General features: G+C 44.4%; 164 protein-coding genes and 1 pseudogene (1 of these 165 running past the window's edge). 80 read left to right on the forward strand and 85 right to left on the reverse strand.

The window, feature by feature from the left end:
* Together ACF8OV_RS14235 and ACF8OV_RS14240 are read right to left on the reverse strand one after the other, a co-directional pair.
* Positions 1–227 carry the beginning of an Hsp70 family protein gene (locus tag ACF8OV_RS14235; RefSeq protein ID WP_025626298.1) on the reverse strand. It extends 1726 nt beyond the left edge of the window, so 227 of the gene's 1953 nt are visible here — the first part of the coding sequence; it begins with the start codon at positions 225–227; its stop codon lies off the left edge, out of view.
* Positions 227–859, reverse strand: coding sequence for a DUF2760 domain-containing protein (locus tag ACF8OV_RS14240; RefSeq protein WP_086483451.1), 633 nt, complete (start codon positions 857–859; stop codon positions 227–229). Before ACF8OV_RS14240 ends, ACF8OV_RS14235 begins: the two co-directional genes overlap by 1 nt.
* A 289-nt stretch (positions 860–1148) precedes the next feature.
* Here ACF8OV_RS14240 and ACF8OV_RS14245 point away from each other — a divergent pair, with 289 nt between their 5' ends.
* Both ACF8OV_RS14245 and ACF8OV_RS14250 read left to right on the forward strand, forming a co-directional pair.
* The gene (locus tag ACF8OV_RS14245; protein ID WP_203505068.1) at positions 1149–2690 is read left to right on the forward strand and encodes a sensor domain-containing diguanylate cyclase; all 1542 of its coding nucleotides are present in this window, start codon (positions 1149–1151) and stop codon (positions 2688–2690) included.
* Between the two features lie 82 nt (positions 2691–2772).
* Entirely contained in the window at positions 2773–3303 is a 531-nt protein-coding gene (locus ACF8OV_RS14250; RefSeq protein WP_005454828.1) for a 3'-5' exonuclease, read from the forward strand.
* A gap of 185 nt (positions 3304–3488) precedes the next feature.
* On the opposite strand, the gene ACF8OV_RS14255 is transcribed toward ACF8OV_RS14250, so the two are convergent.
* The 3 genes from ACF8OV_RS14255 to ACF8OV_RS14265 all read right to left on the reverse strand — a co-directional run bounded on the left by ACF8OV_RS14255 (position 3489) and on the right by ACF8OV_RS14265 (position 6327).
* Complete coding sequence (locus ACF8OV_RS14255; protein WP_005454910.1) at positions 3489–3929, reverse strand: TerB family tellurite resistance protein; 441 nt, start codon at positions 3927–3929, stop codon at positions 3489–3491.
* 88 nt (positions 3930–4017) lie between these two features.
* Positions 4018–5967: an alkaline phosphatase D family protein gene (locus ACF8OV_RS14260; protein WP_203505066.1), complete on the reverse strand. Its 1950-nt coding sequence runs from the start codon at positions 5965–5967 to the stop codon at positions 4018–4020.
* Between the two features lie 9 nt (positions 5968–5976).
* Entirely contained in the window at positions 5977–6327 is a 351-nt protein-coding gene (locus tag ACF8OV_RS14265; RefSeq protein ID WP_015296697.1) for a hypothetical protein, read from the reverse strand.
* Between the two features lie 280 nt (positions 6328–6607).
* Here ACF8OV_RS14265 and ACF8OV_RS14270 point away from each other — a divergent pair, with 280 nt between their 5' ends.
* From ACF8OV_RS14270 to ACF8OV_RS14295, 6 genes are all read left to right on the forward strand, one after another.
* The gene (locus ACF8OV_RS14270; RefSeq protein WP_224067100.1) at positions 6608–7888 is read left to right on the forward strand and encodes a MipA/OmpV family protein; all 1281 of its coding nucleotides are present in this window, start codon (positions 6608–6610) and stop codon (positions 7886–7888) included.
* A gap of 487 nt (positions 7889–8375) precedes the next feature.
* A complete protein-coding gene (locus ACF8OV_RS14275; RefSeq protein WP_203505064.1) occupies positions 8376–10823 on the forward strand; it encodes a DmsA/YnfE/YnfF family dimethyl sulfoxide reductase in 2448 nt (815 codons plus the stop codon).
* Complete coding sequence (locus ACF8OV_RS14280; RefSeq protein ID WP_005433785.1) at positions 10823–11452, forward strand: DMSO/selenate family reductase complex B subunit; 630 nt, start codon at positions 10823–10825, stop codon at positions 11450–11452. The genes ACF8OV_RS14275 and ACF8OV_RS14280 overlap by 1 nt, the downstream gene beginning before the upstream one ends.
* Complete coding sequence (locus ACF8OV_RS14285; RefSeq protein ID WP_017448508.1) at positions 11452–12303, forward strand: DmsC/YnfH family molybdoenzyme membrane anchor subunit; 852 nt, start codon at positions 11452–11454, stop codon at positions 12301–12303. Before ACF8OV_RS14280 ends, ACF8OV_RS14285 begins: the two co-directional genes overlap by 1 nt.
* A 130-nt stretch (positions 12304–12433) precedes the next feature.
* The gene (locus ACF8OV_RS14290) at positions 12434–13045 is read left to right on the forward strand and encodes a molecular chaperone (RefSeq protein ID WP_005454964.1); all 612 of its coding nucleotides are present in this window, start codon (positions 12434–12436) and stop codon (positions 13043–13045) included.
* Positions 13032–13529 (forward strand): 4Fe-4S binding protein, encoded by a 498-nt coding sequence (locus ACF8OV_RS14295; RefSeq protein ID WP_020903796.1) that lies wholly within the window; start codon positions 13032–13034, stop codon positions 13527–13529. Before ACF8OV_RS14290 ends, ACF8OV_RS14295 begins: the two co-directional genes overlap by 14 nt.
* A gap of 56 nt (positions 13530–13585) precedes the next feature.
* On the opposite strand, the gene ACF8OV_RS14300 is transcribed toward ACF8OV_RS14295, so the two are convergent.
* On the reverse strand, positions 13586–14170 hold the full coding sequence (locus tag ACF8OV_RS14300; RefSeq protein WP_025574099.1) for an FMN-dependent NADH-azoreductase: 585 nt from the start codon (positions 14168–14170) through the stop codon (positions 13586–13588).
* A gap of 185 nt (positions 14171–14355) precedes the next feature.
* Here ACF8OV_RS14300 and hrpA point away from each other — a divergent pair, with 185 nt between their 5' ends.
* The 5 genes from hrpA to ACF8OV_RS14325 all read left to right on the forward strand — a co-directional run bounded on the left by hrpA (position 14356) and on the right by ACF8OV_RS14325 (position 22240).
* Positions 14356–18342, forward strand: coding sequence for an ATP-dependent RNA helicase HrpA (gene hrpA, locus ACF8OV_RS14305; protein ID WP_180801095.1), 3987 nt, complete (start codon positions 14356–14358; stop codon positions 18340–18342).
* A 184-nt stretch (positions 18343–18526) separates the two neighbouring features.
* Entirely contained in the window at positions 18527–19006 is a 480-nt protein-coding gene (locus ACF8OV_RS14310; protein WP_005483427.1) for an outer membrane beta-barrel protein, read from the forward strand.
* A gap of 243 nt (positions 19007–19249) precedes the next feature.
* Positions 19250–19765, forward strand: a complete 516-nt coding sequence (locus ACF8OV_RS14315; protein ID WP_005454858.1) for an outer membrane beta-barrel protein — start codon at positions 19250–19252, stop codon at positions 19763–19765.
* A gap of 384 nt (positions 19766–20149) precedes the next feature.
* Complete coding sequence (locus ACF8OV_RS14320) at positions 20150–21730, forward strand: BCCT family transporter (RefSeq protein WP_005483430.1); 1581 nt, start codon at positions 20150–20152, stop codon at positions 21728–21730.
* Positions 21731–21850: 120 nt separating this feature from the next.
* Entirely contained in the window at positions 21851–22240 is a 390-nt protein-coding gene (locus ACF8OV_RS14325) for an ATP-binding protein (protein WP_025631719.1), read from the forward strand.
* An 18-nt stretch (positions 22241–22258) separates the two neighbouring features.
* On the opposite strand, the gene ACF8OV_RS14330 is transcribed toward ACF8OV_RS14325, so the two are convergent.
* From ACF8OV_RS14330 to ACF8OV_RS14405, 16 genes are all read right to left on the reverse strand, one after another.
* The gene (locus tag ACF8OV_RS14330) at positions 22259–22897 is read right to left on the reverse strand and encodes a sugar transferase (protein ID WP_024699468.1); all 639 of its coding nucleotides are present in this window, start codon (positions 22895–22897) and stop codon (positions 22259–22261) included.
* 10 nt (positions 22898–22907) lie between these two features.
* A complete protein-coding gene (locus tag ACF8OV_RS14335; RefSeq protein ID WP_180761250.1) occupies positions 22908–24101 on the reverse strand; it encodes a glycosyltransferase family 2 protein in 1194 nt (397 codons plus the stop codon).
* The gene (locus tag ACF8OV_RS14340) at positions 24094–25212 is read right to left on the reverse strand and encodes a glycosyltransferase (protein ID WP_180761249.1); all 1119 of its coding nucleotides are present in this window, start codon (positions 25210–25212) and stop codon (positions 24094–24096) included. Before ACF8OV_RS14340 ends, ACF8OV_RS14335 begins: the two co-directional genes overlap by 8 nt.
* A 235-nt stretch (positions 25213–25447) precedes the next feature.
* Positions 25448–26881: a chain-length determining protein gene (locus ACF8OV_RS14345; protein WP_029822600.1), complete on the reverse strand. Its 1434-nt coding sequence runs from the start codon at positions 26879–26881 to the stop codon at positions 25448–25450.
* Positions 26878–28002: a glycosyltransferase gene (locus tag ACF8OV_RS14350; protein ID WP_203505063.1), complete on the reverse strand. Its 1125-nt coding sequence runs from the start codon at positions 28000–28002 to the stop codon at positions 26878–26880. Before ACF8OV_RS14350 ends, ACF8OV_RS14345 begins: the two co-directional genes overlap by 4 nt.
* 115 nt (positions 28003–28117) lie before the next feature.
* Positions 28118–29482: an O-antigen ligase family protein gene (locus ACF8OV_RS14355; RefSeq protein WP_029842986.1), complete on the reverse strand. Its 1365-nt coding sequence runs from the start codon at positions 29480–29482 to the stop codon at positions 28118–28120.
* Positions 29479–30909: a lipopolysaccharide biosynthesis protein gene (locus ACF8OV_RS14360; protein ID WP_180759507.1), complete on the reverse strand. Its 1431-nt coding sequence runs from the start codon at positions 30907–30909 to the stop codon at positions 29479–29481. Before ACF8OV_RS14360 ends, ACF8OV_RS14355 begins: the two co-directional genes overlap by 4 nt.
* Entirely contained in the window at positions 30902–32074 is a 1173-nt protein-coding gene (locus ACF8OV_RS14365) for a glycosyltransferase family 4 protein (RefSeq protein ID WP_005483470.1), read from the reverse strand. Before ACF8OV_RS14365 ends, ACF8OV_RS14360 begins: the two co-directional genes overlap by 8 nt.
* Positions 32075–32084: 10 nt before the next feature.
* On the reverse strand, positions 32085–33269 hold the full coding sequence (locus ACF8OV_RS14370; RefSeq protein WP_020840666.1) for a glycosyltransferase: 1185 nt from the start codon (positions 33267–33269) through the stop codon (positions 32085–32087).
* A gap of 150 nt (positions 33270–33419) precedes the next feature.
* The gene (locus ACF8OV_RS14375; protein ID WP_203505061.1) at positions 33420–34490 is read right to left on the reverse strand and encodes a glycosyltransferase family 4 protein; all 1071 of its coding nucleotides are present in this window, start codon (positions 34488–34490) and stop codon (positions 33420–33422) included.
* On the reverse strand, positions 34465–36009 hold the full coding sequence (locus tag ACF8OV_RS14380; RefSeq protein ID WP_203505059.1) for a sigma-54 dependent transcriptional regulator: 1545 nt from the start codon (positions 36007–36009) through the stop codon (positions 34465–34467). Before ACF8OV_RS14380 ends, ACF8OV_RS14375 begins: the two co-directional genes overlap by 26 nt.
* 271 nt (positions 36010–36280) lie before the next feature.
* Positions 36281–36661 (reverse strand): Hpt domain-containing protein, encoded by a 381-nt coding sequence (locus tag ACF8OV_RS14385; RefSeq protein ID WP_025551756.1) that lies wholly within the window; start codon positions 36659–36661, stop codon positions 36281–36283.
* Between the two features lie 12 nt (positions 36662–36673).
* Positions 36674–37360, reverse strand: a complete 687-nt coding sequence (locus tag ACF8OV_RS14390) for a CpsD/CapB family tyrosine-protein kinase (protein ID WP_005454821.1) — start codon at positions 37358–37360, stop codon at positions 36674–36676.
* Complete coding sequence (locus ACF8OV_RS14395; protein WP_049877691.1) at positions 37360–39426, reverse strand: SLBB domain-containing protein; 2067 nt, start codon at positions 39424–39426, stop codon at positions 37360–37362. Before ACF8OV_RS14395 ends, ACF8OV_RS14390 begins: the two co-directional genes overlap by 1 nt.
* A 32-nt stretch (positions 39427–39458) precedes the next feature.
* Entirely contained in the window at positions 39459–40361 is a 903-nt protein-coding gene (locus tag ACF8OV_RS14400) for an OmpA family protein (protein WP_005491469.1), read from the reverse strand.
* Positions 40362–40387: 26 nt separating this feature from the next.
* Positions 40388–40708: an STAS domain-containing protein gene (locus ACF8OV_RS14405; RefSeq protein WP_005454817.1), complete on the reverse strand. Its 321-nt coding sequence runs from the start codon at positions 40706–40708 to the stop codon at positions 40388–40390.
* A 376-nt stretch (positions 40709–41084) separates the two neighbouring features.
* Here ACF8OV_RS14405 and ACF8OV_RS14410 point away from each other — a divergent pair, with 376 nt between their 5' ends.
* The gene (locus tag ACF8OV_RS14410) at positions 41085–41927 is read left to right on the forward strand and encodes a DNA ligase (RefSeq protein ID WP_017448527.1); all 843 of its coding nucleotides are present in this window, start codon (positions 41085–41087) and stop codon (positions 41925–41927) included.
* On the opposite strand, the gene ACF8OV_RS14415 is transcribed toward ACF8OV_RS14410, so the two are convergent.
* Positions 41917–42927: a DUF3080 domain-containing protein gene (locus ACF8OV_RS14415; RefSeq protein WP_203505057.1), complete on the reverse strand. Its 1011-nt coding sequence runs from the start codon at positions 42925–42927 to the stop codon at positions 41917–41919. The genes ACF8OV_RS14410 and ACF8OV_RS14415 overlap by 11 nt on opposite strands.
* 142 nt (positions 42928–43069) lie before the next feature.
* Positions 43070–44440: an MATE family efflux transporter gene (locus ACF8OV_RS14420; RefSeq protein WP_005495087.1), complete on the reverse strand. Its 1371-nt coding sequence runs from the start codon at positions 44438–44440 to the stop codon at positions 43070–43072.
* 287 nt (positions 44441–44727) lie between these two features.
* Between ACF8OV_RS14420 and ACF8OV_RS14425 the strand changes: the two genes are divergently transcribed.
* Positions 44728–45339: a riboflavin synthase gene (locus ACF8OV_RS14425; RefSeq protein WP_020840658.1), complete on the forward strand. Its 612-nt coding sequence runs from the start codon at positions 44728–44730 to the stop codon at positions 45337–45339.
* 108 nt (positions 45340–45447) lie between these two features.
* Here the strand turns inward: ACF8OV_RS14425 and ACF8OV_RS14430 are convergent, their stop codons facing one another.
* Together ACF8OV_RS14430 and ACF8OV_RS14435 are read right to left on the reverse strand one after the other, a co-directional pair.
* Complete coding sequence (locus tag ACF8OV_RS14430; protein WP_005396219.1) at positions 45448–45642, reverse strand: CPXCG motif-containing cysteine-rich protein; 195 nt, start codon at positions 45640–45642, stop codon at positions 45448–45450.
* Positions 45643–45925: 283 nt separating this feature from the next.
* On the reverse strand, positions 45926–46792 hold the full coding sequence (locus ACF8OV_RS14435) for a fructosamine kinase family protein (protein WP_054389447.1): 867 nt from the start codon (positions 46790–46792) through the stop codon (positions 45926–45928).
* 224 nt (positions 46793–47016) lie between these two features.
* Here ACF8OV_RS14435 and ACF8OV_RS14440 point away from each other — a divergent pair, with 224 nt between their 5' ends.
* From ACF8OV_RS14440 to ACF8OV_RS14450, 3 genes are all read left to right on the forward strand, one after another.
* Positions 47017–47988: a response regulator gene (locus tag ACF8OV_RS14440; protein ID WP_005488594.1), complete on the forward strand. Its 972-nt coding sequence runs from the start codon at positions 47017–47019 to the stop codon at positions 47986–47988.
* Positions 47988–48950 (forward strand): sensor domain-containing diguanylate cyclase, encoded by a 963-nt coding sequence (locus ACF8OV_RS14445; RefSeq protein ID WP_005453915.1) that lies wholly within the window; start codon positions 47988–47990, stop codon positions 48948–48950. Before ACF8OV_RS14440 ends, ACF8OV_RS14445 begins: the two co-directional genes overlap by 1 nt.
* Positions 48951–49090: 140 nt before the next feature.
* Positions 49091–49435 (forward strand): DUF3802 family protein, encoded by a 345-nt coding sequence (locus ACF8OV_RS14450; RefSeq protein WP_005453925.1) that lies wholly within the window; start codon positions 49091–49093, stop codon positions 49433–49435.
* Positions 49436–49497: 62 nt separating this feature from the next.
* Here ACF8OV_RS14450 and ACF8OV_RS14455 read toward each other — a convergent pair whose 3' ends face one another.
* On the reverse strand, positions 49498–49992 hold the full coding sequence (locus tag ACF8OV_RS14455) for an NlpC/P60 family protein (protein WP_015296721.1): 495 nt from the start codon (positions 49990–49992) through the stop codon (positions 49498–49500).
* A 134-nt stretch (positions 49993–50126) separates the two neighbouring features.
* On the opposite strand from ACF8OV_RS14455, the gene ACF8OV_RS14460 reads away from it, so the two are divergent.
* The 4 genes from ACF8OV_RS14460 to ACF8OV_RS14475 all read left to right on the forward strand — a co-directional run bounded on the left by ACF8OV_RS14460 (position 50127) and on the right by ACF8OV_RS14475 (position 53672).
* Positions 50127–52145 (forward strand): methyl-accepting chemotaxis protein, encoded by a 2019-nt coding sequence (locus tag ACF8OV_RS14460; protein ID WP_203505055.1) that lies wholly within the window; start codon positions 50127–50129, stop codon positions 52143–52145.
* Between the two features lie 207 nt (positions 52146–52352).
* Positions 52353–52772, forward strand: a complete 420-nt coding sequence (locus ACF8OV_RS14465) for an NUDIX domain-containing protein (RefSeq protein WP_025631622.1) — start codon at positions 52353–52355, stop codon at positions 52770–52772.
* A complete protein-coding gene (locus tag ACF8OV_RS14470) occupies positions 52762–53181 on the forward strand; it encodes an NUDIX domain-containing protein (RefSeq protein WP_317675706.1) in 420 nt (139 codons plus the stop codon). The genes ACF8OV_RS14465 and ACF8OV_RS14470 overlap by 11 nt, the downstream gene beginning before the upstream one ends.
* A 32-nt stretch (positions 53182–53213) precedes the next feature.
* Complete coding sequence (locus tag ACF8OV_RS14475; RefSeq protein WP_392404375.1) at positions 53214–53672, forward strand: hypothetical protein; 459 nt, start codon at positions 53214–53216, stop codon at positions 53670–53672.
* Between the two features lie 76 nt (positions 53673–53748).
* On the opposite strand, the gene ACF8OV_RS14480 is transcribed toward ACF8OV_RS14475, so the two are convergent.
* From ACF8OV_RS14480 to ACF8OV_RS14495, 4 genes are all read right to left on the reverse strand, one after another.
* Positions 53749–55725: a diguanylate cyclase gene (locus ACF8OV_RS14480; RefSeq protein ID WP_203505053.1), complete on the reverse strand. Its 1977-nt coding sequence runs from the start codon at positions 55723–55725 to the stop codon at positions 53749–53751.
* Positions 55726–55913: 188 nt separating this feature from the next.
* Entirely contained in the window at positions 55914–56267 is a 354-nt protein-coding gene (locus ACF8OV_RS14485; RefSeq protein ID WP_020840594.1) for a DUF2750 domain-containing protein, read from the reverse strand.
* 150 nt (positions 56268–56417) lie between these two features.
* Positions 56418–57038, reverse strand: coding sequence for an OmpA family protein (locus tag ACF8OV_RS14490; protein ID WP_005477817.1), 621 nt, complete (start codon positions 57036–57038; stop codon positions 56418–56420).
* A gap of 2 nt (positions 57039–57040) precedes the next feature.
* Positions 57041–58351 carry a TolC family outer membrane protein gene (locus ACF8OV_RS14495; RefSeq protein WP_005464216.1) on the reverse strand — a complete coding sequence of 437 codons (1311 nt, stop codon included), beginning with the start codon at positions 58349–58351 and terminating at the stop codon, positions 57041–57043.
* A 510-nt stretch (positions 58352–58861) separates the two neighbouring features.
* Here ACF8OV_RS14495 and ACF8OV_RS14500 point away from each other — a divergent pair.
* The 3 genes from ACF8OV_RS14500 (at position 58862) to ACF8OV_RS14510 (ending at position 70140) form a co-directional block, all read left to right on the forward strand.
* Complete coding sequence (locus ACF8OV_RS14500; RefSeq protein WP_392404380.1) at positions 58862–69283, forward strand: tandem-95 repeat protein; 10422 nt, start codon at positions 58862–58864, stop codon at positions 69281–69283.
* Positions 69284–69496: 213 nt separating this feature from the next.
* Positions 69497–69877 carry a hypothetical protein gene (locus ACF8OV_RS14505; RefSeq protein ID WP_005495070.1) on the forward strand — a complete coding sequence of 127 codons (381 nt, stop codon included), beginning with the start codon at positions 69497–69499 and terminating at the stop codon, positions 69875–69877.
* Between the two features lie 44 nt (positions 69878–69921).
* Positions 69922–70140 carry a membrane protein gene (locus ACF8OV_RS14510; RefSeq protein WP_005495068.1) on the forward strand — a complete coding sequence of 73 codons (219 nt, stop codon included), beginning with the start codon at positions 69922–69924 and terminating at the stop codon, positions 70138–70140.
* Positions 70141–70231: 91 nt separating this feature from the next.
* Here the strand turns inward: ACF8OV_RS14510 and ACF8OV_RS14515 are convergent, their stop codons facing one another.
* Positions 70232–71059 (reverse strand): sterol desaturase family protein, encoded by an 828-nt coding sequence (locus ACF8OV_RS14515; protein ID WP_203505023.1) that lies wholly within the window; start codon positions 71057–71059, stop codon positions 70232–70234.
* Between the two features lie 154 nt (positions 71060–71213).
* Between ACF8OV_RS14515 and ACF8OV_RS14520 the strand changes: the two genes are divergently transcribed.
* Positions 71214–71963: a tRNA-uridine aminocarboxypropyltransferase gene (locus tag ACF8OV_RS14520; RefSeq protein ID WP_069545614.1), complete on the forward strand. Its 750-nt coding sequence runs from the start codon at positions 71214–71216 to the stop codon at positions 71961–71963.
* Between the two features lie 173 nt (positions 71964–72136).
* Positions 72137–73045: an N-acetylglucosamine kinase gene (gene nagK, locus ACF8OV_RS14525; protein WP_005495063.1), complete on the forward strand. Its 909-nt coding sequence runs from the start codon at positions 72137–72139 to the stop codon at positions 73043–73045.
* Between the two features lie 204 nt (positions 73046–73249).
* Here the strand turns inward: nagK and ACF8OV_RS14530 are convergent, their stop codons facing one another.
* The 6 genes from ACF8OV_RS14530 to ACF8OV_RS14555 form a co-directional block, all read right to left on the reverse strand.
* Positions 73250–73516 (reverse strand): DUF2960 domain-containing protein, encoded by a 267-nt coding sequence (locus ACF8OV_RS14530; protein WP_005377584.1) that lies wholly within the window; start codon positions 73514–73516, stop codon positions 73250–73252.
* 73 nt (positions 73517–73589) lie between these two features.
* Entirely contained in the window at positions 73590–75368 is a 1779-nt protein-coding gene (locus tag ACF8OV_RS14535; protein ID WP_069545615.1) for a bifunctional molybdopterin-guanine dinucleotide biosynthesis adaptor protein MobB/molybdopterin molybdotransferase MoeA, read from the reverse strand.
* Positions 75365–75952 carry a molybdenum cofactor guanylyltransferase MobA gene (gene mobA / locus ACF8OV_RS14540; protein WP_005453897.1) on the reverse strand — a complete coding sequence of 196 codons (588 nt, stop codon included), beginning with the start codon at positions 75950–75952 and terminating at the stop codon, positions 75365–75367. Before mobA ends, ACF8OV_RS14535 begins: the two co-directional genes overlap by 4 nt.
* Positions 75930–76649, reverse strand: a complete 720-nt coding sequence (locus ACF8OV_RS14545; protein ID WP_005396189.1) for an energy-coupling factor ABC transporter ATP-binding protein — start codon at positions 76647–76649, stop codon at positions 75930–75932. Before ACF8OV_RS14545 ends, mobA begins: the two co-directional genes overlap by 23 nt.
* A 50-nt stretch (positions 76650–76699) precedes the next feature.
* Positions 76700–77398: an ABC transporter permease gene (locus ACF8OV_RS14550; protein ID WP_005396188.1), complete on the reverse strand. Its 699-nt coding sequence runs from the start codon at positions 77396–77398 to the stop codon at positions 76700–76702.
* Positions 77399–77404: 6 nt separating this feature from the next.
* Positions 77405–78223, reverse strand: coding sequence for a substrate-binding domain-containing protein (locus tag ACF8OV_RS14555; RefSeq protein WP_005479446.1), 819 nt, complete (start codon positions 78221–78223; stop codon positions 77405–77407).
* 325 nt (positions 78224–78548) lie between these two features.
* Between ACF8OV_RS14555 and ACF8OV_RS14560 the strand changes: the two genes are divergently transcribed.
* From ACF8OV_RS14560 to ACF8OV_RS14570, 3 genes are all read left to right on the forward strand, one after another.
* Positions 78549–80000 (forward strand): sigma-54 dependent transcriptional regulator, encoded by a 1452-nt coding sequence (locus ACF8OV_RS14560; protein ID WP_005453875.1) that lies wholly within the window; start codon positions 78549–78551, stop codon positions 79998–80000.
* The gene (locus ACF8OV_RS14565) at positions 79990–82029 is read left to right on the forward strand and encodes a cache domain-containing protein (RefSeq protein WP_141180138.1); all 2040 of its coding nucleotides are present in this window, start codon (positions 79990–79992) and stop codon (positions 82027–82029) included. The genes ACF8OV_RS14560 and ACF8OV_RS14565 overlap by 11 nt, the downstream gene beginning before the upstream one ends.
* Positions 82030–82280: 251 nt before the next feature.
* On the forward strand, positions 82281–83873 hold the full coding sequence (locus tag ACF8OV_RS14570; RefSeq protein ID WP_005453913.1) for an ABC-F family ATPase: 1593 nt from the start codon (positions 82281–82283) through the stop codon (positions 83871–83873).
* A gap of 362 nt (positions 83874–84235) precedes the next feature.
* Here ACF8OV_RS14570 and ACF8OV_RS14575 read toward each other — a convergent pair whose 3' ends face one another.
* Positions 84236–85069: a formate dehydrogenase accessory sulfurtransferase FdhD gene (locus tag ACF8OV_RS14575; RefSeq protein ID WP_005396179.1), complete on the reverse strand. Its 834-nt coding sequence runs from the start codon at positions 85067–85069 to the stop codon at positions 84236–84238.
* A 315-nt stretch (positions 85070–85384) separates the two neighbouring features.
* Here ACF8OV_RS14575 and ACF8OV_RS14580 point away from each other — a divergent pair, with 315 nt between their 5' ends.
* The 12 genes from ACF8OV_RS14580 (at position 85385) to ACF8OV_RS14635 (ending at position 101053) form a co-directional block, all read left to right on the forward strand.
* Positions 85385–85849 carry a DUF3305 domain-containing protein gene (locus ACF8OV_RS14580; RefSeq protein ID WP_005396177.1) on the forward strand — a complete coding sequence of 155 codons (465 nt, stop codon included), beginning with the start codon at positions 85385–85387 and terminating at the stop codon, positions 85847–85849.
* Positions 85839–86465 (forward strand): DUF3306 domain-containing protein, encoded by a 627-nt coding sequence (locus ACF8OV_RS14585; RefSeq protein WP_141180139.1) that lies wholly within the window; start codon positions 85839–85841, stop codon positions 86463–86465. The genes ACF8OV_RS14580 and ACF8OV_RS14585 overlap by 11 nt, the downstream gene beginning before the upstream one ends.
* A gap of 311 nt (positions 86466–86776) precedes the next feature.
* Positions 86777–88438, forward strand: a complete 1662-nt coding sequence (locus ACF8OV_RS14590) for a 4Fe-4S dicluster domain-containing protein (RefSeq protein ID WP_274006214.1) — start codon at positions 86777–86779, stop codon at positions 88436–88438.
* A 9-nt stretch (positions 88439–88447) separates the two neighbouring features.
* Entirely contained in the window at positions 88448–89074 is a 627-nt protein-coding gene (locus ACF8OV_RS14595; RefSeq protein WP_025522121.1) for a molecular chaperone, read from the forward strand.
* A 73-nt stretch (positions 89075–89147) separates the two neighbouring features.
* Positions 89148–89348, forward strand: a complete 201-nt coding sequence (locus ACF8OV_RS14600; protein ID WP_005396171.1) for a twin-arginine translocation signal domain-containing protein — start codon at positions 89148–89150, stop codon at positions 89346–89348.
* A 10-nt stretch (positions 89349–89358) separates the two neighbouring features.
* Positions 89359–92214: a formate dehydrogenase subunit alpha gene (locus tag ACF8OV_RS14605; protein WP_005453899.1), complete on the forward strand. Its 2856-nt coding sequence runs from the start codon at positions 89359–89361 to the stop codon at positions 92212–92214.
* Positions 92215–92225: 11 nt separating this feature from the next.
* Positions 92226–92834, forward strand: a complete 609-nt coding sequence (fdh3B, locus tag ACF8OV_RS14610) for a formate dehydrogenase FDH3 subunit beta (protein WP_005453840.1) — start codon at positions 92226–92228, stop codon at positions 92832–92834.
* A gap of 14 nt (positions 92835–92848) precedes the next feature.
* On the forward strand, positions 92849–93901 hold the full coding sequence (locus ACF8OV_RS14615; protein WP_025551428.1) for a formate dehydrogenase subunit gamma: 1053 nt from the start codon (positions 92849–92851) through the stop codon (positions 93899–93901).
* Positions 93885–94301 carry a hypothetical protein gene (locus ACF8OV_RS14620; RefSeq protein ID WP_203505032.1) on the forward strand — a complete coding sequence of 139 codons (417 nt, stop codon included), beginning with the start codon at positions 93885–93887 and terminating at the stop codon, positions 94299–94301. Before ACF8OV_RS14615 ends, ACF8OV_RS14620 begins: the two co-directional genes overlap by 17 nt.
* Positions 94302–94823: 522 nt before the next feature.
* Positions 94824–98888, forward strand: a complete 4065-nt coding sequence (locus ACF8OV_RS14625; protein ID WP_392404376.1) for an RHS repeat-associated core domain-containing protein — start codon at positions 94824–94826, stop codon at positions 98886–98888.
* Entirely contained in the window at positions 98857–99342 is a 486-nt protein-coding gene (locus ACF8OV_RS14630; RefSeq protein ID WP_029798202.1) for an SMI1/KNR4 family protein, read from the forward strand. The genes ACF8OV_RS14625 and ACF8OV_RS14630 overlap by 32 nt, the downstream gene beginning before the upstream one ends.
* Before the next feature lie 490 nt (positions 99343–99832).
* Positions 99833–101053 carry an ammonium transporter gene (locus ACF8OV_RS14635; RefSeq protein WP_005495037.1) on the forward strand — a complete coding sequence of 407 codons (1221 nt, stop codon included), beginning with the start codon at positions 99833–99835 and terminating at the stop codon, positions 101051–101053.
* Between the two features lie 74 nt (positions 101054–101127).
* Here the strand turns inward: ACF8OV_RS14635 and ACF8OV_RS14640 are convergent, their stop codons facing one another.
* The gene (locus ACF8OV_RS14640) at positions 101128–101307 is read right to left on the reverse strand and encodes a hypothetical protein (RefSeq protein WP_005453881.1); all 180 of its coding nucleotides are present in this window, start codon (positions 101305–101307) and stop codon (positions 101128–101130) included.
* Between the two features lie 120 nt (positions 101308–101427).
* On the opposite strand from ACF8OV_RS14640, the gene cobB reads away from it, so the two are divergent.
* Positions 101428–102153 (forward strand): Sir2 family NAD+-dependent deacetylase, encoded by a 726-nt coding sequence (cobB, locus tag ACF8OV_RS14645; protein ID WP_025515731.1) that lies wholly within the window; start codon positions 101428–101430, stop codon positions 102151–102153.
* 73 nt (positions 102154–102226) lie between these two features.
* On the opposite strand, the gene ACF8OV_RS14650 is transcribed toward cobB, so the two are convergent.
* The 5 genes from ACF8OV_RS14650 to potA form a co-directional block, all read right to left on the reverse strand.
* Complete coding sequence (locus ACF8OV_RS14650) at positions 102227–103264, reverse strand: extracellular solute-binding protein (protein WP_005453907.1); 1038 nt, start codon at positions 103262–103264, stop codon at positions 102227–102229.
* 250 nt (positions 103265–103514) lie between these two features.
* Positions 103515–104546: an extracellular solute-binding protein gene (locus ACF8OV_RS14655; protein WP_017448550.1), complete on the reverse strand. Its 1032-nt coding sequence runs from the start codon at positions 104544–104546 to the stop codon at positions 103515–103517.
* Positions 104547–104652: 106 nt separating this feature from the next.
* On the reverse strand, positions 104653–105423 hold the full coding sequence (gene potC, locus ACF8OV_RS14660; protein ID WP_005389180.1) for a spermidine/putrescine ABC transporter permease PotC: 771 nt from the start codon (positions 105421–105423) through the stop codon (positions 104653–104655).
* Entirely contained in the window at positions 105423–106283 is an 861-nt protein-coding gene (gene potB, locus ACF8OV_RS14665) for a spermidine/putrescine ABC transporter permease PotB (protein WP_005457403.1), read from the reverse strand. Before potB ends, potC begins: the two co-directional genes overlap by 1 nt.
* Positions 106264–107457, reverse strand: coding sequence for a spermidine/putrescine ABC transporter ATP-binding protein PotA (gene potA / locus ACF8OV_RS14670; RefSeq protein WP_005477641.1), 1194 nt, complete (start codon positions 107455–107457; stop codon positions 106264–106266). The genes potB and potA overlap by 20 nt, the downstream gene beginning before the upstream one ends.
* A 323-nt stretch (positions 107458–107780) precedes the next feature.
* Here potA and ACF8OV_RS14675 point away from each other — a divergent pair, with 323 nt between their 5' ends.
* The 4 genes from ACF8OV_RS14675 to ttcA all read left to right on the forward strand — a co-directional run bounded on the left by ACF8OV_RS14675 (position 107781) and on the right by ttcA (position 111163).
* A complete protein-coding gene (locus tag ACF8OV_RS14675) occupies positions 107781–108578 on the forward strand; it encodes a hypothetical protein (protein ID WP_005457395.1) in 798 nt (265 codons plus the stop codon).
* Entirely contained in the window at positions 108571–109407 is an 837-nt protein-coding gene (locus tag ACF8OV_RS14680; protein ID WP_193269198.1) for a glucosaminidase domain-containing protein, read from the forward strand. Before ACF8OV_RS14675 ends, ACF8OV_RS14680 begins: the two co-directional genes overlap by 8 nt.
* A gap of 12 nt (positions 109408–109419) precedes the next feature.
* The gene (locus ACF8OV_RS14685) at positions 109420–110079 is read left to right on the forward strand and encodes a DUF2987 domain-containing protein (protein ID WP_025547216.1); all 660 of its coding nucleotides are present in this window, start codon (positions 109420–109422) and stop codon (positions 110077–110079) included.
* A 190-nt stretch (positions 110080–110269) separates the two neighbouring features.
* A complete protein-coding gene (gene ttcA / locus ACF8OV_RS14690) occupies positions 110270–111163 on the forward strand; it encodes a tRNA 2-thiocytidine(32) synthetase TtcA (protein ID WP_005477636.1) in 894 nt (297 codons plus the stop codon).
* Positions 111164–111259: 96 nt separating this feature from the next.
* Here the strand turns inward: ttcA and uspE are convergent, their stop codons facing one another.
* The 10 genes from uspE to ccoN form a co-directional block, all read right to left on the reverse strand.
* The gene (gene uspE / locus ACF8OV_RS14695) at positions 111260–112207 is read right to left on the reverse strand and encodes a universal stress protein UspE (protein ID WP_005495023.1); all 948 of its coding nucleotides are present in this window, start codon (positions 112205–112207) and stop codon (positions 111260–111262) included.
* 179 nt (positions 112208–112386) lie between these two features.
* A complete protein-coding gene (locus tag ACF8OV_RS14700) occupies positions 112387–113133 on the reverse strand; it encodes an FNR family transcription factor (protein ID WP_005477663.1) in 747 nt (248 codons plus the stop codon).
* A gap of 90 nt (positions 113134–113223) precedes the next feature.
* A complete protein-coding gene (locus ACF8OV_RS14705) occupies positions 113224–113901 on the reverse strand; it encodes a sulfite exporter TauE/SafE family protein (RefSeq protein ID WP_140059640.1) in 678 nt (225 codons plus the stop codon).
* A gap of 8 nt (positions 113902–113909) precedes the next feature.
* On the reverse strand, positions 113910–114074 hold the full coding sequence (ccoS, locus tag ACF8OV_RS14710; RefSeq protein ID WP_005457379.1) for a cbb3-type cytochrome oxidase assembly protein CcoS: 165 nt from the start codon (positions 114072–114074) through the stop codon (positions 113910–113912).
* 14 nt (positions 114075–114088) lie between these two features.
* Entirely contained in the window at positions 114089–116452 is a 2364-nt protein-coding gene (locus ACF8OV_RS14715; protein WP_203505036.1) for a heavy metal translocating P-type ATPase metal-binding domain-containing protein, read from the reverse strand.
* 4 nt (positions 116453–116456) lie between these two features.
* Positions 116457–116933 (reverse strand): FixH family protein, encoded by a 477-nt coding sequence (locus ACF8OV_RS14720; RefSeq protein ID WP_023585869.1) that lies wholly within the window; start codon positions 116931–116933, stop codon positions 116457–116459.
* A gap of 90 nt (positions 116934–117023) precedes the next feature.
* Positions 117024–117998, reverse strand: coding sequence for a cytochrome-c oxidase, cbb3-type subunit III (ccoP, locus tag ACF8OV_RS14725; RefSeq protein ID WP_005477628.1), 975 nt, complete (start codon positions 117996–117998; stop codon positions 117024–117026).
* Positions 117998–118171, reverse strand: a complete 174-nt coding sequence (locus ACF8OV_RS14730; RefSeq protein WP_005396487.1) for a CcoQ/FixQ family Cbb3-type cytochrome c oxidase assembly chaperone — start codon at positions 118169–118171, stop codon at positions 117998–118000. Before ACF8OV_RS14730 ends, ccoP begins: the two co-directional genes overlap by 1 nt.
* Positions 118172–118180: 9 nt before the next feature.
* Positions 118181–118801: a cytochrome-c oxidase, cbb3-type subunit II gene (gene ccoO / locus ACF8OV_RS14735; protein WP_005457377.1), complete on the reverse strand. Its 621-nt coding sequence runs from the start codon at positions 118799–118801 to the stop codon at positions 118181–118183.
* 12 nt (positions 118802–118813) lie between these two features.
* Positions 118814–120241: a cytochrome-c oxidase, cbb3-type subunit I gene (ccoN, locus tag ACF8OV_RS14740; protein ID WP_005477654.1), complete on the reverse strand. Its 1428-nt coding sequence runs from the start codon at positions 120239–120241 to the stop codon at positions 118814–118816.
* A 256-nt stretch (positions 120242–120497) separates the two neighbouring features.
* Between ccoN and ACF8OV_RS14745 the strand changes: the two genes are divergently transcribed.
* The 3 genes from ACF8OV_RS14745 (at position 120498) to ACF8OV_RS14755 (ending at position 123869) form a co-directional block, all read left to right on the forward strand.
* Positions 120498–120854, forward strand: a complete 357-nt coding sequence (locus tag ACF8OV_RS14745) for a hypothetical protein (protein ID WP_063517464.1) — start codon at positions 120498–120500, stop codon at positions 120852–120854.
* Positions 120855–120967: 113 nt separating this feature from the next.
* Entirely contained in the window at positions 120968–122149 is a 1182-nt protein-coding gene (locus tag ACF8OV_RS14750) for an FIST signal transduction protein (protein WP_063517465.1), read from the forward strand.
* Positions 122139–123869, forward strand: coding sequence for an ATP-binding protein (locus ACF8OV_RS14755; protein ID WP_065870657.1), 1731 nt, complete (start codon positions 122139–122141; stop codon positions 123867–123869). The genes ACF8OV_RS14750 and ACF8OV_RS14755 overlap by 11 nt, the downstream gene beginning before the upstream one ends.
* A 201-nt stretch (positions 123870–124070) precedes the next feature.
* On the opposite strand, the gene ACF8OV_RS14760 is transcribed toward ACF8OV_RS14755, so the two are convergent.
* The 4 genes from ACF8OV_RS14760 to ACF8OV_RS14775 all read right to left on the reverse strand — a co-directional run bounded on the left by ACF8OV_RS14760 (position 124071) and on the right by ACF8OV_RS14775 (position 125979).
* A complete protein-coding gene (locus tag ACF8OV_RS14760) occupies positions 124071–124280 on the reverse strand; it encodes a hypothetical protein (protein ID WP_031841562.1) in 210 nt (69 codons plus the stop codon).
* Between the two features lie 67 nt (positions 124281–124347).
* Positions 124348–124545, reverse strand: a complete 198-nt coding sequence (locus tag ACF8OV_RS14765; protein WP_031841561.1) for a hypothetical protein — start codon at positions 124543–124545, stop codon at positions 124348–124350.
* The gene (locus tag ACF8OV_RS14770; RefSeq protein ID WP_021822574.1) at positions 124542–124823 is read right to left on the reverse strand and encodes a single-stranded DNA-binding protein; all 282 of its coding nucleotides are present in this window, start codon (positions 124821–124823) and stop codon (positions 124542–124544) included. Before ACF8OV_RS14770 ends, ACF8OV_RS14765 begins: the two co-directional genes overlap by 4 nt.
* Before the next feature lie 13 nt (positions 124824–124836).
* A complete protein-coding gene (locus tag ACF8OV_RS14775) occupies positions 124837–125979 on the reverse strand; it encodes a phage/plasmid replication protein, II/X family (protein WP_079855096.1) in 1143 nt (380 codons plus the stop codon).
* A gap of 120 nt (positions 125980–126099) precedes the next feature.
* Between ACF8OV_RS14775 and ACF8OV_RS14780 the strand changes: the two genes are divergently transcribed.
* Positions 126100–126486: a helix-turn-helix transcriptional regulator gene (locus tag ACF8OV_RS14780; protein WP_021823321.1), complete on the forward strand. Its 387-nt coding sequence runs from the start codon at positions 126100–126102 to the stop codon at positions 126484–126486.
* 417 nt (positions 126487–126903) lie between these two features.
* On the opposite strand, the gene ACF8OV_RS14785 is transcribed toward ACF8OV_RS14780, so the two are convergent.
* Positions 126904–127296 (reverse strand): DUF3693 domain-containing protein, encoded by a 393-nt coding sequence (locus ACF8OV_RS14785; RefSeq protein WP_238970908.1) that lies wholly within the window; start codon positions 127294–127296, stop codon positions 126904–126906.
* A gap of 197 nt (positions 127297–127493) precedes the next feature.
* Between ACF8OV_RS14785 and ACF8OV_RS14790 the strand changes: the two genes are divergently transcribed.
* The 12 genes from ACF8OV_RS14790 to ACF8OV_RS14845 all read left to right on the forward strand — a co-directional run bounded on the left by ACF8OV_RS14790 (position 127494) and on the right by ACF8OV_RS14845 (position 135526).
* A complete protein-coding gene (locus tag ACF8OV_RS14790) occupies positions 127494–127709 on the forward strand; it encodes a hypothetical protein (RefSeq protein WP_005477640.1) in 216 nt (71 codons plus the stop codon).
* Entirely contained in the window at positions 127693–128841 is a 1149-nt protein-coding gene (locus tag ACF8OV_RS14795) for a replication initiation factor domain-containing protein (RefSeq protein WP_053303057.1), read from the forward strand. Before ACF8OV_RS14790 ends, ACF8OV_RS14795 begins: the two co-directional genes overlap by 17 nt.
* A gap of 3 nt (positions 128842–128844) precedes the next feature.
* Positions 128845–129204, forward strand: a complete 360-nt coding sequence (locus tag ACF8OV_RS14800) for a DUF1293 family protein (protein ID WP_193291559.1) — start codon at positions 128845–128847, stop codon at positions 129202–129204.
* Between the two features lie 3 nt (positions 129205–129207).
* On the forward strand, positions 129208–129438 hold the full coding sequence (locus tag ACF8OV_RS14805) for a hypothetical protein (RefSeq protein ID WP_005477619.1): 231 nt from the start codon (positions 129208–129210) through the stop codon (positions 129436–129438).
* Between the two features lie 5 nt (positions 129439–129443).
* Complete coding sequence (locus ACF8OV_RS14810; protein WP_017636218.1) at positions 129444–129689, forward strand: hypothetical protein; 246 nt, start codon at positions 129444–129446, stop codon at positions 129687–129689.
* A 169-nt stretch (positions 129690–129858) separates the two neighbouring features.
* Positions 129859–131373 carry a hypothetical protein gene (locus ACF8OV_RS14815; protein WP_140204329.1) on the forward strand — a complete coding sequence of 505 codons (1515 nt, stop codon included), beginning with the start codon at positions 129859–129861 and terminating at the stop codon, positions 131371–131373.
* Position 131374: 1 nt separating this feature from the next.
* Positions 131375–131719 carry a DUF2523 family protein gene (locus tag ACF8OV_RS14820; protein WP_017636216.1) on the forward strand — a complete coding sequence of 115 codons (345 nt, stop codon included), beginning with the start codon at positions 131375–131377 and terminating at the stop codon, positions 131717–131719.
* Positions 131720–131723: 4 nt separating this feature from the next.
* Positions 131724–133109 carry a zonular occludens toxin domain-containing protein gene (locus tag ACF8OV_RS14825; protein WP_012842279.1) on the forward strand — a complete coding sequence of 462 codons (1386 nt, stop codon included), beginning with the start codon at positions 131724–131726 and terminating at the stop codon, positions 133107–133109.
* Positions 133109–133252, forward strand: a complete 144-nt coding sequence (locus tag ACF8OV_RS14830) for a hypothetical protein (RefSeq protein ID WP_020840617.1) — start codon at positions 133109–133111, stop codon at positions 133250–133252. Before ACF8OV_RS14825 ends, ACF8OV_RS14830 begins: the two co-directional genes overlap by 1 nt.
* A 566-nt stretch (positions 133253–133818) precedes the next feature.
* Positions 133819–134097 carry a hypothetical protein gene (locus ACF8OV_RS14835; protein WP_042520887.1) on the forward strand — a complete coding sequence of 93 codons (279 nt, stop codon included), beginning with the start codon at positions 133819–133821 and terminating at the stop codon, positions 134095–134097.
* A gap of 126 nt (positions 134098–134223) precedes the next feature.
* A complete protein-coding gene (locus tag ACF8OV_RS14840) occupies positions 134224–134934 on the forward strand; it encodes a phospholipase D family protein (protein WP_047101101.1) in 711 nt (236 codons plus the stop codon).
* Positions 134935–134971: 37 nt separating this feature from the next.
* Positions 134972–135526: an excalibur calcium-binding domain-containing protein gene (locus ACF8OV_RS14845; RefSeq protein WP_152665653.1), complete on the forward strand. Its 555-nt coding sequence runs from the start codon at positions 134972–134974 to the stop codon at positions 135524–135526.
* A gap of 27 nt (positions 135527–135553) precedes the next feature.
* Here ACF8OV_RS14845 and ACF8OV_RS14850 read toward each other — a convergent pair whose 3' ends face one another.
* The 5 genes and pseudogenes from ACF8OV_RS14850 to matP all read right to left on the reverse strand — a co-directional run bounded on the left by ACF8OV_RS14850 (position 135554) and on the right by matP (position 137386).
* Positions 135554–135919, reverse strand: coding sequence for a phage protein (locus ACF8OV_RS14850; protein WP_047101098.1), 366 nt, complete (start codon positions 135917–135919; stop codon positions 135554–135556).
* Positions 135897–136089 (reverse strand): annotated as a pseudogene (locus ACF8OV_RS14855) (DUF3693 domain-containing protein); the annotation flags it as partial. The pseudogene ACF8OV_RS14855 and the gene ACF8OV_RS14850, both read right to left, overlap by 23 nt.
* 89 nt (positions 136090–136178) lie before the next feature.
* Positions 136179–136502, reverse strand: coding sequence for a hypothetical protein (locus ACF8OV_RS14860; RefSeq protein ID WP_005457460.1), 324 nt, complete (start codon positions 136500–136502; stop codon positions 136179–136181).
* A 112-nt stretch (positions 136503–136614) separates the two neighbouring features.
* The gene (locus ACF8OV_RS14865; RefSeq protein ID WP_005494983.1) at positions 136615–136926 is read right to left on the reverse strand and encodes a DUF3634 family protein; all 312 of its coding nucleotides are present in this window, start codon (positions 136924–136926) and stop codon (positions 136615–136617) included.
* Positions 136927–136936: 10 nt separating this feature from the next.
* The gene (gene matP, locus ACF8OV_RS14870) at positions 136937–137386 is read right to left on the reverse strand and encodes a macrodomain Ter protein MatP (RefSeq protein WP_005457449.1); all 450 of its coding nucleotides are present in this window, start codon (positions 137384–137386) and stop codon (positions 136937–136939) included.
* Positions 137387–137596: 210 nt separating this feature from the next.
* Between matP and ACF8OV_RS14875 the strand changes: the two genes are divergently transcribed.
* Both ACF8OV_RS14875 and fabA read left to right on the forward strand, forming a co-directional pair.
* On the forward strand, positions 137597–139234 hold the full coding sequence (locus ACF8OV_RS14875) for a Lon protease family protein (protein WP_203505039.1): 1638 nt from the start codon (positions 137597–137599) through the stop codon (positions 139232–139234).
* A 70-nt stretch (positions 139235–139304) separates the two neighbouring features.
* Positions 139305–139823, forward strand: a complete 519-nt coding sequence (gene fabA, locus ACF8OV_RS14880; protein ID WP_005390081.1) for a bifunctional 3-hydroxydecanoyl-ACP dehydratase/trans-2-decenoyl-ACP isomerase — start codon at positions 139305–139307, stop codon at positions 139821–139823.
* A gap of 113 nt (positions 139824–139936) precedes the next feature.
* Here fabA and rmf read toward each other — a convergent pair whose 3' ends face one another.
* From rmf to ACF8OV_RS14950, 14 genes are all read right to left on the reverse strand, one after another.
* The gene (rmf, locus tag ACF8OV_RS14885; protein WP_005494976.1) at positions 139937–140110 is read right to left on the reverse strand and encodes a ribosome modulation factor; all 174 of its coding nucleotides are present in this window, start codon (positions 140108–140110) and stop codon (positions 139937–139939) included.
* A gap of 171 nt (positions 140111–140281) precedes the next feature.
* Positions 140282–142006 (reverse strand): DUF3466 family protein, encoded by a 1725-nt coding sequence (locus ACF8OV_RS14890; RefSeq protein ID WP_024699849.1) that lies wholly within the window; start codon positions 142004–142006, stop codon positions 140282–140284.
* 7 nt (positions 142007–142013) lie between these two features.
* Complete coding sequence (locus ACF8OV_RS14895; protein ID WP_203505041.1) at positions 142014–143933, reverse strand: ABC transporter ATP-binding protein; 1920 nt, start codon at positions 143931–143933, stop codon at positions 142014–142016.
* The gene (locus tag ACF8OV_RS14900) at positions 143911–144153 is read right to left on the reverse strand and encodes a glutaredoxin family protein (protein WP_031792309.1); all 243 of its coding nucleotides are present in this window, start codon (positions 144151–144153) and stop codon (positions 143911–143913) included. The genes ACF8OV_RS14895 and ACF8OV_RS14900 overlap by 23 nt, the downstream gene beginning before the upstream one ends.
* 28 nt (positions 144154–144181) lie before the next feature.
* A complete protein-coding gene (gene rlmKL / locus ACF8OV_RS14905) occupies positions 144182–146305 on the reverse strand; it encodes a bifunctional 23S rRNA (guanine(2069)-N(7))-methyltransferase RlmK/23S rRNA (guanine(2445)-N(2))-methyltransferase RlmL (protein WP_203505043.1) in 2124 nt (707 codons plus the stop codon).
* Positions 146306–146801: 496 nt separating this feature from the next.
* Positions 146802–147344: a cell division protein ZapC gene (locus ACF8OV_RS14910; RefSeq protein WP_005494967.1), complete on the reverse strand. Its 543-nt coding sequence runs from the start codon at positions 147342–147344 to the stop codon at positions 146802–146804.
* Positions 147345–147512: 168 nt separating this feature from the next.
* Positions 147513–148523, reverse strand: a complete 1011-nt coding sequence (pyrD, locus tag ACF8OV_RS14915) for a quinone-dependent dihydroorotate dehydrogenase (RefSeq protein WP_203505045.1) — start codon at positions 148521–148523, stop codon at positions 147513–147515.
* A 307-nt stretch (positions 148524–148830) separates the two neighbouring features.
* Positions 148831–153672: an NAD-glutamate dehydrogenase gene (locus tag ACF8OV_RS14920; RefSeq protein WP_203505047.1), complete on the reverse strand. Its 4842-nt coding sequence runs from the start codon at positions 153670–153672 to the stop codon at positions 148831–148833.
* Positions 153673–153873: 201 nt separating this feature from the next.
* Positions 153874–154092: a DUF2835 domain-containing protein gene (locus tag ACF8OV_RS14925; protein WP_079857903.1), complete on the reverse strand. Its 219-nt coding sequence runs from the start codon at positions 154090–154092 to the stop codon at positions 153874–153876.
* A 65-nt stretch (positions 154093–154157) separates the two neighbouring features.
* Positions 154158–156764, reverse strand: a complete 2607-nt coding sequence (gene pepN, locus ACF8OV_RS14930) for an aminopeptidase N (RefSeq protein ID WP_323231115.1) — start codon at positions 156762–156764, stop codon at positions 154158–154160.
* A gap of 231 nt (positions 156765–156995) precedes the next feature.
* On the reverse strand, positions 156996–157661 hold the full coding sequence (locus tag ACF8OV_RS14935; protein ID WP_021453961.1) for a hypothetical protein: 666 nt from the start codon (positions 157659–157661) through the stop codon (positions 156996–156998).
* 194 nt (positions 157662–157855) lie between these two features.
* Positions 157856–159862 carry a carboxy terminal-processing peptidase gene (gene prc / locus ACF8OV_RS14940; RefSeq protein ID WP_053305183.1) on the reverse strand — a complete coding sequence of 669 codons (2007 nt, stop codon included), beginning with the start codon at positions 159860–159862 and terminating at the stop codon, positions 157856–157858.
* A gap of 17 nt (positions 159863–159879) precedes the next feature.
* Entirely contained in the window at positions 159880–160509 is a 630-nt protein-coding gene (gene proQ / locus ACF8OV_RS14945; protein ID WP_005458274.1) for an RNA chaperone ProQ, read from the reverse strand.
* A gap of 98 nt (positions 160510–160607) precedes the next feature.
* A complete protein-coding gene (locus ACF8OV_RS14950; protein ID WP_005494950.1) occupies positions 160608–161081 on the reverse strand; it encodes a GAF domain-containing protein in 474 nt (157 codons plus the stop codon).
* 92 nt (positions 161082–161173) lie between these two features.
* Here ACF8OV_RS14950 and ACF8OV_RS14955 point away from each other — a divergent pair, with 92 nt between their 5' ends.
* From ACF8OV_RS14955 to rsmF, 4 genes are all read left to right on the forward strand, one after another.
* Positions 161174–162970: an ABC transporter ATP-binding protein gene (locus ACF8OV_RS14955; RefSeq protein ID WP_005480797.1), complete on the forward strand. Its 1797-nt coding sequence runs from the start codon at positions 161174–161176 to the stop codon at positions 162968–162970.
* Between the two features lie 24 nt (positions 162971–162994).
* On the forward strand, positions 162995–164242 hold the full coding sequence (locus ACF8OV_RS14960; protein WP_021454179.1) for a paraquat-inducible protein A: 1248 nt from the start codon (positions 162995–162997) through the stop codon (positions 164240–164242).
* The gene (mam7, locus tag ACF8OV_RS14965; protein ID WP_193285061.1) at positions 164235–166883 is read left to right on the forward strand and encodes an MCE family putative adhesion factor MAM7; all 2649 of its coding nucleotides are present in this window, start codon (positions 164235–164237) and stop codon (positions 166881–166883) included. Before ACF8OV_RS14960 ends, mam7 begins: the two co-directional genes overlap by 8 nt.
* Positions 166884–167013: 130 nt before the next feature.
* Positions 167014–168450 (forward strand): 16S rRNA (cytosine(1407)-C(5))-methyltransferase RsmF, encoded by a 1437-nt coding sequence (gene rsmF / locus ACF8OV_RS14970; RefSeq protein ID WP_025509112.1) that lies wholly within the window; start codon positions 167014–167016, stop codon positions 168448–168450.
* A 282-nt stretch (positions 168451–168732) separates the two neighbouring features.
* On the opposite strand, the gene ACF8OV_RS14975 is transcribed toward rsmF, so the two are convergent.
* Complete coding sequence (locus ACF8OV_RS14975) at positions 168733–169566, reverse strand: S1 RNA-binding domain-containing protein (protein WP_005457108.1); 834 nt, start codon at positions 169564–169566, stop codon at positions 168733–168735.
* A gap of 191 nt (positions 169567–169757) precedes the next feature.
* Here ACF8OV_RS14975 and ACF8OV_RS14980 point away from each other — a divergent pair, with 191 nt between their 5' ends.
* Positions 169758–171110, forward strand: a complete 1353-nt coding sequence (locus tag ACF8OV_RS14980; protein ID WP_029848496.1) for a hypothetical protein — start codon at positions 169758–169760, stop codon at positions 171108–171110.
* A gap of 17 nt (positions 171111–171127) precedes the next feature.
* Here the strand turns inward: ACF8OV_RS14980 and ACF8OV_RS14985 are convergent, their stop codons facing one another.
* Positions 171128–171625 (reverse strand): DUF4442 domain-containing protein, encoded by a 498-nt coding sequence (locus ACF8OV_RS14985; RefSeq protein WP_029845557.1) that lies wholly within the window; start codon positions 171623–171625, stop codon positions 171128–171130.
* Positions 171626–172007: 382 nt separating this feature from the next.
* Here ACF8OV_RS14985 and ACF8OV_RS14990 point away from each other — a divergent pair, with 382 nt between their 5' ends.
* Both ACF8OV_RS14990 and ACF8OV_RS14995 read left to right on the forward strand, forming a co-directional pair.
* Positions 172008–173060, forward strand: a complete 1053-nt coding sequence (locus tag ACF8OV_RS14990) for a 3-deoxy-7-phosphoheptulonate synthase (RefSeq protein WP_005457114.1) — start codon at positions 172008–172010, stop codon at positions 173058–173060.
* Positions 173061–173094: 34 nt separating this feature from the next.
* Positions 173095–173577, forward strand: coding sequence for a YajQ family cyclic di-GMP-binding protein (locus ACF8OV_RS14995; protein WP_005457116.1), 483 nt, complete (start codon positions 173095–173097; stop codon positions 173575–173577).
* Between the two features lie 127 nt (positions 173578–173704).
* Here ACF8OV_RS14995 and ACF8OV_RS15000 read toward each other — a convergent pair whose 3' ends face one another.
* On the reverse strand, positions 173705–174625 hold the full coding sequence (locus tag ACF8OV_RS15000; RefSeq protein WP_392404377.1) for a bifunctional precorrin-2 dehydrogenase/sirohydrochlorin ferrochelatase: 921 nt from the start codon (positions 174623–174625) through the stop codon (positions 173705–173707).
* A 461-nt stretch (positions 174626–175086) separates the two neighbouring features.
* Here ACF8OV_RS15000 and ACF8OV_RS15005 point away from each other — a divergent pair, with 461 nt between their 5' ends.
* The 5 genes from ACF8OV_RS15005 (at position 175087) to ACF8OV_RS15025 (ending at position 180341) form a co-directional block, all read left to right on the forward strand.
* A complete protein-coding gene (locus tag ACF8OV_RS15005; protein WP_005457119.1) occupies positions 175087–176115 on the forward strand; it encodes an amino acid ABC transporter substrate-binding protein in 1029 nt (342 codons plus the stop codon).
* Between the two features lie 228 nt (positions 176116–176343).
* Positions 176344–177549, forward strand: coding sequence for an amino acid ABC transporter permease (locus ACF8OV_RS15010; protein WP_025518538.1), 1206 nt, complete (start codon positions 176344–176346; stop codon positions 177547–177549).
* Between the two features lies 1 nt (position 177550).
* Positions 177551–178648, forward strand: a complete 1098-nt coding sequence (locus ACF8OV_RS15015) for an amino acid ABC transporter permease (protein ID WP_203505051.1) — start codon at positions 177551–177553, stop codon at positions 178646–178648.
* A gap of 23 nt (positions 178649–178671) precedes the next feature.
* The gene (locus tag ACF8OV_RS15020) at positions 178672–179421 is read left to right on the forward strand and encodes an amino acid ABC transporter ATP-binding protein (protein ID WP_005457131.1); all 750 of its coding nucleotides are present in this window, start codon (positions 178672–178674) and stop codon (positions 179419–179421) included.
* 251 nt (positions 179422–179672) lie between these two features.
* Positions 179673–180341 (forward strand): Bax inhibitor-1/YccA family protein, encoded by a 669-nt coding sequence (locus ACF8OV_RS15025; RefSeq protein WP_005494926.1) that lies wholly within the window; start codon positions 179673–179675, stop codon positions 180339–180341.
* 76 nt (positions 180342–180417) lie between these two features.
* Here the strand turns inward: ACF8OV_RS15025 and ACF8OV_RS15030 are convergent, their stop codons facing one another.
* The gene (locus ACF8OV_RS15030) at positions 180418–180792 is read right to left on the reverse strand and encodes a chromosome partitioning protein ParB (protein WP_005490570.1); all 375 of its coding nucleotides are present in this window, start codon (positions 180790–180792) and stop codon (positions 180418–180420) included.
* A 408-nt stretch (positions 180793–181200) separates the two neighbouring features.
* Here ACF8OV_RS15030 and ACF8OV_RS15035 point away from each other — a divergent pair, with 408 nt between their 5' ends.
* On the forward strand, positions 181201–181530 hold the full coding sequence (locus ACF8OV_RS15035) for a TusE/DsrC/DsvC family sulfur relay protein (protein WP_392404378.1): 330 nt from the start codon (positions 181201–181203) through the stop codon (positions 181528–181530).
* A gap of 2 nt (positions 181531–181532) precedes the next feature.
* Here the strand turns inward: ACF8OV_RS15035 and yccX are convergent, their stop codons facing one another.
* Complete coding sequence (gene yccX, locus ACF8OV_RS15040) at positions 181533–181805, reverse strand: acylphosphatase (protein ID WP_005494922.1); 273 nt, start codon at positions 181803–181805, stop codon at positions 181533–181535.
* Positions 181806–181896: 91 nt separating this feature from the next.
* On the opposite strand from yccX, the gene ACF8OV_RS15045 reads away from it, so the two are divergent.
* Positions 181897–183300, forward strand: a complete 1404-nt coding sequence (locus ACF8OV_RS15045; protein ID WP_005490568.1) for a methyl-accepting chemotaxis protein — start codon at positions 181897–181899, stop codon at positions 183298–183300.
* 183 nt (positions 183301–183483) lie between these two features.
* Positions 183484–184677, forward strand: a complete 1194-nt coding sequence (locus ACF8OV_RS15050; protein ID WP_020840600.1) for a class I SAM-dependent methyltransferase — start codon at positions 183484–183486, stop codon at positions 184675–184677.
* 52 nt (positions 184678–184729) lie between these two features.
* On the opposite strand, the gene ACF8OV_RS15055 is transcribed toward ACF8OV_RS15050, so the two are convergent.
* Positions 184730–188464: VWA domain-containing protein (locus ACF8OV_RS15055; protein ID WP_392404379.1), on the reverse strand; the 3735-nt coding region annotated here is incomplete at its 5' end.

A 188464-nucleotide genomic window follows, 5' to 3' on the forward strand; every position in this document is an offset into this window, starting at 1 on the left:
TCATGCGGCTGGTATAGGAACGAGCCTAATTGGCTGCGAGTTTCTACAGTTCCCGGAGCTGTTAGCTGCGGGATAGGCATGACTTGTACACGAGCGTCTTCGTCTTGAGTATCAACGTAAGACATTACGCAGTGAGTGGTGCCTAAGTCGATACCAACACTGAATTTAGGAGACTGTTGCTCTTGCGCTGTCTCTTGAGAAAGGTTTTCTTGGTTCATGTGTTCCATTACAGCTCAACCTCAGCTGGAGCAATCACAGAAGCATCGTAGTTCTCAGCCAGTTTAGGCAGGTTCATAGACGTTGCCTTCCAACCTTTGTGAACTAGAGTGCCGTGGAACGGCGCGCTGCCTGTCACGTTACCAGTTAGGCGGATTTCTTGTGGGTTGAAGCCTTCTTCAACCGTAATACGAGTTTCTTCTTCTTCGTTACGAACGTGCGCAAGTGTCACGTAATCGCTCAATACTTTTTGACCGCCAGTGTGGATAACACGAGCCGCAGCGCCTACTTCTTCATCAGAGAACGAAGTTAGGTCTTCTTTCAAGAAGTCGATTAGACGCGCTTCTTGCTGCATGATAGAAAGCAGCTGCATTGCAGAATCAGTAGAAGCTGTTGCAAGTTTTGATTCAACTTCCACCACTTTTTCTACGACTTTCTCTACTTCTACAACCTTTTCCACTTCTACGATCTTCTCGACTGGCTTTTCAACCTCGACGATTTTCTCGACAGGTTTCTCTACCACTTTCTCAATCACTTTTGATTTGCGTGATACTGCGATCAGAAGAAGCAATACGCTCGAAGCCGCAAGGCCTGCGTGCAGCATATCGAACGTTTGAGGAATTAGGTTCAAATCAATGTTCATGACGTTTTTTCTCTTTCTATTGATTGCTCGGTGCTTAGTATTGGCTCAATTTATTGACTAAAAGCGATCGTCTTTGCGATCTTGCACCAAGTTTAGACATTAAAATGATGACGGATGGTAGCATATTCAAGGCCTAAGGCTGTAATAATTCGTGAATATACCGTACGATCAGCGTGAAAAATCAACGATTGGACTAAGCTTGGTAGGTTGCTGCTTGATGTTTATTCGCTGGTAACGCAGTATTTCCCTAAATACCGAAGTTTAACTTACGGAAATATCAGTAGACGAGATGACCACAAGCACTGCTCAAAAGAGCTTTATAAAGAGACACTCTGATTCCATTTCTGCTTTTGTAGCGGCGCTCCTCGTCACTGCAGGCGTAGTTGGTGTGGCCTACCAAATTCAGCAACGATATACCCTCGCTACTTTTGCAACCCTTGCAGATCGACAAGCTGAATCTCTAAAAGCAAATGTTGAAAATGATTTGAAATTTATCGGAGCGGGGGCCAATTTTTATCATTCTATAGACAGTTCTTATTGGTCAGCATTTCCCGTTTATGCAGAGCAGGTTATCAATAGCTCGCACAGTTTGATTGGTTTGCAGTGGATGCAACGAGTAGAGCGAGAAGATTTAGACGCGCACATTGCTAAAATGCGTCAAACATACCCAGATTACCAAATCTTTACCGTTCCAAAAGATCAGCCCAAAACCTTTGGCTATATTCTAGAAAACAACACTCCTGTTTACGTTGCAACGGACATCTACCCAAGAACCCAAGCCAACTTATCTTTACTTGGTTTTTACTTCTCTCGAAAGCGTTTTGATTTGATCTTTGACGACATCTCGACACACAAACGCGCAAATGTTTCCGATAAAGTTCGTCTGCTTCAAGACGGCTACGACAAATCCATCCCCAAATCGGGCTTGCTGGTGTATCACCCGGTCTTTGACTCCGAGAATAAAAACCTGTTGGGCGTGGTTACGGGTGTGATTCGTAGCACTGTTTATTTCGAAGAACTTATCACTAAGACAGCGACGGAACTTGAGATGTCGGTCAGAGTGGAAGATTTAGGTTTTGATGCCTCTGATGACCCGTTTTTGTTTCAAAGTGAAAACTGGGATCGGATCAGCGGTAAAGTGATCAGCCGAACGATTCAGCTGCCTAATCGACAATGGCGAATTGATTTCAAACTTTCAGATGCCGTGTCTGCTTGGGAGCGCTCCATTTTAACGGGAACGACCATCGCAGGTCTTCTGATTGCGTTTTTGATCAGCTACATCGTTAACTTACAGTCACGAGAAAAAGAACGTTTAGCCGAAATGCTTGATATTAAGACGGTTGAGCTAAAACGCATGGCCGAGTTAGACCCTCTGACGCAATTGTTGAACCGTCGTGTGTTTAACGACAATTTGCTCAATCAAATTAATAGCGGTAAACCGTTCTCTTTGGTTGGTTTCGATATTGACCACTTTAAAGTGATTAATGATAAGCACGGCCATTTGGCGGGTGATGAAGCGTTACTTCATGTCACGAAATTGGTTAATGCCAACTTAAATGCGGGTGACCGATTCTATCGTGCAGGTGGAGATGAGTTTTGTATTCTTTCCACGGTGACGGACGCAGAAGAGCTAGAAGCGTATCTTGAAAAATTACGCGGCATCGTGGCGAGCTCGTCATTTGACTATGAAGAGGCGTCTATAATTTGCACATTGAGTATTGGTGCGGTAGTTCATCACGACGAAGATCCGGAAAACTTGTACCACAAAATGGATGCTCAACTGTACTTAAGTAAGGAAAATGGCCGCAATACCGTGTCGATCGGTGATTAAATCAGCGCGCAAATTCGAGTTTTTCATAGTGTTGCGGTAGAATCGCACCCTTTCAAATTTACGCTAGGAACCAAGACAAGCTATGAACCATAACCGTATCGTCTGCTTCGATTTAGAAATGTGCTGCTGGAGCGAGAATGGCGTCGGCCGCACGGGAGAGATCATCGAAGTAGGGTTAGCTGAAATAGATTTGTCTAAAGGCGAGATCGTCAAGCGTGCTCAATACTACGTGAAGCCAGAACATGATGAAGTGTCACTGTTTTGTGCTGAACTGACGGGCATCACGCCGCGTAAAATCGAAAAGCAAGGCAGACCATTGGCCGAAGTAATCAAATCTATGATTAAGAACTTTGGTGGTCGCAACAAGATTTATGCTTCTTGGGGACGTGACGATGTCATTCTTCTTGAAGAGTGTAAACAAAAAGGTATTGAAGCGCCGTTTACGGAATTCATCAATCTCGCGACGCTGTACCGTATTCAAAACCGTTTAAAAGACAAGCGAATTGGCCACCGAGCTGCGCAAGAAGCAAAAGGCATTGAGTGGGAAGGGCGTCAGCATTCGGGCTATGTGGACGCGCACAACCTAGCGAAGCTTGCGCTCACCATGCTGTAATTAGTTCGTCATCCAATCATTGTTGTTTTGTCATGTATGTAGATTAGTGTAGAAGCTGTCAAACACATTCATACCTTGACCAGTATTTTAATAACAATGTCGTTGGCTGAAGAAAAAACGCGCGTAATGCGCGTTTTTTTATTGGTAGAAAATGAGCATTGAGCACAAGTTTTATTGTCACAGCGTTACTGTGATTGCAGTTTTGCTCGGATAAAATCGCTGTGGTCAACGTACAAGAGTTCTGCGGTTTTGCGAATTACGGCATCCTCAAGTGGGTCGATTTGTCCATCGGCATAAGCGACTTCCCACATGCTCTTAATCAAGTTGTAGCGAGTCTCTTGTGTGAGTTCTCGAAGCTGGGAAGTAAAATCGTACAAAGAGGTAGCGTCTTGCGTTTTTTCTTTTGCCTGAGCAAGTAATTGCTCCGATTCTTGCTCGTTTAACTCGAGCAACTTCATCAGTAAAGAACGCTTTGTGCTTTCTTCTTTTTCATCAATTAGATGATCCGCACCAGACACTTCACACAGCAGACATGCGATCGCCATGTTTGGCGACAGTGCATTGGTTTTGCTCAAATCCGAGCCGTCGATAAGTTGTTTGAACAACGAAGTAAGAGAATTAAACATAGTAAGCACCAAGCTGTTTTCTTTTAAGATGGTAATAGATACGGTAAATCTCAAGGTGTCCTATCAAATTTAGCACCGCACTGACAGGTTATTTTCCTTTATCTTCTGCGCGAGTTGGAGGGAAGTTAATCTCCTCTCCGTCGCTAGTCAGAATGCCGATGTGACTCGGTTTTCCTTCATCGTCCAAGCGTAACTCTCCGATAGCACTGTGATTAACCAAGCGATAAAAATTGTGAGTGCTTGGCGCGCGTTTGTAGATCTTCAAGCGTTTACGTTTCGTAAACCAGTTGAGTGGTGAACGCGGACTGTAAAGCATTCTGTCTAGACCATCGCAGATCGTGAGCAGTTGCGTAGGAAACTGGTTTTTAATGCCGCTACAGGTGATTTGATAAATATTCGGGCTGTTTTTTCGATAACGCAATTTGATGTCATAGGCGAACGAGTAGTGAACGTCACCAGACAAAATCACAAAGTTGGTTGGTGTTTTGGTATGCGTAAAAATACTGATGAGCGTATTGGCACTGCCCGGATGCGCCATCCAGTTTTCGGCATCGACCATCAACGGTTTGCCAAGCATTGTTACCACACGCTGCAAGGCTTCAATGAATTTCACACCAAACATGGGAGCGGCAGAAACAATAATCACTTTGTCTTGATGCACCAGCTCTTGGTGGAAGTCAATCATCGCTTCCCAATCCATCAAACCCGATGGTTTATTCATGCGAGATTCAGACCGCCAGCGGCGAGTTCGTGTGTCGAGTACCACGACCTTTGGTGAAGTAGGGATAGTATAATGCCATTCTTCGAAGCGATAGAGATGTTGAATAAAGGCATCTTGAGCTTGCGAAGAGGGAGCGTCGAAAAAGTGGTTCGCGTGTCGCCAAAACGTCTCGTTAAACTTTTCTGGCGCGTTTCCCCAGCCTTGGCAAAGCCAGTACGCGATCAAACTGTTGCCGATAATGCGTTTTGAGAAAGCGTTGCTGTAAGCCGCTTGTTCCCAGCCGATGGTTAAGTTCCAATCGTCGGTTACGTCGTGATCATCAAAGATCATATAGGTAGGAATGTGCGCGAGCAGTCTTTGTACCTTCGCCAAACCTGCAACAAAGTTATCGATTTGGACTTTTTCATCGCGCCATTGCTGTTGCCATTTTGGTTCGAGAGTTTTTCCACCAACCGTGAATGCAGTTTCCAGCAAGCGGTCGCGTTTGATTAGATCCCAAAGGGTAGGTGACCAAACTAGCAGATACATCGCAAAGCATTCAGCGAAACTGATCAGGTGGTTTTCACACTCTTTCGCACTAAAAATGGGTGTGCCACGATGAGGGAACAGCTTAGTTAACAAACTACCATCATCGACATAATGTGGCAGAAGCTTATCGCGTCCATAGTAGCAATCTGGGTGCTTATACAGTGCTTTTGTATCTGCAATGGGCGCTTGCTCAAATTGCTCGTCTGGTAATCCTAGTAGCTTAACGACTTGCTCAATGGCGTCCAAAGTCGGCCCCGCTACGTGGTCTGCATAAATTTGGTCACCACTCATGATCAGCATGTCTGGTCGCTCATCAACACGTAAGCTAGCGACCTTTTCGTCTGCAGTGACTAAAGTGTCTTTACTAAAATGGTGAGGATTTCGACAAGAGCCATGAAGAACGTAATCGGCTTTTTCGCTGATCACAAACTCCAATCCTTGATGTGGATGTTGGTCTTGTTCATAGTTCAGATGTGGCAACAGCTCAGTCAATAGACCATCTTGAGTTTGAATTTGGTAGCGAAGCGGTTGATGAGTTGGGTAATCACCTTTAATGGCGAGTAAGCTTACCCACGCTCTCTGACCTATTTGGAGCTGCTGAAGTTCATCAAGTGATTGTGATGTGTATGCGTTGTGAGTGCTTGCATCCATTATTTCAACCACGCCTTTAAGAGGCTTGGTCGTCACTAGCCAAATGTTGATTTCAGACGCGGTAACTTTGCGCAGGACAGGCCCGGCAATAACAAGAGGAAGGGGAGTAGGTTCAGTATTGGTCAACGTTGTTGGCAAAGCGCTTCCTTATGTATCTGATTCTTCTTCTAATACTTCGATGACTTGAGAGCTGCTAAGTTCATGCCCCATTAAGAACAAACCTAACATCGCATCCGCTTTTGATGCGTTGTCACTGTCTTCATCCAGAATTTGTTGCAGGCGAGTGCGGATCAAATCTATTTCATGATCGACAAAACCACGGCCTTCTTCGTCACCTTGTCCATCTTCAGGTGCGTTATCGAAGTGCAAAAACAGGAGCTCACCATCGAGCTTGGTATCCACTAATCTTTCAGGTAGCCACTCTTCTCCCATCACGATGTCTGGGTTGGAGTTAGACGGCAAATTATTGAGGATAGAGATAAGTTCTGATGCTTTCACGTTTACTTCGTTATGTTTAAGTTCAAGCTAAACCCATAAGTGGCTGCTTTTAATGATTTTTGATGACGACATGCCTAGATTACTGGCATAGTTCGTTGTTAGGTTAACAACGCACTGAGATTATGTTCATGCCAACGTATCAAAGTGCATGACGCGAACTGTCACGCACATGACAACGTTAAGTATTGTAACGGCTAATATCGAAAGAACATAAGCTTAATTCACTGATTTTCTCCATCAACTTTGATTAAAACCCATGAAGAGATTGAAACAAGCCACCATGATGCTTCCGCTCGCTGCGGCTGTATCAACGGCTTATGCAACAGATGAGCAAACGTGGGGCATTGCCGCCATGTATCGCACGGCCTCGATTCCTTTTTACACTGCTAACGATGACTCTACGGTGAGCACCTTCGTGCCGATGATGTTTTTTGAAAATGAACATTTGTACATTAACGGACTCGAGGGCGGCGCTTTTCTGTTTAACGAAGAGGATTCTGACTGGCGAGTGAGCGCGATTACGCGCCTTCGTTTTGTCGACATTCCTAAATCCGTTCAAAACGCGTTTGAAGGTGATCGCGTCGATTTTGGTGGCCAACTGCGTTATGACTTCAATGAAAACTGGCGCGCTGAAGTGGAATTGATGACGGATGACGAGTTTCAGTTCCACTCAAACTACAGAATTGCAGCAAATTACGAGCTGGGTGATTGGGAGTTCGAACCATCTTTTACCATCCGTTATAAGGACTCTGATTTCAACAGCGAGTATTACGCTTTCAAAGATGTGACAGGGGAAAGAATCGGTGCTGGCGCAGATGCTAATCTGGGCATCAAAGCGCGTTATCACGTGATTTCTAACCTCTATTTGTTGGGCGAAACCAGCGTGACGCGCTTAGACAACGAAGCTTACAAGAGTGGAATTGTCGAAGATCGTTACCAAGGTGAAGTGTTTGTCGGTTTCGGCTTCTTTAACGACAAAGGCAAAGAGCGAAAATCTGACCTTCACAATCGTCCATATTTGCGAATTGCGCACGGTTGGGCGACGCCTTCCAATATGGGCGACATTTTCAAGTTCAACGCTGAAAAGGATGAATACGATAATCAGCTCACTTCGTTTTTCTACGGACATCCGTTGACTGATGAACTGTTTGGTTTGCCTCTTGATATCTATTTAACGCCTGGTTTGGTTCACCATTGGTCGTCGGATGTTCAGTCGTCTAGTACCGAATACGTTATGGCGATTAAAGCGTATTACACCTTTAACTGGCCGACTCAATGGCGCTTTGGTGTTGCAGAAGGGATGTCTTACATCGACAACATCACCTATATCGAAGGTACAGAAATGGAAGAGAAGGGTTACACGCCAAGTAACTTGCTTAACTATCTGGACTTTTCATTGGATGTGAACGTCGGTGACCTGTTTAACCAAAAAGATTGGGAGAACATGTGGGTGGGGTATTCGTTACACCATCGCTCTGCGATCTTCGAAAACGCCTCTCAATTTGGCAGAATTAAAGGTGGAAGTAACTACAACACGATTTATTTCCAATACGAATTCTAAATACATTATTAAGCCCTGTAATCCTACAGGGCTTTTTATTATCCAATGATTGATAACAATTACTATTTTTATTCTTCTGTATTCTATTTTTGTATTTATATATTCAATTTAGATTAGTAAATATTATCTATTTTACCTAGCTCTGACCTATTCATATTTCATTAATAAAAAATCGTAAAATGAAATATAAGATTACGCATCGTGCCATTTATAAATTGATAGTGGTCAAACTTATTAACCATTAAATCTACAAGGATATCGATAGTGGTTTCTTGTCTGGCTTTAGTTGCTCAAGGCCTGATAAGTAAAGCTTGATTAATAGATCTTAGAAATGTCACTTTGACCTCAAAGTGTTTTAGATATTTTCAAATCATGCCTATTTTGGAAATACGATCTCTATATCTTATTTGTTTCTAATTAGTGTTCTTTCCCCACTTGTTATTAATTAAGCGCCACTCCCAATTTTAAATGCACTTAGGAAAAAACCATGAGTCAAAATGGTAAGTTTAATATTACTCGGCGTGATGCTTTAAAGGGCGGTTCTGCACTTGGCGCTTTAGCGTTAGCAGGAAACGCGCTTTCTCTCCCGTTTGCAACTAAAGCGGTTGCCAAAGAAACGCCAGCAAAACCTAATGAAAAAATTGTCTGGTCGGCATGTACCGTAAATTGTGGTTCTCGTTGTCCGCTTCGTATGCACGTGGTCGATGGTGAAATTAAATGGGTAGAAACCGATAACACGGGTGATGATGTGTATAACCACAATCATCAAGTTCGTGCTTGTTTGCGTGGTCGCTCTATGCGTCGCCGTGTTTACTCGCCAGACCGTTTGAAATACCCACTTCTTCGCGTTGGTAAACGTGGTGAAGGTAAGTTCAAACGTATTACTTGGGACGAAGCCTTTGATCTCATCGGTGACAACCTAAAACGCATCATTAAAGACTACGGTAATGACGCGGTTTACTTAAACTACGGTACGGGTACCTTGGGTGGTACGGTAACTAAGAGCTGGGATCCGAGCGCGACATTGGTTGCACGTATGATGAACCTGTGTGGTGGCTACCTGAACCACTATGGTGACTACTCAGCAGCGAACATTGAATGTATGTCTGAGTATTTCTACGGCACTTGGGTAGACAACAACTCGATTGACGACGTACAAAACGCAGATCTTTGTCTGATGTTTGGTAACAACCCAGCCGAGACGCGTATGTCGGGCGGTGGTCAAATCCACAACTACGTGGACGCAAAAAATATTAACCACACACGTACGATCTGTATCGACCCTCGTTACACCGATACTGCCGCTGGCCGTGAAGACCAATGGATTCCTATCAAACACGGTACCGATGCGGCTCTTGTCGCTGCTATCGCCCATGTATTGATCAGCGAAGATAAAGTCGACCAAGACTTCCTTGACCGCTACTGTGTGGGTTACGACCGTAAAAGTTTGCCAGCATCAGCGCCAGAAAATGGCAGCTACAAAGATTACATCATGGGCACAGGTCCGGATGGTATCGAGAAAACGCCAGAGTGGGCACAACCAATCACAGGTATTCCTGCTGATGTGATCTTGAAACTTGCGCGCGACATCGGCGATGCAAAACGCATTTACATCACGCAAGGTTGGGGTCTACAACGCTCAGCAAACGGTGAGCAAGCATGTAAAGCGATCATGATGCTGTCTCTGCTTCGTGGTCAGGTTGGTCTACAAGGTGGTGGTACTGGTGCTCGTGAGGGTAACCACTCTTACCCATTCCAACGCTTCCCGAAAGTGCCAAACCCAATCAGCGCTTCTATCCCAATGTTCCTTTGGACAGATGCGATTTTCCGTGGCACTGAGATGACCGATCTTACTGACGGCATCAAAGGTGTTCAGAAGCTGCAAAACAACATCAAGTTCATCTGGAACTACGCGGGTAACTGCCTGATTAACCAACACTCAGACATCAACCGCACACACGACATTCTTCAAGATGAAAAAGCGTGTGAAATGATTGTGGTGATCGACAACCACATGACGTCTTCTGCGAAGTATGCCGATATCGTACTGCCAGACTGTACAACGTCCGAGCAATCGGATTTCTGTATGGATGGTGCGGCAGCATCAATGCCTTATTTCATCTTTGCAAGCCAAGCGATTCAACCTCGTTTCGAATGTAAGCCAATCTACGACATCATGTCTGGTGTGGCGAAGCGTATGGGCGTGTTTGATGAGTTTACTGAAGGTCGCACGCAAGAAGAGTGGCTGCAATGGATGTACGCTCAGACCGTCAAACAAAACAACGATCCAAACCTGCCGTCTTACGATGAGATGAGAAAGCAGGGCATCTACAAGAAGCAATTCGACCGTCCACACGTGGCGTTTGAGGACTTCCGCCGTGACCCAGAAGCGAATCCATTGCCTTCGCCATCAGGTAAGATTGAGATCTACTCAGAGACCCTCGCGAAGATCAACGAAGAATGGGAACTGGATGAAGATGAATCCATCACACCATTGCCAGAATATGTTTCGACATTCAACGGCTGGGATTCGCCAGATCGTAAAGAGTTCCCACTTCAGCTAACGGGCTTCCACTACAAATCGCGCGCGCACTCAACGTACGGCAACGTGGACATCCTAAAAGCAGCAGCGCCACAAGAGCTTTGGATCAACCCGATTGATGCCGCTTCTCGCAACATCGACAACGGCGATTTGGTGAGTGTTCGTAGCAAGTTCGGTGAAATGAACGTTCGCGTAAAAGTGACCCCACGCATCATGCCGCATGTGGTTGGCTTAGGTGAGGGGGCATGGTACGCACCAAACGCAAAAGGTGTTGACCAAGCGGGTTCAATCAACGTACTGACGACACAACGTCCGAGCCCGTTGGCAAAATCGAACCCGAGCCATACCAACCTCGTTGAAGTGACGCTAATTAAGAAAATGGGGGCTAAATAATGAGCACAGCGAAGCAGTATGGCTTTTACATTGATTCAAGCAAATGTACTGGCTGCAAAACATGTCAGCTCTCTTGTAAAGACAACAAAGATCTGGGTATCGACCGTAACTTCCGTCGTGTTTACGAATATGTAGGCGGCAACTGGACAGAAGAAAACGGCGCGTTCCGTCAAAATGTGTTTGCGTACTACCTATCGATCTCTTGTAACCACTGTACTAACCCTGCGTGTACCAAGGTTTGTCCATCTGGTGCAATGCACAAGCGTGAAGAAGACGGCTTTGTCGTTGTCGATGAAAGCGTGTGTATCGGCTGTAAATCTTGTCACATGGCGTGTCCTTACGGCGCACCTCAATACAGTGAAGAAAAAGGTCACATGACCAAGTGTGATGGCTGTTACGAACGTGTCGCAGAAGGCTTAATGCCAGTGTGTGTTGATAGCTGCCCATTGCGTGCGATTGAGTTTGGTCCAATTGATGAACTACGCGCGAAATACGGTTCAAACGCGGATGTGGCACCACTGCCAGATTCTCGCATTACGAGCCCGAACCTGATCGTGAAGCTAAATCCAAATGGTCGCCCAACCAATGACCGCACGGGTTTCCTACAGAATCCAAGAGAGGTGAAATAATGTTATACGAAGCACCATTAGTTGCCTTTACGGTTCTTGCTCAAACCGCGGTTGGCGCGCACTTAACGGTTAATGCGTTCGAGAAATTCGGTAAGCCACCACGCGTGACAGAGCCTCGTATGAACATCGCTCGTTTCGCTATTTTGGTTGTAATGGGATTGGGTTTCTTGTTCTCAACCACGCACTTGGGTAGCCCACTTCGTGCCTTCAACGCATTAAACCGTGTTGGTAGTGCGGCGCTATCTAACGAGATCTTAACGGGTGCAAGTTTTCTGTCTTTAGCGGGTTTGTACTGGTTGCTGACGATTCTAAAAATCGGTAGCGAAGGCGTTCGCAAAATTGTGAACTGGTTGTCTATCGCGGTTGGCGTGATTTTCATGTTCGCGATGGCAAATGTTTACCAAATCGAAACGGTTCCAGCATGGTACTCACCAATGACAACGGTTGCGTTTTGGTTCACGGTTGTGACTTCGGGCCTGATGTTTGGTTACACGCTGATCAACGTATTGGACGTGACGGCTGAGAAAACTAACCGTCGCCTAATGTGGGCAGGTGTGAGTTTGATTGCGTTGAACCTAGCTTTCACAGTGATGCAAACCATTCACTTCGCAGGTATCTCAACCGCGATTCACAGTGGCTTAGATCAAATCACCATGCTATCTGGCTATGTTGCCGGTCATGTGCTGTTGCTTGTGGTTGCTGCTGCTCTTTGGGTATTCGCTGAGTTGTTTACCGCAGAAGGTCGTCAGAAGAATTTGCTGGTTATCGTGGCATTCGTTGCCTTGTTCGTTGCAGAGATTCTGGGTCGTAATGTGTTCTACGGTATGCACTTTACATCTGGTTTGTACTGATAACCGTTATTTGTGCTGATAACCATTATTTGTACTGATAACAATTAGCAGAGTGGGGCGAGTGTTCGTCCCACCTCTATTCCGTTTCATTTAATCGAAGAATAAAAACACCAGTAATCAAAGGTACTTCATGCAAATTTCTCAACTTGAACCACAAGATACCAGCATCGTTCTTAAGCTGTTTGGTGCACTGTTTTACTACCAGCCTAAAGATTATCCAGCGGCAAATCTCGATACGTTGCTGAGCAATACAGATACGCCAATCGAAGCGCTTAATGACATGTTACGCAGCTTCCAAAACGAGAGCGAAGAGGCACTGCAAATGGAGCACGATCGCATGTTTGCTGGTATTGGTGAGATGCCAGCGCCACCTTGGGGTTCGGCTTATCTAGATAAAGAAGCGGTGTTGTTTGGTGAATCAACCATTGAATATCGTTACTTTTTGCAGCGTTGTGGTTTTTCTTTGGAATCTGACCAACGTGAACCAGAAGATCAAATTGGCTTGATGCTGATGGTGTTAGGCATGTTGATTGAAACTGAACAGCAAAAACTGGCGGCTGAAATGCTACGCGAACACTTGATGACATGGTTTGGCTTTTTCAATAAGCGCTTCAAAAAAGCGGTGACTCTCACGCCTTACTCAAAACTGTCGAACCTTACTGAAGAATTACTTCAATCTTTGAGTGAGCAATACCAAGTCGTTGTGCCTGCAAAGAGAGATTACTCGGATGCGCCAGTCTGAATCGGTTGATCTAAGCAAGCGGCGTTTGTTTTCGTTCCGTCGTGCGCCAGTTGAACAAGCTCAAGAGCCTCGTGTTAAAGCGAGACCTCCGTATGCGCTGGAAGAATCGATGTTCACGCGTCTGTGTGATGGATGCGGTAAGTGCGCTTCGGCATGTCCAAGCCAAATCATTGAAATGGTCGATGGCGTGGCCGCGTTAGACATCAGCTACTCAGCATGTGATTTATGCGGTGAGTGTAAGTCGGCGTGTCCTACATTGGCGCTTTCAAACCAAACAGAGTCTACAGGCTTGATTGCAACTATCTCGAACAGCTGCGAAAACTTATACGGTTATTGCGGCAGTTGCGAGGACAGTTGCCCTTACGATGCATTGCAATGGCAAGACGATGCCAAACCCAAAATTGATGCTGCCAAATGCAAAGGTTGTGGGCAATGTGCGCAAAGCTGTTACACCAGCATGATCAGCTTTGACTTAAAACGATAAAAAAGGGATTGGCGTAAACCAATCCCTTTTCGTTTGTATTCTTTTTGTCGTTGAAGTTATGCCATTGTGGAAAGTTGGCTTTGCGCTTCTGAAATGCCTTTCGATGCCGCATCCTCACCCATGTTTAGCGCCTCTGCGTAAACAAATTCCACATCAGTGATTCCTACAAAACCCAGTACAGTGCGTAGGTATGGCGTCACGTTGTCGGTTGGTGAATCTTTATGGATACCACCGCGCGTCGTTACTACGATCGCTTTCTTACCTTCAATCAAACCTTGAACGCCGTTTTCTGTGTATTTGAATGTCACGCCTGCACGAGCAATCAAATCAATCCAGTTTTTAAGCTGAGTCGGAATGGTGAAGTTGTACATTGGTGCAGCTATAACCAAAGTGTCTGCGGCCTTTACTTCTTCAATCAAGGTATCAGACAAGTCGACAACCGCTTGTTGTTCTTGTGAAAGATCTTCCGTTGCGCGAAGTGCAGTGGCAACGGCGAAGTCCAAAACTGGCAGTGGGTTTGCAGCCAAATCACGAACGGTCAGTTTGTCTTGGTCTACATTTTTGATGAAGTCTTCAACCAATTTGTTTGATTGAGAGTAATCGCCAAGGATGCTTGATTTTAGAGCTAGTACACGAGACATAATGGTTATTCCTTAAATAAGTGCTTTCGACTATGGGAGCCATTATAATTAAGGTAAGTGAGTTCAAAAGCCTAGCGATTCGCTTAACATGTTCGAAAAAATTGAATGAGCTTTCGGTTATCTTGTTGCAGACCTTGTGTGATACAATCCGCGCAGTTTTTGTAATGAAAAGAATAGGAAACGCTTTGACTTCGTCACAGCCCCCAAAAAAGACTCCCGCTGAAGAGCAAGCGACACCGTCAAATGGTGCGCAAAAGGCGACAGCGAAACAAGCTCAAACACCTCAGGCTCAAGTGAATAGCGCGGCATCTCTGCGTAAAGCACTGAATCAGTGCATGATGCGCGACCGTTTTCGTTTGAGTAAAAGAATCTCTGGTGCAAGCAAAATTAAGAAGGACGCAGCGCGTAACGCTGTGTTTGATGAAATCGCATTAGACATTGCTAAATCGATGATGGTTGCGGAACAACGCAGCAGCTATAAGCCAACGATTGAATACCCAGAAATCCTGCCAGTCAGCCAAAAACGCGACGACATTGCGAAAGCGATTGAAGAAAACCAAGTGGTTATCGTTGCGGGTGAAACCGGCTCAGGTAAAACCACTCAGCTACCAAAAATCTGTGCTGAGCTTGGTCGCGGTAAGTTTGGTCTGATTGGCCACACTCAGCCTCGTCGTCTTGCGGCGCGTTCGGTTGCGAACCGTATTGCCGAAGAGATGGAAACCAAACTGGGTGAGTTTGTTGGTTACAAGGTTCGATTCAACGATCAGATCTCTGAAAACACCCAAATCAAATTGATGACAGACGGTATCTTGCTGGCTGAGATTCAGCATGACCGTTTCTTGAATCAATACGACACCATCATTATCGATGAAGCGCACGAGCGCAGCCTAAACATCGATTTCATCTTGGGTTACTTGAAAGAGTTGCTACCACGTCGTCCTGATTTGAAAGTGATCATCACGTCGGCAACCATCGACCCAGAGCGTTTTTCAAAACACTTCAACAATGCACCAATTATTGAAGTGTCTGGTCGTACTTACCCAGTAGAAACTCGTTACAGACCATTAAGCGGTGATGACGATAATGATCGTGACCAGCTTGAAGGTATTTTCGAAGCGGTCGACGAACTGTGTGATGAAGGTCTAGGTGACATCCTGATCTTCATGAACGGTGAGCGTGAAATCCGTGATACCGCTGATGCTTTGTCTAAACGCAATCTGAAGAGCACAGAAATCGTGCCGCTTTACGCGCGTTTGTCAGCGGGTGAGCAGAACAAGATTTTCCAACCTCATGCTGGTCGACGCATTGTACTGGCAACCAACGTTGCCGAAACCTCGTTGACGGTTCCGGGCATCAAATACGTGATCGATCCGGGTACGGCGCGTATTAGCCGTTACAGTTACCGTACTAAAGTACAGCGCCTTCCAATTGAGCCAATTTCTCAGGCGAGCGCGAACCAACGTAAAGGTCGTTGTGGTCGTGTGGAAGAGGGTATCTGTATCCGTCTGTACTCAGAGGAAGATTTTGAGTCACGTCCGGAGTTTACCGATCCTGAGATCCTGCGTACTAACCTAGCATCGGTTATCTTGCAGATGACGGCACTTGGCTTGGGCGACATTCAAGCGTTTCCATTTGTGGAAGCGCCGGATAAACGCAACATCCAAGACGGTGTTCGCTTGTTGGAAGAGCTTGGTGCGATTAACGCCGAAGCGAAGGACGCGAAAAAACGCTTAACCAGCATTGGTCGCCAATTGGCTCGCTTGCCTATCGACCCGCGTCTCGCACGTATGGTTTTGGAAGCGCCAAAATATGGTGCTCTAAAAGAAGTGATGATCATCGCAGCGGCATTGTCGATTCAAGATCCGCGTGAGCGCCCTTCAGACAAACAACAATCGTCAGATGATAAACATCGTCGTTTCTTCCATGAAGAGTCGGATTTCCTGACATTTGTGAACTTGTGGGATTACATCCAGAAGCAGCAGAAAGCGTTGACAGGTAACCAATTCCGCAAACAATGTAAGCAAGATTACTTGAACTACTTGCGAGTACGTGAGTGGCAAGATGTGTACTTCCAGATTCACCAATCTATGCGTGAAATGGAATTCAAACTTAACGATGAGCCTGCGTCTTACCATGGCGTACACAGTGCGATTCTGGTTGGTTTGTTGTCGCACATTGGTATGAAAGACCAAGAGAAGAATGAATACCAAGGCGCGCGTAACGCTCGTTTTCATATCTTCCCGGCATCGGGGCTGTTCAAGAAGCAACCTAAGTGGATCATGTCGGCTGAGCTGGTGGAAACCTCGAAACTTTGGGGTCGTATCATCGCCAAGATTCAACCGGAGTGGATCGAGCCATTAGCCAAGCACCTTATCAAGCGCAGTTACAGCGAACCGCATTGGTCGAAGAAACGCGCGGCGGTGATGGCGCATGAAAAAGTCATGCTTTACGGCGTGCCAATTGTACCGAAGCGTTTGGTGAACTACGGCAGTATCGATCCAACCGTCAGTCGTGAGCTATTCATTCGTAGTGCGCTGGTGGAAGGTGAGTGGGAAACTAAGCACGCGTTTTTCAAGCAAAACCGTAAGCTTCTTCAAGAAGTGGAAGAACTTGAACATAAATCTCGTCGCCGTGACATCTTGGTCGATGACGATGAACTGTTTGATTTCTACGACCAACGCGTTGGCACTGAAGTGGTCTCTGGTAAACACTTCGATACGTGGTGGAAGAAAGCATCGAAAGACAACAAAGAGCTGCTGAACTTCGAGAAAGAGATGCTGTTCAAGGGCGATGCAAGCCACGTAACCGATTTGGATTACCCGAACTTCTGGCACCAAAACAACCTGAAACTTAAGCTGAGTTACCAGTTTGAACCGGGTGATGATAGTGACGGTGTAACCGTGCACTTGCCGTTGCCGGTTTTAAACCAAGTCGAACCAGCAGGTTTTGACTGGCAGATCCCGGGGTTACGCCATGAGCTTGTGGTGAGTTTGATTAAGTCTCTACCGAAGACAATTCGTAAGAACTTTGTGCCTGCACCGAACTATGCTGATGCGTTTTTAGCACGCGTAACACCAATGGAAGCGCCACTGCTGGACTCGCTAGAAAAAGAACTGCGTCGTATGACGGGCGTAGAAGTGCTGCGTGAAGATTGGAACTTAGAACAAGTGCCTGAGCACTTGAAAGTCACGTTCCGCGCGGTTGATCATCGAAATCGCAAGCTGAAGGAAAACAAAGACCTTCATGAACTGAAAGAAAGCTTGAAAGATAAAGTTCAAGAAACGCTTTCCAAAGTCGCGGATGACGATATCGAACAACAAGGCCTGCATACGTGGAGCTTTGGCGAACTGCCGAAAGTGTATCAACAAAAACGTGGCGGCTACGATGTAAAAGCGTATCCGGCGCTTGTTGATACTAAAGACAGCGTTGAAATCAAACTCTACGAAACTGAATTTGAGCAGATCACCGCAATGCGCGCTGGTCAGCGTCGCTTAATTTTGTTGAACGTACCGTCGCCAATTAAATATTTGCACGCAAACTTGCCGAACAAATCGAAGCTGGGTCTGTACTTTAACCCTTACGGCAAAGTGCTTGATCTGATTGATGACTGTATTGCCTGTGGTGTCGATAAGCTTATTGAAGAGCAGGGCGGTTTGGTTTGGGAGCCTGAGAAGTTTGAAGCGTTGAAAGAACACGTTCGCGCTGAACTGGGTGATACCGTGGTAGAAATTGCCAAACAGGTAGAAACCATTCTTACGACGGCTTTCAACATCAACAAAAAGCTGAAAGGCAAGATTGATTTCACCATGGCGTTTGCGTTGTCGGACATCAAAGCGCAAATCGAAAGCTTGATTTTTAAAGGCTTTGCAACGGAATGTGGCTGGAAACGTCTGCCTGATATTCTTCGCTACATGCGTGCAATTGAGCGCCGCATGGAGAAATTGCCGATCGATCCGAACAAAGACCGTTTGCACATGCTTAAAGTGGAATCTGTCACCAAGGATTACAAAGAGTTGCTGAATAAGATCCCGAAAGGGATGGTGATTCCAGAAAATGTGAAAGAAATCCGCTGGATGATTGAGGAGCTTCGAGTGAGCTACTTTGCTCAACAATTAGGCACACCATATCCAGTTTCTGATAAACGAATCAAAAACGCGATTGATGCTTGTTAATCAACAAGTAAAATGGCGCTGTGGTTTGTTGTAAACGATGAAGAAGTTACTGGTACAGTAATTGCTAGTAACTTGTCACGTGTTGTTTTTAGTTCTCGGGAGGCAATGGTTCGCCTCCCTTGTATTTGCAGTACCAACGTCTGATTTGCAAGACGTGGGGAATAATAAAGAGTAAAGGTAGATGATGAAAAAAACTCTATTAGCAGTGGCGCTACTTGGCGCATCTTCTGCGGCAATGGCAGATTCTTGGATTTACGGCGGTGCAACTGTTGGTCAATCTGACTACAAAGGCGAGACAGATACGTCTTACTCTGTGCACGTAGGTACAGGTATTCTACCTATCATCGGTATTGAAGCGGGTGTAACTCAACACGGTGAGTTCAACGTAAACGGCCAAGATACTAAGCTGACTTCTTACTACGCTGCACTTAAGCCAAGCATCGATTTTGGCCCACTGCACGTTTACGCGAAAGGTGGTATCCACCAGTGGGATAAGAAAGTAAAAGGCGGCAAAGACGATGATGATTTCGATCTAATGTACGGTGTAGGCGCTGAGTACTTCATTTTTGGTCCAATGTCTGTTGGTGCTAGCTACATGAACTACACAGCGGGCAAAGACGACATCGGTACGTTCTCTGTTAACGCGACATTGCACTTCCTATAATCATCCATTCAAGATGATGAAAATTCTGAACACCGGCATTGCGCCGGTGTTTTTTTGTCTATTGATAATCCTAACTGCTCTTAATTCTACTATTCACCTGAATTGATATCACACAAACAAAATCTGAACATAAATTATTCACTTTTTGGTCTTAAATTCGCCATGCCTTCCAATATATAGTGACGAGTAGGTGCGCATGTATGCGTAATGTTCCGTTCAGGAATCGAACAGGAAGGTATAACTATGAAAACAAAACTCTCGTTATTGGCTTTGGCGTTGTGTTCAACATCAGTGCTTGCTGACTCATGGATTTATGCAGGCGGCCAAATTGGTCAATCAGATATTGATGGCGAAAACGACACAACGTATGGCGTGCATGTCGGAACGGGGATTCTGCCATTAATCGGTATCGAAGTCGGCTATTTCAACCACGGTAAAGTCGACTTGTCTTTCGGTGGCAACAAAGGGGATGCGGATTTCACTTCGTTCTACTTAGCTGCGAAACCAAGCATCGATTTTGGTCCGCTACATGTGTATGCCAAAGGCGGCATTAATGCATTTAATGTCGATTACAATGGCGGATTAAGCTCGGTCAGCAAAGATGATGGCGTGTCTTACATGTATGGTGTCGGCGCAGAATATTTCTTGTTAGACAATATCTCTGTTGGTGCAAGTTACCAATCATTTGGCGTGGATATCAATGGGGACAGCGATAACCTAAGCAGCTTTACGGGCAACGTGACTTTCCATTTCTTGTAAACCGCAAACTGCCCGATCTTCTTTATCCAACTCACCCTTCACAGTTGGTTGAAAAACTCCACCTATCTCAAAATGGTCTCGCACTTATGTGCGAGGTCATCTCTTTTGTTCTGAATGCCGTTTGACCTTGTTTATTGACTGTTTTCCTCTGTGTATTCCAATTTCGAAAAATAGTTAGATGTCGTAGTTTATTCTTGTAGGTTGAAGACACTTGTTTGGCGTTTGTTTGCTGTAAATATGCAATAAAAGTGTCATTTTTGCATAAATTTGTGATTGGTGATAAACTTCGCATCGTTTTTAAAGTTTAGAGTTCAAATTAATGGAGGGCGGTATTGGAGTTCTTCTCCCCTGAGAAGCGTTTCAAATTACGTTAAATTTGTATTTATGGATAATGCATTTAAAAAATATAGTATCGACACAACAGACTATCAGGTTGGCCAAGACAACGTTCAAAAATGGGGCTTCGATATACACAATCCCGTATTCGGCATCAGTGCTGGTCTCGTTGTTTTCTGTCTTATTTCACTTCTTCTTGTCGAGCCAGTTACCGCTCGCGACGCATTAAACGGGATCAAAAACGGAATTATTGAACAGTTTGATGCATTCTTTATGTGGTCTACCAATTTCTTCTTATTGTTCGCTGTTGGTCTGCTTTTCTCTCCATTAGGTAAGATTCGTTTAGGCGGTAAAGAAGCGACGCCGGATCATTCAACCGTTTCATGGCTGTCAATGCTGTTTGCTGCAGGTATGGGTATTGGTCTTCTCTTTTGGAGTGTGGCTGAACCAACGGCCTATTTCACGGATTGGTGGGGCACGCCGCTAAACGCAGAAGCGTATTCAGCCGATGCTAAATCACTCGCGATGGGTGCGACCATGTTCCATTGGGGTGTTCACGGTTGGAGTATTTACGCCCTTGTTGCGTTGGCACTTGCTTTTTTCGCCTTTAACAAAGGTTTACCGCTTTCATTGCGCGCGGCGTTTTACCCAATTTTTGGTGACCGTGCATGGGGCTGGTTAGGTCACGTTATTGATATCCTTGCTGTACTTTCGACGTTGTTCGGTCTTGCGACTTCTCTTGGTTTGGGTGCTCAGCAGGCAACCAGTGGTATTAACCATGTCTTTGGTTTAAACGGCGGCATCGGTACACAAATGGTGGTGATTGCGTTTGTAACCTTTATTGCTGTGCTTTCTGTTGTTCGTGGTATTGACGGCGGTGTCAAACTCCTAAGTAACGTCAATATGATCGTTGCGTTCGCTCTGCTTATTTTTATTACGTTCATTACCTTTGATACTGCGATGGGTTCATTAGTCGACACGACAATGGCATACATCCAAAACATCATTCCGTTGAGTAACCCGCATGGTCGTGAAGACGAAACGTGGATGCACGGTTGGACAGTGTTCTACTGGGCTTGGTGGGTATCTTGGTCTCCGTTTGTGGGTATGTTTATCGCTCGCGTATCGAAAGGCCGTACCGTTCGAGAATTTTTGTTCGCAGTCATCGTGATTCCGACGTTGGTAACATTGGTTTGGATGTCAGTATTTGGTGGTATTGCGCTTGATCAGGTCGTGAACAAAGTTGGTGAATTGGGTGCGAATGGTTTAACGGATATTTCACTGACACTATTCCATGTTTACGATGTATTACCATACAGCTCAGTGATTTCTATTCTGTCGATTGTTTTGATTTTGGTGTTCTTTATCACCTCATCTGACTCCGGTTCATTGGTTATCGACAGTATCACTGCGGGCGGTAAGATTGATGCTCCCGTTCCACAGCGAATTTTCTGGGCGTGTATCGAGGGTTCAATTGCCGCGGTTATGCTCTGGGTTGGCGGTAAAGAAGCCTTGCAAGCGCTACAGTCTGGTGTGGTTGCGACCGGCTTGCCATTTACCTTTGTTCTACTGTTGATGTGTGTGAGTTTGGTGAAAGGTTTACGTACCGAGCTTTCCGCTTACCGCTAATCGATGTTGATAAATTAATACTCAATGCCGAGCATTCATTGCTCGGCATTTTTATTTCTGCTTTTCTTTTTAAGAAATTCCGTTACAGTTTGGGCTTCTATTTCATCACTCAACTGCATTATGTCGCTTGCTAAACTTATTCTCATTCGTGGTCTTCCTGGCTCAGGAAAAACAACATTGGCGAAACGATTGGTGAAAGATTTCGATGCGAAGCATTTCGAAGCCGACATGTATTTTGAGAATGAGAAAGGCGAGTACCACTTCAATCCGTCTTTGCTTCCGCAAGCGCACGAATGGTGTTTTGAACAAACGCGAAAATGGTTGAACAAAGGGAAAATCGTGATTGTGAGTAATACCTTTGTACGACATTGGGAAATGAAGCGGTATTTAGATTACTGCCGAAAGAAATCTATCGAGGTGGAAGTGATGGTGTGCTCGGGCGAATATCAGAGCATTCATAATGTGCCACCAGCGACAATCGAGAAGATGCGTCGCCAGTGGCAAGAGTAGCAAAATAGACTCGAAGCATTACTGGCCGCGTCCATCAATCATTACGATAAGCGTTTTGCTCATGATAGAAAGATCCATCGTGATCCACGAGTAAAACGATCCAAGGCTTAGTGCATAGCTGTGGTCAAAACCAACTTTTCTTCTCACGTCTTCAATGCAAGCATCGTAACCTTGGTTTACTTGCGCCAAGCCAGTAATACCTGGCAGTACGCCGTATGTGCGCTCTACAAAGTAGGGAATTTCATCTTCCAACTTTTGATAGAAGGCAGGTCGCTCAGGGCGAGGGCCAATCATAGACATTTCACCTTTCAATACATTGAATAGCTGCGGTAACTCATCGAGACGAGTCTTACGTAAAAATCGGCCGACCGGGGTAATGCGTGGATCATTTTCGGTTGCCCAAACCGCACCTGAGCGTTGTTCTGCATCGATGTACATCGTGCGAAACTTCATGATTTGAAACAGATCCATCTTCTCGGGTGTGCAGCGACCAACACGCAGTTGACGATAAATCACTGGGCCTTTTGAGCTGACCTTGATGGCAAGAGCAATGAACGGAAACAGTGGTGCGGTTACTAGCAGAATCAACAGCGCAATCAGTACATCAAACGTTCTTTTCGCGTGGCATACATTTGAGTCGTAACGTGAGTTTTTCATGATGCTTTCCCTATTGGTTGACGCGTTTCCAACGTCCGTTTTCCATGCCTAGTAGGTACTTCATACCGCCGACAAAGTTTGCGATATGGCCAATGACGATATAGCTAATCAGTTTGAAAGGTTTCACTGTGTTAAGGGCTGGTATCAGATAAGTCATTAACGCAATGCCGTAAATGCCAACCTGCGTCAACAGCAACAATAGAAACACCGGATGTTGAGCAAGTAACAATGAGCACACTAAGCACACAATCATCAAATACGGCGTTGCTAAACGCAGAACCTTTCCTGATAGAAATGCAAAGGCGGTGCCACGATAGCGAGGCAGCAACAATTTTTTCAATTGCATCAGCTGCTGCATGTTTCCGGCTGAGATTCGTAGGCGGCGCTTAAAGTCCGCGTCGTCTGAGCTTTGTTCCAGTTCGAGCGCGAGCATCTTAGGTTCGTAAACCGAAGTGAAGCCTCGCAAAACGATTCTCATAGGGAGAATGAAATCGTCATTGATGGTGCCAGCTTCGAGTGGCTCAAACAGCTTAGTCCTGAACGTGTAAAACGCGCCGTGAGAACCAATCGTTGAACCAAGTAAGGATTCTTGGTGTTTAACGCGAGACTGGTATTGCCAATAAGCGGCTTCGCCTTGATTGCTAGTGCGCATAATTTGGTATGTCGCATTAACGACGCCCACGTTCTCATTTTGATAATGCTGACTTGCCAAAAGGAGAGAGTCGCAAGAAACCAGAGCAGATGTATCACTCAGTGCCGTGATGTCGGACGTGACGTGTTTCATCTCTTCATTAATCAACGCGACTTTTCCACGATTGATAGAGTGGTCGTTCACAATAAACAAGGTATCAGAGCAAATCGCTTCTTGGATGGTATCTTGTGCGATTTCTGCAGTTTTATCGGTACAACCATCACACGCAATTACCACCTTCAGTTTACCCCTTGGGTAGTCCAAACTCGCCAAGTTGCGAATTTTCTCAGCAATCCACTGCTCTTCATTGTAAGCGGGGATGATGATGGTCACGGAAGGAAGTTTGTTATCACTGGCCGAGGCTTTGTAATGACGCTCTGCAAAGTGTTCGCCTTCGTCGTTAGATTTTGGTTTGAGTGGCAGCCATTTCAGTAGTAACGGATAACCCACATGATGGTAGATGATCAAAAACGCAGACAAACCAAAACCAGCAATCCAAATGAGATCATTCATAAGTCGACTCCTTAGCCAAACGAGTGTAGCGACCAACCATGTCACGAATATCGAAATGTTGAAGAATGTAAGCTCGAGGCGAATGGATGTTTGAATCCAATTGTTTAGATAGAGCCTCCGCGAGTGAAAATACGCGGTTAGGTTCTACCAAAGCGCTGCTTTTCGGGCACAGTGTTTCTTTCACGCCGCCAACATCCGTCGCGACGCAAGGGATGTCACACGCTTGCGCTTCGAGTGTTGAAAGCGGAAACCCTTCTTGTAGAGACGGTAAACAAAACAAGTCTAAGCTTTGGTAGAAGCTTGGCATGTCGTTGACTAAACCGAGAAAGGTGACGCGTTGCTCAAGTTTGAGTGTGCGTACCAAATGTTCAAGTTGCTCGCGTTGGCTGCCGTCACCTGCAATCGCAAGGTGGGTATGAGATTCAAGGTGAGAGAAGGCCTCTATCAGCACTTTATGTCCTTTCACGGTTTCTAATCGGCCTGCTACGCCAATTACGGTTTTATCCTCAGGTAGTCCAAAGTGATTTCTTTTAGCTTGGCGATCACCGCACTGAAACTTTTGGCAATCAATACCGTTGTGAATGGTGCACACATCGCGATAGTTGAGTTTGGTTGTGATTTGGTCGGCAACAAAGTGCGCATCGGCAACCACATGTGGGCGAACGGTTTTTAGCAGCACAGACTGTAAGCGCGCAGCTTTTTTATTGTTCAAATGCCAGGCATCATGTTCGGTGTGAATGATGACAGGAACGCCAGCCAAACGTGAGGCAATGCCACCGTAAAGCAAAGGACCAATATGATGTGTGTGTACAACATCTGGCTTCATGCCTTTGATCATCGCCGTAAGTGTGCCTAAGGTTTTAACGCTGAACCCCGGCTGTTTATTGAGAAAATGAAGCTGGCTTTTGTATTCGGTCAACTTAGCCCATTTCGCTAAGGATTGGGATTTGGCGCCTTCTAAGCTCACCACAAACACATCGTGACGAGGTTCTGCGAAGCGAAGCATATCCAGCACTAGCGTTTCTAATCCACCCGGTGCCAAGTGTTGCACCACATGCAACACCACTTTTTTATGATTCCGTTTGGTGTTTTTATTTTCTCTGCGTTCCATCTTTACGCCCTCAGTAGTGTGTATCTACTCTGAACAACGTGTTGCACGCTACGTGCCATTATTTATTTTAAATAAAAACAAATAGTTAGGTCTGACTGTCAAATCTGAAAATCAACATTCTCAATTTGAGATTCATATTAATGAGAAGACAAAACCATGCGGTAAATTAACGTGGCGTAGCAAAGAAAAAGCACTCGGATCAACGAGTGCGTTATCGTCATGGTGAGTAGGAGAGTTAACTGGCGAACGTCACTTTAGGCAAGGTGGTGATCACCGGAACGCCCAGGTGTTTTTCTAATGCTCGGCGAGAACGCACCGAGTTATCTGCCAGTTCAAGTATGGTGGCTAGACCAACGCCAAGGCCGGCACCACCGATAAAGCCTAGAATGATAAATACAATACTTGGTAGATTAGACGGAATTGTCGGAGTGAATGGCGCATCAATGATCTTCACGCGTTTGTTTTCTTCAAACACACCAAGCGATCCTGTCAATTGCGCCATTTCGTAACGCTCGACGAGGTCGTCGTACATTTCACGTTTTACGGCGACATCACGTGCTAAACGGTTGATTTCTGTCGCGGTGCTACCAAAGCGATGGGCATTGCTTTCTAACTCTTGAATCATCTTTTGCAAACTGACGGTTTCTTCGGTGAGTGATTCAAAACGGCTACGCATAATTTGCAGTTGATGAAGTTGAGACACAAGCAATGGCTGCGCTTCCCCAAGGCTACTTACGGTGGCGTTACTCGCAATGTCCCACAATTGGTTACTGTTCAGCTCTGGCTGTTTTGAACTGAGCAGAACTGTGCGTTCTTGCTCTAAGCGTTTTAATTCGCGCAATTTTCCTTGTACTAGGCTGTGCGCTTCGGTGTATTTGGCGCGGAGCAGAGTAAGCTCGCTTCGGATCTCGATAATTTGTTCTTCAATCTTACCGATGACGGGGTTGGTTTTGGAAAGCTGTTGGTCCAAGCTCCCCAAACTGCGAGTCACACCGGCCAGCTCGGCTTCTTTCTCCGCCAAGGTTTGCTTTAAGCTGGCTAGGCGGGTCAAGCTTTGGGCCTGCATTTCTGGTGTTGCGTGTGAGTAGGTGTTTTTGTACTCGGCAAAAGCGTGCTCGGCTTTGTCGAGTTCTTCTCTTCGCTTATTGATATGGATGGTCAAAAAATGACTGGAATCCTTAATCGACGAGCGTTCAGGGGCCAACAGTTGCTCAACAAATCGGTTACTCACCGACGTTAACATTGACTCCATTCCTTGTGCTTTACCGCTTCTTAGCTGAATTTGGATAAAGTCTTTCCCCAGTTGTTGAACCGATAAGCGCGAAGCGAGATCTTTAATGATGAATTCTTGTTCTTTCGCGCCCATGTCATCGTCAATCAGCCCTTGCTCTTTTGCGACAGAGTAGAGCACGTGACGGCTTTTCAGCAAAGTACTCAACGCACTCAAACGGTCTTTAAGCATGGTTGATACGGCAATATCTTGCAGAAACGGATTCATCTTTGCCGTTTCTTGAATCAACATGCTGGTGTGTGCGACGTACGTTGTTGGAACGAGCTTGCTTACGCCAAAACCAAGGATAGGTAGCACAAGCATCGGAACGACAATCATATAGCGACGTCGCCACGCGCCATGCAGTAATACGCTGATGTTTTCTCGTAAATCGCTCATAGTGCCCTCACTAATTTCTCAACTTGCTCTGCTCTTGCTTCCCAGCTTTGTTGTTGGACATAAGATGTAGAGCCGTTTGGTGGTGGCAGCAGGTGACTTAGGCTGGCACACACGTCTTCGACGTCGGCGACGATGTGTAACATGTGCTTGTAAGGCATCAGAGCCGGAAATGGTGTGCTAATAACGGGCGTTCCCGTTGCCAAATACTCCAAAAGTTTGAGCGGGTTACACGCTTTGATTTGTGCGTTGTCGACAAACGGTAGCCAACTTGCGTCCCAGTGTTGGGAATAGCTTGGCAATAAATGATGCGCGCGAGGCCCTAAGTAATGAACGTTGTCTCGCTGTGGTAATGGATTGCGGGCAAACTCATTCGGCCCAATAAAAACCAAATCCCAAGCCGGTGCGTGTTGGGCGACTTGGTCGATCAAACGATAGTCTAGCCAGTCAGACAAACTGCCATAAAAACCCAATATTTTACGGCCATTGTTCGGCAAGTCGCTTGCCTTTTCTGCAGGCGTTGAAAATAGACTGAAATCGACCCCGTGTGGCAGCGTTGTGGTTTTATTATCCGGAAATCGAGCGGCCAGCTTGTCGCTTGCAGCAAGAATAAAATCGGCGCTATCAACCAGTGTGCGTTCATGCTCCATCACTGTTTGATGATCAACGCCCGCTAACGCGCCAAAATCGTCTCCGCAGTAGTAAATCAGCCCGCGTTTATTCATGGCATTACACACATCAGCGGCGGTTGGTAGGGATGTCCAAAACAGTGGGTTGTCGAAGTTCAACGCTTTTAAGTGTTTTTCTAGTTGGTGCTGCATCATCTTCGCTGCCACTTTTCTTGAAAAAGCAGAGTGTGGAGCCGGTATTGTCAGCAAATTTACCGTGAAAATGTTGTCTACCGCATCACAATGCATGGTTGGCTTATTTGAGCCAGTATTGCCGATAACGCGGGAAATCTTGCTCACTAAACGCTGAATGTCTTTACCCGTCGGTTTTGGTTGTCTTAAACCGATGGAATTAACCCAAAGAATGCGATGGTTGGTGGCAAGTCGCTGAACGATGTGCTGCGTTGATGATGGTAGGCCGCCGAAGTCTTCGCCAAATACTACGATATCCGTCATGTGTTTCTCCTTGAGTTCTTAAGATTGGGTTTCTGATAGAAGGAGTAATCACAATGTGTGCCAAGGATTTTAGCCTTTAAAAACAGCTAGTTGCATTGTTGTCAAAATGAAAGGATTAGGATTTCTCATTTTGACAATCAGATTGAACGATACGACTAACCACCACGGTGAGCGCGGCAAGGATGTAGATTGGCCACGTAAAGCCTTGAGTAAGAAACGTACCAGAGACAATGGTGCCGATAAGGCCGCTCAATACCGCGTTTGCGCCAACAGTCAGTGCGTAATCGGAATCGGGTGTGAGCAGCGAAATGGATTTTAAAGAGGTGCGAATCAACGAGACGATCAGCGTGATGAATACCGCTAGCCCGACAAATCCGGTTTCCGCTAACACACCAAACCATGTACTGTGCACCGCGTGGTTGATGCCATCCCAATGTGGGCTGTAGAAATAGTAGTTGAAGTAGAAGTTATCTAATCCTACTCCGGTAAACGGGTGGTGGAGTGCCATTTTGAAAGCCGCTTCCCATGCGTACAAACGACCCATCGCTGATGCGTCGATACCATCTTCTGCTGCGCCGCCGGATTCACGCCCCGAAATCCCAGCAAAAGCATATAAGGCTAAAGCCGCAACCGCCCCAAGAACCAAAACCAAGGTTTTGCTTTTGATGTGTTTAAAGGCGAAGTAAGCAAACACAGAGAGCGATCCCAACAAACCGCCACGGCTTTGTGTTTGTATCACTGCGAAAAACAGGATAAAGCAGGTGATAAGCGCGAAGAGTCGTAATAGGGTCGGCGAGCGTTTTTCCATCAATTGACTAACGGTAAAGGCGAGAGGAAACATCAACACGAGTGCCAAGTCGTTAGGGTCGCCCAGCACTGAACCAATGGAACGCCCAATCGACACGCGAGTGCCTTCGACTAAATCAATGCCGTTCGCTGCGTTGTTAAGCGCGACTAACCCAATCAACATGCCGGCGACGATGATCGCTCGGGACATTTGAGCGAGCTGCTGCGGTTTGGTGATCAGCCAAGTGATCGCCAAGGTCATCACAATGATTTTCCAATACGTATTTTTAAATACCGTGATGGCAATATCTCGGCTAGAGGCGAACACAATCCCGATGATAACCAGCCCCCAGAAAATGCACAGCCACTTGAGTGAAGGGTGCCAGAATGCCGTAAGTTGACGACTTAGCAGTAGATGAAAAGCTAGCGCAGCTAACGCGCCAAGGGATAAAAGCAATGGAATTTTAAAGCTGTAAATGGCAGGAAACGCTTCGTGAATACGGAAAAAAGAGAAGATAACGAACAGTGTCACGAGCCAAAAGGTTTGATTGAGGACGAATAGCAATGCCAACGGTGCAAAGCACACTGCCACAATCAAAATGGGGTGAGGCATCACGATCCAAAGCAACGCAATCACTACGGTGATCGTCAGCGCTGCAATGGATTGTTTTGTTCTCACATCGGTTGAGTTCATATCGAATATCTCTTCACTTGTCCGCGCCATCGAATGAATTGCTGACTTAATGCGCTGCGGGTTTCTTTACTCATGTAACGAACGGCGAGTCCTGCCAGCAGGCTGCATGTCAAAATGCAAATTGCGATGGCGATTCCTATCGATTGTGAAGAGTGAAGCAGGAACAGTGCCACACCTGAGATAATTTGCAGTAATACCATCAAACTCAAATGGAATGGTAGAGTCATACACTGTTGGCCCACCGCGTAAGTTAGGCCGAGTTTACAAAGCTGCGCGTAGTACAACGCAATGAACACACCAAAAATACCGAGAGAAGACAACCCAAACAGCAACCCAATCGCAACTAAGGCAGAAACCACATTAATACCAAGCAACCATCGGGTTCTGCGTTTGAAAAGAATGGCGATGTTTAACAATTCGCTCCATTCCTTGAGCATCGCAATCGGTAGCAAGAACAGAGTGTACAGTACCGCTTCATGGTAGGTCTCTGGCAAGAAGTTCGTGATCATGACCATTGCTAGTGTCGCTACAACCACGCTGAGCGCAGAAACATAAATCATCCCTAAATGAGAAACGCGCACGGCTTCACTATCTCGACCATTTTCCAGGTACGCAAAGCGTCGTGGCATCCACCACATGCCAAATGGCTGCACCAAAATACACATACCCACAGCGAACTTAACCGCAATCGCATAAATGCCTAACGTCGCCAACGAAGCATTTGCACCGATGAACCAGCGCTCGGCGCCATTCAAACAAAACGCGACAAGTGCAGACAGCATTACTGGTAGGCAGTAATTCAAATACTGCTTGGCTAAGGCAATCTGAGGCAGAGCAAGGGTGTAACGGTTGATGATGTGCAACCAAACAAATTGCATGACCGCAGCGATAAGACCGCCAATTAGCACCGAGATGACATGCGGGTGCAGCGCAAGCGCCGCGACGATAAACGTGACTTGCAGTAGGGTTGTCGTCACCATCACTTGAAGCAGTGTTTTGGCTTTGTCATCTTGAGTGCGCAGCCAAGCCGTGCCAATCGCAATGCTGCCCTCCAGAACAATGGCAAGCGTAACAACAGCAAATTCGATGCGCGTAAAAGGTTCAGGAATAGGGAGTAACGCAATCAGTAACAGGAGAATCGCAGCCACCGCGCCGGCGATCAGCACCGACAATGAATAAAGTTGGTTGAGAGAAACGGTTCTTTTTTGTGCGTCTTTCTCCACGCCGACAAAACGATAGAGTGCTTCGTGCAAAGCAAAGCTGACCAACAAGGTTGTCACTACGCCAAAAGTGGTCAGTAGCTCGAGTTTGCCCATTTGCTCTGGCGTCAAAAAGTGTGGGAGCACAGGCAACATGAGTAAGCTGATGCTTTTGTTGATCACTAACGCAATCGCGAAAAGTGACATGTTGGTCATTGCTTTAGACATGGTCATATCCTTTGACGTTGTTTCGCGCTTTGGCACCGTGATGACTGGTTGGCGCATGCTCTGAACATAAATATTGAGCTATTGGCATGTAGCAGCGTTCCGCGCTGTATAGCTGTGCGACATTTAAGGCTTCAAGTCCCATTGTGACCTTCATCCACGGTGACTCATTAAGCAGACGAATCGCGTTGTGCAGAGAAGCCGCATTATTCGGTGTGTATTTGATGCAGTTCTTTCCATGAGTCAATACGCGATCCCAATAGCTATCATCGTGAGGGATAACCACACACATACCGGACGCCAGTGCTTCTAAAATGGAAAGCCCGAAAGGTTCGTTCACGCTGGTGGAAACAAAAACACCACACTGTGCACGCAATTCGTTGAGGTTGTTTGGAGATTCATACCAATCGACCCCTTTGGTATTAAAATCCGGAGTGGAATATTCAACGCCTGGTACATTCGGTTTGATGTAACAAATGGTGGATTGAATGGTGGTGGTGTTTTCTAGCGTTAGGGCATCCAGCAGTAAATCTACGTTTTTCCATTTCAACAAACTCGCAGCCCAAAACACGCGATTGGAGATTGGATTAGCTTGTTTCGGCCAGCGTTCGCGAGAAAGGCCGTTCACAAATGTGGAGGCGTTCAATGTGCTCCAATATCTTTCCGTCGCAGGTTTTGGTGTTTTTAAATAGGCTTGCAACGCGTTAATCAAGGATTCGCGAGTGTTTGACAGATAGTAGATAGCGCTGGCTTTTACTAAGCAGTAGCCGGACGATCTTGCGACGCCAACAGGTCCGTGAATCATTTGTACCACTGGTTTGCGGCTGAACAATCTCATCAGGTACAAAGGCATGTCATTGCTTGGGCAAGAAAGCCCCAAATACCAATCTATTTTTGGTAGCTTCATGCAAACCTTGAGCAGTTGAATCAGGTAAAACGCGTTCATCAACCAATAGATAAGGCCATGAGTGGAGCAAAACGGCGCCGCTTTTATGTTGAGAATCTGGATGCGCGGCGTGTCTTCCAAAAGTGGCGTCCAATGCTCGGGTTTTGTTGTCACCAAATAACCAACAACGTTGAGCTTATTGCACTGTTTGAGTAGCTCCGCATTGGCGATTTTGGAACCACCTTGCATTGGAATCGCATCGAACATCAATACACGTTTCATGATCTGTTCCTCAGTTGATGCTCAACCAGCGGGAAATGGGTTTCATGCACTGCGCCATTGGCATCGGTACAACAGTTTTGTTTTCCAGCTCGGTTTCATAAATTGCTTCAATCGCTTTGACGGAAGCGGTCGTGGTCAAGTTTTGGCTAGCATGTAGGTAGGCATTTTCAGCCAGTTTTTCTCGCAAGTCGGCATCTTGCATGACCAATTGAATCGCATTCAGCAGTCCAGCCATGCCCTGGTTTGGATAAAGAAGGGCGCTATGGTTGTGCTCGAACAATTCGGGAATACCGCCAGTTTTAGGTGCTACGATTGGCAGTTTTGCTAATGCCGCTTCTCCTACGACTAGACCAAAAGCCTCTTCGTATGCGCCGCTAATGAAAGCGTCAGCATTGCCCGACATCCAAGCGCCTGCATTGGTCTGTTCTCCGACGAAGTGCACGCGGTCTTGCATACCAAGAACGGTAACTAATTGCTTCAAGTTTTCGCGCTCTTCACCGTCGCCGACAATCACGAGATGTGGATTGGTTTGATGGTAGTTGTGCATTCGCATAGCATGAATGAGGCGGTCAAACCCTTTGCGTTTGATCAGCGAACCAACCGAAAGGAAGGTGAATGCATTAGCAGGAATCCCCAAGCGCGCTTTGATGTCGATAGGCGCTTCAGAGTCATCCAAAGAGACGCCGTTGTGCACTACGTGCAGTTGCTCTTCTGGATAACCATCGCGCAGAATTTCACGGCCTACATCTTTGCTCACACAGATTAGTTTCGGCGAAAGGTGCAAGCCAAGCGAAAAACGATCGCGCAACGTGTAGTGACAATGCAATTGCGTGACTAGAGGTACATGATTCATGCGCGCGGCTAAGGACATCCACTGGCAAGGGCCACCACTGTTGACATGAACGAGGTCGATATTGTGCTTCTCGATGAGCGCTGAACCTTGTTTGATCAGGTTATTCCAACCCGTGATGTCCCAACGCGGCGCACACCAGCCACCGACGAGATTGAACGTAGAGTGCTCTGCTTTGATACCAAGATCTTGGCATTTCTCAATCAGAGGTTGGCAGTTCGACCAGACAATTGGCTCGAACTTGTCTCGGTCGATACCCAAGATAAGATCGAGTAGTACCACTTCACTGCCGCGAATCCAGTTATCACCATAATGAACGTAAAGAATGCGTTTTGGAGTAGTCATAAGTCACCTCGGTCTTATCGTTAATCTAATTCGACTACTGCAACCGAGATGCCAAAATATGCTATTGGTTTAAGTGATTGAAATGTAGAGATGAGGAAATGAAAACAAAGAGGCAGCGAGACAAATTCTCAATTTGAGAACCAATATGGGTTAGTTATCCATCTCAATTTGATATTGCGTTAGCAATACGGGAATAACGCTCTCTGTTGAGAACTGCTCTACGATCGTTTGGCGTGCGTTTTTACGGATTCGTTCTTGTTGGTTTTTTTCCATCGCCATCCAGTGTTGCAGATTGAGTGCGAGAGCGGGGACATCATCGGCAATAAAGCCATTGTTGCCTGTTTGAATGATGTCGGGTAAACGTCCGACCTTTAGACTGATCACCACAATGCCGCGTGCCATTGCCTCAAGTGCCGCCATGGGTAGTCCTTCGAAGCGAGAAGAGATGATCAATACGCTGATATTTTCCCATACCGCGTTCATATCGGTTTGATGACCATGAAAAATGACATTCGCTGGTGCGGTTGTCTCTAAGGTTTGTCGCTCAGGCCCATCGCCATAGATAGAGAAGCGATAATCGGGGCAGGCTTTCGCTAACTCTATAAATTGATCTGCGCCTTTTTCATGGCTTAAGCGACCAACAAACGAGATCTCTTGATAATGGTTGTTCATGCTTGGTAGCGCGACAAAGTTGTTGAGCAGTTGCGAGGGGCAGAGCACTTTATCTTGAATACTTTTGCTTACTGCAAAGCAGTGATCCGAGAGATAGCCTGAGCATCTGTCCAGCCCGTCGTAAAGCCACAGTTTGCCCGATGACGACTCACCTGCATGATAAGTTGAAACCAAACGCGGAAAAGTGCGAGTGAGCAGTTTGGCGGTGCGAGCCAGTATGCTCGCCTTGTAGCCGTGAGTGTGCAGTACACTCGGTTGGTGATGCGCGACAGCACTGGTGAGGTGCTTGATCGCAATTGTATTCGAAGGAACACCAGATATTTGCGGTAAATAGCTGGTGGGAATGTTTGCCGCTTGCGCTTTTTCTACAAGCTGTGCTTGAGGTGTGTACTCCGTTGGCAACACAATACGCACGGCGTGCCCAAACGCGAGAATGCCTTTTGCCAGCTCTAATATGTGGCTTTCGATGCCGCCAAAAATGCGGCTATCAACAAAAATCCAAACTTCGCCCACAATGGGTAAATCAGGATTGTTCGAGATTAACTTCATCCGCTTCCCACGCTTGTTTTTTACGATAGACCGTTGAAGGGCTTAGCTCCAGCATCACAGCGGCATTGAGCACGTTACCATCACAATAAGCGATCGCGTTTTGAATCGCTTCACGTTCGACTTGCCACATTGGTCGGATACTTCCGTCTGCATTAAAGTATGGCGATAAGGAATGACTCGGTGTTTCAACGCCGACAGTAGGTTGTGTTTGTTGATCAGGCACCTCTTGAACAGGTTGCACTGGTTCAATGGGTTGTGTTTGCATCGCTGGAGCATTATGTCCGTTGAGATTGCTGCTCGGGCTTGATGATTCGACGTGCACAGGGGTTACGGTTCTTGCCTGCGTTTTCTTTTGAGTTAACTGAGCGGGCAGGTGAGCCGCCGTGACTTTTTCATCATTGTTGAGTACCACGATATTACGAATGATGTTTTGTAGCTGCCTTACGTTGCCAGGCCATTCGTAATGTTTGATCACGTGCTGCGCTTCAGTATCAATGTTAGAGAATTTTTTCTTGTCCTCTTTGGCGTAAGTCGTGAGAAAATGCCTGGCTAACGTGACGATGTCACTTCCTCTTTCTCTCAAAGGTGGCATATCAATCGGCACAACGTGAACACGGTAATACAAGTCTTCGCGGAAGCGTCCTTCTTCCACCTCTGTAAGTGGATCTCGGTTGGTGGCGCAAATGATACGTACATCGACTTTCATCTCTTTTGTGCCGCCAAGTGGGGTGTAAGTGCCCGTTTGTAAGAAGCGCAGTAGCTTTTTCTGCATTTCCAGTTCCATTTCACACAGCTCGTCCAGAAATAGCGTCCCACCGTGCGCCAATGTTGCTGCGCCTTTTCTGTCTGTGGTTGCGCCAGTAAACGCCCCTTTAACGTGACCGAAAATCTCACTTTCCATCAAATCTCGTGGTATCGCACCACAGTTTATGGCGATGAAAGGTTTGTCTCTGCGATCACTTTGGCGATGAACGGCCTCGGCGCACACTTCTTTGCCCGTGCCACTTTCACCAACGATAAAGACGCTGGCCGAGGTTGGTGCGACGGCATCTATCGTTTTGTATACCGCTTGCATCGGTAGGCTTGAACCAATGAAGCCATGATAGTTGTGGCGATCGAAGGTAGACTGAATGTTTTCTACCAAGTCTTCCAATTTGGCTCGTTTAAGATGCAGTGCCACAGAGGTTTTAAGACGGTCGGCATTGATGGGTTTTTCTAAGAAGTCTTCAGCGCCTTTTTGTATCAAGTTTACAGCTAAGTCGACGCTACCGTGTGCGGTGGCGATGATGACCGAAGTGGGAATATCATTTTGATTGATCCAATCCAACACGTCTTCACCCGACATGTCTGGAAGTTTTAAATCCAAAATGATCAGTTGAGGCTTGCTGCGTTCAATGAATTGAATGGCATCACGACCTGTCTCGACATGGAAAATGTCGTAAGGCTCATCTTTCACATATTGCTTATAAAGTATGGCTAATGAGGTAGAGTCTTCTACCAATAACACCCTTGGTCTCATAGTCCTATCCCAACTTAATCTGATTCATTGTTATGATTCTGCTAGCTCACTTGGAGATTGATGAGAAAGAAAAAATAGATAAGCATCCTCAAGTCGCTAGAAGATTCTCAATTTGAGAAAAGTTATAGTTAAGTATTAGCACAGGGCAGGGATATTGCGAAAATTCTTTACTTTTTAATTGATTAAGCGCGGAATGAATTTTAAAAGATGAAGACCAAATCGCACTTGAATAAGTGCGATGGTTCATATGGTTTTGCGGGTTTTCTTCTTGTTACTCAAAACCTTGAGCCTTGCGCAGGTTGAGCGCTTCAAACGAACGTTCAGCTAGTAAAGGCAATGCCGCACACAGCTCCAATGCTTGTTGGGTTTTACCTTCGACACAATGTTTCTCGATGCTTCTGGCTTGACGAGACAATGGGCGGTTGCCTAATGCCAGCGCAGAACTGCCAAGTGTATGGACTTCAAACTCGAGTTTTTCTAGGTCATGTTCACCCAACGCCTGCTCAATTTTTTGCATCCGTTCACGAGACTCTTCGATATAGTGTTCAATCAACGTGGGAATGATCTCCGCGCAGGTGTCTTTAATCATTTGCTGGAGAATGAGCTCATCAACCAACTCTTGTTCAATGTGTTGTGCCGTATTGGAATTCATAATAAGCGCTCCCTATAACATAAACAGTTCACTTTTTTTAATCTGCTGGGCCAGTTTGTCTTTCCATTTTTTCGGTAAAAAGCGCAGCTTTTCGACTTGGCGAATCAGCTCGTCTTTTAGGCTCGGAGTGTGTTTCATGTTTAGCACCGAGCCAATCAGATTGGCATCGCTTGCTTCAAGCAGCTTTTTGGCTTGCTCAAGTTGCGTTGTCGTCGTAGACCCGTAATGAGCAACCAGAAGCGTTGCATCACAAACTCCCGCGATGACTTGCGGTGGAATGTTACTCTTGTTCACACTGAGCAACGGGGAGGTGTCGATGACAATTCGATCATACTGAGATAACCATGTCTCGATGTTTTTCCTCAGTGCGGTTGGATCTCGATACGCCAGTTTGGTGCTTGCCAGCGACGGGGCAGGCAATCCCACCAGCGTTTGGTGCGCATCTTCGCGCGTAATTAAATGACCGACATTTGCGTCATCATCAAACTCGTGCACCGTGTGATACGCGGGTTTGAATAAGTTCAAGTCCACATATAATGTGCTGTAACCTGCCAAGATAAGGCGCTCGGCAAGAGAAGATGCGACGGACGTAACGCCTTCTTCAGATTTACAGCCCACCACACAAATCGATCTGTGCCCCTTTTGTTCACTTTGCAGATAGATTTGCTCGATTTCAGCATGAGTCGCAGGAATGGTCATTACAGCGCTCCTATTAACACGATGGTGGTGGTGATTTGAAGAATGTCTCTCAAACCAGCGCGCGCTTTTTCTGCAAAGCTTTCATCTTTATGAGGAATGTAAATCGTATCCCCAGCTCGAATGACAGGCAGATCGTAAATGTTGGCGGTTTTGCTGAAGTTTACGAGGTCGAACGTTCTCGCTTGGCCTTGGCAGCACGACATATTGACGATGCTAATTTTCTCAAGGTAAGCGCTGTTTGTTGGGCCACCAGCTTCTGCTAATAAGTCTAAAACCGTCATGTTGTCGTTGAACACGTAGCGTCCCGGATCTCGTACTTCACCCAGTACGCGCACGGTGGATTCTTTAGAACGGTCGAGCCAGTTTTTGTTTTTCTCCGGAATGTAAATAGTGTCGCCAGGGCGCACGTCTGGCAGGATAGATTCATCTCCCGTTTCGAAATACATCGACAGATTTAATTTGCTCACTTTTGCGTAGCCTAAACCGCGATGAGTCACGCGAATATTGTGGATATCGGCATCCATCGTCGGGCCGTCGGCGGCCGAAAGAATATCGAGAAAGTGCATTTCGTCCGTGAAGCGATAGCGACCAGGTGCGTTGATTTGACCAAACACGTAAATGGACGCGTCTGAGCTTTGGCTGACCCATTGAGATTTGTTGTCGGAAGGGTCATCTGGCAGTGCATGAACGCGCACGACCGTGCCGGCAGATACGCGTGGCAAGTTAGACGCTGGCGAACCATCTAAAATGTACTGGTCTAAATCGAAATTCGTCATTTGACCGTTGTTGGCCACTTCAATTTTGGAGGTGTCGGCACGGCGAGTCGGGCCGCCAACGTGAGCCAGCAAATCAATGAGGTCCATTTCATCCGACCATTCGATTCGGCCTGGACGAACGACTTCGCCCATTACGGCAACGGCGCGACTTGGTGCGACTTTCAACCATGACTTTTCATTGAAGTCGGTTTTTTCCGGTACGAATATCGCGTCGCCGGCGCTCACTTTTGGTGGCGCCACGGAAGAGAGCCCTTCAGTATGCGCCGTTAAGTCGAATTTGATCACCTGACCGTCGGCTTTTATCACTCGTATTTGGCGTGATTCTGCGTAACGAGTTGGGCCTCCCGCGTTTGCCAGAATGTCCATAAAGCTCGCGCCTTGTTTACCTTCGTAAGCTCCCGGGTGCGCAACTTCACCCATGATATAAACTACGTTCGCGCCAGCTTTTATCTCTTCTTCCTGCTTAGGCACAAAGATGGTTGCACCGGGCAATATCTCAGGCAGCAAGCTTTGATCGCCAGTATCTAGGTAGGTTTTCAAGTTGAACATGGTTGGTGTGTTGTTCGTAATCACGCGAATTTGCTCAACGCTCGCGTAGCGAGTAACACCGCCAGCGCGCATGACCACATCGACAAGTGTGGTGTTTGGCTTGTAAGTAAATGAACCCGGGGCGTTCACTTCACCGAACACTTTGATTGCGCGAGCGGAGTCGGCACTGTCACCAGAATTGGCGAGTTTGGCTGCATCGAACTCTTGCTCAATGTTGCCGACCAATGGGGAAGCAGGCACAAATAACACGTCTAACGATTCCAGTTTTGGTAGCTGGCTGTTGTCGCCTGTATCCAAAAAGCGTTTGTAATCGAACTCGATGTTCTGATCGCCACGTTTGACGATCATTTTGTCGAGCTGCGCGCCAGCACGGAGTCCGCCAGCTTCGTAAACAAACATTTGGATGTTAGAACCTGCGGGCAACGTGTATTCACCCGGCTTAACAACGTAGCCTTGCACGGAGACAAGCAGTTGTTGCTGTTTAATGAACACGCGAGCGTTATTCACGTCTCGATAGACGGTTTTCAGCGTTTCAATAATGACATCTTGCAATTGCTGCTCGTTATAACCAGCAACAAACACCGGACCAATTTCCGGTAAGTTGATTCGTCCGCGGCGGTCCACTTGAAAACCTTGGTTTAGCGATGCTTCGCCGGGCAGGTTGATCTGTACTAAGTCACCAACTTTTACTGTGTCGTTATCTGCGGCATGTAGAGGGGTTACCCAAGCGAGCACGCACATCGCGAACAAGGCAAAAAACGTTTTGAAAATGCTCATAACGCGCCTCCTATCGAACCGCTCGCGCTCGTTGGCATGTTGCCTTTGTTAGGTAAATTGTGATTACTTGGCGCATTGCTATCAGAGTTTGCGCTGAGAACTTCGATGCTCACTCGACGGTTGGTTAGGCGCACGGCTGGCGTTTGTCCCTCATACAAAGGCAATGTGTCGCCAACAGATTTGGTTTGTACACGGTCTGACGTTACTCCGAACACACTTAAGTATCGTTTAACTTGCTCGGCTCGTTCCTGTGCTAGTTTTTTATTGTGCTCAGGCGTACCCGTGACGTCCGCATGGCCAGTGACAACCAGAGACAGAGCAGGGTGGTCGCGCAGAATATAAGCGGCTTCTGCCAAGTGTCCCATGTACTTCGGATTGATCTCCGCAGAATCAATGGCAAACTGATTGTCGACGTTGAGCAGCGCATAAATATCGGCGACGATGTTTAAGTCATTCCTTAGTGCATCAATGTCGTCCGGCGGCGTGCAAGTGGTTTGCGTAAGTACGTAGTCGAGTTGCTGCTCAAGCTGGTTTAATCGACGACGCTGGATGACCAGGTCATTGGCGGCATCAAGCAGTAAACCGCCTTCTAGTTCACGAGCAATGCGATTTTGCTTCTCGAGTGCTTGCACCACCGCAGCAGGGAAGCACCAACGAGCGCCTTCTTGAATCAAAGCGTCGAGATGAAGCTTGGTCAACTGCCAATCGAATCGCAATCCATGCTCTGGGCCCAATGGTTCATCTGGCATAACAGGCGAGAACTGATAGTTCTCAATCGAAATATCTTGATAGCTTTCCGCCAATCCACCCTGACCATGATCGGGATAATCAAATGACGAACAACCAAACATGCCGACAACGAGACCGCTAACTACACTTCGTCGTATTAGATTTACCATGCCAACCTCCGTTTAAACCGGTATTTTTAGTGTCCTTTTGAATTGACGGGAATGGCATGGTTGATACGTAGCAAGCTCATGATTTCTAATGGCTGACCTGATACGTTTTCAATACTCATGCTTCGTTCACGTTCAACTAGGCGCTTATATAAGTAAACAATGGCACCAATCCCTGAGGAATCAAGAAATTGGACGTGCTGGAGGTTGATTTCGACTTCTTTGTGATGATTGTTGTGAATTACTTCATCAATGTGATGTTGGGCTTGACGACAGCCGTTTGCATCCAAATCACCAAAAATCTCAATCGCTAGTTTGTCTTGGGTGATTTCAAGTTTGCGTAGTTCCATGATCCTATCTCCATTTAGGTTCTTTCCTAATCTCGTAGAGCAGGGAGCGTGCCAAAATTTAAATTCAATAATTTCAATCAATTAAAGTGATGGCAGTGTGATGTTCAAATTGAGAAACGCCCAGTTCTCAATTTGAGAATCAAAAATGAACGATGATTTAGATGCAGATTGAAAATTGAAGAGGAGAGTTTAGCTTTATAACCGTGCCATTAACGTGAGCTGAAAAAACAAATGCAATACCTGTCTAAACTTTATGATTTACCTTGCAAACCATTACTTATGTTGATTGTTCTGAGTCGAAGAATTAACACTGACAAATAGGTAAATCGGTGGAGTTACGTTTCAATAAAGATGCTTTTTTGTACAAGGTTCCCCCATGCCATTAAAAATGACATTGATTGCCCTTGCCGTTATGGCATCTGCGCAGCCCCAAGCGAATACACCTATAGCTCCGCCCGTCTCTCTTGCTGAAACCTATCAAGATGGAATAGATGTTTCTGAGTATTGGTACAGTGAGAAACTCGATGGAATTCGAGCCTACTGGACAGGTCAACACCTCGTGACCCGAAACGGAAACCGAATTTATGCGCCCGAGTGGTTCACTGAGTCACTCCCGAACTATCCATTGGATGGTGAGCTTTGGGCCGGACGCGGAAATTTTCACATTGTTCAGCAAACCGTTCTTGATAAAACACCAATTGATAGCGCGTGGCGCGAAATCGATTTTATGGTGTTTGACATGCCGTATTCCGCAGGAGATTACCGAAAACGTTATTACAACATTCAGGATTTAGTGTTTGATATTGATGAGCACCACATCAAATACGTTGAGCACCGAGCCATCCAAAACGAGCAACATTTGTTTGCTCAACTGGATAAAATTTCCTTGTCCGATGGCGAAGGCGTGATGCTGCGTAAAGTGTCGAGCCGTTACCAAGCGGGCAGAGGAAGTGACTTACTTAAGCTAAAGCGCTACGCCGACACGGAAGCTCAAGTAGTTGGCTACAAACCGGGAACGGGGCGTTTGCTTGGGATGATGGGCGCAATGCTCGTGCGTTTGCCAGATGGTACAGAGTTTTACATCGGCAGCGGTTTTACGGATGAAGTTCGTCGCCATCCGCCGAAAATCGGCTCTACCATTACGTTTAGATACAACGGGTTTACCCAAACGGGGAAACCAAGATTTGCTCGCTTTTTGAGAGAACGATTTAAGGAGTAGGTGAGTTTCCCACTACCACGCCACAACGTTTTAAAAGACCCTGCCAGAACTTAACATGTTCGAGGGTCTTTGTTCTAAATTGCTCATGCGCTTTTATCACTCCATAACTTTCCCCATGAAGTTCCATTCTCTGCTCAATGAGTATTGCACCATCATTCAACTGCTGATATGTACTGTCGACAAAGGCGAGGTATGGCTGTACTTCTTCAACATAAATTGACTGGAAAACATTTTTCAAATAGCGAAATTGTGTGGTGTCTCGATTCTTTCCACACACAATGCGCCCTTGATTTTCTTCTAGCAATTTTGTGGTGACATCAAGCCACTCAGAAGTGCTGTTCAAAGTGAAGTAAACCTTACCCATCAAGCGAGACTTTTCCATTTCCTCTTGATATTGCACGAAGGAGAAAGAGGGTAAGCGCGAAATGACCCCTTTAGGCGTCTCATACATGGCATTTAACGCATGAAAGGTTTTACTGACATGAGCAGTTTGATTGCGGCTTTTGGCTGATAACCAACTTGAAGCGGTGAGTTGCTTGCGCATGGTTTCGCTTGTGAGGAGAACGTTATCAAGATGAACGGGAAGATGCTGCCATTTTTGTTCATACAGGCGAGTTAATGTCGTGCGTTCGTCTTCGCTCAAGGGGTATTCAGTCAAACAACCATTGAGCGTGTTGAGCAAAGTGGTCTGGTAATCCAGGTCATGGAAAGGGTCTTGTACTTTGCCCAATTGGGAGTTCTTTTCCGCAATCAGGTTGAACAGGCCGCATTGGCGTAGCTGGTAACTCTCTAGTAACCCTAGCGACAATCTTGGCAGCTCTTGATACAAAGCCCTTTTATCGGGAATCGTGATAGCAGAAACCTCGTTAAGCTCTCTCGGGGGAACGTCGAGTACGTTTGCCAAACGTTGATGGTACTTTTCAAAGATTGCGCGCTCTGGATTCGTCCAACCGTTGCAACCGCTGAGCAAAGCGAGTAATGCGAAGAATAGGATTTTCACGAACTTCCTTGTCTGTTTGCTTGTGTTACTCAATTAATACGTTGTCAAAAAGTATACCTAACAACTTGCCATGAAGATCAAAAAAGCCAGCGAATGCTGGCTTTTACGTTCTGTTGTAAACCGTCACCAATGGCGAGCAGAATTACTGCAGAGAAAAGTTAAGTTGTACATCGGGCTCTTGACGGTGCATCCAACGAAGGCGAACACCAAGCATTAACGCAGCTGCGGTCAGGCCGATGATAAAGCCAAGCCAGAAACCTTGCGCGCCCATTGGCTCAACAATCCAATCTGTACGACCAAGAATGTAACCAGTAGGAAGGCCAAGAATCCAATACGCGATGAATGTGCGGTTGAAGATAGCACGCATGTCTTTGTAGCCACGAAGTGCACCGGCTGCGATTACTTGAACGGCGTCAGTGCATTGGTAAACCGCGGCAAACAGCAATAACTGCATCGCTAGTGAGATTACTTCTGGGTTATTGGTGTAAAGCTCAGCAATCAGTTCACGAGACAGTACTGTGATGATCGCTGTAATCGTTGCTAAAGCAAGACCAACCATAATTCCGACGCGAGATGCAACGCGTGCACCGTCGACATTTTCTTCGCCCAAACGGTGACCAACGCGAATACTTACCGCAGCACCTACACTCATTGGCAACATAAATACCAACGAAGAGAAGTTAATCGCAACTTGGTGCGCCGCAACGATGATTGGGCCAAGTGGTGATACCAACAGCGCCACTACAGCAAACAGTGTCACTTCAAAGAACAGTGCCGCTGCAACAGGGAAACCCAGTTTGAACAGGCGAACTTGCGCTTTCCATTGTGGTTTATGGTATTCGCCAAACACATTGATGCTTTTTAGTCGTGATGACGTCATCACATACGCCAACAGCAACGCGAACATAACCCAATAGACGATGGTGGTTGCTACGCCACAACCTACGCCACCCAACTCAGGCGCGCCAAATTTACCGTAAACGAAAATCCAGTTAAGCGGGATGTTCAGTAGCAAACCAATAAATCCAATCACCATCGCTGGCTTGGTTAATGACATACCATCAGTGAAACTGCGCAGAGTTTGGAAGAGAAGAAAAGCTGGCACAGCGAAAATCACAGCATGAATGTAGCCGACGGTTTTATCTGCCATCACAGCTTCTACGTCCATCAATTGTAGAATGAACTGTGTTTGCAGTAACACACCAATGATCGGGATACTGATTAACAACGCAAGGACAACACCTTGCTGAATTTCAAATGGGATCTTTTCGCGACGCGCAGATCCGTTAAGCTGCGCCACAACAGGAACCAAAGCCATAAGCAGGCCAATACCAAACAAAATAGATGGCAGCCAAATGCTTGAAGCGACAGATACCGCAGCCATGTCAGTTGCGCTAACGCCACCTGCCATTACGGTATCGACAAAACCCATGCCCGTTTGAGCGACAGACGCGATCAATACAGGGGTAGCCAATTTAATTAGACTCGATGCTTCTTCTTTATAGCGATGCACGAAAAATACTCCAGAGCGGAACAATAAGATTGAAAGAAAGGGAGTGCTCGAGGACAAAAGATGTGATGAACTGATCTGATGGTTGATTTTAGTCACGATAAGGTGAAAAAATGCCTCGGAGAAACTCCGCGCAAATGATAAACAATTGTATGTGCATATGCTATACCTAAGCGATTCTCATTTTGGCTTTCTTCGAAGGATTGTTTAGGTATAGAAGGCAAAATGTCGCGGGACTTCAGTGTCTGTGCGGATAGCCAACGTTTATATTGCATCAGTAGGTAAAAGACATGTTTACAGGAATAGTGCAAGGAACAGCGAAGGTTGTTCAGATTGATAAGAAAGAGCGTTTTCAAACTCACGTCATTGAACTCGATGGCGCGTTAATCGAAGGGTTAGAAATTGGTGCGTCTGTAGCGCACAATGGCTGCTGTTTAACTGTGACGAACATCGATGGAAATCGAGTCAGCTTTGACTTGATGCAAGCCACGCTTGCGTTGACCAACTTGGGGCTTCTCGAAGAAGGAAGCGCCGTTAACGTTGAGCGCGCTGCTAAATTTGGTGACGAAATCGGTGGGCACAGTATGTCTGGTCACATTAGCTTAATGGCAAACATTGTGGATGTGATTGATACGCCGAACAACCGCACAATTTGGTTTGAGTTACCACAAGAGTCGATGAAATATGTTCTTGCGAAAGGTTACATCGGTATCGACGGTTGCTCGCTAACCATTGGAGAAGTTGAAGCAAACCGTTTCTCTGTACATTTGATTCCTGAAACTTTACAAAGAACCTTGTTTGGCAGTCGACAGGTGGGTGACAAGGTGAACATTGAATTCGATCCACAAACTCAAGCTATCGTTGATACTGTTGAGCGCGTACTGGCGGCTAAACAGTTGTAGCTGGAACGCAGATTTGGCCTTATAGATTGGCCTCATATAGATGAAGAAAAAGGAGCAAAGAGGCTCCTTTTTCTATTTTAAATGGATTCAAAACAATACCGAGTGTGGCTACTCGTAGTTGTCATCAATAAACAACTCGACTTTATCTTGAAGTTCGTCCACGCGCATATTTAAATGAATCGCATGGCAACAAGCCGGGCAATCATCATAAAACTCTTGATCCCCATTACTGGCATCCAATGTTATGCCTATTGAGTGCCCACAATGCGGGCACTTAACATGCCTTTCAGTATAATTTTTCATACAACAACTCCTAGTATTGCAGGGCTTTTAAAACTCAATATTTAAGGAAGTACAGCCCTTTCACTTACTTTGCCTGACCATTCACAAATCGCGTAAACGCCATTTATGCCAACGGCTCAGGCACAATCTAAAGATAAGTTACTTAGATATTAGGTGGACTTGTTGCTAATTGATTCGAAATAAGTACAAAACTTGACCCCAAACTCAACCTTGAATCTGGGGTCTGTAGCTTGAGTGATGTGCCTCGAAAATTGACACAAAGCAGTGACTTGTGCCTTCCAAATTAGTAAGAAATAATTTTATTGATAGTGAGCTGAGCTTGCTCCAAATAATGCCCACCGAACAAATTACAATGATTGAGGATGTGATAGAGGTTGTAGATATCTTTTCGTTCATGATAGCCAGGCAGCAATGGCATCACCGATTCATACCCTTGATAAAACTCAGGTTGGAACCCTCCAAACAATTCAGTCATCGCGATGTCGCATTCTCGGTCCCCCCAATAGCATGCAGGATCGAAACAAATCGGGCCAAACGCGGTGAGAGCGACATTACCATTCCATAAATCACCATGTAGAAGAGACGGTTCTGGCGTATGGTTCGCAAGAAGCTGTTTTACAACGTCAATAAAGTCGTCGATATCAACTAGCGTCACGCCTTTCTCTTTTAATAACTGCAGTTGCCAACCAATACGTTGCTCAGCGAAGAACATGCACCATTTTTTGTGCCATTGATTCGGCTGCAGGGTGGAACCGAGATAATTGTCGGTATCGAAACCAAACTCTTTCTGTTCTCCCCATTGATGCAGTTGAGCTAATTGCTGACCAAATTTGAAGTTGTTTTCAGGGTCATCTAAGGGTTTGGTAGGAAGGTAGTTTAAAATAATGAAAGCGTTGTTTTTGGTCTTACCGACCAATACCACTTCAGGGACAAATATTGTCGAAGTTTCGCGTAACAAGTGCAGGCTCTCGGCCTCAACTTCAAACTTGTGCAAGAATTCTCGGTCGTTGATTTTGACAAAATAGCGTTGCTCACCGTCGTTTATCATATAGCTTTCGCTAATGTCTCCGCCGGATAGTCGAACTTTTTCGGTGATCTGATATTCAAACAGTAAAGTATCAGAAAGTTGTTGCGATATTGCTTGCCACATACAAAACCTCGCGAATCTATTTGACCACCAATAGTTTAGGATAAACGACAAGAGATTGGCGCGGAGTTGAGCATACTTCGGCAAGAAAACTTTGATTAAAAACACCTATTTTTTATAAGTGTGAATCAAATCTCCTATAAGCCTATGATTTGTCGGCTTAACATATGGAGCAATTTGTTTACAACAGGTATGATTATTTTTTTGACTTTAGTTCCATTGGTGGCATGAAAATACTGATATGTGATGACTCGGCGGTTGCTCGTAAGCTTATCGCTCGAACCATCGTACAAGATACCTCATTGCACCTTATCGAAGCCCAAGACGGGAATGAGGCGCTGAAAATCTTAGCCGAACAAAATATTGACGTTTTGTTCCTCGATTTAACGATGCCCATTATGGACGGTTTCGAGGTTCTTGAGTCTTTACCCGTAAGCCATTATCCAACTCAGATCGTGATCGTGTCGGGTGATGTACAACAAGAAGCAAAGCAGCGCTGCCTAGAGTTAGGGGCAATGGATTTTATCGCAAAGCCGTTGTCAGAAGAACAAGTCATCCCGCTGTACGAGCGTCTTGGGTTGCATTATGCACAGCGAACATCAATGGAGCTTAATTCTGCACAAAGCCAAGAAGAGCTTTCATCCCTTGCCAAGTTTCGTGAAATTGCCAACATTGCGCTAGGCAAAGGGGCGGCCATTATGGCTGATCACTTGCATGAGTTTATCCAGTTGCCAGTTCCGCATGTTGGGCCATTGTCCTATGGTGAATTGCATATGACGCTGGTGGACGTGATTGGGCGAGATAGCTCTGTAGCGGTTTCGCAGCGCTTTGTTGGCGGCGGCATACACGGAGAGGCGTTGGTTTGCCTACGTGGGAAAGATATCAATCAAATTGGCGAAAGGTTGGGGTATCTGCTCGAATTTACGCCTCATAATGAAATTATTTTAAATGTCTCTAACTTGCTGGTTTCGTCATTCCTAACCTCTTTAGGGAACCAACTTGATAAGCAGTTTTCACTTCGTCAGCCGGGCATCGTCGATACAATCACTCCTTACAATGAAGAACAAGGAGAATCAGGCGAACTCTTTACCATCGAATATACCTACATGGCGGAAGCGCTCGATTTTGAGTGTGAAGTATTATTTCTAATAGACAAACCATCAGTAGAGATTATTTATGAAATCATGGAGTTAATCTGATGTCCGATATCACGCTGGACATAGCAGACTTTCATTGGGTCACACAAATTTTAGATACCATGGATTCTGGGCTCATTGTTCTTGATCCAGAATATAACGTGTGTGTCTGGAACAGCTTTATGCAGTCTTACAGCGGTGTGCTGTCTCAAGATATTTTAGGTCAATGCTTGTTCGATCATTTCGACGAACTACCACGAACGTGGTTGGAAACGAAACTAAAGGCCTCTGCTGATCTTGAGACTCGTTCCTTCTCCAGTTGGGAAAACCGACCATACCTTTTTAAATTCAACAACTTTTCACCGGTTTCCAACAGCTGTGACTTTATGTTTCAAGACATCGTTATCACGCCATTGCGTTCACTTTCTGGCGAAGTAAGCCATATTGCGATTCAAGTGAACGATGTTTCCGAAACGGCGAGAAACCGAATCCATTTGCGAGAAACCAATCAGCATTTGTCTGAGATCAGCAGAAAGGATGGTTTAACAGGTTTGTTTAATCGAGCATTTTGGGAGCAATCATTAAAAGATGAGTTTGCGCACCTCAAAGTGATCGACGGACCATGTTCTCTGGTTATCTTCGATATTGACCACTTTAAAAAAGTAAACGACACCTATGGCCACCCAACGGGTGACGAGGTAATTCGTCGTACTTCTGCTTTACTTCGTAAAACCGCGCGCAGCAGTGACATTTGTGGCCGCTTTGGTGGCGAAGAGTTTACTGTGCTATTACCGCATACCAATCAAGAGCAAGCATGCTATTTTGCCGAGCGATTACGTAAGAGAATTGAGCAAGAGATCGTGAAAGTAGAAGATTTTTTGATTAATTACACGATAAGTATTGGTGTTTGCGAGTATAAGCCTTATTTTGAAAGTCATACTCAATGGTTAAAGAGTGCTGATGCGGCGTTATACCGCGCAAAAGAAAATGGGCGAAACCAAACTTGTTTGCATGAATGCGATTAACCTAATTGGTTGAAAAGCATCCAGTTAGCGCATGAATGTTTATTAATATGAAATAAGTTAATGAAATTTTCTCGGCATGTCTTACTATTGAAACTAATTCGCTTTCAGCTACGAAGGCTTGCAATAAACGGAGAAAAACAGTGGTTGTAGAAACCGATGGGTATCTCGCTCTCATTGAGCATTTGTCGCTTAATCTAGATATTTTCACAACGGAAATTGGTGATACAGGTTCCGAAAGCATCGAAGATGTGGTTACTGACATGGTTGCTTCAAACATCATGGCGATCTTTGAGCAAAACCCTGAGCTTCACTCAAGCGTACGTTTTAAACTGCTTAAAGAAGCAGATGCCGTTGTAGAAGACCTTGGTGAAGTGCTAGCGGGCGTGTGGAGCAAGAAAGCAACGAACGAACAGATTGCTTTTCTAGATGAATACATTGCGTTAGTGAAAAACCTATTTGATACCGCAGTCGCCACTTACGACTAATGTTCAAATGCCGAGTATGCCCCCTAATATTCAGCTAAACACTATTCCAACAATAAGAAGGGTTACAAGGTAACTCTTCTTACTTGCCAAAACTTGGACGCCCAGTAAGGGTTGTCTATTCTAGAAATAATTACCCCTTTAGACGTAGATGCGTGCATAAACTGCTTGTTCCCCAAGTAGATTCCAACGTGGTAGGTGCTTCGTCGAGTTTTAAAAAACACCAAATCTCCTTGTTTGGCATCCGTCCAACTCAGCTCAACGCCTTGTGTGGATTGCTGCTTTGTCGTCCTTGGTAGGGCGAGTTGATACGCTTCGACAAAGGCTCTTTGAACGAAAGCCGAGCAGTCGATTCCAGATTTTTGCGTTCCGCCAAGTCGATAGGGCGTGCCGTGCCACTCGTTGTAAAACTGAAACAAGTCAGGGTTATTAGACAATAACTGATTGGTGGGTACAGTTACTTCAACCTGTTCACTCGGCTCTGGGCCAGACGAACAAGCTGAAAGTAGAGCACTGATTATCAAAGGAAAATATATACGACGCAAATCTTCACCTGTCATCTGTATGACTCATAACTGAAATATTAATGTCATAACCAATCCATAGTATGGGCTGAAAATCACGGTTTTGTCTCACATGTGTGACGGATTCACGACAAAGCCGACTCAACCTCAAGAAAGAATAAAAATTGATTATGGCAACGCGCAAACGCTCACGCACATCGCTTTCACTGATTCAGACTATCAGCGCAACATTTTTAACTATCATCGCACTTGTTATAGCCCTTTCTGTCTCAAGTTTCAAAGGAATGGGGCAGGTTGGAGAACAATTTGAAGATTTGTCTCAAAAAGCATTACCGATTGCGATGGCCAATGCGACTCTGACCAGAAATGTGTTGGAAATGGTGAAACTGCTCAACTATGGAATGCAGGTAACGGAAGCGAAAGAGTTGCCGCTTGTAGAAGCGCAAATTGAAGCGCTGGCGAAACAGACAGAAGGTCTGATCGAGAAAACATCCGAAGTCGCTCCACAGCTTTCCAATGAGTTAAAAGATAAAGTGGAGACGTTGCACCAAATCACAAACTCCATTTTACTCAAGCAATCCGCAGTGATTCAGATGCAAGGGCACATCGATGCGAATGTTGGTGGTTTTCGCTATGGACTGAGTTCCATCGGCCCAGAGATGAACAGAATTAGCTCATTTTTAAGCCTGGACGATCCTGAGTCGAGTGACGCGGCAAACCGTTTTATTGCATCTGCGAGTTCGATGGAAAGCACTTTCCTTGTAATGATGATGCATACCGATTTACCTAAAGCAGAGAAAGAATATCGGGAGATGCGAAATCGGATTGCGGGGATTAACCTTGCTTACGAAGATTTCAAAGCCCTACACCCTGAAGTCAGTGACTACGCCAGCTTGACAGCGCCTTATGAGATGGTGAAATCAGGCTTTGACGACGAGGGCATTTTGCAACTCATTCTTGCCAAGTTGGCCCAAAGCGAACAACAACAGCGTGAGTTTCATCAAGCGTCGTTATTAGCTGATGAAACCATGAGGCTCTTGGATAGCATTTCGCAGTCGGCATCGAACTTGATTGATGAACGCGAAGCCATGGTCAATAACACCATAGGCAGCGTCAGCATGATGGTTCTTGTCGCGGCGTGTGTTATCTCTCTGGTTATTTTGGTCTCTTGGTTCGGGCTAAAAACGTGGACAAACCGAGGCTTGAAGAATGTGCTGGTACGTTTGTCCGCATTAACTGACCACGATTTTCGTGCCAAAGCAGATGAGATGGGCCCCTTTGAGCTAAAAGAGGTCGCACGCAAATTGAATCAGGTGATCGATTCAACACACGACTCTATCCAAACGGTTACACGTAATTGTGAGACGCTTTATCAAACCGCAGAAATCAGCCACGATGCAGCTGAGCAAACCAATGACGGTCTAACGACGCAAAACGAAGCGTTAGCGAGCATGGTGACTACGATTACTCAGCTAGAGGCGTCCATACGTGAAATTGCCACAGTAACGAATGCTTCGTCAGAAGATTCATTACTTGCTACACGACATACCGAAAAAGGTGTCCAAGTTGTCGAGCAAAACCGCAAGCGGTTGGAATCATTAGAAAGCTCTTTGGATGTGAATGAACAATCAATGTTAGAGCTAGACCAGCGTGTTAAGCAGATTCGTGAAATGGTCGACATGATCAGTGGTATCGCGGAAAACACCAATTTACTTGCGCTGAATGCGGCCATCGAAGCTGCTCGCGCAGGTGAACAAGGGCGCGGGTTTGCGGTTGTCGCGGATGAAGTCCGTAAACTGGCAAAGGATACCTCCCAGCAAACGACCAATATTCGTGAAATGATGAGCGAGCTTATTACTGCGGCAGAGCGTTCTCGCCAAGCGGTAAACGATTCGCGAGAAGAAATGACTCACGCGCTGCATTCCAGCAATGAAGTGAAATCGACGTTCTCTGACATTAACCTCGCGGTTCAGCATATTCAAGAGCGTGTTGAGCAGATCTCTGTTGCCACGGAAGAGCAAGAACGTGCGACGGCAGACGTCTCTCAATCCATCAATAATATTTCCGAGCTTGGAGAGCGTACAAAGCTACAACTTGAATCCATGGTTGAAAGCTCTGAACAAGTGGCAGAAATTGCAGGGCATCAACAAGCGATGTTGCATAAATACGAGCTGCATCAGTCCGCATAAGTGACATGTTTTCATCTTCTATAAGCAGAACTTCGGTTCTGCTTTTTTGTTGCTTCTACGCACCTTCTCATTGCTATTCAAATAGCAGAAGTGAGTTATATCGCATCTTGCTCATTTCTTAAGGGCTGAGTTATCACTACGTGGTGTTAAAGCTATGTCGGTAAAACAAGATGGCTAGAATGTTGTCCGAATTCAAAGGAATGAATCATGCAACTATTACAAAGAGCCAGCCTTATACTGGTTAATCATCAGCAAGAACTTTTGCTTATCCAGCGTTTTCAAAACGATAGACACTATTGGGTTTTCCCCGGCGGTAGTGTTGAGGTTGGAGAGCAGCCTGTTGAAGCTGCGAAAAGAGAAGCGCTGGAAGAAACCTCATTGGAACTCAATCGAGTCCAAAAGGTTTTTGAGATCGAAAACCAAGGTCGCTTAGAAACCTATTTTCTTTCTTATGTAGGGAACTCAAAAGTGAAACTGGGGGTGGGGCCGGAACAAACCAGACAATCAGACGTTAACCAGTATCATTTAAAGTGGGTGCGTTTAGATCAACTTCATACGATTCCTTTGTATCCAGAGCAAGCCAAAGCCTTCTGCTTAAACAATGAGGAGTGGTTTTATGATCGATAAAGTCTGTCCCGTTGTTCTGCGTAAGCAAAACAAAGAGATCCTACTTTTTCAGCATCCCTTAGCGGGTATTCAGCTAGTCAAGGGAACGGTTGAGACGTTTGATGAAAGTTACATCACGGCTGCAAAACGGGAGCTGGCTGAAGAATCTGGGATTACGCACGTTATCTCCGCTCGGTATTTATGCTCATGGGACAGTGGATTTCAAAATCAAGCATGGCATTTTGTTTTGTGTGAGTGTGCAGACCTAGCGGATTCATGGACGTTTCATACGCAAGACGATGGCGGACATGATTTTGCGTTTTTTTGGCACGATATAGGGAGCGATATTTCCTCACAGGCGCATACTGTTTTTCAGCACGCACTGGAAAAAATTCGAAAACTGATAGACCAAGGGGGGGGGTGTAAGTGAGGTTGCAAGTTGGAGGTTTAACAAAGAAGAACTTGTTAAAGCACTTGAGTCAAAAAGGTGTTCAATTGAATGCCTTCGCCCAACAACTATTCGATGATGACAAAGTCGAGTGCTCAGATGACATTCAATCGATCTTTTTAACGATAAAAACACCGTTTGACTTCGGACTTTATTTTGGCGCGACCCTTGGAGAAATGATTGAAGCTGCGTCGACACAAAATCTTTCACCTTGTCCTTTAGTTGTTGCGCCATACCTCCGTTTACAAGAAATTGATTTGGCGAAGGGAGAGTACCTTACTGTGGTGTCTTCCCCGCTTTCGAATGACAAAGCTTATCCTCGTGGTTTGTATCTACGGGATCTCGACGACGGATTCTGGTTAAGAGGCTTTAGATGTTCGGACGATTGTATCTTTCCGCCGTCGAAAAAGTTTGTTTTTGTGTCTGAATTAGTACACTTTATCATCGCGAGCCCGACAACCTTTCTCATCTAATATCGAGGGAAAACTAGCGGATTTGAGCGAAGTGCCAAAGCAAACACTATGCTTCTATCAGGAGCGAATAGACATTTCACGAATTTGCAAATTCTGAACTCAGGTTAATTGGCTCATTGTACGCATCAACAACCGCGTTTTTGCCATTTCTCTTCGCCTGATACAAAGCTTGGTCTAATATCGAGTACAGCTCATCGAAGTTGGTGAGTGGCATTGATGTCGATAGGTAGGCCAAGCTTGCCGTTACACGAAGGTCTTCATTTCTTTCCGTTTTGATTTGTTTTTCCGAAATGGTTTTATGCAAGCTTTGAACTCGGAACGGTACATCAATTTCATCAACGTTTTTGAGTAAAAGAACAAATTCCTCTCCACCTAAACGCCCGATGTATTCACCTTTATTGAGTTTTACGCGGATGCTTTGACAAACGTGTTTCAAAACCAAATCGCCTGTAGGGTGGCCGTAGGTATCATTGATGGCTTTAAAGTTATCTAAGTCAATTAAAGCCAGAACATATCGCATCTCTTGATGAGTTTTCGAGGTTTGGCTTTTGATGGTTTCAATGATCGCGGTTCTGTTTAAGGCACACGTTAAACTGTCTATCCGTGCTTTATTTCGAGTTTGTCGCTGAGCCATTATTGCCAACACCAAAAGAAGCACTAAGCAGGCAACCACAAAATTGTACGCGCGTTTTTGATCTGTAAGCTTTTCAAACTCGCTCTGCTTTAAATTCCGCTCGTTCGCAAGTTTGATCAGTTGCAGTTCGTATTCGTACTCATTTTTGGTGAGGTCAAGAGCTTCCATTGCCTTGATGTTACTGGTGTCTCGGTTATCTAGTTCTAATGTAGAATACGCTTCATAGTGACTTAGCGCCGCTTTGTAATCCCCAAGTTCTTGGTAAGCATTGGACAGCAACAGTTGTGCTCTCGCTTGTAGCAATGGCCTTGAGTTTTCCATTGCTAGTGTGAACGCTTCTTTACCGTGCTCGATCGCCTTTTCTGGCGCGTCATTTTTCAGATAAGCAAAACCAGCGGCTAAATGCCCCTCGGTTTGCAAATGGTTGTTTTCATATCGCTCGCCCAAACCGAGTGCTTTGTTAATGTATTTGACGGCTTGTTCAAGGTTGCCAATTTCAGCGATGGCGGAAGCAAGCCCCAAATATGCTAAGCCTTGTCCATACGGATAGTGGAGCTCTTCCAAGATTTTCAATGAATTCTGGTAGTGGTTAATGGCCTTATCGAAATCTTTCGATTTGTTATACATCCGAGCTAGGCTGTGTTCGACTTGCGCCACTTTGAGTGGGGCCTCCTCAAGTTGACGCGCAAGCAAGGATTGGATGAGGTATTGCTCCGATTGCTCAAACTGTCCTAATTCGGCGAGTAAATTGCCGACATCGTTATAAATACCAGATGGGTCGCTTTGATAAGACATATTGGCAAGCAGGAGGCGGTACAAGCTCAGAGCCTTTTCGTAGTCGCCGCGATAATTGTAGTTGTTCGCTACGACTCGCAACGCCAAGTCTGCAGGAAAGACTTCTGCGTGCTTATCGTCTAAATGGCTTTCGAGAGATGAGCAAAAGAAGTTTGCTTTGTGGTAACGGCCTTGCTGGTTTAGCGTGTAGCAAAGCTGGTAATTCATCAAAGCTTTACCTTCCACGTCACCATTTTGTTTCATCTTTTGCCTTAACGAGTTGAAACTGGCAACAGAAGCGTCATAACTGCCATGTTTACGTTCGTTTAAAGCGAGAATGTACTCAGACTCTAACTTCGCGAAATCATTGTTTAAGATTTGGCTACTTCCGTAATAAGGCTGCTTGATGTTAGCCATATACTCATAAATCAACCCACTGACGTAAAGTCTTTCGCTGTCAGAGACGGAAGTATGATAACGGTCTTGGAGCATGCTAAGAGCAGAAGCCGCATCGTTGTGTAACGTTGTTTGATAGACAGCGTGCCATTGCGTAAAGTTTTGGGTGTGTTCAATCTCGGTAGAGTCACTTGCGTATATTTGACTGCAAAAAAGCAGTGACGCAAGCAAAGGAGACAGCGCGCGCATAAGGAAGTAGCCTTGTGTTTTTCTTATATAATCTTTTCAGTATGTTATACCCATTATCTTATAGGCGATGTGACCACGTGAAGTGAATAAACAATACTGAATGGAAAAACTATGAAGTGGGTCGATATTTGTGTTGAGAACTAGGGGAGGGAATAGAAACCCCGGCACAAGTGCCGAGGTCAACGCGATTAGTCTACGTATAGCTTCGCTAGATCTTGAGGCTCCATTTCTTTGCCTTCTAGCTGATCATTCCAGTTTGTACCAACAAGAACGCCGTCTTCAGCAAGAGTCAGAAGCCAATCTTCTACAAAGATATCTAGTGGAATTTCAAGAACAGTAAAATCTGCCCACTCTTCAACGTTGTGCGCTTCAGCATCTTCTTTCGAAGACCAGAAAGGCATTACTTCGCTATTTTCGAACTCAGTTGAATCGCAAGACAACCAACCTTCTTCATTGCGTAGACCCCAAACGAGTTGGCTTTCTTTCGTTTCTGCTACGAAAAGATCAAGGTTTGCTTGGATATCTGATGTAAGTTTGCTCATTTCAAAACTCTCATTGTTATGACGCCGCTAGATTACCACTAAAGCGCCGATTCCTAAAGCATAATACGGCTTCAAGCCACTATGAAAAGAAAAGGAGCCGAGGCTCCTTTTGTCAAATCTGAGTGCGATGTGAGAGTGTAAAAGTTTAGATTAGCTTTCTGCTTCAGGAAGCGTCGTAAAGATCGTCCACTCTTTTTTAACTTTACCCTTGTAACCAACAACAGATGCGGTCACTCGGCGGTTAAGTGCGTGACTTACCTGATCGGTGCCTTGCTCTGCTAGATGTGTGTCACCAAAACCAATGATGCGAACACGATTTGGTTCAATACCGTAACTTAATAGCGCGTCACGCACGTTTTTCGCTCGTCGTTCAGAGAGATCTTGATTGTGTTTTGAACCACCTGTTTTACTCGCGTAACCTTGTAGTTCAATCGAGGTCGTTGGGTAATCCTTCAAGAAGTCAGACAACTCACGAATTTGACGACGAAATACCGGATTGATCTCATCAGAATCGTTGGCAAATAGCACACGAACTTGCATTTTCTCAGATGCTTTGATGTATTCGCCACAGCCATCATTGTCAACTTCAGAGCCAGCTGGCGTCCCCGGACATAGGTCGCGAGCGTTAATCACACCGTCGTTATCTTCGTCTTGTAAGTCAGCAATTTGTTCTGCGGTAGGGAATGCACGGTAATCGTACTCATCTTCAGCGATTGCTTGTTGCGTAACGGCGATAACGCTTAATGCTAATAGCAGTTTCATCGGTTTCATGATTAGTACTCCACCTTCTGGTTCCATTCTGTTGGTACATCAACACGCAAGGCATTCAACAGTTGACCCGTAGCATTCATCACTCGGTACTTCGCATATTGTTCCGCGTATTTAGCGTCTAAATAGTTCTTTCTTGCTTCGAACAGTTCGTTTTCAGTATTCAAAAGGTCAAGTAGAGTACGCTTACCAATGCGATATTGCTTTTCGTAAGCAATGACCGTTTCAGAAGCTGAGTCTACGTGGTCAGCTAAAAACTCTTTTTGTTGCAGAGTTAAATCTAACGCACTCCAAGACAAGCGAAGTCCTTCTTCGACATTTCGGTATGCGCGCTCTCGTAGATCTTTCGCTTTGTTTAACTGATATGCAAAGCTTTCTGCGTTCGCAACATCACTACCACCGTTGAACAAGTTGTAACGCATTCGAAGCATTGCTGTCGTTTCATCGCTGCTGCCTTCAATACCGCCGGCATCGTTGCGCCATGTTTGTGCTGCTTCTACAGAAATGGTCGGGTAGTAAGTTCCTTTCGATTGTTTGTACTGGAACTTAGCTGAATCCACATCTGCAACCGAGATTTTGATGACAGGGTGAGATTCAAATGCCAAGTCAATCGCTTCATCGATTGTGTATGGGATGAAGTTTTGATCCGCGCGTGGGAAGATCAATCCTTGTGGCGATTGTCCGACAAGACGCGTAAACATCGTTTGGCTATCAAACAGGTTATTTTGAGCCGCAACTAAGTTACCGTGCGCTTTTGCTAAACGCGCCTCAACTTGAGTCAGGTCTGCGGTCGAGCCGATACCTGAGTTGACACGTTTTTTAATGTCTTCATAAATTTTCTTATGAACTTTCAGGTTGTTCTCTGAAAGAGAAAGAATTTCATACGCTTTAACGGAATCTAAGTACACCTTAGTCACTTCCAATGCAGTGTCTTGCGCATCCGCAAGTAGTTGGTATCGCACAGATTCTGCATCTGCAGCAGTACGGTCCATATCATTAAGAGTGGCAGAGCCATCCCAAATCAATTGCGTTAAAGTGATAGTGGCTTCTTTACGAGTCAGATCGGTTGAGTCTCGTCCTGATTCTGCAGGATTTATACCTTCGTAACCGATACCTGCGTCAAGATCGACGGAAGGGAGGTAAGCACCGCCAGATGCTTCATTCACATACTGCTTGCTAACGAATTCATTGAACGCGCTTTTAATATCGGGATTTGTTTTTAGCGTATTTTCTACGGCTTGCTCTAGTGTTTGCCCAAAAGCATGACTAGCGGCGAATACACCAATACAAAAGGCGTTGGCACGAGTCCACTTCACTGTGATTCTCCTAGATGGTTATGTAATTTCTCGAGGCGAGAGGGCTTATAAGTGGAATACCTATAAGGGCGTCAATAATTTAGCGCACAATACCACTAATAATCGACGATGTAACCAATCGCTTTGTTTAGAATGTGTTTCAAAAGTGATACGAAAATACGCCTGCTCGGGGCTTAACTTCGAACTAATATCACCTTTATTTGGTTTTGTTACATTTATAGTTGCTTATACAGAGATCTAAATCACCCACCAACTGAAAATCGACAATATGGGAAAATTGTGACTTATAAGTTGAAAATAGGCATCAAATTACTGTTATTGCAGTATATATTCGGGCAATATATAGCAAATTAGTATCGTTAGTCAAAAAGTTGACAGTAATTTGGGGTGAAGTTTTATATGGATCGTACAGCGTTAGTTTCACTCGGCAATCAAGTCGTTGTAATAGGATTAGATGGGAAGCTGAGAGTACTAACGGAGGGACAACAGCCACTACCAGGAGAAGTGGTTGTGACATCAACAGATGTTGGCCCTCTGGATTTAAACGTGCAATTGACTCAAGAGCAGGGTTCTAAAGATGTCACTGATGATGTTTTACAAATTATTAGTGCAATCGAACAAGGGCAAGACCCTTCTGCTGTAGATGAAGAGTTTGCGCCAGCAGCTGGTGAGAACGGCGGCTCTAGCCTGCAAACCAGTGCGACAATTGTTCGCGATGGTACTGAACTCTTGGCATCCACCAGTTTTGAAACCATTGGTATTGAGTCTCTAGGACTATCGCAAACACAAGTTCTAGCACTGAATGATCTATTCCGAAGTAATCTTCAAACGAGTGCTGACAGCACTGATAAACCTTTGGCAACAACGCCAGTTACTCTAGATGCGATTGAAGAGGACGGTGGTTCAATCATCATTACGACGGAAGAGTTACTGTCAAATGTTGATGATGAAGACAAAGACACATTATCTGTTGAGAACCTCATTATCGATAAAGGGAATGGCACTCTTGTCGACAATGGTGATGGCACGTGGACTTTCACTCCGCAAATCGATGATGACACAGAAGTCTCTTTCACTTTCGACATTATTGATGACGAAGACCTAGTGGTATCTGGTTCTGCAAATCTCGATATTCTGCCTATCAATGATGCGCCAAACGCAGAAAATGATGTAATTACGACAGAAGAAGACACCGCTGTTACGATTGATGTTTTAGTCAATGATAGTGATGTTGAAGGTGACGCACTCAGCATTCAATCAGCATCAGTTCCTTCAGAGCAAGGCTCAGTTGACATTGTCGACGGCAAACTGGTGTTCACGCCAGCTGAGAACTTCAACGGTGAAGCAACCATCACTTACATCGTAACTGATGGCGATTTGACGGACGAAGCGAAAGTGTCTGTTACGGTTACGCCTGTAAATGACAGTCCTGTTGCCGTTGATGACACCACATCTATACAAGAAGACACCGCAGTTACCATTGATGTACTGACTAACGACACCGACGTGGATGGCGATAAGCTGAGTATTGAATCAGCCTCTGTTCCTAAAGAGCAGGGTACGGTTGAAGTGGTGGATGGCAAACTTGTTTTCACACCGGCAGAAAACTTCAATGGCGACGCCGAAATCACTTATACCGTAACGGACGGTGAATTGACCGACGAAGCGAAAGTAACTGTTACAGTAAATCCAGTAAACGATGTGCCAACCATCAAGGTTGAAGCCGTAGAAAGCATCACTGAAGATGCAGTGAGCACTGATACGGTAGTCGCAACCTTAACGGTTCGCGATACTGACACGCCTGAAGACCAGTTAACCGTTTCTTTAGAAAATAACTCAAACGGCTACTTCGTGTTGGTTGGCAATGAGGTCAAGCTGACTCAAGCGGCTGTTAACGCAGTTAACAACGATGAACTCAACCTTAAAGACCTGACTATTAGCGCGTCAGTGTCGGATGGTGTTAATCCAACGGCTAGTGACAGTGACAGTTTGGTTGTGAATCGTGTTAACGATGCACCGACTGTTGAAAATGCCATTGCAGACCAAGTGTTATCGGAAGACTTTGCGACCTACACGATTGATTTAAACGACGCATTTAAAGATAGCGACTCAGCGCTAAACTTCTCAGTGTCTGGCAATAGCAACGTGTTGGTTTCGATTGAAAATGGCATCGCGACCATTTCACCAACAGCAGACTGGAACGGCTCAGAAACCCTAACGTTTACTGCTACTGATCCAAGCGGTGAAAGCATTAGCCAAACCGTAAACTTCACAGTTGCGCCTGTAGCGGACATTGTGGCAGACAAAGCGACGGTCGTTGAAGACACGCCAACCATCATCAAGGTCTTAGGTAACGACACGTTCGAAGGCGACGGTAAAGTAGTGTCGCTAGATACCAATAACGGCCCAGCCAACGGCACGGTCTCGGTCAATCCTGACGGCAGCGTGACTTACACACCAAATGATAACTACGTCGGTAAAGATACTTTCACTTATGTCGTGACATCAGGCGGGGTATCGGAATCCACCACGGTGAACGTCGATGTGACGCCAGTGAATGATGCACCAGTGGCAAAAGATGACACGGCGATTACTGACGAAGACACACCAGTGACGATTGATGTCCTGCCAAACGACACCGACATCGATGGCGATAAGTTGTCGATCCAATCTGCGACTGTTCCGGAAGCACAAGGTAAAGTAGAGATCGTTGATGGCAAACTTGTTTTCACACCGGCAGAAAACTTCAATGGCCACGCTGAAATCACCTACACCGTAACGGACGGTCAATTGACCGACGAAGCGAAAGTAACTGTTACAGTAAATCCAGTGAACGATGCGCCAACCATCAAGGTTGATGCAGTAGAGAGCATCACTGAAGATGCAGTGAGCACTGATACGGTAGTCGCAACCTTAACGGTTCGCGATACTGACACGCCAGAAGACCAATTAACCGTTTCTTTAGAAAATAACTCAAACGGTTACTTCGTGTTGGTTGGCAATGAAGTCAAGTTGACTCAAGCGGGTGTTGACGCAGTTAACAACGATGAGCTCAACCTTAAAGACCTGACTATCAGCGCGTCAGTGTCGGATGGTGTAAATCCAACGGCTAGCGACAGTGATAGTTTGATTGTGAATCGTGTTAACGATGCACCGACTGTTGAAAATGCCATTGCAGATCAAGAGTTATCGGAAGACTTTGCGACCTACACGATTGATTTAAATGACGCATTTAAAGATAGCGACTCAGCGCTAAACTTCTCAGTGTCTGGCAATAGCAACGTGTTGGTTTCGATTGAAAATGGCATCGCGACCATTTCACCAACAGCAGACTGGAACGGCTCAGAAACCCTAACGTTTACTGCTACTGATCCAAGCGGTGAAAGCATTAGCCAAACCGTAAACTTCACAGTTGCGCCTGTAGCGGACATTGTGGCAGACAAAGCGACGGTTGTTGAAGACACGCCAACCATCATCAAGGTCTTAGGTAACGATACGTTCGAAGACGACGGTAAAGTGGTGTCGCTAGATACCAATAACGGCCCAGCCAACGGCACGGTCTCGGTCAATCCTGACGGCAGCGTGACTTACACACCAAATGATAACTACGTCGGTAAAGATACTTTCACTTATGTCGTGACATCAGGCGGGGTATCGGAATCCACCACCGTCACGGTCAATGTGACACCGGTCAACGATGCGCCAGTGGCGAAAGATGACATCGCTACGACACAAGAAGACACTGCAGTTACTATTGATGTTCTGTCAAACGATACTGATGTGGATGGCGATAAGTTGTCGATCCAATCTGCGACTGTTCCTGAAGCACAAGGTAAAGTAGAGATCGTTGATGGCAAACTTGTTTTCACACCGGCAGAAAACTTCAATGGCGACGCCGAAATCACTTACACCGTCACCGACGGCGCACTGACTGACCAAGCAACGGTCAAAGTAACCGTGAATGCTGTAAACGACACGCCTGTGGTTGAAAGCAACATCGCAGATCAAACCTTGGCAGAAGACTTCACGCCATACACTATCGATCTGAATACCGCCTTCAGTGATGTGGATAACGTTGATGGCGAGTTAACGTTTAGCGTCTCTGGCAACAGCAACATCCAAGTGGCGATCGTCAATGGCATTGCCACGATCACTCCAACCGCAGACTGGAACGGCTCAGAGACCCTAACCTTTACCGCCACCGATCCAAGCGGTGAAAGCGTTAGCCAAAGGGTGGACTTTACGGTTACGCCAGTGGCGGACATTGTGACAGACAAAGCGACGGTTGTTGAAGACACGCCAACCATCATCAAGGTCTTAGGTAACGATACGTTCGAAGACGACGGTAAAGTGGTGTCGCTCGATATCAATAACGGCCCAGCCAACGGCACGGTCTCGGTCAATCCTGACGGCAGCGTGACTTACACACCAAATGATAACTACGTCGGTAAAGATACTTTCACCTACATCGTCACCTCTGGCGGTGTGTCTGAATCCACTACCGTTGAAGTCAATGTGACACCGGTCAACGATGCGCCAGTGGCGAAAGATGACATCGCTACGACACAAGAAGACACTGCAGTTACTATTGATGTTCTGCCAAACGATACTGATGTGGATGGCGATAAGTTGTCGATCCAATCTGCGACTGTTCCTGAAGCACAAGGTAAAGTAGAGATCGTTGATGGCAAACTCGTCTTCACTCCGGCAGAAAACTTCAATGGCCACGCTGAAATCACCTACACCGTAACGGACGGTCAATTGACCGACGAAGCGAAAGTAACTGTTACAGTAAATCCAGTGAACGATGCGCCAACCATCAAGGTTGATGCAGTAGAGAGCATCACTGAAGATGCAGTGAGCACTGATACGGTAGTCGCAGCATTAACGGTTCGTGATACTGATACGCCAGAAGACCAGTTAGCCGTTTCTTTAGAAAATAACTCAAACGGCTACTTCGTGTTGGTTGGCAATGAGGTCAAGTTGACTCAAGCGGGTGTTGACGCGGTTAACAACGATGAACTCAACCTTAAAGATCTGACTATCAGTGCGTCAGTATCGGATGGTGTTAATCCAACAGCTAACGACAGTGACAGTTTGATTGTGAATCGTGTTAACGATGCACCGACTGTTGAAAATGCCATTGCAGATCAAGAGTTATCGGAAGACTTTGCGACCTACACGATTGATTTAAACGACGCATTTAAAGATAGCGACTCAGCGCTAAACTTCTCAGTGTCTGGCAGTAGCAACGTGTTGGTTTCAATTGAAAATGGCATCGCGACCATTTCACCAACGGCAGACTGGAACGGCTCAGAAACCCTAACGTTTACTGCTACTGATCCAAGCGGTGAAAGCATTAGCCAAACCGTAAACTTCACAGTTGCGCCTGTAGCGGACATTGTGGCAGACAAAGCGACGGTCGTTGAAGACACGCCAACCATCATCAAGGTCTTAGGTAACGACACGTTCGAAGGCGACGACAAAGTGGTGTCGCTAGATACCAATAACGGCCCAGCCAACGGCACGGTCTCGGTCAATCCTGATGGCAGCGTGACTTACACGCCAAACGACAGCTACCACGGTGCAGACAGCTTCACCTACATTGTCACGTCAGGCGGGGTATCGGAATCCACCACGGTGAGCGTCGATGTGACGCCAGTCAATGATGCACCAGTGGCGAAAGATGACATCGCTACGACACAAGAAGACACCGCAGTTACTATTGATGTCCTGCCAAACGATTCTGATGTGGATGGCGACAAGCTGAGTATTGAATCAGCCTCTGTACCTAAAGAGCAGGGTACGGTTGAAGTGGTGGATGGCAAACTGGTGTTCACACCGGCAGAAAACTTCAATGGCCACGCTGAAATCATCTACACCGTAACGGACGGTGAATTGACCGACGAAGCGAAAGTAACTGTTACAGTAAATCCAGTGAACGATGCGCCAACCATCAAGGTTGATGCAGTAGAAAGCATCACTGAAGATGCAGTGAACACTGATACGGTAGTCGCAACCTTAACGGTTCGCGATACTGACACGCCTGAAGACCAATTAACCGTTTCTTTAGAAAACAACTCAAACGGTTACTTTGTGTTGGTTGGCAATGACGTCAAGCTGACTCAAGCGGGCGTCGATGCAGTTAACAACGATGAGCTCAACCTTAAAGATCTGACTATTAGCGCGTCAGTATCGGATGGTGTTAATCCAACGGCTAGCGACAGTGATAGTTTGATTGTGAATCGTGTTAACGATGCACCGACTGTTGAAAATGCCATTGCAGATCAAGAGTTATCGGAAGACTTTGCGACCTACACGATTGATTTAAATGACGCATTTAAAGATAGCGACTCAGCGCTAAACTTCTCAGTGTCTGGCAATAGCAACGTGTTGGTTTCGATTGAAAATGGCATCGCGACCATTTCACCAACAGCAGACTGGAACGGCTCAGAAACTTTAACGTTTACTGCTACCGACCCAAGTGGTGAAAGCATTAGCCAAACGGTGGACTTTACGGTTGCACCAGTAGTCGACATCAAGGCTGACAGCACAAATGTAGTCGAAGACACACCAACCATAATTAACGTCTTAGGTAACGACACGTTTGAAGGCGCTGATAAAGTGGTGTCTTTGGACGCTGAGAATAGTCCTAAAAATGGTACCGTCATCGTAAACAACGACGGCACGGTGACCTACACACCAGATGATAACTACGTCGGAGAAGATACGTTCACTTATGTCGTGACATCAGGTGGTGTATCCGAATCTACCACCGTCACTGTCAATGTGACACCAGTAAACGACAAGCCTGAAAGTGAAGACTTTACGCATGTCGTCGATGATCAGCTTACGCACGTTGTGTTTGATACCGATACGAAACCTCTGGGTAGCGGTGACTCTAAGGATCATATCGCGGATGTTGAAGACGACTTAAAAGGCAATGATCTACATGTCCGGATTACTGAACTGCCAACATCAGGTACGTTGTTCTTTAAAGATAGTGACGGTGAGTTGCACGAAATTAAAGAAGTAAGCGATACGCTTTATGACAAAGACAGTCTTTACTATGAAGCTGATAATGTTGGCTTTTTATTAGGTATCAAAGATCGTCCAAATACGCCTAATGGCTCAGAATCTACAACAGATTTCAATAATTGGGGATTAAGTGAGGATGGTGGACCATCACATTCCCGTACTGAGCATTTAGCAAATGGAGCCTCTATCACTATTTCTTCTGATAGCGGTGAACTTGCGCAATACAACCGTCAGGTGTCACACATCGGCAATGGTATCGCTGACAATGACGGGCAGGGTATTGAGAAGGGTGAAACGATTACGATCGATTTGTCTAATAATCCTGTTGGCTCCGTAAACCTTGGTCTAGATGGATTAGGTGGATTGTTTGATTACGGTGATGACAACGCAGCGCTTATTACGGTTACATACTTAGATTCAAATAATGTCCAACAGACTCAAACGTTCGAGTTTTTGAAGCCTGAAGGCAACTTCATGCTATTCCAAGAAACAAGCGTTGGTTATGGGAAAGATCTAGCTCTTCCTGAAGGTTCGGTCATTACTCAGTTAGATTTTTCCACGAAAAATGAAGGTAACTGGGAGTTACGTTATGTAGAAGGTGTTCCTGCCGAAGACAGCTTTGGATATGTGGCAGTCGACTCTGAAAGTGGCGTTAGCGATCCATCTACAGTCAATATCGTTAACGAAATGCTAGATGGTAATGTTGCGGAAAATGGACCTGCTGTGCAGAGCATTACAGGTGTTACGGTTGTTGAAGGTGACGATGTCACGTTTTCTGTTTCTCTAAATAATGCAACAGATCAGACCGTTAAGTATCAAGTGGATTTCTCTGCAGAGGGTTCTAGTACGAGCTCTCAAGACATTGATTTGTCGAACGCAACTTTTACTAATGGCGTGAAGTATTTGGGCGGATACCTTATTGTTCCAGCCGGTGTGAATGGCTTTGATATTACCATTCCAAGCATTGATGATCAGTTGGTTGAATCAACAGAAAGCCTTGTGATTAAAGTCGGAGATGTATCTGGCGTTGGCTATATTGATGATAATGATGTTCCGCCAACGGTTCAAAGCAACGAAATTTCCGGATTAGAAGACGAAGCGATTGTTATCACACTAGAACATTTAGGCGTCGTTGACAGTGGGGTAAGTGTTGAGTTTGACACTTCTGCTCTAAATGGCTCACTACAAGTGAAGGGTTCTGATGGTTGGGAAGCGGTTTCTGGCAGTGTACTCGCTTCTGATATCGAAAATGGTCTTGTTCGCTATGTTCCGGCTGAACATGAATCTGGTGCAAATGTTTTCGATAAAGATGGTGTTGGGAACGGCTTGGATACTTACGAGCAGATTCATTTCACTGTTAGTGATGGCAATTCTTCTGCTTCAGGTACGTTGAGTATCGACATAGAGCCTGTCGCGGACCCAATTAAGATTGACTTTACTTTCGGTCCAGTAACGTCTGTACCTGTGACATTAGGCGGAAGCTGGTCTACAGACGAAGAACTTAAAGATCTGCTTGAGGCAAGTAATTTACCAGGGCTTGACTTTGAACATGTGGTGACACAAGCGTTTAATAATGGTCATGCTGGTAACGACTTAATGTTAAGCGGAGACACTGAATCACCACTGAGCTTTGTAGGTGATCAACAAGCAGGTGCCAACGTTGATGCTCAAGGTAGTGATATCTTTGTGACTGGAGGAGGTAATGATTCTATCTATGGCGGTATTGGTTCATTAGATGATCAAGCTGAGACTGACACAGTTGTTTACTCTGGTAAGTTGTCTGATTACGACTTCAGCTATTACCCAGCATCTGACCACTCAGAAGTCCCGTATTGGATTGTCGAAGATAGTCGATTTATTGATACAAAAGATGTTGTTTCGAGCACTCATAAAGAGTCGGGTGACCACCTTTATGAAATTGAACAGCTTATCTTCCAAGATGCCATTATCAAGCTAGATAACAACACAGGAGAGTATGTTGTTCTTACAGAGCAACAAGTCTCTTTTGAGCTGAACCTTGATCTTATCGATGTGGATGGCAGTGAGTCATTCATTAACGATAGCGTCACCTTAACGGGAATTCCTTCAGGGCTAACATTAGAGGTGAATGGCAAAACGGTTACTGAAAACAGCGATGGTTCTTACACGGTTGACCTTTCAAGTGAACCAAATCAAACCAGTCATCAACTAAGCGGTACGATTACTGTACCAGCCGATTACAATGGCTCGTTAGATTTTGATGTAACAGCGACGGCAGGAAGTGTTGAAGTTAATAACAATACTCAAATGGGAGCGGACACGGCTTCTGTTTCAGTCCGTGATTATGAGTTTGTTTCTGGTACGCATGGTGATAACAACATAGTTGGGTCCGATGATAACGACGTGATCGTTGGTGATGTTCAAGGGTTACAAATTGTCGAAGGTCAGGATTACAACATTGCCTTTATGCTCGATACGTCTGGCAGTATGGGTTACGACGTTGGCCGTGCGGTAACTGAACTAAAAACAGTGCTGAATACTCTGATCGAAAGTGCGAGTGGACCTCATTCGGGCAAAGTGAACGTTTTATTAACCACTTTTTCCACTGAGAGCAAACAGGAGCTCGAGTTGGATTTGAGCTCTGACCACGCTAAGTCTCAAGTAGAATCAATATTGGACGCAATTGTGAAGCTCGGTGACGGTAACACAAACTATGAAGCAGGCTTCCAATCAGCATTGAACTGGTTTGAGAATGCTGATAGTGGCGCAACGAATTTAAGCTATTTCATTTCTGATGGCCGTCCAAACCAAGCTACTGTGAATGATGCAAATAACATAAACCAAATGGATAGCATTGTTCTTGGAGTGGAAAACAACAAACTGGTAACGTTAGCTGATGTTTTGCCAGCGGATTACAAAACTGGTGATGTTGTAACTTACGACAATAAGACGGTGATAGATAGTAACTCACTCGTTTATTCGCTTTCGACAGGTGAGTTGTTAGGGAAGATGACAAGTAATCATAGTTATTACGATTATGAAACCTATGTACTTCATCAAGCAAATAACGCATATCAGGCATTGGAAGAACTTAGTGAGGTTCGATCGATCGGTCTTGGTCATGACTTAGATGAAGATTCGTTGAAACACTTTGACTCTGATGGTGTTGTAAGAACTAACATCGATGTTAATCAACTTGCAGAAGTGATTCTTGGCAAAGAAGTGTCATTAATGCAGGGCAAGGATGAGATTAGTAGTCTTGATGGAAACGACATCATTTTTGGTGATGCGATTCGTTTTGATATCAATGGAGAACAAGGTGTTTCTGCGCTACAAAACTATGTAGCTTCTCAACTGGGGAAAGATGTTGCTCTGGTAACGAAGGAGGAAGTTCATCACTACATTACTGAAAACCAAGCTGAGTTTGAGCAATCTCGTTATTATGACCAAGCGGACACCATTTATGGTGGTGCAGGAAATGACATCTTGTTTGGGCAAGGTGGAAACGACAAGCTGTTCGGTGGCGCAGATAATGACATTTTGATTGGTGGTTTAGGCAGCGACATTCTGACTGGCGGTGATGGTGAGGACATCTTCAAATGGATCGATGTGGCCAACGAACGCGACACTGTCACAGATTTTTCTAGCAGTGAAGACTCTCTAGACTTCTCCGATCTGTTTGATGATTTATCGAAAGATGAAGTAGGCGATCTGTTAAGTGATTTACAATCAGGTAGTCATACAGGAGACGCTGGCGGCTATCATGTTGAAGTAAGTCAAGATGGTAGCGCAGATACGAATTTGAGTATTACTAAAGGTAGCTCAACATTAGATATCCACTTCAATAGCGCAAGCGTGGATGATATCACACAGCATTTGATTGCGAGTCTCGATTCTCAATACAAAGACATGTAGTGACAAATCAGCCTCTAATAAAAAGGTCTAGCAATTGCTAGACCTTTTTTGATGTTCTTGAATAGTTAGATAAGGAAGAGCAGTCGTTACTCTACTTTCGCACGCCTCGTGTACGGTTTAAAAGCACTGTCGATCTCAAAAATGGCTATGAGATTACAAATGTTTAATTGACTTCTATATGCTTTGCGCATTCTTTAAGATAAGGAAACGATAATGGATAAATTCGTAGTGTTTCTCTTATGCCTTTTTATGACGATAGGTGGCGTGGTTCACCTGTATGACAACATCGTTGATGGCTTTTTGCCTTACGATTTTGCTCCGCGTTGGCTAAACATTTATTGGAGCGCATTAGGTCTTTTAGATTTGTTAGCGGTGTACTTATTAGTGAAACATCGCAGAGTGGGCTTGGTGTTGATGCTATTGATTTTGATGACAAACGTTATTTTTAGTTCACACGCTCACTATACATTAGAAATATTGGACAACAATGTGGCTCTGCAAATGAAAACGCTGTTCTTGGGCTTTTCGTTGGGCGTTTCCATCTGGCTTTGGAATGCGCGAAAGCACCAGCAATCGCGTCAGATATTTCGTTAACTTTATCTACTCACACATTTAAGGATTATCAACAGGGATTCGTTATGAACGATTTTAAAGACTTGGCGAGTTTTGCCGGTTTTAGTGCGTTAACAGGTTTGAGTTTTGGCACCATTTTCTTCAGTCTCGCTTTTGTGTACAGCTCCTTCGAAACGCAGCAACACGTCAACACTAGCGCGTTAATTTGTGCTGTTTTTGGTGTCATAGGCTTGGTTGTTGGCATTACGCAATTAAATAAAAAACGCCAATTAGTCGAAAGTTAATTCGGCAAGTCTTTCGGTGGATGGGGTCTCCAAAACTCTATAATGAACTCTGTGATTTGTTTTTGTTGGTTACTCCATCTACGTTTTTCTTTTAATCATCGTTCTTGCCCTTGCCTTCGCGATAACGAAAAGGCTGTGTCAGCAGCTTATCCAATCTTTGCTCTCTCGCTTCCCTGATCTCAGGCACACCAATCACGACATCGTTATGTCCAAGCGCTGGTTGTGCGCGATACGTTCCAAACCATCTATCCCAAACGGAAAGGAAAAAACCAAAGTTCGAATGGGTTTCCTTCACCATCACCGAATGGTGCACGCGGTGCATGTCTGGTGTCACAATGACTTTTCGCAGTTTCTTATCGATAGATAACCCAAGTTTTGCGTTACTGTGATTGAACATCGCACTCGCATTTAGAATGATCTCAAACACCACAATCGCGAGAGGTGAAACGCCAAGAATGAATACCGAGGCGATTTTGACGACCATCGAGATGATGATTTCAATTGGATGAAAACGCGCGCCAGTTGTGACATCGATATCCAAATCGGCATGGTGCATACGATGAATTTTCCATAATGGTTTCACGCGATGAAAAACCAAGTGCTGAACATAGATGATGAGATCGAGAACAATCACAGCAAGCAACACATTTAACCAACCGGCCAGGGACAGAAGATTGAATAGTCCCCATTGCTGATCATGAGCAATGGTCGCAGCTTGAAACGCAGCAATAGGCATCACTAATGCAATGATCGCGCTATTTAGGGCGACCAAAGAGAGGTTGTTTAACCAGCGAAAGGAACGTTTGACGGTGAGCGTCTTTCTTGGGAGCTTGTTTTCCCAAAGAGTACACAGCAACAATACGCCAATAAAACAGCTAAGTCGCAACCAAGATGGGTCGGTAAACGTGTTTTCAGTCACTGATCTTTCCTTCTTCTACGCATTTGTCGCAATAGACCTTAACTAACGTGAGATTCTTTCAATGTTTGGTCTTTAGAGTAATAACGCTGCCGCCTTGTGAGCGAGCGGTTATACCAGTAGAATCGCGCTCTCGTTTTTATTTGGCATTTCCTTCATGAGAATCCACGCTTTCAATCGTTTATATCAGTATCGTCAATCCATCTCAACGAAGCCTTTCAATGCTCGTGGATGCAAAGTTCAGCGCTGCCCATTCTGTCAGGTTTCAGAGCAGCATTGTTTATGTGAATTGCAACCTGATATCGATAGCAATGTCGCGTGCATGCTGATTGTGTCCGAGAACGAAGTGTTTAAGCCAAGCAATACAGGCCGTTTGATTGCTGATACGGTGAAAGAGACTTACGTGTATCAATGGAATCGCACTGAACCTTCACAAGAGATGCTTGATCTTTTGTCCAACGATGACTATCAGCCTGTCATTGTCTTTCCTGCCGATTACGTTGATCAACCTGAGCGATTGCTAGATGGATTACACGCTGAGTACTTACATCGCACTGATGGTAATAGCAAAAAGTGGTTGTTGATTTTTATCGATGGTAGTTGGCGTGAGGCGCGAAAAATCTTCCGTCGCTCTGAGTTTTTACAGTCTCTACCAGTCTTATCTATCGAGCCGGAGTGTTTATCAGAATACATCATGCGTCGTTCTGAGAACGAGCAGCATCTTTCGACAGCTGAAGTCGCGACTTTAGTTTTGAAACAAGCCGGTGAGAACAAAGCATCGGAATGCCTTCAATTGTGGTTTGAAGCCTTTAGAGAAACCTACATGCTAACCAAGACCCGAGTCAAAAACGATCCTAATCGACCGCATTTGAAACGTTTCAAAGAGTGGGTGAAAACCGAGAGCTGACTCTAAGGAATGAACTTTTGTTGATGGCATGTTGTTCAACTGACTTCAGCGAGGGGATAAATCTGCATTCGGTCACGGTTTGCAGGCGTACAGATATGGATAATGCCACTAGTTTATACTTTTGACTCCAGCCATTTTGGGAGTCGTTTAAGCATTTTTTAGGAGAGAAATACATGTATTACGGCTTTGATGTCGGCGGCACTAAAATTGAATTTGGTGCATTTAACGAGAAGCTTGAGCGTGTAGCGACGGAACGTGTACCTACACCAACAGACAACTACGAGCTGCTGGTTGATACCATTGCGGAATTGGTTAACAAATACGATGCAGAGTTTGGTTGCGAAGGTACAATTGGCCTTGGTCTACCAGGCATGGAAGACGCAGACGATGCAACGGTATTAACAGTTAACGTTCCTGCGGCGAAAGGCAAACCACTGCGCGCGGATCTTGAAGCGAAAATCGGTCGCAGCGTAAAGATTGAAAACGATGCGAACTGTTTTGCGCTATCAGAAGCATGGGACGAAGAGCTTCAAGATGAACCTTCTGTACTTGGTTTGATCCTAGGTACTGGTTTTGGTGGTGGTTTTATCTACGATGGTAAAGTTTTCTCTGGTCGTAACCACGTAGCAGGTGAGGTGGGCCATACTCGTTTACCTATCGATGCTTGGTTCCACTTAGGCGAAAACGCACCTCTATTGGGCTGTGGTTGTGACAAGAAAGGTTGTTTAGACAGTTACCTTTCTGGCCGAGGCTTCGAACTTCTTTATGCCCATTACTACGGTGAAGAGAAGAAAGCGATCGACATCATTAAAGCGCACGCAGAAGGTGAGGCGAAAGCTGTTGAGCACGTTGAGCGTTTTATGGAGTTGCTGGCTATCTGTTTTGCAAACATCTTTACAGCGACTGACCCACATGTTGTTGTGTTGGGTGGTGGTCTTTCCAACTTCGAATTGATTTACGAAGAGATGCCAAAACGTATTCCTAAGTACCTGCTTTCTGTCGCGAAGTGTCCGAAAATCATCAAAGCAAAACACGGTGATTCAGGTGGTGTACGTGGCGCTGCGTTCCTAAACATCAAGTAGTGACTGAAACCTTACTCGATATAAAGTAAGAAGAAATTTAAAGCCCCGTTTAGACCATCAAGGTAAAACGGGGCTTTTTACTTATATATCGAAGTAACTCATATACCCAAGTAATTTCGGTATGCTCGGGTATAGAGCACGAACAAAAATAGCATGTATAAAAAAACTCGCGACGAATCGCGAGTTTTCTGTTTGCAGCTAAGCTTATTTGTTCTTTTTGCCTACGCCTAGGTTTTCTTTTTGAGCTAGGGTGATTTTACTAAAGCCTAATTTTCTGAAGTAGTTATCGCGGTAGTTGCGCACCGCTTTAGTGTCAGACACTGCTTCAATTTGTTGCTCCATCTTTAGGAACTCAGTGATATCGATACCTTCTGCTTCTGCAACCGCTTCTTGAATGTTGCGGTGCTGCTGGTATGAGAACGTCAGTTCTTTGTCTTGGTCTTTGTAAGTGTAAAGAATGGTGCGAGCCATAGCTGTCTCTCTGAAAAGGTTTCTGTATTAAACAAAAGGCCAGACTCGCTGACCTTTGAATTTCTAGTTTGGGCTAGATTCTGCCTTGAAGTGGGATAATTGTCACGCTTTCTCCCGCTTTTACTGTATCAATAGCTGGGGAGATTTCGATCAAACAGTTCGCCTCACTCATTGAGCGCAAAATACCAGAGCCTTGCTTGCCTGTTGTACGAACGGTTAAACGGCCAGTGTTATCCAGTTCATAGATTCCTCGACTAAACTCGGTACGACCTTGGCGAGAGCGAAGATTCTCAGTCGCGATGGCATTCACTTTCAGAGGCTTCCAGCCTTGTTCGCCTTGCATCTTACGCAGTGCAGGCTCAACAAAATTAATGAAAGAGACCATCACGGCAACAGGGTTGCCCGGCAGACCAAAGAACGGCTTGTTGTTGATTTGACCAAACGCGAGCGGACGTCCCGGACGCATGTTGATTCGCCAAAAATCGATTTGACCAAGTTTATCCAAGGCAAGTTTGATGTAATCCGCATCACCAACGGATACGCCACCAGAAGTCATAACCACGTCCGCTTGCGCCGATGCGTTTTCCAACGCTTCAATCATTAACTGTTCGTTGTCTTCCAGAATACCGAAATCCAAGATCTCGCAGCCGAGCTTTTCAAGCATGCCCATGATGGTAAAACGGTTGGAATCGTAGATAGAATTCGCTTTTTGCTCTGTTCCCGGCGCTTGTACTTCGTCACCGGTGGAGAACACGGCAACTTTCAATTTGCGGAACACATTCGCTTCACCAAAACCAAGCGAAGCAATCATGCCCATTTCTGGAGAGGCTAGGCGAGTGCCTGCGGTAAAGACGTCACTGCCGATAGCGAGATCTTCACCTGCTTGACGAACGTTTTGGCCTGCTTTGATATTCGCACCGTTAAAGGTGACCTTGTCACCTTCTTGAGAGGCTTGCTCACGCATGACCACTGTGTCGCCGTTACGTGGTGTTGGTGCGCCAGTCATGATCTTCACCGCTTGACCAACTTCAAGAGGCTGATCGTAAGCATGGCCCGCCATCACTTCAGCAACCACTTGGTAGCTATCGCGGTCAACATCATCACTGCGGATGGCATAACCGTCCATCGCGGAGTTGGTGTACTGCGGCACGTTTACTGGTGAAATGATATGTTCCGCGAGAACTCGGCCATAGGCGTTTTCAATCTTGCATGCTTCTATTTCCGAAACCGTGTTCACCAAAGAAAGGATTTTTTCTTGGCCTTGAACCACAGAAAGGAAAGCCGGAGAAAGTGTGTCGCAACATGCGGCGTCTTTCTCTTTAGATTTTGGTGCTTTTGCCTCTTGAACGTATTGAAGAACAAATTGAGCGATGGCATCCAAATCATTGATGTTCATTTGAGGGAGCTCAGAATCTAACTCCGCAGTGTCGGAAGCGATAGCAATGATGTTGTCATCGTGAGGGTAAAGCCAAGGTTTACCCACTTCTTCACGGTGCAATTCAATTTTAGGAAACGCGATGTTTTTACAGCCTTCGACCAAAACTACATCGAGCTTGTCTTTATCAAAACGAGTTAAGAGGTATTCAAACTCCGCTTCGGCTTCTGGCGTTTCTGTCATTAACGCAAAACGGTTGCGAGAAGCAATCAGCATTTGAGACGCGCCAGCTTTGCGTAAACGGTAGCTGTCTTTACCCGGCTTATCGACATCGAAGTTGTGGTGAGCATGTTTTAGCATGCCAATGCGTAAACCTGCTTCAGTCAGTTTTGGCAATAGGGCTTCAAGTAGCGTGGTTTTGCCTGTGCCTGAATAAGCTGCAAAACCAATAATAGGAATGTTTAGCGTGTGTTTCATGATTCTAATTGTCCAAATTGCGCCAGTTCTTCCGGGGTGTTCAAGTTGACGAAACAGTTTGGTGAGTCGCTAAAGTCAACGTAACTGGTGTTGCACTCTTTGTAGAGCAGAATGATTTTGCGGTCGCCACGTTCTAAAAATGCGGTGAGTTTTGGCAGTACGCGTTTGTGGTAGAGCGTGAAAACTGGTTGCTGATGGTCACCATCATGAGCGACCAAAATATCGCTGTCTTCTTTGACGGCCTGGCAGAAACGCTCGACAAGGTCGGTGTTAATTTGTGGACTATCGCAAGGTACAAATCCGACCCAGTCAGTTTCAGCATGCATCAAACCCGCGTGAATACCGCCCATAGGCCCAGGGAAATCTTTGAATTGATCACTAAATACGAAACCAAATTTGCTGTACGCATCTTGGTTTCGGTTGGCATTAATTAAAATGCGTGGTGTTTGTGGAGATAAACGTTCAATAACGTGTTCGATGAGTGGCTTCTGATTTAACTCAATCAGACCTTTATCTTTTCCACCCATACGGCTGGCTTGGCCACCAGCCAAAATGACCCAACTAGTTTGTGTTGGTTGAAGCATATGCATTCTCTTGGGATGTTTCTTTTGGTATGACATACAACAGAGGAGACTCTATCAAAGTCTTGTCTTTAATCCACCACTGTTTTTTACATAAGTCGGTCAGTGCGTTGGTTTGATGGCTTGTCACCACGATACTGGAACCACGATCCAAAAGATCTTTTGCCATCACCACCAATCGCTCAATGGACTCTTGGTCTAAAGACGCACTTGGCTCGTCCATCAATAAAATCGACGGTTTTAAGATCCAAGCTCTTGCCATGGCAACACGCTGTTTTTCACCGCCGGACAACACGGAGATATGTTCGTCCGCTAATGTTTCTAAACCTACCATGCGTAGTGCGTGAATAACTTGAGCTCGCTTATCTTTTGGTGTGTCTTGTTGATATTTCACTCCATAGACTACGTTCTCATAAACAGTGCCGTCAAAAAGGTAAGGAGATTGATGGAGATAAATCACATCGACACGGCCGTTGCGGCGCGTCAGTCTTTTTAGCCACGTATCTTTTGGCGCTACAACATCGCCAGTAGAAGGTTTTAGCAAGCCAGCAAGGATTTTGAGTAGGGTAGTTTTGCCCACACCATTGTCACCCTTGAGATAAATAGCATCATTTGGGCCGATGGCTAACTCAGGGATGTGGAAAAGCACGCGCTCTTTAAAGCGCATGGATAACTGCTCGGCGGTGATTTTTATAGTCATAATGCGCCTCTACATGGGGTTAATGGTGAGTCGTTTGTTTGCTTCATGTTCTATGTTCTGAGGTAGCCTTTGCCTCTCATGCTTGATAAGAAGAAGTTTAGTGCCAACGCTAAAGATAGTAATACAATTCCTAATGCAACTCCTTGCGCAAAAGCACCTTTGCTGCTTTCCATTGCGATAGCGGTCGGAATATTGCGTGTTACGCCCATAATGTTTCCGCCCACCATCATTGAGCAGCCCACCTCGGTTACGATACGTGAGAACCCTGCAATGATAGCTGCAAGTAGAGGAAAGCGGGTTTCCCAAATCATCGTAGCAGCAACGCGCGGAATGGAGACGCCTAGGGTGATGGCGGTTTCCACTGCGCGACGGTCGCTAGATTGCAATGCACCATGCATCATCGATACCAAAACAGGGAAGCAGATCACCATTTGGCCGAAGATCATCGCCTTCTGAGTGAACAGCATTTGCCAGTCTCCCCAAGGGCCAGCGCGTGATAGCAACATATACAGCAAAAGGCCAATCACGACGGTAGGAACTGCTTGCAGCGTATTCACGATCGACAGCAAGAACCATTTCCCGCGAAAGTCGGTATACGCCAGTACAAAGGACATTAAGATAGCCGGCAATACCACCAAGGATATTGCCGTGATAGAAACACTAAAGGAGACCGCGACGATCTCCCATAGGTCTGCATCAAAATTCACCAATAAGCGAAGCGCTTCCAGTGTTGTATCAGCAAGATTCATATTGCGTTATTTGCTCTCAGCATTCGCAACAAACAGTTGTTTACCGTTCAGGCGGAAACCATTGATAAGTTCCTGACCGCGAGGGTTCACCAACCAATCACTGAAAGCTTTTGCGCCTTGGTAGTTGATTGTTGGGTAGCGCTCAGGGTTAACAAGAATAACTTGGTACGGGTTAAACAGTTTTTCATCGCCTTGGAACAGAATTTCTAGATCCAACTTGTTTTGGTAAGCCAACCATGTACCGCGGTCTGACATTGTGTAGCCTTGCATTTCAGACGCCATGTTCAGAGTTGGGCCCATACCTTGACCTACGCTGCGGTAGCCTCCAAAGTTTGGTTCGATTTTAGTTTGAGCCCAAAAGCCCATTTCTTTTTTGTGCGTACCAGAATCATCGCCGCGAGAGATGAACGTTGCGTTTTTGTTCGCGATCTCTTTGAACACGTCTAACACGCTTTCGTCATCTTTGATTTTTGCTGGGTCTGCTTTAGGGCCAACAATCACAAAGTCGTTGTACATCAGCTTACGAGGTAGAACGCCGTAGCCTTTCTCAACGAATGTGCCTTCGGCTTTTGGTGCGTGAGTCATCACCAAATCTACGTCACCGTTTTCGCCCATTTTTAGCGCTTTGCCAGTACCGGCAGCAATAACATCGACTTTGTAGCCAGTGTCTTTTTCAAATTGTGGAAGTAGGTAGTCAAGCAAGCCCGAGTGGTAAGTACTGGTTGTAGTTGCTAGGCGGACGTGTTCAGCGTCTTGAGCAGAAAATGCAGAGTAGCTTACAAGCGTGATTGACGTTGCGGCCAATGTTAGCGCAATTTTTTTCATTTTTATGTGTTTCCTTTCCAATGATTCTTTGGCTTCTATCCGTCTAGGTGACAGCGAAGTCTCCGGAGCGATCTTGATTGCTCAAATCACAAGTTGCCTTAGGGTGTTGGAATAGCAAGTTCTCCAACATCCTGAGATCACTTGGATACCCCTTATAGCAAACAAGATGCCAACATTTTACAAGCCAAAAATGTTTGATTTATGCGCGGATTCATGGAGTTATTTGCACAAAAGTTTGCGTTGGTACAAAATGTCGCACTTTTTGTAGGGTATATCGTTTCAAACTTGGTACACTCTGTCCCATCCGAATCCATCTGGGGTAAATATGTCTACTCAATCCCATATTAGTACAAACCAACAATATAACGCCTTTTCCGTACTGGTCGTTGATGATGAATTGGGCATGCAAGCCATTTTAAAAAAGGCATTAGGAAAGCTTTTCTCACATGTCGACACCGCTGGCAGCATCGAAGAAGCAGAACAACTGCGCAATTCTCGCCATTATGATTTGATTTTGCTGGATATTAATCTGCCGGGGCGTTCTGGGATTGAGTGGGAAGAAGCGTTTGAAGATGATGAAAAACGCGCCGATGTGATTTTCATGACGGGTTATGCGGATCTAGAAATTGCCATTCGAGCGCTGCAGCTCGGTGCTTCCGACTTTATCCTCAAACCATTCAACCTTGAGCAGATGTTAAAAGCGGTCAGCCGCTGTATGGATCGCCGTTTGAACGAGCGCATGCAGTACGCCATGAAGCGTGATTATCAGCGTCACAATACTTCCGAGATCATTGGTGGTTCAGAAAAAACGCGTCAGCTCAAACAACTTATCACACAGTTTGCTCCATCACGTGCCTCAGTATTGGTTGAAGGCGAATCAGGTACGGGCAAAGAGTTGGTCGCACGAGGCATTCACCAAGCAAGTGGGCGAACGGGCCCATTTGTGCCTATCAACTGTGGGGCGATTGCGCCAGAGCTACTCGAAAGTGAGTTATTTGGTCACACATCAGGTGCGTTTACTGGAGCGAAAAAGTCACGCGAAGGTTTGTTCCGCGTAGCGAATGGCGGCACTTTATTCCTTGATGAAATTGGGGAAATGCCGCTTTCCATGCAGGCATCATTATTGCGTGTGTTAGAGCAGCGTACAATTCGTCCTGTCGGTTCAGAAAGAGAGATCAGCATTGATGTCCGTATCGTGGCGGCAACCAACCGTAATCTGCAAGAAGAGGTCAACCAAGGCAATTTCCGCAGTGACCTGTATTACCGTTTAAACGTTCTGAAAATTGAAGTGTGTCCGCTGCGAGAGCGCAAAACCGACTTATTTGAGTTAGTGCCATTTTTCAGCAACATGCTGACGCGCGAGCTCGGTATGCCTGCGCCAAAATGGGCGCACGAAGACATGGAAGCCATGAGTGAATACGATTGGCCGGGCAACATTCGTGAGCTGAAGAACCTCATCGAGCGCTGCATTTTGCTTGGTAAGCCACCAGCACATTACTGGCGAGAGCTGAACGGTGGTCATTCTCTGCCTAATGTTTCGATTACCGTTTCTCACTCCGCCGAGTTACCAACTTTTAGAGAAGGCAAAGAATTTACTGGCGAAGGCTACCCAAACAATTGGACTTTAAAAGAAGTCGAGAAAGCGCACATCAAACAAGTCGTTAATTTGCATGAAGGCAATAAATCGGCAGCGGCGCGCGACTTAGGCGTGGCCCGCAAGACGTTAGAACGCAAATACAAAGAATGGGATTCTGAGGATGAGGGATATGCCGACTAACTGGCAGCAGCACAAAGGATTGTCGAAATGGACGCACCGTTTTAAAACCATGGTGCGTTATCGCTTATTGATTTTAACCTCTGCACCGATCTTCCTTACGTTGATAGCGCTGATCGGTATTACGATTTATTGGTCTATCCATTACACGTGGCAAAACGCGCTGCTGGATGTGTCAGAGCGTTTGGGTGTAGCAAATAACAGCGTGACGTTGTTACAACAAAAGCAAGCCAATTACGTGCGAGCGTTTGCTGACTCCTACGACTTCCGAACCCGAATCAATCAAGGGACACCACAAGACGAGCTACAAAAGTGGGTTACTGAACAGAAAAAACGTTACTCCCTAGACTTTCTCACTTTCCAACGCGTTAATTCGATGGAAAACAAATTCCGTTTTATGGATCTCACCAAGCGCGAATCGTTTTTTGATGTACTCAATCGGGAAGAACTCGAACAGCTCGATCCGGAACTCGCCAAGCGAGCTGAAGTGCCCATTCTGGCTGACGGTGGAATGGAAGCGCGCGGCTTGGTGAGCCGTACCGTTATTCCGGTATACAGCCAAGTGAACGATTTGATCGGCTTCCTTGATGGTGGTTTGCTCCTCAACAACAGTACTGTGCTGGTGGATCAAATCCGCGATCTCATTTATCTCAGTGATAATGACCGCCTTCGCCCTGTGGGTACGTTGACCGTGTTCCTTGATGATTTGCGTGTGAGCACCAACGTTCCTCTAGACAGCGACCATAGGTTAGGGCGCGCTATTGGTACGCGAGTGAGTGCTGAAGTGTATAACCAAGTGCTCTCTCAAGGTCAGCAATGGGTCGACCGCGCGTATGTGTACGACGCGTGGTACATCACCGCTTATCAACCAATCAAAGACCAGTACGATAACGTCATTGGCATGCTTTATACCGGCTACCTGATGTGGCCATTTGTGAAAGCGTACATGACCAACATCGCCGAAATCAGCCTTATTACCTTAATGCTATTACTGGTCTCTGGCGTGATGGTCTATCGCGGTTCGCGTGATTTGTTCCGACCAATTGAGCGCATTCATAAAGTCGTTAAGCTCGTTCAACTTGGCAAAGAGAAACGTATTGGTCCACTGGGGCTGGATGATCATCATGAGTTGGCGCAGCTGGCTAGGCAGTTCGACAATATGCTTGACGCCTTGGAAGATCGCAAAATCGAACTCAAAAATGCTGCGGCGCAGTTGGAGTGTAAAGTTCAAGAGCGAACGGCTAGCTTGCGAGAAAAAACTGAGGAGCTCGAACTTCACATTCAGTTGCTCAACCAAACCCGCGATAAATTGGTAGTGCATGAAAAACTGGCGGCGCTCGGTGAGCTGACCGCTGGGATTGCACACGAAATCAATAATCCAACTGCGGTAATTCTTGGTAACGTTGAGTTGATTCACTTTGAGTTGGGTGAAGATGCGAATCGAGTTCAAGAAGAAATTGATGCAATTCACGCGCAAATTGACCGTATCCGCAATATCACTCGCAGTTTATTGCAATACAGTCGCCAAGGCGGTGTTCAAGATGAAATCACTTGGCAACATGTCAACCCGATCATTGATGAGAGCATCACATTGGTCAAAACCGGTACTAAGAAGCGCGACGTCGAATTTATTACTGATTTACAAGCGCATACGCCAGTCGAAATTAATCGCCATCACTTGCTACAAATTTTGGTTAACCTGCAAATGAATGCCATTCACGCGATGAACGGCAAAGGAAAACTGATCGTAATGAGTGAAGATTGGATTGAAGAAGGTGAAATAAAGGGCGCGGCGATTCATGTTATCGACGATGGTTGTGGTATCAAACCAGAAAACTTAAATCGAATTTTCTCACCGTTTTACACGACGAAACGCGACGGCACAGGGCTAGGGCTATCGGTCTCCCAAAGTATTCTCAGCCAAACGGGTGGTGAGTTAAAAGCAGAGTCTGAATGGGGTAAAGGAAGTACATTCAGCATCTATTTACCGAAGAAAGCCGAGCTACTGCTGGAAGTGACGAACATCGCGTAACGTAAACCAACGCCAGTTCCATCAAAAAAGGTCAGTGAAAACTGGCCTTTTTCTTATCTACTCATCTTATCCTTCGTTGCCACTTTAAGTACGACAAATGACATGGATTTTTCGCCTTTTCGTACAGAAAAACACAGGTAACGAAACATATTTCCCATTAATTAATAAAAACAAAACTTGAAGTATGTAGCTTGAAGCAGTACCGTTGCCCGGTTTTTTCTCAATACACTTAAATTGCTAAGGTAAAGGTTTTGATCTCCACAGCGAATATCACTCAACAATTTGGCGCTAAGCCGTTATTTGAAAACATCTCAGTTAAGTTTGGCGAAGGTAACCGCTACGGCTTAATCGGGGCTAACGGTTGTGGTAAATCAACCTTTATGAAGATCTTAAGCGGTGAGCTTGAGCCAACAGGCGGTAACGTAAGCTACGATCCAAACGAGCGTGTTGCAAAGCTAAACCAGGATCAGTTCGCGTACGAAGAATTCACGGTTATCGACACGGTAATCATGGGTCACAAAGAGCTTTGGGAAGTGAAGCAAGAGCGTGACCGTATTTACTCTTTGCCAGAAATGAGCGAAGAAGACGGCATGAAAGTGGCTGACCTTGAAGTTCAATTCGCGGAAATGGACGGCTACATGGCAGAAGCAAAAGCGGGTGAACTGCTTCTTGCTGTAGGCATCCCAATGGAACAACACTTCGGTTTGATGAGCGAAGTGGCTCCAGGTTGGAAACTGCGTGTGCTTCTAGCTCAAATCCTGTTTGCTGACCCAGACATCATGCTACTTGACGAACCAACCAACAACTTGGACATGGATACGATCCGTTGGTTGGAAGACACGCTAAACGCGCGTAACTGCACGATGATCATCATCTCGCACGACCGTCACTTCCTAAACTCAGTATGTACGCACATGGCTGACTTGGATTACGGTGAACTACGTGTTTACCCTGGTAACTACGACGAGTACATGACCGCGGCTTCTCAAGCTCGCGAACGTCTACTTAGCGACAACGCGAAGAAGAAAGCTCAAATCGCTGAGCTACAAACTTTTGTGGCGCGTTTCTCTGCAAACGCATCGAAAGCAAAACAAGCTACGTCTCGCGCGAAGCAAATTGACAAGATCAAACTGGACGAAGTTAAAGCGTCTAGCCGTCAAAACCCATTCATTCGTTTCGAACAGTCGAAAGAACTGTTCCGTAACGCTCTGATTGTTGAAAACCTAAGCCAAGGTTTTGAAGAGGACTTGTTCTCAGACTTCAATGCAATTTTTGAAGTGGGTGAGCGCGTTGCGATCATCGGTGAGAACGGTGTGGGTAAAACAACTCTTCTAAACACGCTTGCTGGTGTGCTTGAACCTCGTGCGGGTGAGTTCAAATGGTCTGAAAATGCAAACATCGGTTACTATGCGCAAGACCACGCGCATGAGTTTGCAGAAGACATGAATCTAACGGATTGGATGGGTCAATGGCGTCAAGAGGGCGACGACGAGCAAGTAGTTCGTGGTTTCCTAGGTCGTATGCTGTTTGGTCAAGACGACATTAAGAAGTCAGTAAAAGTACTGTCTGGTGGTGAGCAAGGTCGTATGCTGCTTGGCAAGCTGATGATGCACAAGCCAAACATGCTGCTAATGGACGAACCAACCAACCACATGGACATGGAATCGATCGAATCTTTGAACACCGCGCTTGAGCAATACAAAGGCACGTTGTTCTTCGTATCTCATGACCGTGTGTTCGTAGACTCGCTAGCAACGCGTATTATCGAAATTCGCGATGGCAAGATTTCAGACTTCAAAGGTACTTACTCTGAGTTCTTGAAATCTCGTGGCGTTGACGCGTAATTACTCATACAGCGCTTGAAAAGTAAAAGCCTCGCTATTTAGCGAGGCTTTTTTAATTGGTCTTAATCCTTAAACTGACCGGTTAGATACGCATATATGCCGACGACACCAAATGTAATGATCATTGAGAGCATAATGCCACTGGGCGTGAGCAAAAAATTCCACAGTTGGTCATTGTCCATAGTTCACATCCTTTGTGAATGAGCTGTAGTTAGCATCAATTAAAACAAGTGTTGTTATTGCTACAACAAACGTTGCTATTTCTGGCTTACTTCGCTTAGTTAAGCCTTCATAACGTGATGATTTACTTATCCCAATCGTTATAAGTTTACACTAATCGGCGGTTTTGTAATGTGTTCTCGTTAACGAGATGCGCTTTCGCCTTTCACATCAAACTCAATCTTGTCCGCTCCGGTAAATACTTGGAATCGCAAACCTTTCGCACGCGCAATGGTCGTAATGCCAAATTGCTTCGCTAGATCTAACCCCATTTGAGTAACGCCAGAGCGAGAAAGTAGAACAGGAATGCCCATTTGAGCTACTTTAATCACCATCTCTGATGTAAGGCGACCTGTTGTGTAGAAAATTTTATCTTCACCTGTCTCTTCTTTGAGCCACATCTCACCTGCAAGCGTATCCACTGCGTTGTGACGGCCGACATCTTCCACAAATGACAATACCTCATTGCCTTTGCAAACCGCACAGCCATGCACCGCGCCCGCTTTTTTGTAGGTGTCGTTGTAATGAGTCAACGCTTCTAGTGCGGAATAGATTTCTGATTGCTTAAGCGGAACTTGAGGCACTTGGTAGTTCTCAAGTTGTTTCATCACGTTGCCATACATGGTGCCTTGACCACAGCCAGATGTGACGGTTTTCTTTTTCAGAGCGCCTTCTAAATGTTCGGTATTTTCTTTAGTAATCACCGCTGCGGAATGCGTTTCCCAGTCAATAATGACGGATTCAATCGCTGCTGGATCAGACAGGAAGCTTTGGTTTTTTAAATAACCCAGTACTAGCGCTTCTGGACGCGAACCTAGCGTCATGAGCGTGACCACTTCTTTCCAGTTCAGCATGACCGTAAGAGGACGCTCGCAAGCGATTTGCTTCGTGAGCTTTTCGCCGTACTCGTCGTACACATCGACTTCAATGGTTTGCAGGGGATTTTCACTGGTTTTAATAATATTTGGTTTCAGCACAGTCGTGTCCTAGTGATTAAGAGCGTTAGGTTGCTACGCATTTAGCTTGCTAAGTGGTTAGCAAAGCAAATCTCGTTCCAAAATAGCGGTTCCCATAAAAATTGCGAGGTTTTATGTCAACAATGCATTAAAACTGCGATATCGCAGTAATGACACATCAATAAATTTGAGTTTCAACTACTTTGGTACTTGAGTATAGCGCTGTGTATAGGATTGATTTGGCGCGGTTATTGCTTTGTAGCGATGAAATGGTTGAAAGCCAAGGTCAAAATGTCCTGTGAGTTTTCAGACCAAAATAGAAAAACTGGGTGAGTTATGTCGGATAAGAAAGATTTCGAGAACAATTACGAGAAGACTGAAGACGCATGGCCAATTGGCGTAGAGCTTGTTGAGCATGAGATCAGTACAGGGATTTGGGTGACAACCCAATGGCAGTTGACGGGATTTGCGCTAAATCCGACGGAAGAGACTCCAGATGTTTGTCTGTTGCAATTGCACAAAGACGAGCGTACAGACTACCGCTTTAACTTAAGCTCTCAGCAACCTAAACTTTTTTTAGTGATGGATAACGTCGAGTCTGGTGAAAAACCAGCGATACAGCTACTAACGGCTTCACAATCTGTCGCGGCGCAATATATGGATGGCGACAACCTTGTACTATCCAACGATATGCCGTTAGCCGTTCAGGCTTGGATGGAAGCCTTCATCGGTCGCCACGGTGAGTTGTTAGAAGTAAGACGTAAGAAACGCAAAGGAGCGGGCAGAGCAAATGGCAACTAGTTTTTTAAGCCGTTGGTCGAAACGTAAATTAGAAGAATCTTCCCAACAGGATGAAGAGATCACGCCGGTAGCAGAGACGGAGCAATCCGAAGATTGTGTCACAGCGCTTTCAAACGCTGACGAAAGCTCAGACGCTTTGAACGTCAATGAGGTTAGTCAGGCTCCAGACATTACCGCGAATGTAGAGACTGAAAAGCCCGAAGAAATGTCTGTGGCGCAACTGCTGGTTTCTGAAGCTTCAGAAAGCGTTAAGAAAGCCGCGCTGCGCAAAATGTTCTTGTCCGAAGAATTTAACGTGCGTGATGGCCTAGACGATTACGATGATGATTACAGTAACTTAAAGTCACTTTCTAAAGACGTCGCAGAGACGCTGCGTGATTGGGTTAAAGAAAAAGTGGAAGAAGAACCAAACGTTGAAACGGCGCAAGGATCTGAACTTAACGCTGACGATATCGCTTCTGAGGTGGTTGAAGACGCAGAACCAAATGCCGAAAAAAGTGCCGGAATTACCCAAGATGAAAATAGGCTGTATATAAACACAGTGCCTGGTGGGAGTGATACTTTTGTTGAGGAATCACCGCCTAACGAGGTGAGACAAAATATACCACACAAATAATAGGTACATTTTGACTAAACACTCAATGAACCGGCTGGGACAAAATGTCTCAACCGGTTTTTTTATCCCTACTATTTGTCGGTAAAATACCTAACTAATTGAATTTTAATTGGTATTTTATTGGCATGACATTTGCTTTTTGTTGCTCAATACCAATCTAGTTGAAGTTAGTACGGACGCACTGCGTAGTATTCATCGTCTATAGATGGCGGAATAAGAATGCTCATTGATAAGTTAATCAGCAGAATCTCCGGCGCTAACTACACTAAGAGATGGAAAAGACTATCCATGTTCATAAATGGAATTGAGCAATGCTGAAACAATTATTAGAACAAGCAACTTCCAATAACGGTAAAGCGAGGCTGTACGCTTTCGAAAATACCGTAGAGTTGACCAATCTTATTCCACCAACCGTAAGCTATGAAAGCGGCGGTAATACTTTGATTGTGGGTCCAACAGCAATCATCGAAAGTGCGGCAGCGCAATTGTCGCAAATGAACAGCCTAACGCTGCTTTCTACCGATGGCGAAAAGGGAACAAATCCCGAGCTTTACTACGCCAATTCGGTTCAGGTTTCAGGGTTCTTAGGTACGTTTGAAGTTCTGATTGAAAATCATGGTTCGAACAACAATCTTGCCAAGGTCGCGATCAATAGCGATTGTTTCGATATCGTACTCGATCTTTGCCTAAACAGCTGCATGTCGGAAGAAGTACCAGTACCGGGCTACTACCCAGTTGGTCGTGGCTATCCGAAACTGGCTGAAGCGTTGGAAGAAATTCCAACCTTGATGGGGACGTTCGATAAACCGAAATTCTTCCGTTTAGATACCGATCTATGTGCACACAGCTCTCGTGGCGTAAAAGGTTGCGAACGTTGTGTGGATGCTTGTCCGGCAGGGGCACTATCGAGTGAAGGCAGCGACAAAACGGGCCATCGCATCGAGATCAACCCATACCTGTGCCAAGGCGTGGGTACTTGTGCTACAGCGTGTCCGACAGAAGCTATTCATTATGCATTGCCAAACCCCGAAGATACACAAAAGTTTATTGAACGTACGCTAGCCAACTATGAGCAAGCGGGTGGTTTAGATCCTATCGTATTGATTTGTAGTTCTCGCCACGAGAGCTACAACGTGATGGCACTAAAAGCACTGCCAGATAATGTGATTCCAATTGTGGTGGAAGAACTGCCTTCGGTTGGTATAGATACTTGGTTCGCCGCGCTTGTGAACGGTGCTACTCAGGTGCTATTTGCGGCTTCGCGTTTTATGCCTCAAACCATTATTCGTGTGCTTAATAGCGAAGTAGGTATTGCTCAAGAGCTGCTCGACCAACTTGGTATCGCCAAAGAAACCATCGACATTCTGTATCTAGAGTCACTACGTGAAGGTGCTCCGACACTTTGTACTGAGTCTTTTGATTTGGCATTAGGTGATTTGCAAGGTAACAAACGTCAGCGTCTATTTACGGCGTTGGATGCGTTGTCAGCATCACGTATTCCAGTTGAGAACATTGTTGAGCTTCCAGCGAACGCACCTTACGGCACAGTCTCTTGTGAAAATAAAGATTGTACGTTGTGCATGAGCTGTGTGGCGGTGTGTCCAACACGTGCATTGCATACGGACGGCCAATCTCCGTCGCTTAAATTCGTCGAGCAAGACTGCATTCAATGTGGGCTGTGCGAGAAAGCGTGTCCAGAGAAAGTGCTGACGCTTACTCCTCGTATGAACTGGGTGAAAGAAGAACGCCAGAAAGCGGTTGTGATTCATGAAGAAAAGGCAGCCGAGTGCATTCGTTGTCACAAGCCTTTTGCTCCGCAATCGATGATCGACATGCTGCAAAACAAGCTTCGTGGTCATTCTCATTTCTCTGATGAAGCCGCCATTAATCGCATCGCCATGTGTGAAGACTGTCGTGTGATCGACATGTTTGAGTCGATGGCTGCTGATCCAATGAATCAATTGAAATACTAGGAGCTCGCAGTGGATACACAACAAGAACAAACACTGAGAACGGACATTTATCTCGTTCTATCCGCACTTTTTCGTAGTGCGCCAAGTGATGAAATGCTGGCGTTCCTGAAATCGCTAGAAATTGAACCGTCTGAGAGCGCGATGCAAAAAGCTTGGCTCGCACTGCAACAAGCCGCGAACGAAGCGCAACGAGAAGCGTTAGACGAAGAATATCAAGATCTGTTTATTGGCATCGGCCGTGGTGAAGTCGTGCCATTCGGATCTTGGCATCGTACGGGCTCGATGATGGAAAAACCATTAGCGGAAATTCGTCGCGATTTGGAACTTTTAGGCATCGAACGAGAAGAGAACGTGAAAGAGCCTGAAGACCATATTTCTGCACTGTGCGAAGTGATGGCAATGCTGACGGGTGAAGAGGAAGAACTTCAACAAGCGGTGTTTAACAAACACATCGCCCCTTGGTTCCAATCTTTTACGCGCCAACTAGAGAACGCAGAAAGCGTGAACTTCTACAAGCCAGCTGCACAGCTTTGCGATGCATTTTTAACGTTAGAGCAAGTGCGCTTTAGCGTGAACACCAAAAGCAGTAAGAGCAAATTAAAAATTGATGTGAAAAACGTCACTGATTACGAGTAATCGAGCAGTACTTGGTCATATCGATAGAGAGGCATGAGTCTCCAAAGATCTACCGTAAGGTAAGGAAGCAATGATGAAAGATAATAAAGAAATAAACACAAGCCGTAGGGATCTCCTAAAAGGCTTCACAACCGCTGCCGTTGCTGGTGCTGTTGTTGCGGGAACCACAAAAGTGGCCGTTGCTTCAGAAACGGTTGAGCCTTCTGAAAAAGACGTGAAGAAGAAAGGGTATCGTGAAACTCAACACATTCGCGATTACTACGATACACTTTAGGAGATAACGGATGAAACTTGTCAAACGCTCCGACAGTGTGAGCAAAGAAACGAACCAGCTTGGCGTATCTCGTCGTGCATTCATGAAAAACACTTCGCTTGCCGCTGGTGGCGCAGTGGTTGGTGCTAGTCTATTCGCACCGGGAATGATGAAAAAAGCGCAAGCAAAATCAGTCGATCCAGAAGCGAAAACAGAAGTAAAACGTACTATCTGTTCTCACTGTTCAGTGGGTTGTGGTATTTACGCAGAAGTTCAAAATGGTGTTTGGACGGGTCAAGAGCCTGCATTCGACCACCCATTTAACGCCGGTGGTCACTGTGCAAAAGGCGCTGCACTGCGTGAACATGGTCACGGTGAGCGCCGCCTTAAATACCCAATGAAGCTTGAAAACGGTAAGTGGAAAAAGCTTTCTTGGGATCAAGCGATCGAAGAAATCGGTAACAAGGTGATGGACATCCGCAAAGAGTCTGGCCCTGATTCGGTTTACTTCTTGGGAAGCGCAAAGCACAGCAACGAACAAGCGTACTTGTTCCGCAAAATGGCATCACTTTGGGGCACTAACAACGTTGACCACCAAGCGCGTATTTGTCACTCAACAACCGTGGCGGGTGTAGCGAACACTTGGGGTTACGGTGCGATGACCAACTCTTTCAATGACATGCACAACTGTAAGTCGATGCTGTTCATTGGTTCAAACCCAGCTGAAGCACACCCAGTAGCGATGCAGCACATTCTGATCGCGAAAGAGAAGAACAACTGTAAGATCGTCGTAGCGGATCCTCGTCGTACACGTACGGCAGCAAAATCGGATCACTATGTCTCACTTCGTCCTGGTTCTGACGTAGCATTCATTTGGGGTGTGTTGTGGCACATCTTCGAAAACCAATGGGAAGATAAAGAGTTCATCCGTCAACGTGTATTCGGTATGGATGAAATCCGTGCTGAAGTAGCGAAGTGGACGCCAGCAGAAGTTGAGCGCGTAACAGGCGTAAGCGAAGAAGACGTTTACCAAACAGCAAAACTGCTTTCTGAAAATCGCCCGGGCTGTATTGTTTGGTGTATGGGTGGTACTCAGCATACTACTGGTAACAACAACACACGTGCTTACTGTGTGCTTGAGCTAGCGCTTGGTAACATTGGTAAATCAGGCGGCGGCGCAAACATCTTCCGTGGTCACGATAACGTACAAGGCGCAACCGACCTTGGCGTACTTTCTGACACGCTACCGGGCTACTACGGCCTTTCTGAAGGTGCTTGGCGTCACTGGTCAAAAGTGTGGGAAATCGATTACGAATGGATTAAAGGTCGTTTCGATGACAATGCTTACGGTGGTCAAAAACCAATGAACAGTGCAGGTATTCCTGTATCTCGTTGGGTGGATGGCGTACTAGAAAACAAAGACAACATTCGTCAACGCGAAAACATCCGTGCAATGTTCTACTGGGGTCACGCAGTGAACTCTCAAACACGTGGTGTTGAGATGAAAAAAGCGATGCAGAAGTTGGACATGATGGTGATTGTGGACCCATACCCAACTGTTGCTGCGGTAATGAACGACCGTACCGACGGCGTTTACTTGCTTCCTGCAACAACGCAGTTTGAAACATACGGCAGTGTTACCGCTTCTAACCGCTCTCTACAATGGCGTGATCAGGTTATTGAACCTTTGTTCGAATCAAAACCAGACCATGAAATCATGTACCTGCTTTCGAAGAAACTGGGCTATTCAGATCTTCTGTTCAAAAACATCCGTGTTGAAAACAACCAGCCGGTGATTGAAGACCTAACGCGTGAATTTAACAAAGGCATGTGGACGATTGGTTACACAGGCCAAAGCCCAGAGCGTTTGAAAGCGCACCAACAAAACTGGCATACGTTCCACAAAACCACATTGGAAGCGGAAGGTGGCCCTGTAAACGGTGAAACCTACGGTCTACCTTGGCCATGTTGGGGTACACCGGAAATGAAACACCCAGGCACACACATTCTGTACGATACGTCTAAGACGGTTGCAGAAGGTGGCGGTAACTTCCGTACGCGCTTTGGTGTGGAATTCGAAGGCAAGAGCCTTCTTGCGGAAGACAGCTACTCGAAAGGCTGTGAAATCAAAGACGGTTACCCAGAATTCACTGACAAGTTGTTGAAACAACTTGGTTGGTGGGACGATCTAACCGCTGAAGAGAAAGCGGCAGCAGAGGGTAAAAACTGGAAGACTGACCTTTCTGGCGGTATTCAGCGTGTCGCTATCAAGCACGGTTGTATCCCATTTGGTAACGCGAAAGCGCGTGCGATTGTTTGGACGTTCCCAGACCGCGTACCACTGCATCGTGAACCACTGTACACACCACGTCGTGACCTTGTAACGGATTACCCAACTTGGGATGACAAAGATGCAATCTTCCGTGTTCCTACGTTGTATAAATCAATTCAAGAGCAAGACAAATCGGGCGAGTACCCAATCGTTCTGACTTCTGGCCGTCTGGTTGAATACGAAGGTGGTGGTGAGGAGACGCGTTCAAACCCTTGGCTTGCCGAGCTTCAACAAGAAATGTTTGTTGAAGTAAACCCGAAAGACGCGAACGATCTTGGCTTTAGAGATGGTGATGATGTTTGGGTTGAAGGTGCAGAGAAGGGACGAATCAAGGTGAAAGCGATGGTTACACGTCGTGTGAAACCTGGCTTGGCATTCATTCCGTTCCACTTTGGCGGTAAGTTCGAAGGTGAAGACCTACGTCCTAAATACCCAGAAGGCACGCAACCTTATGTTGTTGGTGAAGCCGCCAACACGGCAACCACTTACGGTTACGACCCTGTTACTTTGATGCAGGAAACTAAAGTAACCCTATGTAACATTCGTAAAGCGTAAGGAGTCTGACAATGGCACGAATGAAATTCCTATGTGACACCAAACGCTGTATCGAGTGTAACGGCTGTGTTACTGCATGTAAGAACGAAAACGACGATGCGCTTGAATGGGGCATCCAACGTCGTCGCGTTGTGACACTTAATGACGGTGAACCGGGTGAAAACTCGATCTCTGTTGCTTGTATGCATTGTACAGATGCGCCTTGTATGGCGGTTTGTCCAGCTGACTGTTTCGAACATACAGAAGACGGCATCGTACTTCACAATAAAGATCTGTGCATCGGCTGTGGTTACTGCTTGTTTGCTTGTCCGTTTGGCGCTCCGCAGTTCCCGAAACAAGAAGCGTTCGGTGAACGTGGAAAAATGGACAAATGTACATTCTGCGCAGGCGGTCCAAACACTGAACCAGGTTCAGAAGAAGAACGCCAAAAATACGGTGCGAACCGTATCGCAGAAGGCAAACTACCGATGTGTGCATCGCTATGTTCAACAAAAGCACTACTTGCGGGTGACGCAGAGAAAGTCTCTGATATTTTCCGCCAACGTGTGGTAGAGCGCGGCGCGAAAAACGCAGGTTGGACAGACGGAAACGATCTTTCTTACGATGCGACGAAAAGCTAAGTAAGGAGAGGCACATGTTAAACACTCTTAAACGTGCGTCTCTAGCAATGCTGTCAATGATGACGGCATTGCTGCTGACTTTCGCAATGCCTGCTTCAGCAGAGGAGCAATCTTCTAAAGTGGTTCAACAGGAGATAACGCAACTTGCAGGTGCAGATTATTGGCGTGAAGTCAGAGAGGGGCAAGAAGGTTATACCACGTCTCAATCGCCAGAACATGGCGTATTAATCAGTAAACCTGGTGAGACTTGGTACATTCTAAAAGAGAAATGGATGTCTCCTGCTGGTGCTGTCGCGATTTTCGGCAGTATCGCGATGGTTATCATGGCTTACGTATTTGTTGGCCCTTTGATGCTAAGTAAGCCTCGTACAGGCAAAAAGATGAAGCGCTGGTCTCGCTTGGATCGCGCTCTCCACTGGAGTATGGCGTTTACATTCTTAACGCTTGCATTCAGTGGTTTGATGCTGGTTTACGGTAAGCACTTTTTAAAACCGTATGTTCCTACCGAGTTTTGGGGCTTTATCGTCATGTTGGCGAAGCAATACCACAACTACATGGGGCCACTGTTCTTCATTTTACTGATGTTTGTACTCTTGAAATGGTGGCGCAAGTCGATTCCAAACATGACGGATATTCGTTGGTTCATGAAAATGGGCGGCATGGTTGGTAAGCACAAAGGAACGCATCCATCGGCAGGGTTCTCAAACGGTGGTGAGAAAGCCATCTACTGGTTGTTGATTTTCTTTGGCGCTATTGTCGCGGTAAGTGGTTTAGTTTTGGATTTCCCAATCTTTGGGCAAACTCGCCGAGATATGGAACTTTCTAACCTAGTTCATGCCATTTCAGCCCTGATTCTGATCTGTGGCTTTATTTTCCACATCTATATCGGTCTATTCGGTATGGAAGGTGCGTTAGAAGGCATGGTGACTGGTGAAGTCGATGAAACATGGGCGAAAGAGCATCACGATCTTTGGTATGAAGAAGTGAAGTCTAAAGAAGCGATGGGCGAAGCAGAATCAAAACCAACGACAGAGAAAGGAGCGAAAGCGAATGAACAAACATCATAACGGGATTTGGATTGCGTATATCCTGAGTTGTTTTACCCCGTTTACGTTTTTGATCTCAGGCGTTATCGCAATTATCTATGCGGGTTACCGTTTGGATAAGGGGGAAGACAGCGACGTAGTGAATTCTCATTACTACGGTCTGATTCGTACCTTCTTCCTCTACCTAACGTTTTTTGTTGTGCTGATTGTCACCGTAGCGACCTCTAACGGTGTGCTAGTCGGGGTAAGTGATTATTGGGTGAAAAGTACGTTGATCGAAGACATCGCTTACTTCATCCCTTGGGTCGGAATGGTATTCGCTGCGTTAGCTATCCTTGTTTGGTTCATTCGTATGTTCCAAGGCATGCAGCAACTGCGTAACAATCAACCTCATACTCCCTCTACAGGTCCAAACCTATAATTGAACCTTAACAACATCAAAAGCTGCCTTATTTAGGGCGGCTTTTTTATTGCTTCGGTTATGCAATTGAGAGTTCGGTTATGCAATGGAAAGCCAGAAGCTTGTCGTGACATGCTGGACATGAGCATAACGTTCTATAGTTTGAGTCAGCTTCTCTTGTGTGAGACGCGGTATCTCAGTCATGCGACTATTGTGAATTTTCTTGGTGAATTTTGTTATCTGGGGAGCGAATCAAATTAACAAAAGAAATTGTTCTCTAAAAGGCAAATCGCTGAGACCTCAGTCTCACTCACACTATTGTTCATTTACTCAAGGCATTTTTAGCCGCTAGAGTACGCGACGCTCAGCTTTTTAAAGAGCATCAAATTCGCCTTAGTGCATTCAAGTCAAGGAATAGTCGAATTCTGAAAAGGATCCGGCTTTCACACGTTTGCTTTGTATTCTCAGTACCTGCTAGATGAAAACAAAGCAAACTTGTGAAGTCAGTGGTAGGCAATAGGAAAGGACACACTCGTTACAACTATGATTCCTCAATTTGTTATCCCTCTCACCAACTGCCTTGGTCAAAGCTATCATTTTTCCAGTCAGCCAATCCCAAAAGGTGAACACAAAAAGTTTGACTCAGAACAGAGTGCGAAGGCGTTTCTAGATGACTTCGTACCGCTTAGCTCAAGCCGTGTTGAAGAGTTGTATCATCTACTTGATCAGTTTCCCCCAAACGTACCGGATGAAGAACTGACACCAGAGCTTTATGCGCCTGTATTTGCAAAAGCACTTGTGAATGGTTCTCTTTATGTCGCTAGTTTCCCTAAAACAAAGAAAAACGCGACAATATCCAGTGAACCAACACCGGTACCTAAGCAAGTAAAAGCAAAGTCTAAGCAGAACAAAGCACATACATCTTCTAAAACCCAAGCTAAGAATTCAGCCTCTGCAAAGCCTTTACAGACGGGCAGCGAATGTCATGAAAAAGCGGGAGATCCGGTTTCTCTAGTAACGGGCGAAGAAATATTAACACTCAATGATGTAGAGCTTCCCAATGGCTTCGTTTGGTCAAGAACGTATCGCTCATCCAAAGCTTCCCGAAATCAAGGTCTTGGTTACGGTTGGCGACATGCTTTTCAATTTGAACTGAAAGAAGTCACAGATGAAAAGCACAACGTCATCTCATGGGAATTTATAAGCGACTCTGCAGACGAGATTGAATTTGAACCAGTTGAGCATGGTTCAACAAGTTATCAAGTCTATGTCGGAGCAAGCTGTCATTTCCTAAACCCAAATACACGAATTGTCACTCTCTCTAGTGGTGATCAATATCGTTTTGAGTTGGTAGAAGACATTTGGCTATTAAAACAAGTCCGCAATGGAATCTTTTCGACGTTCCAACTTCGTTATTCGAGAAACCATCGCCTAATTGAAGTTGCACATAACAAGCGACCAGTTCTTGAGTGTCGATATGATAAACAAGGGCGCCTTGTTGAATTGTTGAACACAAAGACAGAACAAGTATTAACAACATATATCTATGACGAGCAAGACGATCTTGTTAGTGCGACGAATGATTTGGGTTTGACTGAGCGATATGAGTATCAAGACCAACATTTGATAGCCAAACGTGTTCGACCAACAGGGTTTACGCATCACTTTGAATGGTCGGGAGAAGGCTCGAGTGCTAAGTGCATTAGAAACTTTGGCGACTCAGGTATTTACGATTATCGATTCCATTATGAGGGCGCAAAGTCCTCTTATTCTGACTCTTTAGATAATGAGTGGACTTTCATTCATGATGAGCAAGGTCATCTGCTTGAAAAATCGAGCCCGACAGGAAGAACGTGGCAATGGCACTATGATCATTTAGGGCGTAAAGAGAAAGCGCTATTCCCAGATAACTCGACAACACAGTACCAGTACAATCAGCAAGGCCAGTTAATTTCCAAATTGCACTCTTCCGGTGCTCAAATTCAATATGGTTATGACAGCTTAGGTAAGCTTGTAAAAACGGTATCTCCTGATGGTGATCTTGAAAAGGCTTATTACAACAGTCTTGGTCAACGAGTGTGGGATATCGATGCTCTAGGTTGCGTAACGGAGTATGAATACGATAAACATGGTCAAGTCGTAAAGAGAGAGTCTGAAGATGGTAAGAAGAGCCGTTGGTGGTGGGATAAACAACTAAGATTAGTCGCTCATGAAGTAGATGGCACTTTACTTCGCTACAGTTATGGCGCTACCGATTTAGTTAATGGGATTGCGTATCCCGATGGATGTGTTGCCCAGATTTCCTATGATGATTACGGACGCCGCACATCGATAAGATATTTCAACGACGAAGACAAAGTCGGTTACAGTGAAGAGTACGCTTATGACGAGTTTAGTCGTGTTGCACAGATACAGACACCAGAAGGTGTCACGTCTTATCAATGGGGAGCTTTGGCTCAACAAGAAGCGGTAATCTTCCCTGATGGCAGCCATATTTCCTACGAGTACGATCAACAACGTAACCTAACGAAATTAGTTCGAAGTGATGGTCTAGCGTTTGAGTTTTTGTACGACAGTGAAGGTTTACTATCAGGTACCGTTGGATTTGATGGGCTACACAGCCAATTCAAATACGACTCTATGGGAAGAATCATCCGAAAAGATGTTGCAGATAGGACCGTTTTATACCGCTATGACGATGCTGGCTTTCTTCAGCATATTAAAGCGGGAAATGGAAAAAATATTGTTGAGAGTCACTTTAACTATACGTTAGGTGAAAGACTGACTTTAGCCTCTAATCGTCATCAAACTCTACAGTATCAATATTCCTCATTTGGACATTTAACTAAGCGTATTCAAGGTCAATTTGAAATCGGTGAAGAGTTTAACCGACTCGGACAGCGTGTTTCGCAAACCTTACCTGACAAGACGTCACTTAACTTTTCATTCGACACCAATGGTAGGCTTTCCGAAATCCGGTTTGGCGATGACTCATTACCAAAAATTGAGTTCCAATATGATGTTATGGGGAGGCTTTCTGTCACTGAAACTGAGAGTTTCAGAGAGAGCAAACTTTATGACGGTGTCGGTCGATTAGTCGAGCAGCAATGGTCAGGTAGAGAAAAAAAATACATATACAATGCACAGAACCGAATCTCTTCAATTTTAGATAATACTGCAGGGGCAACTCACTATCAGTACGATACCCTCGGGTACGTTACAAAGGTTAGTGAAGCCGGTTCGACTTCAACATTTGAATCAGATAGCTTTGGAAATCCCGCTTTGGCTGATTCTAAGGTAATGAGTGACCGCATTGAAGCTTATGCAGGTGTTCGTTACAAATACGACCAACAAGGTAATCAAGTTAAACGAGAAGGCGATGGCACGGTTCAAAAACGTGTGTTTGACGCATTAAATCAACTGGTAGAAGTACATGGTGATTCGAGTATTAGTCACTATGAATATGATGCATTAGGCCGTAGAACAAAGAAAATTACTCAAAATGGTATCACCGAGTTTCTTTGGGAAGGTGAGCGTTTGCTCGGAGAACGCACGGCCGATGGCTTTCGTTGGTACTTATATCAACCAGAAACCTACATCCCATTGGCTGTGTTAGAAAATGGCTCAATTTATTTGTATGAATGTGATCAGGTAGGTAAACCGGAGCGACTAAAAGACAGTGCCGGAAATATCGTTTGGAGTGCAAGTTATGATGTCCATGGATTTGCTTCTATAGACGTTGAAGAGGTGAGAAATCCACTTCGTTTTCAGGGACAGTATTTCGACCAAGAAACCAACTTACATTACAACCTCGCTCGGTATTACGACCCTAAGCTAGGACGTTTTATCCAACAAGACCCGATATCTATTGCTGGTGGCATTAACCATTATCAATATGCAGTCAATCCTATCCAATGGATTGACCCAACAGGTTTCCTTTGTGAAGAAGGGCTAAAACGCTTGCAGCAAATGCTGGCGGAGTATCAGGCGCAAAACAACGTTCCCCAAGAGGTTTGCGATCAGATTTTAGAGGCGGCAAAAGAGTCATCCGTCGGAGAAGATGGTGTTCGCTCGCAAGTCAAAATCCGAAAACCCAAAGGTAAAAATCATATTCGATATGAATACGATTTAGACCATATTGATTGTGAAAGAAACGAGATTACTTTTTATCGTCATATAAATTATTCTGGCGGTTTCACACGAGAATTCCGACATGCTGTTAGTATAAATGACTTTGTTAATGCACATGTATCTGGAGAAATAAAAGGTTTAGTTTTTACGAAGAGAGGTTTTCCTACTAAATCCCATAAAAGAAGCGTCGATGAAGTTAACCTACTAAGAAAAGAATTTGAGAGCATCAAACCCGAATTTGTTCGTTGTTACGCGAGTACAAAAGAGGCAGCGAAGCGTTTTACTTCAAAGCAGTTGGTCAAAATGATTAAATCAGGAAGACTTCCCGACGGATTTATCATTCACCATAAGACCCCTTTGTTTCGGGGAGGGGATAACTCGTTCGATAACTTCAGGGTAATGAATTCCAAGTTTCATCAGAAATACAATAAGCGATTGCACTGGTATGATGAAGGCAAAAACATTTATCAAAAATAGAGTTTTAAATATGAGAAGCTTAGACGTAATGTTCGAACAATTCACCGAAAAAGAAGGGTTTGAATGCTTTGGAGAGTTGAATGACGTATCAATTCATGAAATGGAAAATAAGCTAGGAGTATCCTTTCCTGAGCCATATAAAGTTTTTCTAAGAAAATATGGTTACGTTGAGTGGTTTGGTCATACGATTTATGGATACTCTGAAGATGAGGACTATCTTACAGTAGAGCGCACTCTTGAACTTCGCGAGGATGAGATACCGAGTGATTTTGAGAGAATACCACAAAACGGTTGCGTATTAGAGAACTATGCTGGAGGTGGCTACTACTTTTTATTTTCAAATGAATCAGAAAGGTCGGGAGAAGTAGCCCTCTTTATTGATGAATTGTTTGGTAAAGAAGCCCAATCATGGGCAACATTTGAGGCATTTTTGGAATACATGCTCAGCCTTTGATTTGTTGTTACAAGTATCGAAACTGCCTTGTTTAGTAAAAGTTACACTGTTTCTTGGGATAGTTTGTCTGATGCTTTTTCGGGAGGAGGCATATAGACGGGGCCTTGGCTAGAAGATGTAAAAGCAGGGAAGATCACACGATAAATTATCATTTATTTAGAAATTTAATGTATGAGCCATCTCTTATGAGGTGGCTTTTTGCGTTTATGGCCAGAGTATATTAATTAAACCGCATACATGTTGTGCGCATTATATTGGTGCATAGACCCTACATTGGTGCATTTGAATAGATAAAATCAATACAAATAAATGTTTTTGATTTTATTTAAGGCTTTATAAAACAATGAATTAAATTCTAATTGTTAGAAGAGTAAATTATGGAACGGTAATTGCTGCAATAGACGCTTTGTGAATTTCATTCACCAAATTGGTGATGACTTTAACTTTGATGCACAGGATGAGTGCGCTACAAATAACGGAGATAAACATAATGAGTGTAACTGCCGATCAGGTACATGGCGTTGTACAAACTCTCACACAAAGTTCCGATACACTTTTTCTATTATTGGGTGCCATCATGGTTTTTTTGATGCATGCTGGTTTTGCTTTTCTTGAAGTGGGAACCGTGCGCCAAAAGAACCAAGTAAACGCACTCGTTAAAATTATTGCCGATTTTGGTATTTCTGCGATTGCTTACTTTTTTATTGGTTATTGGGTTGCTTATGGCGGCACGTTCTTTTCTGATGCTCAAACCTTATCTCAAGATAATGGCTACGAGTTGGTTAAGTTCTTTTTCTTACTGACCTTCGCTGCGGCGATTCCTGCTATTGTTTCTGGTGGTATCGCGGAGCGAGCTCGTTTTTATCCGATTCTAATCGCAACATTTTTCACTGTCGGCATAGTATATCCGCTATTTGAAGGAATCATCTGGAATGGAAACTTTGGTGTTCAAGCTTGGTTTGAAAGTACCTTTGGTTATGGTTTTCACGATTTTGCAGGTTCGGTCGTTGTGCACGGCGTTGGTGGATGGATTGCGCTGGTGGCGGTTACTTTTTTAGGGATGCGTAGAGGTCGTATCCGCGCAGGAAAGCATACGAACTTCGCTCCATCTAATATCCCATTTTTGGCACTTGGGGCTTGGATTCTCTGTGTTGGTTGGTTTGGTTTCAACGTTATGTCCGCTCAAACTCTTTCTGGAATCAGTGGCTTAGTGGCGATGAACTCGTTGATGGCAATGGTTGGAGGTATCGTAGCTTCATTACTTGCGGGTAAAAATGACCCTGGCTTTATTCACAATGGCCCTTTGGCCGGTTTGGTTGCGGTTTGCGCGGGGTCAGATTTAATGCATCCGCTTGGTGCATTAGTGACAGGTGCCGTTGCCGGGGTTTTGTTTGTGTATCTGTTTACATACCTGCAAAACCGAACCAAAATCGATGACGTACTGGGTGTGTGGCCTTTGCATGGAGTATGTGGTGCTTGGGGCGGGATCGCTGCAGGAGTTTTTGGTCAAAGTGGATTTGGTGGAATGGGCGGTGTTAGTTTCGCGGTTCAAGTTTTAGGGACATTTCTTGGCATTTCCATTGCGGTTTTAGGTGCTCTTGTGGTCTATGGCGCAATCAACGCTCTAACAGGTTTAAGGCTTTCAGAAGAAGACGAGTTTAATGGTGCGGATTTAGCGATTCATAAAATATCATCTACTAACGAAGACTAATTTAATCGAAAAAAGAGCGGCATCAAACCGCTCTTTTTTTAAACTGTTTTCTTCAAACCGATATACAAGCCGCTTTAGCAGTTGCCTTTTTTAGCTTGACCAGGGGGGCAAAAGCTACCATTGCCATGCGGCCCATGATTGTCATCATTTGTGCTGACTTTTACTTTTACGTCGTCAATTTCACCTTCCACATTTGTCAGCTGACAGCCTGCTAAAGTCGTAAGTAATATAAGCGCCAGAGATACTTGTCTCATTGCGATTCCTCTCAAAATGTAATTCTAATAGTGACCATTACGACCATGGTCTAATCCATACTACTACAGTTGCTATTCTTTCAGTGTTAAGCTAATGAAAAAGAACAACAAGGATAAGTTATGAATTTCCCTTATAGAAATATTGTAGTACTTACTGGAGCAGGTATCTCGGCTGAATCTGGTATTCAAACATTTCGAGCCCAAGATGGCCTGTGGGAGAATCACCGAATTGAAGATGTAGCAACACCTGAAGGTTTTGCTCGAGATCCAGACCTTGTTCAGAGTTTTTATAATCAACGCCGTCAAAAGCTTCAAGATGAAGCGATCATACCGAATGCTGCGCATCTTGCTCTTGGCCGTCTTGAAGCGGAATTAAAGGGAAAGGTGACGGTTATTACGCAGAATATTGATAACTTGCATGAAAGAGGTGGCAGCCAAAATGTGATTCACATGCATGGTGAGTTACTTAAGGCGCGATGTAGTGAATCTAACCAAGTTATTGAACATACCGAAGATATAAAAACTGGTGAGCTTTGCCATTGTTGTCAGATCCCATCACAAATGCGCCCACATATTGTGTGGTTTGGTGAAATGCCACTGAGAATGGGAGAGATATACGCAGCACTGGAAGAAGCTGATTTGTTTGTCTCTATCGGCACTTCGGGCGTCGTCTATCCGGCCGCTGGCTTTGTGCATGATGCTAAAATGCATGGCGCTCATACTATAGAAATTAACCTTGAACCGAGTGCGGTTGAAAGTGAATTTGAAGAAAAACGCTATGGTAAAGCAAGCGTTGAAGTACCGAAGCTTGTTGATGAAATTCTTGCTTTGGACACGAAAGCATAAAACTTTAACCTAACTATTAGATACAAAAAAAGCGGCTCATGAGCCGCCTTTTCACATCTTTAAAACTAACGAATTAGTTGTTTACTTTTAGCTTTTGGAAGTACTCATCGTACATTACGCTCGCTTCGCCAACTTCATCTTGCCATGTACCGCTGTCCATCACTTCTTGTGGAGGGAAGATGCTTGGATCGTTAGCAAACTCTTTTGGTAGCAGCTCATGTGCCGTCTTAACTGGAGTAGGGTAACCAATCTCTAGTGCAATCTTAGCGGCGTTCTCAGGGCGTAGTAGGAAGTCGATCATCTTATGAGCAGCATCTACGTTTTTCGCGCCAGCTGGAATTGCTAGGCTGTCCATCCAGAAAATGGTGCCTTTTTCAGGCCAGATGATGTCGATATTCGCACCTTCTTGACGAGCCATGTAAGCAGAGCCGTTCCAAAGCATACCAAGAGATACTTCACCTGCAAGGTAAGGGTTTGCTGGGAAATCAGAATTGAATACCAATACGTTTGGCATTAGCTTTTTCAGCTCTTCATAAGCTGCTTTGATTTCATCTGGGTTCGTTGTATTTGGCGAGTAACCAAGCTTTGTTAATGCAATGTGGAAGACTTCACGAGAGTCATCCATCAGCATTAGTTGGCCTTCCCACTTGCTATCCCAGAAATCGTCCCATTTAGAAACAGACGATTTATCTAGCATATCTGCGTTGATACCAATGCCCGTCGCACCCCAAATGTAAGGGATAGAGTAGTTGTTGTTTGGATCAAATGGTTTATCTAGGAAGTTGGTGTCAAGATCGCTAAAGTGAGAAAGTTTCTTTTTGTCGATCTCTTGCAGCATACCTTCTTTACGCATTTTAGAAACGAAGTAGGTAGACGGTACTACCAAATCGTAACCAGAACCTTGCGTTTTTAGCTTCGCGTACATACTTTCGTTAGATTCGTATGTAGAGTAGATAACTTTGATGCCAGTTTCTTTTGTAAAGTCTTCAAGAACTTCGTTTGGAATGTATTCCGACCAGTTGTAGAAATACAGTTCTTGATCAGCCGCCATTGCAGGGGTAGCGATTAGCGTCGCTGCACATAGAGCGCTTGCGTAGAATTTACTTTTCATTTGTTTTCCGTTTTGTTTAGCGATTGGACAAATCAATACTAGTCGCAGTTATTAAGTTGAGCCAAATCGCAATAAGCACAATCCCGTTTATTTAAATCAATTTATACCGAGCCTTTTTAGAGAAGCGATAATTCTGTGAAACTGAGCTAAATAAACCTAGCAACGCATAATTATATCAGTCAATTACAAAAATAGGCAGCGTATCGCTGCCTATTTTCAGTTAGTCGATGCCTTAGTAGGCAAGATCAGATTATTGACCCGCTTTCAGTTTCAAGAAGTAGTCTTCATATTTCACTGTCATATCACCAACCGAGTCTTGCCATTCAACACGGTCAAGATCTTCTTGAGAAGGGAACAGCGGTGCTACGTCTTTAAACTTCGAGTTTGATTCTGTAACGGCGGTTAGGTAGCCAGTGTCACGAGAAATTTGCTCTGCGATTTCAGGGCGTAGTAGGAAGTCGATCATTTTGTGCGCTGCTTCTACGTTTTTCGCGCCAGAAGAGATTGCGAAGTTATCAACCCAGCCAATACCGCCTTCTTTAGGGAAGACTAGCTTAAGGTTTAGACCTTCGTTTTGCGCCGCAGCCGCACTGCCGTTCCAAAGCATACCAACGCCAACTTCGCCAGACATGTATGGCGCACCCGGGTTATCAGAGTTAAATACTAAAACGTTTGGCATCAGCTTTTGCAATTCAGCGTATGCTTCGTCGATTTGCTTTGGATCTGTAGAGTTACCTGAGTAACCCAATTTACGTAGGGCAATGTGGAATACTTCACGAGTATCGTCCATTAGCATTACTTGACCTTCAAGCTCAGGCTTCCATAGGTCTGCCCAGCTTTGGAAGTCGTTTGGATCGTACATATCAGCGTTAACTGCTAGACCTGTAATCGCAACAACGTGTGGAATAGAGTAGTCGTTATTTGGATCGTAAGGCTTATCTAGGTAGTTCTTATCTAGGTTGCCGAAGTTTTTCAGCTTAGTCTTATCGATCTTTTGTAGCATACCTTCATCGCGCATTTTTGCTACGAAGTAAGTTGAAGGTACGACTAGGTCATAACCTTGGTTATGAGTTTTTAGCTTTGCGTACAAAGTTTCGTTCGACTCGTAAGTCGAGTAGATCACTTTGATACCTGTTTCTTTAGTAAATTGCTCTAGGATATTACTGTTGATGTAAGGACCCCAGTTCATAAATACCAATTCTTTATCGTCCGCTGCCGCTGAACCTGAGAACAGAGAAAGCGCACATGCACTACCAGCTAATAGAGTAGCCCATTTTTTCATTGACGTTAGCTCCAAACCAAACGTTGTCCAAATCATTTTGGACGGTAGATAGAAAAACAGAATGGCATGTAACCATTCTGTTTCGTGATGTTAACGGATGCGGATTTTACTTTACTTTTTCTCTTGCTAGCAACTGAGAAATTACTACAAGAACCAAAGATACAATCAACATGACCGTTGCTAAGGCATTCACTTCCGGTGAAATACCCACCTTAACCATCGAGTAAATTTTCAATGGTAGGATTTCGTATGTTGGGCCTGTTACAAACGAGCTGATAATTACGTCGTCTAAAGACAGAGTAAAGCTTAGTAACCAACCTGCAGCAACCGCTGGCTTCGCAAGAGGAAGGATGATCTGTTTTAAGATAACCCATTCACTTGCACCAAGGTCTTTTGCTGCTTCCAACATTTTCACATCAAAGCCGTTCAAGCGGCTGTAAACGGTTACCACAACAAACGGTAAACAGAATGTGATGTGTGCAATCAATAGAGTAAAGAAACCAAGCTGCGCGCCTAAAACTAAAAACAGCGCCAACAATGAAATTGCCATCACGATGTCTGGTGACATCATTACAACAAACAGCATGCCGTTTACTGCACCTTTACCTTTAAAGGAGTAACGGAATAGGGCAACGGCCGTCAAACTACCAATAATAGTAGCAGCTGTTGCAGAAAACACCGCGACATTAAGTGAATGCCACGCTGCTTGCATAAGGCTGTCATTGTTAACTAGGGTTTCGTACCATTTGGTTGTAAACCCGCCCCATTTCATACCAAATTTGTTGGCATTAAATGAGTTTACGATCAATACGATGATTGGTAGATACAAAAATGCATATACCAGCGCCATAAAGCTAAATCTAACTGTACGTCCCATTAGTCTAGCTCCACCTTCTTATTCAATAGTTTGCCTGCTCTGTAGTAGGCGTACAGCATGATTGCCATTGCAATAGTAAGTGCGATACTGGTTGCCGCACCGAATGGCCAATCACGAGCGTTTAATACTTGGCTCTTAATTACGTTACCAATTAATAGGTTCTTCGCTCCGCCTAGAAGGTCGGAGATGTAGAACATACCTAACGCAGGAAGAAGTACCAACAAACAGCCACCAATAATGCCAGGCATCGTTAACGGCAAGATCACTTTTGTGATGGTTTGCAGTTTGCTTGCGCCTAAGTCTTTTGCAGCCTCAATGTAGGTATTGTCTAGCTTCTCGATTGCCGAATACAGAGGCAGAATCATAAACGGAAGCAAAATGTAGACAAGACCAATCATTACCGCTGTTTCTGTATACATAAGACGCAATGGCTTATCGATAATATCCATTGCCATTAATGACTTGTTCAAGATGCCCTGTGTGCCAAGAACAATCTTCAAACCGTAAGTACGGATAAGTGAGTTTGTCCAAAACGGTACAATCACAAGAAACAGCATAAACGGGCGCCATTTCTCAGGCATTTTTGCCACGATGTAAGCAAATGGGTAGCCGATGATTAAACACAACAACGTCGCAATGATTGCCATGTAGAAAGAGTGCATCAGCACTTTTGCGTACAATGGATCAAGTAAACGAAGGTAGTTGTCGAAAGTAAAAGTCAGTTCAATTAAGTTCGCTTCATCACGCGTTAAAAAACTTGTACCGATAATCATTAGGTTTGGAACCAACACGAAAAGTGTTAGCCAACCAACAATTAGGGTAATGATTGCGTTCTGAAGATTAATCTTCTTGCTTATCATTGAGTACTACCTCCCAGCTCTCAACCCAAGTGATAGCGACTTTTTGGCCGAGAGAGTGGTCCACATCTGGATCATCTTCGTTAAAGAACTCGCTAACCATCACGCGCATGCCTGAGTCCAGTTGGACAACAGAGTCTAGCGTCATACCTTTATAGGTACGTTCAGTGACGTGACCAACAATGCCTTTTTCTTCAGACTCTTTGATCTCTTCGATACGTAAGTCTTCAGGGCGAAGCAGCACTTGTAGTTTGTCACCTGCTTGTGCTTCTTTGTCGTAGTAAACGACGGACTCAACACCTTCGATTTCCGCACGGATGCGTTTTTCATCAATGCGTTCAAGCATTGTTGCGTTGAAGACATTAATCTCGCCGATAAAGCGAGCAACAAACAAGTTTTTAGGTTCTTCGTAAATTTCACGTGGTGAGCCATCTTGTTCGATAACACCATCGCGCATAACGATAATGCGGTCAGACATCGATAGAGCTTCTTCCTGATCGTGAGTAACAAAAATAAAGGTAATACCAAGTTGACGCTGAAGTTGTTTCAACTCAATCTGCATTTGTTTACGAAGTTTGTAATCAAGAGCAGAAAGCGATTCATCAAGTAGCAGTACTTTTGGCTTATTTACAACCGCACGCGCGATCGCGATACGTTGTTGCTGACCACCAGAAAGTTGGTGCGGCTTACGCTGCGCCATTTTTTCTAGACGGACCATACGTAGCGCTTCCATTACGCGTGGTTCGATTTCTGCCGCAGGCGTTTTTTGCATGCGTAGGCCAAATGCCACATTATCGAATACGGTCATGTGAGGGAATAATGCGTAACTCTGAAATACCGTGTTGACGTGCCTATGCTCTGCAGGAACTTGCGTTACATCTTGGTCATCTAATACGATTTGACCGTTATCTGCCGTTTCGAAACCAGCGATCATGCGTAAAACCGTCGTTTTACCACAACCAGATGGACCAAGAATCGTCAGAAACTCACCATGATTAACATCAAGATTTAAATTGCCGATGATTTCCTTTCCATCGAAACTTTTGCTGATACCAGATAAACGAATAACTGGCTTTCCTGCTTGCTGTTTAGCGTTCAACGTCTGTATTTCTCCCACGTTAAAATTGGGTTTACGCCAATTAGTGTGACATAAGTCATTCACTTTTGAGGCGCGCATCATAATCACCAAAATTGTGAAATTAAAGCATTTTCTTATCTTGAAACAGAAAAAATTTTGCAGGCAAAAGTAATCATTCCTTACCATACTGTTTTTAAGAGGTTATTTGCCTTTTAAACACAGTTTGGTAGGGCTTTGTCATTAGCAACAATTGCTTTCAATTTCATAGTTTTGTGAGTGGTCAATTATCAACCAAATAGTAGATATTGCAAGGATAGAACGTCAGTTCTGATTTTAGACGTGGAAAGATTTCTTTATAATGTTGGCCACTTTAATTGACTGGTATACCAGTAAAAAATTCACAAGTTAGTCTTGGATAATATATGAATAACGATTTTGAAAAAGATTTCAATCTTGGGGGGAGTGTAGAGCGAGCTTTGTCTGGCGACTACGAACTAAAAGCGAGTGCTGTATTTAGTGAAGCTTGGCGCGCAACCATTCAACACTTTTTATCGTTCTCACCAGCGATTATTCTTTTGCTTTTTGTCCAGTTGGGGATTTTCTACATTGCACTTCAACTTCAATTGGGCGACCCAAGTGTCATTCTCGATGCGATAGAAAATCCGGAAGCATTCACCGCTAATATCGTTTCTGCTATTTATATCGCTAACTTTAGTTATGAAGTGATCAGCGCCCCCATTTATGCTGGGATCAGTTTGATGGCGATGAGTCATGTAGCAGGGTTAAAAACCAAAGTTCGTCATGTCGGTAAAGGTCTGCAATTTACCGTTCCTGTTATTATTGCAACGCTGTTCAGTTTAACGTTGCAAGGTGTCGCGGGAATGATCCTTCCACCGCTTTCATTATATTTAGCAATGGCGTTTAGTCACTCTATCTTACTGATTTGCGAGAAAAGAGTGCCACCTATGCAATCGTTATTATTATCACTACGTGCGATCAACAAGAAGATTTTTGTTGTGGCAGGGCTTTACATGGGCGTTATGTTGATGTTTATTGTTGCGGCTATGTTCTACGGTATTGGCTTTATTTTTGTCTTGCCATTCTTCTTCCATTTGAAGGGCATCCTTTATCGAGAAATGTTTGGCATCAAACTTAAGATCGTAGCAACACAAAAAAATGATAACGATCACGATGGTAAATCTCAGGTGTTTAATGCCTAAATCTTTAAAATTAATGACTTTACGAGTGGCGGCTGCCTGTATAGCCGCCACTTTTATTTCGGTAGGTCCATATTTGCATTACGACCACCAGTTCAAAAGCGTGAATGATCCTAATGTTGTTCAAGGTCCGGTGAAACATCCTGATTTGTCGCACTTGTCCTACATTGGGGACATTCCAGACTTTAACTCTATCAAAGACGCCAAAGAAAAAAAGGCGGCATTTTTCGATTTCTTACGGCCTAAAATCGCACTAGAAAATCACAGGATTGAAAAAGAACGTGCTTTTCTAAGCTCTCTTGAGATTGGAGAAGTGTCGCCGGACGAAGAAGCTTACGCAGAAAGATTAGCGCAGTTATATGGGGTTCCTCTTCATGATGGTCATGTTGATGAAGCTTGGCAGACTGAAATGTTAAAGCGAGTCAATGTGTTACCAGAAGCATTAGTGCTAACTCAAGCTGCCAATGAATCCGCGTGGGGTACCTCTCGTTTTGCTACTCAAGCAAACAACTTGTTCGGCCAATGGTGTTATAAACAGGGTTGTGGAATTGTGCCTGCTCAGCGTGCTGCAGGAAAAACTCACGAAGTTCAAAAATTCGATTCAGTTCAGCAGTCAATTCATGGCTACTTTATGAATGTGAATCGCAATCCAGCTTACGCTGACTTACGTGATATTCGAGCTATGTTGGCAGATAAGCACAAAAACTTGTTATCCGTGGCGACAGCATCAGAACTCACTCATGGACTGTTGTCATACTCAGAGAGGGGCATTGCATACGTTAATGACTTACGCTCGATGATTCGTCACAATAACGCCTACTGGACTCAATAAAATAATAATCGAATGAAAAAGTTAAGCTTAATTTTAGGAAGTGCAGCACTCTTGCTCTCGTCACCGATAACGCATGCTCAAGAGTATATGTTTACGTATTCCAAACTGTATACTCAGTTAAAAAATAACACTAAAGAAGGGCATGATGACGTTAAAGTCGGTGTGTTCTTCGTCGATGCCAGAACTAAGCAGCTGTGTACGATTGAAAAAGCGTGGATGGAAAAGGAAGAACACTACGAAGAGTTTGTGATTCCAGCGTCGAAAGAGCTACCATTGCCGATCGACAAAAATCTAAAATCTGCAAATCCTTTGGTATTCGTACACACTCCTAAAGATAGCCGATGTGATTATTCTTTAGTTGTTATGACGAAAGAACCGTTACAGGGTAGTGTTTCTTACGAGCAACTGAAGCCATTAATGCCTCAAATGCAAAGCATGTTAGAGGATTTAGGGGGGATGTTTGCTGGATGGTTCACACCTGAAGTACAGGGCGTCACAATGGAGTTTGCCAACGAACTGAACGGTAAGATCGTTTTTTCAAATGGACAAGAAAAGGCGATTATTAACGGTAAAGTGCAGGTTGCTTTGAGTGAAATTGGCGAAGGTGGAACAATAACGTTACCGGAACCAACGATGAGAGTGCTTCCTTATTTGCCCCAAGCAAAGAAATAGCACTATCTCCACGAAAGAGCCGCATTCGCGGTTCTTTTTCTATTCCATGATGATAATTCAGCGTACTTATTTTCTTATCCTTCAATACAAACATTTAATCCTGCTGCAAAAGCCCGTATAATCCACGCCCCAAAGAAACCCATGTTAGGAAGTCCTACTGTCGATTTTATCGGCGATGTGAGAGCCCGCAATGAACCAGAAAGATACAAGAAAAGAAACCCTTGAATTCAACAAGCTTCAAAAACGTTTGAGAAGAAATGTTGGAAATGCCATTACAGATTACAACATGATCGAAGAAGGCGATGTTGTCATGGCATGCATAAGCGGTGGTAAAGACTCATTTGCGATGCTCGATATCCTGTTGAATCTACAAAAAGCGGCACCAATCAAATTTGAAGTGGTTGCTGTTAACCTAGACCAAAAACAACCTGGTTTCCCAGAGCATATCTTGCCTGAGTATTTTGAGACGCTGAATATTCCTTACTACATCGTAGATAAAGACACATACTCAGTAGTTAAAGAAAAAGTGCCAGAAGGTAAGACAACGTGTGGTCTATGTTCTCGTCTACGTCGTGGTACGCTTTACTCATTTGCTGAGAAAATCGGCGCAACAAAACTTGCACTTGGTCATCATATGGATGACATCGTAGAAACGATGTTCTTGAACATGTTCCATGGTTCTCGTTTGAAGGCAATGCCACCAAAACTACGCTCTGATGATGGTCGTAACGTGGTTATTCGTCCGCTGACTTACTGCCGCGAAAAAGACCTGATCAAATACGCAGAGCACAAAGATTTCCCAATTATTCCTTGTAACCTATGTGGTTCTCAAGAGAACTTGCAGCGCCAAGCAATCAAAGCAATGCTGATTGATTGGGATAAGAAGACGCCAGGACGCGTAGAAGCGATTTTCAAATCAATCCAAAACGTAAGCCCAAGCCAATTGGCAGACCGTGAGTTGTTTGATTTTGTAAACTTGCCGCTAGATCGTGACGGTAGCCGCGAAGAGTATGAGTTTAGTGAAGCAGTCGTTTCTTCAACTAACATCGATGAATCTCTATTCATCGATGTAACGAACATCTAGTAAATAGGAGGCAACAATGCCTCCTATTTTGTACTTGCTTAAACCGAAAATAAAAACGCCCCAAAAGAGGGGCGTTTTTATTTTTGATTATTTGCTCTACGTTGCGGTATTTGGATCGAGAGGGCTGATATAACCTTTTGGTTTTAATGCAAGTACATCACAGTTAATCTTATCGATCACATGCTCTGCCGTGTTGCCGATAAAGACCGCTGAAAGCCCCGTACGACCAGTCGTACCCAAAATCACCATTGCTGCATTTAATCGCTCCGCTGCGGCAGGAATGACGTCTTCTGGTAAACCTTGTTCAACGATGGTTTGTTCCTCGTCGATGCCATGTTTTTGTCTCAATGCTTTCATTGCGGTGAGATGGTGGCCACGAACCGCATCCGTGTAGGTCGTTGGGTCAAATTCAGGCAATTCAATCGTAATGTTAGCCGGTGTAACAGGATAAGCGTTGACGAGATACGGTTCAGCATCGAGACGGTTTGACATCTCTTTGAGGCGTTCAACCATCGCGTCGTTCAAATCAATGTGAGTTGGGTTTTCTGACCCCACGTGTACAGAAGCGAGAATATTAGCTTGCTCCGGCCAATCCGAGTTCTTGATCAAAAGTACAGGGATAGGGCATTTCCGTAATAAATGCCAGTCTGTCGGCGTGAAAATCACAGACTCTAAAACATCGTGTTTACGTGTCCCTTTGATTAGAAGATCGTGCCCACCAGCATACACTTCAGCAATGATTGCTTCGTAAGGACGGTTGTGCCACACAACGCAAACATCAAAATCGAAGCTATCGTTTAAGTACGGTTGAGCAATCTTACGCATCCACTGCTCACGTTGATGTATAACGCCGCGACGCATCGCATCTCTTTCATCGACTGACAGCATTGAGGTCATGTCATAGGAAAAATCGTAGATGGATAAGAAGAAGGTGATTCGGCTTCTGGATACACTCTTTTGAGCTAATTGAACCGCTCTAGCGAGTGCAGGCTGTTCATCATTATTGATGTCAGCAACAACAAGAATCTTACTGTATATACTCATAACTAAGCCCACTTATGTTGCGAAACCAAATACTGAAAACAAGTTAAATCAGTAAATTGGAGACTCTTCGTATATTTTTACTGTAGCTTAGTTTGGGGAACTTTTTGAGGACTTTCGAAGGGATTTTATGAGAAACATGATGTAGCTCATTTTCGAGCTACATCAATAAGTAAGCGAGATTACTCTTTTGTTACACCGGCAAGTTCCATTAGCGCATCATGATCTAAGATGGTGATGTACTTACCTTTAACACTCAGAATTTCAGATTTTTGGAAACGACCTAATAGGCGGCTGATGGTTTCAACCGTTAGGCCTAAGTAGTTACCAATATCGCCACGAGTCATGGTCAAACGAAATTCTCTTGGGCTGAAGCCACGTTGAGAGAAGCGAGTTGACAGGTTGTACAAGAAAGCAGCTAGACGCTCCTCAGCATTCTTCTTAGAAAGCAGAAGAATCATTTCTTGGTCGCCTTTAATTTCGTTACTCATTAGACGCATGATTTGCTGACGAAGTTTAGGCATTTTGCCTGATAGGTCGTCAAGGATCTCGTAAGGGATTTCACAAACCATTGATGTTTCAAGAGCTTGAGCGAAACTAGGGTGGCAGTCACCAGTAATAGCGTCAAAACCAACTAAGTCACCAGCTAAGTGAAATGCTGTGATTTGCTCATCACCTTGTTCTGTGATTGTGTAGCTCTTAATCGTGCCAGAACGGATAGCGTACAAAGATTTAAGCTCATCACCTGCTTTAAATAGCTCTTGTCCTTTTTGGATAGGCTTTTTACGCTCGATGATTTGGTCCAACTGATCAAGTTCAGATTCATTCAGAGTGAATGGGATACACAGTTGGCTAATGCTACAATCTTGGCAATGAATCGCGCAACCGCCTGATTGGATACGCTTTGTTGCAGGTTTTTCAGAAATCATAACAACCTTTCACTATTTGATATACATCAATATTTTAGCACCGCTTAATCCTAAAGGATAGCAAAAATATCGGTGCTATAGAGTTTTGCGTTATATGAAACCAAGCATCTGCATGGCACCCGCGGCAGTATACGCGCCATAGACAATTAAGATTAATGCTGAGATGTTTCTAAATATTAATGATTTTTGCAGTTTCTGAAAATGGCTTACTCCGTAACCAACAGCGAGCATGGATGGCAGCGTTCCCAAACCAAAAGCGAGCATGATTAGGCCGCCATTTACTGCGCTACCGGACACCGCCGACCATGTTAATGCCGAATAAACTAACCCGCATGGTAACCACCCCCAGACAAAACCAAAGGGCAGTGCGTGTATTGGCTTTTTAAGTGGTAAAAGGCTTTTTCCAGCTGGGGAGATAAACTTCCAAAGGTGCTGGCCCATCTTTTCTACGATGAGTAAACCTTGCCACCATTTCGCAATATATAACGCAACCAAAATCATGAAGATTGCGGCAACAAAACGCAGCCACGCAAGAGATTGAGCTAAGCCGCTGAGTTCCGATAACCCTGATATTGCACCTCCGACAAGTGCGCCTATTAAGGCGTAACTGCTGAGTCGTCCAAGGTTGTAGAATAAAGGTATGGTTGGGGAGAATTTTGAGCTTGAACTACCTAAAGAAAGTAGGGATGCGATACCACCACACATCCCCATACAATGGCCGGCCCCGACAAGGCCGATAAGCAAAGCACCTAAAAAATCAGGATTCATAAAACATACTACGGTTTCTTATTGTCTGATTGTTCTTCTTCATCTAATAAAATGTTGTGTCCTTGTCGCTCAAGATCTTCAAACTGGTCGCTTCGAACCGCCCAAAGAAAAATAGCGACAGCAACGCAAACAAGAACAATCGCGATTGGAATTAAAATATAAAGGCTTTCCATAAGTGTTCTCTTGTTTACTTCTCTTTTAGAAGTCGCAGTGAGTTAGATACAACAATGATTGAACTTGCTGACATCCCAACAACTGCGATATAAGGCGCAACTAATCCTGCAACCGCTAACGGCAAAATTAACAAGTTGTAGCCTAATGACCAAGCTAAGTTTTCACGGATAATCTTTCTTGTACGAAGAGCCAATAGGCGAGCTTCCAATAACTTTTCTAAGTTATCTCCAAGAAGCGTCATATCTGCTGATGCCTTTGCAACGTCAGTACCACCGCCCATAGCCACGGATAAATGGGCTCCGGCTAGAGTAGGCGCGTCGTTTATGCCATCACCAACCATCATGGTGATATCACTGCTATCAAGGCTCTTAAGATACGCGAGTTTGTCTTCTGGTTTTGCAGATGCGATCACATGCTCGATACCAATTTCGTCAGCAACAGGCTGTGCGTTTTGAATAGAGTCACCAGTAAGTAAGGTTGTTTTGATGCCAGCTTCAGCAAAACGTTGAATAAACGCCTGACTTTCTTTGCGAATAGGGTCGTGATAATAAAAAGTTGCAGCGTGTTCGTTGTTTATTGATAAGTAAATGGCATTGCTTTCTTTAGTGCTCGAATCTAGCACAAACGAGGAGCTGCCAATTTTTACCGTCTTACCATTCCAAACCCCTTCGATTCCTGAGCCAATCACGTTTTTAACATCTGTTACAATAATCTCGTCATTACTGAAGCCGGTAAATGAACGCGCAATAGGGTGGTTTGCATGAGCTTCAAGAGCAGATGCAAGGGCCAGACTTTCCGCTTCAGAAAGCTCTTTGAATGTGCTTGTACGGCTAATCTCGATGTCACCTTTCGTTAATGTTCCTGTCTTGTCGACGACGAGATGATTAACTTTGCAAAGCGTTTCGAATACATGGCCTTTTCGCAACAGAATGCCAAAATTGCCCATTCGTGAAGTCGCACAAGTTAGTGCGGTCGGTGTAGCAAGTGATAATGCACAAGGGCATGTGGCGACGAGAACCGAAAGCATAATCCAAAAAGCATCATCTGGTTTGGTTTGGTGCCAATAAAACCAGGTTCCAGCTGAGATGATAAGAATTACACCAACAAAGTAGCGTGCTACGACGTCAGCAACTTCTGCAATTTTTGGCTTCGAATGCTGTGCTTCATCTTGAAGGCGCACAATATTTGAAATCATCGAGTCTGCTTTTGAATTGGTGACTTCCAACTCAAATGATTCATCTCCGTTTAATGTACCTGCATAAACAGCATCACCTTCTTTTTTTACGAGATGAATAGACTCACCAGTCAGCATTGATTCATCAATATGAATACGGCCAGAAATAACTTTGCCATCAGCAGGGATATGTTCGCCAGGGAGAACGCGAATGCGATCACCAATCTTCAGCGTTTTAACTGGAATTTGTTCGCCGTCTAGTGTTGTTGCAATGGCAGGGATAAGCTTGAGCAAGTTACCGCTAGCAGCAGCAGCTTTGCGGCGAGCGCGCATTTCTAAGAATCGACCCACTAACAAAAAAAAGGTAAACATCGAGATAGATTCAAAGAATACTTCGCCTTGCTCAGTTACTGTCGCAACTAAACTCGCAACATAAGCGAAAATCAAAGCGATCGAAACAGGGACGTCCATGCCTAGAGTTCGCCCTTTAATGCTTCGCCAAGCATTAAGGTAAAATGGTAGGGCAGAGTAAAGAAGAACTGGTGTAGCGAAAATCAAACTTACCCATCGGAAGTAGTTTTTAAATTCGGGTTCCAAATCGCCAAACACTTCTAAATACAACGCCACAGCAAGCATCATTACTTGCATCGTCGCTAAGCCAGCAATACCCAATCGGTAAAGGTACTGCTTCATCATTCGGTGATAAGATGCTTCTTGTTTGTCTGCTTCAAATGGCGCGGCTTTATAACCAAGCTTATGAATAACTGAAAGCAGTTCACTTAACTTAACTTGAGTTTTGTCCCACGCAAGCAAAGCTCGGTTTGTTGTCGTATTTACCCGTATGGAGACTAAACCTTTAGCGCTGGATACTTGCTTTTCAATAAGCCATGCACAAGCGGCGCAGGATACACCTTCGAGAGATAATGTTACTTCAGATACACTGTCATGGTTACGTACAAATTCTGATTGAACATCTTCATTGTCATAGTGGATCAGGGCTTGAAGTTGTTCTGGAACGAGGTCCGCTTTTTCAGCGGGCGCGGTTCGGTACTGGTAGTAAGAAACAAGACCGCTATCTACGATAGTTTGTGCGACAGTTTCACACCCCGGGCAGCACATCTCACGAACTTCGCCAAGTATTTCTACTTTAAAATCCGTGTTTGCTGGTACATCTTCACCACAGTGGTAACAGGATTTGCACATAAAATTACTTCATTAATGAGACAGAAACTGCTGGAAATTCGACTTTGCCTTGAATCATCCATTGCTTATCGTGTGGTTGAAGTTCAACAAACCACGGGCCTTGTATAGCGTCTTCAGTGGTAAAACGATAGTTGCCAGATGCATCTGCGGTAACTAGCTTCGTAAAATCACGATCGGGTAATGTACGGTGAGTAAACGTTGCTGTAAGCGCTGGGTAGTGCGTTAGCGATCCTTTCGTAAAGCCAATTACGATATTGTTATCTAGAGAAGAAATGTTCGCATTAAGACCAAGGTCTCGAGCGACGTTCATTTTACTGATGTCGATATTTATGCCTTTGCCTTTTTTATAGTAATCCTCAGCAACAAGAGAAACAGAGTTGTTTGAAAAGACGACTACCGTGGCGATTGTCCAAACGACTACAGTAAGAGGAAGGATGATTAGGAACCACGGCCAGAATTGTTTATACCAAGGCTTTACCATAAAAAAGTTCTCAACAGCTAAATGAAAAAAATGTAAGGCATTAAATTTAAAGGAAAGACAGCCCCTGTGAAAGGGGCTGTTATTGAAATGTTACTTATTGTCCGAGTTGCTTAAACTCCAGACATAAGAGGCAACAAGTTGAACCTTATCTTCACCTAGAATGTCCTTCCATGCTGGCATAACACCAGAGCGGCCATTCATTACGGTTTCAGTTACGGCAGCACGCGAGTCACCAAATAGCCAGTCTTGGTCAGTTAGGTCAGGTGCACCAACTGCTGGGTTACCTTTACCATCTGTACCATGACACGCTGCACACACAACAAAGCGAGCTTTACCTGCTGCAGCTTCACGAGCGTTAACTTTACGACCCGATAGGCTTAATGTGTAACTTACTACTTCTTGGACACCTTGCTCACCAAGCGCATCTTTCCATGCTGGCATTTGACCAATACGGCCATGCATGATGGTTGTTACGATTGCTGCTGGCTCACCGCCATATAGCCATGCGTCATCAGTTAGGTTAGGGAAACCTTTTTGACCGCGAGCATCTGAGCCGTGACATTGTGAACAGTTTTGCAAGAACAAACGTTGACCAACTTTTAATGCTTCTGGGTCTTGCGCGATCTCAGGAACAGGGCGTAGACCATTCGCATTATGAGCAAGTTTACGGAATGCTTCGCCGAAGTAGGCATCCGCATCATCCAGTTCTTTTGCGTATTGGTTGAGTTGTTTATTTTCTTGTGCCTGTGCAATAGCTTCTTTTGACTCTTCAAGCGAACGAACGGTTTGAGCCGAACTTTGCCAGTTTAAAAAGCCTTTAAAGCTACCTAGACCTGGGAACAGGGCTAGATAAACTGCAGCAAACACAAACGTGCTTACGAAAAGGTAAGTCCACCATTTCGGTAGAGGGTTGTTTAGCTCGCGAATACCATCGTACTCGTGGCCCATGTCTTCCCCTTCCTCGACGCCCATTTTATCTTTGGCGCACCAAGTCAGGAGGATCGCACAGCCTACTAGCGTACCGATAGTAATCACGATAATCCAGAGACTCCAGAATGTAGTCATTACTTCTTCACTCCTTGGTTATTTGGGGTCGTTTGTTCTTCGTCAGCAAACACCAAGTTGGCATCTTCTTCGAAGCGTGCTTTACGCTTCTTGCTAAATGCCCACCATACGATGCCGATAAAACTCGCGAAGAGCACTACGGTATAAATACTATGAATTGTACCGAAATCCATATGATCCCCTTACTTCATTGCATGACCAAGAGACTGAAGGTAAGCGATGATTGCATCCATCTCTGTTTTACCTTCTACTTCTTTAGCCGCATTCGCGATTGTTTCATCTTCGTATGGAACACCAAACTGATCTCGGAACACTTCAAGTTTCTTCTGAGTCAGCTTGCCATCTAATACGTTCTCAGCAAGCCAAGGGAAACCAGGCATGTTTGATTCAGGTACTAGTTCGCGAGGGTCAAGTAGGTGTACTCGGTGCCACTCATCAGAATAACGACCACCGACACGAGCCAAATCAGGACCTGTACGCTTAGAACCCCAAAGGAATGGATGTTCCCACACACTTTCACCTGCTACAGAGTAGTGGCCGTAGCGTTCCGTTTCAGAGCGGAAAGGACGAACCATCTGGCTGTGACAAACGTTACAACCTTCACGGATATAGATGTCACGACCTTCCATTTCCAGAGGAGTGTAGACTCGTAAGTTTTCTACACTTTCTGTGGTTTGCTTTTGGAAAATCAAAGGAGTGATTTCAACAAGAGCACCCCAACTGATTGCAAAAACAATAAAAATAGCCAACAAACCGACATTACGTTCTAGAATTTCATGGCGATTATTAGAATTATTACTCATTCTTAAATCTCCTTATGCCGGATGAGGGATAGCCTTGAGGCTTTCTTTTGGCGCACTTACCGTTTTGTACGTGTTGTATGCCATTAAGAACATACCTGATAGGAAGATGAAACCTCCTAGGAAACGTACAAAGTAGAATGGGTAAGATGCTTCAACTGACTCTACGAAGCTGTAAGTCAGGGTGCCGTCAGAGTTAACTGCACGCCACATCAAGCCTTGCATCACGCCAGAGATCCACATTGCTACGATATAAAGAACCGTACCAATTGTTGCTAACCAGAAGTGGACGTTGACCAGACCCACAGAGTACATGCGCTCTTGGCCAAACAGGCGAGGGACTAAGTGGTAAACTGAGCCGATTGAAACCATTGCAACCCAACCTAGCGCACCAGAGTGAACGTGACCAATGGTCCAGTCTGTGTAGTGAGATAGTGCGTTTACTGTCTTAATCGACATCATCGGACCTTCGAAAGTAGACATACCATAGAAAGACAATGAAACGATTAGGAATCGTAGAATAGGGTCGTAACGAAGCTTATGCCAAGCACCAGACAACGTCATAATACCGTTGATCATACCACCCCATGAAGGAGCAAATAGAACAAGAGACATCACCATACCCAGAGACTGTGTCCAGTCTGGTAGCGCAGTATAGTGAAGGTGGTGAGGACCTGCCCAAATATATAGAGAGATCAATGCCCAGAAGTGAACGATAGACAGACGGTAAGAATAAACAGGACGTTCAGCTTGTTTAGGTACAAAGTAGTACATCATACCTAGGAAACCAGCGGTGAGTAGGAAACCTACCGCGTTGTGTCCGTACCACCATTGCACCATTGCATCCACCGCACCGGAATAAATCGAGTAAGATTTACCCAGTGATACAGGGATAGCCATGCTGTTCACGATGTGAAGTACTGCTACTGTGATGATAAATGCACCGAAAAACCAGTTCGCCACATAAATGTGGGAAGTGTTTCGTTTCACTAACGTTCCAAAGAACACCACTGCATATGAAACCCATACAATCGCAATAGCGATATCAATAGGCCATTCTAGTTCAGCATACTCTTTACCTGAGGTAAAACCTAGAGGTAGAGAAATCGCTGCGGCTAGGATAATTGCTTGCCAACCCCAGAAGGTGAAGGCAACGAGTGGGCCACCAAAAAGACGTGTTTGACATGTACGCTGAACAACATAATAAGATGTTGCAAACAGGGCACTAGTACCAAACGCAAAAATTACCGCATTAGTATGCAGTGGACGTAAACGACTGTACGTCAACCACGGCGTATCAAAGTTTAGCTGTGGCCAAACTAATTGAGCGGCAATCAAAACACCAACAGCCATACCAACTATGCCCCATAAAATGGTCACAAGGGTAAATTGGCGAACGACTGTATAGTTGTAGTTTTGTTCAAGCTGCTTTACTTGGCTCATTTGCATGCTTCCAATTTCTAATTAACTACACTTTACTTCCAACACGACTTGCGTCGTAACACCACCCAAGTAAACTCTAGAACTCAAGTGTTATCATCACCTTATTTCTATTGCTGACTTTAATAAAAAGTGGCATTTTCAGCGTGACACTATACTTGAATTAACAATTCAATGACAGAGTAGTAACCTTACTGGAGCTCTGGAAATCATTTTTTATTTAAAAAGTTTGAAGTTTGTAACAAGGATATTAGTAATTATGCCTGCACAAAAGTTAACAAAGGCGAGACTTGCACAAATCTTAATCATGCTCAGTCTTTTAGTTGGTGCGTTTTTCTGGAGAACCTTTACGCACGAGACCAGCACAAGCGTTGACTGTTCACAAAAAGAGCGATGTGATGTAACAATTGGTGAAGATAAAATCACGATTAATCGTGATTCGAGTGGGATTTTGATTGAAACAACTGAAAGTACAGGTCTAAAAATTGATCTGAATCAATCTGGTGTGTTTGATAGTATAAGCGACAATCATTATAAAGCTGAATGGAATGCTATATCTGCAACCAAAACGATTAAGCTCAAAATAAACCAAAATATTGTCTTAGTGCATTTATAAATTAGATCTGACACGAGATAATGGCATCTTCTTTGTGAAATTCGAACCTTCTAGCCTAACGATAATTTGTCGTAATGGTATAACAGTAACGTGACAAACAATAATAAAAGCGTATGCAGTGCCAATCAGTATTTACCCATATTACCGACGAATATTTAGCAGTAGAGAGGCTTCGTTCAGAGCTGAGGCAAGAACACTTGTCTTATATCATCTGTTATTACACAGAAGAGTACGACTTCAGAGCCATTCGCTCTGCCTTTCTTAGATATTTCCCTGGTGTTCCATTCCACGGTTCAAGTTCATGCCAAGCCATTATGACCGATCAGGGTTTTCACGTTGGGCCAGTCATAGCGGCTATGGCTATCTATGACTCAGGCCCACATGCTTATGGAACCGGTATTTCTAATTGTGAAGAAAATGAGTGTGTCTCCGTCGCTCTAGATATGGCTCTTCAAAATGCTAATCGAATTGGCGAAGTACCTAACTTAATTCTTCTTCATGCAACTCCTGGGAAAGAAGAAAAGATTATCGAATCGATCGACGAACGCTTCGGCACACTTGTTCCTATCATTGGCGGCTCTGCAGCAGATAACCACATCGAGGGAAAGTGGTCAGTGATTACAGCGCAAGGCCATGAAAAGCAAGGGATTAGCCTCACACTATTTTACTCCTCTAATCCCGTTGATATTGCTTTTAGTGCAGGTCACACACCAACCAACATCAAAGGCATTGTTTCCAAAGCAAAAGGACGGTGTTTACTGGAAATAGATGGTGAATCAGCATTAGATACTTATCGAAAGTGGACTCGTCATCAAGAAAACCTAACTAGCAAAGAAAACCTACTCTTTACCAACTCCAGCGCTTATCCCTTGGGAAGAATTGCCGGACATTTGTACGATAGACCTTATTACAAGCTTTCCCATCCAATACGTGAGACCGAAGATGGGGGGATTGAGCTATTTACCCAGATTTCGGTAGGGGAAGAGCTTACTTTGATGAAAGGGAGTAGGGAGCATTTAATCGCTCGAGCGGCAAAAGTCGTGAATGCTGCATTTAACCAAAAATTAGAAGAATCTCGAAAAATTGGTGTCATAAATATATTTTGTGCAGGACCGATGTTGCACTTAATGCAAGACATGAATAGCGTTTGCGAACAAATTAATCAGGAACTGGAACACTTGCCATTTATATGCCCATTTACCTTTGGTGAGCAGGGAAGATTTATCGGCGGCGAAAATGGACATGGAAACTTGATGATCTCATCAGCGATTTTCCATAAACCTTATGAAAGATAAATATTTAGACACATACCAACAAGAAGCATTACAAGAAGCGTTAGTTGAGCTAAAGCAGACCAAACAACGGGAAAAATTGCTTGCCGATGAAAACAAAGCGATTCTTTCAGCAATCTCTGCAATGAGCGAGGCAAAAAATCGTAATGAAATTTTTTCGGGGCTAAACAGCGTTCTAAAAAAGTACATCAGTTTTGAAGACTTTATTGTCATCACCCGCGATGACAGCCGTTATCCGTTCAAGACGTTAATCTCAACCAATAGCGTGTTTGATAAGGTAGAGTGGTTACACGGTAACACAATGGATCGCGCATTAAACGGCGAGTGTATTCTATTATTCGAGCCAGCGAAATTGTTAGAGTTTGAGAACTTAAATAGCTTTGTTAAAACACATGTTAACTCCGTAATTTTAACGGGCATTCGTTCGGAAGTAACACAAAGCATCATACTATTAATTGGAGCTCAAAAAGGGCATTTTAGTATTGAAAACAAAGAGACTCTAAGGCGCTTTAGACCCCTTATAGAACGTGCTGTTATCGACATAGAAACAAAGGAAAAGTTACAACGTATTGTTGAGGTAAGAACGACTCAACTTGCAAGAGCTCGTGAAGAAGCAGAACTAGCCAACCAGTCAAAATCTGAGTTTTTGGCAATGATGAGCCACGAGATCAGAACGCCTCTTAACTCAGTTTTAGGAATGCTAGACATCCTGAGACAATCTACCTTATCAGATGAACAATTTGATGCCCTCAATCAAATGGAATGCTCCGCTGAGCTTCTTCTAGCCATCATTAGCGACATTCTCGATCTTTCAAAAATTGAATCCGGTAGCTTCCAATTAAACGAACAGTGGATACATTTAAATGACACTGTAACTTTTGTAATTTCTCAGCAAAAACAAGTGGCTATAACTAAGAATCTTTCTTTTAACTTTGATTGTCAGATCTCATCAGACAAACAGTATTGGATTGATTCGACGAGGCTGTCACAGATTCTCTTTAACTTGATTGGGAATGCCATCAAGTTTACGGACTCAGGAAGTGTGTCTGTTTCTGTCGCTGAAGAAAATGACGAAATTGTAGTTTCTATATCTGACACCGGAATTGGAATCTCGAGAGCAAAACAAGCCCATTTGTTTACGGCATTCCATCAAGGTGATCGCTCAATTACTCGAAGGTTTGGTGGTACAGGTTTAGGGCTTGCTATTACCAAGCACTTAGTTGAAATGATGAGAGGTGAAATCTGTGTAAAAAGCCGCGAGAATGAGGGTTCTGACTTCACCATTCGAATTCCAGTTCTAACACGTTACAACCAAAACCGTCCTGTAAAAATTGAGCATAATAGACCAAGCAAAGCTCTAAACTTGCTTATCGTCGAAGACACTCAATCAAATCAACTTGTCGTTAAATTGATTCTTAACAAGCTTGGCCATAATGTTCATATTGCAAGCCATGGCGCAGAGGCGCTTACATTTCTTGAAGAAAACGATACTCAAATTGATATGATCTTGATGGATGTCTCGATGCCAGTAATGGATGGAATAACGGCAACTAGGCTGATTAGAAAGAAAGGAATCACAATTCCAATCGTCGCTTTAACAGCTCACGCGCTAGAAAGTGATAAAGATAAGTGCTTGGACGCTGGCATGGATAGTTTTGTATCAAAGCCAGTTCGCAGGCAAGATATCTATGAAGCTATACAATCATTAATAGAAACGGCGTAGTCATTAATATAGATCTTAACAATCGATAGATTATTAAGATCTATATTAAGTATTTTATGGTAAATACTGATTATGTTTAATCAGCTCTCTAAAGTTAGCTCAAATTTAAAATCTGAAAGGATAGGAGAGCAAAGTAGAAAGAATCTGACGTATGGTTACATTTCATTTAACATAATATACATAATGCGAACTTAAGGGTGATTAGTTTTGTGGTTTTGATTCTTGCAGTTCTGGAGCTATTCGAATGAAATTCACCATTCCTTGCAAATCAACGATTTTATCATGCAAGTGGTGAATAATTTTCTCTGAAATTTCTTCGGTGTATGAACCCGAATTTAAGTAAACAGCCATATCATAAAGCCCTTCAAGGCTGTCAGAAACGTCTGTTAATGTGTATTCTTTGCTAGTCATAATCAACTCTCCTGAAGTTGGTTGTGTTAGAAGCCCGTAGCTGTCCTACCAGTTGCGGGCTTTGTCTTTATAGAAACTGCCAATCGTCAGCCGAGCCATGCTCCGCTTCATTAAATTGGAAATTATCATCTCGAATCAAATTGTATGGAGCTCCATCCAAGAAATCTCTTATGGCATCCGAGATTTCCCAATCATGCTTACAGTAATAAGCTTGTTTCTTAGATAAAAAATAAAGTGTGTTATCGCATAGAATCACATCATTCATAGCTCTGGCTCCAATGGTTCAATTGTTAGTCCAAAGCGCTTTAACTCCAGACCACCGAAGTTGTTAATAGTAAAACTAGAGCTATGAACTGTATATATTCCTGAGGCATAAGGAACTTGATCCTTTTCTAGTTGAAGCTTCATCTGTACTGGGAACTTACCCCCTAAATATGCATAAGCATCTTGCTCGAAAATTTCGCGTCCTGGCTTATCATCTTTTGGTTTTGTTTTACGAGTATGAACCTTTACATCATCTTCAAAAATTTCAATTTTCAGCATATTTTTAATCCTATTAAGCAATGGCTTTAAATGGCATGACATTAGATTGAGCAGCAACTGGCGGTCGATACCAATGAGGGATTGATAGAGGCTTGATGTCAATTACCTCCGAACGTCGAAGAGTTGGGCACATTCGTGAAACATCAAAAACTTGCCCGATATCGATACCAATTTTCTTTAATCGAGCCTTATGCTCGTAAAACTGGCTCTCACTAAGAACGTCCCGTAAATCAACGCCGTTCTGCCATAATGTGAAGTAATTCATCGTGGTATTTGCTTTGCGAATGGTGTCTACCGCACCTGCATTCAATAATTGTTGAGCTATGGACACATGCTCATCGTGACTTATCTGGATGGTTTTCATAGCGTTCTCTATATCGTTTAAGTGTTCATAAAAATCGGTTTCTTGAACTAAGCCGTAGAATTGCAAATTATGTCGTTTTAAAAATAGCTGCTGTAATTTGTGCTCTTGTCTAACCACGCCTTGTTCGTCACAGTAATTTATTAGTTGTTCAATATATTCAAGCTGTTGAGGTGAAACGCCTTCTTTTTTTCGTTTGTCCTTTTTTAAATGCTCCCTGAGTTCATGTGCTTTGCGATAAAGAATATCGATGCGCCAGCTAGAGCCATATCCCCAGCTGCAAGACTGGCCATTAGGCCAAAGATTGGGCTTGCGACCGTTGCCAATTTGCATAGATGACATGCCGCGAATAAATGACAACTCCCTGCCCTTGCCTACAGATAGGTTTTGAGTCCAATCTATAGCTGTAATTTCGGCTCCATCGCCGACCAAAGTTGATGATTTATTGTCGGGTGTTTGGCGGTGGTAAAGTCGAGTGTTTTTCGTAAAAGGAGGCAACCCATATCTATCAAGAATGTGGTTATATATATCCACGCACTCTTCTAAAGTTGTTAAGCCAAACAAGTTATCCATGCGCTGCCAGCGAGATGGATTTCCTTCAACTCTTACCTTAAAACCATCACATCGGATATTTAGTTTCGAGCTAAACGATCCTTCTAATCTTTTTTGGTTAACCGATGGAGGAAGTAATTCCCCAGACTCCATGTCTAGCCGCTCAATAACATGCGTCCCAATGAGAGGAAGCCCCCCATCAGGATGTGTTTGTTGCATGAAAAGACGGTCAATGAAGTACAAGCTAAAACCCTGTCAAGTACGTTTTTTTATAACATACAGATTAACAAAGCGTATATCAACACCTAAGTACGAAAAGAGGGTGTTATACTTAGAACAAATCGTACTTTAGAGGATGTTTTGATGTTGAAAGATGTAATTAAGTCGGCAAGATTGGAATGTGGTTACACACAAGAAGAGATCGCAAAAAAAGTAAAAGTAGCAAAGCAAACATACTTGAAATGGGAAAATGGAGAGACAGAACCAAAGGCAACACAGATAAAACTCTTAGCTGAACACCTGAAAATCACACCGAACGAAATCTGCTCAGGTGAAAGAAACAAAAAAGTAGAACTGGAAGAATTCATAATCCGATTAGCTATGAGCAAAACCACAAAAGAAATAATTACCATGTACACTTGGAAGATGATTCCCGACCATGAAAAATTCTTTGAAGAAATGAAAAGCCTTGGACATGACGAGTATTTTAACGCTATAGGCGAAGTTGCGAGCATAGAGCAAAATATGTAGGTGGAATTCCGGAATTCCGGAGAAAGTTGGGGTGTAACAGTAACCCCAACCTGAAATCTTAACATCCAAGTAACAGAAGCCTATTTTTTAGAATGGTTCCTCCCCGACGAAACGGGGCCCCTCCATTCAAAAAATAGGCTTTGTGCTAGATGGGAATTGATTAATTAAGAGTGGAAGTGCCAAAGGTCTAGACTGTAGAAATTCCGCTTCCTCGAAGCGATTTTCGCATGCTCAATATCACTTCTTGCGGCGAGCGGTTCAAATAAAAAAGACATACCGTTATTTGGTATGCCTTCTAAAGAGTTCAGCATTATGTGTGTTATGTTACGGGCTCTCACTTCAAAGCGATTCTCCTTCCTAGCATGTACGCAGCGAACTGCGACAATGAGCAAGTCTCTCGCCCACCCTTTGCGCGTTCTAGGCCAAAGGCGAACCACTCAACATAACACTCACCCATAATGCGCACTGATATAGGGGTTCCTGTGGACTTGCAATCACTAAGGCCAATCCAGCACAAGCCATTGAAATGCTTGATAATCCAAGTCCGTTAAACTTTTTTCCTATGTTCTGCCATAGTGTCTGCGCTTCGTGCGTTTTTGCTTTATCCATCGCTAAGCCAATCAGAGCCTTTTCTTTGTCTTCACCGATAGCTTCGGCAAGCATAAGTATCTGATTTTCTTTTAAATACGTTCTTCCTTTACGCACATCAGTAAGCATTTGAGGACTTATGCCTAAGTCTGGCGCGATTTGTTTGTATTGCACGTAGTTCATCTGCTCTTTATAGGCATCAATGAGCTTGTTTGTGTACATTTTCCAATCCTGCCTTTCAATTTCTTTTCTTGATTCTAGCTTATATGTACGGGATTTATCGTATTTACACTATGAAAAATCTCGTATTAACTATACGAAATATTTCGTACTGGAGCCGTCAACATGGAACGCAACAAGCCACTTCAACTGTTATGTATGTTAGCTGGGCTCCTAGCTTTGGTTGAGGCTCAGTAATCATGAACGAAGCTCAAATCATCTATTACGACTTGCTGCCTGACTACACGGTGTCTGTGTTGGTCAAAGGTTGCGACGAATGGGATTTGCTTAAATCCATGTCTCACCTTGAGTCTTGGGCTTCCTCTCAGTTCACTTCTTATGAGTTGGTGTCTATCACCAACACGACTGTTGAACAACGTATCAATTTGGGGGTGTTCGATGACTACTGCAACTAACATCCTCAAAAAGTTCGATGAGCAAAGCGTTCATATTGATTACCTGTGTTTTACGTTTGCCGTGAAAGACTTACGCCATTGTCATGATGCGGTTCGTCGATTGCACAAGCATGAAGAATACAAAGGCTTTGCCAAATCAGGACTGTTACAGCGTCACTGTCGAGCGCCTAAGTTCCCTGCTCCACCTGTGTTTAATCCGACGGTCGCTAAGACATCTGAAGAAATTGAAGCGTACAACAAAGCGTTTGAACTCTGTTACCGCAACTACTTGGAAGATTGCTTGCGCATCTTCACCAATCAAGTGCTTGGGTTGTCGTTGTCTGCGCCTCGCGGTTTGGGTTTCCAGTTCTACACCGAATCCATGAAACTGACGTCGCCAGATGGTGAGGACTTCTGCGGCTTCGTTGGTATCGGCGGTAACAATGACACGGTGCATTTCCAAATCAACGGAACGGGATGCAAGCATGTATTTGCCCGTCGTCCTACGTGGTCGCTGCATGACTGGCTGACCAATGTACTTGGTGTGCAAACTCTGGCGCGTGTTGACTTGGCCTATGACGATTACGACGGCATTTTTGATTGCGAATACGCTTACAAGGCGTGGCGTGACGACTGTTTCAGAACGGCTGAACGTGGTCGTGGTCCTGTGCTTCATGAAGATATGACCATTGCCAGTATCGGCAAAGATGGGAAACCGATTTACACCAAAGAACAATACTCAATTGGTTCGCGTACTTCGCGCATTTACTGGCGTATCTACAACAAGGCTCTTGAGCAGAAACTCGCGAACACTGGCCTTGTCTGGTATCGCTCTGAGGTCGAGCTTAAAAAATGGAATGTTGATGTGTTGCTGAATCCGGCTGGCGCGTATGCCGCGCTCAATGATTTCGCCGCCTCGATTTCTACTGCAAAGAAATTCAATACCAAACCCGTCCCGACGAAACGCGCGGCGTTAGACCTGTTGGCCTCTGCGCACTGGATGCGCCGCCAGTACGGGAAAATCCTTAATTCACTTATCGAATTCCATGAGGGCGACATTGAAACCGTCGTTGGTTCCCTTGTCCGTGATGGAACGAAATTCACCTTCCCCGATACCTACGGCAAGTTGGTGACTCACATATTGGAGACTTAACAAATGGCTAAATCCGTTTTTGTACTTGGCATGGATATCACTTGGAACTCAGCACGTGGTGACAGTGCTCAACTGAACGTGTCACGACCTCTACGTGAAATCAACTCGGAGAAATTCAAACGCCGCACTATCGGTGAATCCGGTGATGTGAATCCCCAATGGGATCAACCTTTGATGATTGACCATGAATATGCCCTGCTTCTTGAGCGCACTGGTGCTCTCGTTCCTCGCCGTGAATACCAATTGCGCTTGGAGATTAATCCAGACGATCCATTGGCGGGCGCTATCGTGACTGAGCTTATTCCAGTCGACCAAGAAATTAAGAAGCACTTCGAGGCTTCAATGAAACCCGTTCAAGGCTAAAAAATGTCTGTATGCGTCACTGTCGTTAACCAGTATGGCAATTTGAAAGCAACGAAAACGCCTGTTGCGGATTGCCAAGAATACGTGCTGATTTCGGCGGTGGACTACCAAGAATATAAGGAGCCAGTCCTATTTAACGGAGACTTGTTCCTGTATGTCAGTGGCGTGCTCTTGATCAACATGGTCGTTGGTCACTGGGTGGGTCGTGTTGTTCGCCTTATGAGTAAAAGGTAAATCTTATGAAAAAACTAGAACTTGTTGTAAATAACGTAAAACACGCAGTAGTAAACAAAAAGACCGCAGCTGGCGCTGCACTGATGGCTGCGTCTGTCTCTCCGGCGTTCGCTGAAGTCGATATCACGGGCGCAATCAACTCTGCGGTATCCGGTGGTCAAGCTAACGTATCACTGGTTGTTGCGGGTCTGATTGGTATGGCTGCGCTGGGCTTTGGTGTGACCATGGTTGTTGGCTTCTTGCGTCGCTAACGGTTCACCTCTATGCCTCCTTTATCGGGTAATTTACTTGGAGATGTTCTCGCTATCGTTCTAGGTGTTGCCTTTGCGGGGGCATTCCTCCACGGCTTTGTGAGTGGCATCAATACTCACTAATCAACGGATAAAGGGAGCTTCGGCTCCCTTTTTTAATGGTGCAAATGTGAATAAGTCACTCTTTTTACTTTTGTTTTCGTGCTTGTTCTTATCACTTAATGCAAGCGCAGTTCAACCAACTTACAGCGCTAGCGATGTTGCCGCTTATCCTAACTGTAACTTGTCCTTGGGTAAAAGGGTTAACCCTTACTCGTATGTTTCTTGTTATGAAAATAAGTTTGTTAACTACAAAGACTTCTATACGACATCATGCTCTATAGAGAGTAGTAAATTCGCTTTGATGATTATTTGTAACACAACCAGTCCCAGTTACCCGAGGTATCACGCTGCAACGTTTCTTCATCGTACCGCTAAGTGTCCAGCAGACCATGAAAAAGTAGAGGATGGTGATGGTTACACCTGTGAACCTATCGTTCCTGAATGTGAACTTGGCGAAAACCCAGACGGCTCATGTATGGATGCTTGCCAGTTCAAACAGTCCATTGGTGATACAGTGAAATTGCATTGGCACCCTGCGGTTTACGGCGAACTGGTGACGGGCGCTTGCTACGGTGACTACGGTGCCACTCGATGCGAAATGACCAAAAACGAATCTACCATTATTTGTACTGGCGTTCCTGATGGACAGTACACGCCCGACTCTCAATGTTCTCTCAAGTTCGCGTTCACTGGTCGTCAGTGTGAAGGTGGTACTTTGTTTTGGGGCGATAAGGGACCGGATGAACCCATCATTCCACCCGATGAACCGGAAGACCCAACCCATGACCCTGACGACCCAACAGGCGAGATTGAAGACCCAAGTGTCCTACCCGATGATTCAACCAACACGGTCAATCCCGGTGTCGTTGATGATAAACCGGACGTAGAAGACCCTGATACGGATGAATCGACAGACACGGCAGTCCTTTCTGCTATTAAAGGGCTTAACGTGGATGTGAACAAAGGCATTCATGATCTTAACGTCGATATCAACCAGTCACACGCGGACATCACCAACGCGGTCATTGATGTGAAAGGCTCTTTGGTTGATAACACTCAAGCCATTCAAGAGCAGCAAATCAATGACAACAAGATTTATAAAAACACCAAGGCACTCATCCAACAGGCCAACGGCGACATCACTACGGCGGTGAACAACAATACCAACGCCACCATTGGTATTCGTAACGATTTAAAAGGGCTTGGTGATTCCGTGGGCGAACTCGATAGCAGCTTAAATGCGATTGAGGGTCTATTGACAGGCTCTGAGTTTGGTACACCTACGGGCACCGCTATCACTGGCGAAATCTTCACGGCAGAAGACTTTGCCATCCTGCAAACCACGATAGATGAAAAAGCCGAATACATCCAAGGCTATGTGGACGACATCAAAGGCTTAATCACTATCGGCACCAACTTCAATAACGGCACATTAAGCGACAAGTCTTTTAACATCAAAGGCGCAACCGTTGAATCAGGACTACAGCGTTTTGATGCGGTATCGGGGTATGTGCGCCCTGTCGTGCTGTTCATTTGTGCCTTAATCGCCCTTTGGGTTCTGTTTGGTAATCGGAGTAAATAACATGGAATACATCTACTCAGCATTAGAGTTTATTGCCAACATTGGGCAAACCTTTCTCGACTTCTTTGATGTGGCGATTGAATGGATAAAGAACGTGTTTGAATACGGCGCGATGTGGCTTATCTCAGTATGGTTCGATATCAAGATTGCCTCGATACAAATCGCACTCAAGATTGCGCAGCTGCTGCTCGAAGAATATGGCGTCTATACGCTTGTCGAAGACCGCTTTAATGCGCTTCCCTCTGATGTCCGTTATATCTTGACCGAATACGGCGTCACCTCTGGGCTACGTGTCATCTTTGATGCGTTCGCTACGTCTTTAGTTATGCGTTTCTTTAACTGGTGATTGAATGGCTACTTCATTTCGATACGGTCACGGTGGCTCTTACAAATCGGCTTGCGCCGTGTGGTTTGACTTATTGCCTGCACTGCGTGAAGGTCGAATTTGCATTACCAACATTCATGGCATGCAACCACTTGAAGTGATTGAACAACGCCTTGGTGAGAAGTTTCCTGATACAGCTCGGCTCATTCGCATTAGCTCTCGCAATCCTGAAGGCTTCGAGCTTTGGAAATACTTTTTCTGTTGGGCGCCCATTGGGGCGTTCATCCTCATTGATGAGTGTCAGCAAATCTTCTCGGTCAATGCAGGTTTCAAAATGGCGAACATACACAAGCGCCCTTTTACTGATTTTGAGCCTCACTTACCGGAAGGATTCTCCGAGCTTTTTCACTCTCGTTGGCTAACGATTGATACATCCAGCTTGGACAATGGCGAGATAGATGATTGCCAACGCACACGTTTTGATGAGCAAGGACGCATCATCTATCCCGAGAACTTTAACAACGCCTTTATGGAGCACCGGCACTACAACTGGGACATTGTGTTGCTCACGCCTGACTTTGCTCAAATCCCGAAAGAGTTAAAAGGTGTTGCGGAGTTGGCCAAGCAACATAAGGGTAAAGATGGGATCTTCTTTTCCAACCGGAAACCGCGCATTTTGGAGCATGACCCAACTCGAACGGTCACCAAACCAAGCAAAGACGATGTGGTTTATAACCTCAAGGTGCCGCTTGATGTCCACCTACTCTACGCCTCGACCGTCACGGGGCAAATCACCAAGTCGGGGCTTGGAAAGAACATCTTTCTTAACCCGAAATTCTTAGCAGCTATGGCACTGGTCGTGCTTTCATTTGGGTACTTAGTTTATGCGCTTATTGGTATGGTTTCTGATTCTGAGACGACAACTGCGGAAGGAACGCAGCTTCATCAAACTTCGCAGCAAAGTGGCGTTTCGACTTCGCAAGGTCAAGCACGTCCTGGTCAAAGTGGTTCGCCTGGTTCTGTCATGGGTTCTAGTGGTTCTGGCTGTACGGGTTCTGGTTGCGGGAATGAGTCTTATCATGACGTAGGCACCGTTCCTGCTTGGTTCCCACTGGCGAACTCAGAAAGTATCTATGTTTCTGCCGTGGAACGTTGGCATAAAGCCACCTCGATACACGTCAACGTGCATTTTGAGGTTGTCACACCGCGTGGTGTGACTTACCTCGATGACGGATTCCTAAATAAGTTGGGCGTCAAGATGGAATATCTGGACGATTGCCTCGTCCAGCTGTCTCGCGGCGCATCCAATTTCTATGTCACGTGTTCGCCGTATGAGCAATATGCACAACGGCAAGAGCAAGATATTGAACTCAAACCCGTTGGCGGTTTGTTTAGTGGAGACGAAACCTAATGAATGAATACGTAACGCATGGACAGCTCGTTGAAATCATCGAGTTGTTTGATCATCTCTCGATAGTGAATGCAGTCATAGTGGTGCTCGTGTATGACCTTGCGAGATACCTCCTAGGGAAACTGGTCGACTACTTCAATTAAAGGCACGGTGCCAGCCCCGCAGGGATAAGGAGTTGCGGAGCGACGACGAGGCACCAAGCCGCCCACCTTAGCAAAACCTAGCCTCATTACTTAATCGGCGCGGTTAGCAGCCCAAAGCTACTTGGATGCTGCCGCCCTCCTTCCTGCTAGACCAGCCTCGCAGAGACTATCCACACCAAAGGCGCGTTAACCTACCGGAACGCTGCATACTCACAACATCAAAGCTTTGCGAGTGTCGAGCAATGCTTACTCTTCTTTTCTGGGTTCTCTCCGACGGACGCGCGGAGCAAGTGAGGACGGGCTAGGACGATTGCGCGACGTGCGGCGGGAGGTCAAACCCCCGAATCTGTATTACGGGGGTAAATTCCACCATGCTTCAACGGTTCGATTAAATCTTGATTAGGCTATAATAAATAACAAAACACTTATGCAATTAATTTATCTTATTGAAACTATGAAGCCATCTGTTGAGCATATTGCAAGGAAACTGCACAATGTGCGCATAACAGGAAACTAATAGTCGTATAACAAGCGTTAGATGACCTTTAGGTAATTAAGGAGTAATAATGAAATATAGATTAGGTTTGAAAGAAATTACTGAAGATGATGTGAATGCACAGTGTCCGTTTATGCCGGAACCAGAAGATTACCAAATGTATGTAGCTGCTTTCGCTGATGATTTTAATCAGCTAGATATTGTTGAAAGTGCTGTCGTTGAAAATAATAGTGTGATCATCAAGTTAGCTGAGGGAGTTGACATTGAACAACTACGACAAGTAAGTATTTCAATACATCAAAACTACTGGGACTACTTACGAACAACAGGTTTTGAAAAGATCGCTTGACTAACTGTTCAAGAGTGATTCGCAACGCGCGGCATTTGACCACGCGTTTTTTATCTTTGCTACTTGATTCAGTATTTTCTTAGTCGTAGCCTATGTGCGCTAGGTTTTATATGTCAAGGATATGAAATGGCTAAGTTTTTAAATACAAGTGCAACAAACTACTACCTCGAAGAACTGATAAAGAACGCTTCTGAAAGGCTAATCCTCATCAGCCCATTTCTTAAGCTTAATGATCGTATTCGAGAGCTTTTGGAAGACAAAGACCGATTAAAGATAGACATTCGAATTGTTTATGGCAAAAGCGAACTACAACCTGATGAGATTAACTGGCTAAAAGGTCTCTCCTTTGTGCGTACCAGTTTTTGCAAAAACCTCCATGCAAAGTGCTACATGAATGAAAGTGCTTGTATCATTACAAGTTTAAACCTCTATGAGTTTAGCCAAGTAAACAATAATGAAATGGGTATCTTCATTGACCGTGACGAAGACCCCAATGTCTACAAAGATTCGTACGAGGAAGCTCAACGTATCATTCGTATTAGTGATGAAGTTAGAATCTCGTTAGAGAAAGTTCAAGCTGCTAATTTAGATACGGAACTTACTGAAAAGCCTGTTACAGATAATGAACTAATTAAACTCAGCTCCTCTAAGTTAGCTAAAAAGCACAAACTTAAAACAGATGAGTTTCTCAGCTTGTGTGTTAATAAAGGATACTTAACGTTAGATGACGGAAAGCACTCATTAACCGATGAAGGTAAATCCTCAGGTGGTGAGTTTAAATACAGTAAACGTTTCGGTCCATATTTTGTCTGGCCAGAGTCCTTGGAAGTATCGTAACTATTTGGTTCAATATTTTAAAGTGAGTACAGCAAACGTGAAGATTAAAATAAGAGCTATGTTAAGTTTAGCTGCCGCCCTTAGCTTGATAGGTTGCACCTCCACTAACTTCAGTGAATATAAGGATCTACCTGGCCATAAGTCCATAGCTGTTGGCTCTAATGGCGTTATCGCATATTCCTCATCGAATCCCAATGTCGAAACAGCCATTACAACAGCCATTGATAAATGCTCTTCAATCGGTGGCAAAGATTGTAAGTTTATCGATGTTGATGGTTATAGTCCTATTGGTAATAAAACATATATGTATGATGATCGTGCAGCCAGTGTTGATTACCTAGACAAAGCTTCATACAAAGTAAGATATAAATGTGAGCAATTAACAAAAGCGATGGCACAGTCATTATTTCATTCAGGCCATACTTACCTAGATGGAGACTCAGATGGGAAGCCTTGTGAGTCAAACCTTTGGAGCTCATATTATTCAACAGATACCAATAGCAGAAAAGTAAAAGGTACTAACTGTCATTATGTTCGTGGGTATCGAAGAAAAAATGGTACTTATGTCAGTGGTTATACACGTTGTCGTTGATTACAAGGCTCCATTTGGAGCCTTTTTTTATATGATTTTCTTTAATACTCTCGCATACTTCAGAATCTGATGCGCAATACCAATATCATTTGATGCACCTAACTCTAATAAGGCGACTCCAACCAAAACTTGCTGCGCAGTAACCAGCTGCCCTGTTGGAAGCTCTAATCGATCATGCCTCATTACGAAGTTTTCCCAATCTTCACAAGAGCTCAATTCCCTACCCTTATTCATCCTCATCAAGCGCTTACACTCTGGAGGAATGGATTTCCCCTTGTCCCATTCCTTGACCGTCCTCACAGTTTTCAAACAAAGTTTGGCAGCTTCTTCGACGGTTAAACCACATTCAAATTCACGAAAAATATAGTTTTTAGTCATTTCGTGATACTTCATTGAATTGCCCCTCAAAAGAGAGACATTTTATAGGATACGCATATGCAATCGTATTCAACATAAGCGCCCATAATGCGCACTGATGTAGTGGTTCTAATGGGCTTGTAAACACTACAGCAAATCCGGCACAAGCCATTGAAACCAAGCCCATCAAACTTTTTTGAAATTCCTTTCCATACTGCTTTTATCTGCTATCTACGGATTATAGAAAACCAATTGATTTGCGATAACTCGGTCTTGCTTACTGTAAACTGAAGGTTCACGAACCAGTTGTTATATGTATGCGGATATATTTTTCAGGATATTTGTAACGATATCGCTTACCGGTTTTTAAGTTTGAACGAGCAAAACGGCAAACTTTTGTATCTCCGCTTCCAGTAACTCGTTTTACTATTGCTACTTTTCCTTTATGTTCCATTTCAATCATTAAATCGCAATAACCATCATATTGATCGAACTGCTTATCGACTTTCTTTTGTAGCGTCGATTTAATTTTCTTAGCCACTGGATTTGTTTCTGAATCATCGGCCAATGTTGACGCTGTGGGTAACAATAATAAAAATAAAGTGACAACGTATCGCATTCGTAAATCCATTTTTGATAAATGGACTGATTGTAATTTTTTATGCGTCAAATGCTAAAACGGGACACAATTTTGCGTCCCGTTTAACGTAGATAAGTAATTGATATGTCGGCTAAGCTTGTTTCTTGCCTTTATTGGCTTTGAAACCTTGATGAGGAAAAACATTTCGAATTCGTTGTTGAACTTTCTTTGGTACGTCTTTTGAAAAGACCAGCCTCATTCCGGAGCGTTGGTTGTACACTTTGAGTTCACCAGTAAATGGGTCATGCTCGCCAATATCTTGTAAGTTATGTTTAAAAGATGGAGGTATATGCCCTTTTACCTTACTCAAGTGGCCGTCATCAAAACTCACTTTTAACACGGGTCTATCCACGGCGATCAACCAGAATATGACGATTGCAGCAATTAATATCACATATAGCATCTAACACTCCTTAGCTGGATAGTAGCTTACTCAAGTCTTCTTTGATGGACGTAACTTTCTGGCTTGCTTTTTCACTTCTTGAGGCTTCTGAAAGTAGATATTCAATGGCATCAGACAGCGTACACCCCAGTTCATTAGCTCGATTAGATAATTTTTCCCAAACACGGTAATCAAGATCGATCGATTTCTTTTTGGTGTGAACTTGTTCTGCGTTGAAGTGGCGCTTTCGTTTTGCGCGAATTGCCTGCTTGAGTTTGTTCTCTAGCTCTTCAGACATGTGTTTTTCAATCCAAGCTAGCACTAATGTAGGTTCGTGCTCTATGCGTCGTAACTCGGCGATAGCTGCATCAGCTTCACTTGTATCAATATGTCTGGTAATCGCTTCACCATCTTTCCATTTTTTGATTAGATACTTCCACTTCCATCCACACTCTAAATTTTCAAGTTGCTGATATTTCATTCTTTCTGACTCATAAAGCTAACCTGGTGACAGCGTAACCCAGTTATAGTTATTCATCAATGAAAACTCTTTGAAGTATCGATGTTGATCACTCATTTGTCCAAATGATACTCAACGAGTTATTTGCATTTACAACTACACCAATTGGCACTAGGGAGTTCAGAGCCCTTTCGTTATAATGACCGCAATATTGAATAATGATGAAATTAAATGAATCAACTTAATTGGAAAGACGTGACTCCTTCGTTCGAACAGTACGAAGACATTTTAAAATCTGCCTCCTCTCTACCTAAGAAGAAGTTCGTAGAACTTCAACCAAGACTCCTCGCTACTGTTGAACGATTTATGAAAATCAAAGGCTTGACTCGAGTTTTGGTAATAAACTGTGCAGATAATACGGTTTATCGTAAGTGTATTTGTGACGTGGTCACTGACAGTTCAGAGCCTGCAATAATGACAGAATCTTTGGACGCAAAGCTCTTGTTTGATCGCTACAGTGTTGATTTAAAAGGCGATGTTGTAGTTGAAGCTGGATTACTTTCCAAGGCTAACGGCGGGTATTTGATTTTACCAGCGAACCTCATTTTGGCGAATCCCGGATATTGGCCGAGCATTAAGTCTGCCATTCAAGGAAAGCCAGTAAAACCCTTGAATGTAAGCCCTACTCGACTACCTATTTTAACGGCCGATGAAAAAGAATTTGACGTTAAGATTATTGTTACTGGAGATCGTAATCAATTGGCCGACCTTGAGTATGTTGACGAAGATTTTTCAACCGGCCTAACGATGTATACCGAAGTTGAAGAAGATATCCACTTATCTGCAAGTAACTTAGAGTTATATGTAGGTTTGGTGAATTGGATTTGTTCGGAGTACGGTTTCCCATCGTTGGATGAAGGTGCTTTTCAACGGTTACTATTAGCAGGCATGCGTTTAACTGAGGACCAACATTATTTGCCTTTAGGTGTGATGTGGCATTGCCAACTACTTAGCTTAGCTGCTCAGTTTAGCGATCAAAATATCATTGATTATGTGGCGATAGATAAAGCCATCGACGATAAATATTATCGAGAGTCTTACCTTCCTCAACGTGCAGTTTATGACATTCTTGATGGTCAGGTCATCATTGAGACTACTGGCGAACAAGTCGGCCAAATTAACGGACTCACGGTTATTGATATGGCCGGGCATCCTGTCTCTTATGGCGAGCCAGCGCGAATTTCATGTGTTATTCACTTTGGAGATGGTGACATTTCCGATGTTGAGCGCAAAGCTGAACTTGGAGGAAATCTTCATGCGAAAGGCATGATGATCATGCAAGCATTTCTAAGCTCTGCTTTGAATTTGGATGAGCCACTGCCTTACTCTGCGTCTATTGTTTTCGAGCAGTCCTATAGTGAAGTGGATGGTGATAGTGCTTCATTGGCAGAGTTATGTTGTTTGGTAAGTGCACTGTCTGAATCCCCGGTTAATCAACAAATCGCGGTGACCGGCGCGGTGGACCAATTTGGTCGAGTACAAGCGGTAGGCGGTTTAAATGAGAAGATCGAAGGTTTCTATCAAGTTTGTAAACACCAAGGCTTCACTGGTCATCAAGGCGTTATTATGCCTAAATCGAACTTGAAGCACCTTGCTTTACATAAAGATGTCATAGAAAGCATTAAGAATGGTGAGTTCCATATTTGGTCGGTTTCTACCGTTGATGAAGCAATACCAATTCTAATGGGCAAATCATTCAGAGGCGAAGATGATAGCGTCATCGGCAAGATCGCCGAACGTATTGAAAATTTTGAAAGACATGAGCATCCAGAAGGAATTGTGCAGCGCATCAAAAACTGGTTTGTCTAGTACTGATCGGAGTTGTTTAGCGTACACGTGTTCACTAACATGCATCTGTCAAAAATTGGAGTAATTGATAATGCAAAACAAACGTGATTCTTACAACCGTGATGATCTTCTTGCTTCTAGCCAAGGCGAGCTTTTTGGTCCGGGTTACCCACAACTTCCTGCACCAAACATGCTAATGATGGACCGAGTTACTAAAATGTCTGAAACAGAAGGTGATTTTGGTAAAGGTTTAATTCTTGCAGAGTTGGATATTACTCCAGATCTTTGGTTCTTCGATTGTCACTTCCCTGGTGACCCTGTAATGCCAGGCTGTCTCGGTCTAGATGCCATGTGGCAGCTAGTGGGCTTCTTCTTAGGTTGGGTCGGCGGCAAAGGCAAAGGTCGAGCTCTTGGCGTTGGTGAAGTGAAGTTTACTGGCCAAATTCTGCCAACTGCTAAGAAAGTAACGTACGAAATTCATATGAAGCGCGTTGTGAACCGTAAACTAGTGATGGGTTTAGCAGACGGCCGCGTATGCGTTGACGGCAAAGAAATTTATGTTGCGAAGGATCTTAAAGTTGGCTTATTCCAAGATACTTCGAGCTTCTAGTTACCCTTCTCTATAAATTTTTAAGGCCCCTATCTGGGGCTTTTTTATACTTAGTAATTACGAGAAAAGGCTCTCTACGAGCCCTTTCGAATCCTTCTGTTGTATGTGGAGAGTTATTTATAGAGACCAGATTGTTTTTCATCTCTGGCATCACGCCAACCACCTAACCAATACGACCGAGCGTCTACTTGTTGATACGGGCAAGCCTCTTGAGACCTTCCATTCAACCCAGCTTTATAGCCTTGAGATTGAGCTCGTTCTAGGCGATCACGCTTTTGTCTCTTCATAGTTAATTCCTCATACAGGTCCATTTACTAACGTACAGCTGTTATTGTGAAACTTTGGTGGAGTTTTTATGACTCCACTTATAAGAATCGATCAAATTGCGCGATTTCTCAAGGCATAAAAAAAGCAGAGACTCAATTCTGTGAGCCTCTGCTTGAATTAAAAATTACTGACTATTTTCTACGGAACCCAAACAAACCAAGCATGGTCAAAGCTAACCAACCAAGGCCTGCGCCTTGACGTTCAGCGCTGTCTGATTCCACGCTTCGCGCTACGATATCTTCTTTCGTTTGGTTAGGAATTGGCATTAATTTCACTGCAACAATTTCTTCAGTACCATTACAAGAAGCGTTATGCGCTGTAGAGTTATACCCGCCTGCACATTTCATAGCAGTAGCCGATATTACACCTGCATCATTAATATCTGTTGCATCAATAATACGGAATGCGTTATTTGCCTCTGAATATTCGCCACCGTTTGTCAATGTATCTAGGAACCACGCTTTACCATCAAACAGTGTTTCAGCTCTCACATTGTTTGCATCATCTTGGATGTATGGATAAATGAAACCACGCTTACGACGAGGTTTGCCATCATCTTCACGGGTAGATTCCGCATCTAACTGACCCACAATTTCGTTGTAAGCGTTGATACCACCCATTTTACCGCCCGCACCGTTGAAGAAGATGCCCGTCGTTGGGTAAATAGCACTGAGAGATGCAGAACGAACATCATCAACAATAAACAAACGATTTGGCGCAGAACCCGTTGGCATCAAGTACCCACCGGAACGTTTTGCTTCACCGATAGCTACGAAGTTTGAGTTTACATCAGTAAGTCTGGAGTTGAGGTGAACTGTTTCATCGCCCTCTTTTTGTCTCGCTCCTGCAACCACTTTGCTTTCCCAGGTGACGTTGGCAATGGAGGTTTCCGATTCTAACTTGCCAACAAATACGGTCGCGTTTAGATAATTATCATTGGCATATGTGTTGTAACCAACACCATACACGGTCGTACCATCTACTACGAGATCACGCATGCTCCCTTGAGCAAGTCTTTCGCCGTCTTTTGACGTCCCACTTTGCCAAGGAACTTCACTGATAACTTTAGTTTGATCCCAAATAGCGGCTTTGGAGGTATGGTGAGTGCCATTAGTATTACTTGCAGTTCTGGATACGCTTCCAACCGTAAATACACCATCCGTATTCCATGCGTGGCTTTCTACTACACTCGCTTCGCTATCTCCAGTAACAATATTTGGAAGAACGGGAGCTACGATGGTATTGCGCGTTTTTAAAGAAGATGAGTCTTCTTTGATACTCTGGTTACCGACAGCCTTACCGTCAGCTGTTAGGCTATTGATGATATTGTTGTATTCGTTTACGTAAGCGCTACCGTCATTTTCGACAAATGCTTTAGCATTTGGGGTGAAATCTCTACTTAGCTCTTTACTCCATGGAGTCCAGTTTACTGAAGCCCATGATTCACAGGTAGAATAGCGAAGTTGGTTAAAACAGTAGCGCTCAAAGTCCTTATACTCTTGGATGTAGTAAAACCCTGCATCCATCGCAAAAGGGATTTCTTCGCGGTAGCTATTACCATCAACTTCTTGGCTTGCAGATATTGGTGTCGTACGAGTTTCAATAGCAAGCTTAAATTGCTCTGGAGTGCAGTTTGCCGTCGCATCAAAGCAACCTAGGGCAAATGGAGAGTCTGTTGACGCATCGATTACATCACCCTGTTGAATGGCAACACCATAAGCGGTTTGATAATCAACAACATCGCCGTTCACTTCTGGCGATACTTCGATGACTTGATACAATGCTGCGTTTGCGTTCATTGCGGTACCCACCATCAAAGCGACAGCGGTTAACTTGAATTTGTTACTACAATTCATTGAATTCTTAACTATCCTGTTGCATTGCTTCGAGTTCTTCCCATCTCTCGAATGCGATTTCTAACTCCTGCTCTAAAGCAGCAAGTTGTTCCAATACCGGTTGAGTCTGCTCGACTGGCTTAGCGAAAAACTCAGGGTCATTCACTTGTTCTTGCAGAGTTTCAATATCCGATTCTAACTGTTCTAGCTTAGCTGGAAGAGCTTCTAATTCTCTTTGCAGCTTATACGATAACTTCTTAGAGTTGTTCTTAGGTTGAGTTGTTTTGGGAGTTTCCTCAACCACTTTCTCTTTTTTCGCTGGTTTTTCCGTCGAAAAACGAACTGCAAGTGCTTGATCACGTTGCTGCTTCGCATCGTGATAACCACCCACGAACTCTTCGATTACACCGTCACCTTCAAAAATCCAGCTAGTCGTTACTGTATTATCAACAAACTCACGGTCGTGACTTACTAACAGCAACGTACCCTGATAATTGGCAAGCATTTCTTCTAAAAGTTCCAACGTTTCTATATCCAAATCGTTGGTTGGCTCATCAAGAATAAGTAAGTTATTAGGTTTCAGTAAGATACGAGCGAGCAACAATCGGTTTTTTTCTCCGCCAGATAAGGCTTTAACTGGCGTGCGAGCGCGCTTTGGTGCAAACAGAAAATCTTGAAGATAGCTTAAAGCGTGACGCTGACGACCACCTACCATTACTTCCTGCTTACCGTCCGCTAAGTTGTCGATAACAGTTTTCTCAGGGTCGAGGATCTCACGGTATTGATCGAAGTAAGCGACTTCAAGCTTGGTACCACAATGTAAGCGACCCGATTGAGCTTCTAGTTGCCCAAGCAATAACTTCAGTACGGTACTTTTACCACAACCATTTGGACCAATAAGGGCAATACGATCGCCGCGCATGATGTTGAAGCTGAAGCTATCAACAATTTGCTTACCGTCGTAAGCAAAAGACACATTCTCTGCTTCAAAGACGATTTTGCCTGAGCGTGACGCATCATCGATATTGAGATTAACTTTACCCTGCACTTCTCTGCGGTCGCGACGCTCTTCACGAAGTTTCTTAAGTGCTCGTACGCGTCCTTCATTACGAGTACGACGCGCTTTAATACCTTGGCGAATCCACACTTCTTCTTGAGCCAGTTTCTTGTCGAACTCAGCGTTTTGCATCTCTTCAACACGAAGCATCTCTTCTTTCTCAAGCAAGTAATTGTCGTAATCACCAGGGAAAGAGGAAAGTTGCCCGCGGTCCAAGTCGACAATACGTGTCGCCATAGATTTAATGAATGCGCGGTCGTGGGAAATGAAGATAATCGAACCTTTGAAATCTTTCAGGAAGTTCTCTAGCCATTCGATGGTTGTGACGTCCAAATGGTTGGTTGGTTCGTCAAGTAGTAATACATCAGGGTCACAAACTAGAGCGCGAGCTAATGCCGCCTTGCGTTGCCAGCCGCCAGATAAGTCACGAAGTAATGTGTCTGGACTTAACTTTAGGGCACTAAGTACGTTTTTAACTCGGTCATCAAAACGCCACGCATTTGAATGATCCAATTGTTCTTGAGTTTTTGCTAAGCGGTTGATGTTCTTTTCGCTTGGGTCTTGCGCAACAAGATCAAGAAGATCATGGTAGATCTTAAGCTGTTCGCCAATTTCCGCTAAGCCACCAGAGACATACTCATAAACAGTACCTTCTTGGTTGCGTGGTGGATCTTGCTCCAAACGAGAAACAACAACATCTTGTGTTATTTGAATTTTGCCGTCGTCCAGTAAGATGTCGCCAGCAAGTACTTTCATCAACGTTGACTTACCGGCACCGTTTCTCCCTACTAAACAAACACGCTCATTTTCCTGCAAAGCAAACTCTGCGCGGTCTAATAGCGGATGATCACCGAAAGCAAGTTGCGCGTTATGAATGGTAAGTAATGCCATTATTTTCCAACCAATTTTTGAGTTCATCTAAATCGAACGGCCAGTTCAACTCAGAATCTTGATATTTTAATACGGGAATCGTTACGCCGTAACGAGAAAACAGTTCATCATCGAATGCGATATCGATAATATCTGCTTGTTCCGCCAGGCCGACCTGGCTTACTAGAGCAAATGCCATCTCACAAAGATGGCACCCCTCTGTGCTATACAATGTCAGCACTTATACGTCCTTATACTCAATCGTTTCTTTACTCTGCGTGTGTCACTAGCCAGCAGTTATGGATGTGTTTGTTTCGAGAAAAATCCAAAGGCAGAGTTTGCGATGAAATATTCTGAGCTTTTAGTCCTAGCTCAGCCAACCCTTCTTCATCCATCTTAAAGTGACGTTTATTGTTCGAGAACACAATCGTACCGCCTGCTCGTAACAAACGTTTCAAGTTCGTCATTAGCTTGATATGGTCACGTTGCACGTCGAATGACGTTTCCATACGTTTTGAGTTTGAAAACGTCGGTGGATCAATAAAGATAAGGTCGTATTCGCCTTTTGCATTTTCAAGCCACTGCAGACAATCAGCTTGCTCAAAGCGATGTTGGCGTCCAATACAACCATTCAACTGCATATTGTCTTTTGCCCAGTTCAGGTAAGTGTTTGACATGTCTACTGTCGTTGTTGAACGAGCTCCGCCAACTGCCGCGTGTACTGTTGCACTACCTGTGTAAGCAAATAGGTTCAAGAAATCTTTGCCTTGAGCCATTTCGCCTAAGCGACGACGTGTGATCTTATGATCTAGGAATAGTCCCGTATCAAGATAGTCGTGCAAATTCACGATCAGCTTCACGCCGTACTCGTTCACCTCTAACGTTTCAGATACCTGACCCAACTTTTGATATTGGCTGCGACCTTTCTGCTTTTCACGAACTTTAAGGACAACTTTGTTCGCTTCTACGCCTGTCACTTGAATCGTTGCGCGAATGATATCCGTCAAACGGCGTTTCGCTTTCTCTTCAGGGATGTTTTTAGGTGCTGCGTATTCTTGAATCACGATTTGATCGCCATATACGTCAATCGCTACGTTATATTCAGGAAGATCTGCGTCATAGATGCGGTAGCAATCTAATTTCTCTTTACGAGCCCATTTGCCAATTTTGCCAATGTTTTTCTTCAAACGGTTTGAAAAATCAGGAGCGATTTGAGTATTGGTATCTGCACCTTTTACTTCATCGGCACTACGTTCTGCGATGCTGTAGTTTTTTTGGTGACACGGTAACGCACCATTGTTTAATTTGAATTGCTTATCTGCACGCATGCGAAGACAGCTCAGCAACTCATCTGAACTAGAGAAAATAGACGCTTTGCAGCCACCAAATTCTGCTTTCAATTGGCCACCAAACGCGGTGTAAAGCGCAATCAGACCTGGCTCTGTACCCAAACGTTCGCCGTAAGGTGGGTTAGATACAATCACACCATTTTCAAAACCTGCAGGTCGCGTAATAGTTGCCGCATCGCCTTGAGCAAACTCAATCAGTTCCTCAACCCCTGCTCTGCGAGCGTTCTCTTGTGCAACTTTGAGCACTTTAGGGTCGTTATCGAAGCCAAAAAACTTAGCGTCAACTTTCTTGACACCGCGTCTAGCCTGAACGTTTGCTTCTGATTTGATTTCAGCCCATGTATCTGGCTCAAAGTCTTCAAGTGATTCAAAGCACCATTGCTTTCGTTTTACACCAGGAGCCATATTTGCAGCCATCATTGCCGCTTCAATCAGTAACGTACCAGAACCACACATTGGATCGAGAAGTGGCTGATGACCGTCCCAACCACAACGCATAATGATCGCCGCTGCTAATGTTTCGCGAAGTGGTGCTCGGCCAGATTCCGGACGGTAGCCACGTTGATGAAGGCCACTGCCTACCATATCAACACCTAAGATAGCTTTATCTTTGTGAAGGCGAACATGAACGCGAATATCAGGACGTTCTTTGCTGATGTTTGGTCGAGGTAAACCTTTCTTCTCAAAGCAATCAACGATGCCATCTTTTACTTTCATCGCGCCGTACTGACTGTTGCGGATCTCGCGGTTGGTACCGTTAAAGTCCACAACGAAACGCTTAGAACTGTGGAATTGATTCACCCAGTTAATTGACGAAGTCGATAGGTATAGAGCCATGTCGTCGTTACAAGTGAATTCAGATAAAACACGTACAAATCGTGATGCCAAGCGGCTCCACAAACAACAACGATAGATTTGCTCATTCGTGGCTTTAAATTTTACGCCCGCCTGTACTGGTTTCGCGTTTTCAATGCCTAGTTTAGTCAGTTCTTCAACAAGCAGGTTTTCCATGCCGTTTGAAGTTACCGCGAGATATTGATTCATAGTGTTCTTTCGTTAATAAAAAATGGCCTTAATTATACCTGACTTTACGATCAATGCCTCGTTTTTAAAGGCGTTTTTAGTTTCACCAGAGCAAACAATCACCAATCACTTGATCTGAAACTTCCTACATTTCGAGCTGAGCATTTCTTTTCCCATTCTTTTAGCTAACCAAAAACCTTACCTTAAAGAAGAAGTGAATACTTATTTACCTTAAAATTGGTATATACCAATAGTAAAATTATGTTGTAATTTACTTACCAATTGCATGTATTGGGGAAGAAATGGGGGAATGTTAGGCGATAAGTTGCCTAATATTAGTGATCGCTAAGATTAAAAAAGTGGAATAAAAGTGACCAGCTTCATAGTTATGTGCTTAACAACGCAGTGATTTCAGCCGATTAATAAAGGTATTTGAAAGGAGAAGGATAAAAAAAATCGACCTGAGGCGGTCGATTAAGGCAAACAAAGGAACGAAATAAAGAAAACTTAAAGAGGTTTAACCCACCATAGCCATTGGAGCCATGACAAATAAATGATTCGCACAAACCATTCTGTCGTGCATAACTTTTATTGGTTGTCCAAACTGCAGCGTTTTATGGCCATCCAGAATGAACTCTTCTTGACCGACATACGCGCATAAGCTTGAAGCTTCGCCAGGTTCTAAAACGATGAAAACCCCTTCAGAATAGCGGTTAGATAGAAATACCATGTCCCCTTCTTCTGGTTCGTGCCCTGTTGATTGAGCATCGAAGAACCAACTCTTAGGCTGGACTGGTTTATGGAAGCGTTTCGCAGCTACACAGTAAAGTGTTAGCTCGGCCTGACGGTACTCATTGATATCGAGACAGCGAATGCGTTCATTAAACGTTTGAAACGCACTAGCATCGTCGACTGTAAATTCGTTTTTTGAGAAGGCACAGTTGACCAACAGCTTACGGGATAGATTGGTTTGGAAAATCATTTCCTCCCCCAGATCCAGCATTAAGCAAGCTTTGTGCTCGTCAAAATACCAATTCCATTTGTCGCTGGGTTTAAGCATTATTCCGTTCTCTCTTGACTAGTGAATCAATGGTAAAGAGGTAAGACGCTTAATTACCTACTCATGATTTTCTAAATTTTACAAACGAACGGACAAAAAAAAAGAGGAAACGAGTTCCTCTTTTTTCTGAAACAAGCGTTGAATTCTCAGCGATTTATTTGATGAGTGCTACAGATTTTTAACAATATCGCGTACTAGGCCAGGACCATGGAAGATAAAGCCAGTATAAACTTGTACGAGTTGAGCGCCTGCCATCATTTTCTCTTTTGCAGCAACATAAGAGTCAATGCCGCCAACACCAATGATAGGAAGTTTGTCACCCAATGCTTCGTGCAATTTGCGAACAACTTCTGTTGAACGAGATTGCACCGGACGACCGCTTAAACCACCTGCTTCATTTGCGTGTTTCATACCTTCAACTACTGTTCGATCCAGTGTAGTGTTTGTTGCAATAACACCATCGATATTGTTTTTCAGTAGTGATTCACAAATCTGAGTGATTTCATCATCGCTCAAATCAGGGGCAATCTTAAGTGCTAGTGGAACGTACTTGCCGTGTTTTTCTGCAAGCTCTGATTGTTTCGCTTTAAGCTCTGATAGTAACTCGTCGAGTGCTTCACCGTATTGTAGAGAGCGAAGCCCCGGAGTGTTTGGAGAAGAAATGTTTACAGCGATGTAACCAGCATATTCGTACACTTTCTCCATACAAATCAAGTAGTCCTCTGCCCCGTTCTCGATTGGTGTATCTTTGTTTTTACCAATGTTGATACCAAGAACACAGTTGAACTTTGCTTTTTTCACATTCTCAACCAGATGATCCACACCTAAGTTGTTAAAGCCCATTCGGTTGATGATGCCTTCTGCTTCAACCAAACGGAACAAACGCGGTTTGTCATTACCTGGCTGAGGACGAGGAGTCACTGTGCCAACTTCAACAAAGCCAAATCCCATCGCATCGAATGCTTCAATACATTCCCCGTTTTTATCTAAACCAGCAGCAAGACCCACTGGGTTACGGAATGTTAACCCCATGCATTCTACTGGACGGTTAGGTAATTGTTGACGATAGAAAAGATCGAGTGGTGTGCCGTTAAAGCGTTGGAAGTTCTTGATTGCAAGATCATGTGCCTTTTCGGCATCAAGTTGGAAAAAGCCAGTTCTGGCTAGACGGTAAAGCATTGTGCCTCCGAAAGAAAAAAGCCCCGTGTAAACGGGTCAATATTATTTACTGTTTTTTATTGTAATTCAATGAAAATGAACGAATTAAGTAAAATTGCATCTTGAGTTAGAAGTTTTTTCATAAAAACAAAGAATTAGCGATTTTTTGCGGCATTGAAATATCCAGTTTCTAATAGGAAAGCAATCGATTTCAGCAGAAGTTAAGTTTTAAAATTCAGTTACGATGTCACGTTTGTGGCCGAAATTGGTGATTGCGGATACAAAAAAGCCTCGCATTTACGAGGCTTTTTCTAATAAGTTAACTCACCTACTCGTTTGAAGAGCAATTCAAATTAAGCAGTACCAGTTCACGAAGAGCTACCGAGAATTTGGCAAATTCATGTACAGAACCGACTTTGAACTCATTAAGGATGCTTTCCCAACGATGAAGTGATTGTTCGTTTGCTTCCATCCACTCTTCAAGCGCTTGCATTACATCAAGATCTTCGTTTGCACACGCACAGTTGAGAACTTGCGCTGTCAACTGACGTTGTTGCCAATCTAGGTCTTCACGGAATGCTGCGCGAGCTAGAGCTTGCCAGTTGTTGTCGACAGCTTGGCTATTGATTTGTTTCAAGAACCAGTGCAACGACAAGCGATCGCCAAGGTTGAAGTATAGCTTCGATGCTTGTTCAACCGTTTTGCCGGTTTCACTTGCAACCGATGAAATATCCAGTGCCGATTGAAGGCTCGATAGACGTGCTACTTGATGGGCAAGTTTTTCTTCTACCCCACGTTCCATCCATGTTTGAGCCAACTCATTGTGCTCTTCCACTTCAGATTCAACCAGCATGCTATCAAGAGTTTCAGCAATGACATTCACATCTTGTTTGTAGATTGCAATCAACTCACCAACGGTAGATTTACCGCTGCGATTACGCAGTAACCAACGAGCAATACGACGTAGTGCGCGACGTACGTAGAACATGATCTCGTACTGTGCATCTGCCGTTGCAACGTTGTCTAACGCGCGAGTTTGCTTAAGAATTTCAGCAAGATCAAATATTTCACGAGCTGCACTGTAAGCATTTGCAATATCAACAACACCTGCGCCCGTCTCTTCTTGAAGACGAGTGACGAAGTTACAGCCCATTTCGTTAACCATTTGGTTTGCTAGCGCCGTCGCGATAATTTCTGCACGTAGCGGATGGTTAACCATTTGATCTTTATAGTTACGGCGTAACTCACTTGGGAAGTACTCAACCAGCTGTTTCGCATGGAATTCATCATTTGCAATGTCATCCGTCACGAGTTGCTGTTTCAGAACCATTTTGCCGTAAGCGACAAGTACCGATAGCTCAGGACGAGTAAGACCTAGGCCCTGCTTTTCGCGTTCCAGCAGCGTTTCATCATCAGGAATGTACTCAAGAGCACGGTCCAAGTACCCTGCTTTTTCCATTGTGTGGATGAAACGAATCTGTTCTTTAACGATGCCAACGCCTTGTTGCTCTGTCACTGAAATGGACTCAGATTGACGGTATGCGTCATCCAGAACGATTTCACCGACCTCTTCTTCCATAGATTCAAGAATTTGGTTACGTTGTTTAACGGTAAGATCGCCATTTGAAACCAGTCCGTTCAAGAAGATCTTAATGTTTACTTCGTTATCCGAGCAGTCTACACCGCCCACGTTGTCAACAAAGTCGGTGTTAACTCGACCACCGTTTAGCGCATACTCGATACGACCAAGTTGAGTCATACCTAAGTTACCACCTTCACCAACCACTTTTGCACGCAGCTCACGACCATCAACACGAAGCTGGTCATTTGCTCGGTCGCCAACGTCTGTATGCGTTTCAGTCGAAGCTTTAACGTAAGTACCGATACCACCGTTCCAAAGTAGATCCACTTTCATTTTTAGGATCATCTTAATCAGATCGTTTGGTGCTACGGATGCCTTCTTGGTGCCCAACATTTTTTGGATTTCAGGCGTTAGTTGGATCGATTTTGCACGACGTGAGAACACGCCACCACCTTGCGAGATCAACTCGGCGTTGTAATCTTCCCAACTTGATCTTGGAAGATTAAACAAGCGGTTACGCTCTTCCCAGCTGGTGGCTGAATCTGGGTTTGGATCAATAAAGATGTGCATGTGGTTAAACGCAGCTTGTAAACGAATGTGCTTAGATAGCAGCATACCGTTACCAAACACATCACCAGCCATATCGCCTACACCGATTGCGGTAAAGTCAGTCGTTTGACAGTTGATGCCCATTTCACGGAAATGACGTTTAACTGATTCCCAACCACCTTTTGCAGTGATACCCATTGCTTTGTGGTCGTAACCGTTTGAACCACCTGAAGCAAACGCATCGCCAAGCCAGAAGTTGTATTCTGCTGAGACTGAGTTCGCCAAGTCAGAGAATGTCGCCGTGCCTTTGTCGGCAGCAACCACTAGGTATGGGTCATCTTCATCGTGACGAATTACGTTTTGTGGTGGAATCACCTCGCCTTCAATGATGTTGTCAGAAACATCAAGCAATGCGCGAATGAACTGTTTATAGCAGCGTTGACCTTCTGAAAAGATTTCATCACGAGTGGTCAGAGACGGCTGACGCTTACAAACGAAACCACCTTTCGCCCCAACTGGAACAATAACTGTGTTCTTAACTTGCTGAGCTTTTACAAGACCAAGAATTTCTGTACGGAAATCTTCTTGGCGATCTGACCAACGTAAGCCACCACGTGCAACTTTACCGCCACGAAGGTGAACACCCTCAATGTCTGGCGCATAGACGAAGATCTCAAAAGCAGGAACTGGCTGAGGAATCTCTGGGATTTCGCTTGGTTTCATCTTCAAAGATAGCCAAGGCTTCGACTGCTTGTTTTCGTCCAACTGGTAGTAGTTAGTACGCAGCGTTGCCATGATCATATCCATGTAACGACGAATAATACGATCATCATCTAGGCTTTCTACACGATCCAGTTGTTCAGTCAGCTTCTTAATCAGATCACTTTGGCCTTTTTCGCTGCCTTTATGTTTTGGATCGAAACGTTTAGCAAATAGGTTAACCAAGCCGGTAGCTAAATCAGGGTAATGGCTTAGTGTATCTTCAATGTATTGTTGGCTGAATGGGAAACCAACTTGACGCATGTAGCGCGCGTAAGAACGTAGAATCGAGATTTCACGACCAGATAACGAAGCACCCAGTACCAAACGGTTGAAACCATCACTTTCTAGATCCCCTGCCCAAATCGCTGCAAATGCTTGTTGGAAACGATCACGAGCTTCGCGAAGATCAACGGTTTTTTCGCTCTTATGCAGCATTGAGAAATCTAGGATCCAGAATGTCTGGCCATTGTTTTTCTCGATCTCGTAAGGAGATTCACCAATCACGCGTAGACCCAAGTTTTCCAACATTGGCATTACGTCTGATAGATGGATTGGCTCGTCACGATGGTAAAGTTTTAAGCGAACCGCTTTCGAATCCGTTGCAACTTCCTGCGGACGGTAGAAAAGCATGCCAAGTTTGTTGTCGTCACTCAGTGCTTCAAGGCGCTCAATGTCTGCCACTGCAGAACCAGGCATCATGTCTTCTTTGTATGAACGAGGGAACGCGCTCATGTACTCTTTCGATAGTGGTAGACCTTTGCTTTCACCAAAGTTAGCAATGATCGACTCTTTTAATCTGTCGTCCCAAGAGGTAGAAACTTCCATTAAATTCTGCTCGATTTTTTTCACGTCTACATCAATGTTGTTATTGTCTACACGAACAATGTAATGCGTTCTTGCCAATGGGCTTTCAGAGAAGAACGTCGTAAATTCAACTTCTTGTTCACAGCCAAAATACTGCTTAAGAATGCGTTGAGTTTGGCGGCGAAGTTCTGTGTTGTAACGGTCTTTCGTTACGTACACCATGCAGCTGAAGAAACGACCGAACGGGTCTTTGCGTACGAACAAACGTAGTAAGTCACGGTCTTGCATTTGTACTACGCCCATGCCGACTTCAAGCAAATCTTCTTCGTTCGCTTGTAGCAGTTCATCACGTGGGTAGTTTTCAAGAATATTATGCAGCGCTTTGTAGGAGTATGAGCCGCGGCGGTAACCACTTGCTTCTAAGATACGATCTACTTTTTCTCGAATTAAAGGAATGCTGTGAACAGCTTGGTTGTATACCGCGGATGTGTACAAACCAGTGAAGCGGTGCTCGCCAATTACTTTGCCATTTTCATCGAACTTTTTGATGCCGATGTAGTCAGTGTAAGCAGGACGGTGAATACGAGACGCTTGATTGCCTTTCGTAATGATCAAAGCGTAAGGTTTTTTCGCTTCTAGTCTTGCAGAATCAGACAATTCAGACAACTTAACGCTGCGAATGCGCTTTTCATCAGCAAACAGACCTAGGCCTTTTTCTTTTGCTGGTCTCAGTTCCGTATCACCGTTTATTTCCGCTAAGTCATAATCTTTGTAACCCATAAAGGTAAAGTTATGATCACCAAGCCAACGTAAAAATGCGATGGTTTCATCCAAACGATCGGTTTTCATCGAAACACGATCTTTGTTTTTTTCAAGATCATCTGTAACGATCTTGAGTTTGTCGACCATTGGCTGCCAGTCATTAACGACTAAGCGTGTATCAGACAGGATGTTCAATAACTCTTCTTTAAGAGCTTGCATCTCTTCTTTACTTGTTAGGCGGTCAACTTCGATGTGGAATAGTGATTGAAGAACACCCCCCTCACCGTTCACTTCTGTTACTTGACCTTTTTTATCACGCTCTAGCTGAGTTGGATTATTGAGCATTAAATGGCAAACAAGATCTAAGCGCGCTAGCGCCATCTTTATTGAATCCACTAAGAATGGACTATCTGGAACAACAACTTCTACGATTGTGTGTGTGGATTGCCAGCCTTGACGACTTACGGTCGGGTTAAACACGCGGACCGAGATATCCTCTGGTTTTTTTTCGTTTATGTGGTGCCAGAGGCTGACAACAGCACCATAGAGGTCGGATTCGTTTCGCTGAATCAAGTCATCATCAGCAATGTTACTAAATAAGTGTTGAGCAAGTTTGGTTACAAGCGTTTGGTGAGAAAGCTCGAGTTTGTCTTGAATCAGTTGGTAAACCTTTTCAAGCAGAACCGGCACTACATTTTCACGCGCGGTCATATTCACACTCCACATTAGAATTGTTGTTTTGTAGGGGGACTTAGTAACAGGGTTGTTACCCTAGAAACTAAGCATAGGTAATGCATGCACTCATTGTAAAAGCATAATTACAAATGTTTAACAACTATTCGCTGTGGTAGGAGGTGAAATGTCTGATTCTGTGACTAAGATTCCTATTTAACTCTCTGCAAATACAAAGCATCACAGAGTTTCTAACTTTAGAAACTTGTTATTTTGGTCAGTTGTTAGCCTAAATCGCCCTCTCACTCCTAATTGGCTAAGAAATGGTCTAAATTTTCCTGCAGGAAGTTGTAACCTTAAGCCGTTGTTTGTTATGACTTGAACGGAACTTGCGGCTCCCGAGTAATGGGACAGAAATGTTTGATAAGGAATATTCAGCGTAAAGTAATAGTGCTTCATGAACTAGAAACGTTGTAGTAGATACAATTAGGGTGGTCATTGCGACCACCCTATTATTTTGGCGACTATTCGTCTAGTGCTTTAGTCACTTTTTCAAACAGGTCTTTGGCTAGGTTGTCCATTGCTTTTAGTTTTTCAAGTTCTGCACGAATCATCGCTTGGCGAGCTTCATCGTATTTACGGCACTTCAGCAGAGGATCAATCATGCGAGATGCAACTTGAGGGTTGGAGTCGTTCAACTGACGAAGAATGTCACCGGCAAATTGGTAACCAGACCCCGATTTGTCGTGGAAACGAACTGGGTTTGCAGCCAAGAACGAGCCAATTAAGCTGCGCGTGCGGTTCGGGTTCTTCAAGCTGAACGCTTCGTGATTCATGGTTGCTTTCACTTTTTCAAGTGCATCTTCTGCTGGGTTAGTCCCCTGCAGTGCAAACCATTTATCCATAACTAAACCGTCATGTTTCCACTTATCGCTGTAATCAGCCATCAGCTCTTCACGACATTCCAGTTGAGCACTATTCGCTGCACTCATAGCTGCAATGGTATCGGTCATGTTATTGGCAGCTTCATACTGCGCTTTAACTAACGTGTTACCTTTGTCTGTATGAGCTAAGAACTGAAGACATTGATTACGCAACGCACGTTTGCCGATTGCTGCATGGTCGATGGTGTATTCGGCTTGTTTTAGCGTGTGGTAAGTGGCACTTAGTTCATCTTCCAATGCGGCAGAAAGTGACACTGTAATGCTATTTAAAACCGCATCAACTGCATCTACATCAATCTGTTTGTACCAGCCTGTGATTTCATTGATAGATGGCAATGAGAAGACTTGAGCGATAAATGCAGGCTCTAAGTTTTCATCCAATAATACGCCGCGGAATGCATCGATAAGATCTTCTGAAAGTTGAACCTCACTGCCCGTTTGGACATTGTTGACATTTTGTCGAATGTACTTCGCTAATAGCATTTGGCTTGCATCCCAACGAGCAAAATCGTTGGTTGCGTGCTTCATTAGGAAGATCAGTTCAGCGTCGCTGTAATCGTATTCCAATTTAACTGGCGCAGAGAACTCGCGTAACAATGAAGGCACTGGTTGCTCTGCGACATTCTCGAACACAAATGTTTGTTTATCTTGCTTGATGTCCAAAACATTGTGAACTGATTCTCCGTTAATGATCAGTGGGATAACCTGACCTTTCGAATCATAAAGCTCGATATCGAATGGAATGTGCAGTGCTTGTTTTTCTGCTTGGTCTTGCGTTGCTTCAGTAAATTGCTCAACTGTTAGCGCGTAAGTTTTGGCTTCAGCGTTGTATTCGCTGTTTACACGAAGTGTTGGCGTACCAGATTGGCTATACCATAGACGGAATTGCTTAAGGTCAACGCCCGTTGCATCTTCCATTGCAGAAACGAAGTCTTCACATGTTGCCGCTGTACCGTCGTGACGCTCAAAGTAAAGCTTCATACCTTTTTGGAAGCCTTCCTCGCCAAGCAAAGTGTGGTACATACGAATCACTTCACTGCCCTTTTCATAAACGGTCAGCGTATAAAAGTTATTCATTTCAATAACTTTGTCAGGACGAATTGGGTGTGACATTGGGCTTGCATCTTCAGCAAACTGAGGGCCACGAATAATGCGCACATTGTCGATTCGATTTACCGCACGTGAACCTAAGTCAGAAGAAAACTCTTGATCACGGAACACCGTCAAACCTTCTTTTAGGCTCAGCTGGAACCAATCGCGGCAAGTCACGCGGTTGCCTGTCCAGTTATGGAAGTATTCATGGCCAATCACAGCTTCAATACCCAAGTAATCTCGGTCTGTCGCCGTTTGGTCATTCGCCAGAACAAACTTAGAGTTAAAGATATTTAGGCCTTTGTTTTCCATTGCGCCCATGTTGAAGAAATCAACCGCCACGATCATGTAAATATCGAGGTCGTATTCTAGACCAAAGCGTTCTTCGTCCCACTTCATTGAGTTGATTAGCGATGTCATCGCGTGACCCGCTCGGTCTAAGTTGCCTTTATCGACAAAGATTTCTAGGTCAACGTTGCGACCAGACATTGTGGTGTATTTATCGCGAAGCACATCAAAGTCACCAGCGACAAGCGCAAATAGATAAGCTGGTTTTGGATGTGGATCTTGCCATTGCACCCAATGACGACCGTTCTCTGCTTCGCCTTGTGCAATACGGTTACCATTGCTGAGCAAGTATGGATATGTTGCTTTATCTGCAATGACTTTGGTTGTGTATTTTGCCAGTACGTCTGGGCGATCTAAGTAATACGTGATGCGGCGGAAGCCTTCTGCTTCACACTGTGTACAGAATGCACCACCAGATTTGTACAGACCTTCAAGTGCGGTATTGGCTTCAGGATCAATTTTAGTGATGATTTCAAGTTCGAACTCAGCAGGTAAGTCAGACAGTACTAGGGACGCCTCTTTTACTTCATGATGCGCCCAATCTTCGCCGTTCACCTTAACTGAACGAAGCTCTAACCCTTCACCATCCAGTTCTAGAGTCGTTGATTCACCCTTTTGAACTACTTTTGATAGTGCAGTAACGATGGTGTCGTTGTCGTAAAGATCAAACGTAAGATCAATCTCAGTAATTGTGTGGGATGGCGCTTGATAATCTTTACGATATTTCGCCTGGGGAGCTTGAGACATGTCCATAAATCCTTGTATGTCGAACTACAAAAATACCAGTTTACAGGTCTCAAACCCTTTAACTGGTATCACGATATAAGCTATTTGTATGGGTTGTGGTATCAGAATACAAGTCTTTCTATAAAAAAACGGAGCTTTTTGATGGTTAGCTCCGCTTTCTGATTAACATTTACTCAACATTAGAAGTTTACCGTATGAATACTCATTTATAGAATCAACAATATGAATGACTCATTGTGTGACTCGGTTGAGTACGGCATACATATCACCACTACTATCTTGGATGGTGAGTTCATTTTCTTTAAGTTTGTACGTTGTGCCCTGCTCGCCGTTTTCATACAAAAGAACTAAATACTCGTCTTCAGTGTAAAACACGCCTTGTTTAACGGACTCTTCACCTGCTTCGTTTGAGACACGGAACAAGAACACGAAGTCAGGCTGCAAAATCAGATCCATGTGGTTAATGTTATTTGCCATCAATCCATCGCCAGAGACATGAGAGCTTGACCAGATGCCGGCTAGAGCGTTCGATAGCCCTTTAGTAAAAGTGACACCGTTTAAATCCAAGGTATTGTGATTGTTTCGGTAAGCGTAAATTTGGGGCTCATCGGTATTCAATCCAAGAACAATTGTGTCTTCATTGGCGTTATACATACCTTCCCAATGATCGACAGAATAATCTTTTTTCTGAATATCAATGGAGAATGTGTAATCAGAGCCTAAAGAAAGTTTGATCGCTCGGAAGTTTTCAGCCGATTCGTCGGGCCTCGGATTCATTAAATACCAATCCCCAATCAGAAACGGCGTATCAAAGTGACTAAGATCGTCTTCCTTTGTGTTTTCTCCAGCGAACACGCTTAAGCAGAAAAAGCTAAGCAAAATAAAGAACCATTTCATATCGGCATCCTTATCGTTTTCTTTTAGCTTAGGCATTGGTGCTCTATTTCGCGAAATATTTGATCTATATCACGTAAATTATTGCAGTAAAATAAGCGCACAACCGACTTTGTGCCGTCAACTTTACAGGTTAAAAGGCATAAAAAAAGAGCGAACCCTTAGGACTCGCCCTTTTTGTACTGAATTGCCAGTGCTTATGACTGTTTTGGTGCTTTAAGCATATCAACCATAATCGCAACAGATTCATCTAAATAAACATCAGGTGCTTCGTAGTCTTTAGGCACATCATCCAAAGATTTGAATGTTTTCTTACCCAAAGCCGTTTGACGTTCATTAATACGTTTCAAACGTAATGCTTCTGCTTTATCTGACTCGTCTTTGCGGACTTTCTCGTTTAGAGACAACATGTTGTCGTCTTTTTCTTTACGATACTGCTCAATGTCTTCGTTAATGAAACGGAATTCCATCTCATCAGCGATTCGCTTATTGTGAAGTTCTGTCAAGTTTGCAATCAACTTGTCGTTATCTGGGAATGTCTGATAAGTCGCCTTATCGATGCTATCCCAAGGCAGAGCATTGTCTTCAACACTTTCACCGGTTTCACTCGGATCAATTGGTGTTGGGTACGCAATGTCTGGCGCTACACCACGGTTCTGAGTACTGCCGCCATCGATGCGGTAGAACTTTTGAATCGTATATTGAACATAACCGAGCTCTTTATCGAAAAGATCGTAGATATGATTCAATGAACGATGCTGCTGAACCGTACCTTTACCAAACGAGTTTTCGCCAAGAATGACGGCGCGGTTGTAGTCTTGCATTGCAGCTGCGAAAATTTCAGATGCCGATGCACTGTAGCGGTTGATTAATACCGTCAAAGGACCATCGTAACTTACCAGTCCGTCGGTATCAGCATTAACTTTGATGCGGCCATAGCTGTCGCGCACTTGTACGACTGGGCCTTCTTTAATGAAGAGGCCAGTAAGTGCTGTTGCTTCAGTAAGAGCACCACCACCGTTGTTACGTAAATCAACGATGATACCGTCAACGTTTTTCGCTTTTAGGTCATTAAGTAACTTGTCTGTGTCTTGTGAAAGACCGACGTAGAAACTTGGTACTTCAAGAACACCAATCTTCTTGCCGTCTTTCTCAATGATCTCAGACTTAACCGCTCGGTCTTCTAAACGAACTTTGTCGCGCACAATTGTGACAATGTAACTCTTTGCGTCATTACCTTCTGGCAAGATTTGTAGATTAACCTTTGTTCCTTTAGGACCTTTGATTAATTGAACTACATCATCCAGACGCCAGCCAATCACATCGACAATTTCTTCACCGTCTTGACCAACACCAATGATACGGTCCCCTTCACCAAGTTGCTTACTCTTAGACGCAGGGCCACCAACTACCAATGAACGAATAATAGTGTAGTCATCTGTCATTTGCAGAACGGCACCAATCCCTTCAAGAGACAGGTTCATTTCTGATTGGAATTGCTCGGCGTTGCGAGGAGAAAGGTAACTAGTATGAGGGTCGACCTGTCTTGCGAAGGCGTTCATATAAAGCTGGAACGCGTCTTCATTGTTGGTCTGTGTGATACGCTTCATCGCGTTGTTATAACGCTTCTCTAAAACTTCTTTAATTTCAGGCCATTCTTTGCCCGTCAGTTTTAGATTCAAAGCGTCATATTTCACGCGTTTGCGCCACAACTCATTAAGCTCAGCTTCATCCTTTGGCCATGCGGCCTCTGATCGATCTAGCTCAATCTCGTCTGCGTTATCAAACTTGATCTCTTTGTCGAGCAAAGTCATCGCGTAGGCGAAACGTTCAAAACGTTTTTGCATTGAAAGATTGTAAACATCAAAAGCAATCTTGTTGTTACCAGCTTTAAGCTGATCATCAAGTTCAATTGACCAATCTTTGAAGGAATCAATATCCGCTTGAGTGAAAATATTTCTATTGTAATCAAGCATTTCTACATAGCGTTCAAAGATCGCTTTAGAGAAATCATCGTTTAGATTGAAATGCTTATAATGAGAGCGGGTAAATCGAGAGGTGACTCGTTTGCTGGCTGTTTCGTGCTGAACTTCAGGAGCGAGAACCGGCAAGTCATCTTTATGTAGTTTGGCTTCGAGAGCCTGAGCTGATGCTGCTAGCCATAAGCTAGCAGCAATCAGGGTCACTTTTGAACGGCAATTCATGCGTAGGAGTATCTCCCTTATGCGCGCAAGTGCTCCGCTTTTACAACCATTTGTAGGCCGTTAGCAAGTTGAACACGTACATCATCCTTATTGATCTCAACAATGGTCGCTGCCATGTTTCCTTTGCCCATGTTCACGTTTACTGCATTGCCTACTGTGATTTCATCAGCATTTAGAGCGCGCGTTTCTACAGGCTTAGTTGGTTTTTGTACTTTTGGTTTGTTAGTACGGCGAGGCTGTTGAGGCTTTTTATTAGCCGCAGGTTTCGCTTTCGCCTTACCCTCTTCACGAGCTTTCTGTGCTTGTTCTTTACGACGAGCTTGAACTTTCGCTTTGCTTTCAGCAAGTGTCGCTTTAGCGTGTTCTACGTGTTCTTCTTCTAGTTCACCACAAGGGTTGCCATCTAGGTCAACACGTACCGCACCTGGTTTTACACCGTGTAGGTAACGCCATGATGAAGTGTACTGTCTTAACGCTGCACGAAGCTGAGTTTTGCTTACTTTTTCGTCTTCATTTAGACGTTCCGCAAGATCTTGAAAAATACCAATTTTCAGAGGTTTTGCTTCACCTTCTAAAGTAAAGCACTTAGGGAAACATTCAGCAATATATGCGATAACTTCTTTGCTGTTTTTTAACTTTTCAGTCATGAGGGTTCCTGATTTGAGCGGATTTCCGCGAAGCATTAAGAAAAAATATTCTCGTATTATAGTGACATGCCAAGGAAAAACCACACTCGTGGGCTAATTTATGCGTCGTTCGCGTGTGAATTAAGCAGCTTTTCTACTTCTGACATAAAATGAGTGAGACCTTCCTCGTCTGTTTCATTGAATCGACCGATACTTGGGCTATCGATATCCAATACGCCAGCAACTTTTCCATTGATTGAAAACGGAATCACAATTTCAGAATTACTCGCAGCATCACATGCGATATGACCTTCAAATTCGTGAACGTCGTATACTCTTTGAGTAGTATTTGTTTTTGCAGCTGTTCCACAAACGCCTCGTCCCATTGGGATACGAACGCAAGCTGGTTTACCTTGGAATGGGCCTAATACAAGCTCATCCCCTTTTGTTAGGTAGAAGCCTGCCCAGTTGAGGTCTTCAAGCTCCATAAATAGTAAAGAGCTCAGGTTCGCCAAGTTAGCGATAAAGTCTGGCTCAGATTCAATTAGGGCTACTGCTTGTTTGGTGAGTCGTTGGTATTGTTCTATGTTCATATTAACTTCCTACTTATTATTAAAGCTTCCATTCTCTTCGTATGGCGCTAAAATGCTGACCTACTTTAAAATAGGACTTATTCTCAATTACAATGATTCCGAAAAATGACACTATTAGCCGTTCTTGGTTGATAACACAAGTTAAAAAGCACAAGTCCAAGCTGATTTTAGCGAACTTGATTGCTATTGTGGCGACCTTGATTAGTGTTCCAATCCCTCTTCTTATGCCATTAATGGTTGATGAAGTGCTATTGGACAAACCTGCCTCTGGTCTTTCTGCCATGAACGCTGTGCTTCCTGAAGCGTGGCATACCCCAACTGGATATATCTTTTTCACGCTTTTTTTAGTTGTGCTCATGCGCGCAGCCAGCCAAGCGTTGAACATTGTTCAAAGTCGTCAATTCACACTGGTATCGAAAACCATTACGTTTGAGATGCGCAGTAAAATGATCGACAAATTGGGTCGAATCAGTATTCGTCAGTACGAAACCAAAGGCAGTGGAGGAATTAACGCCCACCTTATTACTGATATAGAAACCATCGATCAATTTGTTGGTTCGACACTCGCAAAGTTTGTTATCAGCTTTTTGACCGTAATAGGCACCGCTATCGTTCTGCTTTGGCTAGATTGGCGTCTGGGCTTATTTATTCTACTCGTAAACCCTATTGTCATTTATTTCTCTCGCAAACTTGGCAGTATGGTCAAGCATCTCAAGCGTAAAGAAAACCACTCGTTCGAAATTTTCCAAAACCGACTGGTAGAAACGTTGGATGGTATTTACCAGCTGCGCGCTGCCAATAAAGAGCGCGAATTTCTTCAGCAGCTAAAAGAGAGCGCCAATCAAGTCCGCGTCGATGCTGACAAATACGCCTGGCAATCAGAAGCGGCTGGTCGAGTTTCTTTCTTGCTCTTCTTAATCGGTTTTGAATTATTCCGTGCGGTTGCCATGTTAATGGTGATGTTTAGTGACCTAACAATTGGCCAAATTTTCGCTGTATTTGGTTATCTATGGTTTATGTTGTCCCCTGTTCAAGAGCTTCTTGGAATACAATTCTCTTGGTATAGCGCAAAAGCTGCATTGAAACGTATTAACGACCTTCTAGAGTTGGAAGAAGAAGATAGACCTGTCTCGAAGGTGAATCCTTTCAACGAAACACGCGAAGTCGATGTAAAAATCGAGCATGTGGATTTCTCATATAATAATGAGAACAAAGTGTTGGATGACCTGTCGTTACATATTCCAGCGGGCAAAAAAGTTGCGTTAGTGGGCGCGAGCGGCGGTGGTAAATCAACACTGATTCAACTGCTAATTGGTGTTTACCGACAGAACGCAGGTAGCATTCGTTTTAATGATGAGTTAACAGAAGATATTGGTTTTGAAGTGATCCGCGACAAAATTGCCGTGGTATTACAGCAACCTATACTATTTAACGACACCTTGAGGCATAATCTGACGCTCGGTGGTCACTTTGATGAAATGTCCTTGTGGAGAGCGCTCGAAGTTGCTCAATTACAAGATGTGATTTCTCAACTTAACCACGGTTTGGATACGCAAATTGGCCGCAACGGGATTCGTTTATCCGGCGGACAACGCCAACGCCTAGCGATTGCACGTATGGTGTTAAGCAATCCTCAATTTGTTATTTTAGATGAAGCCACGTCTGCGCTCGATACTGCAACAGAAGCTGCACTACATAAAGCGCTAACAGAATTCCTACGTGGTCGAACAACCTTAATCGTCGCGCACCGTCTATCGGCAGTAAAACAAGCAGATTTGATCTATGTGCTTGAAGATGGGAAAGTGACACAAACAGGAACCCATGGTGAGCTCGTTGAGCAAGAAGGCTTATATCAAACCTTGTACGGGGGCATTCAGTCCCAAGCTTAAACCCTTCTTATTAGAGAGGTCTTTATGATCTCTCTGTCTAAGCATGCCATGCAACCTAATAGTGTGCGTTTATGCCAAGGTTGCGAACTCCCTGTCGATATTGTCGATTTACCTAACGGTAAAAATGCACATTGCCCACGCTGTGGTACGCAATTATATCGCGGAGGCAGCCCTAGCCTTTCTGGTAATTTAGCGGTCGCGATAACCTGTATCCTGCTATTTATTCCGTCGCACTTCTTTAACTTCATTAGCATCAGGCTTTTTGGTGTGATGATTCCGGCAACCTTACCCTCTGGGATGATAACCTTGATGGAAGAAGGCTTTGTTCTTCTTTCATTGTTAATTCTATTTTGTAGCTCACTTGCCCCATTGACCGTATGTGTCTCGGTCGTGACTGCACATATCTCATTGCATCAAAGATGGTTTAAGGGGCTGCGCGTCTCACTGTGGCTGATTCAACATTTGAAACACTGGGTAATGTTGGATGTATTTTTGGTCAGCATTGCGATCTCTTGTTTTAAGCTTCAAGACTATTCAGATATTTTTGTTGGCCCGGGCTTGATTGGCTTGGTCTTGCTGCAAATATTTACTGTTCTTCTGGTATCACGCATCAGCGTTCGTCGTTATTGGGAAGCTTGGAAACCAGAAAACACGTACTCTTTCGAACACAAAGATGTGCATTGTCACGAGTGTCATCTCTCTCAACCTGAAGGTGAGCGTTGCCGACGTTGTCATCATGAGCTCTATCATCGTAAGCCAAACTCGATTCAAAAAACGTGGGCTTACCTAGTCGCGGCTACTATCGCGATTTTTCCTGCTAACCTTATTCCTATTTCGATTTTGATAACCAACGGTCAACGCCTTGAAGATACGATTTTCTCTGGTGTTGCGTCTTTGGTCAGAAGCGGAATGTATGGTATCGCCATTATTATTTTTGTTGCCAGTATCGTTGTGCCAGTCGTTAAGATCCTCGGCCTTGCCTATATTATGCTGTGCATCAAATTCAAGCGTTCGGTGTTTCGAAGACAACGAATGATGGTTTACTTTGCAGTAAAGTGGATCGGTAAATGGTCTGTCATGGACTTGTTTGTTATTTCTATCATGATGACCTTGGTCGATCGCGGTCAAATACTCGACTTTACACCAGGTTACGGCGCGGTCGCGTTTGGTTTAGTCGTTGTGCTGACAATGTTAGCCGCAGAGAGTATTGACCCAAGGCTAATCTGGGATGAAGCCCCAAAACAATCAGAAAAAGAGTCAATTAATGAGTGATCAGAACAATTCTCAAACATCGTATGTGCCTGATGTTAAGAGGAGCAAAGGCATATCTCCACTTTGGCTACTGCCAATTTTGACGATGGTGCTCGCCGGCTGGCTTGTGGTGAAGTCCATCCATGATGCGGGGCAACGAGTACAGATTTACTTCTCCGACGCTGCTGGTTTGGTGGCGGGACGCACAACTATCCGTTACCAAGGTTTGGAAGTCGGTATGGTGCGTGACATTAATTTGTCCGAAGATCTCGGCAGCATTTACGTGGATGCAGACATCTACCCTGAAGCAACGAAGTTACTAAACGATAAAACGCGTTTTTGGCTCGTCAAACCAACCGCGAGTTTAACTGGTGTGTCGGGCTTGGATGCGCTTGTTTCTGGTAACTACATCTCTATCCAACCGGGGGACGGTCAAGAATTTGAGACCACATTCCACGCTCTCGATTCGGCGCCAACGGACCTACGTGTTTCGCAGGGTTTGAACATCAAGCTTAAAAGCCGAGACTTAGGCGGCGTGTCGATTGGCTCTCAGATTGTCTATAAGAAAATTCCTATCGGTGCGGTTTACAGCTACCAACTGGATGAAGATGCAAAATCCATTACTATTCAAGCCAATATCCAAGAGACATATCGACACATCATCAATGACCGCAGCCGTTTTTGGAATGTCAGTGGCATTGGCGCCAGTATTGGTTTTGAAGGCGTTGACGTACGCTTAGAAAGCATGAGCGCCCTACTTGGTGGCGCTATCGCGGTTGACTCCCCGGACGATGGCGAACCAGTGGAAGAAAATACCGAGTTCCGCTTATATAAAGACTTAAAAACAGCAGGTCGAGGCATTGCGATCAAAATTGCTCTACCTGACGACAACAAAGTCAGCAGCGAAGGCGCACCAATCATGTACCGTGGCATTGAAATTGGTCAGGTCACCGACTTAAGCCTTTCTGAAGGACGAGAAGTCATTTTGGCGTCAGCAGCAATTCAGCCTGCTTTCAGTGACATGCTTACCACTGGCACTCGCTTTGTTTTGGAAGAAGCGAAAGTGTCGTTGTCTGGTGTCGAAAACATTGCAAACCTAGTTAGAGGAAACTTCCTCACTATCGTTCCTGGCGACGGCGAACGCTCTCGCCGCTTCACTGCAATTCGCAAAAACGTATTTAATCAACAGCAAGAAAAGTCTATCGCGATTCGCCTAATTTCTGACAACTCATTTGGGTTAGATAGCGGTGCGAACGTGCTCTATAAAGGTATTGTGGTCGGCTCCATCATCAACGTAGGTTTGGTTGATGAGAAAAAACAAGCGAAGCACGAAGTCTTTATGGATGTGCTGATTGATCACGAATACAAGCATCTTATTAAGTCAAATAACCGTTTTTACGTGACTGGCAGCGCTTCTGCAGAGCTTACTGAATCTGGGTTGAGCGTCACTGTTCCGCCAGCAAAACAACTATTGACCGGTTCTATCAGTTTCGTCAGTGAAGGTTCTGAGTCGATTCAGAAAGAATACCAACTGTTCCAAAATGAATCGTTAGCAGAACTCGCGCAGTACAACAAAACTGGCTCGAAAACATTAATGCTGTTTGCTTCAGAGCTACCACCAATTTCGAAAGGCAGCCCTCTACTCTATCGAAATCTGCCTGTAGGTAACGTCTCGGACTTTCATCTCGTCGATGGTGGCGTATTGATTAAAGCGACCATTGAAAATCGCTTTGCTTATCTGGTCACCCCACAAACCGTTTTTTGGAATCGTTCAGGTATCGAAATTGATGCCTCACTTTCTGGCGTTAGCGTTAAAGCACATCCACTAAAATCTCTAATTGAAGGTGGAATTGCCTTTGATTCCGTGCCTGGCGTGGAAAACAAAGTTGGAGAACGTTGGAAACTTTATGCTGATCAGCAAAAAGCGCGCAAATTTGGTCGAGTCATTTCACTAGAAACCGACGGTACGCAAGAAGTGCTTAAAGGTATGCCGATTGAATACCAAGGCGTGAAGGTAGGTGAAGTAACGCTTGTCGTACCGAATTTCCGTCGCAATCTGGTTGAAGTCACCGCCCGAATTTTGCCGGAATACGTGGAAAATATCGCGGTAGAAGGCACGCATTTTTGGCTAACTGAACCTGAAATTGGCCTTGGCGGCGTGAAGAACTTAGGTGCGCTGGTTTCAAAATCTATCAGCGTTGAACCGGGTAATGGTAAGGCGAAGTTCGATTTCCCATTAGAAAAAGGGTTTGACCGTGTAGAAGGCGTCATGTTTACCCTGCAAAGTGAGCAACGCGGTTCGGTTCAAGTCGGCACTCCTGTTCTCTACCGTCAAATGGAAGTTGGTCAAGTTACCGATGTTCGCTTAGGCGAGTTCGCTGATCGCGTGGTTTCCACCATCAAAATCAAGCCTGAATACGCGTATTTAGTGCGTCAAAACAGCGTGTTCTGGAATGTGTCTGGTGTGGATGTTTCTATCGGTATTACTGGTGCGAACATCAAAGCAGGTACGATTGATAGCCTCGTGCGTGGTGGCATTGCATTTTCAACGCCAGAGCAATCACAAATTCCACCAGCAGCAAAACGTGGTCACTCTTTCTATCTTTACCCACGTGCCGATGAAAGTTGGGTTCAATGGAGAACGCCAATTCCTAAGCCCTAAGGCGGGATATTGATTCGATGTAAAGAGCAGCAATCGCTGCTCTTTTTTATGGTCGTTAACCTTGTCACTATTCGTTTCTGCGTCGCTTTCGTATATTATTTGCGGCAAATTCTGCAAACGAGATTCCACATTGCATCCTAATGTTTACATCCCAGACGCGTTTCTGGAAAAAATCCAAACTATCCTTCCTGCGAACCTCAACATGGAAGATTTCATCTCTGCATGTCAAAGGCCTCTTCGCAAAAGTATCCGCGTAAACACGCTCAAAATGAGTGTGGAAGACTTTGTTAAGCGCGCGGAAGACAAAGGATGGACATTGTCACCCGTCCCTTGGTGTGACACTGGTTTTTGGATTGAAGCCGACGAGTCGGTTGTACCATTAGGCAACACAGCAGAACACATGTCTGGCTTATTCTACATTCAAGAAGCCAGCTCGATGATGCCGGTATCTGCCTTATTCATGAATGACGAATCTTACGATGCGGTACTAGACACCGCTGCTGCACCAGGTTCAAAAACCACGCAGATCGCCGCATTAATGAAAAATGAAGGTGTACTTGTCGCGAACGAGTACGCGGCAAGCCGCGTAAAAGTTCTGCATGCCAACATCGAACGCTGTGGTGTGCGCAATGCCGCTTTGAGCAACTTTGATGGCCGCGTTTTTGGTGGTTGGTTACCTGAACAATTTGATGCGGTATTGCTTGATGCCCCTTGTTCTGGCGAAGGCACAGTTCGTAAAGATGAAGATGCCATGAAGAACTGGACACAAGCGTCCGTTCTAGAAATCGCAGATACGCAAAAAGATCTCATTGAAAGCGCATTCCACGCACTTAAGCCAGGTGGCGTGCTAGTTTACTCAACGTGTACGTTAAGTACCGAGGAAAACCAGCAAGTTTGCCATCACTTAAAAGAAACCTTTGGTGACGCGGTTGAGTTTGAGAGTCTGGATGGATTATTTGAAAATGCAAACGCCGCATTAACAGAAGAAGGTTTCTTACACATCTTCCCTCAGGTTTATGACTGTGAAGGCTTCTTTGTTGCGCGTATTCGCAAACACCATTCTGTAGAGGCGCCACAAGTGAAAAAGCGCATGGGCAAATTCCCGTTCGTAAAAGCGTCGAAGAAAGAATCAGAAGAGATTTCAAAGCAACTACACAACGCATTGGATATTGAGTTACCTTCCGAAAGTACGGTTTGGCTCCGAGATAAAGACGTTTGGCTATTCCCAGACGCGCTTGAGCCTATGATTGGCGAATTACGTTTTTCTCGCATGGGCATTAAAATCGCTGAAGCACATAAAAATGGCTACCGTTGGCAACACCAAGTCGCTACCGCGCTGGCGACGGGTGCTGAAAGCAACGCTATTGAGCTAACGATTGAAGAAGCACGTGAATGGTACATGGGCCGTGATGTTCGTCCTCAAATCATTCCAGAAGGATTGAAAACGGGTAAAGGCGAAGTGCTAGTTAAGTACCAAGGTGCGATTATCGGTTTAGGTAAGTGGGTCAGTAACCGCATTAAAAATGGTCTTCCTCGTGAGTTAGTACGAGATAAGAACTTATTTTAAAGAAATGACGAACCATAAATAAATGAAAAGCCATCGTATTTGCGATGGCTTTTTAGTTCGTAAGTATGAAAGCTCGTAGGGCTGCTAGCGATTCAAGCTCGCTGTACTAAACTGAAGATATCAAAGTAACGCTTTGATACGGCATTTCTCTCTACGTTAGCCACCCAATAAATGGTTGACGAAAGTTTAGCGCAGGCTCTGTAGAGCCGTTTCCCCTAGGCCCAAAAAATGGAAGAGTTTGGGCCGTTTTTTTGGCTGCTTTCTAGCGTTTAAGCAGATAAGTTAAGCGAGACGGATACCGTCTTTCTCAATCACAATCTTACCTTGCTTGTACAAACCGCCGATGGTCTTTTTGTACGTGCCTTTACTTGTACGGAAAGCATCAAAAATCGCTTCTGGTGATGACTTATCGTTCAGAGGAAGGAAACCGCCCTTCTTCTCCAAGAGATCAATAATCTTGCTTGAAAGATCATCCATCTTCGCCACGCCGACTTTTTGTAGAGATAAGTCAATTTTGCCATCTTCACGGACTTGCTTGATGTAACCTTTCAGTTTTTTACCGATAAACAGCTTACCAAATACATCAGAAGGGAAAATCATGCCCCAGTGTTTGCCGTTTACAATCGCTTTGTAACCAAGTTGGCTGCGTTCTGCGATAATCAGATCAACTTCTTCGTTTACTTCGTAGTTTGCTGGCGTTTTATCAAGCCACTTGTTGAACTTCGTCGTACCAACAATACGTCCCGACGCTTTATCGGTGTAAACATAAACCAGAATGTTTTGACCCGCAGTAAAGCGAGCTCGTTGCTCACTAAATGGGATAAGAAGGTCTTTCTCTTTAATGCCCCAGTTTACGAATGCACCCGTTTGATTGATGCCTTCGATTTTCATCAAGCCCCACTCGCCTACTTGAGCGATTGGCTTGTCAATGGTCGCAGCAAGTTGGCTTTCTGAGTCAAAGTACAAAAATACTTCGATGTGATCGCCAAGTTCAGTGCCTTCAGGTACATGTTTGTTAGGCAGCAGAACAGAGCCGTAATCGTCACCATCCAGAAATACGCCAAAATCAGCCTTTTTAATGACTTCTAAGCTGTTAATTTGACCAATTTTAATCATTGATATTGTCTCTCTTAAAATTTACACGGAATTATACCTAAACTAACAAGAAAATCAGAGAGAAAAGCAAACCTCTCTGTTATGCTGTCTGCTCGGCTATTTGCCCCAGTCACTCTCTTAGCAATCTCGACCTTACACGCTCAACTACATTACGTAAGGCTAGAGTGCTTTAGCAAAGTCAGGAGCTTTCTTTGGTCACCGTCGATAAACAAGACTCAGTAACATTAAAAATTAGCCACGCGCTCGCAGAAAGCAAAAGTGTCGACCTAGATATTTACTTCTTTGTGCCTGGTGAGCTTGGTTTAAGCGCCGATATCATCAGTGAATCCGAATTTTATTACACTTCTATCACTCAGCAACGTGCTTATTACAGTACAGAAATTCTATTGCCGCTTGTTCACAGCCGATTAGCCAAGCGCGGACGTCTTTCTAATCAGCAATACCGCGTAAGTTTGAGTTTGTTCGCCTACCAGTACGTTATCGCATTAGATAAAGCAGTGGCGAGTTTAAATAAGCACGAGAGCAACTCCGTTACAGAAGATGAAGTGGACGAAGTCATTGAGTTGACGCTTGAGATCTTAAAACGCTTGAGACGCTCTATCCCTTATGAAGAAAACTTAAAGCGTTACTACGTTAATATTGATAACTATTTGTCGTGGTATACCGAGCAGAAGTTTTTGTCTCTCGTCGCTCATCTTCCTCGAGAAGGCGATTACAGCACCATTAAACAGCGTTTGATTACTCTGTGTGAGAAAGAACAAGCACATCGCAAGCTAAACAAATACAACTCTCCACGCGTGGTTGAAGACGTGACGCGTCTTTCAAACAAAATGCGTTTGTTAAGACGTCTGATTGAACACCCTATTGTTTTGCGTGAGCAAACTATCTCCATGGGTAACAACATCAAGCGAGCGATTAAAGGGATTGCGACGGGCTTGGTTATGGTCGTAGTGACATCGACCGTTATTCTAGCCCGAGACTACCTTGGCGAGATCTCAGCGTCTTTCATTATAGCGATGTCTTTTATCTATGCTTTACGCGAGATTTTTAAAGATGATCTGCGTGATGCGATGTGGCGTTGGATTCGTAAAGGCAAACCTAAGTGGCGTAAAAAGTACATCGACCCGACGACGAAGAAAGTCGTCGGTAAAAAATTAGAATGGCTTGATTATAAAACGCTATCGAGCTTGCCAGACAAGATTCAACAGATTCGTAAAAAACGCGTCGTTCAAAGAGAAGAACAAATTCTTCACTACCATGAAAAAACAGAAATGGCGACGTCGCTCTTTTTAAGTGGTTACGAACAGACTCGAGAAACGTTGAACATCAGTTTGCGCCCGATCATCCGCCTAATGGATAAGAGCTCAAACCGCGTTTATCGTCTAAATGAAGGGCAAGTGACCAAAGAGTCTGTAGAGAAACGTCATTTACTCAATGTGATCGTCAAAGAAGACAACCACACTGATGCGCCCGTTTACTACCGTTGGAAAGTCGTGCTAAACCGCTCGAAAATAGTCTCTATAGAGAAAATCGAGCTCAATTAAAAAACGGATTCAAACTATTAAGCAGCCTTCTTTGTATGTTGAGCTGCTTTTTTTATGGATAGAGTAAGCGCAAACTCTGCCATCGGCTCCTGCCCATGTAGGCTCGGACACAGTGCGATGATCTTCACATCACGATTAACACGTTCACCAGTGGCAATGGTATGGTCTAGCATATCATCAATGACATGGCCGTCATTACAAACGAAATGAACATCCGCTTCTGGACGTTTTAAAAACTCCGCTTTCACTCCTTTAAATGCTAAAGAAATCGCCTCGCCTTTTTCCTGAGCTTTGCTCATAGCAAGAAAACCACCAGCCACATCAGCACCAACGGCTAATGCACCAAAATACATACTGTTTAGGTGATTCTTTGTTCGTCGTCTAAGTGGAATGCGCACTTCAACGTGCTTACTATCAATGGCGATAATTTTTGGGTGACACAGCCAAATCAGAGGCACTTTCGAAAAGCCAAAGAGATTGAGATACAAATTTGCGCGACGTACTGCTGATAACATTTTGGTCTCCTTACCAAACTACTCTGACCAGTTAATCAACGAACGAAATGGATGTCAAAGAAATGTTAACAAAAGCTAGATCTAGACAGTTATTGAGCATACTTTCAGTGACAGCGTCACCTCGCTCGAATAGAGAAGCATGAGGTTCGTCGCACTAAACTCGCTTGACCGAAGGTGAGATAGAAGAAAAGGTTATAAATTCAAATGTATATATATTGATTTAATGATCAAGTTTTGTCATTTATACATAAGTCATTTAAATGAATACCAACACCTTTGTATACAATTCGGTATTTCCTGGGGAAGATTCCCGTGAAACGGTTTATTCCTGCCTGTAATTCCGTTATCTTTACCCCTTCGCAATAGAGAATAAAGCTATAACATGCCTATAAAAACAGATGAATTGAGAACCCAACCTTTGGGTCCAATGCCTACCCCAGCGGAGCTAGGTAGTGTACATCCGATCACGGATGACGTTGCAGATCGCATCGCTCAATCTCGTCGTCAGATTGAAAACATTTTAACAGGTGAAGACGATCGCCTTCTTGCTATCGTTGGTCCATGTTCTGTTCACGATACTGAAGCCGCAATTGATTACGCGAAACGCCTGAGTGAAATCCAAGATAAGTACAAAGACGAGCTATTTATCGTTATGCGTACTTACTTTGAAAAGCCTCGTACAGTAGTTGGTTGGAAAGGTCTTATCACCGACCCTAACCTAGACGGTTCTTATGCGCTTGAAGCTGGCCTTCACAAAGCTCGTAAACTGCTACTGGATATCAACAAGCTTGGTCTTGCGACTGCTACTGAGTTTCTTGATATGATCACTGGCCAATACATTGCGGATTTGATCACTTGGGGCGCAATTGGCGCACGTACGACAGAATCTCAAATTCACCGTGAAATGGCATCAGCGCTATCTTGCCCTGTTGGCTTTAAAAATGGCACAAACGGTAATGTGAAAATCGCGATTGACGCGATTCGTGCCTCTCAAGCTTCACACTACTTCTACTCGCCAGATAAGAATGGTCGTATGACGGTGTACCGCACAAGTGGCAACCCATTCGGTCATATTATTTTGCGTGGCGGCGAAAAAGGTCCAAACTTTGACGAAGCGTCTGTGAAGCAAGCGTGTGATTCACTTGCTGAGTTTGGTTTACCTGAGCGTCTTATTGTAGACTTCAGCCATGCAAACTGTCAGAAGCAGCACCGAAAACAGCTTGATGTTGCAAGCGACATTTGTACTCAAATTAAGTCAGGCAGCACTCGCATTGCGGGTATCATGGCGGAAAGCTTCATTATGGAAGGCAACCAGCCAATGACTGACATTAACAACCTAACTTACGGTCAATCAATTACTGACCCTTGTTTAGGTTGGGACGATACAGTAACTATGCTAGATATGCTGGCAGAAGCTGTAAAATCCACTAAGTAATTCATCCATATAACAAGATAATCAAGGAATCTTCATGCCATCGTTTGATATTGTTTCAGAAATCGATACCGTTGAACTACGTAACGCCGTTGATAACGCTAACCGTGAACTGTCTACTCGTTTCGATTTCCGCAACGTAAATGCGAGCTTTGAGCTAGTAGAAGAAAACGTAAAAGTGTCTGCGGAAGGTGACTTCCAGCTTAAGCAAATGCGCGACATCCTACGTGGTCACTTGGCAAAACGTAATGTTGATGCAAATGCAATGGACGCTCAAAACCCAGAAGTAACGGGTAAAAACTGGCATCAAAATATCCTGTTCCGCCAAGGTATCGATACACCGACAGCGAAAAAACTGGTTAAGCTAATCAAAGATGCGAAGCTAAAAGTACAAGCGTCTATCCAGGGCGACAAAGTACGTGTAACTGGTAAGAAACGTGATGACCTGCAAGCAACTATCGCTGCAATCCGTGAAGCAGAGCTAGGCCAACCGTTCCAGTTTAACAACTTCCGTGATTAATATGTTTTGCTAATTGGTATTCTATACCAGTTAGAAGAAGCAAAATAAAAGCGCGGACGTATTTTTCGTCGGCGCTTTTTTATTGTCAGTATTTTGTAGAGCGTTGTTTTTGCTAAAGCGTCACAAACTAAATCACAAGATCTTGCCCTTGCAGCAACATGAATTCGCTTGTGCCTTGAGGAATGAACACGCACACACGTAAATTGTCTTTTTTCGCTTTGGCTAACTTATCAGACAGTTCTGCCGCATTTGAAAAGGCCTCACGTTCGGCATCTCTTCTTACCAGCTCCATTGCATCGGATTCACACTTAGTCGAGTACAGCGCGAGTTCGGCTTGCTGCATGTAGCGAACGGCTTTGATTGGCAGCATTTCGACGTCTTTTCCGAGATGAATCCAAGTACAGCTGCCCTTCTCATCCAATGGGTTTGCCATCGTTGTCTGATAGATCGTTTCAAGCTCGCGGTTATTACGCGCGTTTTCAACATCAGGATTCGAGAAGAACTGCTCCCAGAACTTACGGCGTAAATCGACACTTGGTAACGCTTCTTTGATCGAATTACGTTTCGAGTTGGCAAACTCGGCCATCAAGCCCATGTTCTGAGGAAGAATCGCTTCAAGCTTTTCACGAATATTGCGAATCAGTACCGGAGACGCTCCACCACTTGAAATTGCAATCTGGATTCTGCCACGGTTGATCATTGAAGGTGTGATGAAGTCACAGTACGGTTTGTCGTCTACGACGTTGACCAAAATGCCAAGCTCTTTGGCATTTTTATACACCTGGTGATTCAACTCTGGGTTATCAGTGGTGGCCCATACTTGAACAAAACGTTTTGTGACAAGGTCACTTGAATAAAAGCGTTGCACCCAATGGATTTGGTGCTCATCGGCAAGCCTTGATAAGAACTCAACCAAAGTTGGAGAAACAATGGTGACATTCGCCCCAGCCTTTAGTAGCGCTTCCACTTTACGGCTCGCCACTTCTCCACCACCAACAACAAGTACTGGTTTATTCACTAAATCTAAGAACAGAGGAAAATATCGCATTTCAATCCATGATTACTCTTATTTGCTATTGCTACTCATGCTACCAAAAATGGGGCAAACACATCACCCTGTTTCGACATCACAAATAATTTTTGTTCAAATTTTTGCGTAACTCAGTCGAGCTAGGCTAATGATAGATTTAATAACAACTTTTTATTCTCTCATTTTATTCACTCTTCTATTGATTGTTCTGATGCACCAAATTGACCGAGTTTTGCACTATTTACAAACAATTAACATTTCGTCATTCTAATTCTCAAGGAGCTTTGGAAGTTCTCTCAAAACTCTATTTAAATTATATATTTGAGAATTAACAGATCCTTTCCTACGCTTATAACTGGTTGATTTATCGATTGCCGTTTCTTCGAAAATCAACCACGTAGGACAATAAATACTAATAAATTGGACAAGTTATTTCAGGTCACTCCTGATTAAACATGGATCATACAGGAAGGATACAAATGGCAAACAAACTAACAATTCTTGCTTCCGTCGTAGCGGCTTCTACTGCCATGATGGCGACATCAGCACAAGCAGCAGACACGACTCTGGACAAAGTCACAAAACAAGGTTTCCTTACTTGTGGCGTAAGTACCGGTCTACCTGGTTTCTCAAACCCTAACTCAAAAGGTGAATGGGAAGGTATCGACGTAGAATATTGCCAAGCACTGGCTGCAGCCGTTCTTGGGGATAAAACGAAAGTTAAATATGTACCCCTAACCGCGAAAGAACGTTTCACTGCACTTCAATCGGGTGAAATCGATGTGCTTTCTCGTAACACTACCTGGACACTACACCGAGATACTGCGCTCGGCCTAAACTTTGTTGGCGTTAACTACTATGACGGTCAAGGTTTCATGGTCAAGAAAGATCTTGGCATTTCTAGCGCTAAAGAGCTTGATGGTGCGTCAGTTTGCGTACAGTCAGGTACAACAACCGAACTCAACTTAGCGGATTACTTCCGCAACAGTGGCATGTCGTACAAACCTGTGGTGTTTGATACGGCGGCGCAAACCTCAAAAGGTTTCGATGCCGGACGCTGTGACGTGCTAACGACTGACCAATCGGGTCTGTACGCACTTCGTTTGAATCTGAAAGATCCTTCTTCTGCAGCGGTTCTTCCTGAAATCATTTCTAAAGAGCCACTTGGCCCTGTGGTTCGTCAAGGCGACGATCAGTGGTTCAACATCGCTAAGTGGACGTTAGCAGCAATGGTGAATGCGGAAGAATACGGCATTACCTCTAAGAATGCGGATGAGATGTTGAAATCTCAAGATCCAAACATCAAACGTATTTTGGGTGTTGATGGTCCGAAAGGTAAAGGCCTAGGTATTCGTGATGATTGGGGTTACCAAGTCGTCAAACAAGTGGGTAACTACGGCGAAAGCTTTGAGCGCACAGTCGGTAAAGGTTCGCCTTTAGAGATCGCTCGTGGTGTTAACGCACTTTGGAATGCCGGCGGCTTCATGTACGCGCCACCAATCCGTTAGAAACGAGTTAATCAGGGCGGTTCATGCCGCCCTTTTTCTTGAATATATCAATCTGGATGAGTAAGGATCGCTCATTGGCTGGAATAAGCCTTGGTCAGTATGATATGGGTTTGGGCAAGTAACTCGCGCTACAAATCTATTGCAAGCTAACACTAGGTTAAGCCTTTAGGGACAACCACTTATTTATACAGAGTGATATCTATAACTAAGGTTTGAGGTTATCGCTGTATGAAACCGACTAAAGATACATCGCCAAGTACGATGTCCAAACCGAGCGGAAGCAAGAGCTTGATTTATAATCCTGCCTTTCGTTCTGCTATTTTCCAGATCATTGCTATAGCTGCACTGGTATTTTTCTTTTATACCATCATCAACAATGCGTTAAATAACCTCGATGCTCGGGGCATCGCGACAGGCTTTGGTTTCCTGAACCAAGAAGCTGGTTTTGGTATCGGGTTAACTCTCATTGAGTATAACGAAACGTATTCTTACGGCAGAACGTTTATCGTGGGTCTTTTGAATACAGCATTAGTCTCTGTGCTGGGTATAATTCTCGCCACCGCGATTGGTTTTACGATGGGTGTAGCGCGTCTCTCAACAAACTGGTTAGTTAGCCGTTTAGCCGCGGTTTACATTGAGACGTTTCGAAATATCCCCCTTCTTCTGCAAATTTTTTTCTGGTATTTCGCAGTACTGCAAGCATTACCATCGGCAAGACAAAGTTTGAGCCTTGGCGAAGCTATCTTCTTAAACGTGCGTGGGCTTTATTTTCCTGCGCCTGTGTTTAATGAAGGCAGTGGTGTTGTGATTGCTGCGTTTGTTATCGGGCTTATCGCTACGATCTCTATCTCTATTTGGGCTACAAACAAACAACGCCTAACAGGCCAACAAACCCCGATGGGACGAATCGGTTTAGGGCTTCTTGTTGGCTTGCCTCTGCTGGTTTACTTCGTTTCCGGTATGCCAATCTCTTTGGAATACCCAGAACTGAAAGGTTTCAACTTCAAAGGTGGGATCAGCATCATTCCTGAGTTGGCAGCTCTGCTATTGGCGTTAAGTGTTTACACCGCCGCCTTTATTGCGGAAATCGTACGCTCCGGTATCAACGCGGTGAGTCATGGTCAAACAGAGGCCGCGATGTCACTTGGTTTGCCTCGTGCTAAAACGCTCAAGCTGGTTGTTATCCCTCAAGCTTTGAGAATCATCATTCCTCCACTTACAAGCCAATACTTGAACTTAACGAAGAACTCTTCGTTGGCAATGGCTATTGGTTATCCGGATCTGGTTTCTGTGTTTGCTGGTACAACCTTGAACCAGACAGGACAAGCCATTGAGATCATCGCAATGACAATGGGCGTTTATCTAACGTTGAGCTTGCTCACGTCTGCGTTAATGAACTTGTACAACCGCAAAGTTGCGCTGGTGGAGAGATAATATGAGTACACATCAATTTCAGCCCGATCTCCCGCCACCATCAAATACTGTTGGCGTGGTTGGGTGGTTACGCAAGAATTTGTTTAATGGCCCAGTCAACTCCATTGTCACGCTTATTCTTGCTTATATCGTTTTTAATGCGCTTTGGCATATTGTCGATTGGGCATTCATTAATGCTGACTGGATTGGCTCAACGCGTGATGACTGTAGCCGAGAAGGTGCATGCTGGGTGTTCATCAGTGTTCGCTGGGAGCAGTTCATGTACGGCTTCTACCCAGAAGCAGAACTTTGGCGTCCTCGCCTGTTTTACATCACGCTCGCGATTTTCACTGTGCTTCTTGCCTATGAAAAAACACCAAAACGCTTATGGATTTGGCTGTTCTTTGTCAACATCTATCCGTTTATCGTTGCTGCGCTTCTCTACGGTGGTGTGTTTGGCTTGGAAGTAGTTGAAACGCACAAATGGGGCGGATTGCTGGTCACACTGATCATCGCGCTTGTTGGTATTGTGGTTTCATTACCGATCGGTGTCGCACTGGCTCTAGGTCGACGCTCTGATATGCCCATCATACGCAGCATCTGTACGATTTACATTGAAGTATGGCGTGGCGTTCCACTGATTACCGTACTATTCATGGCGTCCGTTATGTTACCGCTGTTCTTAGCTGAAGGTTCCGAAACGGATAAACTTATTCGTGCCTTAATTGGTGTGGTCATGTTCAGCGCGGCTTACATGGCAGAAGTGGTACGTGGTGGTTTGCAAGCCATTCCAAAAGGACAATATGAAGCTTCCGATGCGTTAGGTTTGAGTTACTGGAAGAAAACAGGCCTGATCATTTTGCCACAGGCACTCAAGATCACGATTCCTTCCATCGTAAACACATTCATTGGCCTATTTAAAGACACCAGTCTGGTACTGATCATCGGTATGTTCGATGTGCTCGGTATTGGACAAGCAGCAAACACCGACCCCGAATGGCTCGGCTTTGCTACCGAAAGTTATGTATTTGTCGCGTTAGTGTTCTGGGTATTTTGTTTTGGTATGTCACGTTACTCAATATGGCTCGAAAACAAACTTCATACCGGTCACAAACGATAACTCATCAAGATCAAGGACGTATTATGACGCAACAACAAGACTATATGATCCAGTTGAAGGACATGAACAAATGGTATGGTGAGTTTCACGTACTAAAAAACATCAACTTAAATGTAAAAAAAGGCGAAAAAATCGTTATCTGTGGCCCTTCAGGTTCAGGGAAATCGACCATGATTCGCTGTATCAATCGCCTTGAAGAACATCAAGCAGGCAGCATTTTTGTTTCTGGGACAGAGCTTACGGAAGACTTGAAAAACATCGAAGCCGTGCGACGTGAAGTTGGAATGTGCTTCCAACACTTTAACCTCTTTCCACACTTAACGGTCTTGGAAAACTGTACACTTGCGCCTATTTGGGTGAAAAAGATGCCGAAAGAGGAAGCGGAAGCGGTTGCGATGAAATATCTCAAACGCGTTAAAATCCCAGACCAAGCCGATAAATACCCAGGTCAGTTATCTGGTGGTCAGCAACAACGTGTAGCGATTGCCCGCTCATTGTGTATGAGTCCTAAAGTCATGTTGTTTGATGAGCCAACCTCCGCGCTCGACCCTGAGATGGTGCGTGAAGTGTTGGACGTTATGGTCGAATTGGCGGAAGAAGGCATGACCATGCTGTGTGTAACCCATGAAATGGGCTTTGCTAAAGAAGTCGCCGATCGCGTGATATTTATGGACGCAGGAGAAATCATAGAAGAGAACAACCCGGTCGACTTCTTTGAGAATCCTCAATCGGATCGCACGCAAAACTTCTTAGCGCAAATCCTGCATCATTAATCATCAACGCAGATAACGCTTTAAAAGCACTGATTTCGAACGAAGTCAGTGCTTTTTGTCATTTACATCACCAATCGTTGTGAGCACCAACGCAAAAATTCTTGGTGGTAATATTGTGTTACAAGTTGCCACATACATAACATCTTATTTCCATTATCATTTTATCTAGGATATGCATGGAAAGGGCTTGATTTTTTGAACTTTCAGCCCCATAAATGTACCAATAGTAAACTCCCTTATTGAGGATAATTATGAACAGTCCAATGTTTACTCGTTCAACAAGTGTTCCTAATACACTTGAAACTAACAAAGTACTGAAAAACACTTACTTCCTACTGTCGATGACACTGATGACCAGTGCTATCGCAGCAGTCGCGACTATGGCAATGCAAATTTCACCAATCATGGCGATTGTGATGCAGCTTGCAGCGATTGGTATTTTGTTCTTTGTTATGCCAAAGGCAATCAACTCATCATCTGGTATCGTTTGGACATTCGTTTTCACGACTCTAATGGGTGGTGCTTTAGGTCCAATGCTTAACTACTACGCATCAATTCCAAACGGTCCTACTATCATTGCTCAAGCTCTAGGTTTGACTGGTATGGTGTTCCTTGGCCTATCGGCTTACACCATTTCAAGCAAGAAAGATTTCTCTTTCATGCGCAACTTCCTGATGGCAGGTTTGATCATTGTGATCGTTGCAGCGCTGATTAACATCTTCGTTGGTTCAACAATGGCTCACCTAGTAATCAGCAGTGTTTCTGCACTCGTGTTCTCTGGTTTCATCCTATTCGATACAAGTCGTATCGTTCGTGGCGAAGAAACAAACTACATCAGTGCAACAATTTCGATGTACTTAAACATCCTTAACTTGTTCACTAGCCTACTAAGCATTCTAGGCATCATGAACGACGATTAATCGTTTCTCGTTAAGTAAAATCAAAAAGCCCGAAGGTAATTCCTTCGGGCTTTTTCTTTGTGTGCAATTCAGTGTATTACGCCTGCTCTACAGACAACTCGATAACTTCGTCTGCTTCTGGATTTTCTCTAAAGCGTCTCACTTTGATCGTTTCCTCTCCTAACATGATTTGCTTGGCGATTCGGTGCATACCATCAAAGACTCGGTAGTCACTAGTTAAGATCACGGGATACGATACATCGGCATTGTTGATGCGTTGGCAATGTTTCGCTATTTCACGGCAGGTTGGCTGCGGCCCTTCATCACTGAACCAGGTCACCTCATTCGGACCTTTAATGTCATCAATAGAAATTTCTTCTACGGGTAAGGATTCTGCAAGCTTCCAAATACGCTCAATAGACCAAGTGGATTTTACGTTGTCATTAATCTCAATGTAACGTTGTGTCGACATGACTGACTCCTTGTCATGAGTTTTGTTTCTAACCTGAGCACAGGTCGGTTATCAAACCCAGAGAATATCGACCCAAAGGAATAAACACAACGTCGTAACCGACTCATCCTTAAACAAAATTTCATTAATTAGACAGCTGACTATCAAAAAACGATAATAAAAATGAATAAACCCGAATACAAATGCAAATGTCTTGGTATTACCCCGGTAAATTTTTTAACAAGCTGAATAATTTATTATTTTTCTGCATAGTAGTGAGTTTGGGACACATCATCAGCATCCATTAAAGCCCTGCTACTTTGTATGCTTTTGCTTCGCTCAGTACGACTTCAGGATTCTTTTGTTGAGAACTTCCTAACGTGTGCGCTAATCTATAAACATCCATGTTCACTTAACGGATAAGACGTTATGTTCGTTTACAACGGCAAAGAAATTGAAACTGATGCTCAAGGCTATCTACTGGATCATACTCAGTGGGAAAAAGGCATGATTGAGCTTTTAGCAAAAGAAGAAGACATCGAACTTACTGATGCTCATTTAGAAGTTGTGCATTTTGTGCGCGACTTTTATGAAGAGTTTAATACCTCTCCAGCAGTGCGAATGCTTGTCAAAGCAATGGAAAAGGCGCACGGCCCAGAAAAAGGCAACAGCAAATATTTGTTCAAGCTGTTCAAAAAAGGTCCAGCAAAACAAGCAACAAAGCTAGCAGGTTTACCTAAACCAGCTAAGTGCCTGTAATATTATAGAATTTTAAATCCGCGGAATGGTTTGTACGATACGCTCTCTCGCGTAACGCTTTCTACTGTCGCCGTCCGCGGACCTTCTTGTAACCATTCACAAAACTGGTCAATTTGCTCTTTAGGCCCACAAGCCATCACTTCTACATCGCCATTGTTCAAGTTCTTTGCATAGCCCGTTAAACCAAGCTTTAAACCTTGGTGCGAAGTATGGTAACGAAAGCCAACCCCTTGAACGTGACCTTTAACTATAAATCTCTCACACTTTACGTTCATCTTTGTACCGCATCTGATTATTGAGTGATATATTCGTTTTGTCTTATTCACCCCACTAAGGATAGTGGGTTTTCGTATGGTTATAATAATTATGAAAGAAATTCCTTTCCGCTGGATTGATAAGTATCTCATTCACTTAAAGATTCAAGAAAAGTTCTACTTGCTCTTCATTCTCCCTCTTCTTGCTCTAGTCATTCTTACTCTCGTCCTCAATAGCGCGGCTAATTCTCTGATCTCAGGTATGTATCAGGAAGAGTTGATGCTCATGAAAGGGCTGATAGAGGCTGGCAATCTTTCTCAAGCTCAAGTAGCAAACCTTATTGCGGGTTCAGAGACGGTCTCTATTGGTACAGGACCACAATCTGTATCGGTATTGAATGGTGCATTCAGTTTGGTTGCGAATCATGAGCTTTCTCTGTGGACTGCCCTATCAATGACTCAAGTGAGCATCATCTGCGTGAGCTTGTTTGTTCTCGCGTTGGGTGTTTACTACATCATGACGTTCATCGGTGGCGCAATGTTCACCATGAACAAGGCGCTAAACACGCTTGCTGATGGCGACCTAACCGCGCGGATGAATTTCTTCCCTGTTCGTGATGAGTTCAGTGAAATCGCCATCACGATTGATAAAGTCGCGGAGCGTGAACAAAAAATGGTTCAATCTATCCAAGAGTCTGTCGCTCTTATGCAGCAAATCAGCTCAGACTTGAACCAATCGATTCACCACAGTTCTGAAATTTCTGCGACGCAACAAGAACACCTCAACTCTCTTGCAAGTGCAACGGAGCAGATGGCTTCAACGATTCGTGAAGTTGCGACACTGGCTCACGACTCAAGCACACAGACGGATGATGCACGTAGTGTGGCTCAATCAGGCCAAGTGAAAGTCGAAAACACGCTTCACTCGATTTCAAATCTGTCGAATGAGATTCAATCTGCTTCTCAAGCGGTTGAAGAGCTAGATGCAAATGCAGCGCAAATTGATGAAGTTGTGACAACAATCAACGGCATCTCTGAGCAAACTAACCTACTCGCCTTGAACGCTGCCATTGAAGCGGCTCGTGCAGGTGAACAAGGTCGTGGCTTTGCGGTTGTTGCTGATGAAGTCCGTGCTCTTGCAGGCCGTACTCAGCAAGCAACTGTTGAAATCCAAGCGATGATTGAATCATTACAACGTAACAGCCAATCCCTCACCAAACTTATGGAAGTTACGGTAAACAATGCCAACGAAGGTCAAAACCTGATGGCAGAAGTAAACCAAGAGATTGGCTCGCTTGCCGATAAAAACCAAACCATCTCAGACAGCAGTATTCAAATTGCAACTGCGGCTGAGGAACAAGGTGTCGTTGCAGATAACATCGCCGCAAGCGTCGAAGAAATCCGAGTTCAAGCAGATAATGTGTGCAATATGATCAGTACGACCTCGCAAAACGTCGAACAGTTGCGTAAGCAAAGCGATACGATGGAATCTCTCCTCACTGGTTTGAGAGCATAACCAAATATCAGTTAATCAGGGTCACGCAAGTGGCCCTTTTTTATGCCTGCTAACAGCTGTGCCAACGATAATGACTAACGATACCGACCGTTTAGCAAATGACTGGATTGTTGAGGGATATTGCTTTTGCCCTCAACATCCCGGACAATACGCCCCTTTCAAAATTCAACAAGAGCAAATGAAATGACAGCTGCTATCTATTTGGTTAAAGGTCGTGAGAAATCGGTTAAGCGCAAGCACCCTTGGATCTTCTCTCGAGGCATCGGTAAAGTTGAGGGCGAACCCGCTCTTGGCGAAACAGTTGATGTGTTCACTCACGACGGTAAATGGCTAGCAAAAGCGGCATATTCTCCAGAATCTCAAATCCGCGCTCGTATTTGGAGTTTTGAAAAAGAAGAAATCAACAAAGCGTTTTTCGTGAAGCGTTTTCAAAATGCTCAACTTCTTCGTGAAGACGTGATTGAACGTGATGGTTTAACAGGTTACCGACTCATCGCCGCTGAATCTGACGGCTTGCCGGGCGTGACGATTGACCGCTACCAAAACTTCTTCGTATGTCAATTGCTCAGCGCAGGCGCAGAATACAACAAGCAAGCGATTGTAGATGCATTGGTTGAATGCTTCCCTGATTGCAATATCTACGAACGTTCTGACGTAGCAGTACGTAAGAAAGAAGGTTTGAAAGAGACCACTGGCGTATTGCACGGTGAAATGCCTCCAAAATCTGTCGTCATCGAAGAAAACGGCGTAAAAATCAGTGTCGACATTGTAGGTGGACATAAAACAGGCTTCTACCTAGACCAGCGTGACAGTCGTCAACAAGCGATGAAGTACGTTAAAGATAAAGAAGTACTGAACTGCTTCTCTTACACGGGTGGCTTTGGTCTTTACGCACTGAAAGGCGGCGCAAAACGCGTAATTAATGCGGATGTATCTCAGCCAGCATTGGACACAGCAAAATACAATGCAGAACTGAACGAGTTTGATATCTCGAAAAAGCGCGCTGTTTTCTTAAACGCAGATGTATTTAAACTGCTTCGTGAATACCGTGACCAAGGTACTCAGTTTGATGTGGTTATCATGGATCCACCTAAGTTTGCAGAAAGCAAAGCGCAACTAAATGGCGCATGTCGTGGTTATAAAGACATCAACATGTTGGCGATGCAAATTCTAAAACCTGGTGGCACGCTACTGACCTACTCTTGCTCTGGCTTAATGGACCAAGTTTTGTTCCAAAAAATCATTGCTGACGCAGCGGTAGACGCAAACCGCCAAGTGAAATTTGTTGAGCGCTTTGAACAAGCCGCAGATCACCCAACCGATACGGCATACCCAGAAGGTTTCTACCTAAAAGGCTTTGCTTGTAAAGTGCTTTAGGCTAAGAATAAGTAAGACAAAGCAGAAGAAAAGGGCCTATTGGCCCTTTTCATTATGGCTCTAAGTTAACCTTAGTTAGCGCGGATAACACATCTCTCTCAAAGTCCGCATTCCCCACGATTAAATCACTAAACTCTGTCGCCCCGTTTTCTATTACGATAGTTTGAATTGAGTTTCCATCGTTATGGGTTATTTCTAGAGACAAGTCATCACCATCAATGTTCAAGTCAATACTATTAAGAAGTTCTTCTATTGTATTGTGCCCTGCATCTTCGACGACTTCACTCAGATCTAAGGTGTCCAAATCTCTCTCAAAGCCTCTAATTAGATCTGTTCCTGTATCCAAGGAGTCGTTGACCCATTTAAAGATATCTGCCTCGTTATCATTGCCGATCAAGATGTCATGACTTACGTCTACTTCAGCTTCAATAATATTTACAGAACCATTGCTTGAAGCATTTACACCTCCATTTTCATCAATAACGAATTGCAAGGTGTTCTCACTTTGATCACCATCGTTATCCGTCAATACATAATCGAAGTCTAACGTTTCAACTGTATCACCCACCGCGCCATAAAATGCATACGCACCATCGTTTAGGTCGATTTCCAGAGTATGTTTGCTGTCGATATAGATAGTAAGCTGCATCGTTGTGTCGTCAAATGCATGCGAAATACCATCGTTATTGTCAGTAACTATTAGGTCTGTACCATCAAACGAATAAGTGACACCGTCATGTTCTATTTCGCTAATATAACCACCATCTGCACCAATACCTGTATCTGGAGAAGTGGTATACATCAAGTTCCCCCCAACAGGTTGAATCACTGACTGCAACATAACCGGAGGTAATTGAGTTACGTCAGGAACCACAACACCATCAAGATCTTGATTCAAGAAGCCATCATATGCTACGCGATCTAATTGCTCCGGCATAAGATTAACGCCCATACCATACGCTAGGGCTGTTATCTGATTATCAGGATCGGTTAGGTGATCAATCCAACTCTGCTCACGAGCGTCGTTTATAAATGATGACGCAGGGTTTGGCTGACCATCTGACAAGAAGTAACTAACATTCGACGCACTGGTTAACTTACCTACATCATCCCACGACTGTTTTGCTTCATTTAGCGCGTTGTTATAGTTAGTCGCGCCACCTGCAGTTAGCGTCTCAATATACGCTTTGGCCTCGTCGACCGTCAGCCACGTCGCAGCACCTATAGCGTAAGTGGATGCTGTACTGCTATAAGTAATAATTTGAACTCGCGTTTGACCGATAGACTCATATTGATTCAATAACTGAGTTGCCGAATCTTTCATTATCTGCAAGCGATTATCCGTTCGCATAGAACCCGAGACATCCATTATGAGCTGAACGTTGGCACTTTCTTTAGTTTCTGCAACTACATCGTGAATAATGGATGCAGAATCTGGTGAGTCATCTTCCACAATAACGTTGACCGTTGTGGAGTTAGTAAGACCACGAGCATTCGAGACAAGCACAGGCACCTCAATATTTAAGGCGTCTTCTCCAGATGCGTTGGAGTGATCAATTGGGCCAAGAAGCTCCGTAGATACCATTCCAGTATCATTGACTGATATTTTGATAACCTCTTTACCGTTTGCTGAACCGATAAGCATTTGGTCGTTATTTGATAACGCCCACGTTACAGAGATCCCGTTACTAGTAAGAGCTGTAGATGGTTCACTGAGCGTAACAGAATCAACGGTTTGACCCAGCGTCAATTGTTCTACATCAGAACTCGAGTCAGTTGTGTCATCAAAGCCGTTTAGAGCAGAGTCATCAGCAATGGCGTTGCTTAATCCTTCCTCAGAAACGTTTAGTGTTACACCTTCTACGATTGGTGGGGCGTAAGGGTTGACAGAAAAGTACCCCGTTTTACTGTCTCCATCATTATCAGTAATCGTGTAGTTAAAATCGATATCCCCATCGCCATAAGGTGAGGTCAAAGGCAAGTATTGGAAGAACTCCCATTTTCCAGTGCTAGGTGTAAGTTGAACTTCGAATGCAAGCTCTCCATCAGCCTCTGCAATCAGTCTATTAGAGTTTTGTGGGTCGACATATATCAACACGTCTTGACCATCTAGAGTCTCTAAACCAGCCTCGCCTCCATTTAAGACTATAGAACCAGGGCCATCAGCTCCATATACAGCACCGAGGTTCCCATCCGCACTAGCAATTGGCACGCCGGAGTACGCACCTGTAAAGGTTATTGATTTAACGGTAAAGTCACTGTTGTCTTCAGTATCCGGGCCATTGCCATTACTGGCCGCTTCGAGGATGATTTTATCAAAGCCCCCCTGTTGAACATTGAAATTCGCCGCGTAATCACCACTGCTTGCGTCAGAGCTGAACGATTGCTGAGCAATTAATACACCATCTCTATAAAAAGATGCGATTCCTTTCTCAAGTTCACCACCAAACATTTTCTCAAATTCTATTTCTGCTCCATAAGCAACTTTATTGCCTAAGTCTATGATTAACTGCTCTGATACACCCTCATTACCCGCGAATCGATAATCGACTTCGTTTTCTAATTGGAAGCCGTTGTTACCAGAACTTTTAACGCCAATCCCTTCTGATGATTGATTGATTTCAGCTGTTCCCAGCATCGCAGATTCGTCAGACACAAAACCGTTTGCAGTCACAACAACGTCCCCAAATGTTCGACTGGTTGCATCTGCCTCACTTCCTGCAAAATCTATACGCCCTGTCAGAACGATTGGTGCATCAGTAAGCGACACATCAACGGGTTGAACAACCACAGGCACGTATGGGCAATCGTCTTCAACGACCACATTTAAGCTTTGAGATGTCGTTGTTTGTCCATCACTTACAGAAATCTGTAAATCAAAGTTGATGATGTCTTCCACATCATTAACAGGATGATCAAGTGGCTCAAACAGAGTAATAGTATAGTCCCAAGAGCCTTGACCTGAGGCTGAAGGCTCGCTCAGCACAACAGTAGCAACAACGCTCAGGTGAGCGGTTTTCGCAGTCAGCGTTTGAGTACTGTTGTCCCACGTCCACGATATAGGCTCCCCTCCTGATGTTAGGTTGTTAGGGCCGGCCAATACCACTGAAACATTCGCCGTGTCTGGATCGGCAACTGTGAATGTTCCTGAGAAACTTGCGGAGTTAGTGGTGTCTGAAGGTGATCCGGTATTATCAGGGATACCATTAGCTAAACCTTCTTCCGAAACAACTGCATTCACAACATTTGAAATAGAAGGAGGAGCGTCGTTATCAGTAATACTTGTGTTCACAAACGCATTGTCTAGATTCAGAGCTTCAAAGATTGGGTTGCTGTCGCTATCGACGATGCCCGACACGCTGACGCGGAACACTTCATCGCCTTCGGCGTACACATCGTCCACCGTATCAATGGTAAACGTAGCGGTCACACCGTCGGCACCGATAATCGCTTGAGCGGTTTCAGTGATGTCATCACCTGACGCAGTGGTGTAGCTGTAAGCGAGCGTGACAATGCTACCCACAGGAGCTGGATCGCTCAGTGTCACGGTGTATTCCGTGGTGGTGTCACCTTCTACAACACTCGCTGGACCAGTCATGGTCACCGTAACGGTATCTTCTGGCCCTGGGTCGGTTTCATCGCTAATGGTGGTATCAACAAAGGCATTTGAAACATCTAATGCCTCAAAAATCGGATTACTGTCACTATCAACAATACCCGACACGCTGACACGGAACACTTCATCGCCTTCTGCATACACATCGTCCACCGTATCGATGGTAAACGT

Origin of the sequence: Vibrio sp. GLN_1 (genome assembly GCF_043106015.1) — a bacterium.
GTDB classification, from domain to species: domain Bacteria; phylum Pseudomonadota; class Gammaproteobacteria; order Enterobacterales; family Vibrionaceae; genus Vibrio; species Vibrio parahaemolyticus.

Coding starts and splice junctions, on each gene's coding strand:
- ACF8OV_RS14240 (WP_086483451.1), bottom strand. CDS start 859: ATGAACATTGATTTGAACCTAATTCCTCAAACGTTCGATATGCTGCAC.
- ACF8OV_RS14245 (WP_203505068.1), top strand. CDS start 1,149: ATGACCACAAGCACTGCTCAAAAGAGCTTTATAAAGAGACACTCTGAT.
- ACF8OV_RS14250 (WP_005454828.1), top strand. CDS start 2,773: ATGAACCATAACCGTATCGTCTGCTTCGATTTAGAAATGTGCTGCTGG.
- ACF8OV_RS14255 (WP_005454910.1), bottom strand. CDS start 3,929: ATGTTTAATTCTCTTACTTCGTTGTTCAAACAACTTATCGACGGCTCG.
- ACF8OV_RS14270 (WP_224067100.1), top strand. CDS start 6,608: ATGATGCTTCCGCTCGCTGCGGCTGTATCAACGGCTTATGCAACAGAT.
- ACF8OV_RS14275 (WP_203505064.1), top strand. CDS start 8,376: ATGAGTCAAAATGGTAAGTTTAATATTACTCGGCGTGATGCTTTAAAG.
- ACF8OV_RS14280 (WP_005433785.1), top strand. CDS start 10,823: ATGAGCACAGCGAAGCAGTATGGCTTTTACATTGATTCAAGCAAATGT.
- ACF8OV_RS14285 (WP_017448508.1), top strand. CDS start 11,452: ATGTTATACGAAGCACCATTAGTTGCCTTTACGGTTCTTGCTCAAACC.
- ACF8OV_RS14290 (WP_005454964.1), top strand. CDS start 12,434: ATGCAAATTTCTCAACTTGAACCACAAGATACCAGCATCGTTCTTAAG.
- ACF8OV_RS14295 (WP_020903796.1), top strand. CDS start 13,032: ATGCGCCAGTCTGAATCGGTTGATCTAAGCAAGCGGCGTTTGTTTTCG.
- ACF8OV_RS14300 (WP_025574099.1), bottom strand. CDS start 14,170: ATGTCTCGTGTACTAGCTCTAAAATCAAGCATCCTTGGCGATTACTCT.
- ACF8OV_RS14310 (WP_005483427.1), top strand. CDS start 18,527: ATGAAAAAAACTCTATTAGCAGTGGCGCTACTTGGCGCATCTTCTGCG.
- ACF8OV_RS14315 (WP_005454858.1), top strand. CDS start 19,250: ATGAAAACAAAACTCTCGTTATTGGCTTTGGCGTTGTGTTCAACATCA.
- ACF8OV_RS14320 (WP_005483430.1), top strand. CDS start 20,150: ATGGATAATGCATTTAAAAAATATAGTATCGACACAACAGACTATCAG.
- ACF8OV_RS14325 (WP_025631719.1), top strand. CDS start 21,851: ATGTCGCTTGCTAAACTTATTCTCATTCGTGGTCTTCCTGGCTCAGGA.
- ACF8OV_RS14330 (WP_024699468.1), bottom strand. CDS start 22,897: ATGAAAAACTCACGTTACGACTCAAATGTATGCCACGCGAAAAGAACG.
- ACF8OV_RS14335 (WP_180761250.1), bottom strand. CDS start 24,101: ATGAATGATCTCATTTGGATTGCTGGTTTTGGTTTGTCTGCGTTTTTG.
- ACF8OV_RS14340 (WP_180761249.1), bottom strand. CDS start 25,212: ATGGAACGCAGAGAAAATAAAAACACCAAACGGAATCATAAAAAAGTG.
- ACF8OV_RS14345 (WP_029822600.1), bottom strand. CDS start 26,881: ATGAGCGATTTACGAGAAAACATCAGCGTATTACTGCATGGCGCGTGG.
- ACF8OV_RS14350 (WP_203505063.1), bottom strand. CDS start 28,002: ATGACGGATATCGTAGTATTTGGCGAAGACTTCGGCGGCCTACCATCA.
- ACF8OV_RS14355 (WP_029842986.1), bottom strand. CDS start 29,482: ATGAACTCAACCGATGTGAGAACAAAACAATCCATTGCAGCGCTGACG.
- ACF8OV_RS14360 (WP_180759507.1), bottom strand. CDS start 30,909: ATGTCTAAAGCAATGACCAACATGTCACTTTTCGCGATTGCGTTAGTG.
- ACF8OV_RS14365 (WP_005483470.1), bottom strand. CDS start 32,074: ATGAAACGTGTATTGATGTTCGATGCGATTCCAATGCAAGGTGGTTCC.
- ACF8OV_RS14370 (WP_020840666.1), bottom strand. CDS start 33,269: ATGACTACTCCAAAACGCATTCTTTACGTTCATTATGGTGATAACTGG.
- ACF8OV_RS14375 (WP_203505061.1), bottom strand. CDS start 34,490: ATGAAGTTAATCTCGAACAATCCTGATTTACCCATTGTGGGCGAAGTT.
- ACF8OV_RS14380 (WP_203505059.1), bottom strand. CDS start 36,009: ATGAGACCAAGGGTGTTATTGGTAGAAGACTCTACCTCATTAGCCATA.
- ACF8OV_RS14385 (WP_025551756.1), bottom strand. CDS start 36,661: ATGAATTCCAATACGGCACAACACATTGAACAAGAGTTGGTTGATGAG.
- ACF8OV_RS14390 (WP_005454821.1), bottom strand. CDS start 37,360: ATGACCATTCCTGCGACTCATGCTGAAATCGAGCAAATCTATCTGCAA.
- ACF8OV_RS14395 (WP_049877691.1), bottom strand. CDS start 39,426: ATGTGCGTGCTCGCTTGGGTAACCCCTCTACATGCCGCAGATAACGAC.
- ACF8OV_RS14400 (WP_005491469.1), bottom strand. CDS start 40,361: ATGGTAAATCTAATACGACGAAGTGTAGTTAGCGGTCTCGTTGTCGGC.
- ACF8OV_RS14405 (WP_005454817.1), bottom strand. CDS start 40,708: ATGGAACTACGCAAACTTGAAATCACCCAAGACAAACTAGCGATTGAG.
- ACF8OV_RS14410 (WP_017448527.1), top strand. CDS start 41,085: ATGCCATTAAAAATGACATTGATTGCCCTTGCCGTTATGGCATCTGCG.
- ACF8OV_RS14425 (WP_020840658.1), top strand. CDS start 44,728: ATGTTTACAGGAATAGTGCAAGGAACAGCGAAGGTTGTTCAGATTGAT.
- ACF8OV_RS14430 (WP_005396219.1), bottom strand. CDS start 45,642: ATGAAAAATTATACTGAAAGGCATGTTAAGTGCCCGCATTGTGGGCAC.
- ACF8OV_RS14435 (WP_054389447.1), bottom strand. CDS start 46,792: ATGTGGCAAGCAATATCGCAACAACTTTCTGATACTTTACTGTTTGAA.
- ACF8OV_RS14440 (WP_005488594.1), top strand. CDS start 47,017: ATGAAAATACTGATATGTGATGACTCGGCGGTTGCTCGTAAGCTTATC.
- ACF8OV_RS14445 (WP_005453915.1), top strand. CDS start 47,988: ATGTCCGATATCACGCTGGACATAGCAGACTTTCATTGGGTCACACAA.
- ACF8OV_RS14455 (WP_015296721.1), bottom strand. CDS start 49,992: ATGACAGGTGAAGATTTGCGTCGTATATATTTTCCTTTGATAATCAGT.
- ACF8OV_RS14460 (WP_203505055.1), top strand. CDS start 50,127: ATGGCAACGCGCAAACGCTCACGCACATCGCTTTCACTGATTCAGACT.
- ACF8OV_RS14465 (WP_025631622.1), top strand. CDS start 52,353: ATGCAACTATTACAAAGAGCCAGCCTTATACTGGTTAATCATCAGCAA.
- ACF8OV_RS14470 (WP_317675706.1), top strand. CDS start 52,762: ATGATCGATAAAGTCTGTCCCGTTGTTCTGCGTAAGCAAAACAAAGAG.
- ACF8OV_RS14480 (WP_203505053.1), bottom strand. CDS start 55,725: ATGCGCGCGCTGTCTCCTTTGCTTGCGTCACTGCTTTTTTGCAGTCAA.
- ACF8OV_RS14485 (WP_020840594.1), bottom strand. CDS start 56,267: ATGAGCAAACTTACATCAGATATCCAAGCAAACCTTGATCTTTTCGTA.
- ACF8OV_RS14490 (WP_005477817.1), bottom strand. CDS start 57,038: ATGAAACCGATGAAACTGCTATTAGCATTAAGCGTTATCGCCGTTACG.
- ACF8OV_RS14505 (WP_005495070.1), top strand. CDS start 69,497: ATGGATAAATTCGTAGTGTTTCTCTTATGCCTTTTTATGACGATAGGT.
- ACF8OV_RS14510 (WP_005495068.1), top strand. CDS start 69,922: ATGAACGATTTTAAAGACTTGGCGAGTTTTGCCGGTTTTAGTGCGTTA.
- ACF8OV_RS14520 (WP_069545614.1), top strand. CDS start 71,214: ATGAGAATCCACGCTTTCAATCGTTTATATCAGTATCGTCAATCCATC.
- nagK (WP_005495063.1), top strand. CDS start 72,137: ATGTATTACGGCTTTGATGTCGGCGGCACTAAAATTGAATTTGGTGCA.
- ACF8OV_RS14530 (WP_005377584.1), bottom strand. CDS start 73,516: ATGGCTCGCACCATTCTTTACACTTACAAAGACCAAGACAAAGAACTG.
- ACF8OV_RS14535 (WP_069545615.1), bottom strand. CDS start 75,368: ATGAAACACACGCTAAACATTCCTATTATTGGTTTTGCAGCTTATTCA.
- mobA (WP_005453897.1), bottom strand. CDS start 75,952: ATGCTTCAACCAACACAAACTAGTTGGGTCATTTTGGCTGGTGGCCAA.
- ACF8OV_RS14545 (WP_005396189.1), bottom strand. CDS start 76,649: ATGACTATAAAAATCACCGCCGAGCAGTTATCCATGCGCTTTAAAGAG.
- ACF8OV_RS14550 (WP_005396188.1), bottom strand. CDS start 77,398: ATGAATCTTGCTGATACAACACTGGAAGCGCTTCGCTTATTGGTGAAT.
- ACF8OV_RS14555 (WP_005479446.1), bottom strand. CDS start 78,223: ATGAAAAAAATTGCGCTAACATTGGCCGCAACGTCAATCACGCTTGTA.
- ACF8OV_RS14560 (WP_005453875.1), top strand. CDS start 78,549: ATGTCTACTCAATCCCATATTAGTACAAACCAACAATATAACGCCTTT.
- ACF8OV_RS14565 (WP_141180138.1), top strand. CDS start 79,990: ATGCCGACTAACTGGCAGCAGCACAAAGGATTGTCGAAATGGACGCAC.
- ACF8OV_RS14580 (WP_005396177.1), top strand. CDS start 85,385: ATGTCGGATAAGAAAGATTTCGAGAACAATTACGAGAAGACTGAAGAC.
- ACF8OV_RS14585 (WP_141180139.1), top strand. CDS start 85,839: ATGGCAACTAGTTTTTTAAGCCGTTGGTCGAAACGTAAATTAGAAGAA.
- ACF8OV_RS14590 (WP_274006214.1), top strand. CDS start 86,777: ATGCTGAAACAATTATTAGAACAAGCAACTTCCAATAACGGTAAAGCG.
- ACF8OV_RS14600 (WP_005396171.1), top strand. CDS start 89,148: ATGAAAGATAATAAAGAAATAAACACAAGCCGTAGGGATCTCCTAAAA.
- ACF8OV_RS14605 (WP_005453899.1), top strand. CDS start 89,359: ATGAAACTTGTCAAACGCTCCGACAGTGTGAGCAAAGAAACGAACCAG.
- fdh3B (WP_005453840.1), top strand. CDS start 92,226: ATGGCACGAATGAAATTCCTATGTGACACCAAACGCTGTATCGAGTGT.
- ACF8OV_RS14615 (WP_025551428.1), top strand. CDS start 92,849: ATGTTAAACACTCTTAAACGTGCGTCTCTAGCAATGCTGTCAATGATG.
- ACF8OV_RS14620 (WP_203505032.1), top strand. CDS start 93,885: ATGAACAAACATCATAACGGGATTTGGATTGCGTATATCCTGAGTTGT.
- ACF8OV_RS14625 (WP_392404376.1), top strand. CDS start 94,824: ATGATTCCTCAATTTGTTATCCCTCTCACCAACTGCCTTGGTCAAAGC.
- ACF8OV_RS14630 (WP_029798202.1), top strand. CDS start 98,857: ATGATGAAGGCAAAAACATTTATCAAAAATAGAGTTTTAAATATGAGA.
- ACF8OV_RS14635 (WP_005495037.1), top strand. CDS start 99,833: ATGAGTGTAACTGCCGATCAGGTACATGGCGTTGTACAAACTCTCACA.
- ACF8OV_RS14640 (WP_005453881.1), bottom strand. CDS start 101,307: ATGAGACAAGTATCTCTGGCGCTTATATTACTTACGACTTTAGCAGGC.
- cobB (WP_025515731.1), top strand. CDS start 101,428: ATGAATTTCCCTTATAGAAATATTGTAGTACTTACTGGAGCAGGTATC.
- ACF8OV_RS14650 (WP_005453907.1), bottom strand. CDS start 103,264: ATGAAAAGTAAATTCTACGCAAGCGCTCTATGTGCAGCGACGCTAATC.
- ACF8OV_RS14655 (WP_017448550.1), bottom strand. CDS start 104,546: ATGAAAAAATGGGCTACTCTATTAGCTGGTAGTGCATGTGCGCTTTCT.
- potC (WP_005389180.1), bottom strand. CDS start 105,423: ATGGGACGTACAGTTAGATTTAGCTTTATGGCGCTGGTATATGCATTT.
- potB (WP_005457403.1), bottom strand. CDS start 106,283: ATGATAAGCAAGAAGATTAATCTTCAGAACGCAATCATTACCCTAATT.
- potA (WP_005477641.1), bottom strand. CDS start 107,457: ATGCGCGCCTCAAAAGTGAATGACTTATGTCACACTAATTGGCGTAAA.
- ACF8OV_RS14675 (WP_005457395.1), top strand. CDS start 107,781: ATGAATAACGATTTTGAAAAAGATTTCAATCTTGGGGGGAGTGTAGAG.
- ACF8OV_RS14680 (WP_193269198.1), top strand. CDS start 108,571: ATGCCTAAATCTTTAAAATTAATGACTTTACGAGTGGCGGCTGCCTGT.
- ACF8OV_RS14685 (WP_025547216.1), top strand. CDS start 109,420: ATGAAAAAGTTAAGCTTAATTTTAGGAAGTGCAGCACTCTTGCTCTCG.
- ttcA (WP_005477636.1), top strand. CDS start 110,270: ATGAACCAGAAAGATACAAGAAAAGAAACCCTTGAATTCAACAAGCTT.
- uspE (WP_005495023.1), bottom strand. CDS start 112,207: ATGAGTATATACAGTAAGATTCTTGTTGTTGCTGACATCAATAATGAT.
- ACF8OV_RS14700 (WP_005477663.1), bottom strand. CDS start 113,133: ATGATTTCTGAAAAACCTGCAACAAAGCGTATCCAATCAGGCGGTTGC.
- ACF8OV_RS14705 (WP_140059640.1), bottom strand. CDS start 113,901: ATGAATCCTGATTTTTTAGGTGCTTTGCTTATCGGCCTTGTCGGGGCC.
- ccoS (WP_005457379.1), bottom strand. CDS start 114,074: ATGGAAAGCCTTTATATTTTAATTCCAATCGCGATTGTTCTTGTTTGC.
- ACF8OV_RS14715 (WP_203505036.1), bottom strand. CDS start 116,452: ATGTGCAAATCCTGTTACCACTGTGGTGAAGATGTACCAGCAAACACG.
- ACF8OV_RS14720 (WP_023585869.1), bottom strand. CDS start 116,933: ATGGTAAAGCCTTGGTATAAACAATTCTGGCCGTGGTTCCTAATCATC.
- ccoP (WP_005477628.1), bottom strand. CDS start 117,998: ATGACTACATTCTGGAGTCTCTGGATTATCGTGATTACTATCGGTACG.
- ACF8OV_RS14730 (WP_005396487.1), bottom strand. CDS start 118,171: ATGGATTTCGGTACAATTCATAGTATTTATACCGTAGTGCTCTTCGCG.
- ccoO (WP_005457377.1), bottom strand. CDS start 118,801: ATGAGTAATAATTCTAATAATCGCCATGAAATTCTAGAACGTAATGTC.
- ccoN (WP_005477654.1), bottom strand. CDS start 120,241: ATGAGCCAAGTAAAGCAGCTTGAACAAAACTACAACTATACAGTCGTT.
- ACF8OV_RS14745 (WP_063517464.1), top strand. CDS start 120,498: ATGCCTGCACAAAAGTTAACAAAGGCGAGACTTGCACAAATCTTAATC.
- ACF8OV_RS14750 (WP_063517465.1), top strand. CDS start 120,968: ATGCAGTGCCAATCAGTATTTACCCATATTACCGACGAATATTTAGCA.
- ACF8OV_RS14755 (WP_065870657.1), top strand. CDS start 122,139: ATGAAAGATAAATATTTAGACACATACCAACAAGAAGCATTACAAGAA.
- ACF8OV_RS14760 (WP_031841562.1), bottom strand. CDS start 124,280: ATGACTAGCAAAGAATACACATTAACAGACGTTTCTGACAGCCTTGAA.
- ACF8OV_RS14765 (WP_031841561.1), bottom strand. CDS start 124,545: ATGAATGATGTGATTCTATGCGATAACACACTTTATTTTTTATCTAAG.
- ACF8OV_RS14770 (WP_021822574.1), bottom strand. CDS start 124,823: ATGCTGAAAATTGAAATTTTTGAAGATGATGTAAAGGTTCATACTCGT.
- ACF8OV_RS14780 (WP_021823321.1), top strand. CDS start 126,100: ATGTTGAAAGATGTAATTAAGTCGGCAAGATTGGAATGTGGTTACACA.
- ACF8OV_RS14785 (WP_238970908.1), bottom strand. CDS start 127,296: ATGTACACAAACAAGCTCATTGATGCCTATAAAGAGCAGATGAACTAC.
- ACF8OV_RS14790 (WP_005477640.1), top strand. CDS start 127,494: ATGAACGAAGCTCAAATCATCTATTACGACTTGCTGCCTGACTACACG.
- ACF8OV_RS14795 (WP_053303057.1), top strand. CDS start 127,693: ATGACTACTGCAACTAACATCCTCAAAAAGTTCGATGAGCAAAGCGTT.
- ACF8OV_RS14800 (WP_193291559.1), top strand. CDS start 128,845: ATGGCTAAATCCGTTTTTGTACTTGGCATGGATATCACTTGGAACTCA.
- ACF8OV_RS14805 (WP_005477619.1), top strand. CDS start 129,208: ATGTCTGTATGCGTCACTGTCGTTAACCAGTATGGCAATTTGAAAGCA.
- ACF8OV_RS14810 (WP_017636218.1), top strand. CDS start 129,444: ATGAAAAAACTAGAACTTGTTGTAAATAACGTAAAACACGCAGTAGTA.
- ACF8OV_RS14820 (WP_017636216.1), top strand. CDS start 131,375: ATGGAATACATCTACTCAGCATTAGAGTTTATTGCCAACATTGGGCAA.
- ACF8OV_RS14825 (WP_012842279.1), top strand. CDS start 131,724: ATGGCTACTTCATTTCGATACGGTCACGGTGGCTCTTACAAATCGGCT.
- ACF8OV_RS14830 (WP_020840617.1), top strand. CDS start 133,109: ATGAATGAATACGTAACGCATGGACAGCTCGTTGAAATCATCGAGTTG.
- ACF8OV_RS14835 (WP_042520887.1), top strand. CDS start 133,819: ATGAAATATAGATTAGGTTTGAAAGAAATTACTGAAGATGATGTGAAT.
- ACF8OV_RS14840 (WP_047101101.1), top strand. CDS start 134,224: ATGGCTAAGTTTTTAAATACAAGTGCAACAAACTACTACCTCGAAGAA.
- ACF8OV_RS14850 (WP_047101098.1), bottom strand. CDS start 135,919: ATGAAGTATCACGAAATGACTAAAAACTATATTTTTCGTGAATTTGAA.
- ACF8OV_RS14860 (WP_005457460.1), bottom strand. CDS start 136,502: ATGCGATACGTTGTCACTTTATTTTTATTATTGTTACCCACAGCGTCA.
- ACF8OV_RS14865 (WP_005494983.1), bottom strand. CDS start 136,926: ATGCTATATGTGATATTAATTGCTGCAATCGTCATATTCTGGTTGATC.
- matP (WP_005457449.1), bottom strand. CDS start 137,386: ATGAAATATCAGCAACTTGAAAATTTAGAGTGTGGATGGAAGTGGAAG.
- ACF8OV_RS14875 (WP_203505039.1), top strand. CDS start 137,597: ATGAATCAACTTAATTGGAAAGACGTGACTCCTTCGTTCGAACAGTAC.
- fabA (WP_005390081.1), top strand. CDS start 139,305: ATGCAAAACAAACGTGATTCTTACAACCGTGATGATCTTCTTGCTTCT.
- rmf (WP_005494976.1), bottom strand. CDS start 140,110: ATGAAGAGACAAAAGCGTGATCGCCTAGAACGAGCTCAATCTCAAGGC.
- ACF8OV_RS14890 (WP_024699849.1), bottom strand. CDS start 142,006: ATGAATTGTAGTAACAAATTCAAGTTAACCGCTGTCGCTTTGATGGTG.
- ACF8OV_RS14895 (WP_203505041.1), bottom strand. CDS start 143,933: ATGGCATTACTTACCATTCATAACGCGCAACTTGCTTTCGGTGATCAT.
- rlmKL (WP_203505043.1), bottom strand. CDS start 146,305: ATGAATCAATATCTCGCGGTAACTTCAAACGGCATGGAAAACCTGCTT.
- ACF8OV_RS14910 (WP_005494967.1), bottom strand. CDS start 147,344: ATGCTTAAACCCAGCGACAAATGGAATTGGTATTTTGACGAGCACAAA.
- pyrD (WP_203505045.1), bottom strand. CDS start 148,523: ATGCTTTACCGTCTAGCCAGAACTGGCTTTTTCCAACTTGATGCCGAA.
- ACF8OV_RS14920 (WP_203505047.1), bottom strand. CDS start 153,672: ATGACCGCGCGTGAAAATGTAGTGCCGGTTCTGCTTGAAAAGGTTTAC.
- ACF8OV_RS14925 (WP_079857903.1), bottom strand. CDS start 154,092: ATGAAGCACTATTACTTTACGCTGAATATTCCTTATCAAACATTTCTG.
- pepN (WP_323231115.1), bottom strand. CDS start 156,764: ATGTCTCAAGCTCCCCAGGCGAAATATCGTAAAGATTATCAAGCGCCA.
- ACF8OV_RS14935 (WP_021453961.1), bottom strand. CDS start 157,661: ATGAAATGGTTCTTTATTTTGCTTAGCTTTTTCTGCTTAAGCGTGTTC.
- prc (WP_053305183.1), bottom strand. CDS start 159,862: ATGAATTGCCGTTCAAAAGTGACCCTGATTGCTGCTAGCTTATGGCTA.
- proQ (WP_005458274.1), bottom strand. CDS start 160,509: ATGACTGAAAAGTTAAAAAACAGCAAAGAAGTTATCGCATATATTGCT.
- ACF8OV_RS14950 (WP_005494950.1), bottom strand. CDS start 161,081: ATGAACATAGAACAATACCAACGACTCACCAAACAAGCAGTAGCCCTA.
- ACF8OV_RS14955 (WP_005480797.1), top strand. CDS start 161,174: ATGATTCCGAAAAATGACACTATTAGCCGTTCTTGGTTGATAACACAA.
- ACF8OV_RS14960 (WP_021454179.1), top strand. CDS start 162,995: ATGATCTCTCTGTCTAAGCATGCCATGCAACCTAATAGTGTGCGTTTA.
- mam7 (WP_193285061.1), top strand. CDS start 164,235: ATGAGTGATCAGAACAATTCTCAAACATCGTATGTGCCTGATGTTAAG.
- ACF8OV_RS14975 (WP_005457108.1), bottom strand. CDS start 169,566: ATGATTAAAATTGGTCAAATTAACAGCTTAGAAGTCATTAAAAAGGCT.
- ACF8OV_RS14985 (WP_029845557.1), bottom strand. CDS start 171,625: ATGTTATCAGCAGTACGTCGCGCAAATTTGTATCTCAATCTCTTTGGC.
- ACF8OV_RS14990 (WP_005457114.1), top strand. CDS start 172,008: ATGCCTATAAAAACAGATGAATTGAGAACCCAACCTTTGGGTCCAATG.
- ACF8OV_RS14995 (WP_005457116.1), top strand. CDS start 173,095: ATGCCATCGTTTGATATTGTTTCAGAAATCGATACCGTTGAACTACGT.
- ACF8OV_RS15000 (WP_392404377.1), bottom strand. CDS start 174,625: ATGCGATATTTTCCTCTGTTCTTAGATTTAGTGAATAAACCAGTACTT.
- ACF8OV_RS15005 (WP_005457119.1), top strand. CDS start 175,087: ATGGCAAACAAACTAACAATTCTTGCTTCCGTCGTAGCGGCTTCTACT.
- ACF8OV_RS15010 (WP_025518538.1), top strand. CDS start 176,344: ATGAAACCGACTAAAGATACATCGCCAAGTACGATGTCCAAACCGAGC.
- ACF8OV_RS15015 (WP_203505051.1), top strand. CDS start 177,551: ATGAGTACACATCAATTTCAGCCCGATCTCCCGCCACCATCAAATACT.
- ACF8OV_RS15020 (WP_005457131.1), top strand. CDS start 178,672: ATGACGCAACAACAAGACTATATGATCCAGTTGAAGGACATGAACAAA.
- ACF8OV_RS15025 (WP_005494926.1), top strand. CDS start 179,673: ATGAACAGTCCAATGTTTACTCGTTCAACAAGTGTTCCTAATACACTT.
- ACF8OV_RS15030 (WP_005490570.1), bottom strand. CDS start 180,792: ATGTCGACACAACGTTACATTGAGATTAATGACAACGTAAAATCCACT.
- ACF8OV_RS15035 (WP_392404378.1), top strand. CDS start 181,201: ATGTTCGTTTACAACGGCAAAGAAATTGAAACTGATGCTCAAGGCTAT.
- yccX (WP_005494922.1), bottom strand. CDS start 181,805: ATGAACGTAAAGTGTGAGAGATTTATAGTTAAAGGTCACGTTCAAGGG.
- ACF8OV_RS15045 (WP_005490568.1), top strand. CDS start 181,897: ATGAAAGAAATTCCTTTCCGCTGGATTGATAAGTATCTCATTCACTTA.
- ACF8OV_RS15050 (WP_020840600.1), top strand. CDS start 183,484: ATGACAGCTGCTATCTATTTGGTTAAAGGTCGTGAGAAATCGGTTAAG.